This is a genomic window from Microbacterium phoenicis (assembly GCF_047302325.1).
GTDB lineage: Bacteria > Actinomycetota > Actinomycetes > Actinomycetales > Microbacteriaceae > Microbacterium.
This window is the reverse complement of sequence record NZ_CP154849.1, coordinates 1-227,405: the sequence shown is the minus strand read 5'-3', so window position 1 is coordinate 227,405 and position 227,405 is coordinate 1. Positions and strand designations below refer to the sequence as shown.

Here is a 227,405-nt window from a genome sequence, read left to right as displayed (position 1 = left end):
AGGTCGAACGGCGCGAGCGTGTCGGCAATCTCGGTCTCGATCGCGGGGCGCTGGCCCGCGAAGCCGGGGCGGTGGAACACGACGCGCTGGAAGTACGCGCCACCTCGGGGGTCGTCCGAGTACTGGTCGAACTGGACGATGTTTCCACCGATGCGCGTGATCATCGCCGAGACCGCGGCGATGATGCCGGGGCTGTCCTTGCCGTGCACGATGAGGCAGGCGTGGTCGGGGTGGAGCTGCGACACGGGCGAAGTCATCCCTCGATTCTGCCCTGTGCGGTGACGGATGCCGACCGCGTGACGCGCGGCATCCCTCAGCGCACGCCCTTCATGAGCGACAGCACCGGCTTCACGCACACGAGCAGCAGCACGCCCATCGCGATCGAGATCCCGCCGAGAGTCGCGAAGTAGGGCACCTCGTTGTCCGGGTTGTAGAGGGTCGCGAGCTGACCGGCGATCGCGGTGCCGAGCGACACCGAGAGGAAGAACAGCGCGACCATCTGCGTCTGGAACCGCTCCGGCGCGAGCTTCGTCGCCGCCGAGAGTCCGACCGGCGAGAGCATCAGCTCCGCGATCGTGAAGACGAGCAGGATGCCGACGATCGCCAGCAGCGGCGTCGAGTTCGCCCCGCCGCCCGCGAACGGCAGGAAGAGGAGGAACGCGACGCCCATGACGGCGACGCCGAGCGCGAACTTCACCGGCGTCGAGGGCTGACGCGAGCCGAGCTTCGACCAGAGGGCGGTGAAGACGCCCGCCAGCAGAATGATGAACACCGGGTTGATCGACTGCACCCACGGGATCGGCATCTCCCAGCCGAACAAATTCCGATCCAGACGCTCGGCGGAGTACAGGGTCACGACCGTGAACTGCTGCTGGTACAGCGACCAGAAGACGACCGAGGTGAGGAACAGCGGCAGGAAGCCCCACACGCGGCTGCGCTCCTGCGAGGTGATCTGGTGGCTGAGCAGGATGACGGCGAAGTACGCGATCGCCGCGACGATGACGGCGCCGATGACGATGAGCGCGAGGTTGTCGGCACGGATGACGCCGGTCAGGACGAGGACGACGATGATCACGACGGCGGCGACGCCGATCCCTGCGAACAGCGGGTAGCGCCCGCGCGGCAGCGGGTTGGGCACCACGCGCGCCTCGGCGGGCAGGCTTCGGCGGCCGAACGAGTACTGGGTGAGGCCCAGCGCCATGCCGAGGGCGGCGAGCCCGAAGCCCCAGTGGAACCCGAGGGTCGACTGCAGCAGGCCGGTCAGCAGGGGGCCGGCGAACGCGCCGAGGTTGATGCCGAGGTAGAACAGCGAGAAACCGGCATCCCGTCGCGGATCGTCGGCGGCGTAGAGGGTGCCGACGACGCTCGTGGCGGTCGCCTTGAGTCCGCCCGATCCGAAGGCGACGAGGATCAGGCCGACGGTCACGCCCGCGAATCCGGGGAGCAGGGCGAGAGCGATGTGCCCCGCCATGATGACGATCGCGCTCAGGAAGAGCACGCGTTCGGCGCCCAGGATGCGGTCGGCGATCCACGCGCCGAGGACGGTCGAGAGATACACCGCGCCGCCGTACGCACCGACGATGCTCGCGGCGACCGTCTTGTCGACGCCGAGGCCGCCGTCGGCGACCGAGAAGTACAGGTACAGCAGCAGGATGCCCTGCATGCCGTAGAAGCTGAAGCGCTCCCACATCTCGACGCCGAACACGTGCGCGAGCGCGAACGGCTGGCCGAAGAATCGGGTGTCGCGCGCTGCGGTGTCGTCGGAGGACGGGAGGTCGACGGGAGGTACGTTCCGCATTCGTCCCAGGTTAGGCGCGTGTCCTGGACGGGGCGCCCAGGTTGTGCCGCACCTCGCGCGGGTGTATCAGTCGCCCTCGACGGCGCGCGTCGCGTGACGGTCGGCGATGAGCGTGTCACGCACGCGCCGGCGGAGCACCTTGCCGATGAGGGAGGTCGGCAGCTCCTCCCACACGACGTAGGTCGTCGGCCGCTTGTACTCCGCGAGGCGCTCGCGGGCGAGCTCGCGCGCGGCGGCCTCGTCGAACGCCGCGCCGTCCTCCAGGACGACGACGGCCGTGACGACCTCGGCGCCGCCGCCTCGGGGGATGCCGACGACCGCGGTCTCGGCGACGCCCGGCGTTCCGGTCACGACCTGCTCGACCTCGGACGGCGCGACGTTGAAGCCGCCCGTGATGATGAGCTCCTTCTTGCGGTCGACGACCGTGACGAAGCCGTCCGCGTCCTGCTGCACGAGGTCGCCGGTGCGCACCCAGCCGCCGTCGAGGAGCGTCGCGGCTGTCTCCTCCGGGCGGTTCCAGTACCCCGCGAAGACCTGCGGTCCGTGGATGAGGAGCTCACCGGTCTCGCCCTGCGCGACCTCGCGGGTCGGCTCGTCGGGATCGACGACCTTGATGTCGGTGGAGGGGAACGGGATGCCGATGGCCCCGATGCGGCGCGACTCGTCGAACGGGTTGGCCAGGGCGATGGGGCTCGTCTCGGTGAGGCCGTACCCCTCGTTGAGCATGCTGCCCGCGAGCTTCTCCCAGCGCGAGACGACGGCCGGGGTCAGTGTCATCGCTCCCGAGATGGAATACACGACGCGGCTGAGGTCGAGGTCACCGTCACGCGCGACCCGGGCCAGCCGGTCGAACATCGGCGGGACGGCGGGGATGAACGTCGGCGGGAATCGCTTCGCGGCATCCACCACGAGTTCGGGATCGAACGTGGGGAAGAGCACGGCACGCGACCCGGTTTCGACGGAGTAGATGACCGACAGCAGCAGGCCGAACGAGTGGAACATCGGCAGCAGCCCGTAGATGCTGCCCTCGCCGTGGCGGAACTCCGGCATCCACGCGGCGCCCATGCGCGCGTTCGCCCACAGGTTGCCGTGCGTGATCATGGCGCCCTTCGGGTCGCCCGTCGTGCCCGAGGTGTACTGCAGGCAGGCGAGGTCGTCGCGCCCCGGCCGTGGGTGGCTCGCCGCGATGGGCGCGGAGCTCTCGAGCCGCGTGAAGGGGATCGTGCCGGGTGCGGCACCCGTGAGCTTCGCGCGCGACTCCCGGGCCTTCGCGACGGGGAGGCGCAGCAGCATCCGGGTCTTCAGCGGCATCGCCGTGGTCACGTCGACCGAGACGACGTCGCGGATGCCGAGCTCGGCCGGCAGCGACTGGACGAGCGGCGCGACCTTGTCCCACGCGATCACCGTGCGGGCGCCGTGGTCGCGGAACTGCACCTCGAGCTCGTCCCGCGTGTAGAGCGGGTTGTGCTCGACGACGACGGCGCCGAGTCGCAGCACCGCGTAGAAGGCGATGACGTGCTGCGGGGCGTTCGGCATGATCAAGGCGACCCGGTCGCCGGCGCCGATCCCGAGCTTGCGCAGCCCCTCGGCGACGCGCGCGACCCGCGAGCCGAGCTCGTCGTAGGTCACCGCCCGGCCGAAGAACGCGATCGCGTCGCGCTCGCCGTACTGGGCGACGCGCTCGGCGAGCAGGTCGACGAGCGACCCCGTCACGGGTCCGATGTCGACCGGCGTGCCGGCGGCGTAGAAGCGGTTCCAGGCGCGGGTCTCGTTCAGCTGCACGGCGACGATCCTAGGTCGCGGGGGTGTCCTGCGCGTGCCCCCTTGCTCGCGAGCGGCCCGCGCGCAAGCGTTCGCGACGACGGATGCCGCCTGCGACGCTCGAGCGATGACCACCGATGCGCACACTGCCCGACGGGACCACTACGCCGGCTTCTTCGGCGACCTGCCCCGCACGGATTACGGGGTCGTCGTCGGCAACTGCCAGGCCGAATCGGTGCGGCTCGTGCTGGACTCCGACGACCTGCCGCTCCTGCGTGTGCCGCCCGTGTACGAACTGGATGCCGAAGGCACCGCCCGCCTGCACGAGGTGCTCGCCGGCGCCTCGGCGCTCATCGCGCAGCCGGTCAAGGACGACTACCACGGCCTTCCGCTGGGGACCCGGCAGCTCGCGGCATCCCTCCCGCCGTCCGGACGGGCGGTCACCTTCCCCGTCGTGCGGTTCACGGGGCTCTACCCGTTCCAGGCCGCGTTGCACGTGCCCGGGACGGAGGAGGTGCCGCCGATCGTCGCCTACCACGACGTCCGCACCCTCGCCGAGGCGGCGGGCATCCCGGTCCGCGACGCGCTGAGCGCCGACGCCGTCCGGGCCGAGGCGGCCGACTCGATCGCCGAGCTCGAGCGGCGCGAGCGGCAGCTCGACGTCAGGGTCTCGGACCTGTTCGCCGCGCCCCGGTTCGACCTCGTCCGCACGGTGAACCACCCGGGCAACGCCGTGATCCTCGCGATCGGCGACCGCGTGCTGCGTTCCCTCGGGCGACCGGGCACGGCGTCCGACCCCGGCCGGCCCCTGCTCGACGCCGTCCACGCGCCGCGCGAGGACTGGGTCATCGACGCGTGGGGCCTCGACGCCGTGCCCGAGCCGGTGTGGCGGGTGAACGGCGATCTCGTCGATCCGGCCGAGATCCGCACCGCGCACCTCGAGTGGTATCGCCGGAACCCCGGCTTCGTCCGCGGCGCCCTCGAGCGACTCCGACCGACCCTCGAGCGCTGGCGGCGCTGACCGGCGTAGCGTGGCGGGATGGCTGACGCGCTCGACATCCGCGAACTGCACACGATCGACGAGATGGTCGCCGCGAGCGGCGTCTTCGAGGCGGTCTGGGGTTCTCCGGACGGGGGGATGCCGCCGAACCTGCTGCGCGCGTTGGAGCACTCGGGCAACTACGTCATCGGTGTCTTCGACGCCGAGCGCATGGTCGCGGCATCCGTCGCCTTCTTCGGACCGCCGTCATCACGCAGCATGCACTCGCACGTGACGGGCGTCCTGCCCGAGGCGCAGGCGCGCGGCATCGGCCGCGCGCTCAAGGCGCACCAGCGCGAGTGGGCGTTCGCGCGCGACGTCGGCACCATCACGTGGACGTTCGACCCGCTCATCGCCCGCAACGCCCACTTCAATCTCGAGGTGCTCGGCGCGCGGGTCACCGATTACCTCGTCGACCACTACGGCGACATGGGCGATGCGATCAACAGCGGCGACGAGAGCGATCGGCTGCACGTGGCGTGGCACCTGGCCTCGCCCGTCCCGACACCCGAGGCATCCGATGTGGTCGCGACGGTCGCGATCCCGAGCGACATCGAGGCGCTCCGCCGGGAAGACCCGGATGCCGCGGCTCGCCTCCGACACGAGGTCCGCGATGCGTTCCGGGCGCAGCTCGACGCCGGCCTCGCCGTGGGTGGCTTCCGCACCGGCGAGGGGTACCTGTTCGTCCGGAGCTGACCGGTTCAGCCCGCCCGGCGGGCCCCTTCGCCGAGCGACTCGAGCTTCGCCCATGCGATGTCGGGGTGGATGCGGCCGCCCAGGCCGCAGTCGGTCGACGCGATGACGCGCTCGGCGCCGACGATGTCGGTGTAGCGGCGGATGCGCTGCGCGACGAGGTCGGGGTGCTCGACGACGTTGGTCGCGTGGCTGACGACGCCCGGGACGAGGACGAGGTCGTCGGGGATCGTTGCATCGGCCCAGACGGCGAACTCGTGCTCGTGGCGGACGTTGCCGGCCTCGAACGAGATCGACCCGACGTTCGCCTCGAGGACGACGTCGAGGATGTCCTTCAGCTCGACGTCGGTCGTGTGCGGTCCGTGCCATGAGCCCCAACACAGGTGCAGGCGCACCTGCTCCTTCGGCAGGCCCTCGATCGCCCGGTTGATCGCCTCGATCCGGATCCGGGTGAACGCCTGGTAGTCGGCGATCGAGGGCTCCGGGTCGATCTGGTCGAAGTTCTCGGCCAGCGACGGGTCGTCGAGCTGCAGGATGAGGCCCGCATCGGTGATCGCCCGGTACTCCTCGCGGAGGGCGTCGGCCCACGCGTCGATGTGCTCCTGCTCGGTCGCGTAGTAGTCGTTGTGCACGCGCGCGGCCGACCCGGGGGCGATGGCCGTGAGGAAGCCCTGCTCACCGTCGCGGAGCGCCGCGGTGAGGTTGCGGATGTCGGCGGCCACCGCGTCGTGGCCGCGGTACGAGATCGGACCCGTCGTGGTCGGGAAGGCTGAGGCGATGCGACCCGTCTCGACGGCCTCGGCGTACACCGCGGGGAACCGCTGACGGTCGCGGCGACCGAGGAAGCTCGTGAGGCGGATGTTCCCCGGGGTGGAGAGGACGGGCGGCTCGGTGAACGCGTTGACCTCGGTCAGCGACAGTCCGGCCACGCGCTGGAAGGAGTATCCCCACCACGCGCCGTAGTCGACCGGGTTCGTCATCGCTTTGCCGAACTCGCCGTCGCCGACGAGCGTGATGCCCGCGGCGCGCTGGCGCTCGACGACATCGGCGACGGCGCGAGCCGTCAGCTCCTCCGCCTCGGCGCTGGGGAGGAGGGTGAAGCCGTCGTCGGCGAACGCGCGCGCGGCATTCGCCTCGATCAGCGCGGTCGAGCGGGGAAGGCTTCCGGAGGTTGTCGTCGCGAGGGGCATCGACCGAGTCTAGGAAGACGTGGCCGTCGATGCACCCGGACAGCAACGGCCCGTAACCTGACCCCATGCCGCTCGCCCAGCACGCCGCATCCGTCCGCCTCGAGGAGATCGAGCTGCGGGTGCTCCGGATCCCGCTCGTCGCCCCGTTCACGACGTCGTTCGGCACGATGACCGATCGCGAGGTCATCGTCGTGCGTGCGAGGACCGACGCGGGCGAGGGGTGGGGGGAGGTCGTCACCCAGAGTGCGCCGGTGTACTCGAGCGAGTACACGCAGGGCGCGTGGGACGTCACGACGCGCTGGCTCGGTCCTGCGCTCCTGCAGCGCGGGACGCTCGCGCCCGAGGACGTCGCCGATGTCCTCGACCCGTTCGTCGGCCACCGGATGGCGAAGGCGGGACTCGAGCTCGCCCTGCTCGACGCCGCCCTGCGCGGGGAGGGGCGTTCGTTCGCGTCGTACCTCGGCGCGACGGTGGCGACGATCCCGTCGGGAGTGAGCGTCGGCATCCAATCCGATCCCGCAGCCCTCGTCGAGACCGTCCGCGGCTACCTCGACGAGGGGTACGTGCGGATCAAGATCAAGATCAAGCCGGGTCGCGACATCGCCGAGACGGATGCCGTCCGCACAGCCTTCCCCGACATCCCGTTGCAGGTGGACGCGAACTCCGCCTACACGCTCGCCGACGCCGACACTCTCGCGCAGCTCGACCGGTTCGGCCTGCTGCTCATCGAGCAGCCGCTGCAGGAGGACGACCTCGTCGACCACGCCGCGCTCGCCCAGCAACTGAAGACGCCCGTCTGCCTCGACGAGTCGATCACCTCGGTCAAGGCGGCGCGCGATGCGCTCGCGCTCGGCGCGACGACGGTCATCAACATCAAGGCGGGACGGGTCGGCGGGTACCTCGAGGGGCTCCGCATCGCCGACCTCTGCGCGTCGGCCGGGATCCCGGTCTGGTGCGGCGGCATGCTCGAGACCGGGATCGGCCGCGCCGCGAACGCCGCGCTCGCCGCGCACCCCGCGTTCACGCTGCCGGGCGACGTCTCGGCATCCGGTCGGTTCTACGACCGTGACATCGTGACGGAACCCGTGGTCCTCGAGGACGGGCACGTGCGCGTGCCGACGGGGACGGGGCTCGGCGTCGAGGTCGACCTCGACGCGGTCGAGGCGTTCACCGTCGCGCGCGAGACGCTGCGCCGGTGAGGCGCGTCACCAGAGGATGCCGCCTCCGATCGAGATGCCACCCCATGTGAGCAGCACGAAGATCGCGGCGAAGACGACCGGGCCAATGCCCTTGCCGCTGCGGGCGAGTCCCTTGAAAAGGGCGATGACGGCCAGGATCGCCGCGACGATCGACAGGCCACCGCCGACGAAGAACCCGATGAACAGCGGGATCGGCATGAGGATGAGGCCTGCGAGACCGACCCAGAAGGCAGCCCAGGCGGTCGGGTTGGAACGGCGTTCGGTGGCGTAGGACATGACTCCATCCTGACGGGCGGCGTCGGGCGCCGCGATGGGGCTGTCCCGAATCGCGCGGCGTGATATGGCCGCGCCGGCCGGTGATGCTGCGCCCTACGCTCGAAGGATGACCACGTCGACCGCGCCTGTCCCGACCACCGCGGCGAACGCACCCCGGTTCCCTGTCGGCGCGCTCCTGCTGCTGAGTTTCGCGGTCTTCGTCACGGTGACGGCGGAATCCCTGCCCGCGGGACTCCTCCCCGAAATGGTCGAGGGTCTGCAGACCGACCCGCTGGGCGTGGGGCTCCTCATCTCGGTCTGGGCTCTGACCGTGATCGTCACGAGCGTCCCCCTCGCGCGTCTCACCGCGCGGTTCGACCGGCGCCTCGTGGCCGGCGGCGCGCTCGCCGTCTTCGCCGTCGCGAACGCGGCGACCGCGCTGGCACCGACCTATGAGGCCGCGGTGGCCACCCGCATCGTCGCGGGCGTGGCGCACGGGCTGTTCTGGGCCATCGTCATCGTCTACGCGACTTCGCTGCTGGCACCGTCGCACCTGGGTCGCGGCCTCGCCCTGGTCACGGCCGGAGGCACCGTCGCCACCCTCGCGGGACTCCCGGCGGGCACGCTCATCGCGCAGCTCCTGTCGTGGCGCTGGGCCTTCGGTGCGCTGGCGGCCGTCGCGCTCGTCCTCGCGGTGATCATCCTCATCCGGCTCCCGCGTCGAGTGCCCGAACCCGCACTTCTCCGAGCGGATCGACCCCGGGGTGCGGATGCCTCACTCGTCCCCATCCTGCTGTTCGCCGCGGCCTCGCTCGTGTTCGCGCTCGGGCAGTTCGCGACCTTCACCTACGTGCGGCCTCTGCTCGAGGTGTCGGCCGGGGTTCCCGAGGCGCAGGTGCCGCTCCTGCTCTTCGCCTACGGTGCCGCGGGTCTCGCCGGCGTCGCCGTCGCAGGGCCGCTCGCCGACCACTGGCCGCGGGCCTCGCTGGTGATCATCCTCGCGGGGCTGGTGGCGGCCTTCGGCATCCTGACCCTCGCGGCCGACACCCCGCTCGTGTACGTCGCCCTCGCCGGGTGGGGATTCGCGATCGGCGCGTTCTTCCCCCTGCAGTCCTCGCTGCTCATGCGCATCGCGACCGATCGCACCCGCACCCTCGCGAGCGCGGGCACCGTCGTGACCTTCAACGTCGGCATCGCGGTCGGCCCCTGGCTCGGCGATCTCGTGGGGGGAGCCGCTCAGCCGACCGCTGCCACGGCGCTCTCGGGCGGCGCCGTCCTCGTCTCGCTTCTGCTCGTGGTCGCGGCCGTCGTCCGCGGCTTCCGGCGCCCCGACGCGTAAGCGCATGCCAGGGGGAGCGGGCTGCGTCAGCGGGGCATCGAGGGCCGCGCCTCGTGCGGGTCGCGGCGCTGCGGGATGAACAGGGCGACGCCCAGGGCGATCGCAGCGGCGCCGAGTCCGAGGGCGAACGAGAGCTGGAACGCGGCCGGGGTGGGAACCGCCACCCCGCCCCTGTCGACCGAGAGCGCAGCGAGCACCGCGCCGACGACGGCGGCCGCGATCGACGTGCCGAGTGAACGGAACAGGGCGTTCAGCCCGTTCGACGCTCCGGTCTCGTGCTGCGGCACCGATCGCATGATGAGCATCGGCATGCCGGCGTACCCGAAGCCGATACCGACGCCGATGAGCAGGTTCGCGACCAGCAGGTGCCAGACCTCCGACGCCCACAGCAGCGAGTAGCCGTATGCCAGGATGAGCGCGCTCGCGCCCATGATCAACAGGACCCGCGGGCCGATCGTCCGTGCGAGGCGACCCGAGAACGGCGACAGCACCATCATCACGAGCCCTGCGGGCATGACGATGAAGCTCGCCTGGACGAGGGTGAGACCGAAACCGCCGACGGATGCCGGCAGTTCCAGCATCTGCGGATACGACACGTTCGAGGCGAAGAGGGAGAAGCCCATCGCCACCGAGGCGAGGTTCGTGAGCAAGACGGCCGGCCGGGCCGCGACCCGCAGGTCGAGGAGCGGTTCGCGGATGCGGAGCTCGAACCAGCCCCACACGAGCAAGACGGCGAGCCCGCCGAGGCCGAGGGCGAGGGTGGCGGGCGAAGCCCAGCCCCACTCGTTGCCGCGCGAGACCGCGAGCAGGACGCCGGTGAGGCCGATGGCGAGGCCCACGGCGCCCGCGAAGTCGAATCGTCCGGCCGTCCGCAGGACGCTCGCGGGGACGACGGTGGCGACGAGGACGAAGACGACGACGCCGAGCCCCGCGGCCATCCAGAAGAGGACGTGCCAGTCGCTCGTCTCGGTGATGATCGCGCTGACGGGCATGCCGACGGCGCCGCCGACGCCGAGCGTCGCGGACATCAGGGCGATCGCGGCATCCACCCGGTCCTCGTGCAGCACGTCGCGCATGATCGAGATGCCGAGCGGGACCACGCCGGTCACGGCACCCTGCAGTGCACGTCCGACGATGATGCCGCCGATCGAGGGCGAGAGGGCGGCGATGACCGACCCCACGATGAGGAGCCCGAGCAGGACCAGGACGATGCGGCGCTTGCCGTACATGTCGCCGAGGCGACCCGCGATGGGCGTGGACACCGCGGCCGCGAGGAGCGTCGCCGTCACGACCCAGGCGGTGTCCTCACGGCTGGCGTTCAGCAGTTCGGGGAGCTTCGACTGGATCGGCACGACGAGCGTGAACATGAACGACGACGCGAGACCCGCAATCGCCAGGACCGCGACGATCGCGCCCTGTCGTGGCATCCGGGTGAGTCTGCGTCTGTCGTCCGGAGCCATCCCTCCAGGTTATCCCCGGCGGGGTGCCGGAGACGGGCCGCGGATCAGCCGGCGGAGCGCCAGGCGTCCGACTCCAGGTGCGAGCCCGCCTGCGGGCCCATCTGGAGCATGCCGCCGTCGACCACCCACGTCGCCCCGGTCACGTAAGACGACGCGGGCGAGGCGAGGAAGGCGACGACGTCGGCGATCTCCTCCGGCTTGCCGGGGCGGGGGATCGGGATGCCGGGGCGATGCGTGTTCTCCGCGTCCTCGGCATCCATGTCGTTGATGGGCGTCGCGATCTCGCCCGGTGCGACGGAGTTGACCGTGATGCCCTTCGCGCCGAGCTCCTGAGCCATCGTCTTCACGAGCCCTTCGAGACCGTGCTTGGACGCGACGTACGCGGCCGAGCCGACGCGGGGCTGCGAGCCGTGCACGCTCGTGACGGCGATGATACGCCCCTCCTCGCCGGAGTCGGCCATGAGGGTCGCCGCCGTGTGCATACCGACGAAGGCGCCGTCGAGGTTCAGGCCGACGACCGAACGCCAGCCGTCGATGTCCATGTCGAGGAACGGACCGCCGGTGCCGCCGCCCGCGTTGTTGACGAAGACGTCGAGGCCGCCGAGTTCGTCAGCGAGATGGCGGATCACGCCGGGCACGGACTCGAGGTCGGTCGCGTCGAACTGCGCGACGATGGCCTTCCGTCCGCGGCGACGCACCTCTTCCGCCGTGCCGTTGGCGCCCTCCTCGTCGGAGTGCCACGTGACGCCGACGTCCATTCCCGCGTCGGCCAGGGCGAGGGCGGTGGCCCGTCCGATCCCGGAGTCGGAGGCGGTCACGATGGCGCGGCGAGGAGAGAAGGTCATGGCTCGACGCTACGAACCGGGCAGCCGGCCCGGCACCGGGTTGACAGCCCCGCGGCCGCGGACGTATCGGGAGTGGGGGGCGTCAGCGCGAGCAGACGGCGCGCAGATGCGCGACGTCCTCCTCGGACAGCAGGGCGCGAGGCATCACGGCCACGGGTCCCAGAGCGGACCCGACCTTCAGCAGGAGGGCGTCGCCGGCGGCATCCACCCGGCGGAACGCGCTGAAGCGGATCTCACTCGTCCCGAGCGCGGACGTGGCGACCAGGGAATCGGCGGTCAGCGCGGCCGTCGGGGCGGAGCCGACGGGGTACGCGCGGTGGATGGAGGAGCGGACCGCCATCCACGACACGATCACGACGGCGCTGAGCAGGATCACCATGACGATTCCGATCCACGCCGCGCCGTCGCTGCCGGTCAGGGTGAGGAGGATGCTGAGCACGACGATCAGTGCAGTGAGGACCATCAGCACGATCCACGAGGGGCGCGTCAGCTGCCAGCGGAGGAATCCGCGCGCCAGGCGGGAGGCCAGCTGCTCGTCGACGACGAGCGACCGGCCTCCCTCCGGCGTGCTCACACGGCGTCCGGCGACGGTGCGTCGGCGGGAGCGGCCGTCTCAGCGGCGGATGCAGGCTCCGCCGTCCGACGGCGCAGCGGCGCGGCCTGTGACGCGGCATCCTGCTCGTTCTGCAGACCTTGGGCGATCCCGCGGCCGGTCGCCTGGCCCTGGATGATCCCGCGGAGGTCGATGCCGGTGGCCGCCTGAACGGCGTCGAACGTGGCGCGCATGCTCGAGGCGCTCTCGCCGGCGATGTGGCTCGATGCCCCCTCGCCGCCGAGCACCGTGATCGAGCCGACCTTGTCGAAGCCGCGGGCGAACTCGGTCATCAGCGGCACGAGCGCCTCGATGGCGCGCTGGGCGAGCAGCGCTTCTTGGTTCTGCGCGATGGCCGCGGCCTCGGCCTTGATCGCCTCGGCGCGGGCCTCACCCTCGAGTCGGACGGCGTCGGCGTCGGCCTGGGCGCGGAGGCGCGTGGCCTCGGCCTCCTGGGCGGCGATCTGCGCGCGGGCCTCAGCGGCCTTGACCTGCGTGTACGCGTCGGCGTCGGCGGAGCGCTGACGCTCGTAGAGCGAGGCGTCGGCGACCTTCTTGACGTCCGCGTCCAGCTGCGCCTGACGGTTCTCGGCCTGCTGCAGAAGGACGGCCTGCTCGCGCTCGGCGCGGGCGAGCGCCTCGGCCTGCTCGGCCTCGGCGCGGGCACGACCGACCTCGGCCGAGGCCTGGGCCGTGTTGCGGTCGTAGGCGGTCTGCTCGATGAGGTTGGCCTCGTCGGTCGCGATCTGGCGGGCCTTGACCTCGCGGGCCGCGTTGATCCGGGCGACCTCGGCCTCGCGGCGCACGCGCTCGACCTCGGTCGCGCCGAGGGCGTCGATGTAGCCGTTCTTGTCGGTGACGCCCTGGATCTGGAACGAGTCGAGGATGAGGCCCTGCGCCAGCAGGTCGCTCTTGATGCCCTCGGCGATCTGGTCCGACAGCTTCTGCCGGTCCTTCATGAGCTGCTCGACGGTCAGCGTGGCCACGACACCGCGGAGCGCACCCTCGAGCTGCTCGGTCGTGAACTGCTCGATCGCGCCGTCCTGCGACAGGAAGCGCTCGGCGGCGCGGCGGACGAACTCGGGGTCGGAGCCGATCTTCACGAGTGCGACGCCGCTGACGTTGACGGTGACGCCGTTGGATGCCTGTGCCGTCGGCTCCATCTTGATCTGCCGCGCGCGCAGCGAGATCATCTCGGCGCGCTGCGTCAGCGGGTTGACGAGCGCGCCGCCGCCGGTGATGACCGAGATGCGCGACGAGTCGCCCGACGCGTTCTTCTGGTTGCGTCCGACGATGACGAGCGCCTGGTCGGCCTTGGCGACCTTGTACCAGGCTCGCAGCACGACCATGAAGATGATGATGAAGACGATGACGGCGACGACGGCGATCGCGCCGATGACGAATGCCCCGCCGGTGACGAGTGCGTCCATATGTGATTCCCCCGAGTCTCGATGTCTCTGTGCGGCACGGTGAACATGCCCGCTACGAACGTATCGGTTACTCCAGCCGCGTGACGAGGTCGGTCACCAGCCGAGCTGTTCGACCACGCGCTTCTCGAGGATCGGCGTGAAGGACTCAGCCCAGGTCGCGGTGACGTGGCTCTTGTCGCGGTAGACGAGAACGCCGCCGATGACAGGCGAGCACCTGTCCTCGTTGCAGTACAGGTCGCTCAGGTCGACGAGGCGAGCTCGTGTCGTCGCGGCGACGGCGTCCGGCTGACCGTCGAAGTAGCGGAACGCCTCGCTGCGACGGATCGAGCACTCGCCTGCGGCGTCTCCCGGTTCGCTCTGGCTGACGCAGGTCAGAGCGTCGGCGGCCGGGACCGGGTTGTCACGGATCGCGATGATGGGGACGTCGGGGAGACGCTTCCACGCGCTGACGAGGCCCGCCACCGTCGCTTCCTCGAGCGTCTGACCGGCGGGCGGTTCGACCCGGCGGTCGCCGGCGGAGTTGGTGACGATGACGGCATCCGGCGGGTCCGCCTGCATCGCCGCGACGATGCCCGACCGCCACGATTCGCACCGTTCCCGGGACTCCTCCGACGGCGCCCCCTGCCGGGCGTCGGTCAGGTAGCAGCCGCCCAATCCGGCGACCTGCATGCGCCATCCTCGGGACTCCGCCATCGCGCGGTAGGCGCCGATGAGGGTGTTGTTGTGGGAGTCGCCGACGGCGAACACCGTGCGCGTCGGCTGGGGAGGGTCGACGAGGGTGCAGATGTTGGGGGTCCCGTCCTCCTGGGTTCCCCAGCAGTCGTCCCTGTTCTCGTCGTCGCGCTTCGCGATCGCCGGGTCGGGCATCACCATCGTGTTCAGGATCGGGTTCTCGCAGGGATTCGCCGTGTCCTGGGAGGCGGCGCCGAAGCAGCGCGGAGGATCGGCCCGGACCGCGCGGAGGGCCGCGACGTCGTCGACGGACTGCGACTGCAGCGCGACCAGGCCGGCGCCGACGATCGCCAGGACGGCGGCCATCGCGACGGCGCTCCAGACGGCGACCGTCCGTGGCCGTCGTCCGCCGCCGAGCAGGCGGGGTGAGAAGCGGACGGGTTCTTCGATGAACCGGGTGGAGATCCAGGCGATGAGGATGGTGCCGCACAGGATGGCGACCTGGTCGATCGTGCCCAGCGGTCGTTCGGTGACGTACGGGACGAGGACGATGAGCGGCCAGTGCCAGAGATAGATGGCGTAGGAAGTGGCGCCCAGGAAGGCGACCGGACGGAACGCCCCGACGCGAGCGAGACCCGAGCCGGCGGCCGTCCACAGCACGAGGCCGGTGCCGACGACCGGTAGGAGTGCCGCGACGCCCGGGAAGGGGATGTCGCCCGAGAGGCCGACGATCCCGAGCGCGATGATGGCGATGCCCACCCACGGTCCCGCCCGGCGGATCGCGGCGGAGCCCGCGGCCGGCGCGAACGCGAGGAGCGCACCTGCTCCGAACTCCCACGCGCGCGCGAACGTCGAGAAGTACGAGACGCTCGGGCTGGTGGACGTCAGCCACAGCGAGTAGACGAACGAGATCGCGGTAGCTGCGGCGATCACCACGATGATCGAGCGGCGACGCCGGTCCGCGTCGCCGCGGACCACCCACAGCGTCGCGAGCAGCAGGAGCGGCAGGAGGATGTAGAACTGCTCCTCGGCCGACAGCGTCCAGAAGTGCCGCACCGGAGAGGCGCTGTCGGTCGCGGCATGGTAGTCCACGGCTGACGCCGCGAGGAACCAGTTCTCGACGTACAGAGTCGCGGCACCCACTTCGCTGAGGAACTGCTGCCACTGTGCGCGGGGGACGACGGCGATGATGCCGACCGCGGTGGCGGCGAGCACGAGGAGGGATGCCGGCAGCAGTCGCTTCGCGCGCCGTGCCCAGAACGCCGCGAGCCGGATCCGCCCGGTCCGGTCGACCTCGCGGACGAGGTGCGACGTGATCAGGAACCCGCTGATCACGAAGAAGACATCGACGCCGATGAATCCGCCGGTGAGGCGTGCGGGCCAGAGGTGGTACAGGAGGACGGCGAGGACGGCGATCGCGCGCAGAGCCTGGACGTCGTGTCTCAGGTCGGCGGCGGGAGCCGTCGGCGTCGTCCCGATTCGAGGCGCGGCGGTCACGGACACCCGACGATTGTAGGGGCGGTGCAGATGCACGCATTTCAGCCGCGCGTGAGTCACCGGCGGACCTCTACGCTGGCGCCATGACGATGCCCCCGCCTCCTCAGCCGCCCTACGCCGTCACCCCTCCTCTCAGCCCGCAAGACGAGAAGCTCTGGGCGACTCTCGCGCACCTCGGCGGAATCGTCTTCTCCCCGTGGGGTGCCCTGATCATCTACCTGGTCTTCCGCGAGCGCGGGCCGTTCGTCCGCGCGCACAGTGCAGCGGCGCTGAATTTCCAGCTGACGATGATCATCGCCTCGCTGATCTGCATCCCGCTGATGTTCGTCTTCATCGGGTTCATCCTCCTGGCCGCGGTCGGCGTCTACGCCCTCGTGATCGAGGTCGTCGCCGCCGTGAAAGCGAACCAGGGGCAGTGGTACACGCCGCCCCTCAGCATCCGCTTCGTCTCCTGATCGTCGCCGTCCGGCCACGCCGGATCGGCCGGGGCGCCCCGATAGACTGACGGATGCCGCGCGCTGCGGCATCCGCGCTGTCGCGCACCCTCTTCACAACGACCATTGGAGCCACCGTGGCCGAGCAGTCCCGTCTCGACAAAGTCATCGCCCTCGCCCGTCACCGCGGGTTCGTCTTCCAGGCGGGCGAGATCTACGGCGGGTCGCGGTCGGCGTGGGACTACGGCCCCCTCGGCACCGAGCTCAAGGAGAACATCCGTCGTCAGTGGTGGCAGACATTCGTCCGCGGACGCGGCGACATGGTCGGCCTCGACTCCTCGGTGATCCTGCCCAAGCGCGTATGGGAGGCCTCGGGCCACGTCGCCACCTTCAGCGACCCGCTCGTCGAGTGCCTGCAGTGCCACAAGCGCTTCCGCGAGGACACGCTCATCGAGGACTTCGAGGCCCGCAAGGGTCGCACCGCCGAGAACGGTCTCGGCGACATCCCCTGCCCGAACTGCGGCACGAAGGGCCAGTACACCGAGCCCAAGTCGTTCTCGGGCCTCGTGAAGACCTACCTCGGCGTCGTCGACGACGAGAGCGGTCTGCACTTCCTGCGTCCCGAGACCGCGCAGGGCATCTTCGTGAACTTCTCGAACGTCCTCACCGCATCGCGCAAGAAGCCGCCGTTCGGCATCGGCCAGGTCGGCAAGGCGTTCCGCAACGAGATCACGCCCGGCAACTTCATCTTCCGCACGCGCGAGTTCGAGCAGATGGAGATCGAGTTCTTCACGCCCCCCGCCGAGGCGGGCGAGTGGTTCGACCACTGGGTCGAGGCGTGCTGGAACTGGTTCATCGACCTCGGCATCGACCCCGAGAACATGCGGCAGTTCGACGTGCCGAAGGAGGACCGCGCCCACTACTCGGCCGGCACCATCGACGTCGAGTACCGGTTCGGCTTCACGGGCAAGGAGTGGGGCGAGCTCATGGGTGTCGCCAACCGCACCGACTTCGACCTGTCGAGCCACATCGAGGCGTCCGGGCAGAAGCTCGCGTACTTCGACCAGGCATCCGGTGAGACCTACGTCCCGTACGTCATCGAGCCGTCCTTCGGTCTGACGCGCGCCATGATGGCCTTCCTCGTCGACGCCTACCGCGAGGAGGAGGTGCCGAACGCGAAGGGCGGCACCGACACCCGCACGGTCCTCGGCCTCGACCCGCGCCTCGCACCCGTCAAGGTCGCCGTGCTGCCGCTGAGCCGGAACGAGCGCCTGTCGCCGCTGGCGCGCAAGGTGGCCGACGACCTGCGCGCGAACGGCTGGAATGTCGACTTCGACGACGCCGGTGCGATCGGTCGCCGCTACCGCCGTCAAGACGAGATCGGAACGCCGTTCTGCGTCACGGTCGACTTCGACTCGCTCGACGACGACGCCGTCACGATCCGCGACCGCGACTCGATGGCGCAGGAGCGCGTGGCGCTGCCCGAGCTGCACGCGTACCTCGCCCCGCGTCTGCGCGGCGCCTGACCGGCGCTCCGTCGGGTCATTCCAGGACGGTGATCGTCGCGCCGGGGAGTTCGTCCTCGACGAGGCGTCGCTGAGAGTCCGAGAGGATGCCGCGCAGCACGTCGCGGTCGACGGCATCGAGGTCCGTCACGTACAGGCAACTCGCGCCGGTCGTGTGGGGTCCGAGTCGCGCGAGGGAGTCGGCGTGGGCGTCGGCGCGGTCCAGGTAGATCGTCGTGGCGGCGCGTCGCGGTGAGAAGCCGAGCAGCGGCATCTCACCCTCGGTCCCGCTCGCGTAGCGGTACCGGCAGGCGCCGAAACCGACGATCGATCCCGACCACATCTCGGGCGCGCGCCCCGAGACCTCGCGCATCAGCGCGACCAGGGCCTCGGCATCCGTCCGGCGCCGGCTCGGCGCGACCTGCGCGAGGAACTCGTCGACGTCGCGACCGGTGCGTTCCACGGGCTCAGCCCTTCTCGGCCTTCGCCGCCGCCTTCGCAGCCCGCTTGTGCTCGCGCACCTTCGTGAGCGATTCGGGCGAGACGATGTCGGCGACCGAGCGGAACGACCCCTCGTCACCGTAGGCTCCGGCGGCCTCCCGCCAGCCCTCGCCCGTGTACCCGTACTGCTTGCCGAGGAGGGCGAGGAAGATGCGCGCCTTCTGGTCGCCGAACCCCGGCAGCGCCTTCAGGCGCTTCAGGACCGTGCGGCCGTCGGGCTCGCCCTGGGTCCACAGGGCGGCAGCATCCCCGCCCCAGTCGTTGACCAGGGTCTGGCAGAGCGCCTGCACGCGTCCGGCCATGGAGCCGGGGAAGCGGTGGACGGCGGGGGTCTGGCTGAACGAGGCGGCGAACTCCTCGGGGTCGGCGGCCGCGATCTGCGCGGCATCCAGACCGCCCGTCCGCTCGCGGATCTTCAGCGGACCGGCGAAAGCGGTCTCCATCGCGATCTGCTGATCGAGCAGCATCCCGATCAGCAGGGCGAGCGGTTCGTCGGTGAGGAGCGCGTCGGCGGCCTCGTCTCCGGTGATGTGAAGGGCCATGACTCCATGTTCCCACCGTCCGCCCCGTGGCCGTGGGGGAGGATGGACGGCATGAGTTCCGACGCTGCCACCGACTTGATCTCGCAGGCGCACCGTGCGCGCGTCGCCGTCGTCGGCGGCGGCATCGCCGGTCTCGTCGCGGCGCTGCAGTGCGCCAAGGTCGGCATCTCCGTGACGCTGTTCGAGTCCTCCGACCGGCTCGGCGGGATCGTCGCATCCGCGGACCTCGACGGTCGGGCGACGGATGTCGCCGCCGATGGCTTCCGCGTCGCCCCGGGAGCCCTCGCCGAGCTCATCGACGAGCTGGGGCTGCAAGACTCCGTCGTCCCCGCGCGGGATGCCGACACCTGGGTCGCCGGTCCGTACGGCGTCGCACCGCTGCCGGCAGCGTCGATCCTCGGCATCCCGGCCAACCCATTCGACGCCCGCGTGACCCGGATCATCGGCGCGCGCGGATCGTGGCGCGCGTACGTCGACCGTCTGCGACCGCCGCTGACGATCGGAGCCGAGCGCAACCTCGGCGCCCTCGTCCGCACGCGCATGGGGTCCCGGGTCCTCGAGCGGATGGTCGCGCCGTTGACGTACGGCGTCCACGGAGTACCGCCCGAGCAGGTCGACGTCGACCGCGCCGCCCGCGGCCTCAACTCGGCACTCACCCGGACGGGGTCCCTGTCGGGAGCCGTCGCGCAGCAGCTCCCCGACGCGGATGCCGCCTCCCGCCCCTCCCGCGCGACCATCGACGGCGGCATGTCGGTGTTCGTCGATGCGCTCGTGCAGCGACTGGCGGATCTCGAGGTCGAGGTCCGCGTCGGTACCGAGGTCGGATCGCTCGCTCCCGCGGGATCCGGGTGGTCGGTGACCTGGAGCGCAGGCGACGAGAGCGGTGACCTCGACGTCGATGCCGTGATCGTCGCGACCCCGGAGCGTCCCGCGCGGCGCCTGCTCGCACCCCACGTGGGCGGCCTCGACGGCGCGCCCCTCTCTCCCGACGACGTCGACGTCGTGACCCTCGTGCTCGACGACCGTTCCCTCGACACCCGGCCTCGAGGTCATGCGGTCTACGCCGTGCCGGGCGGGGCCGCAGCCCTCGCGGTCGTGCACGCGACCGCGACCTGGCCGCACGCGGCCGGCGACCCCCACGTCGTGCGGGTGACGCTCCCCGAGAGCGGCGAGCCGGATGTCGCCGCGATCGCCGCGGCCACGTCGGCGGCACGCGAGCTCCTCGGCATCGACGCTCTCACCGTTCGCGCCGCGCATCGGGCCCGGTGGCCCCGCGCCCTGCCTTCCTCGGCACTGTCGCCGGCGCGCGACGATACCCGCCGCGCCGCCCGGACGAACGAGCGTCTGGGTGTCGTCGGCGCCTGGATCGACGGGACCGGTCTCGCGAGGGTCGCGGCCGACGCGAAGACCGAAGCAGAACGCATCCGGTCGGGGCTGCTGTGGCATGCCGACGGCGAGGGTGCCTCGACCTGAGCCCCCTGTCAAGGGTGGATGCCGCGAACGGAATGCGCCGATACGCTGGGTGCTCGGCACCACATCGCTTCGAACGTGAGGAATAGCCATGAAGGGCAAGATCGGAATCGTCGTCGGACTCACCGCCGGCTACGTCCTCGGGGCCCGCGCGGGCCGTCAGCGCTACGAGCAGATCAAGGACGCGTACCTGCGCGTCTACAACACGCCTGCCGTCCAGAAGCAGGTCGACAAGGTCACGGAGTTCGGCAAGTCCGCCGCCTTCGCGCTGCCGAGCGTCCTGTGGAGCGGCGCCGTCAAGGTCACCCGGGCCGCGACGACATCGGGCACGCCCGGCGAGAAGCTCGACGCGGCGCTCGACGCATCCAAGGATGCGGCCGACGACGTGAAGGATGCCGCCGAGACCACCGCCGACGCCGTGTCGAGCTCCGCGAAGAAGGCGACGGGCGGTTCGTCGTCGACCCGCAGCTCCGGCTCGACCGGCGGCTCCCGCAAGAAGTCCTCGTCCGCGTCATGAGCACGCCCCGCGGATTCCGGGATCGGCGCGACGAGAGCCTCCTCGGCCTCGTCGGTGAGCTGCCCGAGCTCGTCAAGAACCTGATCGTCGCCGAGATCAACGCGGCGAAAGCCTGGGCGACCCGCACGGGTAAGGATGCCGGCGTCGTCGCGCTGTGGTTCGTCCTCGCGCTCTTCTTCCTCTTCTGGACGCTGCCGGCCATCGGCGCGTTCACCATCATCGGGCTCTCGTCGTGGATGGCGCCGTGGCTGGCATCCCTCATCCTCGTCGTGCTCGGACTGCTGCTCGTCGTCATCGCCGCGCTCCTCGGATTCCTGAGGGTCCGGCGCATGAAGAACCGTGAGAACCCCGCGAAGGCCCTGTCGACCGACGCCCGAATCGTGAAGGAAGTGGCCGATGAGTTCTGATCTCCCCCGCACCGCCGTCCCGCTCGGGATCACCGACCCCGTCGAGCGCGCCCGCGCCGAGCTGAAGGCTGCTCTGGTCGCCATCGAAGAGAAGGCGAACGTCCCCAAGCGGGCGGCGCACGCCACCCGCCGCGCCAAGGTGTCGGCTCGCGAGTTCGCGGACCGCAACCCGACGGGTGCAGCGATCGCGGCCGTGGGCGCCGCCGTGGCCGTGGGCCTCCTCGTCTGGGGTGCCGTCCGCCTCTACACCCGCTGACGTCCCACGGCGTCGCCGGTGCCGACGCCGGGGGTATGCTCGGTTCAGGCAGCGGCGATGGCGCGATTGCTGCCGACGACACGGTCCCGAACGTGCGCGATCGCGCGCATTCTGCTGAGCGTCGGCCGTCTCGCGCAGGGGCGGCCGCCGCCTACACGAGAGTCGAACCATGAACACATCCGCTGCGACAGCACCGAAGCCCCTCAAGGGCTGGCGTGTGCTGGTTCCGCGCGGAGGTCCGTGGGGCGACAGCGTCGCCGCTGCGCTGCGTGCCCAGGGGGCGACGCCCGTCATCGCGCCGCTCATCAACTTCGCCCCGTCCGAGGATCCGACCGACCTCGAGTCCGCACTCCGCGACCTCGCCGCCGGTGCCTTCGATTGGGTGACTCTGACGAGCTCGACCACGGTCGACGTCCTGCATGCCTATCGCGCCGTGATCCCGCCTTCGACCCGGGTCGCCGCCGTCGGTGAGACGACCGCAGCGGCTCTGGGCGCGGTGGGGTACCGGGTCGATCTGGTGCCCGAAGACGACAACTCCGCGGCCGGAATGGCCGCCCAGCTCATCGCGCTCGAGGAGACCCCGACCCGCGTCCTGACCCTGCGCAGCGAGCTTGCGAAGCCGGTCCTGACCCGCCTGCTCGAGGAGGCGGGGCACGACGTGCGCAGTGTCGTCGCATACCGGACGGTGGGCGTCCCCGTGACCGAGAAGGTGGCGACCGATGTGAGGTCGGGACGCATCAACGCCATCCTCGTCACGAGCGGATCGGTCGCCGAGCAGGTGCACGAGCAGTTCCCCGAGATCCCGGAGTCGACCGTCATCGCGGCGATCGGACCCCGCACCGCCAAGGATGCGCGTCGCGCTGGGCTCGGCGTGAGCGTCACCGCGAAGGAGCAGACGGTCGCAGGGCTCATCTCCGCCGTCGGCCACTTCCCTCTTCCCCACGCGATCGACGAGCTCGCGCCTCCGACCGGCTCGTTCCCCCGCATCCAGGGCTGAGTCCCGTGGTCGAGACCGGATCGTTGTGGCCCCGGCATCCGTCTCACCGGAGCCGTTTGGCAGACTGATTCCATGGTGACGCTGCTGCTCGATTCGTCGCGACTGGAGGTCGCGCTCTCCGCCACGGAGCGCGTGCTGGCATTCCGGAAGGATGCCGTCAGAGTCGAGCGGGCGCACATCACGAAGGTGCAGCTGGTCGACGACCCGTGGTCGTGGCTGCGCGGCGTCCCGAACCCCGGCACGGTCGTCCCGCGGACGGTCGCGATGGGGGTCTGGCGCTCCGCCGGAGGCGACGACTTCGTGCTCGTGCGGCGACGTCGTCCCTCGGTCGTGATCGATCTCGAAGGCGATCCGGAGTTCCAGCGGCTCGTGCTCACGACGCGCCACGGGCTGGCGCTCGTCCAGGCGCTGCGGCTCGAGGGCGAGGACGAGCCCGTGGACGTCGTCCAGCTCGTGACGACCGAGATCCCGGTGCAGGACGGGGATGCCGCGGCGGCCCCGTCAGGGCGGACGCCCCGTCGTCGCGCACCGCGACCCGCCCAGGCCTGACCGGCTCCGCTCTCGGCCGGTCCTGGGGAGTCGCCCGGTAACGTTGCCCGGGTGAGTGAACGCCCGGCATCCCGTCTGCTCGTCCGCGCGGAGGGAAGCGTGGGACGCGTCACGCTCGATCGACCCGAGGCGATCAACGCCGTCGACCACGGCATGATCCGCGGGACCGCGGAGGCGCTCGACCGCTGGGAGCACCACCCTGACATCCGTCTCGTGCTCCTCGACGGCGCGGGCGAACGCGGGTTCTGCGCCGGCGGCGACGTCCGCACCCTCCGGGAGCAGATCCTCGCGGGGGATGCCGAGGCGGCGATGGGCTTCTTCCGCGACGAGTACGCGCTCAACGCCCGCATCGCCGAGTACCCGAAGCAGATCGTCGTCTTCGCCGACGGCGTCACGATGGGCGGCGGCATCGGGCTGGCCGGTCACGCCTCGGTCCGGATCGTGACCGAGCGCTCTCGCCTGGCCATGCCCGAGACGCGCATCGGCTTCACCCCCGACGTCGGCGGGTCGTGGCTGCTCGCACACGCGCCGGGGCGGATCGGCGAGTTCCTCGCGCTGACGGGCGGGACGATGGATGCCGCCGACGCGATCTACGCGGGGTTCGCCGACCACCTCGTCCCCGCCGACCGGCTGGACGACGTCCGCCACGCGCTCGTGACCCGTGCCGACCCCGACACCCCGACCGAGATCGCGATGCTGTTCGACGAAACCCCCGAGCCGGCGCGCCTCGCCGCCGCGCGGGAGTGGATCGACGACGCCTTCGCCGCAGCGTCCGTGCCCGAGATCATCGCCCGCCTGCGGGAGCGTTCCGAACCGGATGCCGGGGCCACCGCCGACCTGCTCGAGACCCAGGCGCCGACGGCGCTCACGGTGACCCTCGCCGCCGTGCGGTCGGCGCGCGGACTCCCGGATCTCCGAGCGGCGCTCGCGCAGGAGTACGCTCTCGTCGAGTGGTTCGGGCGCACACAGCCCGATCTCGTGGAGGGTATCCGCGCGCAGCTCGTCGACAAGGACCGCTCGCCGCGCTGGCAGCCCGCGACCCTCGCAGACGTCCCCGCCGACACCGCCGAGCGGGCGCTGTCGTTCACCCCGACCGCCCCGCTCTGGAGCTGACGTGTTCGACAGTCCCCTTTCCGCCTCGGCGTACGACGTCCTCGGGGTGTCCACCGACGCCAGTGACGACGACCTCCGCAAGGCGTACCGCCTGCGCCTGCGACAGACTCACCCAGATACCGGCGGAGACGCCGCCGAGTTCGTCCGGGTGCAGCGTGCATGGGAGCTCGTCGGGACGGCCGCAGCGCGTGCGGTGTACGACCGCGGTCACGGATTCACCGAGACCGTCTCGCACGCCCCCGATGCCGACGCCCCTCAGTGGCGCCCGCACGCCCGCCAGGCCGACACCAGGCCGCGCGCCCGGTCGTTCGGCCAGCCCGGGGGGTGGCGTCGAGAGCGTTACCTCGACCTGATCCGTGAATGGGCGGGTCGCGGTGTCGACCTGCCCGACCCGTACGATCCGGCGCTCGTGCGGAGCGCTCCGCACGAGGTGCGCCGCCTGCTCGCGGACGCGCTCGCCGAGGAGGCGACGGCCCGCATCGTCGCCGAACTCGGCATGGGCTACACGGTGTGGCACGACGTGGCCGCCGATCCGCGCGACCCGGACGTCAAGCTCGATCACATCGTGCTCGGACCGAGCGGACTCTACGCCGTGCTCTCGGAGGATTTCGGGGCTCCCGTCCGCACGCGCCGCGGCGAACTCGAGGGTGACGCCGTCGTCGGGTCACCGGTCGCGCAGCTCGTGCTCGCCGCGCGCGGACTCGGGAGAGGTGCCAAGGTGAAGTTCAGTGCGGCCCTCGTCGTCCTGCCGGACGACGACGTCGCGATGGCGATCGAGGAGCTCGGCAAGGTGAAGGGACTCCCCGTCGCCGTCGTCGCCCGCAGTGCGCTGGCGACGGTGCTGCGTCGCGGGGTCAGCGGGGCGCGTGAGATCGGCGGCAACGAGCTGTTCGATGTCCGGACCCGGCTGCAGCAGACCGTCCGGTTCGCCTGACCGCGATCGTCAGCCGCCGATCCCGGTCAACTCGACCGGATGGGTCAGGCGCCACCAGGCGTCCGGGCCGGGCAGGGCCTTCTCGATCATGACGGGGACCTCGATCTCGCTGGTGGGTCCCGTCACCGTGAGCGTGCCCGCGTCCGACCCGGCGGTCGCGTCCGCGTCGACGTCGAACGAGGTGGTGCTCTCGGCCGTCGCGCCGTTCCACAGCAGGAGCGACGCATCCTTCTCGGTGAGGAGCCGGCTCGTCGCACCCCAGGCGGTCGTGACCTCGCCGACCACCGTCCCCGCGGAGAGCGTCGACGGCGTCCCGGCTTCGGCGGCGACCGCGTCCAGCAGACGCTCCGTCTCCTCGAGGCGCGCGCTGCTGGTGGGCTGGCCGGTGACGGCGGCGAAGACCGTCAGCGGGGCGCCGTCCGCATCGACCCGCTTCGCGGCGATGAGGTTGTTGTACCCGGCGAAACTCCCGGTCTTCAGCCCGACGACTCCGTCGATGCCGAGGAGCGCGTTCGTGTTCTCGAACGATCCGGCGCCGGGCAGTTCCGCGGTCTTTGTACCGACGATCTCCGCGATGACGGGGTTCTCCATCGCCTTCTCCGCGAGCGCCACCATGGCCGACGGGGTGGCGACGTTGTCGCGGCCGTAGCCGGAGGCATCCGTCACCGTGATGCCGTCCAGCCCGTTCTCTCCGAGCCACGAGTTCGCCGCCGACGCGTAGTCGTCGACGGAACCGAACGCGTCGGTCGCGAGGCGGTTCGCGTAGTTGCTGGCCGACGCCATGAGCATGCCCTGGAGCATCTGGTACTCCGAGAGGGAGCCGTCGTCGGGCACGTTCAGGGCCGACTGGTTCTGGGAGACGTAGCGCCAGTACTCCTGCCGGTCCGCGAAGGTGAAGTCGTAGGCCGGCCCCTGCTCGCCGATGGTCAGCGGCTTCCGGTCGAGGACCACGAGCGCGGTGACGAGCTTGGCGGTGCTCGCCATCTGCACGCGATCGTCCGACGAGGTCGCCGATCGGAACCCATCGACGCCGACGGCGGCTTCTCCCTCCGCCGGCCATGCGACCGAGCTCGCGGCGCCCGACAACCGGGGGGCTTCGCCCGCCTTCGCCGTCACGTCGACGGCGGACAGCGGCCACAGCAGCATCGCGCCGGAGTACGCCCCGGCCAGCACGAACACGACGAGGACGGGGATGCCGATGATGCGGGCGCGGATGCGGCGGCGCCGTCGCAACGGCGGCAACAGGTCGTATGCCGCGGTCGATCGGGACGTCGCGACAGCGGATCGACCGTCGGCGTCCACCCAGCCGAGGGCCACCCGGCCTCCCGTGGAGAGCGTGCGGGTAGCGGCGTCGTCCACGGTCACCGGACAACGGTAGCGCGCCCAGGCTGTGGCTATACTCGAGCCACAACCACGGGAGTCCGGTGAGCCGGGCTGAGAGGAAGCGATCCACGCTTCGACCGTCGAACCTGATCCGGATCATGCCGGCGCAGGGAGGAGAGAGACAATGCACGCTGTCGCGTCCGAAACCGACACGCTCACGACCTCGTCACCGAACCGCTATCGCTGGCGGGTCGTCGACATCGTCGTCGCCGCCGTCCTCGGCGTAGCGGTGGGGCTCCTGTTCTGGTTCTGGAACGGAGTCGGCTACGGCTGGTTCGAAGTGATGGATGCCGCGACCCCCGGCCTCGGCGGCTTCGCCGTCGGCATCTGGCTGATCGGCGGGGTCATCGGCGGTCTCGTCATCCGCAAGCCCGGCGCCGCGCTCCTCGTCGAGGTGGTCGCAGCCATTGTGTCGATGATCATCGGCAACGTCTGGGGTGCCTCGACCCTGCTGTCGGGTCTCGTTCAGGGGCTCGGCGCGGAGCTCATCTTCGCCGTCTTCCTCTACCGCCGCTTCGGCATCGGTGTGGCGGCGCTCGCGGGCGTCGGTGCGGGTGTCGCCGCGTGGATCTTCGAGTTCTTCTTCGGCTCGTCGCCCAACATCGCGAAGACGCTCGAGTTCAACCTCATCTACCTCGGCACGATCATCGTCTCGGGCATCGCGCTCGCCGGTGTCGTCGGATGGCTGCTCGTCCGCGCACTGGCGAAGACCGGCGCGCTCAGCCGATTCGCCGCCGGTCGAGAACAGGCGGACGAGGTCTGATCGGCGGGTCCGGGCCGGCGGGCCTGCGCGCTCGCGGGTGGGGCTGGCGCTACGCCGGTCGACGACTCCCCGCCGTGCGGGACGTCGATCTCGACATCGCGCCCGGGGAGCGTATTCTGCTCCTCGGCGCGTCGGGTGCCGGTAAGTCGACCCTGCTGGCCGGGATGGCGGGCCTGCTGGGCGGGGACGAGGACGGGACGACCTCGGGACGGATGACCGTCGACGGCGCCGACCCAGCCGCTCAGCGCGGCCGGGTCGGGCTCGTGCTGCAGGACCCCGACGCGGGTGTCGTGCTCTCCCGCGTCGGCGACGACGTCGCTTTCGGGTGCGAGAACCTCGGCGTGCCGCCCGACCGCATCCCCGGGCGCGTGGACGCGTCGCTCGACGCCGTCGGGCTCGACGTTCCGCTCGACCGCGAGACGGCGAAGCTCTCGGGCGGACAGAAGCAGCGCCTCGCGATCGCCGGCGTGCTGGCGATGGAACCGGGCCTGCTCCTGCTCGACGAGCCGACCGCCAATCTCGACCCCGAGGGGGTGCGGGAGGTCCGTGCCGCTGTGGGACGGGCGGTGGATGCCACCGGCGCGACGCTCGTCGTCATCGAGCACCGTACGGACGTGTGGATCGACCTCATGACCCGCGTCGTCGTCCTCGGCGCGGACGGAGGTATCCTCGCCGACAGCACGCCCGCCGAGGTGTTCACCCGTCACGCCGAGACGCTCCTTGCGGCGGGCGTGTGGTTGCCGGGGCATCCCGTCGATCTGCCGGAGCTCCCCTCCGCCTCGGCCGGCGCCCCGGCTGCGCTCCGCGCACGCGGGCTCACCGTCTCGCGTGACGGGAAGACCCCGGTCTGCGCGGGGATCGATCTCGACGTCGCGGCGGGCGCGGCATCCGTCATCACAGGTCCGAACGGCGTCGGCAAGTCGACCCTGGCACTGACCCTCGCAGGACTCCTGCCGGAGTTCGCCGGGACCGTCGAGGCGGGCGCCGTCCCGGCCGGGCGGAAGGGCCTGCGGCCGTCGCGGTGGACGTCGCGGCAGCTGCTCACCCGCATCGGCACCGTCTTCCAAGACCCCGAGCACCAGTTCCTCGCATCGACCGTCCGTGCCGAGCTCGAGGTGGGCCCCCGTGCGCTGAAGCTGCCGACCGGCGAGATCGACGCCATCGTCGATGGTCTTCTCGACCGCCTGGGTCTCGCAGCCCTCGCCCGGGCGAACCCCTTCACCCTTTCGGGCGGGCAGAAGCGGCGGTTGTCAGTCGCCACCGTGCTGGCCACGGCACCGGAGGCCATCGTGCTCGACGAGCCGACGTTCGGACAGGACCGCCGCGGGTGGGCGAGCATCGTCGCGCTCCTGCAGGATCAGATCGGTGCCGGCCGCGCGGTCGTCGCGGTCACGCATGACGACGACGTCGTCCGGCTGCTGGGCGGGCAGCGCATCGACCTCGGGACGGTGGCGTCATGACCCTCGTCGGCACTGCGACCGCGGAACGGGACGCGTGGCTCGACGGAGTGAACCCCGCGGTCCGCATCCTGCTCGCGTTCGTCCTTTCGATCCCGTTGCTGACGACGATCGACGCCGTCAGCGCGGCTGTCGCGGTCGTGCTGCTGGTGCTCTGCATCCCGCTGACCGGCATCGGCTTCGGGACGGTCCTGCGCCGTATGGCACCGATCCTCGTCCTCATGCCTGTCGCGGGGCTCAGCATGCTGCTCTACGCGGAGCCCGGCGGGCGAATCTACGCCTCGTTCTGGTACGCCACGATCAGCGACGACTCCATCGCCTTCGCGGTGGCCGTCGGCATCCGCGTCATCGCGCTGGCTCTGCCCACGATCCTGCTGTTCAGCCGCGTCGACCCCATCGAGCTCGCCGCCGCGCTGGCGCAGATCGTCCGACTGCCGGCGGAACTGGTGCTCGGCGTCCTCGCCGGGACGCGCACGCTCGGGCTGTTCGTCGACGATTGGCGGGCCATGCGACTCGCGCGACGGGCCCGCGGCGTGGGGGACCGGAACGCCGTACGGCGGTTCTTCTCGATGGCGTTCGTGCTGCTCGTGTTCGCGGTGCGCCGGGGAACGCGTCTCGCGACGGCGATGGAAGCCCGCGGTTTCGGCTCGCCGATCGAGCGCACGTGGGCCCGCACCTCCCGCCTGTCATCGCGGGACGCTGTCGCGGTCGTCGGCGCCATCGCGATCATGGCGGCGGCGATCGCCGTCGCCGTGGCCGTCGGGTCGTTCCGGTTCGTCTGGATGTGACCCGGGGTCAGAAGGCGTAGGCGAAGCAGATCGAGCGCGGCATCGTCTCGGCGTACGGCTCGTAGACGGGGATGCGGGTGAACCCCAGCGACTCGTACAGGGCGACCGATTCCGGCTGCGGGATGCCGGTCTGCAGGATGACGCGACCGGCGCCCCCCGTGCGGGCACGATCCAGGGCGGCGCTCATGAGGGCGCGCGCGATGCCGCGGCCTCGGGCCGCGGCGGTCACGACGAGGCGCTTGATCTCCCACTCGTCGCCCAGGCGCCGGAGGATGACGTGGCCGGTGGGAGTGCCGTCGGCATCCACCGCGATGAGGGTCGCGACGATCTCGTCGGGATGCATCGCGAGCGCGCGGAATCGTGCGGTGCGGCGTTCGACCGGTTCATCACCGTGGAACCCGTCGTAGCGAGCGCCGAGGTCGGCATCCAGTTCGTCGCGGAGCGCCTTCGCGCGCGGGTCGTCCCACGCGACCTCGAGAAGGCGGAACCCGGTGCTCGTCCGTTCGCTCACCGGACGAGCCTAAGCGCCCTGTCGTGCCCGCGGGTCGGTGTTCGTCAGCGCATGATCCGACCGGACTGGTAGCGTCCGCGGTGTGACCGTCGGCAACGCTCCTTCTCGGCCGCGCCCTACCGGGGTCGGCGCGGTCCTGGCCGTCGCCGTCCTGCAGGTGATCGCGATCGTCGTGACTGTCGTGCTCTGGTTCTTCCACACCGTCTTCGCCGGTGGAGCGTGCGCGCCATCGTGCGACTGGGCGACAGCGGATGCCGCGGGCATGCTCCTCGTCTCGGCGATGGCGGCGAGCATCCTCGTCACCGTGTCCGCGGCGGTCGTCGCCCGGCGGACCGGTCGGGACCTCGCCTGGGTGCCGCTCGCCTCGACCGCCCTCGTCATCGCCGGCTACCTCGCCGCGGTGGCGCTGTTCGACGCCGCGGTGCGCTGAACCCTCAGGTCGCGTTCCAGAGGTCACGGTAGTACGCGAGGCGTTCCTCGTCGGGCTCGACGCCGTATGCCTCGAGCAGCAGGCCGTCCCAGCCGGGGCCGTAGTTCCAGCCGGTGCTCATCGCCGCGACGGCGATGTCGCCCCAGCGGTCGCCGAGGCCGAGCTGGCCCATGTCGACGTGACCGCTCCACCGGCCGTCGTCGCCGATGAGCGTGTTGGGGGCGCACGCATCGCCGTGGCAGACGACGAGCTGCTCGATCGGCGGACCATCGCGAAGCACGGCCGGCACCACCACGCCGCGCTCCGCCGCGTTCGCGATCCGCGACGGCACGGTCCAGTCGAACGGGCAGGATGCCACAGGCAGGCTCTCGTGCAGCGCGCGAAGACCCTCGCCGATCGCGCGGACCGCCTGGTCGGGCCGCGCCACCCAGTCGGGGTGCACCGCGGAGAGTCCCGCGATCGCTCGCGTGACGAGCCACTCGGTCTCGCCGTCGTCGCCCTGCTCGACGACGGTCGGTACGCGCAGGTACGGCGCCGCCCACGCCAGCCGCTCCGCTTCGTCGGCCATCGAGGTCTCGAGGTGCACGGGCCCGATCTTGATGAACCGCTCGTCATCGGTGCCCCACGTCATCCCGCCGAGCTGGTTCGTCCAGACCGGTGTCAGTGTCGCCCCGCGCGCCAGCCGGCGCGCGATCGGCGGCACCGGAGCGTCGGGCAGCGGAATCGACATCCCTTCATCCTGCCGTCGGCGGACCCGTTTGTCGTGCGCGTAGCTCCAGACGACTAGCCTGGAGGCATCCCATCGCCGTGGCACCCAGTCGCGCCATGCGTGGGACCCGATTCCGTTCGAAGGAGAGCGCATGGACATCGCCGGAGCATCCGCCCTCGTCACCGGGGGAGCCAGCGGCCTCGGGCTCGCCACCGCCCGCCGCCTCGCGGCGCAGGGCGCGCACGTCGTCGTCGTCGACCTGCCGTCGTCCGCGGGCGCCGAGGTCGCGGCAGAGCTCGGCGGCACCTTCGCGGCCGCCGATGTGACGGATGCCGCACAGGTCGAGACCGCCGTGGCCGCGGCATCCGCCGTCGCACCGCTGCGCGTCGCCGTGAACTGCGCAGGCATCGCGCCGCCCGCGAAGGTGCTCGCGCGGGACGGCTCACCGAACCCGGTCGCGGACTTCGAGCGGATCATCCGCATCAACCTCATCGGCACGTACACCGTCATCGCGCAGGCCGCGGCGGCGATGGCCGCGACCGTACCCTCGGCATCCGGGGACCGCGGCGTCATCGTGAACACGGCCTCCGTCGCCGCCTTCGATGGGCAGATCGGCCAGCCGGCGTACGCCGCGAGCAAGGGCGGCGTGCACGCGATGACCCTGCCGATCGCGCGCGAGCTGGCGCGCTCCGGCATCCGCGTGTGCACGATCGCACCCGGGATCATGGAGACCCCGATGCTCGCCGGCCTCCCCGAGGCCGCGCAGGAGTCCCTCGGCCAGCAGGTGCCGTACCCGGCGCGACTCGGCAGGCCGGATGAGTACGCAGCGCTTGTGGAACACATTGTCGAGAACGGTTACCTCAACGGTGAGACGATCCGTCTGGACGGCTCGATCCGCATGGCACCGAAGTGAGTGGAGACCCGATGAGTGACACGATCCTGCTGCAGCGCGACGGCGCGGTCGCCCGGCTGACCTTCAACCGTCCGGCGTCGCTGAACGCGATGGATTTCGAGATGGGCAGGCGCTGGCGCGACCTGGCGCACGAGCTGACGAGCGACGACACGGTCGGAGCGATCGTGATGGATGCCGCGGGCCCGGCGTTCTGCGCCGGCGGCGATGTCGTGCAGATGGCGACCTCCGGCGGCAGCGGCAGCACGATCACCGAAATGGCCGGGGTCATCCACGACGGCATCCGGACCTTCGTCGAGTCGTCGATCCCGATGGTCGCCTCGGTGCAGGGCGCCGTCGCCGGCGGCGGACTCGGCTTGATGCTGACGGCCGACTACGTCGTCGCCGCGCCGCGGGCCGTGTTCGTCAGCAAGTACGCGAACATAGGGCTTACGCCCGACCTCGGCGTCTCGACGCTGCTTCCGGCCGCCATCGGACAGCGCCGCGCGCTGCAGCTGCTGCTCACCGACACGACGATCGATGCGGCCACCGCGCTCGACTGGGGGCTCGTCGCCGAGGTCGTCGATCAGCCGGGCGACCGCGCCGAGCAGGTCGCGCGGGCCTGGCTCGACGGCGCGAGCGGCGCGTTCGGACAGGCGAAGCGCCTGGTCCGCACGGGTGCCCACCGGCCGTTCGCCGACAACCTCGACGACGAGGCCCGCACCATCGGTGCCGCGTTCGACACCGACGACTCGAAGACCCGCGTCGCCGCTTTCGCCGCGGCATCCCGGTCCCGTCGTTCCTGATCCCCTGGAGAACCCATGACCCTCGCCGGAAAGACCATCCTCATGTCGGGCGGCAGCCGCGGAATCGGCCTCGCGATCGCCCTGCGCGCCGCGCGTGATGGCGCGAACATCGCCCTGCTCGCCAAGACCGACACCCCGCATCCCAAGCTCGAGGGCACCGTCCACTCGGCAGCCGAGCAGATCCGCGCGGCCGGCGGGCAGGCGCTCCCCATCGTCGGCGACGTCCGCGACGACGGCGACATCACCGAGGCCGTCCTGAAGACGCAGGGCGAGTTCGGCGGGATCGACATCGTCGTCAACAACGCCTCGGTCATCGACCTGTCGGGCTCGCTCGAGCTCACGGCGAAGAAGTACGACCTCATGCAGGACGTCAACGTGCGCGGCACGTTCATGCTGTCGCGGGCGGCGCTCCCGATGCTGACGGATGCTGCGAACCCCCACATCCTGTCGCTGTCGCCGCCCCTCAACCTGTCGCCGAAGTGGCTCGGCGCGCACACCGGGTACACGCTCGCCAAGTACGGCATGACGATGGCGACCCTCGGCATGGCCGCGGAGTTCGCGAAGGACGGCGTCGCGGCGAACACGCTCTGGCCGCAGACGACGATCGCGACGGCCGCCGTGCAGTTCGCGCTCGGCGGCGACCGGATGATGAAGGTCAGCCGAACCCCCGAGGTCTACGCAGACGCGGCGTACGAGGTGCTCTGCAAGCCCGCCCGCGAGTACACCGGCCAGACGCTCATCGTCGAGGACGTGCTGCGCGACGCGGGCGTCACCGACTTCTCGGGCTACGCGGCGACGCTGGGAACGCCCGACACCGAGCTGTTCCCCGACATCTTCCTCGACTGACCCGTTCGCGGATGCAAGGGTTTCGGCCCGACACGCCGTCGACGGCGAGCGGATGCCGGGGTGTCGCGCCCGATCTCTTGCATCCGCGTACACGCCTCGGCGCGCAGGTCAGACCAGGCCGAGCTTGACGAACGCGTTCCACACCCCGTCGTCGAGCACGTCGGTGGTGACGTTGCCGGCGCGTTCCTTGAGGGCGGGGTCGGCGTTGCCCATCGCGACGGGCGACCCGACGACGTCGAACATCTCGGCGTCGTTCCAGCTGTCGCCGATCCCGATCGCGTCGGCCGCGTCGAGGCCGAGGACCTCGAGCACGCGCAAGATCGCCGAGCCCTTGTTCGTGCCGCGCAGGCCGATCTCGCCGTTGGATCCGCCAGGAAGCGGGATGCTGCCAGGGATGACGTGGAAGCGATCGCCGAGGTCGGTCTGGGCCCTGTCGACGCTGTCGGAGCGCTTGCTGATGAATGTGGTCTTCGCGATCGCGTCGAGGTCGGCCTCGGCGACGGGGCGGTAGGTGACGATCGGCTTCGGTTCGACGACGTCGGCCTGCCCGAGGCGGCGGGCGTCCTCGAGGTGACGCTTGCGGCGCTCGGCGAAGTACTCGTCGAGCATCGCGCCGACACCCTCGCTCGCGAACACCGCTTCATCGGATTGCAGGAAGTAGTCGATGTCCTCCGACTCGAAGTACGAGATCAGTCGGTCGGTGTCCTCACGGGGCATCGGGTCGGCGAACAGCAGATCGTCTCCGCGCACGGCGTACGCGCCGCCGTTGGTGATCGCGCCGTCGTAGCCGATCTCGCGGACCTTGGGGTGGATGTCGCCCGCGGCGCGCCCGGTGCAGAGATAGACGAGGTGCCCGTTCTCTCGTGCCGTCCGGATGGCGGCGATGGTCGAGTCGGCGATGGCCGTCCCGTGCTCCAGGATGGTTCCGTCCACGTCGAGGAAGGCGATGCGCGTCATACGTCCATTCTCCCGGACGGAGAGGGACGGCCGGTTCAGAGCTGCTTGCGCAGGAAGACCTGCTCGGTCCCGTCGTCGCCGGGAATCCGTTCGCTCTCCTCGTACCCCTCGCGCTGGTAAAGGCGGAGGTTCGCTTCGCTCAGCGAGCCGGTGAACAGCTCAGCGGTCGTCGCCCCGGCATCCCTGCCGCGCTCCTCGACGGCGGACAGCAGTGAGGTGCCGAGGCCCGATCCCTGCTGGTCGGGGGCGATCGCGATCCGGCCGACGAGCAGCAGGTCACCATCGAGGCGGGCCCGCACGCAGCCCACGATGCGCTCGCCGTCGAGGGCAACGCATCCGAGGTTCTCCTCGAGCTCCGCGCGCACCTCGTCGAGGGTCTGCGTGAGCGGCGGCATGTCGACCGCGTTGTAGATGAGCGCCTCCTGCACGAAGGCGGCGCGCTGCAGGGTGAGCACCTCGCCGGCGTCGTCCACGGAGATCGGGCGGATGCGGGGAGTCGTCACATCTTTCAGCGTAATGCGGCAGGGGAGGGCAGGGCGGACGAGCCTAGAGTGACCCCATGCCCGATGTCCGCGCCGTGATCGCAGGCCGCCCCGTCGCCCTCGACGGCGGACTCGGAACGATGCTCGAAGCTCGCGGACACGACCTCGCGGGTGCGCTCTGGTCGGCGGGAGTCCTCATCGATGCGCCGGACGACGTCCGCGACGTGCACGCCGAGTTCGTCGCCGCGGGGGCCGAGGTGATCACGACCGCCTCGTACCAGCTCGGGTACGACAACCTCGGTGCGGCCGGGTACGACCAGGCGGCCGTCGACGGGCTGCTCGAGGCGTCGGTCCGACTCGCTCGAGAAGCGGCGCAGGGGCGGGCCTGGGTCGCGGCATCCGTCGGCCCGTTCGGCGCCGTGCGCGCCGACGGTAGCGAGTACACGGGGGACTACGGGGTCTCCGTGACCGACCTCGCGCGGTGGCACCGGCGCCGCATCGAGGTGCTCGCTGCGGCCGGCCCCGACCTGCTCGCTATCGAGACCATCGCCTCTCCCGCCGAGGTCGAGGCCATCGCCCTCGCGCTCGAGGGGATCGACGTCCCGGCGTGGATGTCGGTGTCCGCAGCGAGTACGGCGTTCGAGGGCGGCGGCCTGGCGTCCGCCCTCGCCACGGCGGCGTCCGCGTCGGGAGCCGTCGCGGTCGGGGCGAACTGCTGCCCGCCCGAGCTCATCCCCGCCGTCCTGTCGCACGTGCCGGCAGGGGTCGCCGCTGTCGTCTACCCGAACAGCGGGGAGCGGTGGGATGCGGCATCCCGGACCTGGCGCGGCGAACCCGGGTCCGCCTTCACCGGTGTCGACGACTGGGTGGATGCCGGTGCCCGCCTCATCGGTGGGTGCTGCCGCACGACGCCCGCCGACATCGCGACGCTCGCCGCGCGTCTAGAGTCGTCCGGCATCCGTCCAGCCCTTCGCCGGTAGCCTGGAAGGCATGACCGAGCCCACTTCCGCGCGCCCCGAGGGCATGTCCGCCGTGCGTACGACGACGCCCAAGCAGGTGCGGCCCGCGACCGAGGGGTGGACGCAGGCGAAGGATGCCGAGGGTCGCCCGCTGCTGCAGTTCGCAAGCCCCAAGCGTGGCAAGCCGCCGGTGCACCTCGCCGACCTCGATCACGATGCGCGCGTCGAGAAGCTGAAGGAGCTCGGGATGCCGGGCTTCCGCGCCGGGCAGCTCGAGAAGCACTACTTCCAGCACTACACGTCGGACCCCGCCCACATGACCGATCTGCCGGCGGGCAACCGCGAGGAGCTCGTCGGCGGACTCCTGCCGAACCTCATGACCGAGGTGCGCCGCCTCGAGACCGACGGGGGCGACACGATCAAATTCCTGTGGCGCCTGCACGACGGTGCGCTCGTCGAGTCCGTCCTCATGCGGTACACCGGACGCATCACGCTGTGCGTGTCGAGCCAGGCCGGCTGCGGCATGAACTGCCCGTTCTGCGCCACCGGCCAGGCGGGCCTCACGCGCAACATGTCGGCGGCCGAGATCGTCGATCAGGTCGTGCGTGCCAACCGGCTCATCGCCGACGGCGGCCTCGGCGACCCCCGCAAGGTCGGGCACAAGGACGAGCGCGTCACGAACATCGTCTTCATGGGCATGGGTGAGCCGCTCGCGAACTACGCCCGGGTCATGCAGGCCGTCCGGACGATGGTCGACAAGAAGCACGGCCTCGGCATGAGCGCGCGCGGCATCACCGTCTCGACGGTGGGCCTGGTCCCCGCGATCCGCAAGCTGAGCAACGAGGACATCCCGGTCACGTTCGCGCTGTCGCTGCACGCGCCCGACGACCTGCTGCGCGACGAGCTCATCCCGGTGAACTCGCGCTGGAAGGTCGACGAAGCGCTCGACGCCGCGCGCGAGTACTTCGAGAAGACCGGCCGCCGGGTCTCGATCGAGTACGCGCTCATCAAGGACATGAACGACCACGCCTGGCGCGCCGACCTCCTCGCCGAGAAGCTCAACCAGCGCGGTCGCGGCTGGGTGCACGTGAACCCCATCCCGCTGAACCCCACGCCCGGCTCGATCTGGACTTCGTCGGACGTCGACGTGCAAAACGAGTTCGTGCGACGCCTCAACGAGGCCGGCATCCCGACCACCCTCCGCGACACCCGCGGCAAGGAGATCGACGGCGCCTGTGGTCAGCTCGTCGCGACCGAGGACGATCAGGTCGCTGCCGCATCGGTCTGACCGGCCGGCGATTCTGCCCGCGGCGTAACGCTGTCAAGAGCCCCGTGTCGAGACGGTACCCGGGAGTAGCGTCGGTGTCATGGTCAACTATCGATTCCTGGGCAACAGCGGCCTGAAGATCACCGAACTCACCTACGGCAACTGGCTCACCCACGGCTCGCAGGTCGAGAACGACGCGGCGATCGCGACGGTCCACAAGGCCCTCGACCTCGGCATCAGCTCGTTCGACACCGCCGACGCGTACGCCAACACGGCGGCCGAGTCCGTCCTCGCGGAGGCGCTCAAGGGTCAGCGCCGCGAATCCCTCGAGATCTTCACGAAGGTCTACTGGCCGACCGGTCCCAAGGGCCCGAACGACCACGGGCTGTCGCGCAAGCACCTCCTCGAGGGCATCAACGGTTCGTTGAAGCGGCTGAACACCGACTACGTCGACCTCTACCAGGCGCACCGCTACGACTACGAGACCCCGCTCGAAGAGACGATGCAGGCCTTCGCCGACATCGTCCGCCAGGGCAAGGCGCTCTACATCGGCGTCAGCGAGTGGACCGCCGAGCAGCTGCGCGCCGGACACGCGCTGTCGAAGGAGCTGGGCTTCCAGCTCGTCTCGAACCAGCCGCAGTACTCCGCGCTGTGGCGGGTCATCGAGGGCAAGGTCGTCCCGACCTCCGAGGAGCTCGGGATCTCGCAGATCGTCTGGTCGCCGCTGGCGCAGGGCGTTCTGACGGGCAAGTACCAGCCCGGCCAGCCGGCGCCCGAGGGATCGCGCGCGACGGACGAGAAGGGCGGCTCCGACATGATCAAACGCTTCATGAAGGACGAGACCCTCACCGCCGTGCAGAAGCTGCAGCCGATCGCCGAGGGCGCAGGCATCACGATGCCGCAGCTCGCCCTCGCCTGGGTCCTGCACAACCCGAACATCGCCGCGGCGATCATCGGGGCATCGCGTCCGGAGCAGCTCGAGGACACCGTGAAGGCCTCGGGCATCGAGCTCGACGACGACACGTACGCCGCGATCAACCAGGCGCTCGCGCCCGTCGCCGTCACCGACCCGGAGGAGACGTACTCGGTCTCGCCGAAGTCCCGCCTGATCTGACGAGCGCCGCCCGTCCGTGGCCACGCACAGCGCCGGCATCCTGCTCTACCGTCTCGACGGTGAGGGCGGGGTGTCGGCGTTCGTCGCTCACATGGGCGGGCCGTACTGGGCGAACAAGGACGAGGGTGCCTGGTCGATCCCGAAGGGCGAGCTCGAGGACGGCGAGGATGTGCTGGATGCCGCGACGCGGGAGTTCCGCGAAGAGCTCGGCGTGGAGCCGCCTGACGTCGAGTACGCCGAGCTCGGCACGTTCGCGTATCCGTCGGGCAAGCGGGTGACAGTGTTCGTCGCCGACGGCGCCGGCTTCGAGGCGGACGGGTTCGTGTTCGGCGAGTTCGAGATGGAGTGGCCGCCGCGTTCGGGGAAGACGGCCTCGTTCCCCGAGGTCGATCGTGCCGAATGGATGCCGCTGGCTCGTGCGAGCGAGCTGGTCGTGAAGGGGCAGCGCCCCGCGCTGGAGCGTCTCGCCGAGCTGCTGCGCGAGCAGGGGAGCTGAGTCGGCGGGGTCGCGGTGTCGAGATGGGAACCTCTCCCCATCGCCCTCCGCGGTGAACCGTCCTTAGGATGACTTCCGACCGAACCGTGGAGGGGTGAAATGGGTGACGGAGTCGAGATTCCGCTGGACTCGATGCAGGCGCTGAGCGACGCGCTGCACGAGATCATCGGCGAGTTCGAAGCGGCCGGTGGGCGCACGACCGAGTTGATCGAGGCGATCGGCGAGCCGCAGGGGGACAGCCGGCTCGCGAGGGCGGCCGAGGCATTCGAGTCGGAGTGGGACGACAAGCGTGAGACGCAGCGTCGGAACCTCGAAGAGATGAAGAAGCGCCTCGATGATGCTCGTGACGGCTGGATCGACGTCGACCTCGAGCTCGCCGCGAGTATGGAGGCATCCGAATGACCGAGAACTCCTACATCTACTCCCGCGAGGACATGCCCGAGACGCCGGGTGGGCGCCGGGTGCGGCACATCGACGGTGAGCCGACGCCGATCTCCCGACACGCGTCGGACATCGAGGACCTCGGCGACATGATGGCCCGCGCCGCGAACACCTTGGAGTTGTTCGCCGACGGAACGATCGGGCAGGGCGAGTCGTTCGAGAAGATCCGCGAGCAGGCGAAAGAGGTCTACGAGGACCTTCGCGTCGCGTCGCAGCGCTACCGGCCCAGCGGAAGCGCGCTCGCTGCGTACGCGACGGCGCTCAGCGCCGTGCAGGAAGCGACCGACGGAAAGGTGGACGGCGCCGTACGCACCTGGCCGGACGTGCGAGCAGCGTCGTGGGCGCTCAGCGAGGCCGAGGGCGAGCAGCGCGATTACGACCGCACCACCGACGACGACGAATCGACTACGCGGCGCCCCACGACGGACGCAGAGCAGGGTGCATTCGACTCCGCCGTCGAGTCGTGGGAGACGTACTGGAGCGGATACGACGCACCCGTCGCGACGTGGGAGTCGGCGTACGACCGAGCGGTCGGCAGCCTCGAACGCACCAACGAGAACGGCGTCGAGGACAGCTTCTGGGACAACGCGATGCCCTTCGTGGAGGCCATGATGGTGGTCCTCACCGTGGTGGGCGTGCTGCTCCTGGCGGCCGCGTTCGTGTTCACCGGGCCGATCGCGCTCCTCGCGGGTGTCCTCGGAGTCATCGCCGGCGTCCTCTCGCTGATGGGCGAGATCGCGAAGCTCAACGCCGGCCGCGGGGACTGGACCAGCGTGGCGTTCGCCGCGCTGGGGGTCATCCCGTTCGGCAAGCTCGCGAAGCTGGGCGATCTCGCATCGTTCGCGAGCGCGGGTGTCCGCTTTCCGCGGCTCTCGGGTGCGGTGCGACTGGCCGGATCCGAGTTCGTCGAGCTCGGCGGCGACTTGAACAGCTTCCTCGCGCGGCGGATGCCGACCCTGTTCAGCGGGCAGCACGGGCTCAACTCCATCAACCTCATGCGAACCATGAGGTTCCCCGAATACATGAGGTCGAATTTCGGCTTCGTCGGCAGCTGGCGGGGCGGCTGGCAGGCCCTCGCCGGCAACCCGACGAATGCCGCCGAGGCCATCGGCGGATCGGTCGACGCGATGCTCGACGTCATGGACTCGCTCAAGAACGTCAGCGATCTCGTCGGCGGCCGATAGGCTCGATCCCCGTACGTTCGGGAGGTCGTCGTGATGTCGTTGCGGGCTGAACTCGTCGGAAGCGACGCGATGCCGGGTTTTGCCGTGCTGCTGCCGGACGGGTGGGAATCGAACGATGCGGCGTTCTCGGATGCCGACGAGCGGCTCCGGGCGCGGATCGATGCATTGCCGTATGAGTCGCGTGCGGCAGCGCGGGCGACCATGGCACAGCTCTTCCAGACGGCTCGTTCCGAAGCCGCTCGAGCCGAGGTCATCCGGGTGTTCACCCCCGTGGCGGGCGCGGACGGCGACATCCTCCCCGTCTCCTTGACGGCGTCCTGGCTGACGGCTCCCGTCGGCTCCACCGCCGCCGATCTCGGTGCGAGCCTCGTGCAGCGCTTCGGTGCGGCACCGCTCGATCCCGGCGGGACGATCCTGCGATGGGCCCGTGACGAGCAGGTTGACGTCGAGGGCGGAACCGTCGAGGTGTCCGGACATGGCTACCTGATGCAGGTGCCCGGGCGTTCGACGCGCGCGCTCGTGTTCCGATCGAGCATTCTGCGCGGCGCCGAGGGTGCCACCATTCCACCCGAGGGCGTCGCTGCGATGACGTCTCTCTGCGATGCCATCGTCGCGAGTGTGAGGTGGCGTCGGGATGGCTGAGCTCGTCCTGTCCCCGAACCCGGATGTCTGGTCGGTCGTCCCGCCGATCGATCACCGCGGCGAAGCCGAGGTCGTCGCATGGGTGCAGCAGATCGTGGACGAGGCCCCTCCGCATCGCCGCTCCGCTGCGGTGAGTGCGGCAACCTTGGCGCTCCGCGAGCGGGCAGGGGATTCGCCGAGCACCGTCCTCCTGCTGACTGCGTCCGCGTATGAAGTGATCGCGTCGCTCTCGCTGTACGCGTTCGACGACGTTCCGCCTGCGCAGGACGCGGACGAAGCCGCTCGTGTCGCCGAGCGCCTCATCGGCGGCGAATGGGGGCTCGCCGCGGTCGACGTGGCACTCGCCGGGGCGAGCGGGTGGCGCTTCACGTCGCTCGAGGCGGCGCCGGCGCAGGAGGGGGACGTCGTCTCCACGGGGCTGACCGGTGTGACGCTCTACGTGCTGGAATGCCGAGGGCGGTGCGTCATCGCATTGCTCCCCCCACTGCACCCCACCGTCGCGGCGGTTGCACACCTGCACGCCGAACAGGTGTTGGGCACACTGGACATCGTCGTGGAGGCTGCAGATGCGTGACGACGCGAAGCTCGAAGCTGCTCGCGCCGCGGTGGCGCGGATCGTGCCGGGACAGGTGAACCCCGCCATGGTCGAGCGCGCTGCGCTCGTGACCGTGGTCGGTGACGAGGTCGCCGACCGCGGCTGGCAATCCGCGTTCGCCGCGGGGGAATCGGGCAGGGTCGAAGCCGCGCGGCTCCTCCGCGAACGGTTCGGGCCGCGCAATCCTCGACGGGGGTGGCTCCTGTGGCTGCTCTTCGGCACCCTCGCCGGCGCGGCACTCTCGGCGGTCTTCGCCACCGGATTCCGCGTCGAAGCGGCCGACGTCGGCACTGTCTCGGCTTCGCTCGCAGCGGCGGTCGCGCTGATGGACCTCCTGCTCCTCGGTGTCGCGGGCGCGCGCCCATTGAACTTCGCGTTCCTCCGAGCGCAGATCCCGACGGCGATCCTGATGGTCGCCGCCGCAGGCCTGCTGCTGACGCGGGAGTTCGACATCGCGGCGATCGTCACGACGATCAGTGCCGTCGTCGCGGTCGGCACCGCGGTCACGGTCGCTCTGGTCAGACGCGGGCAGGCGGATGCCACGCACGAGATCGACACCGCCTTGCAGCACGCGTATGCGGATGCCGCCCCCGTCGCGTTCGCCGCGGCGGAAACCGCGCAGCAGAAGCTCCTGTCGGAGATCGGTCCGGGCGCGGCGGCGGAGGTCGTGCGCATCCGGAGCGAACTGTTCGCGGGGCGCACCGAGCCTGCGTTCGGCGAGATCGCCGCCTCGACCCCCGCCGGCGGCGTGATCGTGCAGCACCTCGCGTCGTCCTGGTTGCCGCTTGACATGACCGACGAATGGCGTCGCTGACCGTGGCATCCGTGTCGGCGTGAGCGAGCGATCCCGCGCGACACGTGAGCAGGACGACGCCCGCATCGCATCGCTCACCGAGGCCGCCCGGCCACGTGTGGAGAACGCGCTGCGCGCGCCGCAGTTCTCGGCCGGAATGGTCGAGGTGAACGTGTTCCGCGTCGCAGGTCACACCGAGCTGGCCGACCGCATCGCCGAGACGGTCGGTGCGGCCGGACCCGCGGCGGTCGCGGGCGCGAAGCGGCACCTCGTCGAGACGTTCGGCGCGCGCAATCCGGAGCGCGGCTGGCTCGGGTTCGTCATGTTCGTGGCCGTGCTCTCGAGCGCGTTCGCTGCGGCGGCGGCATCCGGTGTCCGGAGCGACCCGGTGATGCTTGCGCCGTGGGCGACCGCGCTCGCCGGCGTCGCCGTGCTCGGTCAGGTGATCGTGTTGGCGGGGGCGCGGCTCCGGCCGGTTAACCGCTTCATCGTCCGGATGCAGCTCTTCGTCGTCGCCGCGCTCGTGCTGGCTGCGGTGCTGTCGTTCACGCACGGTCTGACCGGTTCCGGCACGGCTGTCGCCGTGTGTGCCGGGCTCGCCGCGGCGCTCGCGGTGGTCGTCGTCGTCATCCGCTCGCGCGGCGGCGAGGCGACGCAGGATGTCGACCTCAGCGTCGAGCGCGCGTACCTCCGGGCGATCGGCGAGGTCGATGCCGTCGCCCGCGACGCGCAGCGCGACGTCGACGCGTCCCTCGATACTCGCGAGGCCGAGATCGTGGTTGCGGTGCGCACCCGCCTCCTCGAGGAGTTCGCGGGCCGCCGAACGGAGCTCGCCGGCCTCGACGCCGATCTCCCGGCGGGAGCGATGATCATCGCCTCGAAAGCCGACCCCGACCGCTGGCTGCCGCCCGCGATGGCGAAGAGCCGCAAGCGGTAATCAGCGTTTCCTCTTCGGCGCTTCCGCGACGTCGAGGAGCTCGTGCGTACCGCCGAGCGACGACCAGGCTGACGCTTTGCCGGATGCTGCGTGCTCCGAGGCCCGCACGGCCCGCTCGTCGGCCCACTCGTTGAGCACGTGCCCGCGATGCCCGCGCACGTGCTCGAGCACGACGTCGGGCATGCCGGACGCGCGACGGGCTTCGCGGGCGTCGATGAGCTGCTCGAGGATGTCGCGGTTCTTGGCGGGCGCGCCGGTGGAGGTCTTCCAGCCGCGGCGGCGGTGGCCGTCCATCCACTTCTCGTACGTGTCGATGGCGTACTTCGAGTCGGCCTGCACGACGAGTTCGCGCACGTTCGGGTGGTCGACGATCGCCCTCAGCAGCCCGAGAAGTTCGCCGATGTTGTTCGTTCCCTCGGGGAGGGAGCCGGCGGCCCAGTGACCGTCCTCGCCGACCCACGCCCAGCCCGTCGGTCCGGGGTTGCCCTTGCAGGCGCCGTCGGTGGCCACGACATAACGGGGGATCTCGGTCACCCGTCCACGCTACCTGCGCGCGGCGCGCTCGCCTCGCGGCATCCCTCGTTCAGGTGGCAGTACTTGTCGTTTCGACCGCGGCGATGCGGCGTGTCCTGCCACCTGGAGGGGTGGGCCCCGCTCCCGCACCCGCGCGCGACACGACGGCCGCACGCGGGTAGGGCGTCACGGGCGGAGCAGGACCTTGCCGACGCGGCCTGCAGTCAGGCTCGCGCGGGCGGCGTCGCGAGCCTGCTCGAGCGGGAACGTCGCTGAGACGGGAAGCGTCAGGACGCCGGACGAGAGGTGCTGGGCGAGTTCGCCGAACAGCTGGCCGCGCTTGGCGGCATCCATCTCGGTGCTCACCTTGCTGCCCCAGAAGCCCTTGATCGTGATGTGGCGGAAGATGACCGGGCCCGAAGCGAGCTCCATGACCGGGGCATCCATCGCGCCGAAGACGACGAGAGTCGCGTTCTCGCCGAGGAGCGAGAGGACGTGGCCGCTCGACTCGCCGCCGACGGAGTCGACGCCGGCGATGACCGAGGCGCCGCCGGTGATCTCGGCGACCTTGTCGCGCCAGTCGTCGGTGTCGACGGCGACGATGCGGTCGATGCCCTGCTCGGCGAGCTCGGCGACGGCGGCGCTGCGGCGCACGAGGCCGACGACGTTCAGGCCGCGGGCGCGACCCATCTGGGCGACCATGCGGCCGACGGCGCCGTTGGCGGCGTTCTGGACGATCCAGTCGCCGGGCTTGAGGTCGAGGAAGTCGATGAGACTGATCGCGCTGAAGGGCATCGAGACCAGCTGTGCGGCCTGCTCGTCGGGAAGACCCTCGGGGACCGGGATGAGGCCTGCGGCGCGGGTGACGAACTGCTCGGCCCACACGCCGAAGGTGCCACCGGTGGCGACGCGCTGCCCGACCTGGAGGTTCTCGACGCCCTCGCCGAGCTCCTCGATGATACCGACGGCCTCGGTGCCGGCGCGGGCGGGGAGCTCCGGCTTGAAGCCGTAGGTGCCCCGGATGGTCCACAGGTCGTGGTTGTGGATGGGGGAGGCGAGGAGGCGGACGCGGACCTCGCCTGCGCCGGGCGTCGGGTCGGGGGTCTCCGTGGTCTCCAGGACGTCGGCCGGTTCGCCGAAGACGGGGTGGGTGACTGCGCGCATGTTTCCTCCAGGCGTCATTGTGTAACGATCGGTACAATATACTACGAGTGACCGAGAGGATCCACCATGGGCCGCACCAGCGCATTCGACCGCGACGACGTCATCCGCGCCGCGCGCGACGTCTTCTGGGCGCGCGGCTACGCCGAGACCGGTGTCGCGGAACTCGAGGCGGCCACGGGGCTGAAGCGCTCGAGCATCTACCACGCGTTCGGCAGCAAGAAGGGGCTCTTCGAGGCCGTCGTCGCGCGGTACCTCGACGAGGTCGTGCGTTCGCGCATCGGTCGGCTTCACGAGCCGGATGCCGGCCCCGAGGCGCTCGAGCGGTACATCGCCGAGATGCGGAGCGCGATTGCCGGCGGCACCCCGCGTGCGCAGGCAGGATGCCTGCTGCTCAATGCCGCCTGCGCTCCCGTCGTCGACGACGACCCCGACGTGCGCGCGCTCGTCACGGCGTACACCGATGAGCTCCGCGCCGCGATCGCCGCGGGTGTCGACGGTGCACGGCCGGAGGTCTCCGCAGGCTCGCGCGCCGCGCTCTCCGAGGTCTGCGCGTCCCTGGTCATCGCCGCGTTGGCCGTGGCGAGGGTGGATCCGGATGCCGCCGATCGCAGCCTGAAGGCCGTCCTCACCGCGGTCGCGTCGTGGGATGCCGGCGCCGCTCCTGTGTATACATAATCCGGTCATCTTCTCTTTTTCGACCACGATCGGGCGCCCTGTGCATACACTGAGGGCATGACCGTTGCTCCCGCGCGGTACGCCGGCGTTCGCGCGTACGAGACGCTGCTGCGCGAGATCCAGGACGGGACGCTTCCTCCGGGGGCAGTGCTGGCCGAGGTCGAGCAGGCAGCGCGACTCGGCGTGAGCCGGACGCCGCTCCGCGAGGCTCTGCGCCGCCTCGCCGCCGACGGACTCGTCGAACAGGCCTCCGCGCGCGTGACCGTCGTCACTCGGATCGACGCACCCGACATCCAGGCCCTGTTCGCCGTGCGCCGCGCGCTCGAAGAGACCGCCGCTCGGCTCGCGGCCCAGGCGGACGACCGCTCCGTCTTCGGTGCGCTGGCGGCGGATTTCGCGGCGACGCAGACGACGGGCGGACCGGCATCCGATGCCGACGCGTACTACGCGCTCATCGCGCGGTTCGATGCGGAGCTCGACGCGGCCGTCGACAACGACTACCTGACCTCGGCCCTCCGCACCGTCAGGACGCACCTCGTACGCGTCCGCCGGCTCGCTCGCGACAATCCCGAGCGTCTCGCGGCCTCCGTCGCCGAGCACCGCCTCATCGCGAGCGCGATCGCCGCGGGCGACGTCGACCTCGCCGCCCACGCCACGCACGTCCACCTGCACAACGCCCTCGCGTCGATCCAGGGCTCCCTATCCGATACCCCGGAGGAACCGACATGACCGTCACCCACCACGTCCGCGTCTACCGCAGCGACGAGCCGCTGCCCCGCGAGGAGCAGCTCGCCACCAAGATCGCGCAGGTCGCCGTCGATCCGGTCGCGGTCGAGTCCGACGTCGTCGACATGATCGTCAACCGGATCATCGACAACGCCGCGGTGGCCGCGGCATCCCTCACCCGTCGTCCCGTCAGCGCGGCACGTTCGCAGGCGCTGTCGCACCCGGTGTCGGCGAACGGCCACGGCGGGACGGTCTTCGGCGTCGACAATGAGACCCGGACGAGCCCCGAGTGGGCGGCGTGGGCGAACGGCGTCGCCGTCCGCGAACTCGACTACCACGACACGTTCCTCGCGGCGGAGTACTCGCACCCGGGTGACAACATCCCCGCGATCCTGGCGGTCGCGCAGCACGTCGGTGCCGATGGTGCCGCCCTCGTCCGCGGACTCGCGACCGGGTACGAGATCCAGGTCGACCTCGTCCGGGCGATCAGCCTGCACAAGCACAAGATCGATCACGTCGCGCACCTCGGCCCGTCGGCCGCCGCCGGCATCGGCACTCTCCTCGGCCTCGATGTCGACACGATCTCCCAGGCCGTGGCCCAGGCGCTGCACACCACCACCGCGACTCGCCAGTCGCGGAAGGGCGAGATCTCCACCTGGAAGGCGCACGCCCCCGCCTTCGCCGGGAAGATGGCCGTCGAAGCGGTCGATCGGGCCATGCGCGGCGAGACCTCGCCGTCCCCGATCTACGAAGGCGAGGACGGCGTCATCGCCTGGCTCCTCGACGGCAAGGACGCCGCCTACGACGTGCCGCTCCCCACAGCAGGCGAGCCGAAGCGCGGCATCCTCGACACGTACACGAAGGAGCACTCGGCCGAGTATCAGGCGCAGGCCTGGATCGACCTCGCCCGCAAGCTCGGCACCGAGCGACCGGAACTGCGCGACCCCGCGAACATCGTCTCCGTCGTGCTGCACACGAGCCACCACACCCACTACGTGATCGGCTCGGGCGCCGGCGACCCGCAGAAGTACGACCCGACAGCATCCCGCGAGACGCTCGACCACTCGATCCCGTACATCTTCACGGTCGCGCTGCAGGACGGCGGCTGGCACCACGTCGACTCGTACACGCCCGAGCGCGCCGGCCGCCCCGACACGGTCGATCTCTGGCAGAAGGTCACGACGGCCGAGGATGCCGAGTGGACCCGCCGCTACCACTCCGAGGACCCTGACGAGAAGGCGTTCGGCGGTCGCGTGGAGATCACGCTGACCGACGGCTCGACCGTCGTCGACGAGATCGCGGTCGCCGACGCGCACCCGTTGGGCGCCCGTCCGTTCGCGCGGGCGGACTACATCCGGAAGTTCCGCCTGCTCGCCGAGCCCGTGCTCGAGCCCGCCGAGATCGAGCGCTTCCTCGAGCTCGTCCAGCGCCTGCCCGAGCTGACGGCCGGCGAGGTTCGCCAGCTGGACATCGTCGCGGCGCCGGGCGTGCTCGATGCGGCGCCGGCCCCGAAGGGGCTGTTCTGATGACCGGGCTGATGGGTCGGGCGTTCGGTATTCAGTCTCTGCGCTCGGGCGTCCGGCCTGGCGGGTGTCTCGAACCGCGCGGTTCAGGGGCGCGTGTCGACGGCGACGATACGTCGGGACTGAATACGGAACGCCCCGTAGGCGGAAGGCAGGCACGCTGATGCTGTACGCGCAGACCCCGGCGCACGAGAAGCGCCGTCTGTTCCGCGAGCGGCTCGCGACGGGTGAGCTGCTGCGCTTCCCCGGCGCATTCAACCCGCTGTCGGCCCGGCTCGTCGAGCGCAAGGGCTTTGAGGGCGTCTACATCTCGGGCGCCGTCCTGTCCGCCGACCTCGGGCTCCCCGACATCGGGCTGACGACGCTGACCGAGGTCGCCGCCCGCGGCCAGCAGATCGCGCGCACGACGGAGCTCCCCGCGATCATCGACGCAGACACGGGCTTCGGCGAGCCCATGAACGTGGCGCGGACGATTCAGACCCTCGAGGACGCCGGCATCGCAGGCGCCCACATCGAGGACCAGGTGAACCCGAAGCGCTGCGGCCACCTCGACGGCAAGGCGGTCGTCGACGAGGACACGGCACTCAAGCGGATCCGCGCCGCCGTCGACGCGCGTCGCGACCCGAACTTCCTCGTGATGGCGCGGACCGACATCCGGGCCGTCGACGGATTGGATGCCGCGACCGACCGCGCCCGCAAGTTGGTGGATGCCGGGGCCGATGCGATCTTCCCCGAGGCGATGCGCACCCTCGAGGAGTTCGCCGCGGTGCGCGCGGCCGTCGACGTCCCGATCCTCGCGAACATGACGGAGTTCGGGAAGAGCGACCTCTTCTCGGTCGACCAGCTGCGGGACGTCGGGGTGAACATCGTCATCTGGCCGGTGTCGCTCCTGCGCATCGCGATGGGCGCCGCCGAGCGTGCGCTCGATACGCTGATCGACGAGGGGCACCTCACGTCCCGCCTCGGCGAGATGCAGCACCGCGCCGACCTGTACGACCTCATCGACTACGAGTCGTACAACCACTTCGACACGAACGTCTTCACCTTCCGCATCGACCGCTGACGGTCGACGAACAGGAGCGAACATGAGCGACCCCGACATCAAGAAGGGCCTCGCCGGCGTCTACGCCGATACGACGGCGATCAGCAAGGTCAACCCCGAGACGAACTCGCTGCTCTACCGCGGGTATCCCGTGCAAGAGCTCGCGGCGACGCAGCCGTTCGAGGCGGTCGCCTACCTGCTGTGGCACGGTGAGCTGCCCACGGGCGACCAGCTCGCCGAGCTGCAGGCGGTCGAGCGGGCGAACCGCGCGCTGCCCGCCGACATCCGCTCCTTCATCGACGCGATGCCGACCTCGGCGCACCCGATGGACGAGGCGCGGACGGTCGTCAGCCTGCTCGGCGCGTTCGAGACGGCGGGCATCGCGAACGTGCTGGACGCCGCGGGGACGCCGGCGGAGAACCTGGACCGCAGCATCCGCCTCTTCGCGATCCTTCCCGCTGTCGTCGCGTACGGCCAGCGCCGTCGCCGGGGCGAGGAGATCGTCGAGCCGCGGGAGGATCTCGGCTACGCCGCGAACTTCCTCTGGATGACGTTCGGGGAGGAGCCCGACGAGGCCGTCGTCGACGCGTTCAACCGCTCGATGGTCCTGTACGCCGAGCACTCGTTCAACGCGTCGACCTTCACCGCGCGGGTGATCGCCTCGACGCTGAGCGACCTGTTCTCGTCGGTCGTCGGCGCGATCGGCGCGCTCAAGGGGCCGCTCCACGGCGGCGCGAACGAGGCGGTCATGCACATCTTCGACGAGATCGGCTCGTCCGACGCCGTCGGCCCGTGGCTCGACGAGGCCCTCGCCGCGAAGCGCAAGATCATGGGCTTCGGGCACCGGGTCTACAAGCGCGGCGACTCGCGCGTGCCGACGATGAAGGCGGCGCTCGACACGCTCGTCGCGCACTACGACCGGCCCGACGTCGCCGAGCTGTACGAGACGCTCGAGTCCGAGTTCGTCTCGCGCAAGGGCATCTACCCGAACCTCGACTACCCGTCGGGACCGGCGTACAGCCTGATGGGCTTCGACACGCTGACGTTCACGCCGCTGTTCATCGCCGCCCGCATCACCGGCTGGACGGCGCACATCATGGAGCAGCAGGCATCCAACGCCCTCATCCGCCCCCTCTCGGTGTACGGCGGCGAGGACGAACGGCACATCGAGGGGTACGTCCCGGATGCCGCCGAGGTCGAGGCCCTCGAACGGCCCGAGGAAGCCGCGGGATGACCTCCGCCGAGCGCATCGCCATCGTCGCCGGTGCGCGCACGCCGGTCGGCCGGTTCGACGGTGTGTTCCGCGGCACGCCCGCGCACGAGCTCGGCGCGCAGGCGGTATCGGCGGCGCTCGAACGGTCGACGGTCGACGCCGCGCGCGTCGGCGAGGTCGTCATCGGGACGATCGGCCAGGTCGCCGGCGACGCCTACATCGCGCGGCGTATCGCGCTCGCGGCGGGTCTCGCGGACGACACCCCCGCCTTCACGGTGAACCGGCTGTGCGGATCGGGGCTGCAATCTATCTGGTCGGCCGCGCAGGAACTGCGCTGGGGTGGCATCGACGTGGCCGTGGCCGGCGGCGCCGAGAACATGACGCGCATGCCGTTCTACGACATGGACGCGCGCTCCGGCGCGACGCTCGGGCACCGGCAGCTCCTCGACGGCACGCTCGCGATGCTGACCGACCCGTTCAGCGGGCGGCACATGGGGACGACCGCCGAGACCGTCGCGGAGCGGTTCGGGGTGACGCGCGCCGAGCAGGACGCGTACGCCCTCGAGTCGCAGCGACGAGCGTCGACGGATGCCGCCCGCGCCGCGTTCGCGGAGGAGATCGCCGTCACGACGACCACCGATCGGCGGCCCGTCGAGGTGTCCCTCGATGAGCACCCGCGCCCCGACACGACGCTGGAGGCGCTCGGTCGGCTGCGGCCCGCCTTCACCCCCGATGGCACCGTCACGGCGGGCAACGCCTCGGGCATCAACGACGGTGCCGCGGCGACCGTGCTGATGCGGGAGTCCGATGTACGCGCCGAAGGGCTGCCCGCGCTGGCGACGATCGAGGCGGTCACCACCGCGGCCCTGGACCCCGCCATCATGGGGTACGCGCCGACGATCGCGCTGCGCAAGCTCTTCGCGCAGACGGGGTTGACCCCCGCCGACGTGTCGACGGTCGAACTCAACGAGGCGTTCGCGTCGCAGGTGATCGCCGTCATGCGCGACACGGGACTCGACCCGGAGCGGACGAACCCCTACGGCGGGGCGATCGCGCTCGGTCATCCGGTCGGCGCCACCGGCACGATCCTCACCGTCCGCGCAGCGCTGACGCTGCAGCGCACCGGCGGAGAGTTCGCGATCGTCACGATGTGCATCGGCGGAGGCCAGGCGCTCGCCGCGCTGCTGCGACGCTGGGACGCCTGACCGCGGCATCCGCTCGACGGCGACGGCCCCCCACCCGGAGGTGAGGGGCCATCGCTGCGTCAGCCGGTCAGGCCTGCTGGCGACGTCGACGCATCAGCACCGCGCCGAGCACCAGCAGCGCGCCCGCGCCGCCGACGAGCGCGATGAGCGGAGCGGGGTCGCCGCCGGCGTTCGCGAGGCTCCCCGCCAGTACGACGGTGATCGGGACGCGGATGTCCTCTTCGCCGTCGGTGCTCAGGACCAGGGTGTGGGCGCCGGTCTCGAGGTCGCCCGGCACGGCGACGGTGAAGGAGAGGCGACCGTCGGCGTCCGCTGCCGGGATGCCCGTGATGACCATCGGCTCGCTGAACAGCGTCGCGCTGATCTGCTGCCCGGCGGTCAGGCCCGTCACCGTCACGCGGAACGACCCGCCCTGCTCGACCCGCGTCGTGCTGAGGGTGACGGACGCCCAGGCTTCGGTGTGGCCGGGCTCGGTCGGCTCGCCGGGCTCGGTCGGCTCGCCGGGCTCGGTCGGCTCGCCGGGCTCGGTCGGCTCGGTGACCTCGACGGCACGGCCGAGGGGTGCCGGGTCGACGACGTCGCGGGTGGCGAAGTAGTCCACCGTGGCGGCGAGGTCGGCCTGGCCGGTGTCGGTGCGGACGGTGCCCTCGGCGAAGGCCGCGAACCCGTCGCCGCCGGCGGCCAGGAACGAGTTGGTGACGACGGTGAAGACGTCGTCCGCGGCGATCTCCTCACCCTGGAACGTTATCGACGTGACCGTGCCGGAGCGTCCGACGCTCTCTCCCGGAAGGGGCGTCGCTTCGGTGTACTCATACGAGAAGCCCTCCGAGACACCCAGGTGCAGCTTCGGGCGCTCGCCCGTCGCCTTCCACTGCTGTTCCAGGATCGCCTTGATCTGCGCGCCGGTCAGGGGAACGGTGACCAGGGTGTTCGCGAACGGCTGCACGTCGGCGACCTCGCGGTAGCTGACGACGCCGTCCTCGCCCTTCAGGAGATCCGCGCGCAGGCCGCCCGGGTTCATGAGCGCGATCTGCGCCGGTGTCCCGCTGTAGGCCTCGTTCGAGGTGGCCCACAGGTAGACGTCGGCGACGGTGTTGCCGAGCGTCGACTCGACGCCGCGGTCCGAACCCTTCACACCGCCGCGCAGGATGTCGCCGCTGATGCGACCGACCTCCTTCGACCCCTCGACCTCGGCGTACGCGGTGGCGTCGGCCACGATCTTCGCGACGGCGGCATCCGGAGCGTAGCCGCCCTCGAGGAGCTTCTCGGTCGTGCCCGCGATCGACAGCAGCTCCTTGGTCGAACGGTCGACCTCGAGCGACAGACGGCCCATCGCGGTGCCGTACTCGGCGGCCTGGATGACCGGACGGGTCTCGCCGCCCGGCGCCGCGACCTCGCAGGCGTAGGTCTGGTGCGTGTGCGCCGAGACGATCGCGTCGATGTCTGCGGACGCGCCGCGGACGAGCTTCCCGAAGTCGGACGGGTCGGATGCCACGACGCCGCAATCGTTCGAGGTCGCCGTACCCGAGTGGGTGAGCAGCACCGTGACGTCGGCGAGGTCGCCGTCGGTGATTTTCTTCGCGACGCGGTTCGCGGCGGTCAGCTGGTCGCCGAAGGTGATGCCGGCGATGCCGTCGGGGCTCACCATGGTCGCGGTGTCGGTGGTGACGGTGCCGATGAACGCGACGCGCACACCGTCGACCGTCTTCACGGTGTACTCGCGCAGGGCGGGGGTGGTCGTGCCCTTCTCGTAGACGTTCGCGCCGAGGGCGAAGTCCTCGCTCCCGTAGGACGGGATGACGCGGTCGGTGAGGTCGGCGAAGCCGCGGTCGAACTCGTGGTTTCCGACCGCCGAGACGTCGAGCCCGGCCGCGACCAGTGAGTCGATGGTCGGCTCGTCGTCCTGGATGAAGGACGTGAACGTCGACGCGCCGATGTTGTCGCCGGACGAGACGAACAGCGTGTTGGGGTTCTTCGCCTCGGCGGCGTCCACGGCACCGGCGAGGACGGCGGCGCCGACCAGGTTCGCGGAGCTGCCTGTGCCCGCCTCGATGCGTCCGTGGAAGTCGTTGATCGTCAGGATGTCGATGTCGATCGGGTCGAGGGCGTCCTCGATGGCGAACAGGGTGGTCGTCCCCGAGACCTCGTTCCCGACTGCCAGCATCGGGATGCCGCTGGGCGACTGGTCGGCGGGGATGAAGGCGACGCCCTCGGGCCCCAGGTCGCCGGCCGTGGCGAGGTCGCCGCCGCCGTCGACGGACTGCGAGAAGTCGCGGTTGTTGACGTAGGTGACGAACGTGGGGGATGCCGGGTCGCTGATGTCGTACGCCGCGATCCCGCCGACGCGCTCGAAGCCGACGAACGCGTAGGTGCGCCCGCTCAGCTCGCCGATCGTGACGCTCTCGGGCTCAGGCCCCTTGTCGTCGCTGCGGCCCTCGAGGTTCGACTCGGAGTGGTTGGAGTTGAAGAACTCGGGCGCAGCGGCCGCGGTGACCTCCTCGAAGCTCGACCCGGAGTCCCAGACGAGCTCACCGTCGGTCGTCCAGATCGCGAACGAGCGGCCACCGAAGGAGTAGAGCTCCTCGTAGCAGCCGCGGTCGGCGTCGAGACCGTTCTCGATCGTGACGTTCAGGCGGCCGAGGTCGGCGTTGCCGAGCTTGCCGGCGACCGGGCTGTCGGCGCAGACGGGGGCGAGGTCCTTGGAGCCGAGGTCCTTGGCCCGGACGGCTTCGGCGTACTCACCCCACTCGCGGGCGTCGCCCTCGTTCGCGGTCACGAGATAGGTGGTGCCGCCGGCGGTGTAGGAGTCGATGGCGTCGGGCTGGTACATGCCCTTGAGGCCGTCGTAGGTGCGGAGGGCGACCTTGTCGTCGCGGTCGCTCGGGTCGAGCGCGTTCTTCGCGAGGCCGTGGTCCTTGAAGCCGAGAGCGTGGACGTCGGTGACGGTCGCCGAGGCGAGGTCGACCGCCGCGATCGCGTTCGCCTCCTGCAGGGTCGCGTACGCGACGCCGTCGACGACGGTGATGTACTCGGGTTCGAGGTTGCGGCTGACCGGGTGGTCGTCGCCGTGCGGGGTCGGACCGAAGACCCGGACGTCGGGGTCGAGGGCGCCGTCGGCCTCGTAGGCGTGAAAGTCCGCGATGCGGACGGCGCTCTGCGACGGGGCGGTCTTCGAGGTCGGTAGCGCGACGACGCCGATCGATCCCTCGGGGTCCGAGCTGAAGTCGTCGGCGGGCTCGCCCTCGTTCGCGACGACCGCGTACGCGCCGTCGGAGGAGACGGTGACCATGTCGGGCAGGGAGCCGACCTGCACGGAGCCGAGGGTTGCGGCCGCGGGGGATACGGCATCCGCGTCGAAGAACACGAGGTGACCGGGGGCGGTCTTGTCGGAGGCCTCGATGGCGGCGATGCCGAGGCCGTCCTCGCGGATCGCGACCGAGTTCGCGACGCCGTCGGAGGAGAGCGAGAAGAGCTTCGTGGGCGCGGTGGGGTCGGACGCGTCGAGCACGTCGATGACGCCTGCCTGGGCGTTGACGACGAACAGGCGGTCCTTGTAAGCGGCGACGATCTCTGCTGCCGACGCGTCGAAGACGCCGGTCTCGTACGAGCCGACGGGCGTCAGCGTGAGGGCGGCGTCCTGAGCGGAGCGGGTGATCGGGTCGGGCACGACGGCGGCTGTCGCTGTCGTGGCGGCGGTGACGGTGAGTGTGCAGGCGACGGTGGTGACGACACCCAGCGCGAAGGCGCGCCGGACGGTGCTGCGGAAGGCGTGCGAAGGCATCGGATTCCTCGTGATCGGGGTGGTGCGCGACGTGCGCACCTCTGTCCTATCGACGCCGGGTGTCCGGGGTGCGCTGCCGGGTGGACGGCGGGTGAACGTGGAGGGTACGTCGCGTTCCGGCATCCGTCTGCGAGCATGTGGGCATGACGGATTACGCGACCATCCTCACCGAGACGCGCGGACGCGTCGGGTGGATCACCCTCAACCGCCCCGAGGCGCTCAACGCGCTGAATGCGCAGGTCATGCACGATGTCGTGGATGCCGCAGAGGCCTTCGACGCCGATGCCGGGATCGGCGCGATCGTCGTGACAGGCAGTGAGCGGGCGTTCGCTGCGGGGGCGGACATCAAGGAGATGGAGGCGCTCAGCGGCAGCGAGATGCTGCTCGCGAACCACTTCGGCGAGTGGTCGCGGTTCGCCGCGGTGCGGACGCCGACGATTGCTGCGGTGGCGGGCTACGCGCTGGGAGGCGGATGCGAGCTGGCGATGATGTGCGACATCATCCTCGCGGCGGACTCGGCGCGGTTCGGGCAGCCCGAGATCGGTCTCGGGGTGATCCCGGGGCTCGGCGGGACGCAGCGGCTGGTGCGCGCGATCGGCTCATTCAAGGCGGCGGAGCTGGTACTGACGGGGCGGCAGCTGACGGCGGAGGAGGCCGAGCGCGCGGGACTGGTCTCGCGTGTCGTCCCCGCGGCGGAGCTTCTGCACGACGCGCACCGCACGGCGGAAACGATCGCGTCGAAGCCCCTGCCGGCGCTGTACGCGGCGACGGCGGCGCTCGACGTCGCGGTGGAGTCGACGCTCGCCGAAGGGTTGCGATTCGAGCGGCAGGCGTTCGCGGGGCTGTTCGACACGGCGGACCAGAAGGAGGGCATGGCCGCCTTCCGCGAGAAGCGGGCGCCGGAGTTCCGTCACCGATGAGCGCCGTGCGTCTCGTGAGGTCAGACGGCCTCGCGGCGGCGCCGTACGCCTATGCGTCGCGCGTCGAGGCCGGTGCTGAGCTGATCTTCCTCGCGGGAGCCTGTCCTCTGGCGGACGACGGCTCGACGGTCGCGGTCGGCGACGTCGCGGGGCAGGCGCAGCGGTGCGTCGAGACGATGCTGGTGGCATTGGATGCCGCGGGTGCAGCGATCGCCGACGTCGCCTCGACGAGGGTGCTGGTGGCTTCCCCGGACCGGAGGGATCTCGTCGCGGCCTGGGATGTCGTGCGCGCGGCCTTCGGCGACCACGACGTGCCGAGCACGCTGATCGGCGTGGCCGCGCTCGGGTACCCGGATCAGCTCGTGGAGCTCGAGGCCGTCGCGGCGGTGCGGCGGGCGTAGCTCGGGCGTTGCGGTGGGAGTAGTCGGGGCGAGCCCGTGCGTTGCGGTGGGGCAGCCGGGGCGACCCTTCGCGCTGCGGCCTCGGTTGGCGCGGCGGTCGGATGCGGGGTGCCGGGGCTGCTCGAAGCGTGGCGCGGCAGAGCCCATCAGAAGGGTGCCGTGTCTCCAGGGTGTGTGGTGGCAGGGGTGAAGGCGACGGCCGGGGTGGGTGCGTCTTCTCTGTAGGTCCTGCCGAGGGGTGAGGTCCATTCGAGGACACCACCCTTGAGTTGTCGGACCCTCCAGGCGGTGAATTGCTTCATCGAATGATGCCGTTGGCACAGGTGTGCCAGGTTCGAGAGTTCTGTCTTGCCGCCGAGCGCGTGGTCGTGGGTGTGGTCGACTTCGCAGCGGATCGCGGCGACGCGGCATCCGGGGAACCGGCAGTGCTGATCCCTGGCCTGCAAGAACCGGCGCATCCCGGACGGAACACGGTACGAGTCCGCGGCGACGGTGACGCCGGTCGTCGGGTCGTGGAACAGTCGCTCCCAGATGTGCGTCGACCCGGCGAGGAGGCGGGCGGTCGCGGGGTCGATGGGGGACCGGCCCGCGAGATCGCACGGCCCGTCGTCTGCACCGGTGAGTGTCGCAGCGGGCACAAGCACCTGAACCCTCGCGCGGATCGCACCGAGGGGGCCGGCGGTCGTGTCACGGGTGTCGTCGAGCGCGGGAACGCCTGCGAGGAGCAGGTCGGCGAACACGTCCGCTCGGACCTGATCGGTCGATCGGCCGTCGGTCGCGACAACGTCGGCGTCCTCGCCGGCCGCCCGCTCGTCCCGGGTGTCGATGATCGCGCGTGCCTGCTGAGTGAGTCGGTCGTGGATCCCCTCGGCGATCACCGTCGGCAACGTCGCAATCAGGTCCGACATCCCGTCCCGCCCGGGCATGAGCCGCACACACCGAGCGCTGGCTGCTTCTTCATGACGCTCTGCGAACGTCCGCGGGTGCATCCGGTGCGCGAGGATCTCCAACTCACCCCGGACTCGATTCGGCGTCTGACCTTCGCAGCGTTCGATCGCGACCGCTTCGAACTCCGCCCACATATCTCCAGGAAGGTTCAGCCCGGCATCCACGATCGCTTTCACGTGCCCGCGGACGATCCGCCCGGACTCCCACGCAGCCACCGCAGCGGGGAATCCTTCGATGATCGTCCGAGCCTCCCCGATCCGCCGTTGAACGGCCCGGTCGGTCATCCGCATCACCCCAGCGACCTCGGCAGAGATCGACCGCAGCACCATGTCGTGCACCTGGACTCTTGCGTTCCGGGGTGCGCCCTGCGCATCAGCCAACCGCCCGGCAGCGGCCAGCACGCGAAGCTCCGCGATCTGCCCCCCAGCGATCCGGCGGCCCACGTCTTCGACGTCCGCGACGATACCCGCGATGGCGGCGAGATACGCCTCGCCATCGGGGGTTTCCATCGCTTCCGTCATACCTGCACTCTCGCACCAACCACCGACATTCAGACCCCGAAAATTGCCGAAATCACCCGTTGTGAACAACTCCAAAATGAGAAACCACTCATCCCGCCCGAACCCGTCGAGCAACGCACGACCGCCGCACAGACTTCTCCACCACTCGACCATCGAGTACGAAGCCCGCCATGGTCATCCACAGCACCGCATTCGTCCGTCGCGGGTCCGTATCGTCGGGCACGTGAAAGCCCTGGTCCTCGTCCCGCGATTCGCGACCTTCCCCTTGTTCGGTCTGCTTGCCGGCATCGCGCTGGGCGTGCGAGAGGTATGGGCGTGGGCTCCGGGGGAGTTCCCGACGCTCCTCGTGATCGCTTTCATGCCGTTCACCGTCTTCGCGGGCTTATGGACGGCAACCTTGCTCTGGGCTCTGATCGAGCTCGCCATGATCGCCCGGTATCGCGCGCCGAGGGTTGCCCCTGTCACGGCGATCCTCTTGGGAAGCGTTCTCGGCGTGGGGTTTGCTCTGCTCGCCGACGCGGCGTACCCGAACCCCGTGATGCTGGCATTCCTCATCAGCCTCGCCGTTGCCGGGTCCTCCATCGTGACTCTCGCGTTCCGCGGCCGTCCGACGTCACTCGCGCCGCGGGCTCCCGTCCCAGACACCGGCACCCCCGCGCCCGACCGTAGACTCTGAGGCGATGCCGAGGAGGAGTCAATGAAGATCGTCGTCCTGCTGAAAGAAGTGCCGGACACCTGGGGGGATCGCACGCTCGATCTCGAGACCGGTCTCGCCGCCCGCGATGCATCGGATCGGGTCCTCGACGAGATCGGGGAGCGAGCGCTCGAAGCAGCCCTCACCTACTCGGAGGCGAACGAGGGCACCGAGGTCGTCGTGATGACCATGGCGTCGGAGGCCGCGACCGCGTCGCTGCGGAAGGGCCTCGCGATGGGAGCTCACGCCGCCGTGCAGATCACCGACGACGCCCTGCGCGGCGCCGACCTCGGCGTCACCGCGCGTGTGCTCGCCGCCGCTCTGCGACGAACCGGCTTCGACCTCGTCATCGCGGGGAACCTCTCGACCGACGGGTCCGGCGGTGTCCTCCCCGCCATGCTCGCCGAGCACCTCGGCGTCCCTCAGGTCACCGCGCTGTCGGCTGTCGAGATCACGACGGATGCCGTCAGCGGCACCCGTGCGACCGACTTCGGCACCGCCTCCGTCACCGCCGCGCTCCCGGCCGTGATCTCCATCACCGAAGCGCTGCCCGACGCCCGCTTCGCCAACTTCAAGGGCATCATGGCGGCGAAGAAGAAGCCGCTCGAGGTGCTGTCGCTCGCCGACCTCGACGTCGATGTCGACCCGGCATCCGCTCCGCAGTCGATCATGACCGCAGTGGCGCAGAAGCCGCCGCGGCAGGCGGGAACGAAGATCGTCGACGAGGGGGATGCCGGCGAGAAGCTCGCGGCCTACCTCCTCGAAAACCGGCTGGCGTGAGAGACAGAGGAGAACATCGTGACCGACTTCGCCCCTGACGCCGTCCTCATCTGGCTCGACGTGACACCCGCCGGGGAGCTGGCCGCCTCCGCCGCCGGTCTCATCGGTGCCGCCGCCTCGATCGGAACCCCTGTCGTCCTCGTCGTCGCCGACGAGTCCCGGCACGCCGACCTCGCTGCAGCCGCCGGTGCTCTCGGAGCTTCGACGGTCCTCACCGCAGGGCTCGGCGGTGCCGACTCCGCGCTCACGGTGCCGATCGTCGACGCGGTGGCCGCGGCATCCGCTCTCGTGCAGCCGGACGCCGTCCTCTTCTCGAACTCGATCGAAGGTCGGGATGCCGCGGGTCGATTCGCCGCGCGCACCTCCGCCGCGCTGTGCGCTGATGCGGTCGGCGTCTCGCGGGATGACGACGGCGTGCTCGCGCAGCATTCGGTCTACGGCGGCGCCTACAACGTCACCGCGGGTGCGACGTTCGGTCCGCTCGTGGTCACGGTTCGACAGGGATCGATCGACGCGCGCGCCGACGCCGTCGACGCCCCGCACGTCGTCGCGCTCGAGGTCGAGGCATCCGGGGCGCGCGCCGCCACCATCACGGGCTTCGACGAAGCGGTCGCCGTGTCGAGCCGGCCGGAGCTCCGCGGCGCCGCAAAGGTCGTGTCGGGCGGACGCGGACTGGGTTCTGCCGACCAGTTCGCCCTCGTCGAGCAGCTCGCCGACGTCCTCGGCGCAGCGGTCGGCGCCTCCCGCGCCGCAGTGGACGCCGGTTACGTGCCGTACTCGTATCAGGTCGGTCAGACCGGCGTCTCGGTCTCGCCGCAGCTGTATGTCGCTCTCGGTATCTCGGGCGCCATCCAGCACAAGGCGGGCATGCAGACGGCGAAGACGATCGTCGCGGTGAACAAAGATGGAGAGGCACCGATCTTCGACATCGCCGATTTCGGTGTCGTCGGAGACCTGTTCACCGTCGTGCCGCAGCTGATCGCGGCCCTCGAGGCGGGAAAGAAGTAGGAGCGGATGGCGACATACGCGCGTTCCGTGCGCCGGGGGCTCCCGCGCGCGACCGGCGGCGATCCTTGGCCGCCCGCGACGGAGGCCCCGGCGCCGGTTATCGAGGTCCCGGTCGCCGACGCAGCCGCGACGCCGCTCGCCGACGAGGCCGCAGAAACGCCGACCGCTGACGTGGTGGCGACTCGCACGGAGTCCGCGACGACACCGCCGGCCGAGTCTGCGACGCCGGCTCCCGCCTCGACGACGGCGGGGGATGCCGCAGCCGCGCACCCCGCCTCGGCCCCCGCGATCGCGACACGACGCGGATTGCCGCGCATCCCCGGCGGTGAGCCCTGGCCTCCCGCACGCACTGGCCAGGCGCCGACCGAAGGTGCGGCACCGGCGGAGCATCGCCCGGACCCGGAGGTGGCAACCCCCGCATCCACAGCGGCGTCAGCGCCCCACCCCGCCGATGACCCAGGGACGGCGACTCCCGAGAGCACGCCCGTCGCCGCATCCATCCCCGCTGCCGGCGCGGTCCGCCGAGGCCTCCCACGCGCTGCCGGCGGAGACGCCTGGCCCCCCGCCGAGACCACGCCCGCCCCGCGCACCCCGCCCCCGTCCCCGTCCCGCGAGACTGCACGTGGCGGCCCAGACAGCGATCTCACGCCGCAGTCTCGGCGCGCGGGTGCAGTCTCGGCGTCTTCGGAGCCCGAGCCGACGCCGGAGCCCGCGCCCGCCGCCTCGACCCCCGCCGCGCCCGACGCTCCGCGCGCTCCGCTCGCGGAGCGCCCGCTCGCGCACGCCGGCGTCGCCCGGCGTCCGGACCCGAAGCCCGATCCCGCGCGCATCGGCCCGTTCACCAAGGCGCAGTGGGCCGGCGTGGTCGTCCTCGGCGGCGGGGCCGTCCTTTACGTCGCGGCGATGGCGGTGCTCGCGGTCCGCTGGATCCTCAGCCTCGAACCGCTGCAGGACTTCCTCACGACCTACCCGGGCGAATACCACCTGCCCGAGGGGGCGCCCGTTGGTTTCCCCGCCTGGCTGAACTGGTCGCACTTCCTCAACGCGTTCTTCATCGTGCTGATCATCCGCACCGGTCTGCAGGTCAGATCGGAAAAGCGCCCCGCCGCGATGTGGATCTCGAAGAAGGACCGCAAACGCCGGATGAGTCTGACGCTCTGGCTTCACCAGGCCCTCGACATCCTCTGGCTCGCGAACGGTCTGGTCTTCGTCGTGCTGCTGTTCGTGACGGGCCAGTGGATGCGGGTGATCCCGACCTCGTGGGAGGTGTTCCCGAACGCGCTGTCGGCGGCCCTGCAGTACGTCTCCCTCGACTGGCCGACCGAGAACGGCTGGGTGAACTACAACGCGCTCCAGCAGCTCGCCTACTTCGCCACCATCTTCATCGCGGCCCCGCTCGCCGCGATCACCGGCTACCGCATGAGCGCCGTGTGGCCCAAGCAGGCGACGACGCTGAACAAGCTCTACCCCGTCGAGTGGGCGCGCAAGCTGCACTTCCCGACGATGATCTACTTCGTCCTGTTCATCGTCGTCCACGTCGCGCTCGTGCTGTCGACCGGAGCCCTCCGGAACCTCGGCCACATGTACGCGGCGACCGGCTCGGTCGACCCCGAGGCGTACGCCGACAACTGGACCGGGTTCTGGCTCTTCGCCCTGTCGATCGCCGTCACGGTCGCGGCCTACGTCGCCATGCGGCCGCTCGTCGTCGCTCCGATCGCGCGGTTGTTCGGCGAGGTCAAGAGCCGCTGATCCGGCCGAAGACCCGTCACCCGCACACCCCGCCACGACGTCCGACGGCGCGGCATCCGAGACGGGATGCCGCGCCGTCGAGTCTCGCGCTCGTGCGTCAGCGCACGAAGCGGACTTCCGTCAGCGTTTCGCCGAGGAAGGGTTCGGTGTGGCTCGCCCCGTCGAGGGCGAACCCGTTGCGGGTGTAGAACCGGTGGGCGCGGGGGTTGTCCTCGGCGACCCAGAGGTAGAGCTCGCTGTCGGCCTCGGGGACGACGGCGTCGAACAGCCGCTGGCCGATGCCGGTGCCGTGCCAGGCATCGAGCAGATAGATGAAGTACAGCTCGCGGTTGCGCGGTGCATCGCGGTCACGGGCGGGGCCCGATCCGGCGAACCCCACGATCTCGCCGTTCACGAGGGCCGCGACCATGTTGAAGTCGGGTCCCTGCTGAGCCCAGTGGGTCCAGAGTTCCGCGAGTCGGCGGGCTGAGACGTTCTCGAGGGCGGCCTTGCTGATGAGGTGGTCGTAGGTCTCGTGCCAGCACGTCGCGTGCACTCGGCCGAGGGCCTCTGCGTCCACGTCGCGAACGGGACGGACGACGGTGTCGGTCTGCAGTTCGGGCTCCATGGCCAGACTCTACGCACGGCCCGTCGGATCGTGAAATCGACAGTGACCGGGCCGTATATGCCGCGCCACGACTGTCGGGAAGTGACAACGGATGCCGCATTGTGCGCGTGTACATGGCTAGGCTCACCGCTCGTGAACGTATGGTGGCGGACCCTGTTGACCTTGATGCGCGCCCGGGTGATACACCGCCGGCGCGGACCCATCCCGCCCGACGCCGTCGGACGCATCCGGCTGCGGACTCTGCCGACCGACATCGACCTGCTCGGCCACATGAACAACGGCCGGTACGCGTCGCTGTTCGATCTCGGCCGCTTCGACCTGCTGACCCGCACCGGCATCTGGCAGACCATGAACGAGCGCGGCTGGTACGGCGTCGTCGCGAGCGAGACGGTCACCTTCCGGAAGTCCCTCCAGCTGTGGCAACGGTTCACCGTGGAGACCCGCATCATCGGCCACGACGACAAGGCGGTCTACCAGATGCACCGCGCGGTCGTGAAGGGCGAGGTCTACGCCGAGATGATCCTGCGGGTCCGGTTCCTCCGCCGCACCGGCGGGATCGTGCCCCTGGAAGAGCTCTTCGACGCCCTGCACCGGCCTGACACCCTGCCCCCGATCCCGCAGTGGATCCAGGACTGGGCCGCGGCATCCGCCCTGCCCTCCACTCGCGCGGAGGCGCCGAGCATCTGGCCCTAGCGTGTCCCGCCTCGACGGCGGGAGGCGCGCTTAGGCTGAGCCTCATGTCGGACACGTCTGTCGCGCCACAAGCGCCCACCTCCGACCTCGCCGAGCGGGCCATCGCCCTCGCAGAGCGCTGGGTCGCCGAATCCGCCGAGGTCGCCGTCGACCCCGCCGCAGAGCGTCTCGCGGGGGTGTTGAAGGACCCGAACGGCCTGCCGTTCACCCTCGGCTTCGTCGACGGGGTCATGCGGCCCGAGTCCCTCACGGCCGCGGCATCCAATCTGCAGCGCGTCGCGCCGCTCGCGCCGTCGTTCCTGCCCTGGTACCTGCGCGCCGCCGTCCACGCGGGTGGTGCCGTCGCGCCCCTGCTGCCGTCGCCGGTCGTCCCCATCGCCCGGCGCGTGCTGCGCGAGATGGTCGGGCACCTCATCGTCGACGCTCGACCGGACAAGCTCGGACCGGCGCTGCAGACCCTGCGGGAGTCGGGCGCTCGCCTGAACCTCAACCTCCTCGGCGAGGCCGTCCTGGGCGAGTCCGAAGCCCTCCGCCGGCTCGAGGGCATTCACGAACTCGTCCGCCGCGACGACGTCGACTACGTGTCGGTGAAGGTCTCGGCGATCGCCAGCCACCTCTCGATGTGGGCGTTCGACGAGATCGTCGAGCGCGTCGTCGAGCGCCTGCGTCCGCTCTACCTGTCGGCGGCGGAGGACGGCACGTTCCTCAACCTCGACATGGAGGAGTACCGCGACCTCGACCTGACGATGGCCGTGTTCATGCGCGTGCTCGACGACCCGCGGCTGCGGGACCTCGAAGCGGGCATCGTGCTGCAGGCGTACCTGCCTGACGCCCTCCCCGCCCTCAAGACCCTCACGGCATGGGCGCGCGAGCGCGTCGCAGCCGGTGGCGCGCGCATCAAGATCCGTCTCGTGAAGGGCGCGAACCTCGCGATGGAGCACGTCGACGCCGTCATGCACGACTGGCCGAGCGCGCCCTACGACACCAAGCTCGACACCGACGCGAACTACGTGCGCTGCCTCGACGAGGCGCTCCAGCCGGAGAACACCGGGGCCGTACGCATCGGGGTCGCGGGCCACAACCTCTTCCACATCGCGTACGCCTGGCTGCTCGCCGGCGAGCGCGGGGTGCAGCGCGACGTCGAGGTGGAGATGCTCCTCGGCATGGCGCAGGGTCAGATGCAGGCCGTCGCGCGCGAGATCGGGCATGTCCTGCTGTACGTGCCCGTCGTCCGGCCCGACGAGTTCGACGTCGCGATCAGCTACCTCGTCCGCCGTCTGGAGGAGAACGCGTCCAGCGAGAACTTCCTCTCGGCCGCGTTCGATCTGGCGTTCGATCGCGCCATGTTCGTCCGCGAGCGCGACCGGTTCACGGCATCGGTCGCACGCGCGGCGGAGCGCACGCTGACGACGGGACCCCGGCGCCACCAGGACCGCGCCGCGACGCCCGACGAGGGTGACACGGCGACGACGACGGATGCCGCCCCCTCAGCCGATCTGGACGATGCCGCGCTCACGCAGGTCGTCCTCGGCATCGCGGGTCGTGGCTCCGCCGACGTCGACCCCGACGAGACGCGTCCGGCCGAGCTTCCGGGCCGACCGTCGCTGTTCGGTGGGGACGCCTTCGTCGAGACCGCCGTCTTCTCCTCGCGCGAAACGGTCGTCTCGGCGGGTGCGCCCGGGTTCCGCAACACGTCCGACACCGACCCCGCCCTCCCCGCGAACCGCGCGTGGGCGCGATCGATCCTGAGCCGGGTCGCCACCTCGACGGCGGGGGATGCCGCGATCGCCGTGGCCCGCATCGGCACCGAGTCCGAGCTGGAGGCGACCCTCGCGCGGGTGGCGTCGGCCGCCGACGCGTGGGGCTCGATGCCCGCCGCCGACCGTGCCGGAGTGCTGCTGCGCGCGGCGCGCGCGCTCGAGGCCCGCCGCGGCGAGCTCATCGAGGTGGCGGCATCCGAGACCGGCAAGACCCTGGCCGAAGCGGACGTCGAGGTCAGCGAGGCGGTCGACTTCGCGCGCTACTACGCGGCGACCGCCCGGGAACTCGACAGCGTGAGCGGGGCGGTCTTCGTGCCGTCGCGCGTGACCGTGGTCACCCCGCCGTGGAACTTCCCCGTCGCGATCCCCGCGGGCGGTGCGCTGGCAGCTCTCGCCGCCGGCTCCGGTGTGGTCTTCAAGCCCGCACCGCAGGCACGGCGGTGCGCCGCGGTCGTGGCCGAGGCGATCTGGGAGGCCCTGGACGACGCCGGCGTCGGCCGCGAGGTCCTCGCGCTGGTCGACCTCGACGAGGGCGGCCTGGGGAAGCAGCTCATCACCCACCCCGTGGTCGACCGGGTGATCCTCACCGGGTCGTTCGAGACCGCCGCGCTCTTCCGCTCCTGGCGGCCCGACCTCGCGCTGCAGGCCGAGACGAGCGGCAAGAACGCCATGATCGTGATGCCGTCCGCGGACCTCGACCTCGCGGCATCCGATCTCGTCCGTTCCGCCTTCGGGCACGCGGGTCAGAAGTGCTCGGCCGCGTCGCTCGCGATCCTCGTCGGCCCCGTCGCCCGGTCGCAGCGTTTCGCGCGACAGCTGGTGGATGCCGCGACCTCCCTGCGCGTGGGATCGCCCGACGATCCGCTCACCGAGATCGGCCCGCTCGTCGAGGCGCCGTCCGGCAAGCTCGAGTGGGCGCTCACGACCCTCGACGAGGACGAGGCGTGGCTCGTCGAGCCGCGTGAGCTGGCCGACGAACGCTACCCCGGGCGGCTGTGGACCCCCGGCATCCGCACCGGCGTGAAGCCGGGCTCACGCGTGCATCTGGAGGAGTTCTTCGGTCCGGTCCTCGGCGTCATGCACGCCCGTTCGCTCGAGCACGCGATCGAGCTGCAGAACGCCGTCGACTACGGCCTGACCGCGGGGCTCTACACGCAGAACCCCGACGACCTGGCGCTCTGGCTCGACCGCGTCGAAGCGGGCAACCTCTATGTCAACCGCGGGACGACGGGGGCGATCGTCCAGCGTCAGCCGTTCGGCGGCTGGAAGCGGTCGTCGGTCGGCGGGGGAGCGAAGGCCGGCGGACCGAACCACCTCTTCGGCCTCGGCTCGTGGCGTCCCACCGCGGGTGCAGCGACGTCGTCGACCCTGCATCTGAAGGGTCTCGACTCCTCGATCACGGACGTCATCGAGGCTGCGCAGCCCGCGCTCGGCTACGAAGCGTTCGAGTGGCTGCGCCGCGGCGCGCTGTCGGATGCCGTCGCGTGGAATCGCATCTTCGGCAAGGTCGTCGACGTGTCGCACCTGGGCGTGGAGCGGAACCTGTTCCGGTACCGTCCCGCGACCGCCGAGATCCGGTCGACGACGGATGCCGCGCCTCAGTCGCTCATCCGTGCGATCATCGCGGCCGTGCGCGCCGGGTCGGCGTTCACCGTCAGCACCCCCGCGGGGCTTCCCGCCACGGTGCGCTCCGCTCTCACGGCGCTCGACGTTCCGGTGTTCGTCGAATCCGACGACCAGTGGTTCGCGCGGATGTCGGGACCCGGTGGCGAGGATGCCCCGGCGCGCGCCGATCGCGTGCGCCTCGTCGGGCCGCCGGCGCAGGTGCGGGAGGTCCGGACCGCCCTCGTGGCCGCGATCGACGGTGACCCCGATCTCGCGGTCTACGCCGACGAGGTGACGCAGGCGGGGCGCATCGAACTGCTCCCGTTCCTGCGTGAACAGGCGATCTCGATCACGGCGCACCGCTTCGGCAACCCCGATCACTGGAGCGAAGCCGTCATCTGACCGAGCGTTGGTAGGCCGATCCAGCTGGATTAATCGATCCGCAGAAGAAAACAACTTATCTTTCTGGCGCTGACCGATCTCGGCTTGTTTGAATGATCTAGCGCTTCTGGGGAGCGCGCACGAAAACACTTCGGGGGGAGTGTCGCCCCGGGCTCATGGACCATCGGTCAGAGCCCGGGGCATTCGTGTTCTCAGGCGTAGCGGGGGAGTCGCACCCAGGCATCCGGATCCGCGTCCTCGCGCGGGATCATGAAGGAATCCACGAGGGCTCGCACCGTGAGTCCCAGCAGCGTCCACTCTCCGGAGGGGGTGCCGTCGGCCCCCGTCATCTGGAACGTCGGGTGGGGGAGGTGCTCGAGCGACTGGATCGCGAACCCTTCCGCGAGCGCCGCCATCGCCTCGGCGAAGTCCTGGATGGTCAGCCCGTCCCGCATCCTCACCCCGTACGCGTCGATGACGTACTGGTACAGCTCTGCGAAGGCCTCGATGGACTCCCGGTGCCGCTCGTGGCTGGCCTCGGTCAGTTCCGGCCAGGTGTCGGCGGTGGTCCGCAGGGCCAGAGCGACGCGGAACGACTGGGCGTCGAGCATCTCGGTGGGGTCGTCAGCGGTGAGCTCGGCCGCCTGCACGTGCGCGAGCGCCGCTTCGCGGACGATCTCCTCGCCGGACGCGCCGGCGGCGATCATCTCGTCGACACGGGCCCGCATCCCGTCGGCCGGTCCGGTGACGCGCATCCGCACCATCGAGACGGCGAGGTCGCGGTGGTAGTCGGCCTGATCGGCCCACAGCCGGTAGGCGGCCCCGGTGGTCAGTCCCGTCCGCCGCAGCACGTCCTGCAGGCGGATGTGCTGTACGCCGGCACTGACCCCGCGTTCGAGGAGCATCTGCATGCCGGCGCGCAACAGGAGGGCTCTGGTCTGTTCACCCGTGCGTCTGGCCATGCTCTGCATCCTGTCAGTTCCGAGCAGCCCTTCGTGGCATGCATCCACCGGATTCCGGTGTCCGACCTGCCATGATGGGATCCGGCGTGCCCGATCCGTCGGCTCTGCAGAGCTCCGTCGGGCCTCAGGACAGCGTCCGCCGCCCCGGAGACGAGGAGCGAGAATGACGACGCCGACCGAGACGCCGAACCGTATCGCCCAGAGCCGTCGGTACCTGATGTGCCGCCCCGAGCACTTCACGGTGTCGTACAGCATCAATCCGTGGATGGAACCGTCGCGTCCCACCGACACCGCCAAGGCGGTCCGCCAGTGGCAGGCGCTCCACGACGCGTACATCGAGCTCGGCCACGAGGTCGACCTCATCGACCCGGTCCCGGGTCTACCCGACATGGTCTACACCGCGAACGGCGGGTTCATCATCGACGGTCGGGCGCTCGGGGTCCGGTTCCGCGTCGACGAGCGCCGCGGTGAGGAGCGCCCCTTCATGGACTGGTTCGCCGCGCAAGGGTTCGAGGTCATCGAGCCGACCGAGGTGCAGGAGGGTGAGGGCGACTTCCTCCTCGTCGGCGACACGATCCTCGCCGGCACCGGCTTCCGCTCCGTCGGCGACAGCCATCGCGAGCTGGCGGAGGTGTTCGAGCGCGAGGTCGTCTCGCTGCGGCTGATCGACCCGCGGTTCTATCACCTCGACACCGCGATCACGGTCCTCGACCCCGTCCAGGGCGCCGGCGGGGTGGAGCGGGCGAACATCGCCTACCTGCCCTCCGCGTTCGACGAGGACTCCCGTCGCGAGCTCGCCGTGCGCTACCCCGACGCGATCCAGGTGTCGGATGCCGACGGTGCCGTCTTCGGACTGAACGCAGCCAGCGACGGACTCCACGTCTTCGTCTCGCCGCGCGCGACCGACTTCGCCGCCCAGCTCGAGGAGCGCGGCTACGTCCCCGTCCCCATCGATCTGTCCGAACTGCTGCTCGGCGGCGGCGGCATCAAGTGCTGCACGCTCGAACTGCGCGGAGGTGCGCGATGACCGATCTCGATCTGCCCGCGTCGGACGCCGTGATCTCGGCCGAAGAGGCCCACGTCGCCCACAACTACCACCCGCTCCCCGTCGTCGTCGCCGAAGGCGACGGCTCCTGGGTGACCGACGTCGAGGGCAAGCGTTACCTCGACCTGCTGTCCGCCTACTCGGCGCTGAACTTCGGGCACCGGCATCCCGCCCTCGTCGCGGCGGCCACCGCGCAGCTCGGCCGGCTGACGCTCACGAGCCGGGCATTCCACAACGACCGGCTCGGCGACTTCGCGGCTGCGCTCGCCGAGCTGTCCGGCAAGGACATGGTCCTGCCGATGAACACCGGCGCCGAAGCGGTCGAGACCGGCATCAAGGTCGCGCGCGCCTGGGCGTACCGGGTCAAGGGCGTGCCCGAGGGGCGCGCGAAGATCCTCGTCGCGTCGGGCAACTTCCATGGTCGGACGACCACGATCGTCGGCTTCAGTGACGACCCGCAGGCGCGCGACGGCTTCGGTCCGTTCGCCCCCGGATTCGAGATCGTTCCTTACGGGGATGCCGCGGCCCTCGCGGCGGCGATCGACGAGAACACCGCTGCAGTGCTGATCGAGCCCATCCAGGGCGAGGCGGGCGTCGTGATCCCGCCGGACGGGTATCTCCGCGCGGTCCGCGAGGCGTGCACGGCGGCGAATGTGCTGTTCATCGCCGACGAGATCCAGTCCGGCCTCGGTCGCGTCGGAACGACGTTCGCGTGCGAACGCGAGGACGTGGTGCCCGACCTGTACCTGCTCGGCAAGGCGCTCGGCGGCGGCATCCTCCCGGTCTCCGCCGTCGTCGGGAACCGCGACGTCCTCGGTGTGATCCACCCCGGCGAGCACGGGTCGACCTTCGGGGGCAATCCGCTCGCCGCGGCCGTCGGGCTCGCCGTCGTCGACCTCCTCGCGACCGGCGACCTGCAGCAGCGTGCGCTCGCCCTCGGTGATCACCTGCGCTCCCGTCTCGAGCCGCTGATCGGTGCGGGCGTGACCGGGATCCGCGTCGCGGGCCTCTGGGCGGGCGTCGACATCGATCCGGCGAAGGGGACCGGCCGCGAGGTCGCCGAGCGGCTTCTCGCGCGCGGCGTCCTGGTCAAGGACACGCACGGCCAGACGATCCGCATGGCGCCGCCGCTGATCATCCGCGCTACCGAGATCGATTGGGCCGTCGAGCAGCTGCGACTCGCCCTCGCGGACTGACCGCCCGGCGAAACACTCCGGCAACACCGCCCGGATTAGGCTCGTCGCATGGGTGACCTCTTCGACGGATACGGTTCCACGCTGGCACCGCGCAAGACCCCCTCCGGCGTCCCGGCGTTCGACGAGATGTTCGCCGAGATCGCGCACCCGGGCGAGGCCGCGCGCTCCCGGTCGGCGTACCGGGAGCTGTACCAGGCGCTCGCCCAGATGACGCAGGAGGAGCTCCGCGGACGCACCGAATCGCTCGCCAGTTCGTACCTCGCGCAGGGCGTGACGTTCGACTTCGCAGGCGAGGAGCGGCCGTTCCCGCTGGATGCCGTGCCCCGGGTCATCGCCTACGACGAGTGGTCGCGCATCGAGAAAGGCGTGCAGCAGCGCGTCCGCGCGCTCGAGGCCTTCCTCGACGATGCGTACGGGCACCAGCACGTCGTGCGCGACGGCGTTCTGCCGGCGGGGCTGATCGCGTCCTCGCAGTACTTCTACCGTCAGGCCGCCGGCATCCGTCCCGCCAACGGCGTGCGCATCCAGGTCTCCGGCATCGACCTCATCCGTGACGAGCACGGCGAGATGCGCGTCCTCGAGGACAACGTGCGGGTGCCGTCCGGCGTCAGCTACGTGATCTCGAACCGCCGCGTCATGGCGCAGACCCTCCCCGAGCTCTTCGTCTCGATGCGGGTGCGGCCGGTCGGCGACTACCCGAACAAGCTGCTGCAGGCGCTGCGGAACTCGGCCCCGCCCGGGGTCGACGACCCGAACGTCGTCGTGCTGACGCCCGGCGTCTACAACTCCGCCTACTTCGAGCACACCCTGCTCGCCCGCCTCATGGGAGTCGAGCTCGTCGAGGGGCGCGACCTCGTCTGCCAGGGCGGCAAGGTCTTCATGCGGACCACGCGCGGTCCGCGTCGCGTCGACGTCATCTACCGCCGGGTCGACGACGACTTCCTGGACCCGCTGCAGTTCCGTGCCGACTCGATGCTCGGGGCCCCCGGGCTCATGCTCGCGGCGCGCCTGGGCAAAGTGACGATCGCGAACGCGGTGGGCAACGGTGTCGCCGACGACAAGCTGCTCTACACCTACGTGCCCGACCTGATCCGGTACTACCTCGCCGAGGAGCCCATCCTCAAGAACGTCGACACCTGGCGCCTGGAGGACCCGGGCGCCCTCGAAGAGGTGCTCGACCGGCTCGACGAGCTCGTCGTGAAGCCGGTCGACGGATCGGGCGGAAAGGGCCTCGTCGTCGGTCCGGACGCCAGCCCCGCTGAGCTCGGCGCACTGCGCACGAAGCTCCGCGCCGATCCGCGCGGCTGGATCGCGCAGCCGGTCGTCATGCTGTCCACCATTCCGACCCTCGTCGACGACGGGATGCGACCCCGCCACGCCGACCTCCGCCCCTTCGCCGTCAACAACGGCGACGAGGTGTGGGTGCTCCCCGGTGGTCTCACCCGCGTCGCCCTGCCCGAGGGGCAGCTCGTGGTCAACTCGAGCCAGGGCGGCGGATCGAAGGACACCTGGATCGTCGGTGGCGAGGCACCGGGCCGAGGCGAGTACGGGCAGTCGCAGTCGCTCGCGGGACTCGTCGCCGAGCAGGCCACCGCGACCTCGGCCATCCCGATCATCTACGACGCACAGGACGAGCCGGCGCACTCGCCGCAGGACCGGCCGCGCACGACCGCGGAGCAGCAGGAACAGCAGCAGCAGGGGCGCGACGCCGACGGAGGTGAGGACGCATGCTGAGCCGGATCGCCGAGAGCCTGTTCTGGATCGGGCGCTACATCGAGCGCTCGGACGGCACCGCCCGCATCCTCGACGTGCACCTGCAACTGCTGCTCGAGGACCCGTGGATCGATGAGGACACGGCGTGCCGCTCGCTCATGGGCGTCATGGGCACCCCCGCGCCGGAGGGCGGCCGCGCGGTCACCCGCGCCGACGTCCTGACGCACCTCGCGGTGGACCGGACGAACCCCTCGTCCATCGCGTACTCGCTGCAGGCCGCCCGCGAGAACGCCCGTCGGGCGCGCGAGATCGTGTCGACCGAGCTCTGGGAGACACTCAACACGACGTACTCCCGCATGCCGCGCCGCCTCAACGACGAGAAGACCCACGAGTTCTTCCAGTGGGTCCGCGAACGTGCCGCGCTCGCCGTCGGCGTCACGGACAACTCGACGAGTCACGACGAGGCCTGGCAGTTCTTCACGCTCGGGCGGGCCATCGAGCGCACCGACATGACCGCGCGGATGCTCGCGACGAGGTCGCTGACCGAGGCATCCGGTCCGTCCTGGACGACCATCCTGCGTTCGTGCGGCGCGTACGAGGCGTACCTGCGGACCTACCGAGGGATGCCGAGCTCGCAGAACGCGGCCGAGTTCCTGCTGCTCGACCGGCTGTTCCCGCGGTCGATCATCCACTCGATCCGCACCGCCGAGCAGTGCATGAGCGCGATCGACCCCGTCGCCGACCGCGTCGGGCACTCGAACTCGGTGCTGCGCGCCCTCGGGCGAATGCGCAACGAACTCGAGTACCGGCCGATCGACGAGGTGCTCACCGAGCTCCCCGCCCACATGCAGAGCGTGCAGTCGGTGACGCGCGAGGCGTCCGAGGCCATCCGGGCACGGTTCTTCCCGACCCAGGCCGAACCCAGCTGGATCGGAGAGACCTCATGAAGCGGCTGCGCATCGAGCACACGACGGGCTTCGACTACCCGGGCGAGGTGGGGGCGTCGTACAACGAGGCTCGGATGCTGCCGACGACGAGCGACAGCCAGTTCGTCCTGAGCTCGCAGCTCGACATCGACCCGTCGACGACCGTCAACTACTTCGTCGACTACTTCGGCACCCGGGTGGCGGCCTTCGACGTGCTCGCGAAGCACTCCGCCCTTCAGATCACGGCGCGCTCGCTCGTCGAGGTGCGTGCGCGGCCGCTCACCCACCCCGACATGTCGTGGGAGGCGCTAACGCGCGACGCGCAGCGGTCGATCGGCACGGTCGAGATGCTGTCGCAGACGCGGCGCACCGAACCCCACCCCGAGGTCGCGGACCTCGCCGCGGGCATCGCCGCACAGCACGAGAACCCCTCGCACGCCGCCCTCGCGATAGCGACGGCAATCGGTCAGGCCGTCGAGTACGTGCCGGGCGCGACGGAGGTGCAGTCGACCGGTGCCGAGGCGTGGGTGGAGCGGAAGGGCGTGTGCCAGGACATGGCTCACATCGCTCTCGGCGCGTTGCGGTCGGTCGGGATTCCGGCGCGGTACGTGTCGGGCTACCTGCACCCGAACCCCACCGCCGAGGTCGGCGTGCCCGTCGTCGGGGAGTCGCACGCCTGGATCGAGTGGTACGCGGGTTCCTGGCACGGCTTCGACCCGACGAACGACGCCGAGATCGGCGACCGTCACGTCACCGTCGGCCGCGGCCGCGATTACAACGACGTTCCGCCCCTGCGCGGCGTCTACGCCGGGCCGTTCAAGAGCCGCCTCGAAGTGGAGGTCCTCATCACACGCGAGGCGTGAGGCGGCCGCTCAGGCGGGCGAGTCGTCGGGGTCGAGGGTTTTGAGGGTATCCTCCTCGACGGCGTTGTCGGCGTCGAGCTGGTTCTCCGTGCCCTCGTCGCCGCCGGTGGGGTCGTCCTGCTCGGGGGTTGCTGATGCGTCGCTCATGGCGGCACGCTACGCGCGGTGGGGCTCGGCATCCGCCCCCTTGACAGCTCGGAGCGCTGCCCCGGACGGCGCCCGCTCAGTGCTCGACCGTGCGGAACGTTGCGGGGGCGAGGTCGATCCCGTCCTCCACGCCGTCGACGGATACGGTCACCGAGCGCGCCGCGCGGTCGAGGTTCGCGACGAGCAGCGTCGTGCGACGGCCCCGTCGATGACCGATCGCCCAGACCAGGCCGTCGGGGCTGTCACCCCAGAGCAGCGCGCCGCCCGAGCCGGCGGCGAGCTCGCGCAGCGCGGATGCCGCGGGCATGTCGGTCCCGTCGGAGGCGCGGATGCCTCGCGGTCCCCATTCCTCGAAGAACGCCAGCGAGGCGACCCCGGGGACCGCGAGCGCCGCCGCGCTCGCAACCGTCCACGCGGCGAGTTCCGGCGCTGACTGACGCGTGTCCGTCGTGCCGGTGAACTCCGCTCCGTAGCCCTCAGACAGGTCGCCGCGGGTGGGCGCCGGTTGCGGACCGGTCGCGACGTCGTTGAAGCGCGGTCGCAGCGAGACGGGCCCGATGTGCACCGGTGTGCCATCGGCGTACCCCACCGCCTGTGTCGCGACGAGCCGCTGCATGGCGACGGACTCGACGAGCTGCTCGGTGCCGGTCGCGTGGAACAGGGGGGTGACTGTCGTGAGGATGCCGTCGAGGTCGTTCGGCAGCCGGTGCCGTTCGCGATTCAGCTCCGTGAAGTGGGATCGCGAGCCGCCGATGACGGGCAGACGGATGCCGGCGCGGTCCAGCGCCGCGCGGAGCGCGGCGGTCGCCGGGACGTCCGACACGTGGCGCGCGGCGACGCCCGGCTGGAAAGCGGCGACCCGCAGCACGTCGAGCCCTCGGAGCGCTGCGGCCGCGGCATCCAGCGCATGGGCGTCGTCGCCGAGGATGACCCGCACATCCAGGGGCACGGCGGACGCCGCGGCCCGGGCCAATGCGGCGGGCCAGGTCGGGGTGCCGAGGTCGAGCTCGACGACGAGGCCGTCGCCGACGGGCGCCACCGTGGGGGCCGGGTCCGGCGCGGTCGCCGCGCCCAGCAGGATCTGCGGAAAGCGTCCGCCGTCGCGCAGCGTGAGCACGTCGCCGTCGTCCGTCTTGGCTGCGGCAGGCTCGCCCACCACCTCGATCGTCACCGACTGGCTCACGCGCTCCCCGGCCTCGACGCGGTACGAGAACGGCAGGTCCAACGGGCGGCTGTAGGTCTTGTACGAGGCGTCGGTCCAGTTGCGCTGGTCCTCCATCTCGAAGACGTCGCCGTCGAACGCGACGTCGACCGTCGCGCCCGGTACCTGCCACGTGAGCCCGGCGATGTCCCGCATCGGCTGGTGCGGGCTGATGGCGCGCGGGAAGGCGGTGCGCTCGCCGGTGCCGTCGGGATGCCGCACCTCGGCGGGCACGCCGGCCAGGGACGGCGGGTGCAGGACGACCAGGCCCGTGCGGTTCGTGTCGAACGCGGCACCCGCCTCGAGGTCGAGCAGCACCCGGAGCCCCGCCGGCCGGGCTTCGACGCGGACGACGCCCGAGAACGAGGACCCGAGCCCCTCCGAGCGCACGTGCAGCGTCAGCGTGACGTCGGTGCTCCGCACGCGGTCCACGACGAGGTCCGCGGTGTTCCAGTCGGCGTCGCGGACGACGGCCCGGACGCTGCGCAGCACCACCGTGCCGTGGACGGCGATGTCGGCCAGCTCGTCGCCCCGCAGCTCGAGCGACCAGGGCCCGCTCCGCCACGACGGGTGCTCGGTGTGCCAGACCATGTCAGAGCGAGGTCATCCCGCCGTCGACCTGGAAGGTCGCCCCGGTCGCGAAAGAACCGTCGTCGCTCGCGAGGTAGACCATGATCCCGGCGACGTCGTCGGGCGTCCCCGCGCGGCCGATCGGGATGCGGCTGACGATCGCGGCACGGGACTCCGGATCCTCGCTGATGGCCGACACGAGCGGCGTCTCGGTGTAGGCGGGCTGCACCGTGTTGACCCGGATGCCGCGGTCGGCGTACGCCGCCGCGACCGTGCGGGAGAGCCCGTGCATCCCCGCCTTCGAGGCGCTGTAGGCGGTGAAGTCCCTGCCCTCGCCGTTGACGGCGGTGGGGCTGCCGGTGAGGATGATCGACCCGCCGCCGAGGGCGAGCATCGTGCGGACGGCGTACTTCACGGTCAGGAAGGCGCCGGTCAGGTTGACGTCGATGGTGCGGCGCCAGACGTCGAGGTCGAGGTCGGCCGCCGGTGCATCCTGACCGAACAGTTGGATGCCGGCGTTCGCCACCACCACGTTCGGCGCCCATCCGGCGTCCGTTGCCGCCGCGAACCCGGCTTCGACCGACGCCTCGTCAGAGATGTCCATCGTCACCGCCATTGCGGCCTCGCCGATCCGCGCGGCTGCGGCTGCCGCGCCGTCGCCGTTGCGGTCAGCGAGGATCACGCGGGCGCCCTCGCGGGCGAAGCGCTCGGTCACCGCCGCGCCGATGCCGAGGGCGGCGCCGGTGACGAGGGCGGTCTTGCCGTGCAGTCGTGCCATGTCGCTCATCTCCGGGTCAGCGCTCGATGTGGTCGAGGTGCAGCATGCGCGCGAGGTTCGCATCGAGCTCGTCGTCGCGGAAGATCTTCTTCCAGTCCTCCTTGATGATGCTCTCGCGACCGTAGTCCATCGCGATCAGGCACGCGTCGCTGAACGGGTTGTCACCGCGCAGGCCGTTGGCGAGCGCCACCTGGGTGTGCCCGTAGAGGATGCTGCGCGCCGCCGCCTCGGGGACGCCCATCGTGTGGATCGCCTCGTCGAGCGCTTCGTTCAGGAGCGAGCCGATCATGCACGCGACGGTCTCGACGAGCGTCGGCTCGAGCTGCGCGAGCTGCTTCACGGTGACGAAGTGGACGTCGATGACCGGTGCGTAGATCGCGCGGACGGTCTCCTCGACGATGCGCGCGTGCTCGGGGTTGTCGGACTCGACGGCGGCGATGGCGTCCTGCGGGGCGGCGATGCCGCCGAAGGTGTCGGCCCACTCCTCCTTCGTGGTGCGCTCGAGGAACACCGACGGGTGGCACGGGTGCGCGACGGCCTGGATGACGTCGTCACGGGTCGTGAGGAGCCCGGCGTACGCGGCGGCGGGGTCGAGCGTCAGCACGATCGCGCCGGTCTTCAGCTGCGGGACGAGCTCGGCCGTGACGGCGCCGAGGGCGAGGTCGGGCACCGCGAGCACGACGATGTCGGCGTCGGCGACCGCGACGGAGGCGTCGGTCAGTTTCCGGCCCGCGGCGATCGTGCGCTCGCGACCGGCGGGCGAGTTCTCGACGTAGTGGACGGTGTGGTCGGTCTTCACGAGGTTGTTGGACACGCGCATGCCCATCTTCCCTCCGGCGCCGATGACGGCGATGGTGTGGCTCATTCGAAGCTCCTCAGGTGGTCGAGGGTGGCGCGGGTCCATTCCCGCTCCGTGCGGATGGTGGTCTCGGGGTCGCCCTGCCAGGGCAACCAGTGCTCGACGATCTCGTTGATCCCGCGCTCCCGCGGGCGGACGGTGTCGAGCAGGTGTCGGTAGTCGTGCAGGCCCGTGCCCATGCGGGCTCCCGAGTAGGTGAAGCCGACCCAGCCGGGCTGCCGGTCGAACGCGAAGTCCTTCGCGTGCACGTTCACCACCGCAGGGGCGGTCTGCTCGACGCACGTGCGCGGGGATTCGAGCCGCGCGACGACGTTGGCGGGATCGAGGCAGATGCCGAGGTGCGTGCTGTCCGCGTCGCGCACGAGGCCGAGCAGGTCGTCGGTCGCGAGCTGTTCGTAGGTCTCGAGGGCGAGTGTGACCCCGGCCGACTCGTACGAGGGGAGGATGGCGCGCAGCAGCGCGCCGGCCTCGGCGGGCGTCGGCCGCGAGTCCGGCCCGAACACCATGCTGCGCACGAGCCGCGCGTCGAACGCCTCCGCCAGCGCGAGGAACCGTTCGAGGTGGTCGAGTCCGATGCCCTTCGTCCCGAGTTCGATGCGGAGCCCCAGCTCGCGCGCGGCGCGGGCGGCATCCCCGACCTCCCGGTCCGACATCCCGGTCAGGGGGGCGTAGTCGCAGATCTGGAACAGCTCGACGCCCAGCTCGCGCGTGCGCTCGAAGGCGCCGACGAGCGGGAGCGGGTCGGGGGAGCGGTCGGAGTGCTCCCAGAAGAAGGCGTACGTCCCGAGCCCGATCACGGCGCGCTCCGGCGGAGCGCGAGGGCGTGCGCCTCGTCGAGGACGGCGGCGAACGCCGCCGGGTCGTGTGCGAACCGGCCGAGGAAGAGTCCGTCGACGGCGTCGCCGAGTTCGCCGAGCAGGCCGGGCCCCGCCGAGCCGCCGTAGATGACGCGCGAGCCCGCGCGGTCCTGGTCCGCGTCGAGCGCTGCGCGGAGCGCGCGGGTCACTGCCGAGATGTGGGGGACGGGCGCGGGCGAGGGGGCGCCGATCGCCCAGACCGGCTCGTAGGCGACGACGATCGGTCCGGCCGGGGCGCCGGCGAGGTCGCGCGCGAGCTGGGCGACCGTGGCCGTCGCGGCGGACTCGGCATCCTGCCGCTCGTCCTCGCCGACGCACAGTACGGGCGTCACGCCGTGGCGGAGCGCCGCGGCGGTCTTCGCGGCGACGACCTCGTCCGACTCACCGAACAGCCGGCGTCGCTCGGCGTGGCCGACCTCGGCATACGCGACGCCGGATTCGGCCACCTCCGCGGCGGTCACCTCGCCCGTGAACGGGCCCGGCTCGTGCGCCGAGACGTCCTGCACGCCGAGGCGCGCGAGGGTCCCCGCGAACGCGCCGGCGGCGTCGTCGATCTGCAGGTAGGTGGGGATCACGAAGACCTCGACGGCGCCGCTGCGGACGCCCTCGTGGGCGCGCAGCACGGCGGATGCCTGCGCGAACCACGCGCGCGCCCGACGCCGCCCGAAGTACGCCTTCAGGCTGACCCCCACCGTGACCTGCGGCATCAGCAGGATCCGGTGCTCTCGTACTCCCCGATGACGGCGACCTTCGACGCCGAGGCGGAGGACGGGTCGAACCGGTAGGTCAGCCACTCGCGTACGAGCCGACGGGCGAGCTCGAGGCCGACGACCCGCTGCCCCATCGTGAGCACCTGCGCGTCGTTGGAGAGCACGCCGCGCTCGACCGAGAACGAGTCGTGTGCGGTGACGGCCCGGATGCCCGCGACCTTGTTCGCGGCGATCGCGACGCCCAGCCCGGTGCCGCAGATGAGCAGCGCCCGGTCGGCCTCGCCGCGGGCGACGCGCTCGGCCGCCTCGATCGCGACCTTCGGGTACGGCGTGTGGCCGTCGGCGCCGACGCCCACGTCGACGACCGACGCGACGCCCTCGCTCTGCTCGAGGTCGTGCTTGAGGATCTCCTTGTAGTCGAAGCCGGCGTCGTCGCTGCCGACGATGATGCGCAGGGGCTCGGTCATGTCAGTTCCTCTCGGGGGTGTCGGCCGATGCGGACCGACTGATGACGGGGGCCGCGGCGAGGGTCTCGCCGACGGCGGTGACGATCAGGGCGAAGGAGTGGGCGCCGGCGTCGACCGTGCCCACGGCGTGCTCGCCGTGTGTGCGGGCCCGACCCTTGCGGGGGAGCAGGTCGGCCGTGGCTGCGGCCGCGTCGGTCGCCGCGACGGCCGCGGTGCGCCAGGCATCCGCGAGACGCGCACCCGCCGCGACGTCGCCCGTGAGCGTCTCGGTGAAGGGGAGCAGCGCGTCGACCATCGTCTTGTCGCCGCGTTCCGCCTTGCCGTGCGAGACGACGGCGCCGACGCCCGCTGCGACGCCGTCGGCGATGCGCGTCGCGTCGGGCCGGCCGGCGTCGCCGAGACGGGAGGCGAGTTCGGCGAGCAGCAGACCCCACAGGGCACCCGAGGTCCCGCCGGCGCGGTCCGACCACGCGTCTGCCGCCCGGGCGAGCGTCGTCGCCGCACCGGCACCCGCATCGGCGGCCTGCCGCGCGGCGCGGACGGCGGCGCGCGATCCGCGCTGCATCCCGATCCCGTGATCGCCGTCGCCCGCGACCGCGTCGATGCGTCCGAGCTCGTCGACGTGCTCGTCGATCGTCCGCGCGACGGTGTCGAGTGCGGCCACGACCGTCGCTGCGAGCAGGACGGATGCGGCGTCGCCGGCGACGTCGTCCGCCCCGGACGCCGCGGCGGTGCGCCCGGCATCCCGCCGCTCCGTCGTCGGGACCGCGCCGCGCCGGTACGCGGGGGCGTCGACGGGGGTCTCCCACAGGTCGGCGAGCTCGTCGTCGAGCCAGAACAGGGTCAGCGATGTCCCCGCCATGTCGAAGCTGGTGCAGTACTCGCCCACGTGCGGGTCGACGATCTCGAGCCCCGCCTCGTCGAGGAGAGCGGCGACCCGGCGGTACACGACGAACAGCTCCTCGTATTTCAGTGAGCCGAGACCGTTGAGCAGCGGGACCACGCGACCGTCGGCACCGTCGGGGCGTTCGGCGAGCAGCCGCGCCACGAGCATCTCGGCGAGGCCGTCGGCGGTCGGGATGTCGGTCTCGTCGATGCCGGGTTCGCCGTGGATGCCGAGGCCCACCGCCATGCGACCGTCGGGCACCGAGAACAGCGGAGCGTCCGCGCCGGGGAGGGTGCACCCCGTGAAGGCGACGCCGAAGGAGCGGGTGCGGTCGTTCGCGAGGCGCGCCACGCGTGCCACGCCCGCGAGGTCGTACCCGGCGGCGGCGGCGGCGGCCGCGGCGCGGAACACGGTGAGGTCGCCGGCGATCCCGCGGCGACGATCGCGCTCGGCGGGGCCGGCGCTCGCGATGTCGTCGGTGACGACGACGGTCTCGCAGGGGATGCCCTCGGAGCGCAGGCGTTCCTGCGCCGCATCGAAGTTGAGCACGTCGCCGGCGTAGTTGCCGTAGCTCAGCAGCACGCCGCCGCCGGCGTCGGCGGCCGAGGCGACGGCATGGACCTGCTGCGTCGAGGGGGAGGCGAAGAGGTTCCCCAGAGCCGCGCCGTGCGCGAGGCCCGGCCCGACGAGGCCGCCGAAGGCCGGGTAGTGCCCGGACCCGCCGCCGATGACGACGGCGACCTGGCCGTCGGGCACGCGGGTGCTGCGGACGACGCCGCCCGTGACGCGCTCGACGTAGCGACCGTTCGCGGCGACGAAACCGTCGATCATCTCGTCGGCGAAGTCCGCCGGATCGTTCCACAGGCGCGTCATCGCGTGCTGCTCCTCGGGTCGGGGGTGCGGGTGTCCCGCATCGTCATTGTGCACAACCGGTTGACCAATTGCAAGAGCGCCGGCGCCGCGATCCCGCGCTCTCTCCCGTATCTTGATCCCGTGCCCGCTTATCCGTCCGACCGCTCCGCCGACATCGCGGCGTCCCTCGGGGTGCTGCCCTCCGGCACGCCGGTCTCGGAAGTCGCGCGTCGGCTCATGGACCTCTTCACGAGCGGAGACCTCGAGCCCGGCACGCGCCTGCCTCCCGAGCGTCAGCTCTCGGTCACGCTCGGCGTCGGCCGCTCAGCCGTGCGCGAGGCACTCGCCGCCCTCGAGATCCTCGGCATCGTCGACGTCCGGCCCGGCTCGGGCACCTACCTTCGCGGGACGGCGAGTGACCTGCTGCCGCAGACCCTGCGCTGGGGCCTGCTGATCGGACGGCGCAGCACCGACGATCTGCTCGACGTCCGCTCGGGACTCGAGATCTACTGCGCCCGCCTCGCCGCGTCGCGGGCGGATTCCGACGACATCTCGCGCCTGGCCGATTCGCTCGCCCGCATGAGGGCCGCCGATGCGGACCTCGCCGCCTTCGCACGAGCGGATGCCGCCTTCCACGACGCGCTCGCCCGCGCCGCCGGCAACGCCGCGCTCGTCGACCTGCTGCACGTGGTGCGCTCGCTCCTGCAGGTCTACGCCGACCGAGCCGTGCACGACGCCGCCGCCGCGCGTCTGGCGATCGCCGAGCACGACGCGGTGTTCCGCGCGGTCGAGGCGAAGGACGAGGATGCCGCGGCGTCCGCGATGGCCACGCACATGGCGACCGCGGCCGCGCGTCTGGCCTCGTCGACCGAGGGCTGACCCCGGCCAATCCCCGGATCCGCGGCCACAGCCTCGTTGCGAAAACCACTGAACGTTATTTAGTCTTTGGGCACCGGGGCCACCAGGACCCGCCCGCCACGACGACGTCGCAGGAGACCGCAGTGACCGCATCCTTTTCCACCGCCCCCGACGGCGCGCGCTACCGCGATCTGAACCGCAACGGGGTGATGGACCCGTACGAGGATCCGCGCCTGCCGGTCGCGGAGCGCGTCGCCGACCTCGTCTCGAGACTCTCCCTCGAGGAGAAGGCGGGGCTGATGATCCAGACGATCGTCCCGACGACGACCGACGGCGAGGTCGACGGGCCGTCTACGATGCCCGGGCGCACCGCGGCGCGCGAGTTCATCGAGGGCATGCACGTCACGCACCTGAACATCCACCAGATCCCCGATCCGCGCGCCATGGCCCGGTGGGTGAACGGGCTGCAACGCGTGGCCGCCGCATCGGGCCACGGCATCCCGGTCACCATCTCGACCGACCCGCGTCACTCCTTCACCGAGAACGTGGGGGCGTCGTTCACGGCCGGTCACCTCTCGGCCTGGCCCGAGCCCCTTGGACTCGGCGCGCTCGCCGACCCGGGCTTCGTGCGGGAGTTCGCCGACATCGCGCGGCGCGAGTACCTGGCCGTCGGCATCCGCTCGGCACTCCACCCGATGCTCGACGTCGCGACCGAACCGCGTTGGCCGCGTCAGTACGGCACGTTCGGTCAGGATGCCGAGCTCGTCGGACGTCTGGGGGTCGCCTACGTCGACGGATTCGAGGGCGACCGGCTGACGGCGGCGAGCGTCGCGTGCATGGCCAAGCACTTCCCCGGTGGCGGGCCTGAGAAGGACGGTGAGGACCCCCACTTCCCCTACGGCACCGACCAGGTGTACCCCGGCGGGATGTTCGAGTACCACCTCGAACCGTTCCGCCGTGTGATCGACCGGGGTGTCTCGGCGATCATGCCGTCGTACGGGATCCCCCGCGGGGTGGTCCTCGACGGAGAGCCCGTCGAGGAGGTCGCCTTCGGCTTCAACCACCAGATCATCACGGGCCTGCTGCGCGAGAAGCTCGGCTTCACCGGCGTCGTCTGCACCGACTGGGGGCTCATCACCGAGTCGCGCCTCATGGGCAAGGTGCTGCCGCCGCGGTCGTGGGGCGTCGAGCACCTCAGCGAGATCGAGCGCGTCCGCAAGGCCCTCGACGCCGGCGTCGACCAGTTCGGCGGCGAGGACGACCCGGCGCTCGTGCTCGAGCTCGTGCGCTCCGGAGCCGTTCCGGAGTCCCGCCTCGACGTCTCGGTCGCGCGCCTTCTGACCGTCAAGTTCGAGCTCGGCCTCTTCGACGACCCGTTCGTCGACGAGGATGCCGCGGGTGAGATCGTCGGCAGCGCCGAGTTCCGCGCGGCGGGGGACCGGGCGCAGTCGCGCTCGGCCGTGATCCTGCCCGGCGGGGCGGGGGAGGTCGCATCCGTCCTTCCCCTTCGTCCGGGAACGGCGGTGCATGCCCCCGAGGTGTCCGACGACGCGATCCGCGATGCGGGATTGGTGCCGACGGCGGATGCCGCCAGCGCCGACGTCAGCCTCGTGCGGCTGCAGCCGCCGTTCGAGCCGCGCGACGAGTACATGCTCGAGGCGCACTTCCACGCCGGCTCGCTCGCCTTCGACGAGGCACTCGTGGCAGGGGTTGCCGAGGTCGCCGCGGCGACACCGACCATCGTCACCGTGCACCTCGAACGGCCCGCGCTGCTCGAGCCGGTCGCGGCGCACGCGCACGCCGTCGTGGCGACGTTCGGGGCCTCGGAGGCGGCGCTCCTCGATGTGCTCACCGGGCGGGTGACGGCGGCGGGACGACTGCCCTTCGAGATCCCCCGCGACGAGGCGGCCGTCCTCGCCGGGCACTCCGACGTCCCCGGTGGGACGGCCGATCCGGTGTACGAAGCCGGAACTCCGTCGATCGTGGTGACGCCCGCCGATGCGTGAACGCCGGAACTCCGCGCAGGGGCGCGAGAGTCGTGAGCTGATCCTCGAGACCGCCCTCGAGGTCATCGGGCGGCGCGGGTTCGGGGCCACCTCGCTGCGCGACATCGCTGCCGAGGTGGGCATGACGCAGGCCGGCATGCTCCACCATTTCGGCACGAAGGAGAACCTGCTCGTCGAGGTGCTGCGGGAGCGAGACGCCGCGACCCGCGAAGCCCTCGCCGAGCAGGCCGGCGCCGAACCGCCGTCGGTGCGGGTCGCGCGGCGCAACGCCGAGTCGCCCGCGCTCGTGCACCTGTACACGAACCTGCAGGTCGCGGCATCCGCCCCCGATCACCCCGCCCGCGCCTTCTTCGAGGAGCGTCAGCTGAGCGTTCACGCCGTCGTGGCAGCCGATGTCCGGGCGCGCCAGGAGGCGGGCGGTGTGGCAGCCGGGCTCGACGCCGACATGGCCGCGACGGTCCTGCTCGCCCTCTCGGACGGCCTGCAGCTGCAGCAGGGCGTCGACCCGACGATCGACATCGCCGAGGTACTCGCCTGGACGTGGGACTCGCTCAGTCGACGCGCGTGACGCGGATAGCCATGAACTGCCGTCCCGGCAGCTCGACGCGCACCTGACCGCGGTGCATCCCCGGCAGCTCCTCGACGGACATCCCCCACGTGTCGATGACCTCGACGCGCCATTCGCCCTCGTCGAGGATGACGTTCCGGAACCGCGGCCGGTTGAAGCCGAAGTAACCCACCTTCACTCGGCCGGCGACGCCGCCCCACGGGACGTCCCAATCGCCCGGCAGCGGGTCCCAGACACCGTCCGGCGCTTCGGCCTGCAGCTGCTCGAGGAAGGCGATCCGTGCCGGCGACGAGCCGTGCAGTGCGCCGCCTTTAGACCACCACAGCACCTCGTCGTCATCGCCGACGGATGCCGCGCCTCCGAGCGCGGGCGGATAGTAGGTCTCACCGTGGCCGACGTAGCCGCCGCGGACGGCTCCCTCCCAGAACCGGCGGGTCATCTCCTCGCCGGTGATGTTGCCCCAGCCCTGGTCTATATCGCCCTCGTACGCGCACTCGTCGATGACGACGGGCTTGCCCCACTCCTCGCGCCACTGGTCGGTGTTCTCCGCGGTGCGGTACACGTCGACCCGCTGGATGCTGACGTGCGTGATCCACGGCTTGGCGTAGTCGTAGACGGGGCGGCAGTTGTGGATCGAGTTGAGGTGGCCGAAGGCATCCTCTTCTCCCACGACGGCGGCGAGCCGCTCCCAGTCGTCGAGGTCCTTCGACCACAGCAGGTCGTACTCGTTCGCCATCGACCACCAGACGTTCGCGAATCCCGACAGGCGTCGCACGACGTACCGGAGGTACCGCTCGTCGACGGCGGGCCCGAGGTCGGCGAAGCCCCACCGGTCGTAGGCGTGGAAGAGGATGAGGTCCGCTTGGATGCCGAGGGCCGCCAGGTCCGCGATGCGCTGCTCCAGGCGTCGGAAATGCGCGGGGTCGAACCGGGTGTGGTCGAAACCGCCCTCGAGGGTGCCGACGAACGGGAAGTCGGCCGGTTCGTTGGCGTTGTAGAGATACGACTTCGGGAAGACGCACATGCGCAGCTTCACGAAGGGGCCCTCGGCAAGGGTCTCGAGCGTCTTCTGCTGGAGTTCCTCGGGCTGGTGGGTCCATGCGTAGGCGGTCGTGCCGACCGGGCGGTGGCGGGTGCCGTCGGCGTGCTGGAAGTGCAGACCGTCGACGCCCACCGGTCCGTGCGAGCCCTCGCGGGCGGCGACCACCTCGACGGTGCCGGTGAGACCGTCGAGCGACCGCGCGGTCGAGCGGGTCTCGAAGGTCCACGTGCCGATCGTGTCGGCGAGGGCGCGGACGACGTAGACGCCGTCGCCGTCGTAGAAACCGCCCACGCGGATCTCCTCGCCGCCCCGGCGGAAGACGGCGTCGAGCTCGACGTCGACGAACGGGTTGCCGTGCGAGGGCCCGGCGATGCGCACCTCGAGCGGGTCCCACAGCGGCGTCGGCGCCGGGAGGGCGACCTCCGCCGAGGCGCGGGGGACATTGTCGCCCTCGTAGGCCCCGTCGGGGTCGATCGCGGGTGCGTACGGGGGGCGCCCGCCCCCGGACCCCACCTCTGCGAGCGCGGCGAAGAACCTCTCCCGCTCCTCCAGGTCCTCGAGGGCGGGGACGATCGCGACGAGCTGGCCGAGGCGGCCGTTCCGGAACTGCGTCGCCATCGGCGAGGCGGCGACGCCGGGAAGGTACCGCTCGAGGATCGCGCGGGCGTCCGGATCGTCGAGTGCCTCGCCGAAGGTGCTGGCGCGGTCGAACATGGTGTCTCCTCGGGTGGGTCAGGCGGATGACGTCGCGCGCCGGATCGCGTCGTCGACGGCCGCGAGCAGGTCGGGCGGGGTGAACATGAGCGCGGTCGTGACGGGGCGCCCGGCGCCCCAGCGGGTCTCGGCCCGCACCGCCTCTGCCCGGTCGGGGTCGGCGGCGGCGACCGTGTCGACGAGCGCGGCGTAGGCGCGGGGGTCGTCGATGACATCGGCGAGCGACGCGTGCAACCCGTCCAGTGCGGGGCGCGGGGGAGTGGCATCGGCTGCGAAGCGCCATTCGTGGCGACCCGATCCGACCTCGTCCGGTGCGCCCGGCACGTCGACCTCGGCGGTCGTGTTCGCCGGCACGACCGCAGTCACCACGATTTCGTCGCCGTCGCGACGCCACGAGACCGACGCCTCGCCGTAGGGGGTGAGGTGGCGGGCCGACGCGGACGACAGCGTTTCGAGCGGCTGAGGTGCGATGCGCAGCCGTCGGTAGCCCGGAGCGGCAGGCGCGAGGCCGGCGACCGTCCGGTGCAGCCAATCGGCGACGGCGCCCAGCGCGTAGTGGTTGAACGAGGTCATCTCGCCCGGGTTCACGGTGCCGTCGGGCAGAAGCGAGTCCCACCGCTCCCACACCGTGGTCGCGCCCTGCGTCACGGGGTAGAGCCACGACGGGCACTCCGTCTGCGTCAGCAGGCGCTCGGCCGCGGCGAGGTGGCCGCCGCGCGTCAGCGCGTCGGCGACCAGGGGCGTCCCGACGAACCCGGTGCCGATGCGGTACCCGCCCTCGCGGACGAGGGCCGCGAGACGGTCCGCCAGCGCGGCACGCACCTCGGGATCGGTCACGAGATCGAACTCGAGCGCGAGGGCGTACGCGGTGGGCGCGTCGCTCATCATGCGTCCCGCGGGCGTGACGTACTCGTCGACGAACGCCCGACGGCTGCGCTCGGCGAGCGTGCCGTAGTGCGCGGCATCCGTCTCCAGTCCGAGCAGCCGCGCAGCATCGGCGACCTGTCGGAGGGAGCGGGCGTAATACGCCGACGCGACGATGTCGCTGTCGACCTTCGCGTGCCCGGGCTTGTCCGGCGGCGCGGCGGGGTCGAGCCAGTCGCCGAGCTGCATGCGACCCGCCCACAGACCGCCCTCGCCCGCGTCGCGGCCCACGGCATTCACCCAGGTCCGCATGCTCTCGTACTGCGCGGCGACGACGACGCGATCGCCGAAGCGCTCGTGCAGGACGGTGGGGACGACGGTTGCGGCGTCACCCCAGGCCGCGGGCGAGGCGCCGCCGGCGAACCCCGTGAGGGCCGAGGGGACGACGACGGGAACCGACCCGTCGTCGCGCGCCTGCTCGTGGGCGAGGTCCCGCAGCCATGAGGTGAGGAACCCGGCGCAGTCGTAGAGGAACGAGGCCGTCGGAGTGAACACCTGGATGTCGCCCGTCCAGCCCAGCCGCTCATCGCGCTGCGGGCAGTCGGTCGGGATCGACAGGAAGTTGCCGCGCATGCCCCACACGACGTTCTCGTGCAGGCGCTCGATGAGCGGATCGGATGCCGAGAACCACCCGGTCCGCGTCATGTCGGTGTGGAGGACCACGGCCTCGACGTCGGCGGGGTCGACGTCGGCGCCGGTGATCTCGGCATAGCGGAAGCCGTAGAAGCTGAAGCGCGACTCGAGGACGTCGTCGCCCCCGGAGAGATCGAAGGTCGCCGTCGCGACGGCGTTGCGGAGGGGGCGGAGGGAGAGCTCACCGTCCTCGAGAACCTCCGCGTGCCGGATCGTCACGCGGGCGCCCGCGTCGCCGCGGAGCCGCACCCGCAGCCTGCCCACGAGGTTCTGCCCGAAGTCGAGAATCGTGCCGCCCGAAGGGGTCGCCAGCACGTCCGCGACGGGGAGGGTCTCGATCCGCCGGACGGGCGGAGCGATCCGGGCCTCGGGGACGGGGACCGTCTCGTACCTCGGGAGGGCCGCAGCCCCGACCCGGACGGGACGGAACTCCGCGGCCGTGAGTCGGAGGTCCTGGTGCTCGCCCGCGTAGATGCCGCTGTCGACGACGGCGCACTGCGCGGCGGCCTCCCACCCGTCGCCGGTCGCGGCGACCGTGGTGGTCGTGCCGTCGTCGAAGGTGACGCGCAGCTGCGCGAGGAAGGACGGCTGCGTCCCGTAGAGCCGGGCGGCGAACGCGAAGAAGCCGTACTTCTCGGTGTACCAGGCGCCGGCGAGGGTCGCGGACAGCTCGTTCTCCCCCTCGCGGACGAGCTCGGTCACGTCGACCGTCTCGTGGACGAGCCGGTCGCGGTAGGCGGTCCACCCGGGAGAGAGGACGTCCTCCGACACCGGCGTCCCGTTCACCTCGGGTTCGGCGACGCCGAGGGCGGTCCAGAAGAGGAGGGCGCGGGTGACCGGGCGGCCGAGCCGGAACCGCGTCTTCACGACGGTGGGCATCGCCTCGCGGGCGGGGTCTGCGAGCCCGACGGGCTGCGCGACCCACTCGCCGGCAGCCAGGAAGCCCGCCGCGAGTTCGTAGCCGTCGGACCAGTCGGTCCAGGTGCCGGATGCCGCCTGTGCCCGCACGCGGATGGTGCGGCGGTCGCCGGGTTCCAGCGGCGCGAACGGCCACGCGACGAGCGCGCTGTCGGCGCCGTCGAGCGTGACGGTGTCGCTACCGTCCGTGACTTCGGCGCGCGCCTGGATCCAGTTCGCTTGGTCGGTCGCGACGATCCAGCTCAGGCGCGGCTCGGCCGTCGCGACGAACGGGCTGTCGCTGCGGAGCTCGGCGCGCAGACTGTCGATGCGGGCATTCACGGGATGTCCTCCGAGGTCAGTTCAGCAGGCGGCCGATGTCGGCCGCCAGGGCGACGGCGCGCGGATCGGCACCGCCGGGCCAGGGGCCGCGAGCGATCGTCCACGCGAACGAGACACCGGTGTCGGGGTCGACGCAGGCGAGGGCGCCCGCCGCGCCGTCGTGGCCGAAGGCGCGAGGCCCGCCGAACGACAGCTGCTGCGACGGCTTCTGGAACACGATCGCGTGGGCGCGGTCGTGCTGATGGAGGACCTCGTCGTACCCGCGGATCTGCTGCTGCCCGATCTGCTCGACGGTGTCGGCGGAGAGGAACGGCTGCCCGCCGTCGACACCCGTCACCGCGGCGGCCATCAGACGAGCGAGCCCTCGGGCGCTGCCGGCGCCGCTGCCGGCCGGGTGGCCGTACCGCCAGCTCCGCGGCGAGTTGCCGAGGTCGACGTCGCCCGCCATCGAGCCGAACACGAGCGGGCCGAGAGCCGAGTACGACCGGACGAGGGTGTCCGAGACGGGCTGGATCATCGACAGCACGTCCGCGCGGCGATCCTCGTGCTCCGGGGGCAGCCCGAGGTAGAAATCCACCTCGTGCGGTGCGCGGATCTCCTGCTCGTAGAACTCGTGCAGGGTGCGTCCGGTGACCCGGAAGACGAGCTCGTCCCCGAGCGCCCCGATGGTGATCGCGTGGTACCCGAACGCGCTGCCGGGGTGCCAGAAGGGCCGGGATGCCGCGAGTCGATCGGCGGCGGCGTGATGGTCGAGCAGCTCGTCCCACGTGAGGACCGTGTCGGCCTGGGGGAGGCCCGCCTGGTGCGAGAGCAGCTGACGGACCGTGACGGCGCCCTTGCCCTTCGCGGCGAACTCCGGCCAGTAGGTCGCGACGCGCTCGTCGAGGTCGAGCTCGCCGCGTTCGATCAACAGGCCCACGGCGAGGCCGATCGTGTTCTTCGTCACCGAGTACGGCACGATGACGGAGTCCCGGCCGAGGTGCGGCCCGCCCCAGGCATCCAGCACGACCTCGCCCCGGTGACGTGCGGCGATCTGGAACGAGAGGTCGGGGTCGGCCGCGAGCCAGCTGTCGAGTCGCTCGGCGATGCCGGTGAGGCGGTCGTCGACAGTCCCCTCGAGAAGCGTCACGCGCCGACCTCCCAGTCGGCGGCGAGCGGAAGATCGGCGACCGATGCGCCGACGCGCAGCGTGAACGTGCCCGGCTCGATCTGCCAGCCGTCCGCCCAGTACGCGAAGCGGCGCTGCGGCAGGGCGATCGAGGCGGTCGCGGTGGCCCCGGCATCCGCTCTGACGACGGCGTGCCCCACGAGCCAGCGCACCGGCCGGTCGACCGCGGAGTCGGCACGCTCGGCGTAGACCTGGACGACCTGTTTGCCGGCGCGCTCGCCGGTGTTGCGGAGCGTGACCTCGATCCGCTCGCCGTCGCGGGTCGCGGCATCCCACTCCCACGAGGTGTAGCCGAGGCCGTGTCCGAAGGGGAAGGCGGGTTCGGCGCCCGAGCGCAGCCAGGCGCGGTAGCCGACGTGGATGCCCTCGGCGTACGTCAGCACGCCGTCTTCCGGGGTCACCTGGGTGACAGGCACGTCGGCGAGTGCGGCCGGCCACGTGGTGGGCAGGCGCCCGCCGGGCTCGGCGGCGCCGGTGAGGACGTCAGCGATGGCGTGACCGAACTCCTGCCCGCCGAAGTAGCCCTGCACGATCGCCCCGACCTCGTCCGCCCACGGCAGGACGACGGGCGAGCCCGCATTGACGACGACGATCACGGGCGTCCCGGTCGCAGCGACCGCGCGCACCAGGTCGTCCTGGCGGCCCGGCAGGTCGAGATCGGTGCGATCGTAGCCCTCGGACTCGACCTTCGCGTTCGTGCCGACCACGACGATCGCGACCTCCGCGGCGCGGGCGGCGTCGGCGGCCCGCGCGATGAGCTCAGCGGGGTCGGTCCGCTCGGGAGCGATGCCGACCGTCGCCGACATGGCGCCCGCGAGCGCGCCCGCGTCGGCGGGGACGAACTCGACGCGGACGTCGATCGGGATGCCGCTCCGCACGGCGACCGCCGCGGTGAGGGATGGCGGGTTGAGGAAGGCGGCGCCGAGATCGGTGCCCTCGACGACGGGGGAGTCGTCGAGGAGCAGCTCGCCCCCAACGTAGAGGCGGGCGGGGTTCGCGCCGGCGAAGCCGAGCTCGACCGTACCCGTCGCCTCGGGCGTGTAGCGGGTCTCGAAGACGACGGTGCGGCTCGCGGCGATCGGGGCATCGCCACCGAACCACACGAGTGCACTGGCCCGCCGATCCTCGGTGAACAGCTCCTCGCCGTCTTCGCCGAGGAAGGTCACGCGCAGCCCCGGTTCGCCCGTGACGGGGTTCGTCATGCGGTCGAGGGCGAGCTCGGCGACGCCCTCCTGCACGACCGCGCCGATCTCGTAGACGACGTCGGCGTGGGGCAGTGCCTCGCGGATGCCGTCGAGCGGCGACACCGTGCGCTCGGGCAGCACCGTGGCCGACCCGCCGCCCTGCGTGCGGGCGTCGCGGGCGTTCTGGCCGATCACCGCGACGCGGCGCAGGCCACCGGCATCCAGCGGCAGCACCTCCTCGTTCTTCAGGAGCACCGTGCCCTCGACGGCGGCCTCGCGGACGAAGGCGACGCCGTCGACCGGCGCGGGCTCGAGCGGGCTCGTCCCTTCGAGGGCGCCGACGCGTTCGGCGAGCAGCAGCAGGCGGAGCACCTTGCGGTCGAGGTCTGTCTCGGCGACGCGACCGTCGCGCACGGCGGCGACGAGGTCGGCCCAGGCGGGAGCCGGTCCCGGCATGGCGAGGTCCTGAGCTGCGGCGACCGCATCGAGCGAACGGACCGCGGTCCAGTCGCTGATGACGACTCCGTCGAAGCCCCACTCGCTGTTCAGCGGCGTCTCGAGCAGGTCGTTCTCGGTCATCGTCACCCCGTCGACGGAGTTGTAGGAGCTCATGATGCTCCACGTCCCGGCGGCGACGGTCGCCTCGAACGGAGCGAGGTAGAGCTCGCGCAGCGCGCGCTCGTCGACCTCCACGTCGACGGTGAAGCGGTCGGTCTCGGAGTCGTTGGCGACGTAGTGCTTGGGGGTCGCGGCGACCCCGTTGTCCTGCAGTCCGCGGACGTACGCCGCGCCGAGCGCCGACGTGAGCTGCGGGTCCTCCGAGAAGCACTCGAAGTGCCGACCGCCGAGCGGGGACCGGTGCAGGTTGATGGTCGGTCCGAGCACGACGTCGACGCCCTTGCGCCGGGCTTCGCTGGCAGCGGCTGCGCCGTACCGGTGCGCCAGTCCCGGATCCCACGACGCGGCCAGCGCCGACCCCGAGGGCATGTTCAGCGACGGGTCGCGCTCGTCCCAGCGGGGGCCGCGGACGCCCGCGGGACCGTCGGAGAGCGTCATGGCCCGCAGCCCGATCTCGGGGAGCGGGACCGTTGTCCAGAAGTCCGCGCCCTGCACGAGGGCCGCCTTCTGCTCGAGAGTCAGCTTCTCGAGAAGGGGACGGAGGTGGTCGGTGGACGCGGTCATGCGATCTCCTGTGATCGGAGGATGAGAAGAGGGGTGGTGGATGCCGGCGCGCGATGTCCGCGCACCGGCATCCGGTCAGGCGGCGCCCGGAACCGACGCGCCGGCCTCGGACGCGAGGAAGGCACGACGCGCGGCGCGGCGCTCCTCCTGCTTGTCGGGGTCCGGCACGGGGGCGGCCATGAAGAGCCGCTGGGTGTAGGGATGCTGCGGTTCGCTCGTCACCCGATCGCCGTCGCCGTACTCGACGATCTCGCCGCGGTACATCACGGCGACGCGATGACTGACGTGACGGACGACGGCGAGGTCATGCGTCACGAACAGGTACGCGACGCCGGTGCGCTCCTGGATCTCGACGAACAGGTCGAGGACGCGCGCCTGCGTCGACAGGTCGAGCGCCGACACCGGTTCGTCGCAGACGATCAGTCGCGGCTCGAGCGCGAGGGCGCGGGCGATCGCGACGCGCTGCCGCTGTCCGCCCGAGAACTCTCGCGGCAGTCGGCTGCGTGCGTCGGAGGGGAGGCCCACCTGGTCGAGCAGATCCCGCACCCGCGTGCGGGCGGTGGCCTTGGCGACCCCCGCCGCAGTGAGCGGCTCGATCAGGATCTCCTCGATCGTCATCGACGGGTTCAGCGACGAGTACGGGTCCTGGAAGACGACCTGGATCTCGGAGGTCAGCGATCGGCGCTGGCGCCGGCTCAGGTGCGAGATGTCGCGACCGTCGTAGGTGATCGTGCCGCCGCTGACGGGCGCGAGTCCGAGGGCGGCGCGACCGAGGGTCGTCTTCCCCGATCCCGATTCGCCGACCAGGCCCACCGTCTCGCCGGGGAGGATGTCGAGCGAGACGCCCTTCAGCGCGCGGAACGGTTCGGCACGGAACCCCTTGCCCGGGTATTCGACGACGAGATCTTTCACCTCGAGCAGCGGAGCGGTCATGCCCGTGCTCCCTTCAGGACGAGCGGACCGCGGGCGGGACCCTCGTCGAGGATCGCGTCCAGCAGTGCTTGGGTGTACGGGTGACGGGCCTGGTGGAAAATGCTTCGCACCGGTCCCTGCTCGACGAACAGACCGTTCTGCATGACGGTGACCCGGTCGCAGAGGTCGGCGACGACGCCGAAGTTGTGCGTGACGAGGAGCATGGCCATGTTGCGCTCGGCCTGCAGGTCGCGCAGCAGGTCGAGGACCTCCGCCTGCACGGTGACGTCGAGCGCCGTGGTCGGCTCGTCAGCGATGATGAGGTCCGGGTCGGTCGAGACCGCCCCGGCGATCAGCACGCGCTGAGCCATGCCGCCCGACACCTCGAACGGGTACGCGTCGAACGTGCGCTTCGGCTGGGGGATGCCGACGCGGGCGAGGAGGTCGAGGGAGCGCTCCGTCGCCTCCTTCTTCGACAGCCCGAGGTGCGCGCGCAGCGGCTCGACCAGCTGGCTGCCGATCGTGAACGACGGGTCGAGGTTGCTCATCGGCTCCTGCGGGATGTACCCGATGCGCTTGCCGCGGATGCCGACGTAGGTGCGCTCGGACGCGTCGGCCAGCTCGGTCCCCTCGTAGAGGATCGATCCGCCCGTGACGTGACCGCCGCGGGGGAGCAGGCCCAGCACGCCGAAGGCGGTCTGGGTCTTCCCCGAGCCGGATTCGCCGATGAGACCGTGCACCTCGCCCTTGCGGATGTCGAACGAGACACCGTGGACGACCTCGATGTGGGAGCCGTCGGGCTGGTCGTACCCGACCCGCAGGTCGCGGACCTCGAGCACCTTCTCCGTCGCCTTGCTGCGGGCGTCCTCGCTGTGACGGATCACGCCCTGGTTCTCGATGACCGGGAGTTCGTCGAGGTCTTCGATCGGCTCACCGCCGCTCATCGAGATCGAGGTGGTCACGGCCGCGACCGAACCGGTCGCGGTCGTGACGGCGCGACGGCGCTTGCGACGCACCGAGACGGTGCGCTCGAGCTCGTCGCGCATGACGTTGGCGAGCAGCGTGAGGGCGATGCAGGTGAGAGCGATCGCGAGCGACGGCCAGATGAGCAGGAGCGGCGTGCGAGCGATGTTCTTGAAGCCGTCGTTGAGCATCGAGCCCCACGTGGGGACCTTGACGTCGCCGAGGCCGAGGAACTCGAGCCCGGACTGGATCGCGAGGGCGATGCCCGCGATGATCGCGGCCTGGATGATGATCGGTGCCCGGACGACCGAGAGGACGTGGCGGCCGATGATCCGCGCGTCGCTGAGGCCCGAGACGCGGGCCGCGTCGACGTACAGCTCGCCGCGCACGGCGGTGACCGCGGCGTAGACGAGTCGGAAGAACGACGGCGCGAGCAGGATGCCGAAGATGAACATCGAGATCCAGACCGAGGGGCCGAGGACGGCGCGCGCCGCGAGCAGGATGACGATGCCCGGGAGTGCCATGTTCAGTTCGGTGACCCATGTGGCCACCGCGTTGAACCAGCCCTGGTAGTAGCCGGCGATGAGACCGCTGATGACACCGATCACGATGGCGACGACGACGGCCAGCAGTGCGGCCAGGACACTCGTCTGAGTGGCGACGAGCAGGCGCGACCAGACGTCGCGGCCGCTGCTGTCCGTGCCGAGGAGGTTCGCGCCGCCCGGGGATGCGAGGACGTTCCGGATGTCGGCGTAGTTCGGGTCGAGGGGGGCGATCGCACTGCCGATGACGGCGATGACGGCGATGAGCAGCAGGAACAGCGCGGCTCCGACACCGACGGGGCGCTTGAAGAGTCGTCGCGCGAGGTGCATGCGCACGGGCGCGGCGTTCGCCGGGGCGAGGGGGAGAGCCGGGTTGATGGGAGATGCTTCGCTCACGAGAGCCTCACCTTCGGGTTCAGAGCGGCCTGAGCGAGGTCGATCAGCAGGTTGACGATGACGACGAGGATCGCGAAGGCGATCACGAGCCCCATCACCACGGGGATGTCGCCGAGGGTGGTCGAGCGGACACTGAGCTGTCCCATTCCCGGGATGGAGAAGATCTGCTCGACGACGACCGCGCCGCCGAGGAGGCCCACGAATTGCAGGGCGAGGACCGCGAGCGCGGGGCCGCCGGCGTTGCGCAGCACGTGCTTGTAAATGACGGAGCGCTCGCTGAGGCCTCGGGCGCGGAGGGTGCGGACGTAGTCGCGGGAGGTCGCGTCGATGACCGATCCGCGCACCTGGACCGCGACCGACGCGATCGCGCCGATGGAGAGGGCGATGATCGGCAGTGTGACGGAGGAGACCCAGCCGCTGAACGACGTCGCGATCGGCACGTACCCGGTCGCCTTGAACCAGTGCAGGTTGACCGCGAAGATCAGCACGAGGATGAGGGCGATGAGGAAGCCCGGCACGGCGAAACCGACGAGCGAGAGGATCTGGATCGTCCCGTCCACCGCGCCGCCCCGGCGCGCTGCCCAGACCCCGATGACGATCGCGATGACCGCGGAGATGAGGGTGGCCCCGATGACGAGCGAGAGGGTGACGGCGAGGCGGTTGGTCACGCTCACGCTGACCAGCTCGCCGGTGAACCAGCTGCGACCCAGGTTGCCCGTGAACGCGGACGCGAGCCAGTCGGTGTACTGGGTGAGGAGCGGGCGGTTGAGCCCCAGCTCCTCGGTCTTCTTGGCGACCGTCTCGGCGGTGGCGTTCTCACCGAGGATGCGGCGGGCGATGTCGCCGCCGCCGGCGTAGAGGAGGAGGAACGCGACGGCGGAGATCACCGCGACGAGGACGACGCCGGAGACGACGCGTCTGATGATGAATGACAGCATGATGCCTTCCCGGAGGTGGTCGGCGGGTGGCGGGCCGGAGCCCGCCACCCGCCGGATCGGTCAGTTCTTCGGCGAGAAGTCGAAGATCGACGGGTAGGCGTTGGTCGGCCAGAACTCCAGGTTCGTGTTCGCGTCCGTCGCGAACGATCCCTGGACGCGGTAGAACGGTGCGAACCAGGCCTGGTCGACGATGTACTTGTTGAGCTCCTTGGCGGCGGCCGCAGCCTCGTCCTCGGTCCCGCGCTGGATCGTCTCGATGTAGCCGTCGACCGTGTCGTCCTGGTACTTGAACGGGTTGAACGTCGCGTTCGGCGCGATCATGAAGTTGATCAGCTGCCAGTCGGGGTTCTGCTCCAGTGCCATCCACGTCGCGGGGTACTTCGGGGCGAGCATGTCGGTGATGAAGTTGCCCGTTCCCGGGTCGGTGTAGTTGACGGTGACGCCGATGTCCGACAGCTGCTGGGCCACGAGGTCGAACGTCGTCTGGAAGGCGGGCGTCGACATCATGTTCAGCGTGAAGCCGTTCGGGTACCCGGCCTCGGCGAGGAGGGCCTTCGCCGCATCCGGGTCGTACGGGTAGGTGCTGTCGAGCGCCTCGTCGTAGGCCGCGGACGTGGCGGGGAAGACCTGCTCGGTCACGGTGCCGTATCCGCTCTGCAGGGACTGCAGCAGCGCCTCGCGGTCGAACGCCATGTTGAGTGCCTGTCGCACCTTCACATCGGCGAGCTCGGGCGCCATGGTGCCGGCGCGGTCGAGCAGGAGCAGGCCCTGGAAGTCGAGCTCGTTCGACTCGATGGTCCAGCCGGCGCCCTCGACCTCGGAGATCGTGTTGTTGTCGGCGATCTTGGCGCCGTTGGCCTCGCCCGCCTTGATGGCGTTGAGGATGGCGGTGGTGTCCTCCATCACGTTGATGGTGAGGTTCTCGTATTTGACCGCGTCGGCGTTCCAGTAGTCGGGATTCGCCGTGTAGTTGTAGGTGGTGCCGGTGACGCTCGATGCGGAATCGAGGATGTACGGACCCGAGCCGACGGGCGTGGTGGCCGAGTTCTCGTCGTCGAAGCTCGACGGCGCCTGCACGAGTCCGGGCGCGATCGAGAGGAGGTTCTCGAGCGACGGGTCGGGCGCATCCTGCGTGATCGTGACGGTGGTCGCGTCGGGGGCGGCGAACTCCTTGCCCGCGAGGGTGGCGGCCTGTGGGGAGGTTCCGTCGCGGAAGCGCTCGAGGCTGCCCACGACGGCGTCGGCGTCCACCGCCGTGCCGTCGGTGAAGGTCGCATCGTCGCGCAGGGTGAGGGTCAGGACGGTCTTGTCCTCGTTGTACTCCCACGCCGTGGCGAGGTTCGCCTGGATCTCGCCGGAGGAGTCCTTGCGGAGGAGCGTGTCGAAAACGGCCTCGAAGAACTCGCTGCGGTTGCCCCATTCGGCACCGGCGCCGATGTCGTAGCTCGTCGGTGCGGCGATCGAGATCAGGGTCAGCCGGTCGGCCTTCCCTCCTTCACCGGTGCTGCTCGTCGTGTCTCCACCGGCGCAACCGGTCAGTGCGAGAGCGGCGACGACGGCGACGGCTGCTGTGGCCTTCCATCGGAACATCATTGTCCTCATTTCGGGTGGCGATACCCCTGCGGATCGCTCTGCCGACGGACGCTAGCAGCAATTTCTAGTGGGCACTAGGTTTTCGCGACGAAAATCTAGCCATCGCTAGGTTTTCGTTACCAAACCGTGCAGACTGGCCCCGATGACGGCTCACGGGAGCGGTCTCAGAGAATCGATGGTGATGACGAACACGCAGACGGTCGAGCCCGCGAAGGCGCGACGACGAGGCACCTACGCCAAGACCGAGGCGACGCGACAGGCGATCCTGGACGCCGCTCTGGAGGTCTTCTCGGGGTCCGGGTACCGGGCCGGGTCGCTGCGCGAGATCGCGGTCCGCGTCGGCATGAGCGAGGCGGGACTGCTTCATCATTTCCGCAACAAGAGCGCCCTTCTCGAGGCGGTTCTCGCGGAGAAGGACGACCGCGCGCGCGCCATCGTCCCCACACAGTCCGAGGACGGTGCCGCCGTCCTCCGGGGGCTCGTGGAGCTCGCCGAGTACAACGCGTCGATCCCCGGGGTCGTGGAGCTGTTCGCCACGCTCTCCGCAGAGGCCACCGCCCCCGACCATCCCGCACACGAGTACTTCGTGGGTCGCTACAACTTCACCAGGTCCACGATCGAGCGCGCTCTGGTGAACCTCGAGCGCGACGGACGCCTCCGTCACGGGATGACGCCCCGCCGAGCGGCCATCACGATCATCGCGATGATGGACGGTCTGCAGGTGCAGTGGCTGCTCGACCGCAGCGTCCTCGACATGGCGGAGGAACTGCGCGCCCTGTTCCGTACCTTCGCCGACATCGACTGGTCGGATCCGGCGCCGGAAGCCACCGGCGATGAGGTCGCCCCGTGACGCGCGAGTCGCTGCACGACGGCTGGACCGTGGGGCCGAAACTGGGCCCGTTCGAGGCGCCCGCCGACGGAGCCGGCCCTCGCCTCGTGGTCCTCCCGCACGACGCGCTCCGTGACCTGCCCCGCTCCGCCGACGAGGTCCAGGGGGTCCACTCCGGGTACACACCGGGCGGCGCGTTCGAATACTCCCGCGACCTGGAGGTCCCGCCGTCGTGGCGGGAGAGGACCGTTCGCCTCGAGTTCGAAGGCGTGTACCGCGACGCCGTCGTGTTCCTCAACGGCGAGGTCGTCGTCCATGAATCCAACGGGTACGCCGGCTTCTCCGCCGTCCTCGACCCCTACCTGCGCTTCGGTGAGGTCAACCGCCTCACCGTCGAGGCGCGCGCGCATCGGGACAGTCGCTGGTACAGCGGGGCGGGCATCTACCGGCCCGTCCATCTCGTGGTCACCGACCCGGTCCACATCCCCGTGCACGGCGTGACCGTGACCACCCCCGACATCGACGAAGAGCGTGCCGTCGTGGCCGTCGCGGCCACCGTCCGCAACTCCACGCGTCACACGCGCGAGACACGAGTCGCGTGGACGGTGACGGGACCCACCGGCGAGATCGTGGCATCCGGCGGCTCTCCGGTCACGGTGCTGCCGGGAACGGATGCCGTCGCCCGAGCCCGGCTCATCGTCGACGAGCCGCTCCGGTGGCATCCCGACCATCCGCACCTCTACTCGCTGCAGACGACGGTGACGGATGCCGCAGGTGCCGCGCTCGACGAGGACTCGACGACCTTCGGCATCCGGACCCTTCAGGTGGATGCGCGGAACGGGCTGCGCATCGACGGACGCCCCCTGAAACTGCGCGGCGCCTGCGTGCATCATGACAACGGACCGCTCGGTGCCGCGACGTTCGACGACGCGGAGGATCGCCGGGTCCGACTCCTCAAGGAGGCGGGGTTCAACGCCCTGCGCAGCGCTCACAACCCGATGTCGCGGGCCATGCTCGATGCGTGCGACCGTCACGGCCTCGTCGTCATGGACGAGCTCGCCGACGCCTGGACGCGGTCGAAGGCGCCGCACGATGCGACCATCACCTTCCCTGAGCGGTGGGAGCGCGACGTGGCCGGCCTCGTCGCGAAGGACCGCAATCATCCGAGCGTGATCATGTATTCGATCGGCAACGAGATCCTCGAGCTCGGCACGCCGATCGGGTCGACCTGGAGTCGCCGGCTCGCCGAACGCGTGCGCGACCTCGACCACACCCGGTTCGTGACCAACGGGATCAACGGCATCATCGCGAACCTGCCCCGCATGGCGGAAGCCCGCGAACAGGTCGAGGATGCGAACACGATGATGGCGAACATGGGCGATCAGATGGGGTTGATGAATGCGTCGCCGCTCGTGAGCGCGTCGATCGAGGAGTCGGCCGCCGTCCTCGACGTCGTCGGGTTCAACTACGCCGACTCCCGATACCGGCAGGATGCCGTCGACCACCCGGATCGCGTCATCGTCGGCTCCGAGACGTTCCCCGCGCGCATCGATGTCATGTGGGAGCTCGTTCAGGAGCTGCCCCACGTCATCGGCGATTTCACCTGGACCGGCTGGGACTACCTCGGAGAAGCGGGGATCGGTCGCGTCGACTACACCGACGAGCCCGGGTACGAGCCCACCGGGACGGCCGGTCCCTACCCCTACCGGCTGGCCGAGTCCGGTGACCTCGACATCACCGGGTATCGACGGACGATCTCGTACTACCGCGAGATCGTCTACGGACTGCGTGCCGAACCCTACATCGCTGTGCACCGCCCGCAGCATCACGGTCGGCCGACCGCGACGACCCCGTGGTCGTGGACCGACACCGTGTCGACGTGGAGCTGGGATGCCGCGCACGGCGCCCCGGTGACGGTCGACGTGTACGCAGATGCGGACGAGGTCGAGCTGCTCCTCGACGGGGAGAGTCTCGGCGTGGCCCCCGTCGGCGCCGAGAAGGCTTTCCTCGCGCGGTTCGAGACCGAATTCCACCCGGGCGAGCTCATCGCCGTCGCGCGGCGGGCAGGTCACGAGACCGGACGGCACGTCGTCCGCACCGCTGGCACCCCTCGCCTGCAGGCGCACGCCGACCGCGACGAGGTCGCGGTCGGCGGGCTCGCCTTCGTCGCGATCACCCTCGCGGACGACGCCGGCATCACCGTCGCCGACCGCGACGTGCGGGTCGAGGTCCAGGTCTCGGGTCCCGGGGTACTGGCTGGTTTGGGCTCCGGCCGCGCGAGGACCGAGGAATCGTTCGGGGCGTCCGCGTACACGACCTACGACGGCCGGCTGCTGGCCGTGATCCGGGTCGACGGCCCGGGCGAGGTGGTCGTCACGGCGTCGGCCGACGGTTATGAGATCGCGCGGACAGCGGTGCGCGGAATCTGACGCCGGTCAGCAGCGGCGAGCCGCGGCATCCATCGTCCCCGCCCCGGGGCGCCAATGGTCGCCCCGATCCGCTGTGCGCGGCACGTGAGGTCGCTCGAACCCGACGGAGCCGGCCCGGTCAGCCTCGGCGAGCCGCGGCATCCTTCTCGGCCGCGGGGGTCGCGTCGGGGAGCCGGATCGGCGTCGTCGCGGCGACTTCGTCGCTGAACTCCTCGGGCGCGACGACGCTGATGGGGCGGGTCTCGTCGATCGTCATCGCGAACCGGCGGGTCTCGTGACGGTGGAGGCGGCCGGAGAAGAGCAGCCACCCGCCGCCGACGCAGAACGCGATGAGCGCCGCCGCCGCGCCGAGGAGGATCGCGGCGCGCGGGCCGAACGCGTCGGCGGCCCAGCCCACGATCGGGGCACCGAAGGGCGTCCCGCCCATGAGGATCGCCATGTAGAGGGCGAGGACGCGTCCGCGGAGGGCGGGTTCGGTCGTCGTCTGCACGTATCCGTTCGCCGTCGTGAGCGTCGTGACGGTCGCGAAGCCGATGAGCATGAGGGTCGCGGCGTAGGCGATGTACACGGGCATCGCGGCCGAGAGGACCGACGCGACCGCGAACAGGCCGAGCCCGCCGATCACGAGCCGCAGGCGCGCACGGTCGCGCCGGGCCGCCAGGAGGGCGCCCGCGAGCGACCCGATCGCGAGGATCGAGCTCAGCACGCCGTACCCGTCGGCGTTCTGCCCGAACTCGAGGGCCATGGTCGAGGCGAGGATGGGGAAGTTCATGCCGAAGGCGCCCAAGAGGAACACCATCACGAACGTCACGATGAGGTCGGGCCTGCCCCCCACGTAGCGCAGGCCGTCGGCCATGCGCGCCGCGCTCCGGAGCTTCGGGCGCGGGACGAGCTCGGCGGAGCGGATGAGGCTCAGCGCGATGAGCATCGCGAGGAACGTCAGTGCGTTGACGAGGAACACCCAGCCGGTGCCGACCGCGACGATGACGAGACCCGCGACGGCGGGTCCGATCATGCGGGCGGTGTTGAAGGATGCCGCGTTCAGGGCGACCGCGTTCGAGGCGTTCTCGCGGGCGACGAGGTCGGACACGAACGCCTGCCGAGTCGGGTTGTCGAAGGCGGCCACGATCCCGAGCGCGAACGCGAAGGCGTACATCGTCCAGAGGTTCATGCTGCCGGTGAGCAGGAGGACGCCGATGATGAGGCCGAGCAGCATGAGCGAGCCCTGGGTGAAGAACAGGAGCTTGCGGCGATCGAAGCGGTCCGCCACCAGGCCGGTGACGCCGACGAGGAACAGCGGCGGCGCGAACTGCAGCGCCATCGTGACGCCCATCGCGGTCGCGTCGTTGTCGGTGAGCTGCGTCAGGACGACCCAGCTGAGGGCGGTCGCCTGCATCCACGCGCCCACGTTCGAGACGAGCGCGCCGATGAACCAGACCCGGTAGTTGAACACCGAGAACGAGCGGAACATGGCGGAGCTCATCGGCCGGCCACCTCCTGCATGATCGCGGCGGCGTCGGCGAGCGTCTCGCGCTGGGAGGGGCTGAGCTCCTCGAAGGCGTGCTCGAGCCAGGAGTCGCGGCGACGGACCGTCTCGACGACGACGTCGCGGCCGGATTCGGTGAGGTCGATGACGACTTTTCGGCGATCGTTCTCGTCGGGGGTGCGGCTGAGGTAGCCGAGCTCTTCGAGGCAGTTCACCGTGCGATTCATCGACGGGGCGGAGACGCGCTCACGCTCGGCGAGCTCGCCGAGCGTGTGGGGTCCGTGCACCTTCAGGCCGGCCAGGACGGCGAATTGACCGTCGCTCATGGTGTCGACGGCGCGCTGCGACCGGAGGCGACGCGCGAGGCGGAAGGTCGCCATGCGGAAGTCGGATGCCGCGAGCGCGAGGTCCGTGATCGTGGTCTCGGGTGCGCTGCTCATTTTCGTTAGCCTAACTCATTAGTCTGGCTAACGGCTTGGAGTCGGGCATCCGTCACCCCCGTCGTCGTCCTAGGATTCGAGCCATGCCCGAGTTCATCGATGCACACGGCATCGCGATCGTCTACGACGTCCACCCGGCGCAGGGTGACCCGCGCGGCGTCGTCCAACTCCTCCACGGCGTCGGCGAGCACGCCGGCCGCTACGGCGGGGTGATCACCGCCCTGACCGCCGACGGCTTCACCGTCTACGCCGACGACCACCGCGGCCACGGCCGCACGGGCCTGCGTCAGCACGGCGGCGACCACTCCCGCCTCGGACGCCTCGGCCCCGGCGGCCTGCGCGCCACCGTCGCCGGGCTGCAGCAGTTCACGCGGATCATCCGCGACGAGAACCCCGGCCTGCCGCTCGTGCTCCTCGGTCATTCGTGGGGCTCGTTCCTCGCGCAGAAGCTGCTGAACGCCGATCCGCGCGCCTACGACGCCGTCATCCTCTCGGGGTCGTCCCTCCTGTGGCCCGGCGACCTCAACGCGGCGCCCCTCAACAAACGGTGGGCGGCGGCGGACGCCACAGGGGTCGAATGGCTGTCGACGGATGCCGCGGTCGGCCGCGCGTTCCTCGACGACCCGCTGACGACCATCGTCCCCCTGCCGAAGCTCTTCGGTCCGGTCGACACCCTGCGGCTGATCGGCAAGCCCGCCCGCGACCTCGGCGTCGACGTGCCGGTGCTCCTCATGGTCGGCCGCGACGATCCGGTCGGCGGTCCCCGGAGCGTCCATCGCCTCGCCGACGCGTACCGCACGCGCTCGGGTCTCACCGACGTGACGACCCTCGTCTATCCCGACGCGCGACACGAGATCTTCAACGAGCACTGCGCCCCGGCGGCGCGCGCCGACCTGCTCGCCTGGCTGGGCGCCCGCATCGCGCGGCGGGATGCGGCATCCGTGCCGGACTCTGCAGCCGCATCGTCCGCGGACACGGGAGAATAGGACCATGCACGGCGAGTACAAGGTCCCTGGCGGCAAGCTGGTCGTCGTCGACCTCGAGGTGGAGGACGGCCGCATCGCGGACTTCCATCTCGCGGGCGACTTCTTCCTCGAACCCGACGATGCGCTCGCCGACATCGACGCGGCGGTGACCGGGCTCCCGACCGAGGCCGACGTCGCGACGATCGCCGCCGCCGTCCGCGGGGCGCTCCCCGAGGGCGCGCAGCTGCTCGGGTTCACGCCAGAGGCCGTCGGGACCGCGGTCCGTCGCGCGCTCATCGTCGCGCCCGGGTGGGCGGAGTTCGAGTGGGAGGTCGTCCACGAGAAGGCCGTCTCGCCCGCGATGAACCTCGCCCTCGACGAGGTGCTGACCACCCGCGTCGGCGACGGGCGACGCAACCCGACCCTGCGCATCTGGGAGTGGAACGAGTCCGCCGTCGTCATCGGCTCGTTCCAGTCCTACCGCAACGAGGTCGACCCCGAGGGTGCCGCGAAGCACGGGTTCCAGGTCGTCCGGCGGATCTCGGGCGGCGGCGCGATGATGATGGCCGCGAACTCGATCGTCACCTATTCGCTCTACGTCCCGGCATCCCTCGTCTCGGGGATGACGTTCGCGGACTCCTATGCCTTCCTCGACGACTGGGTGCTGCACGCGCTCCGCTCGCTCGGCATCGACGCGACCTACCAGCCGCTCAACGACATCGCCTCGTCGAAGGGCAAGATCGGCGGCGCCGCGCAGAAGCGACTCGCCAACGGGGGAGTGCTGCACCACGCGACGCTCAGCTACGACATGGACGGCCAGGTGCTGACCGAAGTCCTGCGCATCGGACGAGAGAAGCTCTCCGACAAGGGCACGGCGTCTGCCGCGAAGCGCGTCGATCCGCTCCGCAGCCAGACCGGAATGGCCCGCGCCGACATCATCGAACGCTTCATCGAGACGTTCACCTCGCTCTACGGCGCGAAGGCGGGATCGATCTCGGAGGAGGAGTACGCCGAGGCCGAGGCGCTCGTCGAGTCGAAGTTCTCGACGGACGCCTGGCTGCGCCGCGTCCCGTGACCGTCGAGATCCATCTCGGCGACAACCTCGAGGTCGCCCGGCGCCTGCCGGACGCCTCGTTCGCGCTCGTCTACCTCGACCCGCCGTTCAACACCGGCCGGACGCAGGAGCGGGCGATCGAGTCCGCGGTCCGTATTCAGTCCGATGCGGGTGCCGCACCGCCCGCATCGGCGGATCCCCGACTTCCCGTCCCGGCGCTTGCAGCGGCGGGACTGAATACCGAACACCTCGTGCCCGATCCCGACGCCCCGACGCCACCGGCCGGCCCGGTGAAGGGCGGGTTCCGCGGCACGTCCTACGCCCGCACGCGCGGCGCGCTGAAGCTGTACGACGACCGGTTCGACGACTACTGGGGCTTCCTCGAGCCTCGGCTGCGCGAGGCGTGGCGGCTGCTGCAGGACGACGGCACGCTGTACCTGCACCTCGACTACCGCGAGGCGCATTACGCGAAGGTCATGCTCGACGCCGTCTTCGGCCGGGAGTGCTTCCTCAACGAGCTGATCTGGGCGTACGACTACGGCGCGAAGTCCCGCAAGCGCTGGCCGAGCAAGCACGACACGATCCTCGTCTACGTCAAGGATCCGTCGGCCTACTTCTTCGACTCGGATGCCGTCGACCGAGAGCCGTACATGGCTCCCGGTCTCGTGACGCCCGAGAAGGCGGCGCGCGGCAAGCTGCCGACCGATGTTTGGTGGCACACGATCGTTCCCACTTCCGGGCGGGAGAAGACCGGCTACCCGACGCAGAAGCCCGAGGGCATCCTGCGCCGCATCGTCCAGGCGTCGAGCCGGCCGGGGGACCGGATCCTCGACCTGTTCGCGGGCTCCGGGACGACGGGCGCGGTCGCCGACGCCCTCGGGCGCGACGCCGTGCTCGTCGACCACAGCGCCGACGCGCTCGCCGTCATGCGCGCACGCATCCCCGAGGCGATCGTCGCCGGCTGAGCCCCGGCATCCCCTCGACGCGAGTCAGTCCTGCAGGAACCCCAGCAGCGCGTCGTTGACCTCGGCGCCGTGCGTCCAGAGCAGGCCGTGCGGGGCGCCCTCGATCTCGACGTAGGTCGCCTCGGGCAGCAGCTCGCGGAACTTCCGCGCGGTCGCGTCGATCGGCAGGATGTTGTCGGCCGTGCCGTGCACGATCAGCGCGGGCACGGTGACGGCGGGGATGTCGGCGCGGAAGTCGGTCGGCCACGTCAGGGGAGCGGCGGCGATCGCGGCGTTGCCGGCCTGGTTCGCGACGGCGACCGACGCGTCGACGGCTTCCTGCGAGATCCGGTTCCCGAGGTAGTCGTCGAGGTTGTAGAAGTCCTGGAAGAAGCCGGTCAGGAAGGCGTACCGGTCCTCCGCGACAGCCGCGGCCGTGCCGTCGAAGAACGCCTGGTCGCCGGCGCCGTCGGGGTTCTCATCGGTCTTCAGCAGCCACGGCTCGAGCGAGCCGAGGAAGGCGACCTTCGCGATCCGGTCGGCGCCGTAGCGGGACAGGTAGCGGGCGATCTCGCCGGTGCCCATCGAGAACCCGACGAGCACGGCGTCGGTCAGCTCGAGCTCCTCGACGAGCGCGTGGAGGTCGGCGGCGAAGGTGTCGTAGTCCGAGCCGGAGGCCGTCTTGGTGGATGCCCCGAATCCCCGCCGGTCGTAGGCGATGACCCGGTAGCCGGCGTCGAGCAGGGCGGCCTGCTGCTTGCCCCAGGACTCGCCGTTCAGCGGGAATCCGTGGATCAGCACGACGGGCTGGCCCGATCCCTGATCGGTGTAGAAGATGTCGACGTCGGCCGAGTTCTCGGTCCCCACGGTGATGTACGCCACAGCGGCTCTCCTTCCGGCCGGACCGGTCGTCCGGCGACATCCCCGACGCTACGGTCCGAGTCCGGAGCCGACCAGCGCTTGACGGATCCTTCCTCCACCGTTCATCCTGCCCCGCCGGTACCGTGGCCTCATGGCGTCGATCGACCTGAACGCGGACCTCGGCGAGACGGTCGACGGTGTGCCGACCGCCGACGACGAGGCGATGTTCGCGGTGGTCTCGAGTGCGTCCGTGGCTTGCGGAGGCCATGCGGGTGACGCCGCCTCGATGACGGATGCCGTCCGCCGCGCGATGGCCCAGGGCGTCGCCGTGGGGGCCCACCCCTCCTTCGCAGACCGGGCCGGGTTCGGCCGCGTCGCGCTCGCCGTGGCGCCGGCTCCCCTGCGCGACCAGGTGCGGGAGCAGATCGCCGCGCTCCTCCGCGCCGGAGCCGACCTCCGCTACGTGAAGCCGCACGGCGCGCTCTACCACGCCGTCACGACCGATCCCGAGACCGCACTCGCCGTCGCGGATGCCGTCGCCGACGTGTCCGCCGATCTCGGCAGGCCCGTCCCGCTCCTCGGGATGCCGGGGGAGATCGCCGCGGTCGCGGCGAGTCGCGGCATCCCCTTCTTCATCGAGGCCTTCCTCGACCGCGGCTACCTCCCCTCGGGTGGGCTCGTCCCGCGGACGGAACCGGGCGCTCTGCTGCACGACCCCGACCTCGTCGCGGAGCGGGCCGTGACCCTGGTCCGGGAGGGGCGGGTCGACGCCGTCGACGGCTCGACGATCCGGGTGGAGGCGGCATCCCTGTGCCTTCATGGCGACACCGCCGGCTCGGTCGCGATGGCGCGAGCGGTCCGCGCGGCGCTCGACGCGGCGGGGATCGCGGTGCGCGCCCCGTGGTGATCCTGCCGTTCGGCGACAGCGCCCTGCTCGCCGAGGTCGACGCGCTCGCCGACGTCCTGGATCTGCACGCCCGCCTGGCCGGGACGCGCCCCGCGGGGGTCGTCGATCTCGTTCCCGCAGCGCGCACGGTGCTCGTCCACGTCGATCCCGCGGTCCTGCCGCTGACGGCGGCCCGCGCCTGGATCACGGCGACGGATGCCGCGCCCCGCGTCCCGGCGGAGGCCGCGACCGCACCGGAGGAGGTCGAGGTGCCGGTCGTGTACGACGGCGCAGACCTCGCCGAGACGGCATCCCTCCTCGGCCTGTCGGTGGAGCAGCTCGTCGCGCGACACCTCGCGGCGCGCTGGACGGTCGCCTTCACGGGCTTCGCCCCGGGGTTCGGCTACCTGGTGAGCGACGACTGGGACCTCGACGTGCCCCGCCACGCGACACCCCGCACGCGCGTGCCGCAGGGCGCGGTCGCGCTCGCCGGCCGGTTCTCCGGGGCATACCCGCGGGAGACCCCCGGCGGGTGGCAGCTCATCGGCACGACGGACGCGACCCTGTTCGAACCCGGTGCGCGTCGCCCCGTGCTGCTGCGCCCGGGCACGAGGGTGCGGTTCCGCCGGGCTGCCGCGCAGCCGATCGGCCGCGTCCTGTCGTCCGCCGCGCCGGCCGCGCCCGCCGCGTTCACGGTCACCGACCCGGGCGCGCTCGCGACGGTGCAGGATGCCGGTCGCCCGGGACGTCTCGCCGACGGCGTCGCCCGCTCGGGCGCGGCGGACCTGCCCGCGTTCGCCGCGGCGAACCGGCTCGTCGGCAACGCGCCCGGTGCCGCGGGCCTCGAGATCACCCTCGGTGGTTTCCGGGCGACGGCGCGGCGCGACCTCTGGATCGCGGCGACCGGGGCGTGGGCGCCGCTCCACGTGGCGGGACGCGAGGTCGACCCGTACCGCCCGGTCCGGTGGCCCGCCGGCACCGAGCTCGTGATCGGGACCGCTCGCGCCGGCGTCCGCGTCGTCCTCGCCGTTCGTGGCGGTGTCGCCGCGGCTACCGCGCTCGGCTCCGCCGCGACCGACACGCTCGCGGGCATCGGACCGGACCCGCTGCGCGCGGGCGACGAGGTCGCGACGGCGGATGCCGCGCGGCATCCCGTCCCGCCCGTCGACTCCTGGCCGTGGACACCGCCGTCCGACGGGCTCGTGGTCGAGGTCGCCGCCGGCCCTCGGGGCGACTGGTTCACGCCCGCCGCGCGGCGGGCGTTCCTGGCCACGCGGTGGGTCGTCGACGCGAGAGCGGATCGCGTCGGCATCCGGCTCGACGGTCCTCCGCTGGAACGAACCACGGATGCCGTGGCCCGAGAGCTCCCGAGCGAGGGGATGCTGCCCGGCGCCATCCAGGTCCCGCCGGACGGGTGTCCCGTGATCCTCGGGCCGGACGGCCCTGTGACCGGCGGATACCCCGTCATCGCCGTCGTCACCGCTGCGGGTCGGGCGGCGCTCGCGCAGGCGAGACCGGGCTCGCATCTTCTGCTGCGGAGCGCAAGCCCCGGGCCGTGACCGACCGCGCCGCGTACGTTGGCGGTATGTCCCGCCGTCGTGCCTCCGTCGTCCTCGTCCTCCTGACCGGACTGACCCTGACCGGGTGCGCCGCCCCTGCGCAGGCTCCCGAGACCTCGGCCGTGGAGACACCGGCGCCCGAGACGGGGGCCGAATTCAGCCCGGCCGCCGGCGACACCATCACGGCAGAGCAGTACACGCTCACCCTCCCCGACGGATGGGGTTTCCCCGACGGCGCACCGGAAGGCTTCGACGAGACGACCTTCGCCGCCGACCTGACCATCGAGGACGGCTACCGCGACAACGTCAACATCCTGGTCTCCCCCGGGGGAGAGGTGACCTCCGAGCAGGTCGAGGAGGCCGGGGTCGCCCAGCTCGAAGAGGCCGGGGCGTCGGACGTTCAGGCGTTGGACCGCGTCACGGCCGCCGGCTCGGAGTCGGCGCACCTCACCGCGCGTGTCGACCAGGGCGGGACACCCTATGTGATCGACCAGTTCTACCTCGTCAACGCGGGACAGACCTACATCGTCACGTTCGCCTCGGATGCTGAGAAGCCGCAGGCGGAGCGCGACGCCCTCGCGCAGTCGGTCCTCGTGACCTGGCAGTGGGTCTGACGGACCGGGGTCCGACTGACGGTCGCCCGCAAGTTATACCGCAGCCTGCCGAACTCGTCAACGATCCGACTGGACACGGCGCGTCGCGCGTCCTATAGTGGGTAGTTGCGCTCCCCTCTACTTGCCCTCATATGGTGGTCGGCTTGTGCCTGCGCCCCCGGCGGTCTCCGTCGGCGCGCGCCGCAGGCGTGGACGGGAGTACTCCACCTGACGACAAGGAAAACCAGCCCTCCCCGGGCTCACGGAGGTAATTCCCTTGGCTGCTGCGCGCAACGCAACTTCCACCACCACCATCAAGAACGGCCGCGGAGCATCCCGCCTCTCGTTCGCCAAGATCTCCGACACGCTGGAGGTTCCTGACCTCCTGGCGCTGCAGACCGAGTCGTTCGACTGGCTCGTCGGCAACGAGGCATGGAAGGCACGCGTCGCCGAGGCGCAGGCCGCCGGGCGCACCGATGTCCCCGAGATCAGCGGCCTCGAGGAGATCTTCGAGGAGATCTCGCCGATCGAGGACCTGGGCGAGACGATGCAGCTCTCGTTCACGAACCCCTACCTCGAGCCCGAGAAGTACTCCATCGAGGAGTGCAAGGAGCGCGGCAAGACCTACGCCGCCCCGCTCTACGTCGAGGCCGAGTTCATGAACCACCTCACGGGTGAGATCAAGACGCAGACGGTCTTCATGGGCGACTTCCCGCTCCAGACCGCGCGAGGCACCTTCATCATCAACGGCACCGAGCGCGTCGTCGTCTCGCAGCTCGTCCGTTCGCCCGGTGTCTACTTCGACAAGACCCCCGACAAGACGTCCGACAAGGACATCGTCTCGGCGCGCGTCATCCCCAGCCGCGGTGCGTGGCTCGAGTTCGAGATCGACAAGCGCGACCAGGTCGGCGTCCGCATCGACCGCAAGCGCAAGCAGTCGGTCACCGTCTTCCTCAAGGCCCTCGGCCTGACGACCGAAGACATCATGCAGGAGTTCGCGGGCTTCAGCTCGATCGAGGAGACCCTCGAGAAGGACACGATCCTCACCAAGGAGGACGCGCTCCGCGACATCTACCGCAAGCTCCGTCCGGGTGAGCAGGTCGCCGCCGAGGCCGCCCGCGCGCTGCTGGACAACTTCTACTTCAACCCGAAGCGCTACGACCTGGCCAAGGTCGGCCGGTACAAGATCAACCAGAAGCTCGGCATCGACAAGCAGCTGAGCGACTCGGTCCTGACCGTCGAGGACATCGTCGCGACGATCAAGTACCTCGTGCGCCTCCACCGCGGCGACGTCAGCTACGACGGCACCCGCGGCGGCAAGGCTGCGGAGATCCGCCTGGACGTCGACGACATCGACAACTTCGGCAACCGTCGCATCCGCGCCGTCGGCGAGCTCATCCAGAACCAGGTCCGCACCGGTCTGTCCCGCATGGAGCGCGTCGTCCGCGAGCGCATGACGACGCAGGACATCGAGGCGATCACGCCGCAGACCCTGATCAACGTCCGCCCCGTCGTGGCCGCGATCAAGGAGTTCTTTGGAACCTCGCAGCTGTCGCAGTTCATGGACCAGAACAACCCGCTCGCGGGTCTGACCCACAAGCGTCGCCTCTCGGCGCTCGGCCCCGGTGGCCTCTCGCGTGAGCGTGCCGGCGTCGAGGTCCGTGACGTCCACCCCTCGCACTACGGCCGCATGTGCCCGATCGAGACCCCTGAAGGCCCGAACATCGGTCTGATCGGCTCGCTCGCATCGTTCGCGCGCATCAACGCGTTCGGCTTCATCGAGACGCCGTACCGCCGCGTGGTGGGCAACAAGGTCACCGACCAGATCGACTACCTCACGGCGGCCGAAGAGGCCGACTACGTCGTGGCGCAGGCCGGTGTCGAGCTCAACGCCGACGGCACGTTCGTCAACGACCGCATCCTCGCCCGCCGCGGCCAGGGTGGCGAGGTCGACCTGTTCCCGGTCGACGAGATCGGCTACATGGATGTCTCGCCGCGCCAGATGGTGTCGGTCGCGACCTCGCTCATCCCCTTCCTCGAGCACGACGACGCGAACCGCGCCCTCATGGGTGCGAACATGCAGCGTCAGGCCGTCCCGCTGCTGCGCAGCGAGTCACCGATCGTCGGTACGGGTATGGAGGGCTACGCCGCCATCGACGCGGGTGACGTCATCACCGCGCAGAAGGCCGGTGTCGTCTCCGAGGTCTCCGCGGACGTCGTCACCGTCCAGCTCGACGAGGGTGGCACGCAGGACTACTTCCTCCGCAAGTTCGACCGCTCCAACCAGGGCACGTCGTACAACCAGCGCGTCGTGGTCTCGGCCGGTGAGCGCGTCGAGGTCGGCGAGGTCATCGCCGACGGTCCCGCCACCGAGGACGGCGAGCTCGCCCTCGGCAAGAACCTCCTCGTCGCGTTCATGACGTGGGAGGGTCACAACTTCGAGGACGCCATCATCCTCAGCCAGGAGCTCGTCAAGAACGACACCCTCTCCTCGATCCACATCGAGGAGTACGAGGTCGACGCTCGCGACACCAAGCTGGGCAAGGAGGAGATCACCCGTGACCTCCCCAACGTCAGCCCCGACCTGCTGAAGGACCTCGACGAGCGCGGCATCATCCGCATCGGTGCCGAGGTCCGCCCCGGCGACATCCTGGTCGGCAAGGTCACGCCCAAGGGCGAGACCGAGCTCTCGGCCGAGGAGCGCCTCCTCCGCGCGATCTTCAACGAGAAGAGCCGCGAAGTCCGCGACACCTCGCTGAAGGTGCCCCACGGTGAGCAGGGCACGATCATCGCCGTCAAGGAGTTCAACGCCGAGGACGGCGACGACGAGCTCGGCTCGGGCGTCAACCGCCGCGTCGTGGTCTACATCGCCCAGAAGCGCAAGATCACCGCGGGTGACAAGCTCGCCGGCCGCCACGGCAACAAGGGTGTCATCGCGAAGATCCTGCCCGTCGAGGACATGCCCTTCCTCGCGGACGGCACCCCGGTCGACGTCGTACTCAACCCGCTCGGCATCCCCGGTCGAATGAACTTCGGCCAGGTCCTCGAGACCCACCTCGGATGGGTCGCCAAGCAGGGCTGGAAGGTCGACGGTTCGCCGGAGTGGGCTGCCAAGCTCCCCGAGCAGGCTCGCGAGGCCGCTCCCGGCACGAAGGTCGCCACCCCGGTGTTCGACGGCGCGTTCGAGGAGGAGATCGCAGGTCTGCTCGACTCGACGAACCTGACCCGCGACGGAGAGCGTCTGATCGACAGCTCCGGCAAGGCGAAGCTGTTCGACGGCCGCTCGGGTGAGCCGTTCCCGGCCGGCATCTCGGTCGGTTACATGTACATCCTGAAGCTGCACCACCTTGTCGACGACAAGATCCACGCACGCTCGACGGGCCCCTACTCGATGATCACCCAGCAGCCGCTCGGCGGTAAGGCCCAGTTCGGTGGCCAGCGCTTCGGTGAGATGGAGGTCTGGGCGCTCGAGGCCTACGGCGCCGCATACGCGCTGCAGGAGCTGCTGACGATCAAGTCCGACGACATCGTGGGCCGCGTCAAGGTCTACGAAGCGATCGTCAAGGGCGAGAACATCCAGGAGCCCGGCATCCCGGAGTCGTTCAAGGTCCTCATGAAGGAGATGCAGTCCCTCTGCCTGAACGTCGAGGTCCTCTCGGCCGACGGCACCGAGGTGAACCTGCGTGACAGTGACGACGAGGCCTTCCGCGCTGCGGAAGAGCTCGGCATCAACATCTCCACCCGGTTCGAGTCGACGTCGATCGACGAGATCTGACCCGCACCGGCAACGAACAGAATTCCGACACAGGAGAATCAGTGCTCGAGTCACACACCTTCGATCAGCTTCGCATCGGTCTCGCCACCGCCGACGACATCCGTCGTTGGTCCTTCGGCGAGGTCAAGAAGCCCGAGACCATCAACTACCGCACGCTGAAGCCCGAGAAGGACGGCCTCTTCGGAGAGCAGATCTTCGGACCTTCGCGCGACTGGGAGTGCGCCTGCGGTAAGTACAAGCGCGTCCGCTTCAAGGGCATCGTCTGCGAGCGCTGCGGCGTGGAGGTCACCAAGTCCTCCGTTCGTCGTGAGCGCATGGGCCACATCGAGCTCGCCGCCCCCGTCACCCACATCTGGTACTTCAAGGGCGTGCCTTCGCGCCTCGGATACCTGCTGGACATGGCGCCGAAGGACCTCGAGAAGGTCATCTACTTCGCCGCCTACATGGTGATCTCGGTCGACGAGGATGCGCGTCACCGCGACCTCCCGACTCACGAGGCCAACCTCCGCCTCGAGATCAAGAACATCGCCGACCGGCGCGACGCCCGCGTCGCCGACCGCCTGCAGAAGCTGGAAGACGAGCTCGCCGCCCTCGAGGCGGAGGGAGCCAAGGCCGACCAGAAGAAGAAGGCCAAGGACGCCGCCGAGAAGGAGATGACCACGATCCGCAAGCGCGGCGACGAGCAGGTCGCCAAGCTCGAGCGGATGTGGGACGAGTTCCGCGGCCTCGAGGTCGGTCAGCTCAAGCAGGAAGACGACATCTTCCAGGAGCTGCAGGACCGCTTCGGCCAGTACTTCGAGGCCTACATGGGCGCCGAGTCGATCAAGCGTCGCCTCGAGGCGTTCGACCTGGCCGCCGAGGCGGACTCGCTGCACCTGCAGATCTCCGAGGGCAAGGGCCAGCGCAAGATCCGCGCGATCAAGCGTCTGAAGGTCGTCAACTCGTTCCTGTCGACGGGCATGAGCCCCGCATCGATGGTCCTGGACGTCGTCCCGGTCATCCCGCCGGAGCTCCGCCCCATGGTCCAGCTCGACGGTGGCCGTTTCGCCACGTCGGACCTGAACGACCTGTACCGTCGCGTCATCAACCGCAACAACCGTCTTCGTCGTCTGATCGACCTCGGTGCCCCCGAGATCATCGTCAACAACGAGAAGCGGATGCTGCAGGAGGCCGTCGACGCCCTGTTCGACAACGGCCGCCGCGGTCGTCCCGTCACCGGTACCGGCAACCGCGCCCTGAAGTCCCTCAGCGACATGCTGAAGGGTAAGCAGGGTCGCTTCCGCCAGAACCTGCTCGGCAAGCGCGTCGACTACTCGGGCCGTTCGGTCATCATCGTCGGCCCGCAGCTGAAGCTGCACCAGTGCGGTCTGCCCAAGCAGATGGCGCTGGAGCTCTTCAAGCCGTTCGTCATCAAGCGCCTGATCGACCTCGGTCACTCGCAGAACATCAAGGCCGCCAAGCGCGCTGTCGAGCGCACCCGTCCCGAGGTCTGGGACGTGCTCGAGGAGATCATCCGCGAGCGTCCGGTTCTCCTGAACCGTGCGCCCACGCTGCACCGCCTCGGCATCCAGGCGTTCGAGCCGCAGCTCGTCGAGGGCAAGGCCATCCAGCTCCACCCGCTCGTCTGCGCCGCCTTCAACGCGGACTTCGACGGTGACCAGATGGCCGTGCACCTGCCGCTGTCGGTCGAGGCTCAGGCCGAGGCACGCGTGCTGATGCTCGCCTCGAACAACATCCTGAAGCCGTCGGACGGCCGTCCGGTGACCCTGCCCTCGCAGGACATGATCATCGGTCTCCACCACCTGACGACCCTCAAGGAGGGCGCCGCCGGTGAGGGCCGTGTGTTCGGTTCCGTCGGTGAGGCGATCCTGGCCAAGGACGAGGGCACCCTCGACCTGCAGGCCAAGGTCCGCATCCGCGTCCCCGGCCTGACATTCCTCGAGGGGGAGGCTCCGGAGGGCTACGAGCGTCACGGTCTGGTGGATGCTTCGCTCGGCCAGGCGATCTTCAACGACACCCTCCCCAAGGGCTACCCGTTCGTTCGCGAGCAGGCCGATAAGGGCAAGCTGTCGCAGATCGTCAACAAGCTGGCCGAGGAGTACCCGAAGACCGAGGTCGCGGCATCCCTCGACCGGATCAAGGATGCCGGCTTCCACTGGGCCACCCGTTCGGGTGTGACCGTCGCCCTCAGCGACGTCCTCACGCCGCCGAACAAGAAGGAGATCGTCGCCGCCTACGAGAAGCAGGCAGCGAAGGTCCAGGGTCAGTTCGAGAAGGGCCTCACGACCGACGCCGAGCGTCGCCAGGAGCTCATCAAGATCTGGACCGAGGCGACCGACGAGGTCCAGAAAGCGATGCGGGACAACTTCCCGTCCGACAACACCATCAACCGCATGGTGAGCTCGGGTGCTCGTGGTAACTGGCTGCAGATCCGCAACATCGCGGGTATGCGAGGCCTGGTGAACAACCCCAAGGGTGAGATCATCCCCCGTCCGATCATCTCCTCGTACCGTGAAGGTCTGTCGGTGGCGGAGTACTTCATCGCGACGCACGGTGCCCGTAAGGGTCTGGCCGACACGGCCCTCCGTACGGCCGACTCGGGGTACCTCACGCGTCGTCTCGTCGACGTCTCGCAGGATGTCATCATCCGCGAGGAGGACTGCGGCACGACCAAGGGTCTCGAGTTCACGATCGCCGCTCCCGGCGCCGACGGCGAGCTCGTCCGCGACGCGAACGTCGAGAACTCGGTGTTCGCCCGTACCCTGGCCGCCGCTGTGGTCGACGCTCAGGGCACCGTCCTGGCCGAGGCCGGCGACGACGTGGGCGACGTCCTCATCGACAAGCTGGTCGCCGGTGGTATCGAGAGCATCAAGGTGCGCTCGGTCCTGACCTGCGACTCGGCCGTCGGTGTCTGCGCGAAGTGCTACGGCCGTTCGCTGGCCAGCGGCAAGCTCGTCGACATCGGCGAGGCCGTCGGCATCATCGCCGCTCAGTCGATCGGTGAGCCCGGAACCCAGCTGACGATGCGCACGTTCCACACCGGTGGTTCGGCATCGGCGGATGACATCACCCAGGGTCTGCCCCGCGTCCAGGAGCTGTTCGAGGCTCGTACCCCCAAGGGTGCGTCCCCGATCGCCGAGGCCGACGGTGTCATCAAGATCGATGAGACCGACAAGGCCAAGAAGCTCATCCTGACCCCGGACAACGGCGACGAGCCGCACGTCTACCCGGTCCTCAAGCGCGCCACCCTCCTCGTCGAGGACGGCCAGCGCGTCGTGGTCGGTCAGCCGCTGCAGGTCGGAACGCTCGACCCCAAGGAGGTCATGCGCGTGCAGGGTGCCCGCGAGGTGCAGAAGTACCTCGTCGGCGGCGTGCAGGGTGTGTACCGCTCGCAGGGTGTGCCGATCCACGACAAGCACATCGAGGTCATCGTGCGCCAGATGCTGCGCAAGGTCACGGTCGTCGACCACGGCGAGACGGACCTGCTGCCCGGTGAGCTGGTGGACTTCAAGCGCTACCAGCAGATGAACCGCGAGGCGGTCGCGGCGGGCAAGCGTCCCGCGTCGGGTCGCCCCGAGCTGATGGGTATCACGAAGGCGTCGCTCGCGACGGAGTCGTGGCTCTCGGCCGCATCGTTCCAGGAGACCACCCGCGTCCTCACGCAGGCGGCCATGGAGGGCAAGAGCGACCCGCTCGTCGGCCTCAAGGAGAACGTCATCATCGGAAAGCTCATCCCCGCCGGCACCGGCCTTGCGAAGTACCGCAACGTCGTGGTCGAGGCGACGGAGGAGGCCAAGAGCGAGCGGTACCCCAACCGCATCTTCGCCTCGGACGGCGCGTACAGCGACGCCGACCTGAGCTACGTCGACTTCGACAGCTTCTCGACCGACGACTTCACCCCCGGCAGCTACAACTGATCGAGGTGTGAACGTCCGACCGAAGGCCCCCGGGACATGTTCCCGGGGGCCTTCGGCGTTGCCGCAGCAAGACATCGGTCCGGCGCCACTACCGTGGGACGCATGGCACGGGTCGCAGGGCGGAACTCGGTTTTCGCATGGTTGGTCGGGGTGGTCAGCGCGGCGGTCGTCGTGACGCTGCTGGTCCTCGCCTTCCCCCTGTTCCCTGCGGCGACGCAGTGGGTCGCCCAGGCAGGCGGTGCCCAGCCCGCGGGGGAGCCCGCACCGGCGGCGTCCGGCGCAGCGAGCGACGGCCCGCGTACATGCCGCGATCTCTACAACGAGGCATCCTGGGCAGGACTGCGCTGGACGGACGGCGCCGAGCTCGCCGAATCCACCGACCCGCCCGTCTCGACGGCGGAGGAACTCGTGGCAGCCCTCGAGCCGGCGGTCGTCGTGACGTGCCGGTGGACCTCGGACGAGGGAGAGATCTCCACGACGGTCGCGACCGTGCCGACGGATGCCGGGGCTGTCGCAGCGGCTGCGCTGCCCGCCAAGAAGTACACGTGCGGCGACGCCGAGGGCCGGGTCCGCTGCACGCGCACCGACGGCGACCTCATCGAGACGATCGAGGCCGGTGGCGACCGGTGGGTGTCGACCTCGCAGCGGGCATGGCACCCGGCGGGCTATGCCGACGCTGTCGCCGAGGTCGTCTGGCCGGCAGCGGGCTGAGGCCTCAGCCCCAGATCGCCTTCACGATCCCGTCGGTGTACCCCTGCGGGGCGAGGTTCCGGTACTGGGTGTCGATGGCGACGCCGTCGCGCCAGAACACGGTGCGTCCCTCCGACAGTCCGAGGTCGTCGGTCCCGCGCTTCTCGCATCGGAGTCCCTCGTCGGGCTCGTAGCAGAGGTAGCCGTCATCGACGCCGAGCAGATAGAGGGCATCGCGTGCGTCGCGCTCGGGGGAGTAGCCGACGACGGTGACGAGGCTCGTGCGGCTCGCCCCGGGGTCCGCCCATACGCACACGCGGCTGCTGTCGGGTCGGATGCCGCCGCCCATCCCGGGGGCGTTCAGCGGGATGCCGTCGAGCGAGGCGCGGATGTCGGGGGTCAGGATGCTCTCGCAGTCGGACGGCAGCGGGGTCGTGGACGAGGAGGGACCGAACGGGAAGTCGGCGATGGCGACGGGGGTGACCGTGGGAGCAGGGGTCCCGGATGCCGCGCCGGTGGGCGCCGGAGGTGCGGCATCCGGTTCGGGCGCACAGGCTGTGACGCTCAACGCGAGGAGGACGGCTGCGGTGGTGGCGAGAGTCCGCCCGATCGTCGCCTGCCGCCTCGCCATGTCTCCACGATACGCACCGCGGCGGGCACCGCCTCCGAGACACGTCGGGGCGCCTCCGCGGCGCCTGTCAGGCGCGGGGATACGCTCGCTTCAGCGGCGGCGCACGCCCCTGCGTGAGGAGTGACACGGCAATGAGCGACCCCCAGTTCGGCGAGCGCAACGACAAGACGACCGAGCCGGCCTTCGGCGAGCCCGTGGCGGAGCCCACGTCCGCGGATGGATCGCGTGGCGTGGACGATGTCGTCGGCAGCGCCAACGACAGCCTCGCCGACGCTGAGGCGGCGTCGCGCACGGCTGACGACCGCCCCCGCGGAGACCGGTCCTTCGACGCGACCGACCGCGGGTCGGACCTTTCCGTCGACTACAGCAAGTACAGCGAGCCCGACGCCCCCGTGACCGCGAGCGCGGTCAGCAGCGAGCCGCTGTATCGCCCGGCCACGCCCGAGGCCGAGTCCGCTCCCGCTGAATCCACCGAGGCGACCCGTGCGAACGACACAGTGACGAACGACACCGTGACGAAGGATGCCGCGGCCCGCGCCGTCGCGACCGAGGCGTACGCGCACGCCGATCACACGCCGACGACCGTCACCGCGAGCGAGCCGGCAGCGGCGACAGCCGCGCCGACCGCCGTGTACTCCCAGCAGCCGATCTTCGTGCAGGCGCCCGAGGCACCGCGGCCGCGCGGCAACCGTGGCGCGGCAGGAGCGATCGGTCTCCTCGCGGCGCTCCTGTTCGCGGTGCTGTACCTTGCGGCGACCCTCGGCCTCATCGCCCTCACGGACGGCCTCGCCGTCAACACGCTCGGCCAGACCGTCGTCGATATCGTCACCACGTGGAGCTTCTGGGTTCCGGTCGTGGTCTTCTTCCTCGGATTCTGGATCCTCGGCGCCTTCATCAACCGCGGCCGCTGGGGACGCTGGGTCGTCTTCGGACTGCTCGTCGGCGCCGTCGCGTACGGGGGACACCTGCTCGGTCAGCTGTTCCAGGCTCCGTTCTGGTCCATCCCCCCGTCGCAGGCCGCTCAGATCGTCGGCGATCAGCTGCTCGCGCCGCTCGCGGTCATCGCCTTCATCCTCGGTCGCGAGATCACCATCTGGTTCGGCGCCTGGGTCGCTGCGCGTGGGCGTCGGGTGACCGAGCTCAACGACGAGGCGCAGCGCGAGTACGAGCGCACGCTCGAAGCCGGCCCGCAGCTGCACCAGTACTGATGTCCGACCGCGGCTGATGACGCCGCCGTCCGGTGTCGCAGCCCCCATCGCCGCGTTCTTCGCGACGGTGGGGTTCGCGGCGCTCGCGATCTGCGGGTTCGGCTTCACGAGCCTGCTCACCGACACCGACGTCCTCTCGGCGCCCGGCCTCGGGCAGGGGTCGGGCATCGCGGCGATGCTCCTGTGCGCCGTCGCCTTCGCCAGGACGGAGTACGGAGCGGTGCGCCGCCGTCGGTACACGGCAGCTCTGTGGGTGACGCTCGCCACGCTCGCCGCGTACCTTCTGGGAGTCGTCCTCGGCGGCGTCCTGAGCGGCGCCGACGCCGCGGCGGCGATCGGTGTCGCGGGGGAGTTCGCGCTGTCCTGGTATGCGCTCGTCCTGGCCGTCACATCCGCAGCGGCTGCGTGGGCGGGCATCGCTCTCCACCGCACGCGCGCCCGCCGTCCGGAGTGGCCGTGGGAGCGCGACGAGGACGAGGAGTGACGGGCCGCGGCATCCTGCTGCCCTGAAATACCCCCGATCGGGCTGAGTCTCCGCGACAATGGACGCGTGGAGCGCTCGCTCGAGACGCAGGTCAGCCAGGCCGTCGAGGCCTGGCTGCGCTGGTTGCCGCGCTGGGAGCCTGCCACCCACCGCGGCCGGGTGGCCCCGTGTCGGCGCTGTCTGGGCTCGCCGGTCCTCTCGGCGGCCGGGCTCGGCTCGGATGTGCCGCACGGTGTGCAGCACGGGCTGTCGACCCGGATCAAGACGATCGTCGACAACGCCGTCGCCCTGTACACAGCGCGGAACCTGCCCATGCTCCAGGCCGAGCTCGACCAGCAGGCCGACCGCAACCGCTCCCGCACCTACCGGCCGTCGGAGGGGCTCGAGCCGGAGTTCGACGGCCTCCCGATGGATCCCGACCCGGTTCCCGGTGCTCCGTTCCTGTTCACGATCGCCGGGATGGCCGACGAGGCGGATGCCGCTGTGCCGGCCCTCCCGCCGCTGTCCGATGATGCGAAGGCGGCGCTTCGGCAGGAGGTCCGCCTCGCGGACGAGTACGCGAGCATGGTCGGCCGCGAGGTGTGCACGCTCCTCCTCCGGCACCGGTTGAGGATACAGACGGCGATCGCGCAGTACGTCGAGCCCCAGATCGCCGCCATGCTCGATGAACTGACACGCTCGCTCGATGCGCCGTTCGACACCGGCGAAGGCCTTCCGGGCGTCTGACCTCCGCCCCGCCGCAGCGGCCCGCGCACGTAGGGTGGAGGGATGAACGGAGTCGACGTCGGTGCGGCGGTCGTCCTGAGCCTGCTGACCGGCATCCTCGGCGTCGCGGTCTACATCTGGGTCGCTCTGGCCCTCGCGGCTGCGTTCCGCAAGATGGGCGAAGACGCGTGGCGTGCGTGGGTGCCGATCGTCAACATCGCCGTCCTCCTGCGTTGGGGCGGCTTCTCGCCGTGGCTGGCGCTCCTGGTCCTCATCCCGGGCCTGGGAACCCTCGCGGTCTGGATCCTCGTCGTCGTCGCGGTACATCGACTCAACCCGGGTTTCGGGTACGGCGCGGGGATGACGGTGGTGGCGGCGCTGCTGTTCCCGGTGTGGGCCACCATCGTCGGTTTCGGCCCTGCGGAGTGGCGGGGCGCACGGCCCGCGCGCGTGCGCGCGCAGCCCGCGGCGCAGCCGGACGACACCTATCCGCCGATCGGGACGCCGATGCCGGAGTTCGGTGCGCCGCTGCCGCCGCCGCCTTTCCCGGCGACGTCCGAGCCTGCGCCCCCGACCCCCCGGACGGGCGTCCCGGCGATGCTGGCGCCCGCTCCGGCATCCGTCGCCCCGCAGCCGTGGTCGCCCGGATCGGACGTTGCGCCGGCGTCGCTCGAAGAGCCGGCGCCCGAAGCCCCCGACCCCACGGCGCCCACGCCGACCGTCCGCTCCGAGGTCAGTCCGCCGGTGCGGGCGAGCAGCCCGGAGATCATCTCGTCGGTGCCCGGTCGCGACGACGCCCCGGTCACACGCCTGCGTCGCTCGGCCGCGCGCACCGACCGCGACGAGCGGGACGTGTTCCCGGAGCTCACGGGGGAGGTCTCCGCCGTCTCGGGGTCGCCCGCCGCCGGGGCGCCCGTATCGGCGGCCGCATCGGTCTCGGCGCAGGAGCGCCGGCGCGACGAGGCCGCGGCACCCTCCTTCGAGGCCGACCTCGAGCGCACCGTCGTCGTGCGGCGCGGCCACCCCCGGTGGGAGCTCGCCCTCCCCGATGCATCGACGGTCACCCTGTCCGCGGACGTCGTCGTGCTCGGGCGCAACCCGGTCTCCGACCCCTCGCACCCCCGCGCGCAGCTGGTCGCCGTCGTCGACGCGACTCGCACGGTCTCGAAGACCCACGCCCGCCTCGAGCGTCGCGGGGACACCTGGCGGATCACGGATCTGGGATCGACCAACGGCATCCTGATCCCCAGTCCGCTCGGTGCGGACGTCGAGCTCCAGCCGGGGGAGGACGTCGAGGTCACGGGCAGGTTCCTGCTCGGCGACGCCGCCCTCCGACTGCACCGGATGGATGCCGGTTCCTGACCGGCGGCGATCGTCACCTGAGCCTTCTCGGTGAACACCGGCCCCGTTTGACCCGGGTTCGCGATCCCGCGTATCATTGAGCGGGTGTGCGCACACGCGCGCAATGCGACGTGCCTCGGTTCGGAGCAGGCGAGGCGAACGCACACAGGGACAGGGCCTGCGAACAGGTCACCCCCACGGCATATCCATCACCCCGTTCGCCGCAGTCGCGGCAAGCCGATGGATCTGTGGTGAAACCACGAACGCTGTCACCGTGCAGCACCTGTGCGAGGCGAGAGCCGCGCGCAGATCGACAAGGAGAGAACGTGCCAACCATTCAGCAGTTGGTTCGCAAGGGTCGCTCGCCGAAGGTCTCGAAGACCAAGGCGCCCGCCCTGAAGGCGAACCCGCAGCAGGCGGGTGTCTGCACCCGCGTGTACACGACCACGCCCAAGAAGCCGAACTCGGCGATGCGCAAGGTCGCTCGTGTGAAGCTCCGCAACGGGACCGAGGTCACCGCCTACATCCCCGGTGAGGGTCACAACCTGCAGGAGCACTCGCTCGTGCTCGTCCGCGGTGGTCGTGTGAAGGACCTCCCCGGTGTGCGTTACAAGATCGTCCGCGGCGCCCTGGACACCCAGGCCGTCAAGAACCGTAAGCAGGCTCGCAGCCGCTACGGCGCCAAGAAGGGTTGAGTTAGATGCCTCGCAAGGGACCCGCACCCCGCCGCGTCGTCGTCAACGACCCGGTCTACGGTGCTCCGATCGTCACCCAGCTGGTGAACAAGATCCTCGTCGATGGCAAGAAGTCCATCGCCGAGGCCATCGTCTACAACGCCCTCAAGGGTGTCGAGGCGAAGAACGGCCAGGACGCCGTCGCGACGCTCAAGAAGGCGCTCGACAACGTCCGCCCCACCCTCGAGGTCAAGAGCCGCCGTGTCGGTGGCTCGACCTACCAGGTTCCCGTCGAGGTCAAGCCGCACCGCGCGAACACGCTCGCGCTGCGCTGGCTCGTCTCGTACGCGAAGGGTCGCCGTGAGAAGACCATGACCGAGCGTCTCCAGAACGAGATCCTGGATGCCTCGAACGGCCTCGGTGCCGCGGTGAAGCGCCGCGAGGACACCCACAAGATGGCCGAGTCGAACCGCGCCTTCGCGCACTACCGCTGGTAATCAGCACCTCGGTGACCGGCCGGGCAACCCCCGGCCGGTCACCCCGCGACATCCGTCACTACACGTAAGGACACCCCGTGGCACAAGAAGTGCTCACCGACCTCAACAAGGTCCGCAACATCGGCATCATGGCGCACATCGATGCCGGCAAGACGACGACGACCGAGCGCATCCTCTTCTACACGGGTGTCAACCACAAGCTGGGCGAGACCCACGACGGCGCCTCGACCACCGACTGGATGGAGCAGGAGAAGGAGCGCGGCATCACGATCACGTCTGCCGCCGTGACCTGCTTCTGGAACAAGAACCAGATCAACATCATCGACACCCCCGGTCACGTCGACTTCACCGTCGAGGTGGAGCGCTCGCTCCGCGTCCTCGACGGCGCCGTCGCCGTCTTCGACGGCAAGGAGGGCGTCGAGCCCCAGTCCGAGACCGTGTGGCGTCAGGCCGACAAGTACGACGTCCCCCGCATCTGCTTCGTCAACAAGATGGACAAGCTCGGCGCGGACTTCTACTTCACCGTCGACACCATCATCAAGCGCCTCGGTGCCAAGCCGCTCGTGCTGCAGCTCCCGATCGGTGCCGAGAACGACTTCGTCGGCGTCATCGACCTCGTCGAGATGCGCGCACTGGTGTGGCCCGGTGACTCCAAGGGTGACGTCACCATGGGCGCCAAGTACGAGGTCCAGGAGATCCCCGCGGACCTCAAGGACCGCGCTGACGAGTACCGTCAGAAGCTCCTCGAGACCGTCGCCGAGTCCGACGACGAGCTGCTCGAGAAGTTCTTCGGCGGCGAAGAGCTGACCCTGGCCGAGATCAAGGGCGCCATCCGCAAGATGACCGTCGCCGGCGAGCTCTACCCCGTGCTCTGCGGCTCGGCGTTCAAGAACCGCGGCGTCCAGCCGATGCTCGACGCGGTCGTCGACTACCTCCCGTCGCCCCTCGACGTGCCCGCCATCGAGGCGCACGACCCGAAGGACGAGGAGAAGGTCATCGAGCGTCACCCCGACGCCAACGACCCGTTCGCCGCGCTGGCCTTCAAGGTCGCCGTGCACCCGTTCTTCGGTCGCCTGACCTACATCCGCGTCTACTCGGGTCAGCTCGACTCGGGTGCGCAGGTCATCAACTCGACCAAGGGCAAGAAGGAGCGCATCGGGAAGATCTTCCAGATGCACGCCAACAAGGAGAACCCGGTCGACGCGGTCACCGCGGGCAACATCTACGCCGTCATCGGCCTGAAGGACACCACCACCGGTGACACCCTGGCAGACCCGGCCGAGCCCGTCGTCCTCGAGTCGATGACGTTCCCCGAGCCCGTCATCGAGGTCGCGATCGAGCCGAAGACCAAGGCCGACCAGGAGAAGCTGGGCATCGCGATCCAGAAGCTCGCCGAAGAGGACCCGACGTTCCGCACGGAGCTCAACCCCGAGACGGGTCAGACCGTCATCAAGGGCATGGGCGAGCTGCACCTCGACATCCTCGTGGACCGCATGAAGCGCGAGTTCCGCGTCGAGGCCAACGTCGGCAAGCCGCAGGTCGCGTACCGCGAGACGATCAAGAAGACCGTCGAGCGTCACGACTACACGCACAAGAAGCAGACCGGTGGTTCGGGTCAGTTCGCGAAGATCCAGTTCGCCCTCGAGCCCCTCGAGGTCACGCCGGACAAGATCTACGAGTTCGAGAACAAGGTCACCGGTGGCCGCATCCCGCGCGAGTACATCGAGCCCACCAACCAGGGCTTCCAGGACGCCATGCAGGTCGGCGTGCTCGCCGGCTTCCCCATGGTGGGTGTCAAGGCGATCCTGACCGATGGCGCGTCGCACGACGTCGACTCGTCCGAGATGGCGTTCAAGATCGCCGGCTCGATGGGCTTCAAGGAGGCCGTCCGCAAGGCGAACCCCGTTCTCCTCGAGCCGCTCATGGCGGTCGAGGTCCGTACTCCCGAGGAGTACATGGGCGACGTCATCGGCGACCTGAACTCGCGTCGTGGCCAGATCCAGTCCATGGAGGACGGTGCGGGCATCAAGATCGTCCGCGCCCTCGTCCCCCTGTCGGAGATGTTCGGCTACATCGGTGACCTGCGCTCGAAGACCTCGGGTCGCGCGGTCTACGCGATGGAGTTCGACAGCTACTCCGAGGTCCCCCGCGCGGTGGCCGACGAGATCGTCCAGAAGACCAAGGGCGAGTAACACCCGCTCTTCGGATGCCGGGGGGCCGGCCCTCGGCATCCGCCCAAACTGAATATCGTCACGTCAACTACACTGACAACATCCCCGTAGAAACCCGGTCGCAATCCAGCGCCCGGATGACTACACGACAGTCCTGAGGAGGACCCAGTGGCCAAGGCCAAGTTCGAGCGGACCAAGCCGCACGTCAACATCGGAACGATCGGTCACGTCGACCACGGCAAGACCACGCTCACCGCTGCCATCTCGAAGGTGCTCGCCGACAAGTTCCCGTCGGCCACCAACGTGCAGCGTGACTTCGCGTCGATCGACTCCGCTCCCGAAGAGCGCCAGCGTGGCATCACGATCAACATCTCGCACGTCGAGTACGAGACCCCGAAGCGTCACTACGCACACGTCGACGCCCCGGGTCACGCTGACTACATCAAGAACATGATCACCGGTGCTGCGCAGATGGACGGCGCGATCCTCGTGGTCGCCGCCACCGACGGCCCGATGGCCCAGACGCGCGAGCACGTCCTGCTCGCCAAGCAGGTCGGCGTCCCCTACCTGATGGTCGCCCTCAACAAGGCCGACATGGTCGACGACGAGGAGATCCTGGAGCTCGTCGAGCTCGAGGTCTCCGAGCTCCTCGCCTCGCAGGGCTTCGCTGAGGACGCTCCCGTCGTCCGCGTCTCGGGCCTCAAGGCTCTCGAGGGCGACGAGAAGTGGGTCCAGTCGATCCTCGACCTCATGGACGCCGCTGACGAGAACATCCCCGACCCCGTGCGTGACAAGGACAAGCCGTTCCTCATGCCGATCGAGGACGTCTTCACGATCACCGGTCGTGGAACGGTCGTCACCGGTCGCGCCGAGCGTGGCACCCTCGCCATCAACTCCGAGGTCGAGATCGTCGGCATCCGCCCGACGCAGAAGACCACGGTCACGGGTATCGAGATGTTCCACAAGCAGCTCGACGAGGCCTGGGCCGGCGAGAACTGTGGTCTGCTCCTCCGTGGTCTCAAGCGCGACGACGTCGAGCGTGGCCAGGTCGTCGTGAAGCCGGGTTCGGTTACGCCGCACACCAACTTCGAGGGCACCGCCTACATCCTCTCGAAGGAGGAGGGTGGCCGTCACAACCCCTTCTACACGAACTACCGCCCGCAGTTCTACTTCCGTACCACGGACGTGACCGGCGTCATCTCGCTGCCCGAGGGCACCGAGATGGTCATGCCCGGTGACACCACGGACATGACGGTGGAGCTCATCCAGCCCATCGCCATGGAAGATGGACTCGGCTTCGCGATCCGTGAGGGTGGCCGCACCGTCGGCGCCGGCACGGTGACCAAGATCATCAAGTAAGTCCTCGGACTTCACCGACAGGGGTCGGGCCTTCGGGCCCGGCCCCTTCGTCGTTCCTGCAAGGGGTGCCGCGTCGATCGTCGGCGATCTAGACTGACCGCGCCGCGGCACCTGCGCGAGCATCGACGGAGATGAGGAAGAGCATGGGAATCGACGACATCGTGGGCAAGGGGAAGCAGTTCCTCGAGCAGCACAAGGACGAGATCGAGAAGAACCTGAAGTCCGATAAGGCCGAGGACGTGAGCGACAAGGTCCTCGATGCCGCGGCCGACTTCGTCAAGAAGGTAGCCCCCGACTCCGTCGACGCGAAGGTCGACGACGTCCGTGACAACGTGGATCGGCGCATCGGCAACGAGTGATCTCGAACCCGGAGAAGGGGTCGGATGCCGCGGCATCCGACCCCTTCTCCGTGGTGGCGGGGAGGTTACCCCGGCGCGCGACACGCCCGGGTTTGCGACACGCCCGAACGGCACGTAGACTGTACAGGTTCCACATTCCTGCGTTTCGCGCGGGATCACTGCCAGGGCAGTGCATAGGCGTCACTGCCTAGGCCGCGGGCAGCAGAACATCACATCCCCACACCCCGCTCCGGAAACGGATTCGTTCGCATGCGTGCGCGGGGGACGGGATGCCGCGGGTAGCCCTGCGGAATGACATCAGAACAGCGGTGCCGATCACCTCGCCTCCGGGCGGGGAGAAGTGCCCGGCGCGTAAGCGCCCCGTGCGTCCAATGCCCCCGAGGTATGACGCGAGAAAGAGAGTGAGCAGACAATGGCGGGACAGAAGATCCGCATTCGCCTGAAGTCGTATGACCACGAGGTCATCGACTCGTCGGCACGCAAAATCGTCGACACCGTGACCCGTGCGGGCGCGACGGTCGTGGGCCCCGTGCCCCTTCCGACCGAGAAGAACGTGGTCGCCGTGATCCGTTCGCCGCACAAGTACAAGGACAGCCGCGAGCACTTCGAGATGCGCACCCACAAGCGCCTCATCGACATCATCGACCCGACGCCCAAGGCCGTCGACTCGCTGATGCGTCTCGACCTCCCGGCCGACGTCAACATCGAGATCAAGCTCTGAGGTCGATCATCATGGCTGACATCAACTCCAAGGTTTCCAAGGGCCTGCTGGGCACCAAGCTCGGCATGACCCAGGTCTGGGACGAGAACGGCAAGGTCGTTCCCGTCACCGTCATCGAAGTCGCCCCCAACGTGGTGACCCAGGTGCGCACGCCCGAGCGCGACGGCTACAACGCCGTTCAGATCGCTTACGGCCAGATCGACCCCCGCAAGGTCAACAAGCCCCAGTCGGCTCACTTCGAGGCTGCTGGTGTGACCCCGCGTCGTCACCTCACCGAGGTGCGCACGGCGGATGCCGCTGACTACTCACTCGGTCAGGAGCTCACCGTCGACGCCACCTTCGAGGCCGGCCAGCTGGTCGACGTCGTCGGCACCAGCAAGGGCAAGGGCTTCGCCGGTGTCATGAAGCGTCACAACTTCAAGGGCGTCTCGGCTTCGCACGGTGCGCACCGCAACCACCGCAAGCCCGGCTCGATCGGCGCATCGTCGACCCCGAGCCGCGTCTTCAAGGGCATGCGCATGGCCGGCCGTATGGGTGGCGAGCGCGTGACCGTCCTCAACCTCACGGTGCACGCCGTCGACGCCGAGAAGGGTCTGCTGCTCGTCAAGGGCGCCGTCCCCGGTGCTCGTGGCCGCATCGTCTACGTCCGCAACGCAGTGAAGGGTGCCTGATCATGGCTGACTCGACTCTCGCGCTCGACGTCGTGAAGGCAGACGGCAACAAGGCCGGCTCCGTTGAGCTGCCCGCCGCACTGTTCGACGTCAAGACGAACATCCCCCTCATCCACCAGGTCGTCGTCGCGCAGCTCGCGGCGGCTCGCCAGGGAACCCACTCGACCAAGCGTCGCGGTGAGGTCTCGGGTGCCGGCCGCAAGCCCTTCAAGCAGAAGGGCACGGGTAACGCCCGTCAGGGCTCGATCCGCGCGCCGCACATGACCGGTGGTGGCATCGTCCACGGACCGAAGCCGCGCAACTACTCGCAGCGCACCCCCAAGAAGATGGTCGCCGCCGCCCTGCTGGGCGCGCTCAGTGACCGGGCACGCGGTGGCCGTCTGCACGTTGTCGACTCGTTCGGCATCGAAGGCGCGCCCTCGACGAAGGCCGCTGTCGCGGTCCTCGGCCAGCTCGCGCCGACCAAGAACGTCATGGTCGTCATCACCCGTGATGACGAGCTGACCGTCAAGAGCGTCCGCAACCTCGCGTACGTCCACGTTCTGACGTTCGACCAGCTCAACGCCTACGACGTGCTCGTCTCCGACGACATCGTCTTCACCAAGGCCGCCTACGACGCGTTCGTCGCTGCGAAGGCCGGCTCCACCGAGGAGGTCTCGGCATGACCGCCGTCAACAAGGACCCGCGCGACATCATCCTGAAGCCGGTCGTCTCCGAGAAGAGCTACGGGCTCATCGACGAGGGCAAGTACACGTTCCTCGTGGACCCCCGCGCCACCAAGACCGAGATCAAGCTCGCCATCGAGAAGATCTTCGGCGTCAAGGTCGCGTCGGTGAACACGCTCAACCGCCCGGGCAAGTCCCGCCGCACCCGTTTCGGCACCGGTAAGCGCAAGGACACCAAGCGCGCCATCGTGAGCCTGAAGTCGGGCACCATCGACATCTTCACGGCCGTCGGCTGACAGCTGGGATAGAGGACTAGAGACATGGCTATTCGCAAGTACAAGCCCACGACCCCCGGTCGTCGCGGTTCGTCGGTCGCCGACTTCGCTGAGATCACGCGATCGACGCCCGAGAAGTCGCTTCTTCGCCCGCTGGCGAAGACCGGTGGTCGCAACAACCAGGGCCGCATCACGACCCGTCACATCGGTGGTGGCCACAAGCGCCAGTACCGCGTCATCGACTTCCGTCGTAACGACAAGGACGGCATCAACGCCAAGGTCGCTCACATCGAGTACGACCCCAACCGCACCGCGCGCATCGCACTGCTGCACTACTTCGACGGTGAGAAGCGTTACATCCTCGCCCCGAACAAGCTGTCGCAGGGTGACATCGTCGAGTCGGGCGCCGGCGCTGACATCAAGCCCGGCAACAACCTGCCGCTGCGCAACATCCCCACCGGTACCGTGATCCACGCGATCGAGCTCCGCCCCGGCGGCGGCGCGAAGATGGCACGTTCCGCCGGTGCGTCCGTCCGCCTCGTGGCGAAGGACGGCCCGTACGCGCAGCTGCGTCTGCCCTCGGGCGAGATCCGCAACGTCGACGCGCGCTGCCGCGCGACGATCGGCGAGGTCGGCAACGCCGAGCAGTCCAACATCAACTGGGGTAAGGCCGGCCGTAACCGCTGGAAGGGCATCCGCCCGACCGTGCGTGGTGTCGCCATGAACCCGGTCGACCACCCGCACGGTGGTGGTGAGGGTAAGACCTCCGGTGGACGTCACCCCGTCACTCCTTGGGGCCAGGCCGAGGGTCGTACCCGGCACCCCAACAAGGAAAGCGACAAGTTGATCGTTCGCCGTCGCAACGCCGGCAAGAAGCGGAAGTAGGAGTAGAGGAAGATGCCTCGCAGCCTTAAGAAGGGCCCCTTCGTCGACGAGCACCTGCTTCGCAAGGTCGTCTCGCAGAACGAAGCCGGTACCAAGAACGTCATCAAGACCTGGTCGCGCCGTTCGATGATCATCCCGGCCATGCTGGGTCACACCATCGCCGTGCACGACGGACGCAAGCACATCCCCGTGTTCGTGTCCGAGACCATGGTCGGTCACAAGCTGGGCGAGTTCGCGCCCACCCGCACCTTCCGCGGCCACGAGAAGGACGACAAGAAGGGTCGTCGCCGCTAAGGCGGTGGCGCTCTCAGAGAGAGGAAGAGGAGGAGTAGTAATGGTGGAATCCATCGCACGCGTGAAGCACATCCGCGTGACCCCTCAGAAGGCTCGTCGTGTCGTCGCGCTCATCAAGGGCAAGCAGGCTCAGGAGGCTCTCGCCATCCTGAAGTTCGCTCCCCAGGGTGCCAGCGAGCCCATCTACAAGCTCGTGGCCTCCGCGGTCGCGAATGCTCGTGTGAAGGCCGACAAGGACAACGAGTTCCTGGACGACCAGGATCTGTACGTGAAGAACGCCTACGTGGACGAGGGCACGACGCTCAAGCGTTTCCAGCCCCGCGCCCAGGGTCGCGCGTTCCAGATCAAGAAGCGCACCAGCCACATCACCGTGGTGCTCTCGACCCCCGAGGTCGCGGACACTGCAGCGGCTGACACCAAGAAGGCGAGCAAGTAATGGGACAGAAGGTCAACCCGTACGGCTTCCGCCTCGGCATCACCACCGACCACGTGTCGCGTTGGTTCTCCGACTCCACCAAGCCGGGACAGCGTTACGCCGACTACGTGGCCGAGGACGTCAAGATCCGTCGTCTCCTGACGACGTCGCTCGACCGTGCCGGCGTGAGCAACATCGAGATCGAGCGCACGCGTGACCGCGTCCGCGTCGACATCCACACCGCCCGTCCGGGCATCGTGATCGGCCGCCGCGGCGCCGAGGCCGAGCGCATCCGCGCCGACCTCGAGAAGCTCACCGGCAAGCAGATCCAGCTGAACATCCTCGAGGTCAAGAACCCCGAGGCCGACGCTCAGCTGGTCGCCCAGGGCATCGCCGAGCAGCTCTCCGCTCGTGTGGCTTTCCGCCGCGCGATGCGCAAGGGTCTGCAGGGCGCTCAGCGCGCCGGCGCCAAGGGTGTCCGCATCCAGGTCTCCGGCCGTCTCGGCGGCGCCGAGATGAGCCGGTCGGAGTTCTACCGCGAAGGCCGTGTGCCCCTGCACACGCTCCGCGCGAACATCGACTACGGCTTCTACGAGGCCAAGACCACCTTCGGCCGCATCGGCGTGAAGGTCTGGATCTACAAGGGCGACCTCACCAACAAGGAGCTCGCTCGCGAGCAGGCCAACGCACCGAAGTCCCGTCGTGACGACCGTGGTGGCGACCGCCGCCGTGGCCCGCGCAACGAGGCCCCTGTCGCAGAAGGAGCGTCAGCCTGATGCTTATTCCCCGCAAGGTCAAGTACCGCAAGCAGCACCACCCGAAGCGCGACGGCGCCGCCACCGGCGGCACGACGGTCAGCTTCGGTGAGTTCGGCATCCAGGCGCTGACCCCCGCTTACGTGACGAACCGTCAGATCGAGTCCGCTCGTATCGCCATGACGCGTCACATCAAGCGTGGTGGAAAGGTGTGGATCAACATCTACCCCGACCGTCCGCTCACCAAGAAGCCGGCCGAAACCCGCATGGGTTCCGGTAAGGGTTCGCCGGAGTGGTGGGTCGCCAACGTCAAGCCGGGTCGCGTCCTCTTCGAGGTCGCGGGCGTCAACGAGGAACTCGCTCGTGAGGCCCTGACCCGTGCCATCCACAAGCTGCCGCTCAAGGCACGCATCATCAAGCGCGAGGAGGGCGACGCGTAATGGCTGTCGGCACCAAGACGCTCGCCCCGAGCGAGCTGGACACGTTCGAAGACCAGCGCCTCGTGGAGGAGCTGCGCAAGGCCAAGGAAGAGCTGTTCAACCTGCGCTTCCAGTCGGCCACCGGCCAGCTCGAGAGCCACGGCCGCATCCGTGCGGTCAAGCGCGACATCGCGCGGCTCTACACCGTCATCCGCGAGCGGGAGCTCGGCATCCGTGCCACCCCCGCCCCGGTCGAGACGGCCACCAAGGCGAAGAAGAGCAAGGCCAAGAAGGCGGACGAGTCCGCTGAGGCCGCGAAGGAAGAGGCCGAGTGATGGCTAAGAAGGATGCCGCCGAGGCGACCGTGGCCGCTGGTCACGAGTCGTCCGAGCACGACGTCCGCGACGTCAACGCCCGTGGGTACCGCAAGGCCCGCCGTGGCTACGTCGTCAGCGACAAGATGGACAAGACGATCGTCGTCGAGGTCGAGGACCGCGTGAAGCACCCCCTCTACGGCAAGGTCATCCGCCGCACGTCCAAGGTGAAGGCTCACGACGAGCAGAACTCCGCGGGCATCGGCGACCTCGTCCTCATCAACGAGACCCGTCCGCTCAGCGCCACGAAGCGCTGGCGCCTGGTCGAGATTCTCGAGAAGGCGAAGTAACCCATGATCCAGAACGAGTCCCGCCTCAAGGTCGCCGACAACACCGGCGCCAAGGAACTCCTCACGATCCGCGTGCTCGGTGGCTCCAACCGCCGTTACGCCGGCGTGGGCGATGTCATCGTGGCGACCGTCAAGGACGCGATCCCGGGCGGCAACGTCAAGAAGGGCGACGTGGTCAAGGCCGTCGTCGTCCGCACCGTCAAGTCGACCCGTCGTCCCGACGGCTCGTACATCAAGTTCGACGAGAACGCCGCCGTCATCCTGAAGAACGACGGGGAGCCCCGCGGCACCCGTATCTTCGGCCCGGTCGGCCGTGAGCTTCGCGACAAGAAGTTCATGAAGATCGTCTCGCTGGCACCGGAGGTCATCTGATCATGGCGCACATCAAGAAGGGTGACCTGGTTCAGGTCATCAGTGGCCGCAAGCAGGACAAGGGCGGCGACCGCGGCAAGCAGGGCGAGGTCCTCGAGGTCCTCGTCGAGCAGAACCGTGTCGTCGTGCAGGGCGTGAACTACGTCACGAAGCACACCCGCGTCGGCCAGTCGCAGCGCGGCACCAAGACGGGCGGCATCGAGACGATGGAAGCCCCGATCCACATCTCCAACGTGGCGCTGGTCGACCCGTCGACCAAGAAGCCGACCCGTGTCGGCCACCGCGTCGAGGAGCAGACCAAGGACGGCGTCAAGCGCACCGTCCGCGTCCGCTACGCCAAGAAGAGCGGCAAGGACCTCTGAACATGAGCAACGCAACTGCCGCGGCGGCTGGCAAGATCCAGCCCCGCCTGAAGCAGAAGTACCAGAGCGAGATCAAGAAGGCTCTGCAGGAAGAGTTCGGCTACGCGAACGTCATGCAGATCCCCGGTCTCGTCAAGGTCGTCGTCAACACCGGTGTCGGTGAGGCTGCGCGCGACAGCAAGGTGATCGATGGTGCGGTCGACGACCTCACCAAGATCACCGGCCAGAAGCCGGTCGTCACCAAGGCCCGCAAGTCCCTCGCGCAGTTCAAGCTGCGCGAGGGTCAGCCCATCGGTGCCCACGTCACCCTGCGCGGTGACCGCGCGTGGGAGTTCGTCGACCGCCTCGTCAACCTGGCGCTGCCCCGCATCCGCGACTTCCGCGGACTGTCGGCTGCCCAGTTCGACGGCAACGGCAACTACACCTTCGGTCTCCAGGAGCAGTCCGTGTTCCACGAGATCAACCAGGACAAGATCGACCGCGTCCGCGGTTTCGACATCACGATCGTGACGACGGCCAAGACGGATGACGAGGGCCGGGCGCTTCTGAAGCACCTCGGCTTCCCGTTCAAGTCGGCCGACGCTCAGGCGTGATCCGATAAGATCGATCGTTCGGCCTCGGGGCGTGCTCCGGGGCCGAACGACTGCACAACTGAATATCGCTCATTCATAGAAGGTCGGCTGTCGTGTAACGGCAGTCGAAACCTCATGACTAAAGGAACACACTTATGACGATGACAGACCCGGTCGCAGACATGCTGACCCGTCTGCGCAACGCGAACTCCGCGCACCACGACTCCGTCGCGCTGCCGAGCTCGAAGCTCAAGACGCACATCGCCGAGATCCTCCAGCAGGAGGGCTACATCTCCGGCTGGGAGGTCTCGGACGCTCGTGTCGGCCAGACCCTGACCCTCACCCTCAAGTACGGCCCGAACCGCGAGCGGTCGATCGCCGGAATCAAGCGCGTCTCGAAGCCCGGCCTCCGCGTGTACGCGAAGTCGAACGAGCTTCCCAAGGTCCTCGGTGGCCTCGGTGTCGCGATCCTGTCCACCTCCTCTGGCCTCCTCACGGACCGCCAGGCCGAGCAGAAGGGCGTCGGCGGGGAAGTCCTCGCCTACGTGTGGTGATCTGACATGTCGCGTATTGGACGTCTTCCCATCGACATCCCCGCCGGTGTGACCGTTTCGGTCTCCGGCCAGGACGTCGCCGTCAAGGGCCCGAAGGGTGAGCTGAACCTCACCGTTTCGCAGCCCATCGAGGTCAAGGTCGAGGAGAACCAGGTTCTGGTCTCGCGCCCCGACGACGAGCGCGAGTCGCGTGCTCTCCACGGGCTCACCCGCACCCTCATCAACAACAACATCATCGGCGTGACCCAGGGCTACACCAAGGGCCTCGAGGTCGTCGGCACCGGTTACCGCGTCGCTCAGAAGGGCACGGCGGTCGAGTTCGCTCTCGGCTTCTCGCACCCTGTTCTGGTCGAGGCTCCGGAGGGCATCACGCTCACCGTCGAGGGCAACAACAAGCTCACCGTCGCCGGTATCTCGAAGCAGGCCGTCGGCGAGGCAGCTGCCAACATCCGCAAGATCCGCAAGCCCGAGCCGTACAAGGGCAAGGGTGTGCGGTACGCGGGCGAGGTCGTTCGCCGCAAGGCCGGAAAGAGTGGTAAGTAACCATGGCTCTCAAGTCGAAGTCCGACGCACGTTCGCGTCGTCACGCCCGTCTTCGCAAGAAGATCGTGGGCACCGAGGTGCGTCCGCGTCTCGTTGTGACCCGCTCCGCCCGCCACGTCTTCGTTCAGCTCGTCGACGACAGCAAGGGCACCACGCTGGCTTCCGCCTCGACCCTCGAGTCGGGCCTGCGCACGTTCGAGGGTGACAAGACCGCCAAGGCCCGCAAGGTCGGCGAGCTCGTCGCTGAGCGTGCCAAGGCAGCCGGCATCGAGACGGTCGTGTTCGACCGCGGCGGTAACCGCTACGCGGGCCGCGTCGCTGCGATCGCCGATGGCGCTCGCGAAGGAGGTCTGAACCTGTGACCGAGAACAAGGAGAACGAAGTGACCGCGACCGAGCAGCCCGCTGCGGCTGCGGCTACGGCCGAGGCGCCCGCCGAGCGTGAGCGCGAGCCGCGCCGCGGTGGCCGCGAGCGCAGCCAGACCCGCGACCGCAACTCGCGCGACCGCGGCGACAACCAGTTCCTGGAGCGCGTCGTCACGATCAACCGCGTGTCGAAGGTCGTCAAGGGTGGTCGTCGCTTCAGCTTCACGGCGCTCGTCGTCGTGGGTGACGGCAACGGTCTCGTGGGCGTCGGCTACGGCAAGGCGCGTGAGGTCCCCCTCGCCATCTCCAAGGGTGTCGAAGAGGCCAAGCGCAACTTCTTCCGCGTGCCCCGCGTCGGCTCGAGCATCCCGCACCCCGTCCAGGGTGAGGCTGCTGCCGGTGTCGTGCTGCTGCGTCCGGCTGCTGCCGGTACCGGTGTTATCGCCGGTGGCCCGGTCCGCGCCGTCCTCGAGTGCGCCGGCATCCACGACGTGCTCTCGAAGTCGCTCGGTTCGTCGAACACGATCAACATCGTGCACGCGACCGTCGCGGCGCTGAAGGCCCTCGAGGAGCCGCGCGCCGTCGCCGCTCGTCGTGGTCTCGACTTCGACCAGGTCGCGCCCGCGCGTCTGGTCCGTGCCGAGGCTGAGGCAACGAAGGCTGCAAAGGTGGGTGCATGATGGCTGCTCGTCTGAAGGTGACCCAGGTCAAGTCCAAGGTGAGCGAAAAGCAGAACCAGCGTGACACGCTGCGTTCGCTCGGTCTGAAGCGGATCAACGACTCCGTCGTTCGTCCGGATGACGCGCAGACGCGCGGCTACATCAAGACCGTCGCGCACCTCGTGAAGGTTGAGGAGATCGACTGATGGCTGAGAAGAAGGACGAGACGGTCGAGACCGTCGAGCCCAAGGCCAAGAAGCCGGCAACCCGGAAGGCTGCGGCCAAGCCCGCTGCCGACAAGGCTGCCCCGAAGAAGGATGCGGCGCGCCCCGGCGTGCTGAAGGTCCACCACCTGCGTCCGGTCCCCGGTGCCAACGTCGCGAAGACCCGTGTCGGTCGCGGTGAGGGCTCGAAGGGTAAGACGTCGGGCCGCGGTACCAAGGGTACGAAGGCTCGTTACCAGGTCAAGGTGGGCTTCGAGGGTGGGCAGATGCCCCTCCACATGCGTACGCCGAAGCTGCGCGGGTTCAAGAACCCGTTCCGCGTCGAGTACCAGGTGGTCAACCTCGACAAGCTCGCGGAGCTGTACCCCAATGGTGGCGACGTCACCATCACGGATCTGGTCGCCAAGGGCGCCGTCCGCAAGAACGAGAAGGTCAAGGTGCTCGGCACCGGCGACATCTCGGTCGCGCTGACGGTCTCCGTCGACAAGGTCTCGGGATCGGCCGAGCAGAAGATCGTCGCCGCTGGCGGTTCGATCAAGTAATCACGTGCCAGGGGCCGGAGGGTAACCTCCGGCCCCTGTTGCCGTATGTTGGAATGCGGCGCGCCCCGACGCGCCCGGCATCCCACTGGAGGAAATCCCTTTGTTCAGCGCTATTGCGCGGGTCTTCCGCACTCCGGATCTGCGTCGGAAGATCGGCTTCACGCTCGGCATCATCGCCATCTACCGATTCGGTGCGCACATTCCGGCTCCGTTCGTCGACTTCCCGAACGTGAAGACCTGCCTGGACCAGTCCGGGTCCACCGAGGGGCTCCTCTCGCTCGTCAACCTCTTCTCGGGTGGCGCGCTGTTGCAGCTGTCGATCTTCGCCCTCGGCGTCATGCCGTACATCACGGGCACGATCATCGTTCAGCTCCTGCGCGTCGTGATCCCTCACTTCGAGACGCTGTACAAGGAGGGCCAGGCCGGTCAGGCCAAGCTCACCCAGTACACCCGCTACCTCACGATCGCGCTGGCGCTGCTGCAGTCGACCACCCTCGTCACGGTGGCCCGCTCCGGTCAGCTGTTCGGCATCACGGGCGTCCCCGAGTGCCAGCAGCTCCTCACCGACGAGGCGTGGTGGGCGCAGCTGCTCATGATCGTCACGCTGACCGCCGGTACCGGCCTCATCATGTGGATGGCCGAGCTCGTCACCGAGCGCGGAATCGGCAACGGCATGTCGCTCCTGATCTTCACCTCGATCGCGGCGACCTTCCCCTCCGCCCTGTGGAGCATCGCCGTCGCCCGCAGCTTCGAGATCTTCCTCCTCGTCCTCGCCGTCGGCATCGCCACCGTCGCGCTGGTCGTCTTCGTCGAGCAGTCGCAGCGCCGTGTCCCGGTCCAGTACGCCAAGCGGATGGTCGGCCGGCGCACGCTCGGCGGCAGCAACACCTACATCCCGATCAAGGTGAACATGGCCGGCGTCGTGCCCGTCATCTTCGCGTCGTCGCTCCTGTACATCCCGGCTCTGATCGCGCAGTTCAACGCGAACCCCGCGGCGGACGGCAGCGTTCCCGGCTGGGTCTCGTGGATCCAGGCCAACTTCGTCAACGGAGACCACCCGCTGTACATGGCGGTGTACTTCCTGCTCATCATCGGGTTCACCTACTTCTACGTCGCGATCACGTTCAACCCGGTCGAGGTCGCCGACAACATGAAGAAGTACGGCGGCTTCATCCCCGGCATCCGTGCGGGTCGTCCCACCGCCGAGTACCTCGACTACGTGCTCACCCGCATCACCCTGCCGGGCTCCATCTACCTGGGCCTCATCGCCCTGCTTCCGCTCCTCGCCCTCGCGACGGTCGGCGCCAACCAGAACTTCCCGTTCGGCGGCGCCTCGATCCTCATCATCGTCGGTGTGGGACTCGAGACCGTGAAGCAGATCGACGCCCAGCTCCAGCAGCGCCACTACGAAGGACTCCTCCGATGACGCAGACCCCCGCCCGCCTCCTGATCATCGGCCCGCAAGGTTCGGGCAAGGGGACGCAGGGGGCTCGGATCGCCGATCATCTCGGCATCCCGACCATCTCCACCGGAGACGTCTTCCGCGCGAACGTGAAGGAAGGCACCGAGCTGGGGCTGAAGGTGAAGGCGCTCATCGACGCCGGTGACCTCGTCTCCGACGCGTTGACCAGCGAGATCGTCCGCGACCGGCTGTCGCAGGAGGATGCCGCGCAGGGGTTCCTCCTCGACGGGTACCCGCGGAACCTGGGCCAGGTCGGCGACCTCGACACCTTCCTCGACGGACGCGGCGAGCCGCTCACTGCGGTCATCGAGCTCTCGGTCCCGCGTGACGAGTCGATCGCCCGCCTCTCGCGCCGCGCTGCCGAACAGGGTCGCGCCGACGACAACGAGGAGTCGATCGCGAAGCGTCTGTCGATCTACGAGTCGGAGACCGCGCCGATCCTCGACGTCTACCGCGAACGCGGCATCGTCGACGAGGTCGACGGCGTCGGCTCGCTCGACGAGATCACCGAGCGGATCACCGCGGCTCTCGCGGCTCGCGGCATCACCGCCTGATGGTCTTCCGTCGCTCGATCTACAAGACCCCGGCGCAGCTGCGGGCCATGGTGGAGCCGGGGCTGATCACGGCCGCCGCGCTCGACGCCGTGCGTCCGGCTGTCCGTGCCGGGGTGACGACAGCCGAGCTCGATGCCATCGCCGAGGCGACGATCCTCGCCCGCGGTGCGGAGTCGAACTTCCAGCTCGTCCGCGGCTACCGGCACACCACGTGCATCTCGGTGAACCAGGAGGTCGTGCACGGCATCCCGGGTGATCGGGTCCTGGAGCCGGGCGACATCGTCTCCATCGACTGCGGTGCGCAGTTCGACGGGTGGAACGGCGACTCGGCGATCACCATCGTCATCCCCGACCCTGACCGTCCCGAGCTCGTCGAGCGTCGTCAGCGGCTGTCGGATGTGACCGAAGGGTCGCTGTGGGCCGGCATCGCCGCGCTCGCCTCCGCCGCGCGCGTCGGTGAGGTCGGCGACGCCGTGCAGACCTACGTCGAGGCGTCGGGGGAGGGCTACGGCATCCTCCGCGACTACGTCGGCCACGGGATCGGCCGCAAGATGCACGAGGGCCCGACGGTCTTCAACTACCGCGTCGAGGACCTCGGTCCGGACGTGCGTCCCGGGCTCTGCGTCGCGATCGAGCCGATGATCGTCGGCGGCGACGAGGCGACCCTCGTCGAGGACGACGACTGGACCGTCAGCACGGTCGACGGCGAGGACGGCTCCCATTGGGAACATAGCGTCGCGGTGCACGATGGAGGTATCTGGGTGCTGACCGCTCCCGACGGCGGCGCCGCGGGACTCGCGCAGTTCGGCGTCACCCCGACCCCCATCTCCTGAGAGGACACGCACATGGCGACGGCCGCGCGTAAGACGAACTGGTTCGCGATCTGGGTCAGTGCGGGGGTGGTCGCCGTCCTCGTCGGCGTCATCGCTGTCGTTGCGGTCCTGAACACGCGTGCGACCGACCCCGGCCCCGTGCCGCAGGCCGGTGGCATCAATCGTGAGACCGGGGCCATCACCTTCGGCGACGGCCCCGACAAGGTCGCTACCTATGTCGACTTCATGTGCCCGTACTGCGGCCAGTTCGAGGAGACCGAGGGCAAGACGATCTCGGGCCTGGTCGACGACGGCAGCATCACCCTCGAGGTCCACCCGGTCACGATCCTCGATCGCCTGTCTCAGGGCACCGAGTACTCGAGCCGTGCGGCATCCGCCATGTACGCGGTCGCCGAGGCGGACCCCGACAACGCGTACGCCTTCTTCCGTGCGCTCTGGGACAAGCGGCCGGAGGAGCAGACCCCCGGACTGACCGACGACGAACTCATCCAGCTCGCCAAGGATTCGGGCGTGAACGTGACCGCCGCTCTCGAGAAGTCGATCAAGGACGGCGAGTACAAAACCTTCGCGCAGCAGCAGCAGCTGCCTGAGGGCGCCACCGGCACCCCGACGTTGATGGTCAACGACACACTCGTCCCCGTGACCTACGACCCCGAGACCGACATCGTCGCCAACCTCACCTCGCGCTGACGCGTCGGGGCGCAGGGCGGGCGTCGACGACGCGACGCGCCCGAGTGGCGGGGTGCTCCGATATCACGTACACTAAATCTTTGGTGCGTTGCGCCTGTTTCGGCGTGTCACCAGAAACCCCACTCACCGCAGACCGACCGGTCTGCCAACTGTAAGCGAGCGTATGGCCAAGAAAGACGGTGTCATCGAGATCGAAGGCGTGATCTCCGAGGCTTTGCCGAACGCGATGTTCCGCGTCGAGCTCAGCAACGGTCACAAGGTCCTGGCCACGATCTCCGGAAAGATGCGGCAGAACTACATCCGCATCATCCCCGAGGACCGTGTGGTCGTGGAGCTGTCGCCCTACGACCTGACCCGCGGCCGCATCGTCTACCGCTACCGCTAGACCGGTCGAGAAGTAACGCCCCGCTCGCCAGAGCGTCGGCGAAGACAGCGAATCAGGAACATCATGAAGGTCAACCCCTCCGTCAAGCCCATCTGCGACCACTGCAAGGTCATCCGCCGACACGGTCGCGTCATGGTCATCTGCAAGTCGAACCCGCGTCACAAGCAGCGCCAGGGCTGATGGGATGCCGCGCCTCGCGCGGCTCGCAGGCTCACAACTGAACACATCTCGGCAGGATCAGAACCCGCTCAGCGGGGGACACCTCGGGTCGGAGGCCCGGGCACCGATCCTGCTCCACACCTCCACTGACTCCTAGGAGACATCGCATGGCACGTCTTGCCGGCGTTGACATCCCGCGCGACAAGCGCGTGGTGATCGCCCTCACCTACATCTACGGCATCGGCCGTACCCGCTCCGTCGAGATCCTCAGCTCGACCGGTATCGACGAGTCGATCCGCGTCAAGGACCTCAGCGACGAGCAGCTGGTTGCGCTCCGCGACCACATCGAAGGCACCTACAAGGTGGAAGGTGACCTCCGCCGCGAGGTCGCCGCTGACATCCGCCGCAAGGTCGAGATCGGCTCGTACGAGGGCATCCGCCACCGTCGCGGCCTGCCTGTGCGCGGCCAGCGCACGAAGACCAACGCGCGTACCCGCAAGGGTCCCAAGCGCACCGTCGCCGGCAAGAAGAAGGCGCGCTAAAGCGCCGCCGCCACAGGTTTAGGAGAACACTCACATGGCACAGGCCAAGTCCGCAGCGCGCAAGCCGCGCCGCAAGGAGAAGAAGAACATCGCGCTGGGCCAGGCCCACATCAAGTCGACGTTCAACAACACGATCGTTTCGATCACCGACCCCTCGGGCGCGGTCATCAGCTGGGCCTCCTCGGGTGGCGTCGGCTTCAAGGGCTCGCGCAAGTCGACCCCGTACGCTGCCGGCATGGCCGCCGAGTCCGCTGCGCGTCAGGCGCAGGAGCACGGCGTCAAGAAGGTCGACGTCTTCGTCAAGGGCCCCGGCTCGGGCCGCGAGACCGCGATCCGTTCGCTGACCGCTGCCGGCCTCGAGGTCGGTTCGATCCAGGACGTCACGCCGCAGGCCCACAACGGCTGCCGTCCCCCGAAGCGCCGCCGCGTCTGATCCTCGACGGATGCCGGGGGCAGCGACGCGTGTCGCGCCCCGGCATCCCGGACACAACTCAACACTTCACCAATTGCACGTGTCATATAGCGGTCACGTGATTGAAAGGAACACATAGTGCTCATTGCACAGCGTCCCACTCTGACCGAGGAGAAGGTCGGCGACTTCCGTAGTCGGTTCGTCATCGAGCCCCTGGAGCCCGGCTTCGGCTACACGATCGGCAACGCGCTGCGTCGCAGCCTGCTGTCGTCGATCCCCGGCGCCGCGGTCACCAGCATCCGCATCGACGGCGTGCTGCACGAGTTCAGCACGGTCCCGGGTGTGAAGGAAGATGTCACCGAGATCATCCTGAACATCAAGCAGCTCGTGGTGTCGAGCGAGCGCGACGAGCCCATCACCGCGTACCTGCGCAAGACGGGCGCCGGCGAGGTCACGGCCGCCGACATCTCCGCTCCGGCGGGTGTCGAGGTCCACAACCCCGACCTGGTCATCGCGACGCTCAACGACTCGGCGAAGTTCGAGCTCGAGCTGACGATCGAGCGCGGCCGCGGCTACGTCTCGGCCACGCAGAACCGCAACGAGTACGCCGAGGCCGGTCAGATCCCGATCGACTCGATCTACTCGCCCGTCCTCAAGGTCAGCTACCGCGTCGACGCCACCCGTGCCGGTGAGCGCACCGACTTCGACAAGCTGGTCCTGGACGTCGAGACCAAGTCGTCGATCAGCCCCCGCGACGCCGTCGCATCGGCCGGTCGCACGCTGGTCGAGCTGTTCGGTCTCGCTCGCGAGCTGAACGTGGAGGCCGAGGGCATCGAGATCGGCCCCGCGCCGGTCGCCGAGGTCCTGACCAACGAGCTCTCGATGCCGATCGAGGACCTCGACCTTTCGGTCCGGTCGTACAACTGCCTCAAGCGCGAGGGCATCAACACGGTGTCCGAGCTCGTCGCCCTCTCGGAGACGCAGCTCATGAACATCCGCAACTTCGGTCAGAAGTCGGTCGACGAGGTCAAGGACAAGCTTGTCTCGCTCGGTCTGTCGCTGAAGGACTCGGTCCCCGGGTTCGACGGCTCGCACTTCTACGGCGGCTACGACGACGAGACCGTCTGATCGGATCTCGGTTCGCCGGGTCCTTTTGACTGACTTTCATTTCCAGGAGTAATTGACATGCCCAAGCCCACGAAGGGTGCCCGCCTCGGAGGCGGCCCCGCACACGAGCGTCTGATGCTGGCGAACCTCGCCGCTTCGCTGTTCACGCACAAGTCGATCACCACGACCGAGACCAAGGCCAAGCGCCTGCGTCCGTTCGCCGAGCGCCTGGTGACGTTCGCCAAGCGTGGCGACCTGCACGCCCGCCGCCGCGTCCTCTCGGTCATCGGCGACAAGAGCGTCGTGCACGAGCTTTTCGCCGAGATCGCCCCGCTGGTCGCCGAGCGTGAGGGTGGCTACACCCGCATCACGAAGGTCGGCAACCGCAAGGGCGACAACGCGCCCATGGCCGTGATCGAGCTCGTCCTCGAGCCCGTCACCCCCAAGGCGAAGTCCACCAAGAAGGCTGCTCCGGCCGCTGCCGCTCCGGCTGCTGCCGAGGAGCCCGCGGTCGAGGAGACCGAGGTCGAGACGCCCGCTGAGGACGCCGCCGACGCCGGTGCCGAGTCGCCCGAAGAGGGTGCCGCTGCTGAAGCCACCGCCGAGGACGCCGTCGCGTCCGAGGACGGAAAGGCCGACGAGGCCAAGTAAGGCTCCCTCTCCGGAGGGAATCCGAGGGCCCGCCCCCGTTTCGGGGCGGGCCCTTTCTCGTACCCCGGCGCGGGCCCGGGGGCGTGCGACGCGCGTGTCCGGATCATGTCCTCTCGCCGACATCACACGTCCCGCACGCGCGCAACGTGTGCTCTCGGCGAGAGGACATGATGTCGACACTCACGAAGACGGGTCAGCGGGCGCGGTGGAAGGTGTCGCCGACGGCCCACTGGGCGAGCTCGACGCGATACTCGAGCTGGGCGCGGCTGTTCTCGACCTCGTCGATCGCGTCGCCGACGGCATCCGCGTAACGCTTGCCTCCGGCGGAGCCGGGGTGGATGCCGTCGCCCGCCAGCAGGTCTTCGTGACCTGAAATCGCCTTCGACCAGTCGGCGAGCGTCACCCCGGGCGCACGGTCGGCGAAGGTGCGCAGCTCGTCGTTCACGCCGGGGATCCAGTCGCGCGGCGCGTGAGCGGTGACGAGCACGAGCGTCCGGGTCGGCCCGACGTCCTTCTTGAGTCGAGCGAGGTCCGCGGGATCGATCGGCCCGTTGGTTCCGAGGCCGACGACGACGTAGTCGCGCAACTGTCCTCGTGCGGCCAGCCCGTCGACGATGTCGACGCCGGCGCTCATCGAGCGCGACACCTTCGCGTCGATCTGGGCACCCGGCATCCGATCGATCAGGCCGCCTGCGGACGCGAGCATGACGGAGTCGCCGACGGCGGTCACGCGGGCGCCGGCGACGCGTGCCGGGGCCGGGGGAGCGGGACGTCCGTCCGGAGCCGTGCAGAGGCCGCCGTCGTCGGTGAGGTTCGCGCTCGGGCACTCGGGGAGCAGCAGGGCGTCGTCGCTGCGCAGCGCGGCGCCAGGGAGGGTCGCGTGATCGGAGCGGTGGGATCCTGCGCTGAGCGCCGCGGCGCCGTTCTCGACGACGGCTTCGCTCGAGGCGACGCTCGGCGAGTCGGCGACGGCGGCGGTCGTCCCTGCGACGACGAGCGCACCGGCGGCGACGGCGGCCGTCGCGGCGAGGCGGCGGACGGGGCCGCCGCGGAACGCCCGGCCGATGGCGCGGACCGACGCGCGGAAGCCGAGTCGCCGCACGGGCTGCTCGACGAAGCGGTACGACACCTCGGCGGCCAGCAGCGTCAAGACGAGCGTGGCCGCGGCGACCTCGAGCGGCACCGCGACGTCGGGGGAGGTCCGTGTCGTCGCGACCGTGAGCAGGACGACGAGCGGCCAGTGCCAGAGGTAGATGCCGAACGAGCGTTCACCGACCCAGCGCAGCGGCGCGACGTCGAGGACGCGTCCGAGCCACGACCCGGGGCGGACGGCCGCGGCGATGGCGGCGACGGTGAGGACGGATGCCGCGAGCAGCAGCACCGGGAAGGTCTCGGCACCGCGCCCCGGTGTGACGAAGGCGAGCGCGACGATCGCCGCGACCGCGAGCCCGCCGAGCGCGGCGGGCACCCCGCGCTCGCGCGCAGCGGGACGGACGAAGGCGAGCGCGACGCCCAGGAGCAGCCCGAAGGCGTGCGTGTCGGTCCCGTAGTAGACGCGCGTCGGGTCCGCACCGACGAGCAGGACGGCGGTGAGAGCGGATGCCGCGGCCAGCGCGACGGCGACGATCACGCGCCCGCGGCGCAGCCGCAGGACGAGCGGGAGCAGGAGCGGCCAGAGCAGGTAGAACTGCTCCTCGACGGCGAGGGACCAGAGGTTCCGGAGCAGCTCCGGCGCGGAGGAGTCGAGCCCCCCGAAGTACGACGACCCGGCCGCGACCGCGACCCAGTTGTAGGCGAAGGTCGCAGCTCCGGCGAGCTGTGATCCGAGGCCCACGAGGACATCGCCGCCGATCGTCCATGCGAGCGACGCGCTGACGAGGACCACCACCCCGATCGCGGGCAGCAGGCGCCGCGCGCGGCGTCGCCAGAACTCGAGCAGTCGGATGCGCCCGTGCTCCTCGTGCTCGCGCATCAGGAGGGTGGTGATCAGGAACCCCGAGATCACGAAGAAGACGTCGACCCCGAGGAAGCCCGCCGGCAGCGCCGGGAACAGGTGGTACACGACGACGAGCAGGACCGCGACGGCGCGGATTCCGTCGAGTCCTGGCAGGCGCGAGGGAGCGGTTCGGGGCATGTCGGAGTTCAGTCGTCGAGGGGGGATCGAGGGCTGGTGGGCGAAAGTCGGCATCCAGTCTACGAAGCCATCCTGAGCGCCGTCCGTCTCTTCCGACGCGCTCACAGGCGGGATAGGTTGGCATCACCGAGACACGGACGAGCGCCGCAGACGTCACCGCGATCGGGTCGGCGCGTCGTCCCAGGAAGGGCGGGCATCATGGCGGGCACCATCATCGTCGGAGTCACCGGAGCGCGCGTGTCGCGGCGGGCAGTCGACTGGGCGATCGCCCGTGCGACGACGCGGCGGCAGGCGATCGAGCTGATCTCGGTCGTGGGCGGCGCGATCGGCGCGATCGGCGAGGCGGAGGTCCTCGGGGCGGCGCAGACCGCGACCCAGCAGCTGCTCGACGGCGAAGCGAAGCGGGTGTCGGATGCCGGTGTCCCCGTGTCGACGCGGGTCGAGTCGGGCAACCCCGTGACGAAGCTCGTCGAGGCGTCCAAGGACGCCGCGATCCTCGTGCTCGGCAGCGACTACCGGGGTCCGGGCACCGGTCCTGCGCGCGGGGTCCACGGCATCCGGATCGCCGCGGGGGCGACGTGCCCGGTCGTCGTGATCCCCGACCGCGACCTGGGCGAGGGGATGGGCGTGGTCGTCGGCATCGACGGGTCGGAGGTGTCGGAGCACGCGATCGAGTTCGCGGCATCCGAAGCTGACCGTCTCGGCGAGCCGCTCATCGCTGTGAGCGTCTGGACCCCCGTGCACACGCCCCGGAACGCGATGGAGGTCTACCCCGACCTGTACCTCGCGAACATGCAGTCGACGACGGAAGAGGTCCTGGCGCTCTCCCTCGCCGGGCTGTCGGCCCGCTACCCCGATCTGCGCATCGTCCGGCGGGTCGAGCGCGGTCACCCCTCGCACGTGCTGGCCGGGATCGCCGGCGACGCTCGTATGGTCGTCGTCGGTACGCATGGTCGCGGCGCGCTTGCGCGGTTCCTGCTCGGGTCGATCAGTCAGGAGCTCCTGTCGCACCTCCCGACGGTCACCGCCGTCGTCCGCTGACACGGACGTGCGCGGCATCGTGCGTCGTGCGAAAGTGAGGGCATGACCCACACGGACACCGTCCTCGTCGTCGGCGAAGCGCTGATCGACATCGTCGAGCGGGATGGCGCGGGCGCGGAGCACGTCGGCGGGAGCCCGGCGAACGTCGCTGTCGGCATCGCCCGGCAGGGGTTGTCGGCCTCGCTCCTCACCCGACTCGGTCGGGACGATCGCGGCCGCCGCATCGCGGACCAGGTGACGGCGTCCGGTGCTGAGATCCATGCGTCGTCGTGGACGGATGCCGCGACCTCCACCGCACGCGCCCGGCTGCGCGCCGACGGCTCGGCCGAATACGACTTCGACATCGTGTGGGAACTCGACGCTGCGGCGGCCGAGGCTGCGGCAGGGGCGGCATCCGTCGTCCACTCCGGTTCGATCGCGCTGTTCCTGCAGCCAGGGGGAGAGGTTGCGCTCGCGACCCTCGAACGCGCCCGCGAGGCGGGCCGGGTGGTCACGGTCGACCCCAACGTGCGTCCGGCCCTCGTCGGCGATGACCCGCGACCGGTCGCCGAGCGCGCCTTCGCTGCGGCGACGCTCGTAAAGCTGAGCGATGAGGATGCCGAGGCGCTCTACCCCGGTGTGCCCGCCGCGCAGGTGCTGGAGACCATCGCGGCGCTCGGCCCGCGGATCGTCGTCATGACGCGCGGCGGCGAGGGCGCGCTGGCGCTCGGGGCGTCGGGACACGTCGAGGTCGCACCGTTGCGCGTCGACGTGGCCGACACGATCGGTGCAGGCGACGCGTTCATGGCGAGCCTCATCACGAGCCTCATCGACGACGCAGAGCTCCTGACCGGCGACGCCGATGCCCTGCAGCGGGCGCTCCGCCGCGCGGTCGTGACGGCGGGCATCACCGTCTCGCGTCCCGGCGCGAACCCGCCCACGCGGGCTGAGGTCGACGCGGCGCTCTGACGGCCGCGGATAGGCTGGCATCGTGCGCCTGCGGATCGACCTCGCCTACGACGGCACCGACTTCCGAGGCTGGGCGCGGCAGCCGGGCCTCCGGACCGTGCAGGGCACGCTCGAAGCAGCGATCGCCCGCATCCTCGGCGGGGATCCGCGGCTGGTCGTCGCAGGACGGACGGATGCCGGTGTGCACGCATCCGCGCAGGTCGCCCACCTCGACCTCACCGAGGGCCAGGAGCGTCGCCTCCTGTCGGGCCGACGCCCCGAGCCGGCGGCGCTCGCCGCTCGCCTGAACGGAGTGCTCGGGCCTTACCCGGACGTGTTCGTGCACCGCGTCGACGTCGCCCCCGAGGGGTTCGATGCGCGGTTCTCGGCGGTCTGGCGTCGCTACGCCTACCGGATCGCGGACCGCGTGACGGGCTACGCTCCGGTGGAGCGCGGGCGGACGACCTGGGTCCCGGCATCCCTCGACGTCGCAGCGATGGATGCCGCGGCCCGCAGCCTTCGCGGACTCCACGACTTCGCCGCCTACTGCAAGCCGCGCGAAGAGGCCACGACGATCCGGACCCTGCTCGAGTACGGCTGGCACCGCGACGATTCCGGCGCGCTGATCGCGTCGGTGAAGGCGGATGCGTTCTGCCACAGCATGGTGCGCGCGCTCGTGGGCGCGTGCGTCGCGGCGGGGGAGGGGCGGATCGAGGTGAGCCGCGTCGCCGAGATCCGCGACGAGCTCACCCGGACGAACGAGATCAAAGTGCTCGCGGCGCGCGGCCTGACGCTGACCGAGGTCGGCTACCCGGCGGACGATCAGCTCGCGACGCGCGCCGAGCAGACGCGCGCCCGGCGCGAGCTCGACCCGTCGACCGACTGAGCGCGGACAGCGCACAGCGCACCCCACACGAAGAAACTCCCCCAGGCCGTGGCCCGGGGGAGTTTCTTTGCGATGGTTCGCGAGTGCCTTATGCCCGACGTGCGCGGCGCACCGAGGTCGCAACCGCGATGCTCGCACCGGCGAGGACGAGGACGCCGCCGCCGACCCAGAGGCCGAGGAGTGCGTCGCCGTCGAAACCGGCGTTCGGAAGTGCAGTGCCGGGGTCGGATCCGTCGTCACCGGGGCCCGCTGCGGCGACCGCGATGGTCGTGGATGCCGACGTGCCGCTGTCCTGGCCGACAGCAGCGAGGGTGTAGGTGCCGCGGGCGTTGGAGGGAAGGGTGACCGTGACGGCCGCCTCGCCCTCAGCGTTGGCATCCTTGGTGATGGTCTGCGAGTCCTGAGCGGAGAACGCGACGAGAGCCAGGGTGGCGCCCGAGGCGTTGAAGCCGGTCAGGGTGAACTCGACGGTCTCGCCGGGGGCGAAGTCGTCGAACGTCACAGTGCCGGCCTCGCCGGGAGCGAGGGCGCTCGGCGAGTCGACGACGACGGGGTCGGGGGTATAGGCGCTCGCGACGGCCGGCGCCGCGAAGACCGCCGCGATGGCGACAGCGAGAGCCGCCGTTGCCTTGCTGATCTTGTGCTTCATGGTGACTGCTTTCGGTCGTCGTGAGTTCGAGGCGTGGACGGCAACAAAAAATCCAACCGACCGCCCCTCGTTGGTTGGACATAGCCAGTATTCAGGTTTTGCTCAGTAAGGGCAACTAATTGGGGTTTCGATCAGGTAAACAACGACTCACTCCGACACATCCCCGGCGATCGGCACCCGGCATCCGCCCTTGTAGACTGGCGGCACCGCGGGGAGGGGTCATGATGCGGATGAGAACCGTGCGTCTGGCCGCAGCCGCCGTCGTGCTGAGCAGTGCCGTCGCCCTGTCGGGGTGCGGGCCCGCGCCGTGGGCGAGCGAGAGCCCGTCGGCCTCGGCTCCCGCCGTGTCGTCGTCTCCGCCGCCCGTCGTCGCACCGCCGGTCGAGAACGACCTGTCGAGCGGGTCGACGCAGCGCGACCTGACCGCCGGTGCGGTGAGCGTCGCGGTCAACTACTGGTCCGAGCTGCGGATGGATCGCTGGACGCCCACGGCGGTCAAGCCGGTCAGCTTGTCACTCGTGACGACCGTGACCCCCAACGACGGGCAGAAGGTCTACCTGCAGAAGGCGACGATGCTGGCGATCCCCGCCAACGCTGACGAGACGTTCCCCGCGCTCGACCCGCAGGTCGACCAGGCGAGCGTCAAGAACGGCTACCTGGTGCTCAAGCCGTACAGCTACTCGCAGACCTTCAACGTCGGCCAGGTGCCCGAGAACGCGACCTACGTGACGCTCCAGTTCACGTACGACTTCCTCGTGCAGACCAAGCCCCGAGCCGACGAGTACGCCAAACAGACCGCGACCGACACGGTGACCGTGGCGATCGCGCAGCAGCCGGCATCCGGCTCGGACTAGCGGTCCTGCGGGCCCGGTTCCGCAACCTCAAGAACCTCAAGATCCGGTAAAGGCCGTCGCGAGGGTTCCCGAAGTCGCGGTTTCTGGGCGGCGCGCGCCCCTACCGTGAAGACGTGGCACTGGCGGCGGCGACCCGAACCCCGCCGCCGGTGCCCTCCACCCTTCAGACCGAACGAGGTTCGCGCATGTCCATCCGTCCCCACGCCCGCCGCCGGCTCGCCGTCATCGCCCTGGCAGCCGCGGCCGCACTCTCGCTGTCGGGATGCTCGCAGATCGTCGAGGCGTTCAACGGGATCTCCGGCACACAGGACGACGCTCAGGCGGTGCCCGCGCCGAACGCGACGCCCGCCGCGGGCACGGCCGAGATGCCGTTCGACTCGCAGTTCACCTACGACGGCTCCGTGCAGATGACCTACGAGGTCGCCGATGGTCTGCAGATCATCCTCGACATGTGGGCGGTCGACTCGAAGCGCACGCGCGAGTGGTACGCCGACAACCCGAAGACCTTCGGATTCGCGGTCAACGTCAAGGACACGCGCGTCGACGAGAAGGCCGTCCTCAAGCAGAAGCGACGCGTCTACCTGTCGAACGTGACGATCAGCTCGCAGACCGCGCAGACCTCCAACCAGGTCAGCACGCCGTTCCAGTTCAGTGCCGACCCGCGCACGCTCGTGCCGACCGACACGATCCGCTCGAACCGGGGGCTGCTGATCAACAGCTTCCAGGGCGGTCTGCTCGTCCCCGAGACGACGATCAACCAGCTGCCGCAGGACACCTACGGCATCACGTTGCAGTTCGCTCTCGACATCTGGGTCGAGGGGACGGCGAACGACGACAAGTCCTTCGCGCAGCAGACGGTCTACCCCGTTGTCCCGATTGCGATCTATCCTCGGGTTACAGAGACCGACGGGTCCACGGGGGGAACAACCGGCGGCACGTCGGGAGGAGACTCCCAGGGCACCACGGGAACTGACGGTTGGACGTCGACCGGCGGTACCGGCGGTCCCACCACACCGTGAATCCAGTTCGAGGAACCGACGTGACAAGTCCGTACATCCCCGGCCCGCAGGGTTGGCAGCCCGCACAGCCTCAGGCTGGGGCGTGGCAGGATCCGAACGCAGCGCAGTGGCAGCAGGGGTGGCCCGTCGCTCAGCAGTCCGCTCAGCAGCCCGCGCAGCCGCAGCCCGTTCAGCCGCAGTGGCAGCAGCCCGCCGGTGCCTGGGTCGAGCCCGCCGGCACGTGGCAGGATGCCGCGCCGCAAGGCTCGTGGCAGGGTGCGCCCGCGCAGGGCGGCTTCGGCGCCGGTCCCGGCGAGATCGTCCCCGTCGACGAGTTCGCCGACGACTTCGCGTCGGTGCTTGAGAACTCCTCGGTGCACCGCTCGACGATCGGCTGCATCGTCCCGGCCTACAACGAGGCCGAGTCGATCGCCGACGTCATCCAGTCCCTGCTCGCGCAGAGCCGCGTTCCCGACGTGATCCACATCGTGGTCAACAACACGTCCGACGACACGGTGAAGATCGCGTCGGAGTTCTCGGGCCCGCACGAGGTCGAGACCGAGCTCGGTCTGCAGTTCACCGAGGTGTTCGTCCACGACATCGGCAAGAACCCCGACAAGAAGGTCGGCGCACTGAACTACGGGTACGCGCTCGTCGAGGGCTACGACTACCTGCTGGGCGTCGACGGTGACACGACCGCCGACCGTCGCGCGGTCGAGTACCTCGAGAACGAGGCCGTCGCCGACTCGCGCATCGGCGGCATCTCGGCGATCTACACGATCGACGATCGGCCCATCAAGGGCTTCATCGCCAAGTGGCTGATCGCCGGTCAGCGCACCCAGTTCGCCGCGTTCAACATGCAGAACCTGCTGCGCGGCCGCAACATGGCCGTTCTCGGCGGGCAGTTCTCGATCTTCTCGACCACCGCCCTGCGCGACATCATGAAGGAGAACCACCAGAACTCCCCGTGGGTCAAGGACTCCGAGGTCGAGGACTCGCTGCTGTCGCTGCAGATCAAGTCGGCCGGCTACCTCACGAAGATCAGCCCGTTCGCGCGGGCGGACGTCGGCGGCATGACCACGCTGAAGGGCTATGACGCCCAGCAGGTCAAGTGGACCTACGGCGCCATCGAGCTCATGTGGCCCGGTCAGCGCGGTGACACGAAGGGGCAGCCCTTCCACCCGAACCTGCGTCTGCGCTGGTTCGAGCAGTTCTCGATGCTCACGAACTTCTTCGTCCGGGTGGCCTTCATCACGCTGCTCATCGCATCGCTGTCGATCAACGCGTTCGTCTTCTCGCCGTGGTGGCTGATCCCGCCGCTGGTGGCCGCGGGCCTGAACTTCCGCATGGCGCGCGCGATGGAGAAGTCCAACGGACGCGACATCGCCTTCGCCGTGCTGCTGTTCCCGGCCGAGATCTTCATGTGGATCCGGATCAGTCACTTCATCCGATCGTGGACCCGATTCCTCTCGAAGAAGAAGGTCGACAACTGGGCCCTGCAGGCGAGAGCCGAGAAGGGTGGCGTCAGCTTCGGCCACTGGACGCCCTTCATCATCCTCGCCATCGTCGCGATTGCGATCGCCGTCATCTGGAACCTGCTCGACCCCGTGACCCAGTCCGCGATCCTGTGGGTTGGCTGGCCGATCGTCGGTGTCGTCACGGTGCTGCAGACCCTCACGATGGCGATCAAGCTCTTCCAGCGTCACCAGGGCTACAAGGTCTGATCCGCGCCGGGGGCGGGGCGTCTGCGGATGCAATAGTTTCGCCGCGACACGCCGCGTTCTGAGGTGTGGATGCCGGGTGTCGCCCGGCATCCATTGCATCCGTGGACAGGGCGGGGTTGTTTGAGTTCCGGCCCGCCGCGCCGGTCTCGTGGGGGGCTGCCCGTGCGTCGAGTCACCACTCGGGTGCCGAGTCACCAGCCGAATGCGGGCCGATGGGTGGTGATTCGGCCCTGGGGTGGTGATTCGCGGAGGGATGCGGACCGTGCGCGGGCGGGTGTGTCCGGGCTTGGGTGCGCGGGCGGGTGTACGCCGATGCAATCGTTTCGACGCGACACGCCGCGTTCGGCGGTGTGGATGCCGGGTGTCGCGCGGCATCTATTGCATCCGCGAACGCGCACACGGCGCACACCGCCCGCGCGCCGCACAACGCCCGCCCCGCAACCCGGGCGCAAGCCTCAGGCGCTGGCGACGGCTTCGGAGGTGAGCCGGTAGCCCACGCCGCGGACGGTCTCGATGTACCGCGGGTTGTTGGGGTTGTCGCCGAGCTTGCGGCGCAGGTTGGTCATGTGCGCCTCGATGGCGCGCTTGTCGGCCTCGCCGACGAAGTAGCTGGTGACGTACGACTCTCCGCGCAGCACGAGCGTGAGGTCGGCCTTGCTGCGCACGCGTCGCTTGGATTCCATCAGCGTCGACAGCAGGTCGAACTCGGTGCGCGTGAGGGTCAGCTCGCGCCCGGCGACGAGGACGACACGATGCTCGGCGTGCACGGCCAGGTCGCGGTGGACGGTCCATCCCGGCCCGCCGACGGGCGGGGTGGCGGATGCCGGGGCCACAGCGTTCCCCGGGTGCGCACCCTGCGGCGGCACCCCCTGCGGCGGCACCCCCTGCGGCACGAGACCCTGACCGGGAGAGCCCTGACCGGGCCCACCCTGACCGGGCGCCGCCTGACCGGGGCCGCCGAACTGCGGACCGCCGTACTGTCCCGGCGGCACGATGACCGCTCCGCCCTGCTGCTGCGGGTCGGGGTACACGGGCGTCATGACGCGCTCGTCGAACACGGGGCTGGTCGGTGCGGGGTCGTACTGCGGCTGCGCGGCGGGGCGAGCGCCGGGGAAGGAGGGGCCTGCGGCATCCTGTCGGGGAGCGGCTGCGACGGTCGTGCCGGTCGCCCGCGGACGCCGCAGGAGCGACTCGACGCGGGCGCGGAGCTCGCGCGGGCGGAAGGGCTTGACGACGTACTCGTCGGCACCGGCGCCGAGGCCGAGGACGACATCCGCCTCCTCCTCGAGACCGGTGATCATGATGATGTAGGTGTCGCTCTGCGCGCGGATGCGGCGGGCCGCTTCGAAGCCGTCGATGCCGGGCATGTTCACGTCGAGCGTCGTGATGAGCGGCTGGTACGAGAGGACGGCGCGCACGCCGTCGATGCCGTTGCCGACGGAGACCGTCGAGAATCCTGCCGCTTCGAGCACCTCGACGATGAGGTGGCGGATGTCCGGATCGTCCTCGACGATGACCGCTGTCTTATGCATCGACATCGAATCACTCATCGCCGATTGCCCCCCGATCCAGTATGAAAGTCGGTCCTCATGCTACACACGCCTCAGCGCACGCCCTGCGTCAGTTCGACGCCGGCCTGCGGCCAGTACACGCCCGCTGCGGGCCCGCCGCTGCACGTGCCGTCGCTCTCTCCGGGCGGTTTGATCCAGAGGTTCGTGTCGACGACATCGTCGTGGAACGTGCCGCCGGGCTCGCCGACCGTCTGGCCGGGAGGGTTGCACCACTCGCCGCCCGACGACGCGGTCCCGTTGCGCGACGTGTCGACGATCGCGTGGGCGCCGCCGAGCAGCTGTGACAGTGCGGCGGCGTAGGCGAACTCGTCGGCGGATGCCTGATAGTTCGAGACGTTCGTCGCGAACCCGCGGACGCGGTCGATGACGCCGGTCTGCCGAATGAAGTCCGCCATCTTCTCGGCGGGCAGCCAGTTGCTGTGCCCGCCGTCGATGTAGATCCAGGTGTTCGCGGTCGTCAGTCCGTCGACCGCCGTGCTCAACTGGCGGGCGCGCTCGCCGATGTTGCCGCACTCCTCCGACAGCGCGATGCTGTCGGGCTCGAGGATGACGATCTTCTGCACCTCGGGGGCGGTGTCGAGCGCCTTGCCGATCTCGCCGACCCAGACCGGGTAGTCCTGCTCCGACAATCCGCCCGCGGAGTGGTTGCCGCAATCGCGCCCGGGCAGGCCGTAGACGACGAAGGCGGCGGACCGCCCCTGATCACGCGCCTGCGAGATGAGGTCGAGCACCGTGCCGCCGGCCGTGCCGATGGGGTCCTGCTCGGGGGTGAGCCAGTACGCGGTGGGTTGGGCGGCGAGGTAGGCGGCGGCATCCTTCTCATCACCGGACAGGTCGCGGGATGCCGCGGCCACCTTCGCCTGGTTCGGTGCGATGATCGTCGTCCCGACATGCGGGGGCTGCGCGGTGAGCGCGTGGAACCCGCGGGTCACGGCGCTGCCGATGACGCCGACGAGCACGAGGACGAGGGCGAGCGCCACGATGATCGCCACGGGGACGAGTACGCGGACCGAGGGCATCCGCAGCTTCCTGGGAGCCACTCTTGAACTCTAGCCATAGGCTTGATGCTCGATGATCACCGTCGTCTCGTACAACCTGCGCAAGCACGCCGCAGCGGGCGAACTCACCGAGCTGGTGGGCCGCTACGACGTCGACGTGCTGTGCCTGCAAGAGGTCGACACGACCGACATGCCCGAGCGCATCGGCGGCCTCGTGCTGGCCGACGCAACGCGCTCGAACCGGCTGGGTCTCGCCATCTACTACCGCGAGAACGGCTTCCGCGCTGGCGCGAGCAAGACCTTCTCGCTCAAGAAGTCGCTGCACGACATCGTGTTGAAGCCGGCGGATGAACGGATGCTGGGGCTCAGCCTCCGCGACATCGACTCGGGCATGGACTTCATCGTCTCGTCGTTCCACGCTGCTCCGCTGACGGCCCTGAACTCGCTCCGGCGACACCAGATCCGCGCCGCGCTGCGCGAGCTGTCGACGCTCGGCAAGGGGGCGCCGATCCTCATGGTCGGCGACTTCAACTACCCCGTCTTCAAAGAGAACCTCAGCCAGGTGATCCGCGAGAGCGGCTACGAGCTGAGCCTCAGCGACGCGCGCACGTACACGCGGTACAAGTTCTTCAAGGGGTACTACGACTTCGCCACGTCGAGCGGGTTCGAGATCGTCCAGGTCAAGACGCTCCCGAAGGGTGCGAGCGACCACCTTCCGATCCTGGTGACGGCGAAGCCGATCCAGCGGAAGACGTCGAGCGTCGCCTGAGCCCGGCGGGCTGCGTCAGTCGTCGGTGCGGTCGCGGCGGCGGCGCACCGCCGAGGCGATCACGATGACGGCACCGGCGGCGAGGAGCGCGCCGGCTCCGATCCACAGGCCCATGAGCTGGTTGCCGTCGAACCCGGCCCGCACGAGCGGGTCGCTGCTCTGCGAGGCGTCGATGACGGCGCTGGAGGTGCCGCCGGTCGAGGTCGCCGAGATGGCGGCGATGTTGTAGACGCCGCGGGCGTCCGGCGGGAGGACGATGCGGATCGCGGGCAGTGCGCCCGATGCGTCGGACTCGAAGACGGCGCTCGCCGTCGAGATCGCCGTGCGGATCATGGCGAAGCGCGCGCCGGCGCCGTTCTCACCCGTGACGGTGACCGTGACGGTCTCGTTGGGCGCGAAGGTGCGCGAGTCGCACGAGAAGCTGATGGTGTCGCCCGGGCCGGCACCCGCGGCATCCGACGAACAGGCGTCGACCGGCGGGTAGATCGTGGATGCGCTCGCGACCGCGGGCGCGCCGAACGTGAGGGCGGTGAGAAGAAGAATCGTGACGAGGGCGCGGGGGGAGCGGCGCATGGGTGCTGCTTTCAGGCGAGGTACTTACCTGAGTGTAATCGAGGGCTTCCGATCTGGGGTTTCTCGCAGATGACGATTGGGCGACGTGTCACTCGAGCGAGAGGCCGGTGCCCGCGGGCGCGCAGGACGCCCGCACGACCGGTGACAGCGAGGCATCCGCGGTGGGGGTGACCCAGGCTTCGGCGTCACGGATGTCGGTGTCGGCGGTGAGGTCGACGGACACGGTGGCGGTCTCGCCGGGCTTCAGGTCGGCCGAGTACGACAGCACCTGGCGTCCGTCGACGATGGCGCCGCCAAAGGCGCGGTCGCCCGGGGGCGTGGCCGCGCTGATCGTGAACCCCTTCGGAAGATAGATCTCGCCGACCGTGCGGGCGGTTCCGGCCGGTACCCCGTACACGCCGCCCCCGGTGATGTACTCGGGCAGCGAGGCGGCGTCGGCGGGTGCGTTGTTCGTGAGGCTGACCTCTAGCGACAGCGTGCGGGGCGTGGCCCGGGGACCGCACCCCGACCAGCCGAGCTGGACGGCGGGCGTCATGTAGTAGTCCATCTTCGAGCCCGTGCCGTCGTTGAAGTACACGCCGAATCGCGCGGTGTCGGCGTCGCTCGCGGGCGGGGCGCCGGCCAGGGTCGTGTCGGCGAGGATCTTCTCGTCGTCCTCGTCCGCACTCCAGACGTAGAGACGGTGCTCCGCACCGGCGCGGCCGAGTGCGCTGACGAGCGCGCCCGGGTCGACCTGTCCGCTCGTCATCGCGGTGAAGACCGCCCCCGCCGCCGAGGCGAAGAACGCATCCTGCTGCCGTGGGTTCTCGTAGCGCAGGTAGACGTCGTTGAGCAGGAGCTGGACGGCGTTCTCGCTCGTCAGCTCGTCGCCGGTGGGGAGACGGACCGGCCCGGTGGCCTGCAGCAGGTACGACAGGGCGACCGGGTCGATCGACATGACGCTGCTGACGTCGCGTCCCTCACGTTTCGCGAGCTCCTGCGCCAACCGGGCGGTCAGCGAGAAGTCCGGAACCTGCGTGACGTTCTGGATGTAGCGGCCCGGCTTCGCGCCGTAGAGCGAGGCGTACTCACCGAGGTCGAGCACTGCGTCGTCGTACCGGTCGAAGTCCGTCGACGACAGCTGGCCGTCGAGCTCGATCGCTCCCTCGTCGGTGCGGAGGAACGTCGACGCGCCGACGATGCCTCCCAGCGTCCGCCATTCGGCGTTGTTCTGCACGAGCAGCATGTGGTCTCGGGCGCCGTCGGCGCCGAGCATCGACGGGAGCAGCCGGCTCGCACGCGACAAGGCGTCGGTTCCCGATGCGACCTCCGTCAGCAACCCGTCCAGCGAACCGATGGCGTCGGCGAGGGGCGCCACGAGGGGCGCACGGTCGATCGCCTCGACGTCGTCCCGAGCGGATGCCGCGGCTCGGGCCCCCTCCTCGGCGGGGCCGGTGAGCGCCGTGAAGACCGAGGTGTCGATGCGCCCGTCGACGGGCACGAACGCCTCGACGCCGAAGCCGTCGGCGACCGCGGCGATGGGCTTCGCCGTGCCGGTGACGACGTCGTCGACCGCGGCGGCGGCATCCGCGACAGCCGCCAGTTGCGGACCGACCCACGGCATGCCCTCGGCGCCTCGCCAGAGCGCGTCGGAGGTCAGCTCGCGGGCGGCCGAGGTGTCTCGACCCACGCGGTCGAGCGCCGCGGTCGCCGCGGAGAGGTCGCCGATGTTCCCAGCGATCGCGGGGGCCTGGCGCTGCGCCGAGGCGAGGTGGTCGTAGGCGAGGTAGCCCCGCACGCCGATCCACCCGACGACGAAGAGCACGAAGAGCAGGGCGAGCCCGAGCGCCCACACGACGACGCGGCCGACGGTGCGGGCGGCGGGAGGCAGGAATGTCTCGGGCATCGGCACGATCCTACGGTGGTGCCGCGTCGACGACGTGTCAGGGAGCGAAGACCGCTCGCTCCCACCGGTCGCCGCCCGAGATCTGAGCGTGCTCGGCAGCCTCGCCTGCGGCCGCCGTGAGGCGATCCAGGTCGTAGTCGGCCAAGGGGGCAGCAGCGACGCCGATGCTCGCCGACAGGCGGATCGGGACGGCGGGCTGATCGGTCAGCGTGCCGACGCGGTCGAGCAGTCGCGACAGAAGTCCGCGCACGGCGGTGTCGGGCCGGGGCAGCAGGACGAGGACCTGCGTCGGCGACACGGCGTGGATGTCGGCCTCGGGCGGCATGACGGTGCGGATGTCATCGGCGAAGCGGGCCGTGATGCGCTGGAAGGCTCGTCCGCTCGAGGCGTCGAGCAGCTCGCCGGCGTCGTCGAGGCGCACGTCGATCAGCGACCACCAGCGGTCACCGATCGCCTGGGCCCGCGCCAGGCGATCGCGGGCCACGCCGAAGAACTCGACGGACTGCTGCTGCTCGTTCGTCTGCGCCCCGCGCCGTGCGAGGTACAGCAGTGTCACGAGGGCGCAGATGAGATACAGCAGCGCCACGACCTCGTTGAGGTCGTACAGATCCTGCAGGTCCACCTCGGTCTCGCCGATCGTGCCGTCTGCCAGGCGAATGAGCCCATCGATGGCGACGAGGACGGCCAGGCCGACGAACCCGCATGCGACGACGATGAGCGGCAGCGACATCTCGCGTTCGGCTTTGCGCAGGCGCAACAACTCCCACGCGGCGAGACCGGCGGTGGCGGCGGCGAGGACGAACGACACCCGGAATACGGTGCCGTACGCGAGGGTCTCGGCGGTCAGGCCGAGGACCACGGTGGCCGCGCTGAACACGACGATGGTCGGGATCAGCATGATCGGTTCTCGCCCGCGACGCGCTCGGAGGCCGATCCAGACGAAGGCGACGGCGCACAGGATCGGGCCGTGGGCGGCTCCGCGCAGGTGATGCGAACCGATCTGATCGGCCGCGACGAGCAGATAGCAGCTCAGCATCGCGAGGGCGAAGCCGGAGGACCAGATGGATGCCGCGCGTCCGGGATGCGGCAGGAAGCCGAGCCCGATCATGATGATCGTGCAGGTTGTCGCGACCGCGACGAGCACGATCGTCACGTCGATGTGCTCCATCAGTACGCCCCCTCGCTGCGGCCTGCGGCGGGCAGACGAACCGTGACGGTCGTCCCGCGTCCGAGAGCGCTCTCCACCGTGATGCTACCCCCGTGGCTCTCGACGATGTCGCGCGCGATCCCCATGCCGAGGCCGGTGCCGGGCACGCCGCCCTCCTGTGCGGTCTGCGCACGGAAGTAGGGGGTGAAGACGCGCTCGACGTCGTCGGCGGACATGCCGATCCCCTCGTCGGCGATGGTCACGGCGACCCAGCCGTCGTCGTCGACCGCCGCGGCGACGCGAAGGGTCCCGCGGTCGCTGTACTTGATCGCGTTGCTCAGGATGTTGTCGACCACCTGTCGCAGGCGGAACTCATCGCCCTCGACGACGAGCGGTCCGGCGACCACGGCGTCGATCGCCAACTCCGACGCGGCTGCCGCGGGTGTGAACGCGTCGATGGCCGAGGTGACGAGGGCGGCGGCGTCGAAGCTCGCGCGGTGGTCGTCGGCATCCGTCGCCGGAGCGAGGATCCCCTGGATGAGGGTGAGCATGCGCTCGCTCGCGGATTCGATGACGTCGACGTGGTCTCGCTGCGCCGGCGTGAGGGGCGCGCCTTCGAGGAGCAGGTCGGCGTGGCCCAGGATCGCGGTCAGGGGGTTCCGCAGCTCGTGGGCTACCACGCGGGACACGTGCGGGCGTTCGTGCTGCGCCTCTGCGACGGCGGTCAGGTCTTCGAGTTCGACAACGAAGGTGTCCTCGCCGATCGAGTTCGCACCGGCCGGGCGGATCGAGAGCCCGAGGGCGCGCCACGTTCCGCGGCGGTCGAAGAGCCACAGACGCTCGTTCTCGGCTGTCTCGCCGCGGCCTGCGCGTGCGAGAGCGGTCTCGGCCGGTGCGAGGGCGCGGCCGCGGAAGCCGGAGTACTCGACCGCGCCTCCGACGGGGAAGCGGAGGTCCTGCGCGTCGAGCGAGTAGAGCTCGCGGTAGGCGGCGTTCGCCGAGACGATCTCACCGCCGCGCGCCACCCGGGCGAGGGCGACGCCGATCGAGTCGAAGACCGTGTTGACCCGTTGCTCCGCCGACTGGACGCGTTCGACGGTGGCCGCGAGTCGTCGCGCCTGGTTGCGAGCGAGGTAGCGGAATGCGCGCATCCGCTGCGCGCCCACCGAGATCGTGATGGCGAGGAAGGCGAGCGCCAGCAGGATGATCAGCAGCTCGACGATCACGTCGGGCGAGAAGTCCCAATGCTCGGGGTCGGCGAGGTTCATGAGCGCGACGGCGGCCAGCGACGCCACGATCTCGGGGGTGCCGTAGTAGGTCGCGATCCAGGCGATGGGGAAGACCCACAAGAAGCCGAGGCTCGGCTGACTGAGAGTCAGGAACCCGATCGCGACGATGTCGACGAGGGGCAGGACGAAGGCCGCGTGCTTGGGGATCCGCGCCCAGGGCAAGACGAGGGTCGCGATCGACGCGATGACGATGACGAGGATGCCGAAGAGGAAGCCTGGGGTGGCGAGCAGGTCGACGTCGAGCACACCGACGGCGACGGTGATCGCCACGACGCTGAAGGTGAAGATCAGCTGCCATTGCCACACCGACCGGACGCGCGTGCCGATCAGCTGGCTATCCGCCCAGCGGCTCTCCACTGCGTGGCGTTCAGTTGTCGGCATCAGGTTCACTCCGTCGCCAGTGTGGCACGGATCGATGCGGGTCGTCAGAACGCGGTCTCTCCCGGCGCGAGAGCGGCGCGAACGGTCTTCACGAGGATGACGAAGTCACCCACGAGCGTCCAGTTCTCGACGTACGACAGGTCGAGGCGCACCGACTCCTCCCACGACAGCGACGACCGGCCGCTGACCTGCCAGAGCCCCGTGATACCGGGCTTGACGAGGAACCGTCGGTGAACGTGGTCCGCGTAAAGCTCCACCTCGCGGGGGAGCGGAGGGCGTGGACCGACGAGGGACATCGACCCGCCGATGACGTTGAACAGTTGGGGCAGCTCGTCGAGGCTGAGTCGGCGCATGATGCGGCCGATGGGCGTCACTCGCGGGTCCTTTTTCATCTTGAAGAGGACGGAGTTGCCGGCGTCGCGGTCTTGTTCCATCAGCGCGGCGAGGCGGTCTTCGGCGTCGGTCACCATGGAGCGGAACTTCAGCATCGTGAACTCGCGCCCGCCGTGGCCGATCCGCTTCTGTCGGAACAGAACCGGGCCCGGGCTCGAGAGCCGGATCGAGATGGCGAGGAAAGCGAGAATCGGGCTGATCAGAGCGACGCCGAGGGATGCCGCGGCCACGTCCATGACGCGTTTGGTGACGCGCTGGCCGCCGCTGAAGCGCGGTGTTTCGACGTGGAGGAGGGGGAGGCCCGCGACGGGACGGCTGCTGATGCGGGGGCCGGCGATGTCGGCGATGCCGGGGGCGAGCACGAGGTGCTGGCGTCCGGCTTCGAGGCCCCAGGAGATCTGTTTCACCTTGTCGGCGGGTAGTTCGTCGGTGCTGGTGACGACCACGGTGTCGGCAGCAGACTCCTCGAGCGCAGCAGACAGCGCCGAGAGGGAGCCCATGATCGGGATGTCGGTGCCCTCGATCGCGTCGGCGGTCGCGCCGCCGGGCACGCAGGCGCCGACGACGTGGTAGCCGGCGCTGGGGGTGCGCAGGAGCTCGTGAGCGATGTCGACCACGGAGCGACGGGACCCGACCAGCAGGACGCGAGCCGAGTAGGCGCCCGACCGTCGCTGGGCGATGAGCCATTGGCGCCACAGCCACCGTTCGAACAGCAGGACGAGGATGCCGAGAGGGAGGCTGAGCAGGAGGAAGCCGCGCGCCACCTCGATCTGGGTGAGGAAGGCGACGATCGCGATGATGCCGAACAGGGTCACGCTGGATCGCGTGAGACGCGCATACTCCGCGCTCCCCGCGCCGATGACGCGGTGATCGCGGGTGTCGGCGAGGCTGAGGGTCAGCATCCACACGAGGATGAGGGCGGCCGAGAACCCCCAGTACGAGACCTCGCCGGCGACGCGCCCCGTCTGTATCGCGAGATCCGCGGCGCCGAGACCGAACCAGGCGATCTGCGTGCCGTAGACGACCCAGATGAGGACGAGCAGATCGCTGAGCCACAGACGGCGGGCGTAGGTACGGCGCCAGTTCCGTACCGGTTCGGTGCGGCGGACGCGTACGACGGTGGCGCCGCTCTCTTCCGAATCCGTCGTCATGGTGTCTGCCATGCTTCCGCCACTCCCCCCGGAACACCCACTACCTGAGCGAACGCTAGCAGTGCGGTGTGACGGAGATGTGACGACGATGACCTCATGCGTCGCCGTCGGTAAGAGCGGGAAGGCGGAGCACGGCTGATACACCGCGCCCCGCCTCGGAGGTCACGGTGACGTCGCCGCCGTTGCGGCGCGCGAGATCGCGCGCGCTGCCGAGGCCGAGACCGACCCCCGACGATCCGCGGCCCTCGGCTTCGGGGCCGCGGTAGAACCGATCGAAGGCGTGGCGCAGAGTGGTCGGCGACATTCCGGGGCCGTCGTCGGTCACCGAGATGAGCACGTCGTCGTCGACACGGGCGGCCTCGAGCGTGACGGTGCCGTTCTCGGCGAACGTGACGGCGTTCGACACGAGGTTCGAGAGGGCACGCTCGGCGTCGCCGTCGCTCGCCCGCACGACGAGACCGCACGGCTTCGCGACGATCGAGGCGCGTCGGGTCGAGGCCTCCGCGACAAACGTCGTCTGCACGCGCGAGATGAGGGAGTCGACGGCGATCGCGTCGTGGCTCTGGGACTCTCGGGCATCGATCATCGTGTCGATGAGGCCTCGCAGCCGCTCCGCACCGCGACGCGCGGCGCCGAGCCAGGAGCGCTGCTCATCGTCGAGCCGGGTGTCGAGCAGCAGATCGGTGTAACCGAGCATGTTCGTGAGCGGCGTCCGCAGCTCGTGGCTCGTCGCGACCGCGAAGTCCTCGCGCTGGCGCTGCAGCTCGAGCTGTTCGGCGAGGGCGGCGACGCGAGCGCGTTCGGCTCGGGCGATGTCCTCTGCCGCGGTGAGGGCGATCGCGGCGTTGACGCGTCCTTCGTACCGCGCCGCAGAGACGAGCAGGCTGAACACGCCCACGGTGCTCATGAAGACGACAAGGGTCACGGGTGAGGTGCGCGACGCCGCCAGATCGAAGCCGAAGGAGCCGCCGGCGGTGAGGGTCAGGAGCAGAGCGGCGACGCAGATGAGCAGGGACTGGACGATCGCGAATCGGATCGGGAAGCGAAGGCACGCTGCCGCGAGGATCGCGAACACCAGAAAGCTCACCTCCGTGGCGCCGCCCGGGCCGAAGGTGAGGAACAGGGTGGCCGCAGCGATCGCGGTGTGTACGGCGACTTCGATCGGATTCGCCCGGTGCCGCTCCCGGGCCGGGAGGACGGCGAGGGCCCCGATCAGCATCACCGCCGAACTGTGCGACGCGAAGGCGACGATCGCCACCGAGGCGAAAGAGGCGCCGGCGAGCAGCGCCCCCGTGCCGGCGATCGTGAGCCCCAGTACGAGCGCACCCAGCAGGGCCGCACTGACGAAGCGGACGGCGTTGCCGAGTGTGTCGAGGCGGAACGAATTCCGCCCGCGACCGAGGGCTGCGAGGAAGACGACGATCTCGAGGGTGTTGCACAGCCCGTAGAGCAGCCCGAGATACCAGGGGCGGCCGACGAGGATGTTCGTCGTGATGGTGGCGAGGGGGATGGTCAGCAGCAACCATGTGCGGTCTTGCCGCGGCACCCGCAGGGCGAAGCAGGCGGCGGCGCCCGCGGCGGGCCACCACCAGGCGATGGGCAGACCCGGCGACTGGAGTGTGAGACCGGCCAGACTCGCCACGACGATGCAGGCGAGGGCGGTGAACCAGTAGCCCCAGCGACGCCCGCGCGACCATCCCGTGGAAGGCGCCTTCCCTGCGGCGGTGGCGGTCGTCACGCGTACACCGTACATCGCGGTCATCGCGCGTGTAGTCTCGTGCCATCGCCGATGTCTCGATCGGCTAGTGAAATCCCGAGGTGGGCCGCAATGGCATCTGTCCTGGTCGTCGAAGACGACATCGACGTGGCCTCGCTGCTCAGTCACGTGCTCGAAGGTGTCGGGCACGAGGTCGAGGTCGCGCACGACGGAGGTGCCGGGCTCGAACGGGCGTTCCAGCGGCATCCCGACATGGTCATCCTCGACTGGATGATGCCGATCAAGACGGGGATCGAAGTGTGTTCCACTCTGCGCGCCGATCCCGACTTCTCGTCGACGCGCATCCTCATGCTCACCGCTCGCTCGTCGCCGCAGGACGTCGCTCAGGCGCACGCCGCGGGAATCGACGACTACGTCGTGAAGCCGTTCACGCCGCGTCAATTGCGCGAGCGCGTCGCGGCTCTGCTCGAGACCGCCTGACTCAGCTCGGGGCGCTCGTCGCCGACGGCAGCGGGAACAGTCCCTCGAGGACGACGCGGTCGCCCACCTGACGCAGGACCGTGCGCGCGCCGCGCGTTCCGATGCCGGCGACACGTTCGCCCGTCGACGAGGTCGCCGCGGCGAGGATGCCGGGACTCGAGACGCGAGCGGCGATCGCCTCGCCGTTGCGGTCGATCTTGATGTCGGCCCACCGGGCACCGGAGTGCTTGACGGCGTTCACGAGCCCTTCATTGATGAGACCGTGGACGGCGTCGACGACGGCCGGGGCCGACAGCCCGTCGCGCGCGCCGTCGTCGACGCGGAGCGTCACGTCCATCACGACCGACCAGGCGCGCACGAGGTCGTCGATGTCCTCGCCGTCATCCGTCGTCGGGGCGTCACCGGCACGGACCTCGTCGAGGATGTCGTCGGTCTGCGTGCGGAACGCCTGGAGGGTGTCGGGGTCGGGGTCGTTCTCGTCGACGTGCGCCGCGAGGATGACGCACCGCCCCTGCAACCGGCCGTGCAGCACGTCGATCGCTCGCTGCAAGGGGGCCGCGGTCGTGTCGACCTCGGCCGCGAGCCGGCGGGCCGACGCGAGCAGCACCGTCGTAGCGCGTCGTTCCTCGATGCGGGCGCGCCGGTAGGCGTCGACGGACAGGCTGATGACGGCAGCGACGAGCGGGACGCCCACGAGGGGGACCAGACCGAGCGAGCCGACGGTCGGGATGAGGGCGAAGGTGAGCGCCATGACCGCGGCGCCGGCCGCCAGCCACACAGCCAGGAACACGATGCCGCGCAGTCGGGGTCGCAGACGGCGGGCGGCGCGGAGCAGCCCGACGGCGACGAGATCGATCGCGACGCACGCCACGATCGCGGTCGCCGCGACCGACGGGCCGCCGTGAGCCAGACCGAAGGGCAGCGTCGCGGCGACGTAGGTCAGTCCGACGGCGAGAGGAGGCGTCGCACCGAGCCTGCCCATGACCGGAAGGCGCCGGCGCTCGCCGAGATCGTCGTCGAGGGTGCCCGGCGCGGGGGCGGTGGGGAGGGAGTCGAGCTCGTGCGACGCCGCTCGGACGCGGTTGGAGTAGTCGCGCACCCGCTCGTAGGTCACGGTCGAGGCGAGCATGTCGTCGCGCGACGCACGCAGGTCGTCGACGAGACGGTGGCGTTCGGCCGTGGCCGCGTCGCGCAGGCGGCGGACCTCGGCGATGCCCGCGCGCATCTGCACGCCCGCGAGCTGCAGGCGTTCCGTCGTGGCGCGAAGGCGGCGGTGGTAGGTGATGGCGACGGCGCAGACGGTGAACAGTGCGACGCAGGTGACGAGGTTCGTGGTGATGCGCGTCGTCCAATTGCCGCCGGTGGAGGTCGCGAACACGAGGGTGCTGATCGCATCGTTGACGAACGGGCGGATGCCGGAGATCGCCACGATCGCGCCGGCGACCACGAACGCGCGAGCAACACGGTTCGTGAGGCGCCGTTCGGCCCAGGCGGCGGCGAGGCCGATGGCGATGAGCAGGGGGGACCCGAGGGCGGCGACCGTCACGCCGCGGAGGTAGCCGCCGAAGGACGGCGATCCGACGCTCGGGACGCTGAGCAGCACGCCGACGGCGAGGGCGAGGATCAACGACCAGCGGGTGAAGTACTCACCGCTGACGAACGTGGCCCCCAGGGCCCCCCCGACGCGGCCTGCGCTGCGCATCACCTCGGCGTGCTGACGAGGTCGTCCCCCGCCCACACTCGGATCGCGTCGGCGGTGACGGCGAGAGCGACGGGGCCGTCGGCATCCACGTCGATGCATTCGAGAGGGGCAGCGTCGGGCGCGAGGGATGCCACTTGCAGCCCGTCGCAGTCCGAGCGCGCGAGGGCGCCAATGATCTGCCCGTCGAGAACATCGAGGGCGGTGACCCCGTCGCCGATCTCGGTCGTCTCGCCGTCGGTGATCTCGTACGCGGTGCCGTCGCAGATGAACGCGGCCGTCTCGCCCGAGGCGCGAAGGCCCCAGGGCTGCTCGCACGGTGCGTCGAGCCGGGTGCCGTCGATGACGACAGCCGACCCGTCGAGGTAGGTGGACTGCGGGAGGAGGTCGTCGTAGGGCGACCAGAACCGCCCCTTCGTGAAGGTGCGCAGGGCCTGCGTCTCGCAGTCCGTTCCGACGTCGGCGACGATGTCGGCTTCGGTCTCGGCGAAGGGGGTGAGATCGCGCAGCTGCGCGATGTCGCGATAGGTGGGGGTGACGTCGGACCAGGTGTCACCGTCGTCGTCGGAGCGCTCGATGACCGGTGCAGTGTCGCCGCATTGTCCGGCTGTTGCTCGCCACATGGCACCCGCGCCGACGGCGAGGAAGCGCTCGGCGGCATCGGGCGCGGTCGGTTCTTCGACGGTCGCGGTCGGCGAGGGCTTCGGTGACGGGGTGGGTGCGGGCGACGAGCCGATCGACGGCGCGGGCTGTGCGACCGTGTCGGTGCCGGCCCCGCGGCCGCGGTCCAGCGCGAGGACGACGAGCGCGCCGACGGCAACGGTGAGCGCGACCACGAGGACCGCGATCACCGCCGAGGGCATTCCGCGGCGGACGGCTGAGCGGGGTGCCATGCGTCAGCGAGAGCCGACGTCGCCTGCGCTTCGCGCGTCGCGTCGCGAGTCGAAGCCGGTGTCGCCGATCAACGATGCTGTGTCGGGAACGACCGCGACCGGCGTCTTGCGCTTGCGCCCGCGGGCGGCTTTGGGCTCTTCCTGGATGTAGCCGTAGCCATACCCGTAGCCATAGGCGTTGTAGTACGAGTCCGGTCCGCGGGTGGGCACCATCGACATGACGAACCCGGCCACCTTCGCGCCCACCGTGTGAAGTGCCTCGACGGCTCCTTCGAGCTGGTGCCGGGTGACTCGACCGGCCGAGGCGACCAGGATCGCGCCGCTCGTGCCGCGGGCGAGGATGGCGGCGTCGGTGACGGGCAGCAGCGGGGGAGCGTCGCACAGCACGACGTCGAAGTCGCGCTCGAGCACCTCGAGGAGCGTCGCCATCTGCTTCGACCCGAGCAGCTCGCTCGGGTTGGGCGGGATCTTGCCGGCGGGCAACACGAAAAGGCTGCGCCCACCCCATGGGAGCATGACGTCGCCGACGCGCACGCGGCCGATGAGGACGTCTGTCAGACCGACGCCGCCTTCGATGCCGAGGTATTCGGCGACCTTCGGCTTGCGCAGGTCGGTGTCGAGCAGCGCGACCTTCTTGCCGGCGTCGGCGAGGGCGATCGCGAGGTTGATCGTCGTGGTCGACTTGCCCTCACTGGGAACCGAACTCGTCACGACGAAGCTCGAGCGACCACCCATGTCGAGGAACTGCAGGTTGGTGCGGAGCGCTCGGAACGACTCGGCCCGCGGGCTGAGCGGATCGGCGTGGACGATGAGCGGACGCTCTTTCGCCTTCGCGTCGTACGCGATCGCACCGAGCGACGGAGCGGACGTGATGCCCTCCGCGTCACGCGGGGTGCGGACCTTGTTGTCGAGGACAGTCCGGAGGACTGCGATACCGATCCCGAAGGCCAGGCCCACGAGAGCTCCGAGGGCGAGGTTCACGGGAACATTGGGGCTGGCCGGCGAAAGCGCGGGCTGCGCGTCGCTCACGCGCGTCAGCAGGACGGGGCTGCCGCCCTCCTCGATCTTCGGCTCGATCTCGGGAACGACGGTCGACAGGCTCCCGGCGATCGCGTTAGCGATGCTCGCCGCCGCCACCGGGTCTGGGTCGGATACAGAGATGGAGATGATGGTCGTGTTCAGTGCGGACGACGCCCGTACTTTGCCTGCCAGAGAGTCAGCAGTGACGCCGAGATCCAGGTCCGCGATGACTGGATTCAACACGATCGGGGTGGTGACGAGCCCTACATACGTGTTGATTCGGGTCTGAGCGAAGTTCGCCCCCTGGGCGACTTCTGCGGTTGAGCCACCGGCCTGCGTCGAGACGGCGACACTGCTCGACGACTCGTAGACGGGCGTGCGAGTCAGCGAATACGCCGCTGCCGCGCCGAGCCCTACCAGCGTCAACACGACGATGATGAGCCAGTTCTTGCGGAGGACGCGGATGTAGTCGCTGAGCTCCATGGTGCCTCTCGTGCTGACGCCCGCGGGCGTAGGGTCAATGCGGCTCAGTCTGCCATAGGCCCGTGTCGGGCAAATGACGCGAGAGGATCGTGCGGTGACCTATCTCCCCGACGACGTCTACGCCCTCGTAGAGCAATCGGTTCCCCTCTTGTGCGTCGACTTCGTGCCGGTACGAACGACCGCACAGGGTCGCGAGGTCGGTCTCATCCTGCGCGATTCACCGTTCGGAGCCGTGTGGTGTCACCTCGGCGGGCGTGTCATGCGTGGCGAGACCCTCGTGAGTGCACTACGACGCCACGCTTTCGACACCCTGGATGTTGATATCGCCGTTGACGCGAACGCGCAGCCACATCACGTCTACGAATGGTTCCCGGTCGAACTCGCTCCGCGCGACGGAACGGAGCATGGACAAGACCCACGGAAGCACTCCGTCGGGTTGTCTTACGTCGTGGAGATCATCGGCGAGCCCGTGCCCCGAAACGAGGCGACGGCGTTCGGCTACTTCCCCGTCGACGACCTCCCCGAACCGATGTGGCCGGGATCGGAAGCGTTGGTGCGCCACCTGCTCAGCTGAGCCGGTCGCCGATCCACCAATCCGAGATCGTCGCCATCTCCGCGGCGATTGTTTGATGCCGGGGATGTGACCGAAACGCCGCGAACGCGTCGGCGTCGGTGAACTCGGCTTCCTCGATGACGATGCGTCCCTTGCGCTCGTCAAGAGATCGCGCGATGTGCCAGCTCACTATCCCCGGCAGGTCTGCAAGTGAGGTCAGCTGCCCGATGGCATGCGCCACATCGTGCTCGTCGACATTGTCATGGACCCGGAAGAGCACGATGTGGCGATACGCCATGGACTTACTCGCGAATGCTGTCGACGTGGTCGCGGTACCACGCGACCGTGCGCTCGAGTCCCTCTTGCAGACTGATCCTGGCGGTCCAGCCGGCCTCCGCCAGCTTCGAGACGTCGAGCAGCTTCTGCGGGGTGCCGTCAGGCTTGGTGGTGTCCCATTCGGTGTCGCCGCCGAACCCGGTCACGTCGGCGATCGTCTCCGCGATCTCGCGGATGGTGACGTCGCTGCCGGTACCGACATTCACCTGATCGGGGCCGTCGTAGTGCTCCATCAGGTGCAGGACTGCGTCGGCCATGTCATCGGAGTGCAGGAACTCGCGTCGTGGTGTTCCCGTTCCCCAGTTCGTGACGGCAGGAGCTCCCGCTTTCGCTGCCTCGTCGTACCGACGAATGAGCGCGGGGAGGACGTGCGAGCCCTTCGGTGAGAAGTTGTCGTTAGGGCCGTACAGGTTCGTCGGCATGGCGCTGATCCACGGCAGCCCGTACTGGCGGCGCACGGCCTGGGTGTGGAGGATGCCAGCGATCTTCGCGATCGCGTACGCGTCGTTCGTGGGCTCGAGGTACCCGGTGAGCAGAGAATCCTCACGGATGGGTTGCTTGGCGAGCTTTGGATAGATGCAGGACGACCCGAGGAAGGCGACCCGTTCGACGTCATTGGCGAGGGCCGCGTCGAGCACGTTCGTCTGGATCCGCATGTTGTCGGAGAGAAAGTCGACGGGGTAGGTGGAGTTGGCGAGGATGCCGCCGACCTTGGCTGCCGCGAGCACGATGTACCTCGGCTTGGTCTCCGCCATGTAGGCAAACACGTCGTCGCGCCTTTTCAGGTCGAGTTCCGCAGAACTCTTCCCGACAACGTGCGTGAACCCCTCCGCCTCGAGCTTGCGGACGATCGCCGACCCGACGAGACCGCGGTGCCCGGCGACGTAGAACGTCGCATCGCGATCGAGTTCGCTCGGCGTATATGTGACTCCGTCGATGGCGGTGCTCACGCGGTTCCCCACGAGGCCAGCTTCACGGTGTCGATCCATTCCGGACCCTTTTCGAGTGCTTCCACGTCGGCATCAACCATGAGCTTGGCCAGTTGCTTCCCGTCGATCGTCGGGACCCAGCCGAGTTTGTCCGCCGCCTTCGACGGGTCGCCGATGAGGGCGTCCACCTCGGTGGGGCGCAGGTAGCGCTCGTCGAACTTCACGAACTCCTGCCAGTCCAGGCCGACGTGACCGAACGACGTCTCGAGGAAGTCTTTAATTGTGTAGCCGACACCCGTGCCGAGGACGAAGTCTTCAGGCTCGTCGGCCTGCAGCATGCGCCACATGCCCTCGACGTACTCTGCGGCGTAGCCCCAGTCGCGGATGGACTCAAGGTTGCCGAGATAGAGATCCTTCTGGACGCCGGCTTTGATGCGGGCGACGGCGCGCGTGATCTTTCGGGTCACGAACGTCTCGCCTCGGCGCGGCGACTCGTGATTGAAGAGGATGCCGTTGACGGCGAACATGTCGTACGCCTCGCGATAGTTCTTCACGATCCAGTACGAGTAGAGCTTCGCGACGCCGTAGGGCGAGCGCGGGTAGAAGGGCGTGTTCTCGCCCTGCGGCGGGGGAGTGGCGCCGAAGAGCTCCGAGGTGGATGCCTGGTAGAACCGCGTCTTGATGCCGGAGAGGCGGACGGCTTCGAGCAGCCGGACCGTGCCGGTACCGGTTGTGTCGGCCGTGTGCTCGGGCTCGTCGAAAGACACGCGCACGTGCGACTGCGCGCCAAGGTTGTAGACCTCGTCGGGGTTGATCTCGCTCATGAGGGTGACCATCCGGGCGCCGTCGCTCAGGTCGCCGTAGTGGAGGAAGAGCTTCGCTGTCGGTTCGTGCGGATCGACGTACAGGTGGTCGATGCGGTGGGTGTTGAAGGTCGACGCGCGGCGGATGAGTCCGTGCACCTCGTACCCCTTCGCAAGCAGCAGTTCGGCAAGGTACGAGCCGTCCTGACCGGTGATGCCGGTGATGAGTGCGCGCTTGGTCACGTGGAGTCCCCCTGGGCTAGACGAGCTGGTCAGCTCGCCGACGCGACGGTACGCGGAGGCCGCGCACGGTCTCCGTCGATGAGCGTTTCGAGAAGAGTAGCGAACGATTCGATCGCGAATGTTTCGTCGAGAACCGTCTCGCGATACCGCTTGCCGCTCGCGCCGAGCTCGTCAGCACGAGCGTGATCGCGGCCGAGACTCAGGCTCGCGTCGAGCAGAGCCTTAGGGCTGGCTGCGGGGACGACCACGCCTGCGCCGGCCGCACGCACCTCGTCGGCGGTAATGCCCTTCGAGTCAGTAGCGGCTATGACGGGGCGTCCGCTCGAGAAATAGGACGTGAGCTTGCTGGGTACAGCCATCTCGCTGACGCCTGGGTACTCGTTCACGAGCAGGATGTCGGCGGCCGCCAGCGCTGCCGAGAACTCAGCGTCGGGGAGAGGATCGATGAACTGCAAAGTCGAGACCCCCTCGCCTAGGGCTCTGAGGCGTTCGCGCTCGCCGCCGCCGCCCATGAGGACGAAGCGCACGTCGTCGCCCCGTTCGGCGGCGAGCCTGGCCGCGTCGACGACGTTGCCGAGGCCCTGTTTTATCCCCATGTTGCCGGCGTGCAGGACGACGACCTCGTCGCCCCAGCCGCGCGCCGCGCGGGCTGCGGCGCGGTCGATGGGGGGAGTAGCGGCGAGGTGGGTCCAATTGCGAACGACGTGAATGCGTTCGCGTGGGATGTCGAAGTCAACGCTGACGCGATCGGCGAAGCGGTCGTGGATGACGACGACACGGTCAGCGTTCGAGAGTAACCATTTCTCGGTGCGCTGGATGATGCGACTGCTGATCCCGCCCGCCTGACCCGTCTCACGAAGACCCAGCCAATAGAGGTCTTGCACCCAGACGACGAGCGGCGTCTGGCGGTGGAAGATCTTCAGTCGCAATGCCGCCGCAGCGGACGAGAACAGCGCCGGAGAAACGGCGATGACCGCATCGGGCCGCCGGAGCGGGGCCGCGATGAGGCGCATTCCGAAACTCAGTTCAGAGAGCAGGCGACGGATGCCGCTGGGTTTGCTCGGCACGTAATGGCGCAGTCGGAGGGTGTCGACGCCGTCGAGATGTTCCCTCCGTGACCACTGTCCGTAACCTGGCGATACACGCCATTCCGGATAATGAGGATGCGTCGTGACCACGTGCGTCCGGTATCCCCGCCTCGTCAAGCCACGCGTCATCGCGCCGGTGTAAGGGGAGATGCCGGTCGGCTCGGGGGGGTAGTTGACTCCCAGTACAGTGACTGCGGGGGCGGGACGCGACATGCTCTCGACCCTAGCCGGGCGACCGTTTCGCCCTGGTTTCGAATGGTGAGCGAGTTGGCAAACCATGGCCTGAGAGGACTCGTCTGATGCGACCGGTAGGCAGTTTGCTCCGCGGACGTCGGCGCAAACCATCTGTCATTTTTGTCGGCCCTTTTCCGCCTCCGGTCCATGGGCAATCAGCCGCGACCGCGCGAATCGCCACGGACTTGCGTGAAGCGGGTTTGGATCTCGCGACGATCGACGACTCCGGCGGTCGCAATCTCGGAGCCATCCGGCTGTTCGCTCGGGCGGCAGCGACCATGTCTTCCTCGTTCAAAATCCTCTTCCGGCGCGGCACCTCGGCCGTCTACCTTTCGTTGAATGCCGGCCCCGGAATGTGGCTCACAGTTTTGAACGTAGCGGCGGCCCGCGTGCGCGGGCGGCGCCTCGTCATCCACCACCACACCTACGGTCATTTGGATGTGCCCGTAATCAGAGCACGCGCCCTAATGCGAGCGGCCGGGCCGGCCGCGTGCCACGTGACGCTGTCCCCGTCGATGACGACGGCGTTGAAAGCCACATACCCTCGCGCCCGACTGGTGATCGAGTTGACGAACGCGGGTTTAGTCGACGATATTTCGCCCCAGAACGACGGCCCCGCGGGCGCGAAAGGTCTTCGGATTGGCTTGCTCAGCAATCTGACAGAGCATAAGGGAATCTTAGAATTGGAGATCCTGACAGAGGAACTCGTGGCTCGCGGGCTCAGGCCGTTGATCCGGGTGGGTGGCCCAGCCCGGGATTCGAAAGCACGGAGTGCACTCGAGCGCATGCAGGCCTCCTTTGGGGGAAACTTCGACTATTGGGGCCAGGTGAGCAATCAGCAAAAGGAGACCTTTTTTTCGGACCTCACGCACTTCGTATTCTTAACGCGCTACGCAAACGAGGCCTCACCCCTGGTCGTGCTGGAGGCGCTAGCCGCCAACGTGAGGGTAGTTGCCTTTAATCAAGGCGCGATCGTTGACCTCATCGACGAGAGGTCCGGGATCTGCATTCAGCAGACAGACAGATGGGTCGATGATGTCGTGGCCGCGTTGGTCGATCAGGGAACGGAGGCCGCCACTCCGCGCGCGCGATACGAGGAGCTTCGAACTTTGTACACAGAGCAACTAGACCGACTGCGTGACTTCTTGTCCGCGACGCCCACAAGTGAAGTGGGGAAAAAATGACCAACCACGTCGCTCCGGACTTGGTCGCCGCCGTCCCGGTCGTCGTGATCGGTTTCAAGCGGCTCGCCCCGCTGATCCGAGTTTTGGAAGCGACGCGCGTAAACCACAATGGCCCGATCTACGTGATGCTCGATCACCCGCGACCGGGCCGGCCAAACGAGTTGTCGGAATGTGCCGAAGTCCGCTCCTGGGTTGGGGCCTGGAAGCAAGGCCAGACAAATGTTGTCGTTAAGGAGATGGAAGTCAACCTGGGAGTGTCGCGCGCGATGCCGGCGGCGATCGATTGGGTCTTCTCCGAGGGGCACGAGAGCGTGATCGTGCTTGAGGAAGATTGTCTACCCGCGCCAGACTTTTTCGGATTCATGGACGCGATGCTGAAGAGGTTCGCGGACGATGAGCGCGTGATGATGGTGAGCGGTGATCAATTTGTTCCCGAGCCGATGGTGCGCACGTTGGAGAGCTCATACTATTTTTCGCGATATATCCACATCTGGGGATGGGCAACGTGGAAGCGAGCATGGCGCCACTACGACCATGACATGAACCAACTCGATGATCCGCTTCTAAAAACGGACCTGCGTGCACTGTTCCCCCGCGACGCCGAGGCCAAGACGTTCGGCAAGATATGGGCGGGGCAGCGCGGCAATGATGATGACACAGCTTGGGCCTCCAGGTGGATGCTGGCGTGCCTAGCTCAGAGCGGTCTTTGTGTGTGTCCATCAGCAAACCTAGTTCGAAATATCGGCTTCGACTCGGACAGCACGCACACTCGATATGCTTCCCGATACCAAGTTGCCGGGCTCGATCGGCTTCATGAGCCGCTGAAAGATCCTGCGAGCGTGCTGCCTTGGCGGCTTGGCGATGAGTGGTGGTTCGACCACATGATTTCGAAGCATCCGTTCGCGCGAGTGAGGCGCCGGATCCTCAAAGTCGATCCGACCGTCGTCCCGGATCGGGTGAGTCCAACCGCCGTCCCGGACGGTACAGAAAGTAGTAAAGAAGGGTCATCGTGAAGATCGCGTTGTGGGGTTCCTATGATCACGGGAATTTCGGTGATGACTTGATGGCCGAGATCTTCGCCCGGGAGATCGCGCGTCAAGGGCATGAAGTCACTCTCATCTCGAACAATCCGCTCCTCGATGACGCGGAGAATAGCTATTTGCGAGGCAGCCTGTCGGGTTGGGAAGGCGATTTGGTTGTGGTGGGCGGCGGCGCAATGCTGTCATCGGAAAGTCGTCTCCGCTTCTACCTCAGTAGGGCGTCGAGAGATGTTGAGAAGGAATTTCGTTCTCTGTTGAACTTCACCCAAGCAGCAAACGTTCCTGTCATGCCTATTTCTATCGGAGGAGACGGAGTGTCTCCTCCTGCGATCATGGGGAGTCGTCATCGATTCTTTGCGTCGAATGTTGTTCAGCAGGGCACAGTCCGGCTGCGCGCGGATGTTGACATGGCCGAGTCTGTCTTCGGCCTACACCTTGCGTATTACCCGGATATTCTATTCGCTACGAACCGACTTATCTCGAATGTGGCCCGGCCGGATCGCATCGCGACCAAGCCGCGCATCGGAGTCAACGTTAATGAAAAGAAGGTCGACGGAGAATTTCGCCGGCTAGTGGAAGACCTATCGGCCTGGAGCGAGGTCGTTTACCTGACCACACACAGTTCTCACTTCAATCGCCGTTATGAACTTCGACCAAACGGGGCAGAAGCGATTTCGTATGAGACGCTGCCAGACTTTCTGGCCGGGCTTGCGGCGCTAGACCTCGTCATCTCCGACAAGTTGCACGTTGGAGCTGTCGCAGCGTCATACGGAGTCCCCTTCCTCTCGTACAAGGGGCGAGGTAAGGTGCGCCGAGCCCATGAGGAGTTGGGTCTGTCGGAGGCGATTGTGACCTCGTCCGAGCATCTTTCCACCCTTCTACTCAAGTGGCGTGACGCGGGCAACGTCAGAACGCTCGCGGACAGCATCCCAGCGAACGGTCTCGATCAGGAGGCAATGGGGCATCTGTTGTTCCTCAAGTCGAGGCTGTAGAGACGTCGGGGACGGGACGCGGCGAACTCCTACGAAGTGTTCCCCAAGCTGCGAGGAGCGGGAGCCAGTAATAGGCCTGCTCAAATAGCGCAGAGGTCAGCGAGTAGAGAATGATCATTACGATCACGGCGGTCGCGGTCGCGTCCTGCTTCCGAACGAGAGCCCTCACTACCAGCACGAATGACGCGACTACGAGTGCGGCTACTGCGGCGGCGAGGACAATGCCCCCCTGATACCAGGCGCGTAGCGGGAGGCTGTGGACCACTGTCCCTAGATCGATCGCGGCAGCGCTTTCGACGTCCAATCCCTTGCCTAGTAGCGGGTCGATTTGGATGTACTCCCACGCTGAGTCGTAGGTTTGTCGTCGGATCTCAAGAGTGCTTATCTCATTTGTTTGGCCCGTGACTTGCAGAATGCGTGAGAGGGGGTCCCTCATGGCATCGGAAATCGGAGGCAAAGAGATCGCGAAAGTGACGGCCGCTGCGCTCAAGCCGGCAGTTACAAGGAGGCGCGTGGGACCGATTCCGTTGGCTAACAGGAGAACCGCCACCGCAATCAGGCAGGGCAACATGCTGCTGAGACTGCCCGTGCTGACCAGTCCTAGTGTGTTGGCTGCGAGAGCAATCCAGGCAAGGAAGCTCTTCCTGCCGCGCCTCAGAACTATGGCAATGCATACGATTATGGCAATGGTGCTCATGAGTCCCAGAACGTTAGGGTGGCCTGCCAAACCGGGGGAGCGGCCGTTCGCCTGCACCTGATCGAGGGTGCTGACGCCAAGTATCTGCATAACACCCGCAGAGGACGAGACCGTTTGGGCGATCAAAAACGTTACGGTTGCAACACGCAGAGCCTCTGGTGCGCGCGCGATCGTTCCGCGTATCGCGAAGGGAGCCATCCCAAGAATCAGGAGCAGTTGCGCGCCTATGCTCAAGGTGGCAGCGGGGCCTGATGCGCCGCTGGACGTGATGCCGGCGACGATCGACGCGTAGCCAGCAAACGCCCAGATACCCCACCACTTCGGGCGTTGTCCGAGGCCTAGGAGAATCGTCGCGACGATGAGAAGGGCGATTAGCCCGGACCACGCGCGAGCCATCTCTGGCGGCAGAATCCGATACAGGGGTATGCCGAGTGCCACAACGGACCAGGTGGCCGTCGCGATCTGTCGTAAGAAGCGCGACGCGAGGGGTGCCTCGGACGATCCCCTCACGCTCTATCCGTCATCTGCAAAATTGCGGCCGCCTCGCGCTGAATCTGTTCAAGCTCCGACTGAGCGACTGAGCGTTGACGTGAGAGTTCACCTGAGAGGGCAGCGACTCGCTCAAGATCGAGTGTTGGAGTCTCGGGGGTGAGTATTGGCATCGAGAGCCAAGGTGCCAGTGTCAGCTGAAGCTTGCGAGTTCCATCCTCAACCGCAACCGGGACTGCTCCCGCGTTTGTCGCGAACAGCGCAGCGTGCAGGCGATTGGTGACAACTACTGCTGCTTTGCCGTACGCGGAGGATACCCGCTTGAGTTGAATCAAATGAGGTTCGCTCGTCCATGCGACAAGATCTGCATGATAGATTTCCGCGAGCTGCTGGTGCAGCACGTCGTCGCGCTTGACTTGGGTCACGAACTCAACGTCCCAATTAAGTTGCCTGGCGCTACGAACTAAGGCTGCCACCATTTCGTGGTTCAAATTTCGATCACCTCGAAGCGAAAAGCAGATCTTCGAGCGAATCTGTTCGTTATCCGGTGCCGAGTTGCCGGCTGCGAAGGCAACGTCGGGAGCTACTCGTAGCTCCGTTCCGACAGCTTCGCCCGAGGCGTGATCGCGGACTGTGATCAAGTCGAACGAGCGAGCAATTGATCGATCAATCTTAATCTTGCCATCGGTCGATCCCGAGAATGCGCGTCCGATCGCGATTGACCTTCCGCCCCGGATTCGCGCGATTGAGAGGTTCAGCAGATTTATCGCGCCTTTACGGAGGCTCCGCCGAGTTCCCACTCGCTGTGGACCTGGTGCGTAAACCAAGTTTGCATCGCCCGTCACAGCATGTCGCAGGAACAGAAGTTGAAAAAGCAGAGGGTTCGATACGAAGCGGACTGAGGATTGGGGGAATGCGTCCATGTATGTTTTAGACATTGACCCCGTGTATACGACGACCTCCTTGTGAATAGGTAAAATCCAGCCGAGTACGATCCTTCGAATTTCGAGGTCGCCCAAGTTGTCGTCCTGTGCGGAAATGCTGTAGAACGCGGTCCGAAGCGCGGTTTGCTCACTCGCAGTCATCTTCTCTCCTTCGTGCGTACATTGTGAGGCGTAGGGCGAGCATTGATGCCTGCACTACGTAGCTCGTTGCAAGCCCAACACTGGCTCCCAGTGCTCCGTATGCTGCCCCCCCGGCGGCAACACCGCCGAGGCAGGTAATCGTCATCACGAAGGCTGCGCGACTGGCGAACACTCCGAGACCGACACCTTGGAGCACCGCGTTCAGAATCGAGGCGCACCCTGCGGCGATAAGCCCCAACGTTGTCACCTGGACGGCAGGGATTGCCGGACTATATGCGGCCCCTAAGGCCGCCGGTATAGCCCAGGGGATGGCGATGAACACTCCGATATAGAAGATGCTCAAACATATGCACGAGACAAGCACCACTCTCACGAGGCTCGATAGCGAGTCACGCCTGGTCCGAGCCGCCATCGGCAGAACCACGGCCGCTAGCGAAGTGGGTAGAAGTCGCAGCGGAGTTGTGAGTCGCGCGGCAAGCCCATAGAAGCCTGCCTGAGCAGAGGTTGTTACTGCGAGAACGATAGTTGTGTCGAGGTTTCGTACCTGAGTTGCAATCGAATTCGCCCAATACGGCCGGGATTCACGAAGAATCGCGCGTGCCGACGTCGGGCTGGAATCGAATACATTTCGACGCATGATAAATCTGCGAGCGAACATCCAAGAAAGCGCCGCGGCGATCAGGCTCCCACTGCCGAAGGCCAGTATCGGATCAATCGGCACGACCGTGATTAGAAGGAGGAATGTCGCTGCAGCTGTGAATCGGCGCGCGATCAAATTCACTGTGTTCACGCGTGCGTCCCCATCAGCGACCGCGACATTTAGCCAAACATCCGCGCTTCTTTCACAGGCTGCTGCCAAGGCGAGGGGGATAAACGGCCATAGTCTGGGCTCGAATGGCGCGATGGCAGCGATGAAGGCGGCAAGGGTCGTCGCGAAGATGAGAGAGGTGACTTCATTCAGTCTTAAGGCGCTGTAGACACTCGGCCCTGAAGGATTCCTAGCGCGTTCGCGGACGATGAATGTACCGAGGCCGAGGGACGATGCGGCTTGTGCGATAAGAAGAACACCTTGCGCAGCCGCGAACCAGCCAAATAGGCCGGGTGATATCAGCCTCGCAAGAAGCAACATCGAGCCTGCTTGGACCAGCGCAGCGACTATTCGGCCCGCCGAGACCCAACCGAACTGTCCCCAAAGACGCGATGGTCGCACTGACGCCTCCGGAATGGGTTTTGCCGAGCTGAGAGTTGGCAGTCGGTGGTCGCGGCCAGCACGTGGCCCTGCGATCAAAGCGCGCAGAAGGGATCATATGCGGGTCGAGTGACGTCTGTGTTAAGCGCGGGTTCGAGCCTGCGCCTGATCGCGAGGATCGACGCTAGGCGCCAGCACGGGCGTGAAGCGAGGGCGACCCCTGAGGGGCTACTTCGACTGCTGGCCGACGACCCGCAAGGAGTGCGATGCTGTGCGGGTGAACCTCAGCGAACGTCTCGTCGCCCACCGTCGCCATCGGCTTGCACGCGAGCTCCTGCTCCTTTACGGAATTGAGTTTCCTCGAGAGGTAATGGTGGGCCGCGACCTGCGACTGGTTCATCGGGGGATGGGAACAGTCATCCACCCGCGCACCCGAATCGGCGATCGGGTTCGGATCTTCCACCAGGTCACGATCGGACGGGCGGACGGGCACGTACCCGCCGAGAAATCGGGCATGGAGCGGATCGATATTGGCAGTGATGTCGTACTTTTTCCTGGGGCGAAGGTCCTGGGCGGCGAGGGGGTCACGACAGTCGGGCAGGGAACACTGGTGGCTGCCAACGCGGTCCTGACCCGATCGACGGGGGAGTGGGAAGTTTGGGGCGGCGTGCCTGCGCGGAAGATCGCCGACCGGCCTCGGGAAGAATCGTCCTAGCGAGCAATGCACGCATCGTCGTCCAGGCGATCACCGTCGTTGGGCGTGCAGCGTCAAGACACGACCCAGAATCATCTGATTACCCGAAGGTGGTAGTATCCCTTTTGGTGCCTGCGCCCTGCTGGCCTCGCACCGCGAACGTGAGCCCTCCACTGGCGTGTTCGACCGGCATCCCGAGCGAACCACCCCGGAGTGGGATTCACGAACTCCTCCGTTCGAATCTATGAAAGCAGCACTACTGTGACGCGCACTTACACGCCCAAGGCTGGTGAGATCACCCGCGAGTGGGTGGTCATCGACGCATCCGACGTCGTCCTCGGCCGCCTCGCCTCGCACGCTGCCACGCTCCTGCGCGGCAAGCACAAGCCCACGTTCGCGAACCACGTCGACACCGGCGACTTCGTGATCATCATCAACGCCGACAAGGTAGCCCTCACCGGCCAGAAGCTCGAGCAGAAGAAGGCCTACCGCCACTCCGGTTACCCGGGCGGCCTCAAGTCGGTCACCTACTCCGAGCTCCTCGAGAAGAACTCGGTTCGCGCTGTCGAGAAGGCCGTCCGCGGCATGCTCCCCAAGAACAGCCTGGGTCGTCAGCAGCTGACGAAGCTGAAGGTCTACCGCGGTGCTGAGCACCCCCACGCTGCCCAGCAGCCCACCACGTACACCTTCGACCAGGTCGCCCAGTAAGCGCCGCCGAGAAGAACAAGGATTATCTGATGGCGAAGATCGCTGACTCCCTCGACCAGACCCCTGAGAACTACTCGACCGAGACCCCGGCCGCCGCTGAGGCTGCCCCGGTCCGTCCCGTTCTCTCCGTCCCCGGTGCCGCCGTTGGCCGCCGCAAGCAGGCCATCGCCCGCGTGCGCCTGGTCCCCGGTTCGGGCACCATCACGGTGAACGGCCGCACGATCGAGGACTACTTCCCCAACAAGCTGCACAAGCAGCTGATCAACGACCCGTTCACGGTCCTCGGCCTCGCCGGTGGCTACGACGTGATCGCCCGCATCTCGGGTGGTGGCCCCTCGGGCCAGGCCGGCGCCCTGCGCCTCGGCATCGCGCGGTCGCTGAACCAGATCGACGAAGAGAACAACCGCCCGACCCTCAAGAAGGCCGGCTTCCTCTCCCGTGACGCTCGCGTCAAGGAGCGCAAGAAGGCTGGTCTCAAGAAGGCGCGTAAGGCTCCTCAGTACTCGAAGCGTTAATCCTTCGATGGCACTGTTCGGGACGGACGGTGTGCGGGGCCTCGCGAACGGCCCCCTCACCGCCGATCTCGCGCTCACCCTGGCCCAGGCGACCGCTGTCGTCCTGGGCCAGGGTCGTATCGCGAACGCACGCAAAGCCGCCGGCAAGCGCCTCACCGCTGTCGTCGCACGCGACCCCCGGGTTTCCGGCCACTTCTTAAGCGCGGCCGTCGCCGCGGGTCTCGCCTCATCCGGCGTGGACGTCCTCGACGCCGGCGTTCTGCCGACCCCTGCCGCAGCCTTCCTCGTCGGCGACATCGACGCCGACTTCGGCGTCATGATCTCGGCGTCGCACAACCCGGCACCCGACAACGGCATCAAGATCTTCGCGCGCGGCGGCGTCAAACTGCCCGATGTCGTCGAACGGCGCATCGAAGAGGCGATGACCGGCCCGAAGCTCTCGCCCACTGGGGGAGCGGTCGGTCGCATCAGCCGGTTCGCCGATGCCGAGGACCGCTACGTCGTGCACCTGCTCGCGTCGCTTCGCACCAGCCTGCGCGGCCTGCACGTCGTGCTCGACTGCGCGCATGGCGCCGCCTCCGGTGTCTCGCCCGAGACCTTCCGCGACGCGGGAGCCAAGGTCACCGTCATCGGCGCCGACCCCAACGGCCTCAACATCAACGAAGGCGTCGGCTCCACCCACCTCGACGTCCTCGTCGCCGAAGTGCTCCGCACCGGCGCCGATCTCGGCATCGCCCACGACGGCGACGCCGACCGCTGCCTCGCCGTCGATGCCGACGGCCGCATCATCGACGGCGACCAGATCATGGCGATCCTCGCCGTGTCGATGAAAGAGCGCGGGCTGCTGAAGGACGACACCCTCGTCGCCACCGTTATGAGCAACCTCGGCCTGCACCGCGCGATGGCGGACAAGGGTATCCACCTCGAAACCACCGGCGTCGGCGACCGTTACGTCCTCGAGCGCATGAACGAGGGCGGGTTCTCGCTCGGCGGTGAGCAGAGCGGTCACGTCATCATGAGCGAGTATGCAACGACGGGCGACGGCGTGCTGACGGGTCTGCACCTCGCCGCGGAGGTCGCGCGTCAGCGCAAGCCGCTGTCGGAACTCGCAAAGGTCATGACCGTCTTCCCGCAGGTGCTGATCAACGTCAAGGGCGTCGAGCGGTCGCGTGCCACCGATGCCGACGTACTCGCTGCGGTCGAGGCCGTCGAAGCGGAACTCGGCGACACCGGCCGAGTGTTGCTGCGCCCGTCCGGCACCGAGCAACTTGTTCGGGTCATGGTTGAAGCGGCGTCCGAAGAAAATGCGAAGCGGGTTGCGGAGCAGCTTGCGGAGGTCGTGCGCGGCTGAGGTCAGGTCTGTGCTGGCGCCCAATATCGATCAGGTCGGAGCGGCATCCATAGATGACCCGCTCGAATCGCCCCCACTCAACAGTCCCCACGACTGAGCGGGGGCGATCCGACGTTGATGGTCGGAGCTCCGCACCATCGCGTGCGACCCCCCGCCGCTGAGCCGACCACCCGAAATGTTCGGAACCCTGCCGAATTTGGATTGGCCCGAGCACTCCGCGAACGGACGCGTACGTGCAGAACGACCCGCGGGACCACACCTGCCGTCGGTGGCAGCGTCCGCCCACCCGCTACTCTCTGATCGGCAGTGACCGATCGGGAGGAGACCGGATGCCCTCCACGGCCGCGAGCCCACGTCGCATCCAAGGGCTCGACCTCCTGCGTGGGTTCGCGATCCTGCTCGTACTGCTGCGGCACTCCTGGCCGGAGGTGTTCGGTGGCGCCGGCATCGTCGGGGTGGTGGTGTTCTTCACCCTCAGCGGGTATCTCATCACCGGCATCCTCGTCTCCGACGTTCGACGGTTCGGACGGGTGCGGTACGGGCGGTTCTACCGCAACCGCGCGATCCGGCTGATTCCCGCGCTGACCTTCCTGCTCGCCGGGTTCGTCATTGTCGAAGGTGTGATCGACCTCATCGACACGCGCGACGCGGTGTGGCGCACGGTGGTGCTCGCCGCGACCTACACGACGAACATCCCCGGGCTCGAGCCCACCAGCCGCTCGATGACCCACCTGTGGACGCTCGCGAACGAGGAGCAGTTCTACCTGGTGTGGCCGCTCCTGCTGGTGCTCGGCATCCGCTTCCGCCGGCTCCGCGCCGTCGTGCTCGGAGCGGCGGCCGTCATCCTGGTCGCCCTCGCGGTCACGATCGTCGTCCACCGCGACGACCTCACCTTCCTCTACACGCTGCCGACCACGTGGACCATCGCCATGATCATCGGCGCCGCGGCTCGACTGGCGCAGGTGAGGCTCGACCGGATCATCACGGAACGCCGGCGACCGTGGGTGGCCGGGGGATCGGTCGCGGGTCTCGTCGTGCTCGCGTTCATCCCGGATGCGAAGAGCTCGCTCCTCTTCTATGCCGTCGGAGGTGTGCTCATCGGCGCGACGACCGTCGCGCTCATGTGGTATCTGCGGACGATCCCCACCGTCCCCTCGATCGCGAAGCCCCTCCTCGGCCTCGGTGTGATCTCGTACGCGGCCTACCTGTGGAACTACCCCGTCACGTTCTGGGTACGCGACCTCGCGCCGAACAGCTGGCCCTGGATCGCCCCGATCCTCACCATCGCGCTGGCGACCGTCAGCTGGTTCCTCGTCGAGCGGCCGTGCAACAGGTTCAAGGCCCGGCTAACTCATCCGACGGTAAAACACCAGGGCCTCGCGGCATCCCCCTCCCGTTCGTAGCGTTGATGGTCCCGGAACGCTCCGCTCCCGGGACATCGACGAAAGGACCAGATCATGGGACTCGACGACAAGATCAAGAACACCGCCCAGGACCTCACCGGCAAGGGCAAGGAAGCGGCCGGTAAGGCCACCGACAACGAGCGCCTCGAGGCTGATGGTCACAAGGACCAGACCGAGGCCAACGTCAAGCAGGCCGGCGAGAACGTGAAGGACGCGTTCAAGTAAGCCACTAATGCTGACGCGAACGCCCTGGCCCTCGGGCCAGGGCGTTCTGCATGCGCATCGAGAGGTGCGGTCTCAGCTCCAGGTGTGCACCGGCTCGTTCGTGTGCATCGCCTCGCGGTACTCGAGGAGCGTCGCGCGGAGGGCGTCGGCTCGCTCCATCCCCGAGCGGGCCCGCATCCGGCGGGCGAACCATTCCGCGCCGTTCGTCCTCGTCACGCAGCGGCCCTCGATGATCCCGAGGTAGCGGTCGCGCTCGTCGGGTGAAACGCCCCACGCATCGAGGCCCTCCGCGGCGAGGGGCAGCAGGGTGTCGAGAATCAGGCCCGTCGCGGGCACCTGACCGGTGCCCGGCCACGACAGCTGAGCGTCGATGCCCACCCGCGCGGCCGACTGGAAGTTCTCCTGCGCGGCGGCGAACGGCATCCGCGACCACACCGGGCGCTCATCCTCCGCGAGCGAACGCACCAGGCCGAAGTAGAAGGCGGCATTCGCTACCGTGTCGACCACTGTCGGACCCGCCGCGAGGATGCGGTTCTCCACACGCAGGTGCGGCATCCCGTCGGCGACGTCGTACACCGGCCGGTTCCACCGGTACACCGTGCCGTTGTGAAGCTTCAGCTCCGCCAGTGACGGCACACCGCCCGCCTCGAGCACCTCCAGCGGATCCTCGTCGTCGATGATCGGCAGCAGCGCCGGGAAGTAGCGGACGTTCTCTTCGAACAGGTCGAACACCGACGTGATCCAACGTTCGCCGAACCACACGCGAGGACGTACGCCCTGCGCCTTCAACTCCTCGCTGCGCGTGTCGGTCGCCTGCTCGAACAGCGGAATGCGCGACTCGCGCCACAGCTCCCGGCCCAACAGATAGGGCGAGTTCGCCGCGACCGCGAGCTGCGCACCCGCGATCGCCTGCGACGCGTTCCAGTACGACGCGAACTGCGCCGGCGACGTCTGCACGTGGAACTGCGTGCTCGTGCACGCCGCCTCGGGCACGATCGAGTCGGCCGTCGTCTCGAGTCGCTCCGGACCGGCGATCGAGATCGCGATGTCCTCCCCGCGCGAGTCGAGCACCTGCTCGTTCAGCAGGTCGTACCGAGAGTCCGGGCTGAGGGTGTCGCTGCTCAGATGACGCTGCGCCAGGGTGGGCAGGATGCCGATCATCACGAGGTGCGCCCCGAGATCGGCGGACCGGTTCTCGGCGTCGTTCAGCCGCTGCCGCATGCCGTTCTCGAAGGTCGAGAGACCGCCCTCGCGCAGCTTCGCGGGCGGCACGTTGATCTCGACGTTGAAGCGACCAAGCTCCGTCACGAACGCGGGGTCGGCGATCGTCCTCAGGACCTGCTCGTTCCGCATCGCGGGGTCTCCGACCGCGTCGACGAGGTTCAGCTCGAGTTCGAGCCCCGTCATCGGGTCATCGGTATCGAACCGGGCTTCGCGCAGCATCCGTTCGAAGACGTCGAGGTTCCGACGGATCTTCTCGCGATGAAGGGTGCGGTCGGCGCCCGTGATCTCCTGCTTCTCGACTTCTTCTCCCACCCCGCCACGATAGGTCGGGGCGCCGGGAGCGCCGGGGGCGTTGACAAGCGTCGCGCTCGTCCCGCGTTCGTCATGTTCTCGGCGGACACTCTCGCCGCGAGGCCTCCGCCGCTAGACTGTCGCCGGGCCGACAGGCCTCTTTCTGGGGAAAGAACAGCTCATGGCCAGGCGGGCACCCGAACTCGCTGCGAAGCGGCGCATCATCCTCGGCGTCCACGTGTGGTGGGATGCCGTTACCAGCCGCGCCTTCTTCACGCGAACGGCGCTGTGGATCAGCCTGATCGTCTCGCTTACGGTCATGGCGCCGTTCCAGCACTTCTCCGGTCCCTCCGGCTATCTGCAGGTCGTGGTCATCGCGGTCGTCGGCTGGGCGATCCTGGTCGCCGCGCTGATCCCCGTGGCCCGTGCGGAGCGACGGATCCAGCGGGCGACGGCTCGCGGCATCCTCGTCCTCGCGGCCGTCGTCATCGCCGCGACCCTGCGCCCCTTCGTCAACGAGGGCGTGTACGTCCTCGTGTACGCCGGGACGCCGGACTTCAGCGGTCTCACCGCCCGCATCACCTCGAACATCGTCGTCTGGGTAGCGGGGCTGTCGATCATCGCGATGACCGTGCGGTCGATCGAGCTCACCCGCGGCAGCCGCGCCCGCCTCAGCGCGGCCATCGTCGCGCTGACCGACGGGCGGCGCCGCCTGGCCCGATTCGAGTCCGAGAACCGCGAGGTGCTCAGCCCCCTCATCTCTCGGCTTCGTCGCCGCCGTGAGGAGATGCTCGCCGGGACGATCGACTTCGCCGCGGTCCGTGACTACTCCGAGGAAGTCCGCACCGCCAGTCACCAGCTCGAGGAGCGCGGCGGGCTCGACCTGCGCGTCATCGCCGCAGCGGCCGAAGAGCAGCCGGTCGACGCACCGCCGCGTTCCGCGCTGACGATGCTGCGACCCACCCCGTTCGCGTTGACCGGTTTCGTCTTCCTCCTCGGCGCCGTCCCGCACGTGCACCACCTCGCCGGCCCGTGGGTCGCCGCGGGAGCGATCCTGCTCGGCATGCCGGTCACCCTGGCTGCCGACCTGGCCATCCGGCTCCTCAGCCGGGACGCGCCGCCGTCGCGACGCGGGCGCATCATCGTCGGCACGTGGATCGCCGCCGGGGTCGTGATGACTCTCGTCGCGCACCTCTTCATCGCCCCGGACGACCCCACGCGCCTCGTTCCGCTCGCGTCGCTGCCGCTCGTCGCCCTCGCGCTCGCCGCCTGCACCGACGCCATGGCCCGCGCGTCCGACAGTGCGCACCGGCTCGAGGTCGTGCTCGCCCTCGTCGCCCGGACCCTGACCGCGAAGACCGCCTCGGCACGCCGGCCCCTGCGCAACGCGGCGCACGTCCTGCACGGGCGGGTGCAGGGGCGCTGCGTCCTGCTCGCCGCCGCGGCCGACGAGTGGGAGCTCACCCCGGACGACGTCGCGACGTTCCGCCGAGAGACGGATGCCGCCTTCGATTCGATCCTCGCGTTCATCGCCGAGGTCGACTCCGCCGCGCTCGAGGGGACGGTGCAGAGCGCGCACGAGGATCTGTCCGAACTCGTCGCCACCTGGCGTGCCGTCGTCGGGGTCGAGAGCACCATCTCGCGCGCCGCGACGGATGCGCTCACCGACCCCGCGCTCTCGCGCCGCGTCGCCACCATCGTCAACGAGGGCTTCGTCAACGCGATCAAGCACTCCATCGCCAAGCAGGTCTGGGTCGACATCGACGTCACGGGCGATGCGCTGCTCGTTCGGACCTGGTCGACCGGCACCCTCGACAAGGCTCCCGTCGTCGCCCCTCAGCTGCGCGGCATCAGCGTGCTCGGCGTCGGCGCCCGCATCTACCAGCGGGGCGACGCGGTCGTGCTCGAAGTCCCGGTGCCGCTGAACCCCGAACGCGACCAGGTGCCGGCACCCATCGCGGTCCTGCCGCGGCGCGCGTGGTGGTCGCGCCGCCCCGCGGGGGCGTCCCGGGTCGGCTGACTCTCAGTACTCCAGCAGGGCGGCGACCACGAGGGCGATCACGCCCAGTGCGACGACGACCAGGGCGGCGTACGCCCACCACCGCAGACCGGGCGGCTTCGGCGCGGAGCGCTGGCGCGAACGGCGGTGCGACGAACGACCGGACATCGGTGACCTCCTCAGACGGCAGCGCGGACGCGCTCAGATTCGAGTGATCGGCACCGTTGACGAAGACGTGCCGCTCACCGTAGCGGACCGACGTGTCAGAAGGATGACGAAGGTCAGCGACCGGCGAGCATGAGGTCAGCCGTACGCAAGGCGAGTGCCATCTGCGTCAACGCGGGGTTCGCCGTCAGAGCACTCGGGAACGTCGAGTTGTCGCAGATCCAGAGGTTCTCGACCTCGTGCGACCGACCGGATGCGTCCACGACGCTGTCGGTCGGATCGTCACCCATCCGCGCCGTCCCGAGCGTGTGGCACGAGCGCTGCAGGACCCGCGTGCTGCGGGCACCCGCGGCCCGCAGGATCCGCTCCATCACCGCGACGCCGTGCCGATCGATGGCCCGCTCGTTGTCTCCCTGCGAGAACGTGATCTCGGCCCGCGGCATCCCGTCTTCGGCGAGTTCGTCGCTGAGGGTCAGCGCGTTGCGGTCGTCGGGCAGGCACTCGCCGTTCATGCCGACACCCGCGCTGAACGGGTACGCGCTCATGGCCGACATGAGGTCGTCGCCCCAGAGCCCCGCCCCGCGGACGAGTTGCGTGCCGAAGTTCAGCGGCATGACGCCGAGGCTCTGCAGCAGGTAGCCGCCCACGAAGTCTGCGTCATCCGGACGCACGAAGTCCTCGCTGATGATCGACGACGGGTACCCGCGATAGCCGCGGATCGGCTCGTCGAACGTGCCCCACACCTGCACGCCGCCGTGCGCCATGAACCCACGGCCCACGACACCGTTCGCATTGCCGACTCCCGTGTGCAGCAGCAGCCGCGGCGTCTCGACGCCGCCGGCCGCGAGCACGAGAGCGGCGCAGCGCTGCCGGTGATCGGCACCGCCCGAGCGGTACACGACGGCCGTGACCTTGCCCGAGGCATCCCGTTCGACTCCGTGGACGAAGGCGTCGGGGCGCACCTCGGCACCGGCGGCCACGGCGGCCGGCAGGTACGTGTTCGCGGTCGTCGCCTTCGCGCCGAAGCGGTCGCCCTGATGGATGTCGCCGTTGTCGAGTGTCGCCGAGCGCACGCCGTAGTGCGGCTGGTCGCGGTCACGCGTGAGGATCGCCGCCGGTCCGTCGGTCGCCGTGATGCCGAGGGCCTCGCACCCGCGGATCATCACGTCGGACGAGCCGTTGCGCCGCACCGGCGGGTAGGCGTACGAGCGCGAGGGGTCCCACGGGTAGTGCGCCGGTCCGCTGACGCCGATGTCGGATTCGACCCGCTCGATGTAGCGGATCAGCTCGGTGTGATCGATCGGCCAGTCGCGCCCCTCGCCCGTGTCGGTGCGCAGGCGCAGGTCGCGCGCATCCGGGCGCGGCGTGAACGCGCCCCAGTGCAGCGTGCTTCCGCCGACGCCGTAGCCGCTGTTGTTCGGCCCGAACGCCGTCGGGTCGTCGCCGCCGCTGAGGCGCTCCGACATCCAGTTGATCTTGGTCGACTCGAGCTCGTCGGGGGTGAACTCGCTCGGCGCGAAGTCCGGGCCCGCCTCGAGCGCCACGACCCGCAGGCCTGCCTCGGCGAGACGCGCGAGCAGGGGAGCGCCGCCGGCGCCCGTCCCCACGACGACGACGTCGACGACGTCGTCCAGATCGAACCTCTGCATGCCCGGGTGATCCGTCACCCGGCGATGATCGCCGGTCACGCGGCTCCCTCCACCACTGTCTCGCCGAGCTCGCTCGGCTCCCATGTCTCTCGTTCGCCCGCCGAGATGGCCGACCATCCCGCCGGGCGCGGGGCGGTGCCGCCGACCGCGAAACCGTCGAACCCGATGCGCGCGAGCGACGCCGGGTGGGCCAGCCACATGCGCAGCAGATCGTTGCGCGCATCCTCGAACCACGAGCGGATGCCGTCTGCCCCGAGGCCCGCCGCGTCGATCCCGTCGGTGATGAGCCGCACGATCAGGCTGCGCTGCTCGGCGACCTCGCCGGGCCACACCGCGGCGATCGCGTCGAGGCCGCGGGCGTACGCGATCGGATCGGCGGGGGAGCCGAGCGGACGCCAGCCGTCGGTGCCGCCGTCGGCGAGCATGTCGTCGATGCGCGTCGCCAGATCGATGGACGGCCCGTCGCCTTGCGGCACGAGCAGCACCGCGAGCGCACGGAGCGTCTCGATCTGCGCACGGTTCAGCGTGCGGGGCGCGCGGTCCCGGTCATCCGCGATCGCGCGGTGGGCGAGCGTCCGCCGCACGGCGACGTCGACGCGCGACGACGCGATCACGCGCCCCCACTCCGCCGGCACCACCGGAGCCGCCGCGCGGATCGCCTGCCACGTCTCGGCGAACACCGCGGCGACCCGCTCGGGAGCCTCGTACGGCAGCAGGTGGCCGACGCCCGGCATCCGCTCGACGTGGGCGCGGAGATAGACATCGGCGATCAGGTCGGGCTGCGCGTCAGCGCCGAGCGCCTCGTCGTCCTCGCCCGCCAGCACAACGACGGGCAGGTCGAGCGCACCCACGAGCGACGTCGCATCCTCGAGGCTGCCCGCGGTGAGCCAGTCGCGCCACGCGGATGCCGGCTGCCGCACGACCGCGTCGATCGCTGCGTCGTTCGCCTCGGCGGAAAGGGGGGTGGCGACGTTCGCGGTGACGAAGGCGGCGGCATCCTCTCGCGACAGGTGGTCACCCTGCGCGGTGGCGAGCATCTCGGCGCGCTTGTCGTCGGGCATCGGCTCGGGCGTCGGGGGAGAGGGAGCGAGCAGCACCGCGCCCGCGAGCCCGAAGACCTGCTCGGTGCCGGCCAGCACGCGCGCCATGACGCGAGCGGCGACCTTGCCGCCGAGGCTGTGTCCGCACACGAGGAAGGGGCCGCCGTCCGCCTCCGCCGCGATCCGCTCGAGCGCGGTGTCGGCGAGGTCATCGACGGATGCCGCGCGCCCCCGATCGAGCAGGTCGATGCCGACGACGCGGAGTCGCGGATCGGCCGAAGCTGCGATGGCGCCAGCAGAGGCGGCATCCAGTCCCAATCCCGGCAAGAAGAAGACGGTGCACTCGTGAGGGTGGTTCGCAGCGCTCGGCACGGCTCAACTGTAGGAACGCGCGGGGTCTACATCGCGCGCTTGCGCACCCGCCGGGGAGGTGCGATGATCGCACGCCTTGCCTCGGCGGCGACCTCCTCGCAAGGGGGTGAACCGATGCCACGCCCCGACCTACCGTGTCGGGCATGACCGATCAGTACACGTTCGACAACCCCGTCACCCGCTACGCCCGCGTCGAGCCGCCGGTGCAGCACCAGCCCGAGCCCGGCGTGCAGGCGCGGATGACACCGGTCCCCGACCTCGGCGAACACACGTACCGGGGGTCCGACCGACTGCGCGGACGCAAGGCGCTCGTCACCGGCGGCGACTCGGGCATCGGGGCCGCCGCTGCCATCGCGTTCGCGCGCGAGGGAGCCGACGTCGTCATCGTCCACCTGCCCGACGAGAGCGAGGATGCCGAGCACGTCCTGCAGGTCATCGCCGACGCCGGCGTGCGCGGCCACGCCATCGCCGCCGACATCACCGACCCGGCGCGCTGCCGCGACCTCGTCGCCGAGGCGTCCGAGTTCCTCGGCGGCATCGACATCCTCGTCAGCAACGCCGGCAAGCAGGTCGCCGTCGAGCGCGTCGAAGACCTCTCCGACGATCAGTTCCGCACCACGTTCGAGACCAACGTCTTCGCGTTCTTCTGGATCGTGAAGGCTGCGCTCGCCCACATGCCGGCCGGGGCATCCATCATCAGCACCGCCTCGCTCGAGGCGTACAAGCCCGCCCCGGACCGCCTCGACTACGCCGCGACGAAGGCGGCGGTCAACAACCTGTCGAAGGGTCTCGCACAGCAGCTGGCTCCCCGCGGCATCCGGGTCAACGTCGTCGCTCCGGGACCGGTCTGGTCGGCGCTGCAGGTCAGCGACGGCGTCTCGGACGAGCAGATGAAGGCCTTCGACGAGGAGAACGAGTACAAGCGGGCCGGGCAGCCCGCCGAGATCGCGCCCGCGTTCGTCTTCCTCGCGTCTGCGGAGTCCAGCTACGTCTCGGGCGAGACCCTCAACGTCAACGGCGGGATGGTCACGCCCTAGGGGTCAGCGCGTCACCGACAGAGTCAAGGGAGGGGATGCCGGTGCCTTCGGCGCGGTGAAGATCGCGCCGACGTCGACCCGGGATCCCTGCGTGAGGTTCGCGAGCCCCCACTCCGTGCCCGAGCAGCTGATGCGCGCGCTCGCCGTGCCGGGGCTCGCGACGCGGCACGACATGCCCCACGCGCTGTCGACGGCGGTCGCACCGGGCGACGCCCATGACGCCGTCCACGAGCGCACCTTGACGCCCGACGAGGCCGTGAGGGCGAGGGCGATCTGGTACTTCGACGGCCACGAGCTCGTCACGGTCAGGGTCGCCGAGACGCCGTTCGAGGACGCGCTCGTCGACTTTCCGACCGAGGGGTCGGGCGTCGACCCGGGCGCGGGCTGCTGCGGCGACGGCCGCGGTGCGGGCGTGGGAGCCGGGGCCGCGGGGTAGCGCACGTTCCTCGGCGTCAGGATCGGCTTCAGCGCGGCGAGCTTGGACTTCTCCCGCGTGTACCAGTCATCCTTCAACAGGCCGCCGGTGTCGCCGCTGTTCGGGTTGAACGACCAATACGCCCAGCTCATGCGCCGGTCCTTCAGATACTGGGCGAGCTTCGACAGCCACTTCTTGTCGGACGAGGACTGCAGCTTCGTGCCGAACTCCCCGACGAACACCGGGGCGATGTTCTTCGTGACGATGTAGCCCCACTGCTTGTCCCACAGCGCGCGGAGGTTCTCGGGGTACCGCTTGTCGCGGAACCACGGCTGATCGAACACGGATGACGGGTACTCGTGCGGGGAGTAGACGACCCGGTTCTTCACCTTCAGGGTGACGGGCTTTGACTTCACGCCCGTGAGGTTGCCGCCCCACCACGTGCCCTTGCCGTCGGCGCCGTACTGCACGCCCTCGACGATGATGAGCAGCCTCGAGTTGACGGTGTGGATCGCATCGCCGGCGCGCATCGCTGCGGCGCGCCAGTCGCGGGACGTCACACCGCAGCCCCAGCACGCCTTGCCGCGCGGCTCGTTGTGCAGGTCGAAGCCGATCACCGTCGGCTGGTTCTTGTAGCGCTTCGCGAGCATCTTCCAGTCCGAGATCCACCGGGACTCCGAGTACTTCTTCGTGTACCAGAGCTCGGACTGGGCATCGGAACCCGGCCGGTGCCGATCGAGGATCACGCGCAGGTTGTACTTGCGGGCGCTCGCGATCACGGCATCCATCACCGACAGCGCCGAGCCCTTCGCGAGCGTCGGGTTGAGCGCGGTGTTGACGGAGCCGACCGACTTCTTCGTCAGGCATTCGTTCGAGAACGGCAGGCGCACGGTGTTGAAGCCCATGCCCGCGATCTGCGCCATGCCCTGGTCGAGCGTGATCGACCACAGCCCGTGCGGAGCGCACGTGTCGGTCTCCATGCCGAACCACGACGTGGCCTTGAGGGTCACGGTCTTGCCGCTCGAGGCGTCCACGATCTTCGACCCCTGCGTCCTCAGCCAGGGGAGCGTGGCGGCATCGGCCGTGTCGGGGGTCGAGGCGACGCCGAGGGATGCCGTCAGCACCACTGCGGCCAGGACCGCGAGCACGCGTCGCAGCATCGGAAAAACCCCCGTCGAGAGCGGCAGAACAGCCGCGATGGAACACCGAGTTCTCAGAGTACGGGACACGCCGCCTCTCGCGCGCGTGCGTCCCGCGCGTGAGGGGCGTCGGCGTCGGACTAGAGTTGCCGCAATGTCCCCCGATGAGACGCCGACGACCATCGACTCGATGTATCGCGAGATCCCCCGCGCCGAGTGGGCCCGCATGGCGGCCGGCGTGGAACAGCCGCTCACCGAGAACGAGGTCGTCCAGCTGCGCGGCATCGGCGACCGCCTCGACATCACCGAGGTGCGCGACGTCTACCTGCCCCTCAGCCGTCTGCTCTCGCTCTACGCCTCGGCCACCAAGCGGCTCGGTTCCGACACCGCGGATTTCGTCGGCGAAGCGGATGCCACGACCCCGTTCATCGTCGCCGTCGCGGGGTCCGTGGCCGTCGGCAAGTCGACGGTCGCCCGTCTGCTTCGCGAACTCATGAGCCGGTGGCCGGGTACGCCACGCGTCGAACTCGTGACGACCGACGGCTTCCTCTACCCGAACGCCGAGCTCGAACGCCGCGGGATCATGGACCGCAAGGGCTTCCCCGAGTCGTACGACCGCCGCGCGCTCGTCGAATTCCTCGTCGCCGTGAAGTCGGGGGAGCCCGAGGTGCGAGCGCCGTACTACTCGCACATGCGGTACGACATCATCCCCGACGCGCAGGTGACGGTCCGCCGCCCCGACGTCATCATCGTCGAGGGACTGAACGTCCTCGCGTCCGCGCCGAACCCGCACGACATCGCCGTCAGCGAGCTGTTCGACTTCTCCATCTACGTCGACGCCGATCACGACCACATCGCCCAGTGGTACGTGAACCGGTTCCTCGCACTCCGCGAAGCCGCCTTCTCGAACCCGAACTCGTTCTTCAAGGTCTTCGCCGACATCTCCGACGACGAAGCCGTCTCGCGGGCGCTCGGGTACTGGAACGACATCAACCTGCCGAACCTGCTCGAGAACGTCGAGCCGACCCGGCACCGCGCGAAGCTCGTGCTCCGCAAGGCCGCCGATCACACCGTCGAGACGGTGCGCCTGCGCAAGCTCTGACTTTCATCGCCCGTAACACCGGGACGATAGGATCGCCGAGGTTCCGCCGCCACGCGGGCCTCGATACGACAGGGGGCGCCATGAAGGGCATCATTCTCGCCGGGGGGTCGGGCACGCGACTGCACCCGATCACGCTCGGCGTCTCGAAGCAGCTCATCCCGGTGTACGACAAGCCGATGATCTACTACCCGCTCACCACCCTGATGCTGGCGGGAATCCGCGACATCCTCATCATCACGACGCCGCACGACGCCGAGCACTTCGAACGGCTCCTCGGTGACGGGTCGCAGTTCGGCATCTCGCTGACGTTCGCCCAGCAGCCCTCGCCCGACGGTCTCGCCCAGGCGTTCACGATCGGCGCCGACCACATCGGCGACGACTCGGTCGCCCTCGTCCTCGGTGACAATCTCCTCTACGGCCCGGGTCTGGGTTCGCAGCTGCAGCAGTACCGGGACGTCGACGGCGGCGCCGTCTTCGCCTACTACGTCGCCGAACCGAGCGCCTACGGCGTGGTCGAGTTCGACGGCGAAGGCAAAGCCATCTCGCTCGAAGAGAAGCCCGCCCAGCCCAAGAGCAACTACGCCGTCCCCGGGCTCTACTTCTACGACAACGACGTCGTCGAGATCGCCCGCGGGCTGAGCCCGTCGCCCCGCGGCGAATACGAGATCACCGACATCAACAGCGCCTACCTCGCGGCGGGCAAGCTGCAGGTCGAGGTCCTCCCGCGCGGCACCGCATGGCTCGACACCGGCACCTTCGACCAGATGCTCGACGCGGGCGAGTACGTCCGCACGATCGAACGGCGCACCGGACTCAAGATCGGCGTTCCGGAAGAGGTCGCCTGGCGGCAGGGCTTCCTCAGCGACGAGGAGCTCCGAGAGCGGGCCGAGAAGCTCACCAAGTCCGGATACGGCACGTATCTGCTCGACATCCTGAACAGGGGCGAATGAAATGGCACACCTCCTCGTGACCGGCGGCGCCGGCTTCATCGGCTCGAACTTCGTCCACCACGTCGTCGCGCACACCGACCACACCGTCACGGTGCTCGACAAGCTCACCTACGCGGGCAACGAGTCCTCGCTCGCCGGCCTCCCCGAGGACCGCGTGAACCTCGTCGTGGGCGACATCGCCGACGCCGAGCTCGTGGACGGCCTCTTCGAGAAGGCGGATGCCGTCGTGCACTACGCGGCGGAGTCGCACAACGACAACTCGCTCCACGACCCCCGGCCGTTCCTCGACACGAACATCATCGGGACGTACACGCTCCTCGAGTCCGCCCGTCGCCACGACACCCGACTGCACCACATCTCGACCGACGAGGTCTACGGAGACCTCGAGCTCGACGACCCCGCCCGGTTCACGGAGCAGACCCCGTACAACCCGTCGTCCCCGTACTCCTCGACCAAGGCGGGCAGCGACCTGCTCGTCCGCGCCTGGGTGCGCTCGTTCGGCGTCCGCGCGACGATCAGCAACTGCTCGAACAACTACGGGCCCTACCAGCACGTCGAGAAGTTCATCCCGCGACAGATCACGAACGTGCTGCGCGGCATCCGTCCCAAGCTCTACGGCAAGGGCGAGAACGTGCGGGACTGGATCCACGCTGACGACCACTCATCCGCCGTGCTGACCATCCTCGACAAGGGTGAAATCGGCGAGACCTACCTGATCGGCGCCGATGGCGAGAAGGACAACAAGACCGTCGTCGAGCTGATCCTGCAGCTCATGGGCGAGTCGCCCGACGCCTACGACCACGTCACCGACCGCGCCGGCCACGACCTGCGCTACGCGATCGACTCCACCAAGCTCCGCACCGAGCTCGGCTGGACCCCCACGTACCGCGACTTCGAGGCGGGTCTCGCCGCGACGATCGACTGGTACCGCGAGAACGAAGCGTGGTGGGCCCCCGCGAAAGACGGCGTCGAGGCGTTCTACGCCAGCAAGGGACAGTGACCGTGACCGATTTCGGTAAAGCCCTCCGCTCCACCGAAACCGGCATCCCCGGCCTCGTCCTCTGGGACCTGCCCGTCCACGGCGACAGCCGCGGCTGGTTCAAGGAGAACTGGCAGCGCGAGAAGATGACGGCCGCAGGTCTCGCCGACTTCGGACCCGTCCAGAACAACATCTCGTTCAACGATGCGGCGGGGACGACCCGCGGCATCCACGCCGAGCCGTGGGACAAGTGGGTCTCCGTCGCGAGCGGCCGGATCTTCGGCGCGTGGGTCGACCTGCGCGAGGGGCCGACCTTCGGCGCGGTGTTCACCGCCGAGCTCGACCCGTCGCGCGCGATCTTCATCCCTCGCGGCGTGGGCAACTCGTACCAGACGCTCGAGCCCGACACCTCGTACACGTACCTCGTCAACGACCACTGGTCGCCCGACGCGTCGTACTCGTTCCTCAACCTCGCCGACGAGACCGCCGCGATCGACTGGCCGATCCCGCTCGCCGACGTCGAGATCTCGGCGAAGGACCGCGCCCACCCGCGGCTCGCCGACGTCGTGCCGATCCCGGCGAAGAAGACCCTCGTGGTCGGCGCCGGTGGGCAGCTCGGACGCGCGCTGCAGGCGGCGTACGCCGGCGACGCGAGCGTCGAGTTCGCCGCCCGCGCGGACCTCGACCTCACGGGCGATCTGTCCGGCGCTCGCCGCTGGCGCGACTACAGCACGATCATCAACGCGGCGGCCTACACGGCCGTCGACGGCGCCGAAACCGACCGTGCGGGGGCGTGGGCGGGGAACGTGACGGCCGTTGCCCAGCTCGCGCGGATCGCCGCCGAGAACGGCATCACCCTCGTCCACGTCTCGAGTGACTACGTGTTCGACGGCACCGCCGACGCTCCCTACACCGAGGCCGAGCCGGTCGCGCCGCTCGGCGTGTACGGGCAGACCAAGGCCGCCGCCGACGCGATCGTCGCCACCGTGCCCCGCCACTACGTCGTTCGCACCTCGTGGGTCATCGGCGAGGGCAAGAACTTCGTCCGGACGATGGCCTCCCTCGCCGAACGCGGCATCGCGCCGTCCGTCGTCGACGATCAGATCGGGCGTCTCACCTTCACCGACGACCTGGCGGCCGGCATCCGGCACCTGCTCACGACGGGCGCGGCGTACGGCACCTACAACCTCACCGGGTCGGGGGACCACGCCTCGTGGGCCGACATCGCCGCCGAGGTGTATGAGCTGACCGGCCACGACCGTGCTGCGGTCACCGGGGTCTCCACGGCCGACTACTTCGCCTCGGCGACGGGTCCCGTGGCGCCGCGGCCGCGCTGGTCGGTCCTCGACCTCGGCAAGATCGAAGCCGCCGGCTTCGCGCCGCGCGACTGGCGGGACGCTCTCCGCAGCTACCTGAGCTGACGGCGCCCGGACCGGCGGACACGGCGCCACACGGCCAGCGCGAGCATGCCGACCGCTGCGCCGGTGAGGTTGGCGACGATGTCGAGCACGCTCGGCACGCGCGCCGCGAGCACGAGAGCCTGAGCGGACTCGATCGTCACAGTCGCCACGAGCGCGATCGGGAGCACCAGTTCGCGCGCCCGGCGCAGAATCAGCGGCAGGAGCACCCCGAACGGCACGAACAGCGCGATGTTGGCGGCGAACTCGACCCGCGGGCGGGTGATCGCCGGCACCCGGCGCGACAGTGCGTCGATCAGCGGCGCGACGCCCGCGTCGACGGGCGTCGGCCAGAACGCGATGAGCGCCAGGGCGACGAGGTAGCCGGCCAGCGCGAGGACGGGGACGGATGCGCGCCGCACCCGAGGCGGCGGAATGGTCGAAGGCAGCGGCGGCCGCGGCGGGATCGATTGCTGCGGGATCGGTCGCGGGGGAATCGGCGGGGCGTCGGGCATCGGTCCTCCTCGAGGGGCTGACGCGACGCTGCGGTGTGAGCGACGAGTCTACGACCGCCGGCCCGACGCTCCGCCGGATGTCATTTCGAGTAGTTGCCGAACACCTGCGTGTAGAACGGCAGGCCCTTCGAGGAGCACGCGACGCCGATCCCGATCCGGTTGTACGAGCCGAGGATGTTCGCCCGGTGGCCCGATGACTTCATCCACGCGGCGTTGACCTTCTGCGGGGTGTAGCCGAACGCCACGTTCTCGCCGGCGCGCGTCCAGCCCGACGGGATCTGCGAGGAGTACCTCGGATTGTGGCTCATCCGGTTCGCGGCGGCCTGCCTGCCCGACCAGTTCACCGCGACCGTCGACATGGCCGAGTTCAGCGTCAGCGCCTTCTTGCCGTTCGCCTTCCGGGCGGCATTCACGTCGGCGAGGATCCGCTTCTGCACCGCGGACTGCGTCGTGCCGGTGCACGACGTCGACACGGCAGCGGATGCCGCCGTCGCAGGCACGACGGCGAAGGTCAGCGCCAGCGCCGCGGTCAGGACGAGGGCGGAACGGCGATGACTGAGAGGTCTGCGGGCGAGGGGGGATGAGGACATGGGGGACTCCGTCGTGTGGGGGCACGGCCGTGCGGGGGGACACGGCCCCTCATGCGTACCAAATGGGATCCCGCCTCGCCAGGCCTTGCCGGGCCGACGCGCCCGATGGTCGGCCCACGTCGGAGTCCCAGCCGGCCGCGCCTAGCATGGAGCCCATGTGTGGAATCGTCGGATACGTGGGGCCTCGTGACAGTCAGGCCATCCTCCTCTCGGGCCTCGCCCGCCTCGAGTACCGCGGTTACGACTCCGCCGGTATCGCCGTCATCGACGGCGACGGCGACCTCGAGATGCGCAAGCGCGCCGGCAAGCTCCAGATCCTCCGCGACGACCTCGCCGCCCACCCCATGTCGGACGGCACGACCGGCATCGGTCACACCCGCTGGGCGACCCACGGCGGACCGACCGACGTCAACGCGCACCCCCACCTCGCCGACGACGGCAAGCTCGCCGTCATCCACAACGGCATCATCGAGAACTTCGCCGAGCTGAAGGACGAGCTGCTCGCACAGGGCTACGCCTTCGAGAGCGAGACCGACACCGAGGTCGCCGCCGTCCTGCTCGGCCGCGAGTTCGCGGCATCCCACGACCTCGTCGCCGCTTTCCGCGCCGTCGTCGCCCGCCTCGAGGGCGCGTTCACGCTGCTCGCGATGCACCAGGACCAGCCCGGCCTCGTCGTCGGCGCTCGCCGCAACTCCCCGCTCGTGATCGGCCTGGGCGAGGGCGAGAACTTCCTCGGCTCCGACGTCGCCGCCTTCGTCGAGCACACCCGCAACGCGCTCGCGATCGGGCAGGACCAGATCGTCGCGATCACGCCGCAGGGCGTCGAGGTCACCGACTTCGCCGGCGGCGCCGTCGAGGTCGAGCCGTTCGAGGTCGTCTGGGACGCCTCGGCCGCCGAGAAGGGCGGCTGGTCGTCGTTCATGGCGAAGGAGGTCTCGGAGGAGCCCGAAGCCGTCGCCAACACGCTGCGCGGCCGCCTGCAGGACGGCGCCGTCGTGATCCCCGAGCTCGACGGGCTCGACGACCTGTTCACCGGCATCCACCGCGTCATCGTCATCGCCTGCGGCACCGCCGCTTACGCGGGCATGGTCGGCAAGTACGCGCTCGAACAGTGGACGCGCGTCCCCGTCGACGTCGAGCTCGCGCACGAGTTCCGCTACCGCGACCCGGTGATCGGCCCCGACACCCTCGTCGTGTCGATCTCGCAGTCCGGCGAGACGATGGACACGCTCATGGCCGTCAAGTACGCCCGCGAGCAGGGCGCCAAGACGCTCTCGATCTGCAACACGCAGGGGGCGACGATCCCGCGCGAATCCGACGCGATCGTCTACACCCACGCCGGCCCCGAGGTCGCCGTCGCGTCGACGAAGGCCTTCGTCGCGCAGATCACGGCGCTGTACCTGCTCGCGCTGCACATCGGTCGTGTGCGCGGCTCGCTCTCGGCCGAGACCTCGCGCGATGCGGTGGCGCAGCTCGAGGCCATCCCCGCCGGGATCGCCCGCGTGCTCGAGACCGAGCAGGAGCACATCGAGCAGTTCGCTCGCTGGATGGGCGACACCCAGTCGGTGCTGTTCCTCGGCCGCCACGTCGGGTACCCGATCGCCCTCGAGGGCGCCCTCAAGCTCAAGGAACTCGCCTACATCCACGCCGAGGGCTTCGCCGCCGGTGAGCTCAAGCATGGCCCCATCGCGCTCATCGAGCCGGGCCAGGCCGTGTTCGTCATCGTCCCGTCGCCGCGCGCGTCGAGCGAGCTGCACAAGAAGGTCGTCTCGAACATCCAGGAGATCCGTGCCCGCGGTGCACGTGTCATCGCCGTCGCCGAGGAGGGGGATGCCGCCGTCCTCCCGTTCGCCGACGAGGTGCTCCGCATCCCGCTCGCGGGTCCGCTGTTCGAGCCGCTGCTGGCGGTCGTGCCGCTCCACATCTTCGCGATGGGCCTCGCCACGGCGAAGGGCCTCGACGTCGATCAGCCGCGCAACCTCGCGAAGTCCGTCACCGTCGAGTGAGTCAGGCCGGGCCTGTGCTCGTGCCCGACCCGAAGCGCGCGCTCCGCGCCTCATCGACCCAGGCGCGCAACTGCCACGGCGCGAACCGGAACAGTCTCGCGACGTCCGCCTCGGGGTAGCCCGCCTCGAGGACCGCGGCCACCGCGAACTCCTTCATCGAGGCGAACTCCCGTCCCTCGAGGGGTCCGGTCCGCAGATCGCGGAAGCTGCGCAGCGCACGCGCTGGAGACCTCCGCGTCGGGTGCGGCGTCTCCTCGTACGGAGCCGAGATGACGTACCCGGGTGGCGGCGTGTGCGCGGGGGTTTCCGCGGGCGCGACCGGCTGCGAGGCGGTCGGGGCGTAGGGCGCGTACTTCCACGGCTGCGGTGGCGGCGGTGGCTGCGGTGCTGTCACGGGCGATGTCGCTGCCGTGACGGGCTCCGGCTCCCACGGGGCCGGCATGTCGAGCGGCTGATATCCCGGCGGCGGTTCCGCCAGCAGGTGGGCATCGGGCCAGAGCAGCGACGCGTCCTCGGGCGCGACGCGATCGGGCGGTGTGAACTGCGGCGCGGGTGTGGGAACGCCTTCTGCGGAGGTGCTCATCGTGACGTCCTCTTCGGGTGAGGTGATGTCAGAAACTCGACGGGATGCTGCTGGTTGCGCTCACGATATCGATCCACGTCGGCCGCGTCGAGGGATCCGGGGCACTCCCGTGCATCCGTCTCGACACCTCCCAGACACACCGTCGAGAAAAGATCGACCCGGGAATCTGGTAGAAACGACCGGGGTGTCGAGGACTCGGCGCCGTCATGGAGGGACTCTCACGATGCGACTTTCTGTCATCGGATGCGGCTACCTGGGTGCCGTCCACGCCGCCGCGATGGCGTCGATCGGCCACGAAGTGGTCGGCATCGACGTCGACGAGCGCAAGATCGCGACCCTCGCCTCGGGCAAGGCGCCGTTCTTCGAGCCGGGACTCGCTGAGATCCTCGCCGAGGGCATCGCCTCGGGCCGACTCTCGTTCACGACCGACTTCGCCGCCGCCGCGGGGGCGAAGGTGCACTTCGTCGGTGTCGGCACGCCGCAGGTCAAGGGCGGCTACGCGGCCGACCTCACTTACGTCAACGCCGCCGTCGACGCCCTCCTGCCCCACCTCTCCGAGGGTGACATCGTCGCGGGCAAGTCGACCGTTCCGGTCGGCACGGCGGCATCCCTCGCCCCCCGCGTCAGCGAGGCGGGCGGAACGCTCGTCTGGAACCCCGAGTTCCTGCGCGAAGGCTTCGCCGTCCAGGACACGGTCGACCCCGACCGTCTCGTCGCCGGCGTTCCCGCCGGTGAGGAGGGCGAGCGGGTCACGCAGGTCCTCCGCGAGGTGTACCACCCCTCGATCGCCAAGGGCACGCCCTTCATCGTGACCGACTACGCCACCGCCGAGCTCGTCAAGGTGTCGGCGAACGCGTTCCTCGCCACGAAGATCAGCTTCATCAACGCCATGGCCGAGATCGCCGAGGTCGCCGGTGCCGACGTCACGATGCTCGCCGACGCGATCGGCCACGATGCCCGCATCGGTCGCCGCTTCCTCGGAGCCGGCATCGGCTTCGGCGGCGGCTGCCTGCCCAAGGACATCCGCGCCTTCTCGGCCCGCGCCGAGGAGCTCGGCCGCGGCGAGTCCGTCGCCTTCCTGCGCGAAGTCGACGAGATCAACATGCGCCGTCGCGACCGCGCCGTCGACCTCGTCGTCCAGGGCCTCGGCGGCAGCGCCTACGGCAAGAAGGTCACCGTCCTCGGCGCGGCGTTCAAGCCGCACTCCGACGACATCCGCGACTCTCCCGGTCTCGACGTCGCCGTCCGCCTGCACGGCCTGGGCGCCATCGTCTCCGTCACCGACCCCGAGGCGATCGAGAACGCCCGCCGTCAGCACCCGCAGCTGTCGTACGTCGCCGACCGCGACGAGGCGCTCACCGGCGCCGACGCCGTCGTCCTCGTCACCGAGTGGGACGAGTACCGTCGCGAGCTCGACCCCGAGCACGCCGCGCAGCTCGCCGCCGGACACATCGTCGTCGACGGGCGCAACGCCCTCGACCCCGCCGCCTGGCGCGCCGCCGGGTGGACGTACTACGGCATGGGTCGCCCCTGACGGTTCACCCCTGATCGGGGGTCCGCGCTCGGGCGGGTGGTGTCACTGCCCGCCGGAGATCACGCCGCCCGCGGCGAGGAGCAGCAGCATCGTCGCGTTGTAGACGATGTGCACCAGTACGGCGCCCCAGATGCGACCCGTGAGGATCACGAGCGTCGCGCACACGAGCCCGACGGCGCCCACCGAGATCGACTCCGCGACCGGCAGTGACCCGTCCACGACGTGGATGAGGATGAACGTCGCCGTCGACACGAGAACGGCAGCGACGGCCGCCGCCAGCCGCCCGGCGGGGCGGCGCAGCAGCGAGTAGATCGCCACCAGGATCACGGTGCGAAAGAAGAACTCCTCGACCACCGGGCCGATGAGTCCCGCGGGGAGAGCCTCCGTCAGCAGCCATGAGGGGGTCGGGTTCGCCGTCGGGAAGGGGCGGGATGCGGCATCCGTCACCCACCCGTCGAGAAGCCGGAGCCCCAGTCCCAGCGCGAGCGCGTAGACGAGGTCGGCCGCGCGGAACCGCAGCAGGCCCGCGGGCCGTCCCCGGCGGAAGGCCACCGCGACGGGGACGAGCATGCCGACCCACAGGACCACGGTCGACGCGAGGGGCGCCCACGGGTTCGTCCACAGCAGCTGGACGAGCGACCCGGCGAAGATCGCCGCGCCGAGGCTGAGGAGGGCCACGACGAGGAGGCTGCCGTTCCAGGAGCGGACCGCCGTTCCGCCCAGGCGCCAGTCGGTGCGTCGCTGCCGCCGCCCCCGACGGCGCGGCGCGTCGACCGCCGTCTCGGAGGGCGGCTCCGAGACGGAATCGGCGGTCGGGTGGCCGTCGCTAAGCTGATCCTGCACGGGCCTACCGTATCGGGTGCCCGTCCGCGTCCCGCCGCAGCGCCGTCGTTCCGCCGAGCACCGAGGTGGGGCCGCCGGCGAGGGGCGAGCCGCGGCATCCGTTCCGAAGGGGTACCGCGTGATCCACATCCTGACCGTCTGCACGGGCAACATCTGCCGCTCGCCGCTGGCAGCGCTCGTTCTGCAGCACCGTCTCGGGGACCTCGGGGTGACCGCGACGAGCGCCGGCGTCCGCGCCCGCGGCGGTGACCGGATGCCGGTCGAAGCCGCCGAGCTGGCGGCAGGGTACGGCGTGCCCGCCGATCGCATCCAGGCCCACGGCTCGCGCTACCTGACGGAGGGCCTCCTCCGGGAGCCCGACCTCGTGCTCGCGATGGACCGCGAGCACCGGCGCGGGATCGTCGAGCTCGCACCGATGAAGCTCCGGTCGGCCTTCACCATCCGCGAGTTCGAACGGCTCGCCGCCGCGACCTCCGACGATGCGATCCGGGCCGGTGCGACGGGGAGCGACCCCCGCGAGCGGCTGCGCGGTGCGCTCGCCGTCCTCGCCGGGCAGCGGGGCCTCGTCCTGCCGCCCGCTGACCCCCTCGACGACGACGTCGTCGACCCTTACGGACGCTCCCGCGAGACGTACGCCCGCTCGAACGCGCAGCTCGCGCCGGGCCTCGACGCCGTCGACCGCGTCGTGCGCCTCGCCGTCGCCTGAGCCGCGCCCGATATCCTGATCTGATGCCGTAGAGCGCGGCGACAGGAGGCGGGATGATCATCGGAATCGGTGTGGACCTCGTCGACATCCCGCGGTTCGAGCGCTCGATCGAGCGCACCCCGAAGCTCATGACCCGGCTGTTCACGGCCTCCGAGCAGACCCTCAAGCCCCACTCGCTGGCGGCTCGCTACGCCGCGAAGGAAGCGCTCATCAAGGCGCTCGGCGGATCCGAAGGCGTGCACTGGACCGACATCGAGGTGGCCTCCGAGCCCTCGGGTCGCCCCGTCTTCGCGCTGTCGGGTGAGACGGCGGCGACGGTTGCGGGTCGCGGCATCCAGACCGTCCACCTGTCGCTCTCGCACGATGCGGGGCTCGCGACGGCGTACGTCATCGCGGAGTCCGCGTCATGAGCCGGATGCCCCCGGGCGTGGCCCGTGAAGCGGTGATCGACGTCGGCGCCATCGAGCACAACGTCCGCCACCTCGCTCGGCTCACCGAGTCCGAGGTCATCGCCGTGGTCAAGGCCGACGGCTACGGTCACGGCGCCGTGCGGTCGGGCCGTGCCGCCCTCGCCGGGGGAGCGGCGCGCCTCGCGGTCGCCGACATCCCCGAGGCGCTGCAGCTGCGGGATGCCGGGATCGACGCGCCCGTGCTCGCGTGGCTCCATGCGCCGGGCGCCGACTTCGCCGCGGCCGCCGCCGCCCGCATCGAGCTCGGCGTCTCGAGCCTCGAGCAGCTCCGCGCCGCCGCGCGGGCCGGATCGCCGGGTCGCCCCGTGACCGTCCAGCTCAAGGTCGAGACCGGCCTCGGCCGCAACGGCATCGCCCCCGCCGACTACGGGATCGTGTTCGCCGAAGCCGCCCGGTTCGAGCGTGAGGGCGTCATCCGCGTGATCGGCATCTTCAGCCACCTTTCCAACACCTCGGACGCCGACGACCGCACCGCGCTCTCGCGGTTCACCGTCGCGCAGGCGGCCGCGGAGGGAGCGGGCCTCCGTCCGCCGCTGCGACACATCGCGGCCTCGCACGCCGCCATCGGCCTCCCCGAGGCGCGGCTCGGCTGCGTCCGCCTGGGCGTCGCGATCTACGGCCTGTCGCCGTTCGAGGATCGCTCCTCGGCCGACCTCGGTTTGCGTCCCGCCATGACGCTCCGCGCCTCGGTCGCCGCCGTCCGCCGCGTCCCCGCTGGTCAGGGCGTCTCGTACGGCTACCTGCACCGCACAGCGCACGAGTCGACCCTCGCGCTCATCTCGGTCGGATACGCCGACGGAGTGCCGCGCGCGGCATCCGGAGCGGGTCCCGTCTCGATCGGCGGGCGGACGTTCCCCGTCGCCGGCCGCATCGCGATGGACCAGTTCGTCGTCGACGCGGGCGACGAGCCCGTCGAGGTCGGCGACGAGGCCGTGCTCTTCGGCGACCCGGCGACCGGCGTCCCGTCCGCGACCGACTGGGCCGATGCGGCGAGCACCATCAATTACGAGATCGTCACGCGCATCGGACCGCGTGTGCCGCGGCGGGAGGTGCGGTCATGACCGGCATCGAGCAGTTCGAGGGGCGCCGCGAGATCGCGTCGCCGGACGACATGGAGGCGCTCGGCCGCGAGCTCGGCGCCGTCCTCACCGCCGGTGACCTCATCGTGCTGACCGGTCCGCTCGGGGCGGGCAAGACGACCCTGACCCGCGGGATCGGCGCGGGCCTCGGCATCCGCGGTCCCGTGCAGAGCCCCACGTTCGTCATCGCGCGCACGCACCCGTCCGAGGTCGGCGGCCCACCGCTCGTGCACGTCGACGCCTACCGGCTCGGCTCGCCCGCCGAGCTCGACGACCTCGGCCTCGACCCCGAGAACTCCGTCACGATCGTCGAATGGGGCCGCGGCATGGTCGACGGTCTCGTGGACGCGTGGTGGGAGCTCGAGATCGAGCGCGGCTGGAGCGGCACCGGCATCGACAACGCCTGCGGCACGACCGGCCACTACGCCGCCGAGCTCGAGGACGCCGCTCCCCGCATCGTCACCGTCACGCGGCGCTCCTGACGCGGCGCGGCATCCGCTCGCCCGGATACCCTTGACCCTGTGATTCTCGGCATCGACACCTCCCTCGGCACGGCCGTCGCCGTCACCGACGCCGACGGTGCCGTTCGGGCCGATGCCGCCAGCGCCGACGCCCTCGGCCACGCCGAGATCATCGGCACGCTGCTCGAGACAGTCATGACGGATGCCGCGCACGGCCCGATCGGCGCGACCGGAGCTCCTGAGCCCGTCGCGCTGACGCACGTCGCCGCAGGCATGGGCCCGGGCCCGTTCACGGGGCTGCGAGTCGGGATCGCGGCGGCGCGCGCGTTCGCCCTGGGCCGCGGCATCCCGGTCGTCCCGGTGCGCAGCCACGACGCGGCCGCCCTCGCGGTGCTGCTCGCCGACCCATTCGCCGACGTCCCCCGCTTCGCGGTCGTCACCGACGCGCGCCGCAAGGAGTTCGCGTTCACGGTCTACGACGGGATCGATGACGACGGCCTCCCGGTGCGTGTCACCGACGCGACGCTCGTGAAACGCGACGACATCGATGCCGCTCTCGCCGAGCACGGCGCCGAGCGGCGCGACACGACGGTCATCCCGGGTGCGATGGTCGCTCTCGTCGCGGCGCGCGCGGTCGCGGCCGGTCGCGTCGAGGACATCGGGGAGCCGCTCTACCTGCGCGCCCCGGACGTCACGATGCCCGGTCCGCGGAAGAAGGTCGGCCAGTGACCCTCCGCACCGCCACCGCCGACGACCTCGACGACATCATGCGCCTCGAGCGCGCCTCGTTCCCGACCGACGCCTGGAGCGACGCGCTCATGGCCGGCGAGCTCGCCTCGCCCCACGGCCGCTACGTCGTCGACGTCGAGGCGGGCCGCCTCGTCGGGTACGGCGGTGTCCGCGCCGTCGAGGGCGCAGCGGATGCCGACATCCAGACCATCGCGATCGCCGCCGACGCGCGGGGTCATGGCCGCGGCCGCGCGCTCCTGCGCGAACTGCTGACGACCGCCCGCAGTCGCGGCGCCCGCGAGATGTTCCTCGAGGTCCGAGCCGACAACCCCGGCGCCACCGCGCTGTACCTGTCGGAGGGATTCGTCGAGGTCGGCCGCCGCCCCCGGTACTACCAGCCCGACGACGTGGACGCGGTCGTCATGCAGCTGAACCTCGTCGCCTGGGAGGCGCGGACCACGCCCGCCCCGACGGCAGAGAAGGGCTGGTGCTGACATGACGCGCGAACCCCTCGTGCTGGGTATCGAGACGAGCTGCGACGAGACCGGCATCGGCATCGTCCGCGGCCGCACCCTGCTGTCGAACACGATCGCGAGCTCGATGGACGAGCACGCCCGCTACGGCGGCGTCGTGCCCGAGGTCGCCGCCCGCGCGCACCTCGAGGCGCTGCAGCCCGCCATCGAGGCGGCGCTCGCCGAGGCGCAGGTCACCCTCGCCGAGATCGACGCGGTCGCCGTCACGAGCGGCCCCGGCCTCGCCGGCGCCCTCATGGTCGGCGTCGGCGCCGCGAAGGCGCTCGCCGTCAGCCTCGGCAAGCCGCTCTACGCCGTGAACCACCTCGTCGGCCACATCGCCGCCGACATCCTCACCGGCGACGAGGTCGAGTACCCCACCGTCGCCCTGCTCGTCAGCGGTGGGCACACGTCGCTCCTGCTCGTCCGCGACCTCGTCTCGGACGTCGAGCTCCTCGGCGAGACGATGGACGACGCCGCCGGCGAGGCCTTCGACAAGATCGCCCGCATCCTTGGCCTGCCGTATCCCGGTGGACCCGAGATCGACCGCGCAGCAGCGTCCGGAGATCCGAACGCCATCCGGTTCCCGCGCGGAATGTCCCGCGCGTCCGACATGGCCGAGCATCGGTACGACTTCTCGTTCTCGGGACTCAAGACCGCCGTCGCGCGGTGGGTCGAGCAGCACGAGGCGACGGGGGAACCGGTGTCGGTGCCCGACGTCGCGGCATCCTTCCGCGAAGCGGTCGTCGACGTCCTCGTCACCAAAGCCCTCGACGCCTGCGCGCGCCACGGAGTGCCGCGCCTGCTGCTGGGTGGCGGCGTCATCGCGAACAAGCGCCTGCGCGACGTCGCCCTCGAGCGCGCCGAGGCGGCCGGGGTCTCCGTCCGAATCCCGCCGCTCTCGCTCTGCACCGACAACGGCGCCATGATCGCCGCGCTCGCGTCGGAGCTCATCATGAGCGGCCGCCCCGCCTCGACGCTCGCCTTCGGTGCCGACTCCACCCTGCCGGTCACCACGATCCAGGTAGCGGCGTCGTCATGACCGACGAGCGGATGCCGCGCCCCGCCGACCCGCCACGAGGACCCGCCTCCTCGTGTCAGGACCCCATCGTCGAGCCGGCGTCGGAAGACGTCGCGCCCGCGCCGACGGACTCCGCCCTCCCCGGCGCTCATCGCGGGGGCTTCCGGCGCGAGCTGACGCAGCCGCTTCCCGTCGCGCCGCCGCTCGCGGTGCACCCGGATCCCACGGAGGATTCCTCGCCCGACGTCCGGTGGATCCCGCCGACGCCGGTGCTGCCGCGGAGCGCCGGCTGGTCGGTGCTGTTCGGCGGGCTCGGACTGATCCTCGCGTGCTTCGTCGGCTGGGGCTTCCCGATCGGGGTGATCGGCGTCGTCCTCGCCGTCCTGGCGCTCCGCCGCCCGTGGGAGAAGCGCGAGACAGCACTCTGGGGCCTGGGACTCAGCGTCGCCTCGCTGCTGTACAGCCTCGGCTGGCTGTGGTGGGCAGCGACCCAGGGCGCGCTCTTCGGCTGAGTCAGACCCGGTCGGCCAGAACCGCGACCCGCTTCGCCTTCGGCCCCTCGCCGAGTCGCGTGAGGATGAGCGTCGCCGACGCGTCTCCGCGCAGCGTGAGCTTGCGGCGGAACTGCGCCGGATCGACATCCACGCCGCGCTTCTTGATCTCGACGGTGCCGATTCCGTTCGCCTGCAGGGCGGCGTTGATCGCCGGCACCTTCACCGGCAGGACCTCGCGCACCCGGAACGATTGCACGAACGGATTCGTCAACGCGGCATCCGACGTCAGGTAGGCGATGCCGTCGGCGACCATCCCCGCCTGCAGGTCCCGCGCCACCTCGCCGATCAGGCGCGCGCGGATGACCGCGCCCTCCGGCTCGTGGAGGAACGCGCCGAGCTCGCGGACCGGCTCATCGGGGGAGTCGGCCGGGGCGGTGAGCTCCGCTGCCGAACCGCTGCGGATGACGAGGGCTGAGCGCCGCACCCCCTCGCGTCGCAGCGAGCCCGACCAGAGCACGAGCTCGACGGTCGAGCCGTCGACGCTGATCCACTGCGCCTCGACCCCCTCGGGGATGAGGTCGCGGTCGAGTCCCGGACCGAGCTTGATGCCCACCGGCATCCGCTCCGCCAGGGCGAAAGCCCATTCCAGCGACGGCGACCAGTCCTCCGGTCGGGTGCGCGAGGTCTCGGAGTGACCCGCGGTGCGGCGGGCCGGGTCGAGCCAGACGGCGTCCCAGCCGTCGAGGTCGGTCTCCTCGGCGAGGCCGCTCCGGACGGTGACCGCCTCGCCGAACGGTGCGAGGTTGTAGGCCGCCAGGGCTGCGGTGGTCTCGTCCGCGTCGACGGCCAGGACGTCGAGCCCCAGGCCCGCCAGGCCGAGGGCATCGCCCCCGATGCCGCAGCCGAGGTCCGCGACGCGCTGCACCCCGGCATCCCGGAATCGCCCCGCGTGACGCGCGGCCACCTCGAGGCGGGTGGCCTGCTCGAGTCCCGCTCGGGTGAAGAGCATACGGTCCGCGAACGGGCCGAACTTCGCGGCGGCCCGCACCCGCAGGTGGGCCTGTCCGACGACGGCGGACACCAGGTCGGGGGAGTGGCCCGCGGCGCGCAGACGCGAGACGGCGGCGGCGACCTCGGTGGTGGATGCCAGGGGTCCGACCTCGTCGACCATGCGCAATCCCTGTGGTGTCAGCAGGGCGGTCAGCTCGGCCTGTTCCATCCGGCCAGCCTAGGCGCACCGGCATCCGGATCACTGCTGGCACTCGCGTTGCATGAGTGCCAGCCGCGCCCTAGACTTTCGTTAGCACTCTCGGTAAGCGAGTGCTGATGAGTCTTGAAGCAGGACCCCACCAGCAAGAAAGAGGTAGAACGTGTCGGTTTCCATCAAGCCGCTCGAAGACCGCATCGTCATCAAGCAGGTCGAGGCCGAGCAGACCACCGCAAGTGGCCTGGTCATCCCTGACACCGCCAAGGAGAAGCCCCAGGAGGGCGAGGTCGTGGCCGTGGGCCCCGGCCGCATCGACGACAACGGCAACCGCGTTCCGCTCGACGTCGCCGTCGGCGACCGCGTTCTGTACAGCAAGTACGGCGGCACCGAGGTCAAGTTCGGCGCCGACGAGTTCCTCGTGCTCTCGGCTCGCGACGTCCTCGCGGTCGTCGTCCGCTGACACGCAGCACCTTTCGCAGGGCCCGGATGCTTCGGCATCCGGGCCCTGCGTCTTTCCCTGGCAGGATCCGCGCGAACGTCGGCAGTCCCGGTGCTGACGGTGGTGTCATGACCGTCGTAGGCTCGTACTCATGACACCTGAGGATGCCGCCCGCGAGAAGTCCCTCGGCGGTGTCTTCGTCTTCTCGGCCTACGTCCTCTGGGGCTTCCTCCCGCTCTACTTCGTCAGCCTCACCCCCACGACGCCGTGGGAGGTCGTCGGCTGGCGCATCGTGCTGAGCCTCGTCTTCTGCGTCGCGCTGATCGCCGTCACCCGCGGCTGGGGGCGGATGCGCGCCATCCTCCGCGACCGACGGCTCATGCTCTGGACGCTCGTCGCAGGCCTCCTCATCTACGTCAACTGGCAGGTCTTCCTCATCGGCACCCTGACCGGTCATGTCGTCGAGACGAGCCTCGGCTACTTCATCAACCCGATCGCCACCGTCCTCCTCGGTGTGCTCGTCCTCAAGGAGCGCCTGCGCCCCGCGCAGTGGGTCGCCGTCGGCATCGCCGTCGCGGCCGTCGTCGTCATCATCGTCGCGGTCGGAGACGTGCCGTGGATCGCCCTCGCCCTCGCGGCGAGCTTCGCGACGTACGGTCTCGTCAAGAAGCGGATCGGACCCTCGGTGGATGCCGTCAGCGGCCTCACACTCGAATCCTTCTGGCTCGTGCCCATCGCCGTCATCCAGCTCGTCGCGGTCGGAGTGACGTCGGGGCTCACGATGGGGCGCGAAGGCTCCGGCCACATGATCCTGCTCCTGCTCGCCGGCGCCGTCACCGCCATCCCGCTGCTCTTCTTCTCCGCCGGTGCCAGGCGCACGTCGCTGACCGTGGTCGGCATCCTGCAGTTCATCGCGCCGATCATGCAGTTCCTCACGGGCGTCCTCATCCTGCAGGAGCCCATGCCGTTCGAGCGGTGGATCGGATTCGGTCTCGTCTGGGTCGCCATCGCGGTGTTCGCGGTGGACTCGCTCCTGGCCTCCCGCCGCGAACGTGCCCGCGCGGTGACGGCCGTCCCCGACCCGGTCTGACCGAGCCGGATGCCGCTTTCCCCGCCGTTATGGGAGCGTGCCCACCTCGTTACACATCGTTAACGAACGGCAACATTGAGGAGACGGGCTCACCGCTAGGTTGATCACACCGGGCCGGGCCCGATTCGACCCGTGTCACCACAGCAAGGAGCACAATGTCCGTCTTCACCCGATCGCGCGTTGCGAAGGCCATGGGCGGCATCGCCCTCGCCAGCGCGACCGCCCTCGTCCTCGCCGGCTGTGCCGGTTCCCCGACCGCACCGGCGTCCTCGGCCTCCAGCGGCCCCGCCGTCGAGCGCGACGAGCTCACGCTCAAGCTCGGGACGGTTCTGCCCCAGACCGGAAGCCTCGCCTTCCTCGGCCCGCCCGAAGAGGCCGGTGTGCTCCTCGCCGTCAACGAGATCAACGAGGCCAAGAAGGGCATCACGGTCGACCTCAGCGCCGGTGACTCGGGTGACACCGACAACAAGGCGTACGAGACCACCGTGCCCCGCCTCCAGAACGAGGGCGTCTCGGCGATGATCGGTGCCGCGGCATCCGGCGTCACCAAGCTCTTCCTGGACAGCAACGTTTCCGAGGGCATCATCACCTTCTCGCCCGCCAACACGTCGCCCGACTTCACCGACTGGGACGACGACAACCTCTACTGGCGCACCGCTCCGAGCGACCTGCTCCAGGGCGAAGTCCTCGCGAACAAGATCGCCGAAGACGGCAAGAGCACGGTCGGCATCATCTACATCAACGACGCATACGGCACGGGCCTGCGCAACGTGGTCAAGGAGGTGTTCGAGGGCACCGGAGGCGAGGTGGTCGCCGAGGCCTCGTTCAACACCGGCGACACCTCGTTCGACGCCCAGGTCGCCACGGTGGCCGCGGAGAACCCCGACGCGATCGTCGCGATCACGTTCGACGAGTTCGCCACGATCGCGCCGCTGCTGGTCAACGCCGGTCAGGACGCGAAGAACTTCTACCTGGTCGACGGAAACCTCAAGCAGTGGGGCGACGACGTCAGCGTCTCGCTCGAAGGCGCTCAGGGCACGACCCCCGGGCCCGTGCTCGAGGACGACTTCGTCGAGCGACTGAACACCGCCTGGACCGCTGCAGGCAACAGCGAACTCGAGGACCAGTCCTACGCGGCTGAGTCGTACGACGCGGCAGTCCTGCTCGCCCTCGGTGCGCTGGCCGCCAACGACGCGTCCGGCCCGGCGATCGCCGGCAAGCTGCAGGAGGTCTCCGGCGGCAGCGGCGACGGCACCGCGTGCACGACGTTCGCCGAGTGCGCCGACATCATCCTCGGCGGCGGCGTCGCGAACTACGACGGCTACTCCGGTCCGATCACCTTCGACGAGAAGGGCGACCCGACCGAGGCCACCATCGGCATCTTCCAGTACGGTGCCGACAACACCCACACGCGCATCAACTGATACGCGTCACTGAGGACGACCCCCGGGGATCACTCCCCGGGGGTCGTCTCTTTCTGCGCGCGTAGCGGATGCCGCGCATGACGAAGCCCCCGTCAGCCGAAGCTGCGGGGGCGTCGTCGTCCGGCGGTCAGTCGGTGCCGAGAGTACCGAGGTAGAGGCCGATCACCTTCGGGTCGTTCAGGAGCTCGCGACCCGTGCCCTCGTAGGCGTCGCGACCCTGGTCGAGCACGTACCCGCGGTCGCAGATCTGCAGGCATCGGCGAGCGTTCTGCTCGACCATGATCGTGGTCACGCCGGCCTTGTTGATGTCCGAGACGCGGATGAAGGCGTCGTCCTGGCGGACGGGGGAGAGGCCGGCGCTCGGCTCGTCGAGGAGGAGGACCGACGGGTTCATCATGAGGGCCCGCGACATGGCGACCATCTGCCGTTCACCGCCCGAGAGGGAGCCGGCGCGCTGCTTGAGGCGTTTGCCCAGCTCAGCGAAGATCGACGTGACGAACTCGAGCCGCTCCTTGTAGGCGCTGGGGCGCTGGTACAGCCCCATCTGCAGATTCTCCTCGATCGAGAGCGAGGGGAAGACGTTGTTGGTCTGCGGGACGAACGCCACACCGCGACGCACGAGGCTGTCGGACTTCAGCCCGACGATGCTCTCGCCGTCGACGTTGATCTCGCCGCCGCGCACCTTGACCATGCCGAAGATCGACTTGAGGAGCGTCGACTTCCCGGCACCGTTCGGCCCGATGATGCCGATCAGCTCACCCTTGCGGGCGATCAGGTTCGCGTTGTTGATGATGTTGATGCCCGGCAGATAGCCGGCCAGCAGATCGCGGACCTCGACGACGATCTCGCGGTCGTCGACCGCGCCGACCTGAGGGGAGGTCGCTCCGGATGCCTCGGTCATTTGTCCTCTTTCTCGGCGTCCGCGATCGAGGACGCCTCCTCTTCTTCGATCTCCGCGAGCATCTCGCGAGCGGACTCGTCGAGCTCGCCCGGGACGCGGCCGGTCACGACGCCGAGGTCGACATCCTGGTGACTGCCGAGGTAGGCGTCGATGACCGCTTTGTCCTGCATCACGGTGTCGGGCGGTCCTTCGGCCACGACCTTGCCCTCGGCCATCACGACGACCCAGTCGGCGATGTGACGCACCATGTGCATGTCGTGCTCGACGAAGAGCACGGTCATGCCGAGCTCCTTCAGGTCGAGGATGTGGTCGAGGAGCGACTGCGTCAGAGCCGGGTTCACACCGGCCATGGGCTCGTCGAGCATGACGAGGTTCGGGTCGCTCATGAGCGCGCGCGCCATTTCGAGCAGCTTCCGCTGTCCGCCCGAGAGGCTCGCGGCGAAGTCCTTCTCCTTGGCGTCGAGCTTGAACCGCGCGAGGAGGCCGCGAGCCTTCTCCTCGATCTGCTTCTCCTGCGTCCGCCACAGCTTCGGCACGAAACTCTGCCAGAACTTCTCGCCGCGCTGTCCGGGTGCGCCGAGCTTCATGTTCTCGAGCACGGTGAGCAGCGCGAGCGCCTTGGTGAGCTGGAAGGTGCGGACCTGGCCCATCCGGGCGACCTTGAAGGCCGGGATGCCGGCGAGGTTCTTGCCGTCGTACGACCAGCGCCCGCTGTTCGGCTTGTCGAAGCCGCAGAGGAGGTTGAACAGCGTGGTCTTGCCCGCGCCGTTCGGCCCGATGAGCGCGGTGATCGCGTTGCGGGGGATCTCCAGGTGCTCGACATCCACTGCCGTCAGTCCGCCGAAGCGGCGCTGGACGTCGTCGATGACGAGGATGGGGTCGTTCTTGGCAACGCCCGGGACGTTGTCGCCCTTGGCGAGACCCGTGGTCTTCGGGCGACGGACCGACCCGGTCGGCGTCGCCGTCGCGGCCGGGTTGTCGGGGGTCAGATCACTTGACAAAGGTCATCTCCTTCTTGTTGCCGAGAAGGCCCTGCGGTCGGAAGATGACCAGCAGCATCAGCGCCACTCCGACGAGGATGAAGCGGAGCGTACCGGCCTGGATGCTCGTCATCGGCAGGAATCCCTGCGACGCGAGCTCGGGGAGCATGTTGCCGAGCAACGCCATGACCATCCAGAAGAGGACGGCGCCGATCGACGGACCGAAGATGGTCGCGGCGCCGCCGAGCAGCAGGATCGTCCAGAGGAAGAACGTGAGCGAGGTCGTGTAGCTGGAAGGGACGACCGCCGAGGGCAGCACGAACACGATGCCGCCGAGGGCGCCGATCATGCCACCCACCACGAGCGCCTGCATCTTGTAGGCGAAGACGTTCTTACCGAGAGCGCGGATCGCGTCCTCGTCTTCGCGGATGCCCTTCAGGACGCGACCCCAGGGGCTGCGCACCAGGGACCAGACCACGAACAGCGCGATCGCCAGCATCAGGAGCCCGAACACGCGCACCCACAGGCCGTCCGCGTTGAACGTCCACGGTCCGAAGCCGTACGTGCCGTCGGGGAACGGGTTCGCGTCCCGGAATCCGCCGTGGTAGTTGCCGAGACCGTCGGCCGAGTTCGTGTACTCGTCGAACACCTGCGTGGTGAAGAGGAGTCGGACGATCTCCGCCGCCGCGATCGTGACGATCGCGAGGTAGTCGGCACGAAGACGCAGGGTCGGGATGCCGAGCACGAGAGCGAAGACGGCCGCGAGCAGGAGCCCGATGATCATCCCCAACCACCACGGCAGACCGAAGCTGAGGACGGAGATCGCGTAACCGTAGCCGCCGAGGGCCATGAAGCCCGCCATGCCGAAGTTCAGCAGACCCGCGTAGCCGAAGTGCACGGCCAAGCCGGTCGCCGCAAGCGCGTACGCGATGGTGATGGGACTCAGCAGATAGCTGAGCGTGTTTCCGAAGATGGCACCCCAGTCCACGGGCTACCCCAATCTCTCTTTACGGCCCAGCAGACCCTGTGGTCGCACGAGCAGGATGAGGATGAGTACGACGAGAGCGCCCGCGTACTTCAGGTCTGAGGGGATCCACAGCGTCGAGGTCTCGACGACGATGCCGACGATGAGGGATCCGAGGAGGGCGCCGAACGCAGTGCCGAGTCCGCCGAGCGTGATCGCCGCGAAGATCAGCAGCAGCATCTGCGTGCCCATGTCCCACTTGACGCCCGGGCGGAAGTAGGCCCAGAGCACACCCGAGAGGGCGGCGAGGACGCCGGCGAGGATCCAGACGATCCGCACGACGCGGTCGACATTGATGCCGGAGGCGGCGGCGAGCTGCGGGTTGTCGGAGATCGCTCGCGTCGCCTTGCCGATGCGCGTTCCGAGCAGGAAGTACGCGACGGCGAGGATGACGAGGATGCTGACGCCCATGCTGATCAGGTCGATGTACGACACCGAGATGGGCCCGAGCTGGATCGGCGCCGGGCTGGCGCCGGGCAGCTGGTACGTCGACCCGCCGATGACGAACTGGTACGTGTACCGCAGCGCCAGCGAGAAGCCGATGCTGACGATCATCAGCTGGACCACCCCGAGCCCTCTTCGGCGGAGCGGGCGCCAGATGGCGGCATCCGAGGCGAGCCCCAGCGCCGCACCTCCCAGGAGCGCCGCGATGATGCCGAGCCAGAGCGGCAGCTGCCACATCGTGCTGAAGATCATCGCGATGAGCGCGCCCCAGGTGACGAGCTCACCGTGGGCGAAGTTCGAGAGCCCCGTCGTCCCGTAGATGAGGGCGGCGCCCATGGCTGCGAGGGCGAGGAGCAGACCGAAGTTCAGGCCGTTGAAGAGGCGCGACGCGAGTTGATCGACGAACGACACGGTCTGCCGCTGGCCCTCCCCGAGGAAGAGGTTGACGATCTTCGAGCCGGTGAGCCCGAACTCGACCTCCTGCGACGCGGAGTCGCCCTCGACGATGACGCCCTCGGGGAGGGTCGACTCGTCGACGGTGAGGGTGTAGGTCGCCTTCTCGGGGACGTACAGCCGCCAACGGCCGTCGGTGGTCGTGATGGTGGATGCGTCGAATCCGTCGCCCTCGACGGAGAGGCCCACATCGGGCACGGGCTTGTCATCGAAGGTGATGACTCCCGCGAAGTAGAACGAAGTCTTCTCCTGGTCGTCTCCCGGGTTGTCGGGAGCCGCTGCGAAGGCCGCTGAGGGCATCGCGCAGAGGAGCACGATCGCCGCGAAGAGTAACGCGGCGAGGGCGGACACGCGATGTGTCATCCGCCCCGGGCGACGGACAGTGCGCGTCGTCGGGGTGATCGCCACTGGCACCTCCTGAGTTGAGTGGTCGAACGCGCCGAGGGGTACCAGTGTTCGGTGGCTTCGGCGACACCTGAACGTATTGGTTGATTGTTGCCTGCGTGTTTCGGTGGCGCAACTCGGACGCGCGGGCGAGGAATACGGGGGAGCCCCCTGACGCTTAGAATCTTCGAGACCGAGAAGGAGCGCGCATGAGCGACCACAACGACCCGTTCGGATTCGTGGGACTGACGTACGACGACGTCCTGCTGCTGCCCGGCCACACGGACGTCATCCCGTCCGAGGCCGACACGTCATCCCGGGTCACGAGGCGCATCACCGTCGCGACTCCGCTTCTGTCCGCAGCGATGGACACGGTGACCGAGGCCCGCCTCGCCATCGCGATCGCACGCGAGGGCGGCATCGGCATCATCCACCGCAACCTGTCGATCGCCGACCAGGCGAAGATGGTCGACCAGGTCAAGCGCAGCGAATCCGGGATGATCACGGACCCGATCACGACGACCCCGGACGCCACCATCGAAGAGGTCGACACCCTCTGCGGCCAGTACCGCATCTCGGGACTCCCGGTCATCGACGAAGACGGAAAGCTCGTCGGCATCGTCACGAACCGAGACATGCGCTTCGTCTCCGGCTTCGAGCGTCAGACCACGAAGGTCCGCGACGTCATGACCGTGGACGGTCTCGTGACCGGTCGGGTGGGCATCGGCGCCAACGAGGTGATCGCACTCTTCGCGCACCACCGGGTCGAGAAGCTCCCGCTCATCGATGACGACGGCAAGCTCGCGGGTCTCATCACCATCAAGGACTTCGACAAGAGCGAGAAGTATCCCCTCGCCACGAAGGACGACCATGGTCGGCTGCGCGTGGGTGCGGCGATCGGCTTCTTCGGGGATGCGTGGGAACGCGCCGAGGCGTTGCGGGATGCCGGTGTCGACGTCATCGTGGTCGACACCGCCAACGGTCAGTCCGCCGGCGTCATCGACATGGTCAAGCGGATCAAGGCGGACGAATCATTCGCGCACATCGACGTGATCGGCGGCAACGTCGCCACTCGCGAAGGCGCGCAGGCTCTCATCGACGCCGGAGTGGATGCCGTCAAGGTCGGCGTCGGTCCGGGTTCCATCTGCACCACCCGCGTCGTCGCCGGTGTCGGCGTTCCCCAGGTCACCGCGATCTACGAGGCATCCCTCGCCGCGCGCGAAGCGGGCGTCCCGATCATCGCGGACGGCGGGCTCCAGTACTCCGGTGACATCGCGAAGGCCCTCGTCGCTGGCGCCGACACCGTGATGCTCGGCTCTCTCCTCGCGGGGACTGACGAGTCGCCGGGTGAAGTGGTCTTCCAGGGCGGCAAGCAGTTCAAGCTCTACCGGGGGATGGGATCGCTCGGTGCGCTGCAGACCCGAGGCAAGAAGACGTCGTATTCGAAGGACCGCTATTTCCAGGCGGACGTCCCGAGCGACGACAAGTTGATCCCCGAAGGCATCGAGGGACAGGTCGCCTACCGCGGACCGGTGTCCGCCGTCGCCTACCAGTTGGTCGGCGGGCTGCGGCAGTCGATGTTCTACGTCGGCGCTCGCACGGTGGAGGAGCTGAAGGCCCGGGGCAAGTTCGTCCGGATCACGTCGGCGGGCCTCAAAGAGTCGCACCCGCACGACGTGCAGATCGTCGTCGAAGCGCCGAATTACAAGCGCTGACGGGGATCCGGGGGCTCGACACGCCCGGGATGCGAGGCAGATTTGCCGAGTCCCCGATCCCCGCGTAACTTATTACTTGTTCGCCCCACAGGGAAGAGCGAGAGGCTGAAAAGCCCGCCGCCCCCTCAAGCTGGCGGACCACCCCCTCCAAGAAGAAACAGTCGCTCAGCGATTGGGTCTGACCTCAGGTCTAGGACGGGTCATCGGGACGTGCTCTCCGCCGTCATCCGAACTCCATGATCTCTCGAGATCACCGGCGTGTCGGGTTTGACGGTTTCAGAGCGTCGTCCTAAGGTAGAGAAGTTGCCTCACTACGAAGCCCTGCGGGGTGGTGTGGGAGCATCCGATCCTTGAGAACTCAACAGCGTGCACTTGTCAAATGCCAAATAACCTCGATCTCAGTTTTGGCTGAGGTGAGATTCCTTTGGATCAAAGTCCGGCACTTCGGTGTCGGCGATGGATAGTCAGCAATGATTTATCTCTTTGGTCAGTTCAAACTCGCTGCTTCGGCCTATTCCGGTCGTTGTCAGTATTTTTCTTTTACGGAGAGTTTGATCCTGGCTCAGGATGAACGCTGGCGGCGTGCTTAACACATGCAAGTCGAACGGTGAAGCAGAGCTTGCTCTGTGGATCAGTGGCGAACGGGTGAGTAACACGTGAGCAACCTGCCCCTGACTCTGGGATAAGCGCTGGAAACGGCGTCTAATACTGGATATGAGCTGCGATCGCATGGTCAGCAGTTGGAAAGATTTTTCGGTCTGGGATGGGCTCACGGCCTATCAGCTTGTTGGTGAGGTAATGGCTCACCAAGGCGTCGACGGGTAGCCGGCCTGAGAGGGTGACCGGCCACACTGGGACTGAGACACGGCCCAGACTCCTACGGGAGGCAGCAGTGGGGAATATTGCACAATGGGCGAAAGCCTGATGCAGCAACGCCGCGTGAGGGATGACGGCCTTCGGGTTGTAAACCTCTTTTAGCAGGGAAGAAGCGAAAGTGACGGTACCTGCAGAAAAAGCGCCGGCTAACTACGTGCCAGCAGCCGCGGTAATACGTAGGGCGCAAGCGTTATCCGGAATTATTGGGCGTAAAGAGCTCGTAGGCGGTTTGTCGCGTCTGCTGTGAAATCCCGAGGCTCAACCTCGGGTCTGCAGTGGGTACGGGCAGACTAGAGTGCGGTAGGGGAGATTGGAATTCCTGGTGTAGCGGTGGAATGCGCAGATATCAGGAGGAACACCGATGGCGAAGGCAGATCTCTGGGCCGTTACTGACGCTGAGGAGCGAAAGGGTGGGGAGCAAACAGGCTTAGATACCCTGGTAGTCCACCCCGTAAACGTTGGGAACTAGTTGTGGGGTCCATTCCACGGATTCCGTGACGCAGCTAACGCATTAAGTTCCCCGCCTGGGGAGTACGGCCGCAAGGCTAAAACTCAAAGGAATTGACGGGGACCCGCACAAGCGGCGGAGCATGCGGATTAATTCGATGCAACGCGAAGAACCTTACCAAGGCTTGACATATACGAGAACGGGCCAGAAATGGTCAACTCTTTGGACACTCGTAAACAGGTGGTGCATGGTTGTCGTCAGCTCGTGTCGTGAGATGTTGGGTTAAGTCCCGCAACGAGCGCAACCCTCGTTCTATGTTGCCAGCACGTAATGGTGGGAACTCATGGGATACTGCCGGGGTCAACTCGGAGGAAGGTGGGGATGACGTCAAATCATCATGCCCCTTATGTCTTGGGCTTCACGCATGCTACAATGGCCGGTACAAAGGGCTGCAATACCGCGAGGTGGAGCGAATCCCAAAAAGCCGGTCCCAGTTCGGATTGAGGTCTGCAACTCGACCTCATGAAGTCGGAGTCGCTAGTAATCGCAGATCAGCAACGCTGCGGTGAATACGTTCCCGGGTCTTGTACACACCGCCCGTCAAGTCATGAAAGTCGGTAACACCTGAAGCCGGTGGCCCAACCCTTGTGGAGGGAGCCGTCGAAGGTGGGATCGGTAATTAGGACTAAGTCGTAACAAGGTAGCCGTACCGGAAGGTGCGGCTGGATCACCTCCTTTCTAAGGAGCACTGCACTCTTCGGAGTGACAGAGCCGGTTTCGAGACGAATGTTCTCGGCCGGAGCTCATGGGTGGAACATTTGACGAGGCATCAGAGCTTGAGGGTTCTTCCTAGTACTTCACTTCGGTGGATGGAACGGGAGGGTCGGAGGGGTTTGGTGCATGCACGCTGTTGGGTCCTGAGGGACCGGATGGAAGTCCGAACCTCTGGGCCTTTTCTTGTGCCGGCGATGCTGGTGCGGGAGAGGGTACCGCCCGTACTTTGAGAACTACACAGTGGACGCGAGCATCTTGCGAGCTGATCTTTTGATCGGTTCGTGATAGATGATCTTAAAGATCATTAGTCAATTTCAATTGACGATTCAACTCATGTGATTTCAAGTCTTTAAGAGCAAACGGTGGATGCCTTGGCATCTGGAGCCGAAGAAGGACGTAGCAATCTGCGATAAGCCTCGGGGAACTGATAAGCAAGTTTTGATCCGAGGATGTCCGAATGGGGAAACCCCGCTGGGCGGCGTGCCGACCTAGTGACTCCCGCCTGAATATATAGGGCGGGTAGAGGGAACGTGGGGAAGTGAAACATCTCAGTACCCACAGGAAGAGAAAGCAACCGCGATTCCGTTAGTAGTGGCGAGCGAAACCGGAACAGGCTAAACCGAGTACGTGTGATATCCGGCAGGAGTTGCGTATTCGGGGTTGTGGGACTTTTCAGATAGTTCTGCCGAACTGTCGGCGTTACAAGAAGGTATAGACGAACCGCATTGAAAGGCGGGTCATAGAGGGTGCCAACCCCGTAGTCGAAATGCTTCTCTTGACGCGAAGAGTATCCCAAGTAGCACGGGGCCCGAGAAATCCCGTGTGAATCTGTCAGGACCACCTGATAAGCCTAAATACTCCCAGATGACCGATAGCGGACAAGTACCGTGAGGGAAAGGTGAAAAGTACCCCGGGAGGGGAGTGAAATAGTACCTGAAACCGTTTGCTTACAAACCGTTGGAGCCTCCTTAGTAGGGGTGACAGCGTGCCTTTTGAAGAATGAGCCTGCGAGTTAGCGATATGTGGCGAGGTTAACCCGTGTGGGGTAGCCGTAGCGAAAGCGAGTCTGAATAGGGCGATTCAGTCGCATGTCCTAGACCCGAAGCGAAGTGATCTATCCATGGCCAGGTTGAAGCGACGGTAAGACGTCGTGGAGGACCGAACCCACTTAGGTTGAAAACTGAGGGGATGAGCTGTGGATAGGGGTGAAAGGCCAATCAAACTTCGTGATAGCTGGTTCTCTCCGAAATGCATTTAGGTGCAGCGTTGCGTGTTTCTTGCCGGAGGTAGAGCTACTGGATGGCCGATGGGCCCTACAAGGTTACTGACGTCAGCCAAACTCCGAATGCCGGTAAGTGAGAGCGCAGCAGTGAGACTGTGGGGGATAAGCTTCATAGTCGAGAGGGAAACAACCCAGACCACCAACTAAGGTCCCAAAGCGCGTGCTAAGTGGGAAAGGATGTGGAGTTGCTGTGACAACCAGGAGGTTGGCTTAGAAGCAGCCACCCTTGAAAGAGTGCGTAATAGCTCACTGGTCAAGTGATTCCGCGCCGACAATGTAACGGGGCTCAAGCACGCCACCGAAGTTGTGGCATTGACATTATTGGTAGGCCTTCGTGGTCCAGCCGTGTTGATGGGTAGGAGAGCGTCGTGTGGCCAGCGAAGCGGCGGTGTGAACCAGCCGTGGAGGCTACACGAGTGAGAATGCAGGCATGAGTAGCGAAAGACGTGTGAGAAACACGTCCTCCGAAAGACCAAGGGTTCCAGGGTCAAGCTAATCTTCCCTGGGTAAGTCGGGACCTAAGGCGAGGCCGACAGGCGTAGTCGATGGACAACGGGTTGATATTCCCGTACCGGCGAAGAACCGCCCAAGCTAATCCAGTGGTGCTAAGAGTCCTAACCCGGCTGAGTGGATCCCTTCGGGGTGAAGCCGGCCGGTCTAACGCTCGACCCCGTTCTGGTGCGGCTAGCGTATTAACAGGTGTGACGCAGGAAGGTAGCCCAACCCGGGCGATGGTTGTCCCGGGGCAAGTGCGTAGGCCGAGAGGTAGGCAAATCCGTCTCTCACAGAGGCTGAGACACGATGCGGATAAAAAGTGGGTGATCCTATGCTGCCAAGAAAAGCATCGACGCGAGGTTCTAGCTGCCCGTACCCCAAACCGACTCAGGTGGTCAGGTAGAGAATACCAAGGAGATCGAGAGAATCGTGGTTAAGGAACTCGGCAAAATGCCCCCGTAACTTCGGGAGAAGGGGGGCCTTCCGCTTATTAGGATTTACTCCGAAAGGGCGTGGAGGCCGCAGAGACTAGTGGGTAGCGACTGTTTACTAAAAACACAGGTCCGTGCCAAGTCGCAAGACGATGTATACGGACTGACGCCTGCCCGGTGCTGGAAGGTTAAGAGGACCGGTTAGCCGCAAGGCGAAGCTGAGAATTTAAGCCCCAGTAAACGGCGGTGGTAACTATAACCATCCTAAGGTAGCGAAATTCCTTGTCGGGTAAGTTCCGACCTGCACGAATGGCGTAACGACTTCCCAACTGTCTCAACCGCGAACTCGGCGAAATTGCATTACGAGTAAAGATGCTCGTTACGCGCAGCAGGACGGAAAGACCCCGTGACCTTTACTACAGCTTGGTATTGGTGTTCGGTGTGGCTTGTGTAGGATAGGTGGGAGACTTTGAAGCGGTGACGCCAGTTACCGTGGAGTCATTGTTGAAATACCACTCTGGTCACTCTGGATATCTAACTTCGAACCGTAATCCGGTTCAGGGACAGTGCCTGGTGGGTAGTTTAACTGGGGCGGTTGCCTCCCAAAAAGTAACGGAGGCGCCCAAAGGTTCCCTCAACCTGGTTGGCAATCAGGTGGCGAGTGTAAGTGCACAAGGGAGCTTGACTGTGAGACTGACAGGTCGAGCAGGGACGAAAGTCGGGACTAGTGATCCGGCAGTGGCTTGTGGAAGCGCTGTCGCTCAACGGATAAAAGGTACCTCGGGGATAACAGGCTGATCTTGCCCAAGAGTCCATATCGACGGCATGGTTTGGCACCTCGATGTCGGCTCGTCGCATCCTGGGGCTGGAGTAGGTCCCAAGGGTTGGGCTGTTCGCCCATTAAAGCGGTACGCGAGCTGGGTTTAGAACGTCGTGAGACAGTTCGGTCCCTATCCGCTGCGCGCGTAGGAAATTTGAGAGGATCTGACCCTAGTACGAGAGGACCGGGTTGGACGAACCTCTGGTGTGCCAGTTGTTCTGCCAAGAGCACCGCTGGTTAGCTACGTTCGGGATGGATAACCGCTGAAAGCATCTAAGCGGGAAGCCGGCCTCAAGATGAGATTTCCATACCTTCGGGTGAGAGGCTCCCAGCCAGACTACTGGGTTGATAGGCCGGATGTGGAAGCGTGGTAACACGTGAAGCTGACCGGTACTAATAAGCCGATGACTTGATAACACACCGTTTAGGTGCTTGCGTCCACTGAGTGGTTCTCGATGTACGGTCGAGAACCGCATAACGAATAATCGTTGTGCAGACTGAAACATCAATAGTGTTTCGGCGGCCATAGCGTGAGGGAAACGCCCGGTTACATTCCGAACCCGGAAGCTAAGCCTCACAGCGCCGATGGTACTGCAGGGGGGACCCTGTGGGAGAGTAGGACACCGCCGGACTTCTTTCG

Annotated in this window: 218 protein-coding genes, 3 rRNA genes and 1 riboswitch (1 of these 222 running past the window's edge); of the genes, 144 read left to right on the top strand and 77 right to left on the bottom strand. The window is 69.2% G+C overall.

Annotated features, from left to right (window positions below; translation table 11 throughout):
* The 3 genes from purU to ABCU91_RS01095 all read right to left on the bottom strand — a co-directional run.
* Positions 1-257, bottom strand: partial view of a formyltetrahydrofolate deformylase gene (gene purU / locus ABCU91_RS01105; protein WP_413354439.1) — the start only. It extends 622 nt beyond the left edge of the window; only the first 257 of its 879 coding nucleotides appear in the window; its start codon is at positions 255-257; its stop codon lies beyond the left edge, outside the window.
* A gap of 56 nt (positions 258-313) precedes the next feature.
* Positions 314-1,798 (bottom strand): peptide MFS transporter, encoded by a 1,485-nt coding sequence (locus ABCU91_RS01100; protein WP_413354438.1) that lies wholly within the window; start codon positions 1,796-1,798, stop codon positions 314-316.
* A gap of 66 nt (positions 1,799-1,864) precedes the next feature.
* Positions 1,865-3,580: a long-chain-fatty-acid--CoA ligase gene (locus ABCU91_RS01095; protein ID WP_413354437.1), complete on the bottom strand. Its 1,716-nt coding sequence runs from the start codon at positions 3,578-3,580 to the stop codon at positions 1,865-1,867.
* Positions 3,581-3,686: 106 nt separating this feature from the next.
* Between ABCU91_RS01095 and ABCU91_RS01090 the strand changes: the two genes are divergently transcribed.
* Together ABCU91_RS01090 and ABCU91_RS01085 are read left to right on the top strand one after the other, a co-directional pair.
* Complete coding sequence (locus ABCU91_RS01090) at positions 3,687-4,580, top strand: WcbI family polysaccharide biosynthesis putative acetyltransferase (protein WP_413354436.1); 894 nt, start codon at positions 3,687-3,689, stop codon at positions 4,578-4,580.
* 18 nt (positions 4,581-4,598) lie between these two features.
* Complete coding sequence (locus tag ABCU91_RS01085; protein WP_413354435.1) at positions 4,599-5,294, top strand: GNAT family N-acetyltransferase; 696 nt, start codon at positions 4,599-4,601, stop codon at positions 5,292-5,294.
* A 5-nt stretch (positions 5,295-5,299) separates the two neighbouring features.
* Here ABCU91_RS01085 and ABCU91_RS01080 read toward each other — a convergent pair whose 3' ends face one another.
* Entirely contained in the window at positions 5,300-6,481 is a 1,182-nt protein-coding gene (locus ABCU91_RS01080; RefSeq protein ID WP_413354434.1) for a cobalamin-independent methionine synthase II family protein, read from the bottom strand.
* Between the two features lie 65 nt (positions 6,482-6,546).
* Between ABCU91_RS01080 and menC the strand changes: the two genes are divergently transcribed.
* Complete coding sequence (gene menC / locus ABCU91_RS01075) at positions 6,547-7,680, top strand: o-succinylbenzoate synthase (RefSeq protein ID WP_413354433.1); 1,134 nt, start codon at positions 6,547-6,549, stop codon at positions 7,678-7,680.
* Positions 7,681-7,686: 6 nt separating this feature from the next.
* Here menC and ABCU91_RS01070 read toward each other — a convergent pair whose 3' ends face one another.
* On the bottom strand, positions 7,687-7,956 hold the full coding sequence (locus tag ABCU91_RS01070; RefSeq protein ID WP_065571035.1) for a hypothetical protein: 270 nt from the start codon (positions 7,954-7,956) through the stop codon (positions 7,687-7,689).
* Between the two features lie 106 nt (positions 7,957-8,062).
* Here ABCU91_RS01070 and ABCU91_RS01065 point away from each other — a divergent pair, with 106 nt between their 5' ends.
* Entirely contained in the window at positions 8,063-9,274 is a 1,212-nt protein-coding gene (locus ABCU91_RS01065) for an MFS transporter (protein ID WP_413354432.1), read from the top strand.
* A gap of 26 nt (positions 9,275-9,300) precedes the next feature.
* Here ABCU91_RS01065 and ABCU91_RS01060 read toward each other — a convergent pair whose 3' ends face one another.
* The 5 genes from ABCU91_RS01060 to ABCU91_RS01040 all read right to left on the bottom strand — a co-directional run bounded on the left by ABCU91_RS01060 (position 9,301) and on the right by ABCU91_RS01040 (position 15,776).
* Entirely contained in the window at positions 9,301-10,701 is a 1,401-nt protein-coding gene (locus tag ABCU91_RS01060; RefSeq protein ID WP_406923342.1) for an MFS transporter, read from the bottom strand.
* Between the two features lie 77 nt (positions 10,702-10,778).
* Positions 10,779-11,579 carry an SDR family oxidoreductase gene (locus ABCU91_RS01055; protein WP_413354431.1) on the bottom strand — a complete coding sequence of 267 codons (801 nt, stop codon included), beginning with the start codon at positions 11,577-11,579 and terminating at the stop codon, positions 10,779-10,781.
* Positions 11,580-11,661: 82 nt separating this feature from the next.
* Positions 11,662-12,153: a hypothetical protein gene (locus tag ABCU91_RS01050; RefSeq protein WP_413354430.1), complete on the bottom strand. Its 492-nt coding sequence runs from the start codon at positions 12,151-12,153 to the stop codon at positions 11,662-11,664.
* Complete coding sequence (locus ABCU91_RS01045; protein ID WP_413354429.1) at positions 12,150-13,601, bottom strand: SPFH domain-containing protein; 1,452 nt, start codon at positions 13,599-13,601, stop codon at positions 12,150-12,152. Before ABCU91_RS01045 ends, ABCU91_RS01050 begins: the two co-directional genes overlap by 4 nt.
* Before the next feature lie 93 nt (positions 13,602-13,694).
* The gene (locus ABCU91_RS01040) at positions 13,695-15,776 is read right to left on the bottom strand and encodes an acyltransferase family protein (RefSeq protein WP_413354428.1); all 2,082 of its coding nucleotides are present in this window, start codon (positions 15,774-15,776) and stop codon (positions 13,695-13,697) included.
* A 77-nt stretch (positions 15,777-15,853) separates the two neighbouring features.
* Between ABCU91_RS01040 and ABCU91_RS01035 the strand changes: the two genes are divergently transcribed.
* Both ABCU91_RS01035 and ABCU91_RS01030 read left to right on the top strand, forming a co-directional pair.
* On the top strand, positions 15,854-16,225 hold the full coding sequence (locus tag ABCU91_RS01035; RefSeq protein WP_413354427.1) for a DUF4870 domain-containing protein: 372 nt from the start codon (positions 15,854-15,856) through the stop codon (positions 16,223-16,225).
* 116 nt (positions 16,226-16,341) lie between these two features.
* Positions 16,342-17,730, top strand: a complete 1,389-nt coding sequence (locus ABCU91_RS01030) for a glycine--tRNA ligase (protein WP_413355355.1) — start codon at positions 16,342-16,344, stop codon at positions 17,728-17,730.
* A gap of 16 nt (positions 17,731-17,746) precedes the next feature.
* Here ABCU91_RS01030 and ABCU91_RS01025 read toward each other — a convergent pair whose 3' ends face one another.
* Together ABCU91_RS01025 and ABCU91_RS01020 are read right to left on the bottom strand one after the other, a co-directional pair.
* Entirely contained in the window at positions 17,747-18,172 is a 426-nt protein-coding gene (locus tag ABCU91_RS01025) for a DUF1801 domain-containing protein (protein WP_413354426.1), read from the bottom strand.
* Between the two features lie 4 nt (positions 18,173-18,176).
* Positions 18,177-18,752 carry an HhH-GPD-type base excision DNA repair protein gene (locus tag ABCU91_RS01020; protein ID WP_413354425.1) on the bottom strand — a complete coding sequence of 192 codons (576 nt, stop codon included), beginning with the start codon at positions 18,750-18,752 and terminating at the stop codon, positions 18,177-18,179.
* A gap of 51 nt (positions 18,753-18,803) precedes the next feature.
* Here ABCU91_RS01020 and ABCU91_RS01015 point away from each other — a divergent pair, with 51 nt between their 5' ends.
* The 8 genes from ABCU91_RS01015 (at position 18,804) to ABCU91_RS00980 (ending at position 24,995) form a co-directional block, all read left to right on the top strand.
* The gene (locus ABCU91_RS01015; RefSeq protein ID WP_413354424.1) at positions 18,804-20,225 is read left to right on the top strand and encodes a protoporphyrinogen/coproporphyrinogen oxidase; all 1,422 of its coding nucleotides are present in this window, start codon (positions 18,804-18,806) and stop codon (positions 20,223-20,225) included.
* 88 nt (positions 20,226-20,313) lie between these two features.
* Complete coding sequence (locus ABCU91_RS01010; protein WP_406923351.1) at positions 20,314-20,739, top strand: hypothetical protein; 426 nt, start codon at positions 20,314-20,316, stop codon at positions 20,737-20,739.
* Positions 20,736-21,146: a phage holin family protein gene (locus ABCU91_RS01005; RefSeq protein WP_091357041.1), complete on the top strand. Its 411-nt coding sequence runs from the start codon at positions 20,736-20,738 to the stop codon at positions 21,144-21,146. Before ABCU91_RS01010 ends, ABCU91_RS01005 begins: the two co-directional genes overlap by 4 nt.
* Positions 21,136-21,402: a hypothetical protein gene (locus tag ABCU91_RS01000; RefSeq protein ID WP_091357039.1), complete on the top strand. Its 267-nt coding sequence runs from the start codon at positions 21,136-21,138 to the stop codon at positions 21,400-21,402. Before ABCU91_RS01005 ends, ABCU91_RS01000 begins: the two co-directional genes overlap by 11 nt.
* 169 nt (positions 21,403-21,571) lie before the next feature.
* Complete coding sequence (locus tag ABCU91_RS00995) at positions 21,572-22,399, top strand: uroporphyrinogen-III synthase (RefSeq protein WP_413354423.1); 828 nt, start codon at positions 21,572-21,574, stop codon at positions 22,397-22,399.
* Between the two features lie 72 nt (positions 22,400-22,471).
* A complete protein-coding gene (locus ABCU91_RS00990) occupies positions 22,472-22,948 on the top strand; it encodes a hypothetical protein (protein WP_413354422.1) in 477 nt (158 codons plus the stop codon).
* 51 nt (positions 22,949-22,999) lie between these two features.
* Entirely contained in the window at positions 23,000-24,061 is a 1,062-nt protein-coding gene (locus tag ABCU91_RS00985) for an enoyl-CoA hydratase/isomerase family protein (RefSeq protein ID WP_413354421.1), read from the top strand.
* Between the two features lies 1 nt (position 24,062).
* On the top strand, positions 24,063-24,995 hold the full coding sequence (locus ABCU91_RS00980; protein WP_413354420.1) for a J domain-containing protein: 933 nt from the start codon (positions 24,063-24,065) through the stop codon (positions 24,993-24,995).
* 9 nt (positions 24,996-25,004) lie between these two features.
* On the opposite strand, the gene ABCU91_RS00975 is transcribed toward ABCU91_RS00980, so the two are convergent.
* Positions 25,005-26,360 carry a D-alanyl-D-alanine carboxypeptidase family protein gene (locus tag ABCU91_RS00975; RefSeq protein ID WP_413354419.1) on the bottom strand — a complete coding sequence of 452 codons (1,356 nt, stop codon included), beginning with the start codon at positions 26,358-26,360 and terminating at the stop codon, positions 25,005-25,007.
* Between the two features lie 38 nt (positions 26,361-26,398).
* Positions 26,399-26,508, top strand: a riboswitch (TPP riboswitch).
* Here ABCU91_RS00975 and ABCU91_RS00970 point away from each other — a divergent pair.
* From ABCU91_RS00970 to ABCU91_RS00960, 3 genes are all read left to right on the top strand, one after another.
* A complete protein-coding gene (locus ABCU91_RS00970; protein ID WP_406923357.1) occupies positions 26,503-27,141 on the top strand; it encodes an ECF transporter S component in 639 nt (212 codons plus the stop codon). It overlaps the preceding riboswitch by 6 nt.
* Positions 27,060-28,601: an ABC transporter ATP-binding protein gene (locus tag ABCU91_RS00965; protein WP_413354418.1), complete on the top strand. Its 1,542-nt coding sequence runs from the start codon at positions 27,060-27,062 to the stop codon at positions 28,599-28,601. The genes ABCU91_RS00970 and ABCU91_RS00965 overlap by 82 nt, the downstream gene beginning before the upstream one ends.
* Entirely contained in the window at positions 28,598-29,386 is a 789-nt protein-coding gene (locus tag ABCU91_RS00960; RefSeq protein ID WP_413354417.1) for an energy-coupling factor transporter transmembrane component T family protein, read from the top strand. Before ABCU91_RS00965 ends, ABCU91_RS00960 begins: the two co-directional genes overlap by 4 nt.
* Positions 29,387-29,393: 7 nt before the next feature.
* Here ABCU91_RS00960 and ABCU91_RS00955 read toward each other — a convergent pair whose 3' ends face one another.
* Positions 29,394-29,897 carry a GNAT family N-acetyltransferase gene (locus ABCU91_RS00955; RefSeq protein WP_413354416.1) on the bottom strand — a complete coding sequence of 168 codons (504 nt, stop codon included), beginning with the start codon at positions 29,895-29,897 and terminating at the stop codon, positions 29,394-29,396.
* Between the two features lie 82 nt (positions 29,898-29,979).
* Between ABCU91_RS00955 and ABCU91_RS00950 the strand changes: the two genes are divergently transcribed.
* A complete protein-coding gene (locus ABCU91_RS00950) occupies positions 29,980-30,327 on the top strand; it encodes a hypothetical protein (RefSeq protein WP_413354415.1) in 348 nt (115 codons plus the stop codon).
* A 4-nt stretch (positions 30,328-30,331) separates the two neighbouring features.
* On the opposite strand, the gene ABCU91_RS00945 is transcribed toward ABCU91_RS00950, so the two are convergent.
* On the bottom strand, positions 30,332-31,057 hold the full coding sequence (locus tag ABCU91_RS00945; RefSeq protein ID WP_413354414.1) for a phosphotransferase: 726 nt from the start codon (positions 31,055-31,057) through the stop codon (positions 30,332-30,334).
* A gap of 130 nt (positions 31,058-31,187) precedes the next feature.
* Here ABCU91_RS00945 and ABCU91_RS00940 point away from each other — a divergent pair, with 130 nt between their 5' ends.
* From ABCU91_RS00940 to ABCU91_RS00930, 3 genes are read left to right on the top strand one after another with little or no spacing between them, the layout of a single operon-like run.
* Positions 31,188-31,949 carry an SDR family NAD(P)-dependent oxidoreductase gene (locus ABCU91_RS00940; protein WP_406923363.1) on the top strand — a complete coding sequence of 254 codons (762 nt, stop codon included), beginning with the start codon at positions 31,188-31,190 and terminating at the stop codon, positions 31,947-31,949.
* 11 nt (positions 31,950-31,960) lie between these two features.
* The gene (locus ABCU91_RS00935) at positions 31,961-32,731 is read left to right on the top strand and encodes an enoyl-CoA hydratase/isomerase family protein (RefSeq protein WP_413354413.1); all 771 of its coding nucleotides are present in this window, start codon (positions 31,961-31,963) and stop codon (positions 32,729-32,731) included.
* Positions 32,732-32,746: 15 nt separating this feature from the next.
* The gene (locus tag ABCU91_RS00930) at positions 32,747-33,577 is read left to right on the top strand and encodes an SDR family oxidoreductase (RefSeq protein WP_413354412.1); all 831 of its coding nucleotides are present in this window, start codon (positions 32,747-32,749) and stop codon (positions 33,575-33,577) included.
* Positions 33,578-33,685: 108 nt separating this feature from the next.
* On the opposite strand, the gene ABCU91_RS00925 is transcribed toward ABCU91_RS00930, so the two are convergent.
* Positions 33,686-34,534: a Cof-type HAD-IIB family hydrolase gene (locus tag ABCU91_RS00925; RefSeq protein WP_406923366.1), complete on the bottom strand. Its 849-nt coding sequence runs from the start codon at positions 34,532-34,534 to the stop codon at positions 33,686-33,688.
* A 35-nt stretch (positions 34,535-34,569) separates the two neighbouring features.
* A complete protein-coding gene (locus ABCU91_RS00920) occupies positions 34,570-35,037 on the bottom strand; it encodes a GNAT family N-acetyltransferase (protein WP_413354411.1) in 468 nt (155 codons plus the stop codon).
* 56 nt (positions 35,038-35,093) lie between these two features.
* On the opposite strand from ABCU91_RS00920, the gene mmuM reads away from it, so the two are divergent.
* The 10 genes from mmuM (at position 35,094) to ABCU91_RS00870 (ending at position 43,444) form a co-directional block, all read left to right on the top strand.
* Positions 35,094-35,996 (top strand): homocysteine S-methyltransferase, encoded by a 903-nt coding sequence (mmuM, locus tag ABCU91_RS00915; protein ID WP_413354410.1) that lies wholly within the window; start codon positions 35,094-35,096, stop codon positions 35,994-35,996.
* Positions 35,997-36,006: 10 nt separating this feature from the next.
* The gene (gene rlmN, locus ABCU91_RS00910; RefSeq protein WP_413354409.1) at positions 36,007-37,263 is read left to right on the top strand and encodes a 23S rRNA (adenine(2503)-C(2))-methyltransferase RlmN; all 1,257 of its coding nucleotides are present in this window, start codon (positions 36,007-36,009) and stop codon (positions 37,261-37,263) included.
* A gap of 79 nt (positions 37,264-37,342) precedes the next feature.
* The gene (locus tag ABCU91_RS00905; RefSeq protein WP_413354408.1) at positions 37,343-38,356 is read left to right on the top strand and encodes an aldo/keto reductase family protein; all 1,014 of its coding nucleotides are present in this window, start codon (positions 37,343-37,345) and stop codon (positions 38,354-38,356) included.
* 16 nt (positions 38,357-38,372) lie between these two features.
* Positions 38,373-38,852 carry an NUDIX domain-containing protein gene (locus ABCU91_RS00900; protein WP_413354407.1) on the top strand — a complete coding sequence of 160 codons (480 nt, stop codon included), beginning with the start codon at positions 38,373-38,375 and terminating at the stop codon, positions 38,850-38,852.
* Positions 38,853-38,951: 99 nt separating this feature from the next.
* Complete coding sequence (locus tag ABCU91_RS00895; protein WP_406923374.1) at positions 38,952-39,254, top strand: hypothetical protein; 303 nt, start codon at positions 38,952-38,954, stop codon at positions 39,252-39,254.
* Complete coding sequence (locus ABCU91_RS00890) at positions 39,251-40,477, top strand: hypothetical protein (RefSeq protein WP_413354406.1); 1,227 nt, start codon at positions 39,251-39,253, stop codon at positions 40,475-40,477. The genes ABCU91_RS00895 and ABCU91_RS00890 overlap by 4 nt, the downstream gene beginning before the upstream one ends.
* A 69-nt stretch (positions 40,478-40,546) precedes the next feature.
* Positions 40,547-41,119, top strand: coding sequence for a hypothetical protein (locus ABCU91_RS00885; RefSeq protein ID WP_413354405.1), 573 nt, complete (start codon positions 40,547-40,549; stop codon positions 41,117-41,119).
* Complete coding sequence (locus ABCU91_RS00880) at positions 41,112-41,693, top strand: hypothetical protein (protein WP_413354404.1); 582 nt, start codon at positions 41,112-41,114, stop codon at positions 41,691-41,693. The genes ABCU91_RS00885 and ABCU91_RS00880 overlap by 8 nt, the downstream gene beginning before the upstream one ends.
* Positions 41,686-42,528, top strand: coding sequence for a hypothetical protein (locus tag ABCU91_RS00875; protein ID WP_413354403.1), 843 nt, complete (start codon positions 41,686-41,688; stop codon positions 42,526-42,528). Before ABCU91_RS00880 ends, ABCU91_RS00875 begins: the two co-directional genes overlap by 8 nt.
* Before the next feature lie 19 nt (positions 42,529-42,547).
* Positions 42,548-43,444, top strand: a complete 897-nt coding sequence (locus ABCU91_RS00870; protein ID WP_413354402.1) for a hypothetical protein — start codon at positions 42,548-42,550, stop codon at positions 43,442-43,444.
* Here ABCU91_RS00870 and ABCU91_RS00865 read toward each other — a convergent pair whose 3' ends face one another.
* Complete coding sequence (locus ABCU91_RS00865; RefSeq protein WP_413354401.1) at positions 43,445-43,978, bottom strand: ribonuclease H family protein; 534 nt, start codon at positions 43,976-43,978, stop codon at positions 43,445-43,447.
* Positions 43,979-44,143: 165 nt separating this feature from the next.
* Positions 44,144-45,121 (bottom strand): zinc-binding dehydrogenase, encoded by a 978-nt coding sequence (locus ABCU91_RS00860; protein ID WP_413354400.1) that lies wholly within the window; start codon positions 45,119-45,121, stop codon positions 44,144-44,146.
* A gap of 66 nt (positions 45,122-45,187) precedes the next feature.
* Here ABCU91_RS00860 and ABCU91_RS00855 point away from each other — a divergent pair, with 66 nt between their 5' ends.
* The 6 genes from ABCU91_RS00855 to ABCU91_RS00830 all read left to right on the top strand — a co-directional run bounded on the left by ABCU91_RS00855 (position 45,188) and on the right by ABCU91_RS00830 (position 51,505).
* A complete protein-coding gene (locus tag ABCU91_RS00855; protein WP_413354399.1) occupies positions 45,188-45,796 on the top strand; it encodes a TetR/AcrR family transcriptional regulator in 609 nt (202 codons plus the stop codon).
* 57 nt (positions 45,797-45,853) lie between these two features.
* The gene (locus tag ABCU91_RS00850) at positions 45,854-46,525 is read left to right on the top strand and encodes a GntR family transcriptional regulator (protein WP_413354398.1); all 672 of its coding nucleotides are present in this window, start codon (positions 45,854-45,856) and stop codon (positions 46,523-46,525) included.
* A complete protein-coding gene (locus ABCU91_RS00845; protein WP_413354397.1) occupies positions 46,522-48,048 on the top strand; it encodes an MmgE/PrpD family protein in 1,527 nt (508 codons plus the stop codon). Before ABCU91_RS00850 ends, ABCU91_RS00845 begins: the two co-directional genes overlap by 4 nt.
* A gap of 160 nt (positions 48,049-48,208) precedes the next feature.
* Positions 48,209-49,108: a methylisocitrate lyase gene (gene prpB, locus ABCU91_RS00840; RefSeq protein ID WP_413354396.1), complete on the top strand. Its 900-nt coding sequence runs from the start codon at positions 48,209-48,211 to the stop codon at positions 49,106-49,108.
* Between the two features lie 22 nt (positions 49,109-49,130).
* Complete coding sequence (locus ABCU91_RS00835; RefSeq protein WP_413354395.1) at positions 49,131-50,321, top strand: bifunctional 2-methylcitrate synthase/citrate synthase; 1,191 nt, start codon at positions 49,131-49,133, stop codon at positions 50,319-50,321.
* Positions 50,318-51,505, top strand: a complete 1,188-nt coding sequence (locus ABCU91_RS00830; RefSeq protein WP_413354394.1) for a thiolase family protein — start codon at positions 50,318-50,320, stop codon at positions 51,503-51,505. Before ABCU91_RS00835 ends, ABCU91_RS00830 begins: the two co-directional genes overlap by 4 nt.
* Before the next feature lie 67 nt (positions 51,506-51,572).
* Here the strand turns inward: ABCU91_RS00830 and ABCU91_RS00825 are convergent, their stop codons facing one another.
* Entirely contained in the window at positions 51,573-55,286 is a 3,714-nt protein-coding gene (locus tag ABCU91_RS00825; protein WP_413354392.1) for a choice-of-anchor I family protein, read from the bottom strand.
* 143 nt (positions 55,287-55,429) lie between these two features.
* On the opposite strand from ABCU91_RS00825, the gene ABCU91_RS00820 reads away from it, so the two are divergent.
* A complete protein-coding gene (locus ABCU91_RS00820) occupies positions 55,430-56,206 on the top strand; it encodes an enoyl-CoA hydratase-related protein (protein WP_413354391.1) in 777 nt (258 codons plus the stop codon).
* Positions 56,203-56,607 (top strand): RidA family protein, encoded by a 405-nt coding sequence (locus ABCU91_RS00815; RefSeq protein WP_406923390.1) that lies wholly within the window; start codon positions 56,203-56,205, stop codon positions 56,605-56,607. Before ABCU91_RS00820 ends, ABCU91_RS00815 begins: the two co-directional genes overlap by 4 nt.
* Positions 56,608-56,753: 146 nt before the next feature.
* Here the strand turns inward: ABCU91_RS00815 and ABCU91_RS00810 are convergent, their stop codons facing one another.
* A complete protein-coding gene (locus ABCU91_RS00810; RefSeq protein ID WP_413354390.1) occupies positions 56,754-58,076 on the bottom strand; it encodes a DUF222 domain-containing protein in 1,323 nt (440 codons plus the stop codon).
* Between the two features lie 223 nt (positions 58,077-58,299).
* On the opposite strand from ABCU91_RS00810, the gene ABCU91_RS00805 reads away from it, so the two are divergent.
* The 4 genes from ABCU91_RS00805 to ABCU91_RS00790 are packed head-to-tail and all read left to right on the top strand — an operon-like array spanning position 58,300 to position 62,307.
* Positions 58,300-58,752: a hypothetical protein gene (locus ABCU91_RS00805; RefSeq protein ID WP_413354389.1), complete on the top strand. Its 453-nt coding sequence runs from the start codon at positions 58,300-58,302 to the stop codon at positions 58,750-58,752.
* Positions 58,753-58,773: 21 nt separating this feature from the next.
* Positions 58,774-59,550, top strand: coding sequence for an electron transfer flavoprotein subunit beta/FixA family protein (locus ABCU91_RS00800; RefSeq protein ID WP_413354388.1), 777 nt, complete (start codon positions 58,774-58,776; stop codon positions 59,548-59,550).
* Positions 59,551-59,568: 18 nt separating this feature from the next.
* Positions 59,569-60,558 (top strand): electron transfer flavoprotein subunit alpha/FixB family protein, encoded by a 990-nt coding sequence (locus tag ABCU91_RS00795; protein WP_413354387.1) that lies wholly within the window; start codon positions 59,569-59,571, stop codon positions 60,556-60,558.
* 6 nt (positions 60,559-60,564) lie between these two features.
* Complete coding sequence (locus tag ABCU91_RS00790) at positions 60,565-62,307, top strand: cytochrome b/b6 domain-containing protein (RefSeq protein ID WP_413354386.1); 1,743 nt, start codon at positions 60,565-60,567, stop codon at positions 62,305-62,307.
* Between the two features lie 97 nt (positions 62,308-62,404).
* On the opposite strand, the gene ABCU91_RS00785 is transcribed toward ABCU91_RS00790, so the two are convergent.
* Entirely contained in the window at positions 62,405-62,914 is a 510-nt protein-coding gene (locus ABCU91_RS00785) for an N-acetyltransferase family protein (RefSeq protein WP_413354385.1), read from the bottom strand.
* 132 nt (positions 62,915-63,046) lie between these two features.
* On the opposite strand from ABCU91_RS00785, the gene ABCU91_RS00780 reads away from it, so the two are divergent.
* A complete protein-coding gene (locus ABCU91_RS00780; RefSeq protein ID WP_413354383.1) occupies positions 63,047-63,607 on the top strand; it encodes an acyl-CoA thioesterase in 561 nt (186 codons plus the stop codon).
* Positions 63,608-63,651: 44 nt separating this feature from the next.
* Positions 63,652-67,374: a proline dehydrogenase family protein gene (locus tag ABCU91_RS00775; protein WP_413354382.1), complete on the top strand. Its 3,723-nt coding sequence runs from the start codon at positions 63,652-63,654 to the stop codon at positions 67,372-67,374.
* Between the two features lie 191 nt (positions 67,375-67,565).
* Here ABCU91_RS00775 and ABCU91_RS00770 read toward each other — a convergent pair whose 3' ends face one another.
* Positions 67,566-68,315, bottom strand: coding sequence for a hypothetical protein (locus tag ABCU91_RS00770; RefSeq protein ID WP_413354381.1), 750 nt, complete (start codon positions 68,313-68,315; stop codon positions 67,566-67,568).
* Positions 68,316-68,478: 163 nt separating this feature from the next.
* On the opposite strand from ABCU91_RS00770, the gene ddaH reads away from it, so the two are divergent.
* From ddaH to ABCU91_RS00745, 5 genes are read left to right on the top strand one after another with little or no spacing between them, the layout of a single operon-like run.
* Positions 68,479-69,342 carry a dimethylargininase gene (ddaH, locus tag ABCU91_RS00765; RefSeq protein WP_413354379.1) on the top strand — a complete coding sequence of 288 codons (864 nt, stop codon included), beginning with the start codon at positions 68,479-68,481 and terminating at the stop codon, positions 69,340-69,342.
* Positions 69,339-70,556: an ornithine--oxo-acid transaminase gene (gene rocD / locus ABCU91_RS00760; RefSeq protein ID WP_413354377.1), complete on the top strand. Its 1,218-nt coding sequence runs from the start codon at positions 69,339-69,341 to the stop codon at positions 70,554-70,556. Before ddaH ends, rocD begins: the two co-directional genes overlap by 4 nt.
* A 48-nt stretch (positions 70,557-70,604) precedes the next feature.
* Positions 70,605-72,290 carry a circularly permuted type 2 ATP-grasp protein gene (locus ABCU91_RS00755; RefSeq protein WP_413354375.1) on the top strand — a complete coding sequence of 562 codons (1,686 nt, stop codon included), beginning with the start codon at positions 70,605-70,607 and terminating at the stop codon, positions 72,288-72,290.
* Positions 72,284-73,216: an alpha-E domain-containing protein gene (locus ABCU91_RS00750; RefSeq protein WP_091356892.1), complete on the top strand. Its 933-nt coding sequence runs from the start codon at positions 72,284-72,286 to the stop codon at positions 73,214-73,216. The genes ABCU91_RS00755 and ABCU91_RS00750 overlap by 7 nt, the downstream gene beginning before the upstream one ends.
* Positions 73,213-74,058: a transglutaminase family protein gene (locus ABCU91_RS00745; RefSeq protein ID WP_413354373.1), complete on the top strand. Its 846-nt coding sequence runs from the start codon at positions 73,213-73,215 to the stop codon at positions 74,056-74,058. Before ABCU91_RS00750 ends, ABCU91_RS00745 begins: the two co-directional genes overlap by 4 nt.
* 9 nt (positions 74,059-74,067) lie before the next feature.
* Here the strand turns inward: ABCU91_RS00745 and ABCU91_RS00740 are convergent, their stop codons facing one another.
* The 8 genes from ABCU91_RS00740 to ABCU91_RS00705 form a co-directional block, all read right to left on the bottom strand.
* Complete coding sequence (locus ABCU91_RS00740; protein ID WP_413354372.1) at positions 74,068-74,205, bottom strand: hypothetical protein; 138 nt, start codon at positions 74,203-74,205, stop codon at positions 74,068-74,070.
* Positions 74,206-74,281: 76 nt separating this feature from the next.
* Positions 74,282-75,997 carry a hypothetical protein gene (locus ABCU91_RS00735; RefSeq protein ID WP_413354370.1) on the bottom strand — a complete coding sequence of 572 codons (1,716 nt, stop codon included), beginning with the start codon at positions 75,995-75,997 and terminating at the stop codon, positions 74,282-74,284.
* 1 nt (position 75,998) lies between these two features.
* Positions 75,999-76,754 carry an SDR family NAD(P)-dependent oxidoreductase gene (locus ABCU91_RS00730; RefSeq protein ID WP_406924588.1) on the bottom strand — a complete coding sequence of 252 codons (756 nt, stop codon included), beginning with the start codon at positions 76,752-76,754 and terminating at the stop codon, positions 75,999-76,001.
* A gap of 16 nt (positions 76,755-76,770) precedes the next feature.
* A complete protein-coding gene (locus ABCU91_RS00725; protein ID WP_413354368.1) occupies positions 76,771-77,619 on the bottom strand; it encodes a phosphogluconate dehydrogenase C-terminal domain-containing protein in 849 nt (282 codons plus the stop codon).
* A complete protein-coding gene (locus ABCU91_RS00720; RefSeq protein ID WP_413354366.1) occupies positions 77,616-78,410 on the bottom strand; it encodes a sugar phosphate isomerase/epimerase family protein in 795 nt (264 codons plus the stop codon). Before ABCU91_RS00720 ends, ABCU91_RS00725 begins: the two co-directional genes overlap by 4 nt.
* A complete protein-coding gene (locus ABCU91_RS00715; protein WP_413354364.1) occupies positions 78,407-79,177 on the bottom strand; it encodes a triose-phosphate isomerase family protein in 771 nt (256 codons plus the stop codon). The genes ABCU91_RS00720 and ABCU91_RS00715 overlap by 4 nt, the downstream gene beginning before the upstream one ends.
* Positions 79,177-79,647, bottom strand: a complete 471-nt coding sequence (locus ABCU91_RS00710; RefSeq protein ID WP_406924592.1) for a ribose-5-phosphate isomerase — start codon at positions 79,645-79,647, stop codon at positions 79,177-79,179. Before ABCU91_RS00710 ends, ABCU91_RS00715 begins: the two co-directional genes overlap by 1 nt.
* 1 nt (position 79,648) lies before the next feature.
* A complete protein-coding gene (locus ABCU91_RS00705) occupies positions 79,649-81,406 on the bottom strand; it encodes a dihydroxyacetone kinase family protein (RefSeq protein WP_413354363.1) in 1,758 nt (585 codons plus the stop codon).
* 120 nt (positions 81,407-81,526) lie between these two features.
* Here ABCU91_RS00705 and ABCU91_RS00700 point away from each other — a divergent pair, with 120 nt between their 5' ends.
* The 3 genes from ABCU91_RS00700 to ABCU91_RS00690 all read left to right on the top strand — a co-directional run bounded on the left by ABCU91_RS00700 (position 81,527) and on the right by ABCU91_RS00690 (position 84,817).
* On the top strand, positions 81,527-82,264 hold the full coding sequence (locus tag ABCU91_RS00700) for a FadR/GntR family transcriptional regulator (RefSeq protein ID WP_413354362.1): 738 nt from the start codon (positions 81,527-81,529) through the stop codon (positions 82,262-82,264).
* A gap of 122 nt (positions 82,265-82,386) precedes the next feature.
* The gene (locus tag ABCU91_RS00695) at positions 82,387-84,249 is read left to right on the top strand and encodes a glycoside hydrolase family 3 protein (protein WP_413354361.1); all 1,863 of its coding nucleotides are present in this window, start codon (positions 82,387-82,389) and stop codon (positions 84,247-84,249) included.
* Positions 84,242-84,817 (top strand): TetR/AcrR family transcriptional regulator, encoded by a 576-nt coding sequence (locus ABCU91_RS00690; RefSeq protein ID WP_413354360.1) that lies wholly within the window; start codon positions 84,242-84,244, stop codon positions 84,815-84,817. Before ABCU91_RS00695 ends, ABCU91_RS00690 begins: the two co-directional genes overlap by 8 nt.
* Here ABCU91_RS00690 and ABCU91_RS00685 read toward each other — a convergent pair.
* The 8 genes from ABCU91_RS00685 to ABCU91_RS00650 form a co-directional block, all read right to left on the bottom strand.
* Positions 84,801-86,573, bottom strand: coding sequence for a DUF5605 domain-containing protein (locus ABCU91_RS00685; RefSeq protein ID WP_413354359.1), 1,773 nt, complete (start codon positions 86,571-86,573; stop codon positions 84,801-84,803). The genes ABCU91_RS00690 and ABCU91_RS00685 overlap by 17 nt on opposite strands.
* An 18-nt stretch (positions 86,574-86,591) precedes the next feature.
* The gene (locus ABCU91_RS00680; protein ID WP_413354358.1) at positions 86,592-89,369 is read right to left on the bottom strand and encodes a family 78 glycoside hydrolase catalytic domain; all 2,778 of its coding nucleotides are present in this window, start codon (positions 89,367-89,369) and stop codon (positions 86,592-86,594) included.
* Positions 89,370-89,385: 16 nt separating this feature from the next.
* Positions 89,386-90,498 (bottom strand): serine hydrolase domain-containing protein, encoded by a 1,113-nt coding sequence (locus tag ABCU91_RS00675; protein ID WP_413354357.1) that lies wholly within the window; start codon positions 90,496-90,498, stop codon positions 89,386-89,388.
* A complete protein-coding gene (locus ABCU91_RS00670) occupies positions 90,495-92,903 on the bottom strand; it encodes a beta-glucosidase H (protein ID WP_413354356.1) in 2,409 nt (802 codons plus the stop codon). Before ABCU91_RS00670 ends, ABCU91_RS00675 begins: the two co-directional genes overlap by 4 nt.
* Before the next feature lie 75 nt (positions 92,904-92,978).
* Positions 92,979-93,836: an ATP-binding cassette domain-containing protein gene (locus tag ABCU91_RS00665; protein ID WP_413354355.1), complete on the bottom strand. Its 858-nt coding sequence runs from the start codon at positions 93,834-93,836 to the stop codon at positions 92,979-92,981.
* A complete protein-coding gene (locus tag ABCU91_RS00660; RefSeq protein WP_413354354.1) occupies positions 93,833-95,716 on the bottom strand; it encodes a dipeptide/oligopeptide/nickel ABC transporter permease/ATP-binding protein in 1,884 nt (627 codons plus the stop codon). The genes ABCU91_RS00665 and ABCU91_RS00660 overlap by 4 nt, the downstream gene beginning before the upstream one ends.
* Entirely contained in the window at positions 95,713-96,654 is a 942-nt protein-coding gene (locus ABCU91_RS00655; protein WP_091359750.1) for an ABC transporter permease, read from the bottom strand. The genes ABCU91_RS00660 and ABCU91_RS00655 overlap by 4 nt, the downstream gene beginning before the upstream one ends.
* Positions 96,655-96,714: 60 nt before the next feature.
* The gene (locus tag ABCU91_RS00650; RefSeq protein WP_240741299.1) at positions 96,715-98,247 is read right to left on the bottom strand and encodes an ABC transporter substrate-binding protein; all 1,533 of its coding nucleotides are present in this window, start codon (positions 98,245-98,247) and stop codon (positions 96,715-96,717) included.
* 181 nt (positions 98,248-98,428) lie between these two features.
* Between ABCU91_RS00650 and ABCU91_RS00645 the strand changes: the two genes are divergently transcribed.
* Together ABCU91_RS00645 and ABCU91_RS00640 are read left to right on the top strand one after the other, a co-directional pair.
* Positions 98,429-99,097 (top strand): TetR/AcrR family transcriptional regulator, encoded by a 669-nt coding sequence (locus ABCU91_RS00645; protein WP_240741300.1) that lies wholly within the window; start codon positions 98,429-98,431, stop codon positions 99,095-99,097.
* Complete coding sequence (locus tag ABCU91_RS00640; protein WP_413354353.1) at positions 99,094-101,505, top strand: glycoside hydrolase family 2 TIM barrel-domain containing protein; 2,412 nt, start codon at positions 99,094-99,096, stop codon at positions 101,503-101,505. The genes ABCU91_RS00645 and ABCU91_RS00640 overlap by 4 nt, the downstream gene beginning before the upstream one ends.
* 118 nt (positions 101,506-101,623) lie before the next feature.
* On the opposite strand, the gene ABCU91_RS00635 is transcribed toward ABCU91_RS00640, so the two are convergent.
* Complete coding sequence (locus ABCU91_RS00635; protein ID WP_413354352.1) at positions 101,624-102,988, bottom strand: MFS transporter; 1,365 nt, start codon at positions 102,986-102,988, stop codon at positions 101,624-101,626.
* Complete coding sequence (locus ABCU91_RS00630; protein WP_133399231.1) at positions 102,985-103,431, bottom strand: MarR family winged helix-turn-helix transcriptional regulator; 447 nt, start codon at positions 103,429-103,431, stop codon at positions 102,985-102,987. Before ABCU91_RS00630 ends, ABCU91_RS00635 begins: the two co-directional genes overlap by 4 nt.
* 83 nt (positions 103,432-103,514) lie before the next feature.
* On the opposite strand from ABCU91_RS00630, the gene ABCU91_RS00625 reads away from it, so the two are divergent.
* The 3 genes from ABCU91_RS00625 to ABCU91_RS00615 are packed head-to-tail and all read left to right on the top strand — an operon-like array spanning position 103,515 to position 106,415.
* Positions 103,515-104,417 carry an alpha/beta fold hydrolase gene (locus tag ABCU91_RS00625; RefSeq protein WP_133399232.1) on the top strand — a complete coding sequence of 301 codons (903 nt, stop codon included), beginning with the start codon at positions 103,515-103,517 and terminating at the stop codon, positions 104,415-104,417.
* A gap of 4 nt (positions 104,418-104,421) precedes the next feature.
* On the top strand, positions 104,422-105,471 hold the full coding sequence (locus ABCU91_RS00620) for a biotin/lipoate A/B protein ligase family protein (protein ID WP_091356814.1): 1,050 nt from the start codon (positions 104,422-104,424) through the stop codon (positions 105,469-105,471).
* Positions 105,468-106,415, top strand: coding sequence for a DNA-methyltransferase (locus tag ABCU91_RS00615; protein WP_413354351.1), 948 nt, complete (start codon positions 105,468-105,470; stop codon positions 106,413-106,415). Before ABCU91_RS00620 ends, ABCU91_RS00615 begins: the two co-directional genes overlap by 4 nt.
* Positions 106,416-106,439: 24 nt before the next feature.
* Here ABCU91_RS00615 and ABCU91_RS00610 read toward each other — a convergent pair whose 3' ends face one another.
* Positions 106,440-107,276, bottom strand: a complete 837-nt coding sequence (locus ABCU91_RS00610; RefSeq protein WP_091356807.1) for an alpha/beta fold hydrolase — start codon at positions 107,274-107,276, stop codon at positions 106,440-106,442.
* Positions 107,277-107,406: 130 nt separating this feature from the next.
* On the opposite strand from ABCU91_RS00610, the gene pxpA reads away from it, so the two are divergent.
* The 6 genes from pxpA to ABCU91_RS00580 all read left to right on the top strand — a co-directional run bounded on the left by pxpA (position 107,407) and on the right by ABCU91_RS00580 (position 118,696).
* A complete protein-coding gene (gene pxpA, locus ABCU91_RS00605) occupies positions 107,407-108,162 on the top strand; it encodes a 5-oxoprolinase subunit PxpA (RefSeq protein ID WP_413354350.1) in 756 nt (251 codons plus the stop codon).
* Positions 108,156-109,700 carry a 5-oxoprolinase/urea amidolyase family protein gene (locus ABCU91_RS00600; RefSeq protein WP_413354349.1) on the top strand — a complete coding sequence of 515 codons (1,545 nt, stop codon included), beginning with the start codon at positions 108,156-108,158 and terminating at the stop codon, positions 109,698-109,700. The genes pxpA and ABCU91_RS00600 overlap by 7 nt, the downstream gene beginning before the upstream one ends.
* Before the next feature lie 26 nt (positions 109,701-109,726).
* Positions 109,727-110,314 (top strand): hypothetical protein, encoded by a 588-nt coding sequence (locus ABCU91_RS00595; RefSeq protein ID WP_413354347.1) that lies wholly within the window; start codon positions 109,727-109,729, stop codon positions 110,312-110,314.
* Between the two features lie 256 nt (positions 110,315-110,570).
* Entirely contained in the window at positions 110,571-114,068 is a 3,498-nt protein-coding gene (locus ABCU91_RS00590; RefSeq protein ID WP_091356797.1) for a DNA-directed RNA polymerase subunit beta, read from the top strand.
* A gap of 41 nt (positions 114,069-114,109) precedes the next feature.
* Complete coding sequence (gene rpoC, locus ABCU91_RS00585) at positions 114,110-117,985, top strand: DNA-directed RNA polymerase subunit beta' (protein ID WP_091356793.1); 3,876 nt, start codon at positions 114,110-114,112, stop codon at positions 117,983-117,985.
* 102 nt (positions 117,986-118,087) lie between these two features.
* Positions 118,088-118,696: a hypothetical protein gene (locus tag ABCU91_RS00580; RefSeq protein ID WP_413354346.1), complete on the top strand. Its 609-nt coding sequence runs from the start codon at positions 118,088-118,090 to the stop codon at positions 118,694-118,696.
* Positions 118,697-118,700: 4 nt separating this feature from the next.
* On the opposite strand, the gene ABCU91_RS00575 is transcribed toward ABCU91_RS00580, so the two are convergent.
* Positions 118,701-119,306 (bottom strand): hypothetical protein, encoded by a 606-nt coding sequence (locus ABCU91_RS00575; protein WP_413354345.1) that lies wholly within the window; start codon positions 119,304-119,306, stop codon positions 118,701-118,703.
* A gap of 131 nt (positions 119,307-119,437) precedes the next feature.
* Between ABCU91_RS00575 and ABCU91_RS00570 the strand changes: the two genes are divergently transcribed.
* The 39 genes from ABCU91_RS00570 to rplQ all read left to right on the top strand — a co-directional run bounded on the left by ABCU91_RS00570 (position 119,438) and on the right by rplQ (position 144,856).
* Complete coding sequence (locus tag ABCU91_RS00570; RefSeq protein ID WP_413354344.1) at positions 119,438-120,514, top strand: ABC transporter; 1,077 nt, start codon at positions 119,438-119,440, stop codon at positions 120,512-120,514.
* 16 nt (positions 120,515-120,530) lie between these two features.
* Positions 120,531-120,998, top strand: coding sequence for a hypothetical protein (locus ABCU91_RS00565; protein ID WP_413354343.1), 468 nt, complete (start codon positions 120,531-120,533; stop codon positions 120,996-120,998).
* A 66-nt stretch (positions 120,999-121,064) separates the two neighbouring features.
* The gene (locus ABCU91_RS00560) at positions 121,065-121,724 is read left to right on the top strand and encodes a spermidine/putrescine ABC transporter substrate-binding protein (RefSeq protein ID WP_133399241.1); all 660 of its coding nucleotides are present in this window, start codon (positions 121,065-121,067) and stop codon (positions 121,722-121,724) included.
* A gap of 42 nt (positions 121,725-121,766) precedes the next feature.
* A complete protein-coding gene (locus ABCU91_RS00555) occupies positions 121,767-123,065 on the top strand; it encodes a DUF5684 domain-containing protein (RefSeq protein ID WP_413354342.1) in 1,299 nt (432 codons plus the stop codon).
* A 305-nt stretch (positions 123,066-123,370) separates the two neighbouring features.
* Positions 123,371-123,739: a 30S ribosomal protein S12 gene (gene rpsL / locus ABCU91_RS00550; RefSeq protein WP_018171438.1), complete on the top strand. Its 369-nt coding sequence runs from the start codon at positions 123,371-123,373 to the stop codon at positions 123,737-123,739.
* Between the two features lie 5 nt (positions 123,740-123,744).
* Entirely contained in the window at positions 123,745-124,215 is a 471-nt protein-coding gene (gene rpsG, locus ABCU91_RS00545) for a 30S ribosomal protein S7 (RefSeq protein WP_018187368.1), read from the top strand.
* 77 nt (positions 124,216-124,292) lie between these two features.
* Positions 124,293-126,407: an elongation factor G gene (gene fusA, locus ABCU91_RS00540; protein WP_065570950.1), complete on the top strand. Its 2,115-nt coding sequence runs from the start codon at positions 124,293-124,295 to the stop codon at positions 126,405-126,407.
* Positions 126,408-126,554: 147 nt separating this feature from the next.
* Complete coding sequence (gene tuf / locus ABCU91_RS00535) at positions 126,555-127,745, top strand: elongation factor Tu (RefSeq protein ID WP_091356773.1); 1,191 nt, start codon at positions 126,555-126,557, stop codon at positions 127,743-127,745.
* Between the two features lie 131 nt (positions 127,746-127,876).
* Complete coding sequence (locus ABCU91_RS00530; RefSeq protein ID WP_413354341.1) at positions 127,877-128,104, top strand: Rv0909 family putative TA system antitoxin; 228 nt, start codon at positions 127,877-127,879, stop codon at positions 128,102-128,104.
* 412 nt (positions 128,105-128,516) lie between these two features.
* Positions 128,517-128,825 carry a 30S ribosomal protein S10 gene (rpsJ, locus tag ABCU91_RS00525; protein WP_040162964.1) on the top strand — a complete coding sequence of 103 codons (309 nt, stop codon included), beginning with the start codon at positions 128,517-128,519 and terminating at the stop codon, positions 128,823-128,825.
* Between the two features lie 11 nt (positions 128,826-128,836).
* The gene (gene rplC / locus ABCU91_RS00520) at positions 128,837-129,496 is read left to right on the top strand and encodes a 50S ribosomal protein L3 (protein WP_091356766.1); all 660 of its coding nucleotides are present in this window, start codon (positions 128,837-128,839) and stop codon (positions 129,494-129,496) included.
* A 2-nt stretch (positions 129,497-129,498) separates the two neighbouring features.
* Positions 129,499-130,161, top strand: a complete 663-nt coding sequence (rplD, locus tag ABCU91_RS00515) for a 50S ribosomal protein L4 (RefSeq protein WP_413354340.1) — start codon at positions 129,499-129,501, stop codon at positions 130,159-130,161.
* Positions 130,158-130,457, top strand: a complete 300-nt coding sequence (rplW, locus tag ABCU91_RS00510) for a 50S ribosomal protein L23 (protein ID WP_064003330.1) — start codon at positions 130,158-130,160, stop codon at positions 130,455-130,457. The genes rplD and rplW overlap by 4 nt, the downstream gene beginning before the upstream one ends.
* Before the next feature lie 24 nt (positions 130,458-130,481).
* A complete protein-coding gene (gene rplB / locus ABCU91_RS00505) occupies positions 130,482-131,321 on the top strand; it encodes a 50S ribosomal protein L2 (protein WP_036309862.1) in 840 nt (279 codons plus the stop codon).
* 12 nt (positions 131,322-131,333) lie between these two features.
* The gene (gene rpsS / locus ABCU91_RS00500) at positions 131,334-131,615 is read left to right on the top strand and encodes a 30S ribosomal protein S19 (protein WP_018187348.1); all 282 of its coding nucleotides are present in this window, start codon (positions 131,334-131,336) and stop codon (positions 131,613-131,615) included.
* 40 nt (positions 131,616-131,655) lie between these two features.
* The gene (gene rplV / locus ABCU91_RS00495) at positions 131,656-132,051 is read left to right on the top strand and encodes a 50S ribosomal protein L22 (protein ID WP_065570946.1); all 396 of its coding nucleotides are present in this window, start codon (positions 131,656-131,658) and stop codon (positions 132,049-132,051) included.
* On the top strand, positions 132,051-132,806 hold the full coding sequence (gene rpsC, locus ABCU91_RS00490) for a 30S ribosomal protein S3 (protein WP_018187346.1): 756 nt from the start codon (positions 132,051-132,053) through the stop codon (positions 132,804-132,806). Before rplV ends, rpsC begins: the two co-directional genes overlap by 1 nt.
* Positions 132,806-133,225 carry a 50S ribosomal protein L16 gene (gene rplP / locus ABCU91_RS00485; protein ID WP_065570945.1) on the top strand — a complete coding sequence of 140 codons (420 nt, stop codon included), beginning with the start codon at positions 132,806-132,808 and terminating at the stop codon, positions 133,223-133,225. Before rpsC ends, rplP begins: the two co-directional genes overlap by 1 nt.
* Positions 133,225-133,539 (top strand): 50S ribosomal protein L29, encoded by a 315-nt coding sequence (gene rpmC / locus ABCU91_RS00480; protein ID WP_018187344.1) that lies wholly within the window; start codon positions 133,225-133,227, stop codon positions 133,537-133,539. The genes rplP and rpmC overlap by 1 nt, the downstream gene beginning before the upstream one ends.
* Positions 133,539-133,868, top strand: a complete 330-nt coding sequence (rpsQ, locus tag ABCU91_RS00475) for a 30S ribosomal protein S17 (protein ID WP_018187343.1) — start codon at positions 133,539-133,541, stop codon at positions 133,866-133,868. Before rpmC ends, rpsQ begins: the two co-directional genes overlap by 1 nt.
* 3 nt (positions 133,869-133,871) lie before the next feature.
* Positions 133,872-134,240 carry a 50S ribosomal protein L14 gene (gene rplN / locus ABCU91_RS00470; protein ID WP_091356758.1) on the top strand — a complete coding sequence of 123 codons (369 nt, stop codon included), beginning with the start codon at positions 133,872-133,874 and terminating at the stop codon, positions 134,238-134,240.
* Between the two features lie 2 nt (positions 134,241-134,242).
* Complete coding sequence (gene rplX / locus ABCU91_RS00465) at positions 134,243-134,602, top strand: 50S ribosomal protein L24 (protein ID WP_406924628.1); 360 nt, start codon at positions 134,243-134,245, stop codon at positions 134,600-134,602.
* Positions 134,603-134,604: 2 nt separating this feature from the next.
* Positions 134,605-135,195, top strand: coding sequence for a 50S ribosomal protein L5 (rplE, locus tag ABCU91_RS00460; protein ID WP_413354338.1), 591 nt, complete (start codon positions 134,605-134,607; stop codon positions 135,193-135,195).
* Between the two features lie 134 nt (positions 135,196-135,329).
* Positions 135,330-135,728 (top strand): 30S ribosomal protein S8, encoded by a 399-nt coding sequence (gene rpsH, locus ABCU91_RS00455; RefSeq protein ID WP_018187339.1) that lies wholly within the window; start codon positions 135,330-135,332, stop codon positions 135,726-135,728.
* A gap of 6 nt (positions 135,729-135,734) precedes the next feature.
* Entirely contained in the window at positions 135,735-136,271 is a 537-nt protein-coding gene (gene rplF, locus ABCU91_RS00450) for a 50S ribosomal protein L6 (protein WP_406924629.1), read from the top strand.
* 2 nt (positions 136,272-136,273) lie between these two features.
* Positions 136,274-136,633: a 50S ribosomal protein L18 gene (gene rplR, locus ABCU91_RS00445; protein ID WP_065570942.1), complete on the top strand. Its 360-nt coding sequence runs from the start codon at positions 136,274-136,276 to the stop codon at positions 136,631-136,633.
* Complete coding sequence (rpsE, locus tag ABCU91_RS00440; RefSeq protein WP_091356750.1) at positions 136,630-137,316, top strand: 30S ribosomal protein S5; 687 nt, start codon at positions 136,630-136,632, stop codon at positions 137,314-137,316. The genes rplR and rpsE overlap by 4 nt, the downstream gene beginning before the upstream one ends.
* The gene (gene rpmD, locus ABCU91_RS00435) at positions 137,316-137,501 is read left to right on the top strand and encodes a 50S ribosomal protein L30 (RefSeq protein ID WP_020098644.1); all 186 of its coding nucleotides are present in this window, start codon (positions 137,316-137,318) and stop codon (positions 137,499-137,501) included. The genes rpsE and rpmD overlap by 1 nt, the downstream gene beginning before the upstream one ends.
* Positions 137,501-138,061: a 50S ribosomal protein L15 gene (gene rplO / locus ABCU91_RS00430; protein ID WP_065570940.1), complete on the top strand. Its 561-nt coding sequence runs from the start codon at positions 137,501-137,503 to the stop codon at positions 138,059-138,061. Before rpmD ends, rplO begins: the two co-directional genes overlap by 1 nt.
* Positions 138,062-138,161: 100 nt before the next feature.
* Positions 138,162-139,487 carry a preprotein translocase subunit SecY gene (gene secY / locus ABCU91_RS00425; RefSeq protein WP_091356744.1) on the top strand — a complete coding sequence of 442 codons (1,326 nt, stop codon included), beginning with the start codon at positions 138,162-138,164 and terminating at the stop codon, positions 139,485-139,487.
* On the top strand, positions 139,484-140,077 hold the full coding sequence (locus tag ABCU91_RS00420; RefSeq protein WP_413354336.1) for an adenylate kinase: 594 nt from the start codon (positions 139,484-139,486) through the stop codon (positions 140,075-140,077). The genes secY and ABCU91_RS00420 overlap by 4 nt, the downstream gene beginning before the upstream one ends.
* Positions 140,077-140,910: a type I methionyl aminopeptidase gene (gene map, locus ABCU91_RS00415; RefSeq protein WP_413354335.1), complete on the top strand. Its 834-nt coding sequence runs from the start codon at positions 140,077-140,079 to the stop codon at positions 140,908-140,910. The genes ABCU91_RS00420 and map overlap by 1 nt, the downstream gene beginning before the upstream one ends.
* 12 nt (positions 140,911-140,922) lie before the next feature.
* Complete coding sequence (locus ABCU91_RS00410; protein WP_091356736.1) at positions 140,923-141,600, top strand: DsbA family protein; 678 nt, start codon at positions 140,923-140,925, stop codon at positions 141,598-141,600.
* A 163-nt stretch (positions 141,601-141,763) separates the two neighbouring features.
* A complete protein-coding gene (gene infA, locus ABCU91_RS00405; protein WP_017201569.1) occupies positions 141,764-141,985 on the top strand; it encodes a translation initiation factor IF-1 in 222 nt (73 codons plus the stop codon).
* 63 nt (positions 141,986-142,048) lie between these two features.
* On the top strand, positions 142,049-142,165 hold the full coding sequence (gene rpmJ / locus ABCU91_RS00400; protein WP_005050492.1) for a 50S ribosomal protein L36: 117 nt from the start codon (positions 142,049-142,051) through the stop codon (positions 142,163-142,165).
* 146 nt (positions 142,166-142,311) lie between these two features.
* Positions 142,312-142,686: a 30S ribosomal protein S13 gene (gene rpsM / locus ABCU91_RS00395; RefSeq protein ID WP_036309878.1), complete on the top strand. Its 375-nt coding sequence runs from the start codon at positions 142,312-142,314 to the stop codon at positions 142,684-142,686.
* Between the two features lie 34 nt (positions 142,687-142,720).
* The gene (gene rpsK, locus ABCU91_RS00390) at positions 142,721-143,119 is read left to right on the top strand and encodes a 30S ribosomal protein S11 (RefSeq protein WP_018171470.1); all 399 of its coding nucleotides are present in this window, start codon (positions 142,721-142,723) and stop codon (positions 143,117-143,119) included.
* Between the two features lie 117 nt (positions 143,120-143,236).
* Entirely contained in the window at positions 143,237-144,226 is a 990-nt protein-coding gene (locus ABCU91_RS00385; protein WP_018187328.1) for a DNA-directed RNA polymerase subunit alpha, read from the top strand.
* A gap of 57 nt (positions 144,227-144,283) precedes the next feature.
* A complete protein-coding gene (gene rplQ, locus ABCU91_RS00380; RefSeq protein WP_091356721.1) occupies positions 144,284-144,856 on the top strand; it encodes a 50S ribosomal protein L17 in 573 nt (190 codons plus the stop codon).
* Between the two features lie 193 nt (positions 144,857-145,049).
* On the opposite strand, the gene ABCU91_RS00375 is transcribed toward rplQ, so the two are convergent.
* On the bottom strand, positions 145,050-146,990 hold the full coding sequence (locus ABCU91_RS00375) for an acyltransferase family protein (protein WP_413354334.1): 1,941 nt from the start codon (positions 146,988-146,990) through the stop codon (positions 145,050-145,052).
* A gap of 198 nt (positions 146,991-147,188) precedes the next feature.
* Between ABCU91_RS00375 and ABCU91_RS00370 the strand changes: the two genes are divergently transcribed.
* From ABCU91_RS00370 to truA, 3 genes are read left to right on the top strand one after another with little or no spacing between them, the layout of a single operon-like run.
* The gene (locus tag ABCU91_RS00370) at positions 147,189-148,031 is read left to right on the top strand and encodes a universal stress protein (RefSeq protein ID WP_413354333.1); all 843 of its coding nucleotides are present in this window, start codon (positions 147,189-147,191) and stop codon (positions 148,029-148,031) included.
* A 42-nt stretch (positions 148,032-148,073) separates the two neighbouring features.
* Entirely contained in the window at positions 148,074-148,979 is a 906-nt protein-coding gene (locus tag ABCU91_RS00365) for a PfkB family carbohydrate kinase (RefSeq protein ID WP_413354332.1), read from the top strand.
* A 22-nt stretch (positions 148,980-149,001) separates the two neighbouring features.
* The gene (gene truA, locus ABCU91_RS00360) at positions 149,002-149,844 is read left to right on the top strand and encodes a tRNA pseudouridine(38-40) synthase TruA (protein ID WP_413354331.1); all 843 of its coding nucleotides are present in this window, start codon (positions 149,002-149,004) and stop codon (positions 149,842-149,844) included.
* 88 nt (positions 149,845-149,932) lie between these two features.
* Here truA and ABCU91_RS00355 read toward each other — a convergent pair whose 3' ends face one another.
* Positions 149,933-150,493, bottom strand: coding sequence for a hypothetical protein (locus ABCU91_RS00355; protein WP_413354330.1), 561 nt, complete (start codon positions 150,491-150,493; stop codon positions 149,933-149,935).
* Between the two features lie 230 nt (positions 150,494-150,723).
* Here ABCU91_RS00355 and ABCU91_RS00350 point away from each other — a divergent pair, with 230 nt between their 5' ends.
* From ABCU91_RS00350 to ABCU91_RS00340, 3 genes are all read left to right on the top strand, one after another.
* Complete coding sequence (locus ABCU91_RS00350; protein ID WP_240741301.1) at positions 150,724-151,347, top strand: hypothetical protein; 624 nt, start codon at positions 150,724-150,726, stop codon at positions 151,345-151,347.
* 185 nt (positions 151,348-151,532) lie between these two features.
* Positions 151,533-152,366: a fructose 1,6-bisphosphatase gene (locus ABCU91_RS00345; RefSeq protein ID WP_413354329.1), complete on the top strand. Its 834-nt coding sequence runs from the start codon at positions 151,533-151,535 to the stop codon at positions 152,364-152,366.
* Positions 152,367-152,386: 20 nt separating this feature from the next.
* Positions 152,387-154,069: a glycosyltransferase family 2 protein gene (locus tag ABCU91_RS00340; RefSeq protein WP_413354328.1), complete on the top strand. Its 1,683-nt coding sequence runs from the start codon at positions 152,387-152,389 to the stop codon at positions 154,067-154,069.
* Positions 154,070-154,524: 455 nt separating this feature from the next.
* On the opposite strand, the gene ABCU91_RS00335 is transcribed toward ABCU91_RS00340, so the two are convergent.
* Entirely contained in the window at positions 154,525-155,619 is a 1,095-nt protein-coding gene (locus tag ABCU91_RS00335; RefSeq protein ID WP_413354327.1) for a response regulator, read from the bottom strand.
* A gap of 53 nt (positions 155,620-155,672) precedes the next feature.
* Positions 155,673-156,680, bottom strand: coding sequence for a glycoside hydrolase family 6 protein (locus ABCU91_RS00330; protein WP_413354326.1), 1,008 nt, complete (start codon positions 156,678-156,680; stop codon positions 155,673-155,675).
* A gap of 31 nt (positions 156,681-156,711) precedes the next feature.
* On the opposite strand from ABCU91_RS00330, the gene ABCU91_RS00325 reads away from it, so the two are divergent.
* A complete protein-coding gene (locus ABCU91_RS00325; RefSeq protein WP_413354325.1) occupies positions 156,712-157,407 on the top strand; it encodes an endonuclease/exonuclease/phosphatase family protein in 696 nt (231 codons plus the stop codon).
* 15 nt (positions 157,408-157,422) lie between these two features.
* Here the strand turns inward: ABCU91_RS00325 and ABCU91_RS00320 are convergent, their stop codons facing one another.
* The 6 genes from ABCU91_RS00320 to ABCU91_RS00295 form a co-directional block, all read right to left on the bottom strand.
* The gene (locus ABCU91_RS00320) at positions 157,423-157,980 is read right to left on the bottom strand and encodes a cell wall protein (RefSeq protein WP_413354324.1); all 558 of its coding nucleotides are present in this window, start codon (positions 157,978-157,980) and stop codon (positions 157,423-157,425) included.
* Between the two features lie 88 nt (positions 157,981-158,068).
* Positions 158,069-159,865, bottom strand: coding sequence for a DUF4012 domain-containing protein (locus ABCU91_RS00315; RefSeq protein WP_413354323.1), 1,797 nt, complete (start codon positions 159,863-159,865; stop codon positions 158,069-158,071).
* Positions 159,866-159,902: 37 nt separating this feature from the next.
* Complete coding sequence (locus tag ABCU91_RS00310; protein WP_406924645.1) at positions 159,903-161,033, bottom strand: hypothetical protein; 1,131 nt, start codon at positions 161,031-161,033, stop codon at positions 159,903-159,905.
* The gene (locus ABCU91_RS00305) at positions 161,033-162,682 is read right to left on the bottom strand and encodes a sensor histidine kinase (protein ID WP_406924646.1); all 1,650 of its coding nucleotides are present in this window, start codon (positions 162,680-162,682) and stop codon (positions 161,033-161,035) included. Before ABCU91_RS00305 ends, ABCU91_RS00310 begins: the two co-directional genes overlap by 1 nt.
* Positions 162,683-162,726: 44 nt before the next feature.
* On the bottom strand, positions 162,727-164,238 hold the full coding sequence (locus tag ABCU91_RS00300) for a sugar transferase (protein ID WP_406924647.1): 1,512 nt from the start codon (positions 164,236-164,238) through the stop codon (positions 162,727-162,729).
* Positions 164,239-164,320: 82 nt separating this feature from the next.
* Complete coding sequence (locus ABCU91_RS00295; RefSeq protein ID WP_406924648.1) at positions 164,321-165,964, bottom strand: ATP-binding protein; 1,644 nt, start codon at positions 165,962-165,964, stop codon at positions 164,321-164,323.
* Positions 165,965-166,054: 90 nt separating this feature from the next.
* Between ABCU91_RS00295 and ABCU91_RS00290 the strand changes: the two genes are divergently transcribed.
* Positions 166,055-166,423: a response regulator transcription factor gene (locus ABCU91_RS00290; RefSeq protein ID WP_406924649.1), complete on the top strand. Its 369-nt coding sequence runs from the start codon at positions 166,055-166,057 to the stop codon at positions 166,421-166,423.
* A 1-nt stretch (position 166,424) separates the two neighbouring features.
* Here the strand turns inward: ABCU91_RS00290 and ABCU91_RS00285 are convergent, their stop codons facing one another.
* From ABCU91_RS00285 to ABCU91_RS00275, 3 genes are read right to left on the bottom strand one after another with little or no spacing between them, the layout of a single operon-like run.
* The gene (locus tag ABCU91_RS00285; RefSeq protein ID WP_406924695.1) at positions 166,425-168,125 is read right to left on the bottom strand and encodes a hypothetical protein; all 1,701 of its coding nucleotides are present in this window, start codon (positions 168,123-168,125) and stop codon (positions 166,425-166,427) included.
* Positions 168,125-169,015 carry a hypothetical protein gene (locus ABCU91_RS00280; protein ID WP_406924650.1) on the bottom strand — a complete coding sequence of 297 codons (891 nt, stop codon included), beginning with the start codon at positions 169,013-169,015 and terminating at the stop codon, positions 168,125-168,127. Before ABCU91_RS00280 ends, ABCU91_RS00285 begins: the two co-directional genes overlap by 1 nt.
* 3 nt (positions 169,016-169,018) lie before the next feature.
* On the bottom strand, positions 169,019-170,518 hold the full coding sequence (locus ABCU91_RS00275) for a polysaccharide biosynthesis tyrosine autokinase (protein WP_413354322.1): 1,500 nt from the start codon (positions 170,516-170,518) through the stop codon (positions 169,019-169,021).
* Positions 170,519-170,612: 94 nt separating this feature from the next.
* Here ABCU91_RS00275 and ABCU91_RS00270 point away from each other — a divergent pair, with 94 nt between their 5' ends.
* Entirely contained in the window at positions 170,613-171,092 is a 480-nt protein-coding gene (locus tag ABCU91_RS00270) for a DUF4916 domain-containing protein (protein ID WP_406924652.1), read from the top strand.
* Here the strand turns inward: ABCU91_RS00270 and ABCU91_RS00265 are convergent.
* Genes ABCU91_RS00265 through ABCU91_RS00250 form a run of 4 tightly spaced genes read right to left on the bottom strand, consistent with a single transcriptional unit; the run spans position 171,085 to position 174,683 of the window.
* Positions 171,085-171,369, bottom strand: a complete 285-nt coding sequence (locus ABCU91_RS00265) for a Dabb family protein (protein ID WP_406924653.1) — start codon at positions 171,367-171,369, stop codon at positions 171,085-171,087. The two genes, ABCU91_RS00270 and ABCU91_RS00265, sit on opposite strands and share 8 nt — an antisense overlap.
* Positions 171,370-171,373: 4 nt before the next feature.
* Complete coding sequence (locus tag ABCU91_RS00260; protein WP_406924654.1) at positions 171,374-172,396, bottom strand: GDP-L-fucose synthase family protein; 1,023 nt, start codon at positions 172,394-172,396, stop codon at positions 171,374-171,376.
* Positions 172,354-173,382: a GDP-mannose 4,6-dehydratase gene (gene gmd / locus ABCU91_RS00255; protein ID WP_406924655.1), complete on the bottom strand. Its 1,029-nt coding sequence runs from the start codon at positions 173,380-173,382 to the stop codon at positions 172,354-172,356. The genes ABCU91_RS00260 and gmd overlap by 43 nt, the downstream gene beginning before the upstream one ends.
* A gap of 29 nt (positions 173,383-173,411) precedes the next feature.
* The gene (locus tag ABCU91_RS00250) at positions 173,412-174,683 is read right to left on the bottom strand and encodes a glycosyltransferase family 4 protein (protein WP_406924696.1); all 1,272 of its coding nucleotides are present in this window, start codon (positions 174,681-174,683) and stop codon (positions 173,412-173,414) included.
* A gap of 221 nt (positions 174,684-174,904) precedes the next feature.
* Between ABCU91_RS00250 and ABCU91_RS00245 the strand changes: the two genes are divergently transcribed.
* From ABCU91_RS00245 to ABCU91_RS00235, 3 genes are read left to right on the top strand one after another with little or no spacing between them, the layout of a single operon-like run.
* Positions 174,905-175,888: a glycosyltransferase gene (locus ABCU91_RS00245; RefSeq protein WP_406924656.1), complete on the top strand. Its 984-nt coding sequence runs from the start codon at positions 174,905-174,907 to the stop codon at positions 175,886-175,888.
* Positions 175,885-176,901: a hypothetical protein gene (locus ABCU91_RS00240; protein WP_406924657.1), complete on the top strand. Its 1,017-nt coding sequence runs from the start codon at positions 175,885-175,887 to the stop codon at positions 176,899-176,901. Before ABCU91_RS00245 ends, ABCU91_RS00240 begins: the two co-directional genes overlap by 4 nt.
* A complete protein-coding gene (locus ABCU91_RS00235; RefSeq protein ID WP_406924658.1) occupies positions 176,898-177,920 on the top strand; it encodes a polysaccharide pyruvyl transferase family protein in 1,023 nt (340 codons plus the stop codon). Before ABCU91_RS00240 ends, ABCU91_RS00235 begins: the two co-directional genes overlap by 4 nt.
* Here ABCU91_RS00235 and ABCU91_RS00230 read toward each other — a convergent pair.
* From ABCU91_RS00230 to ABCU91_RS00220, 3 genes are read right to left on the bottom strand one after another with little or no spacing between them, the layout of a single operon-like run.
* Complete coding sequence (locus ABCU91_RS00230; RefSeq protein WP_406924659.1) at positions 177,904-179,127, bottom strand: O-antigen ligase family protein; 1,224 nt, start codon at positions 179,125-179,127, stop codon at positions 177,904-177,906. The genes ABCU91_RS00235 and ABCU91_RS00230 overlap by 17 nt on opposite strands.
* Positions 179,124-180,191, bottom strand: coding sequence for a polysaccharide pyruvyl transferase family protein (locus ABCU91_RS00225; protein ID WP_406924660.1), 1,068 nt, complete (start codon positions 180,189-180,191; stop codon positions 179,124-179,126). The genes ABCU91_RS00230 and ABCU91_RS00225 overlap by 4 nt, the downstream gene beginning before the upstream one ends.
* Positions 180,178-181,401, bottom strand: a complete 1,224-nt coding sequence (locus ABCU91_RS00220; protein ID WP_406924661.1) for an oligosaccharide flippase family protein — start codon at positions 181,399-181,401, stop codon at positions 180,178-180,180. The genes ABCU91_RS00225 and ABCU91_RS00220 overlap by 14 nt, the downstream gene beginning before the upstream one ends.
* A 256-nt stretch (positions 181,402-181,657) precedes the next feature.
* On the opposite strand from ABCU91_RS00220, the gene ABCU91_RS00215 reads away from it, so the two are divergent.
* The 6 genes from ABCU91_RS00215 (at position 181,658) to ABCU91_RS00190 (ending at position 186,276) form a co-directional block, all read left to right on the top strand.
* Complete coding sequence (locus tag ABCU91_RS00215) at positions 181,658-182,095, top strand: hypothetical protein (RefSeq protein ID WP_406924662.1); 438 nt, start codon at positions 181,658-181,660, stop codon at positions 182,093-182,095.
* A gap of 240 nt (positions 182,096-182,335) precedes the next feature.
* A complete protein-coding gene (gene rplM, locus ABCU91_RS00210; RefSeq protein WP_065570908.1) occupies positions 182,336-182,782 on the top strand; it encodes a 50S ribosomal protein L13 in 447 nt (148 codons plus the stop codon).
* Between the two features lie 29 nt (positions 182,783-182,811).
* Positions 182,812-183,297, top strand: coding sequence for a 30S ribosomal protein S9 (gene rpsI, locus ABCU91_RS00205; protein WP_413354321.1), 486 nt, complete (start codon positions 182,812-182,814; stop codon positions 183,295-183,297).
* A 7-nt stretch (positions 183,298-183,304) separates the two neighbouring features.
* The gene (glmM, locus tag ABCU91_RS00200; protein ID WP_406924663.1) at positions 183,305-184,648 is read left to right on the top strand and encodes a phosphoglucosamine mutase; all 1,344 of its coding nucleotides are present in this window, start codon (positions 183,305-183,307) and stop codon (positions 184,646-184,648) included.
* A gap of 329 nt (positions 184,649-184,977) precedes the next feature.
* A complete protein-coding gene (locus ABCU91_RS00195) occupies positions 184,978-186,051 on the top strand; it encodes an acyltransferase family protein (RefSeq protein ID WP_406924664.1) in 1,074 nt (357 codons plus the stop codon).
* 54 nt (positions 186,052-186,105) lie between these two features.
* Positions 186,106-186,276, top strand: a complete 171-nt coding sequence (locus ABCU91_RS00190; protein ID WP_406924665.1) for a CsbD family protein — start codon at positions 186,106-186,108, stop codon at positions 186,274-186,276.
* A gap of 72 nt (positions 186,277-186,348) precedes the next feature.
* On the opposite strand, the gene ABCU91_RS00185 is transcribed toward ABCU91_RS00190, so the two are convergent.
* Positions 186,349-187,812: a glutamate--cysteine ligase gene (locus ABCU91_RS00185; protein WP_413354320.1), complete on the bottom strand. Its 1,464-nt coding sequence runs from the start codon at positions 187,810-187,812 to the stop codon at positions 186,349-186,351.
* A gap of 160 nt (positions 187,813-187,972) precedes the next feature.
* Between ABCU91_RS00185 and ABCU91_RS00180 the strand changes: the two genes are divergently transcribed.
* Positions 187,973-189,811, top strand: coding sequence for a hypothetical protein (locus tag ABCU91_RS00180; protein ID WP_413354319.1), 1,839 nt, complete (start codon positions 187,973-187,975; stop codon positions 189,809-189,811).
* A 3-nt stretch (positions 189,812-189,814) separates the two neighbouring features.
* Here the strand turns inward: ABCU91_RS00180 and ABCU91_RS00175 are convergent, their stop codons facing one another.
* The 3 genes from ABCU91_RS00175 to ABCU91_RS00165 form a co-directional block, all read right to left on the bottom strand.
* The gene (locus ABCU91_RS00175) at positions 189,815-189,958 is read right to left on the bottom strand and encodes a hypothetical protein (protein ID WP_413354318.1); all 144 of its coding nucleotides are present in this window, start codon (positions 189,956-189,958) and stop codon (positions 189,815-189,817) included.
* Positions 189,959-190,071: 113 nt separating this feature from the next.
* A complete protein-coding gene (locus ABCU91_RS00170; protein WP_413354316.1) occupies positions 190,072-191,622 on the bottom strand; it encodes a GMC family oxidoreductase in 1,551 nt (516 codons plus the stop codon).
* A 17-nt stretch (positions 191,623-191,639) separates the two neighbouring features.
* Positions 191,640-193,016, bottom strand: a complete 1,377-nt coding sequence (locus ABCU91_RS00165; RefSeq protein ID WP_413354315.1) for an alpha/beta fold hydrolase — start codon at positions 193,014-193,016, stop codon at positions 191,640-191,642.
* A 143-nt stretch (positions 193,017-193,159) separates the two neighbouring features.
* Between ABCU91_RS00165 and ABCU91_RS00160 the strand changes: the two genes are divergently transcribed.
* Positions 193,160-194,053, top strand: a complete 894-nt coding sequence (locus ABCU91_RS00160; RefSeq protein WP_413354313.1) for an SDR family oxidoreductase — start codon at positions 193,160-193,162, stop codon at positions 194,051-194,053.
* A 3-nt stretch (positions 194,054-194,056) separates the two neighbouring features.
* Here ABCU91_RS00160 and ABCU91_RS00155 read toward each other — a convergent pair whose 3' ends face one another.
* Entirely contained in the window at positions 194,057-195,628 is a 1,572-nt protein-coding gene (locus tag ABCU91_RS00155; protein WP_413354311.1) for a cellulase family glycosylhydrolase, read from the bottom strand.
* Positions 195,629-195,761: 133 nt separating this feature from the next.
* Here ABCU91_RS00155 and coaA point away from each other — a divergent pair, with 133 nt between their 5' ends.
* From coaA to rfbD, 4 genes are all read left to right on the top strand, one after another.
* On the top strand, positions 195,762-196,709 hold the full coding sequence (coaA, locus tag ABCU91_RS00150; RefSeq protein ID WP_413354310.1) for a type I pantothenate kinase: 948 nt from the start codon (positions 195,762-195,764) through the stop codon (positions 196,707-196,709).
* 80 nt (positions 196,710-196,789) lie between these two features.
* Positions 196,790-197,659, top strand: coding sequence for a glucose-1-phosphate thymidylyltransferase RfbA (rfbA, locus tag ABCU91_RS00145; protein ID WP_413354309.1), 870 nt, complete (start codon positions 196,790-196,792; stop codon positions 197,657-197,659).
* A 1-nt stretch (position 197,660) separates the two neighbouring features.
* On the top strand, positions 197,661-198,659 hold the full coding sequence (gene rfbB, locus ABCU91_RS00140) for a dTDP-glucose 4,6-dehydratase (protein WP_413354308.1): 999 nt from the start codon (positions 197,661-197,663) through the stop codon (positions 198,657-198,659).
* Positions 198,656-200,059 (top strand): dTDP-4-dehydrorhamnose reductase, encoded by a 1,404-nt coding sequence (rfbD, locus tag ABCU91_RS00135; RefSeq protein WP_413354307.1) that lies wholly within the window; start codon positions 198,656-198,658, stop codon positions 200,057-200,059. The genes rfbB and rfbD overlap by 4 nt, the downstream gene beginning before the upstream one ends.
* On the opposite strand, the gene ABCU91_RS00130 is transcribed toward rfbD, so the two are convergent.
* Positions 200,047-200,550, bottom strand: coding sequence for a VanZ family protein (locus ABCU91_RS00130; protein WP_413354306.1), 504 nt, complete (start codon positions 200,548-200,550; stop codon positions 200,047-200,049). The genes rfbD and ABCU91_RS00130 overlap by 13 nt on opposite strands.
* 80 nt (positions 200,551-200,630) lie before the next feature.
* Positions 200,631-201,140 carry a CAP domain-containing protein gene (locus ABCU91_RS00125; protein ID WP_413354305.1) on the bottom strand — a complete coding sequence of 170 codons (510 nt, stop codon included), beginning with the start codon at positions 201,138-201,140 and terminating at the stop codon, positions 200,631-200,633.
* 155 nt (positions 201,141-201,295) lie between these two features.
* Here ABCU91_RS00125 and glmS point away from each other — a divergent pair, with 155 nt between their 5' ends.
* On the top strand, positions 201,296-203,146 hold the full coding sequence (gene glmS, locus ABCU91_RS00120; protein WP_413354304.1) for a glutamine--fructose-6-phosphate transaminase (isomerizing): 1,851 nt from the start codon (positions 201,296-201,298) through the stop codon (positions 203,144-203,146).
* Between the two features lies 1 nt (position 203,147).
* On the opposite strand, the gene ABCU91_RS00115 is transcribed toward glmS, so the two are convergent.
* Positions 203,148-203,729 carry a hypothetical protein gene (locus tag ABCU91_RS00115; protein WP_413354303.1) on the bottom strand — a complete coding sequence of 194 codons (582 nt, stop codon included), beginning with the start codon at positions 203,727-203,729 and terminating at the stop codon, positions 203,148-203,150.
* Between the two features lie 223 nt (positions 203,730-203,952).
* On the opposite strand from ABCU91_RS00115, the gene ABCU91_RS00110 reads away from it, so the two are divergent.
* Complete coding sequence (locus ABCU91_RS00110) at positions 203,953-205,263, top strand: UDP-glucose dehydrogenase family protein (protein ID WP_413354301.1); 1,311 nt, start codon at positions 203,953-203,955, stop codon at positions 205,261-205,263.
* Between the two features lie 42 nt (positions 205,264-205,305).
* On the opposite strand, the gene ABCU91_RS00105 is transcribed toward ABCU91_RS00110, so the two are convergent.
* Complete coding sequence (locus ABCU91_RS00105; protein ID WP_413354300.1) at positions 205,306-206,106, bottom strand: CPBP family intramembrane glutamic endopeptidase; 801 nt, start codon at positions 206,104-206,106, stop codon at positions 205,306-205,308.
* A gap of 16 nt (positions 206,107-206,122) precedes the next feature.
* On the opposite strand from ABCU91_RS00105, the gene ABCU91_RS00100 reads away from it, so the two are divergent.
* The 8 genes from ABCU91_RS00100 to ABCU91_RS00065 are packed head-to-tail and all read left to right on the top strand — an operon-like array spanning position 206,123 to position 211,596.
* Positions 206,123-206,812 carry a low molecular weight phosphatase family protein gene (locus ABCU91_RS00100; RefSeq protein ID WP_413354299.1) on the top strand — a complete coding sequence of 230 codons (690 nt, stop codon included), beginning with the start codon at positions 206,123-206,125 and terminating at the stop codon, positions 206,810-206,812.
* Between the two features lie 53 nt (positions 206,813-206,865).
* Positions 206,866-207,222 carry a holo-ACP synthase gene (locus ABCU91_RS00095; protein ID WP_091356546.1) on the top strand — a complete coding sequence of 119 codons (357 nt, stop codon included), beginning with the start codon at positions 206,866-206,868 and terminating at the stop codon, positions 207,220-207,222.
* Entirely contained in the window at positions 207,219-208,343 is a 1,125-nt protein-coding gene (alr, locus tag ABCU91_RS00090) for an alanine racemase (RefSeq protein ID WP_413354298.1), read from the top strand. The genes ABCU91_RS00095 and alr overlap by 4 nt, the downstream gene beginning before the upstream one ends.
* Complete coding sequence (gene tsaE / locus ABCU91_RS00085; RefSeq protein WP_413354297.1) at positions 208,340-208,843, top strand: tRNA (adenosine(37)-N6)-threonylcarbamoyltransferase complex ATPase subunit type 1 TsaE; 504 nt, start codon at positions 208,340-208,342, stop codon at positions 208,841-208,843. Before alr ends, tsaE begins: the two co-directional genes overlap by 4 nt.
* Before the next feature lie 39 nt (positions 208,844-208,882).
* A complete protein-coding gene (gene tsaB / locus ABCU91_RS00080) occupies positions 208,883-209,551 on the top strand; it encodes a tRNA (adenosine(37)-N6)-threonylcarbamoyltransferase complex dimerization subunit type 1 TsaB (protein ID WP_406924684.1) in 669 nt (222 codons plus the stop codon).
* Positions 209,548-210,045 (top strand): ribosomal protein S18-alanine N-acetyltransferase, encoded by a 498-nt coding sequence (gene rimI / locus ABCU91_RS00075; protein ID WP_413354295.1) that lies wholly within the window; start codon positions 209,548-209,550, stop codon positions 210,043-210,045. The genes tsaB and rimI overlap by 4 nt, the downstream gene beginning before the upstream one ends.
* Before the next feature lies 1 nt (position 210,046).
* Entirely contained in the window at positions 210,047-211,105 is a 1,059-nt protein-coding gene (gene tsaD, locus ABCU91_RS00070; RefSeq protein WP_413354294.1) for a tRNA (adenosine(37)-N6)-threonylcarbamoyltransferase complex transferase subunit TsaD, read from the top strand.
* Positions 211,102-211,596, top strand: coding sequence for a hypothetical protein (locus tag ABCU91_RS00065; RefSeq protein ID WP_413354293.1), 495 nt, complete (start codon positions 211,102-211,104; stop codon positions 211,594-211,596). The genes tsaD and ABCU91_RS00065 overlap by 4 nt, the downstream gene beginning before the upstream one ends.
* A 1-nt stretch (position 211,597) precedes the next feature.
* On the opposite strand, the gene ABCU91_RS00060 is transcribed toward ABCU91_RS00065, so the two are convergent.
* Positions 211,598-212,797, bottom strand: a complete 1,200-nt coding sequence (locus ABCU91_RS00060; protein WP_413354292.1) for a THUMP-like domain-containing protein — start codon at positions 212,795-212,797, stop codon at positions 211,598-211,600.
* Positions 212,798-212,948: 151 nt separating this feature from the next.
* On the opposite strand from ABCU91_RS00060, the gene groES reads away from it, so the two are divergent.
* The 3 genes from groES to ABCU91_RS00045 all read left to right on the top strand — a co-directional run bounded on the left by groES (position 212,949) and on the right by ABCU91_RS00045 (position 215,738).
* On the top strand, positions 212,949-213,245 hold the full coding sequence (gene groES, locus ABCU91_RS00055) for a co-chaperone GroES (protein WP_017203655.1): 297 nt from the start codon (positions 212,949-212,951) through the stop codon (positions 213,243-213,245).
* Between the two features lie 130 nt (positions 213,246-213,375).
* Entirely contained in the window at positions 213,376-214,314 is a 939-nt protein-coding gene (gene rarD, locus ABCU91_RS00050; RefSeq protein WP_413354291.1) for an EamA family transporter RarD, read from the top strand.
* A 155-nt stretch (positions 214,315-214,469) separates the two neighbouring features.
* On the top strand, positions 214,470-215,738 hold the full coding sequence (locus tag ABCU91_RS00045) for an ABC transporter substrate-binding protein (RefSeq protein ID WP_406924690.1): 1,269 nt from the start codon (positions 214,470-214,472) through the stop codon (positions 215,736-215,738).
* A 127-nt stretch (positions 215,739-215,865) separates the two neighbouring features.
* Here ABCU91_RS00045 and ABCU91_RS00040 read toward each other — a convergent pair whose 3' ends face one another.
* The 4 genes from ABCU91_RS00040 to ABCU91_RS00025 are packed head-to-tail and all read right to left on the bottom strand — an operon-like array spanning position 215,866 to position 219,903.
* Positions 215,866-216,639, bottom strand: coding sequence for an ABC transporter ATP-binding protein (locus ABCU91_RS00040; protein WP_413354289.1), 774 nt, complete (start codon positions 216,637-216,639; stop codon positions 215,866-215,868).
* Positions 216,636-217,640 (bottom strand): ABC transporter ATP-binding protein, encoded by a 1,005-nt coding sequence (locus tag ABCU91_RS00035; protein WP_406924692.1) that lies wholly within the window; start codon positions 217,638-217,640, stop codon positions 216,636-216,638. The genes ABCU91_RS00040 and ABCU91_RS00035 overlap by 4 nt, the downstream gene beginning before the upstream one ends.
* A complete protein-coding gene (locus tag ABCU91_RS00030) occupies positions 217,630-218,607 on the bottom strand; it encodes a branched-chain amino acid ABC transporter permease (protein ID WP_406924693.1) in 978 nt (325 codons plus the stop codon). Before ABCU91_RS00030 ends, ABCU91_RS00035 begins: the two co-directional genes overlap by 11 nt.
* A 3-nt stretch (positions 218,608-218,610) precedes the next feature.
* Positions 218,611-219,903 carry a branched-chain amino acid ABC transporter permease gene (locus ABCU91_RS00025; protein ID WP_413355354.1) on the bottom strand — a complete coding sequence of 431 codons (1,293 nt, stop codon included), beginning with the start codon at positions 219,901-219,903 and terminating at the stop codon, positions 218,611-218,613.
* A gap of 230 nt (positions 219,904-220,133) precedes the next feature.
* Between ABCU91_RS00025 and guaB the strand changes: the two genes are divergently transcribed.
* The 4 genes from guaB (at position 220,134) to rrf (ending at position 227,397) form a co-directional block, all read left to right on the top strand.
* Positions 220,134-221,639 carry an IMP dehydrogenase gene (gene guaB, locus ABCU91_RS00020; RefSeq protein WP_406924694.1) on the top strand — a complete coding sequence of 502 codons (1,506 nt, stop codon included), beginning with the start codon at positions 220,134-220,136 and terminating at the stop codon, positions 221,637-221,639.
* A 539-nt stretch (positions 221,640-222,178) separates the two neighbouring features.
* Positions 222,179-223,701: ribosomal RNA gene (locus ABCU91_RS00015) — 16S ribosomal RNA — on the top strand.
* Positions 223,702-224,076: 375 nt separating this feature from the next.
* A 23S ribosomal RNA gene (locus ABCU91_RS00010) occupies positions 224,077-227,182 on the top strand.
* 98 nt (positions 227,183-227,280) lie between these two features.
* Positions 227,281-227,397, top strand: a 5S ribosomal RNA gene (gene rrf, locus ABCU91_RS00005).
* The 16S, 23S and 5S rRNA genes sit together here, the layout of an rRNA operon.
* The last annotated feature ends 8 nt before the right edge of the window (positions 227,398-227,405 follow it).

Bases quoted from the DNA above. Each gene is read 5' to 3' on its own strand.
- ABCU91_RS00320 (WP_413354324.1), bottom strand. From the start codon at position 157,980: ATGCGCCGCTCCCCCCGCGCCCTCGTCACGATTCTTCTTCTCACCGCC.
- ABCU91_RS01045 (WP_413354429.1), bottom strand. From the start codon at position 13,601: ATGGACGCACTCGTCACCGGCGGGGCATTCGTCATCGGCGCGATCGCC.
- ABCU91_RS00635 (WP_413354352.1), bottom strand. From the start codon at position 102,988: ATGAGCTCCGCCATGTTCCGCTCGTTCTCGGTGTTCAACTACCGGGTC.
- ABCU91_RS00045 (WP_406924690.1), top strand. From the start codon at position 214,470: ATGTCCGTCTTCACCCGATCGCGCGTTGCGAAGGCCATGGGCGGCATC.
- ABCU91_RS00280 (WP_406924650.1), bottom strand. From the start codon at position 169,015: ATGGCACCCCGCTCAGCCGTCCGCCGCGGAATGCCCTCGGCGGTGATC.
- ABCU91_RS00180 (WP_413354319.1), top strand. From the start codon at position 187,973: ATGGCCAGGCGGGCACCCGAACTCGCTGCGAAGCGGCGCATCATCCTC.
- ABCU91_RS00300 (WP_406924647.1), bottom strand. From the start codon at position 164,238: ATGGCAGACACCATGACGACGGATTCGGAAGAGAGCGGCGCCACCGTC.
- ABCU91_RS00375 (WP_413354334.1), bottom strand. From the start codon at position 146,990: ATGCCCCGAACCGCTCCCTCGCGCCTGCCAGGACTCGACGGAATCCGC.
- rpsS (WP_018187348.1), top strand. From the start codon at position 131,334: ATGCCTCGCAGCCTTAAGAAGGGCCCCTTCGTCGACGAGCACCTGCTT.
- ABCU91_RS00625 (WP_133399232.1), top strand. From the start codon at position 103,515: ATGCCCGAGTTCATCGATGCACACGGCATCGCGATCGTCTACGACGTC.
- ABCU91_RS00750 (WP_091356892.1), top strand. From the start codon at position 72,284: ATGCTGAGCCGGATCGCCGAGAGCCTGTTCTGGATCGGGCGCTACATC.
- ABCU91_RS00040 (WP_413354289.1), bottom strand. From the start codon at position 216,639: ATGACCGAGGCATCCGGAGCGACCTCCCCTCAGGTCGGCGCGGTCGAC.
- ABCU91_RS00845 (WP_413354397.1), top strand. From the start codon at position 46,522: ATGACCGTCACCCACCACGTCCGCGTCTACCGCAGCGACGAGCCGCTG.
- ABCU91_RS00130 (WP_413354306.1), bottom strand. From the start codon at position 200,550: ATGCCCGACGCCCCGCCGATTCCCCCGCGACCGATCCCGCAGCAATCG.
- ABCU91_RS00690 (WP_413354360.1), top strand. From the start codon at position 84,242: ATGCGTGAACGCCGGAACTCCGCGCAGGGGCGCGAGAGTCGTGAGCTG.
- ABCU91_RS00755 (WP_413354375.1), top strand. From the start codon at position 70,605: ATGGGTGACCTCTTCGACGGATACGGTTCCACGCTGGCACCGCGCAAG.
- ABCU91_RS00775 (WP_413354382.1), top strand. From the start codon at position 63,652: ATGTCGGACACGTCTGTCGCGCCACAAGCGCCCACCTCCGACCTCGCC.
- ABCU91_RS00885 (WP_413354405.1), top strand. From the start codon at position 40,547: ATGCCGGGTTTTGCCGTGCTGCTGCCGGACGGGTGGGAATCGAACGAT.
- ABCU91_RS00710 (WP_406924592.1), bottom strand. From the start codon at position 79,647: ATGACCGAGCCCCTGCGCATCATCGTCGGCAGCGACGACGCCGGCTTC.
- ABCU91_RS00740 (WP_413354372.1), bottom strand. From the start codon at position 74,205: ATGAGCGACGCATCAGCAACCCCCGAGCAGGACGACCCCACCGGCGGC.
- rpmD (WP_020098644.1), top strand. From the start codon at position 137,316: ATGGCTGCTCGTCTGAAGGTGACCCAGGTCAAGTCCAAGGTGAGCGAA.
- ABCU91_RS00850 (WP_413354398.1), top strand. From the start codon at position 45,854: ATGACCGTTGCTCCCGCGCGGTACGCCGGCGTTCGCGCGTACGAGACG.
- ABCU91_RS01020 (WP_413354425.1), bottom strand. From the start codon at position 18,752: ATGGCCCTTCACATCACCGGAGACGAGGCCGCCGACGCGCTCCTCACC.
- rpsI (WP_413354321.1), top strand. From the start codon at position 182,812: ATGGCGAAGATCGCTGACTCCCTCGACCAGACCCCTGAGAACTACTCG.
- ABCU91_RS00370 (WP_413354333.1), top strand. From the start codon at position 147,189: ATGGCGGGCACCATCATCGTCGGAGTCACCGGAGCGCGCGTGTCGCGG.
- ABCU91_RS01010 (WP_406923351.1), top strand. From the start codon at position 20,314: ATGAAGGGCAAGATCGGAATCGTCGTCGGACTCACCGCCGGCTACGTC.
- rlmN (WP_413354409.1), top strand. From the start codon at position 36,007: ATGACCGAGCCCACTTCCGCGCGCCCCGAGGGCATGTCCGCCGTGCGT.
- ABCU91_RS00785 (WP_413354385.1), bottom strand. From the start codon at position 62,914: ATGGAGCCCGAACTGCAGACCGACACCGTCGTCCGTCCCGTTCGCGAC.
- ABCU91_RS00965 (WP_413354418.1), top strand. From the start codon at position 27,060: ATGGCTGCTCGTCCGCGCACTGGCGAAGACCGGCGCGCTCAGCCGATT.
- ABCU91_RS00825 (WP_413354392.1), bottom strand. From the start codon at position 55,286: ATGCCTTCGCACGCCTTCCGCAGCACCGTCCGGCGCGCCTTCGCGCTG.
- ABCU91_RS01065 (WP_413354432.1), top strand. From the start codon at position 8,063: ATGACCACGTCGACCGCGCCTGTCCCGACCACCGCGGCGAACGCACCC.
- ABCU91_RS00565 (WP_413354343.1), top strand. From the start codon at position 120,531: ATGACGCCGCCGTCCGGTGTCGCAGCCCCCATCGCCGCGTTCTTCGCG.
- ABCU91_RS00115 (WP_413354303.1), bottom strand. From the start codon at position 203,729: ATGAGCACCTCCGCAGAAGGCGTTCCCACACCCGCGCCGCAGTTCACA.
- rpsG (WP_018187368.1), top strand. From the start codon at position 123,745: ATGCCTCGCAAGGGACCCGCACCCCGCCGCGTCGTCGTCAACGACCCG.
- ABCU91_RS00830 (WP_413354394.1), top strand. From the start codon at position 50,318: ATGACCTCCGCCGAGCGCATCGCCATCGTCGCCGGTGCGCGCACGCCG.
- ABCU91_RS00925 (WP_406923366.1), bottom strand. From the start codon at position 34,534: ATGACGCGCATCGCCTTCCTCGACGTGGACGGAACCATCCTGGAGCAC.
- ABCU91_RS00195 (WP_406924664.1), top strand. From the start codon at position 184,978: ATGCCCTCCACGGCCGCGAGCCCACGTCGCATCCAAGGGCTCGACCTC.
- ABCU91_RS00095 (WP_091356546.1), top strand. From the start codon at position 206,866: ATGATCATCGGAATCGGTGTGGACCTCGTCGACATCCCGCGGTTCGAG.
- ABCU91_RS00155 (WP_413354311.1), bottom strand. From the start codon at position 195,628: ATGCTGCGACGCGTGCTCGCGGTCCTGGCCGCAGTGGTGCTGACGGCA.
- ABCU91_RS00575 (WP_413354345.1), bottom strand. From the start codon at position 119,306: ATGGCGAGGCGGCAGGCGACGATCGGGCGGACTCTCGCCACCACCGCA.
- rplC (WP_091356766.1), top strand. From the start codon at position 128,837: ATGGCTGACATCAACTCCAAGGTTTCCAAGGGCCTGCTGGGCACCAAG.
- rplW (WP_064003330.1), top strand. From the start codon at position 130,158: ATGACCGCCGTCAACAAGGACCCGCGCGACATCATCCTGAAGCCGGTC.
- rplF (WP_406924629.1), top strand. From the start codon at position 135,735: ATGTCGCGTATTGGACGTCTTCCCATCGACATCCCCGCCGGTGTGACC.
- ABCU91_RS01080 (WP_413354434.1), bottom strand. From the start codon at position 6,481: ATGCCCCTCGCGACGACAACCTCCGGAAGCCTTCCCCGCTCGACCGCG.
- ABCU91_RS00310 (WP_406924645.1), bottom strand. From the start codon at position 161,033: ATGGAGCACATCGACGTGACGATCGTGCTCGTCGCGGTCGCGACAACC.
- ABCU91_RS00355 (WP_413354330.1), bottom strand. From the start codon at position 150,493: ATGAAGCACAAGATCAGCAAGGCAACGGCGGCTCTCGCTGTCGCCATC.
- ABCU91_RS00595 (WP_413354347.1), top strand. From the start codon at position 109,727: ATGTCCCGCCGTCGTGCCTCCGTCGTCCTCGTCCTCCTGACCGGACTG.
- ABCU91_RS00930 (WP_413354412.1), top strand. From the start codon at position 32,747: ATGACCCTCGCCGGAAAGACCATCCTCATGTCGGGCGGCAGCCGCGGA.
- ABCU91_RS00530 (WP_413354341.1), top strand. From the start codon at position 127,877: ATGAGGAAGAGCATGGGAATCGACGACATCGTGGGCAAGGGGAAGCAG.
- ABCU91_RS01055 (WP_413354431.1), bottom strand. From the start codon at position 11,579: ATGACCTTCTCTCCTCGCCGCGCCATCGTGACCGCCTCCGACTCCGGG.
- rplP (WP_065570945.1), top strand. From the start codon at position 132,806: ATGCTTATTCCCCGCAAGGTCAAGTACCGCAAGCAGCACCACCCGAAG.
- ABCU91_RS00645 (WP_240741300.1), top strand. From the start codon at position 98,429: ATGACGAACACGCAGACGGTCGAGCCCGCGAAGGCGCGACGACGAGGC.
- ABCU91_RS00935 (WP_413354413.1), top strand. From the start codon at position 31,961: ATGAGTGACACGATCCTGCTGCAGCGCGACGGCGCGGTCGCCCGGCTG.
- ABCU91_RS00725 (WP_413354368.1), bottom strand. From the start codon at position 77,619: ATGAGCCACACCATCGCCGTCATCGGCGCCGGAGGGAAGATGGGCATG.
- ABCU91_RS00860 (WP_413354400.1), bottom strand. From the start codon at position 45,121: ATGCGCGCAGTCACCCACCCCGTCTTCGGCGAACCGGCCGACGTCCTG.
- rfbA (WP_413354309.1), top strand. From the start codon at position 196,790: ATGAAGGGCATCATTCTCGCCGGGGGGTCGGGCACGCGACTGCACCCG.
- rfbB (WP_413354308.1), top strand. From the start codon at position 197,661: ATGGCACACCTCCTCGTGACCGGCGGCGCCGGCTTCATCGGCTCGAAC.
- ABCU91_RS00895 (WP_406923374.1), top strand. From the start codon at position 38,952: ATGGGTGACGGAGTCGAGATTCCGCTGGACTCGATGCAGGCGCTGAGC.
- rplX (WP_406924628.1), top strand. From the start codon at position 134,243: ATGGCGCACATCAAGAAGGGTGACCTGGTTCAGGTCATCAGTGGCCGC.
- ABCU91_RS00260 (WP_406924654.1), bottom strand. From the start codon at position 172,396: ATGGATCGACACCGTGAAGCTGGCCTCGTGGGGAACCGCGTGAGCACC.
- rpmC (WP_018187344.1), top strand. From the start codon at position 133,225: ATGGCTGTCGGCACCAAGACGCTCGCCCCGAGCGAGCTGGACACGTTC.
- ABCU91_RS01070 (WP_065571035.1), bottom strand. From the start codon at position 7,956: ATGTCCTACGCCACCGAACGCCGTTCCAACCCGACCGCCTGGGCTGCC.
- ABCU91_RS00265 (WP_406924653.1), bottom strand. From the start codon at position 171,369: ATGGCGTATCGCCACATCGTGCTCTTCCGGGTCCATGACAATGTCGAC.
- alr (WP_413354298.1), top strand. From the start codon at position 207,219: ATGAGCCGGATGCCCCCGGGCGTGGCCCGTGAAGCGGTGATCGACGTC.
- rplE (WP_413354338.1), top strand. From the start codon at position 134,605: ATGAGCAACGCAACTGCCGCGGCGGCTGGCAAGATCCAGCCCCGCCTG.
- ABCU91_RS00570 (WP_413354344.1), top strand. From the start codon at position 119,438: ATGAGCGACCCCCAGTTCGGCGAGCGCAACGACAAGACGACCGAGCCG.
- ABCU91_RS00670 (WP_413354356.1), bottom strand. From the start codon at position 92,903: ATGACCGCGTCCACCGACCACCTCCGTCCCCTTCTCGAGAAGCTGACT.
- ABCU91_RS00345 (WP_413354329.1), top strand. From the start codon at position 151,533: ATGTCCATCCGTCCCCACGCCCGCCGCCGGCTCGCCGTCATCGCCCTG.
- ABCU91_RS00655 (WP_091359750.1), bottom strand. From the start codon at position 96,654: ATGCTGTCATTCATCATCAGACGCGTCGTCTCCGGCGTCGTCCTCGTC.
- ABCU91_RS00325 (WP_413354325.1), top strand. From the start codon at position 156,712: ATGATCACCGTCGTCTCGTACAACCTGCGCAAGCACGCCGCAGCGGGC.
- rpsH (WP_018187339.1), top strand. From the start codon at position 135,330: ATGACGATGACAGACCCGGTCGCAGACATGCTGACCCGTCTGCGCAAC.
- ABCU91_RS00190 (WP_406924665.1), top strand. From the start codon at position 186,106: ATGGGACTCGACGACAAGATCAAGAACACCGCCCAGGACCTCACCGGC.
- ABCU91_RS00650 (WP_240741299.1), bottom strand. From the start codon at position 98,247: ATGATGTTCCGATGGAAGGCCACAGCAGCCGTCGCCGTCGTCGCCGCT.
- ABCU91_RS01090 (WP_413354436.1), top strand. From the start codon at position 3,687: ATGACCACCGATGCGCACACTGCCCGACGGGACCACTACGCCGGCTTC.
- rpmJ (WP_005050492.1), top strand. From the start codon at position 142,049: ATGAAGGTCAACCCCTCCGTCAAGCCCATCTGCGACCACTGCAAGGTC.
- ABCU91_RS00960 (WP_413354417.1), top strand. From the start codon at position 28,598: ATGACCCTCGTCGGCACTGCGACCGCGGAACGGGACGCGTGGCTCGAC.
- ABCU91_RS00800 (WP_413354388.1), top strand. From the start codon at position 58,774: ATGAAGATCGTCGTCCTGCTGAAAGAAGTGCCGGACACCTGGGGGGAT.
- ABCU91_RS00855 (WP_413354399.1), top strand. From the start codon at position 45,188: ATGGGCCGCACCAGCGCATTCGACCGCGACGACGTCATCCGCGCCGCG.
- ABCU91_RS00880 (WP_413354404.1), top strand. From the start codon at position 41,112: ATGGCTGAGCTCGTCCTGTCCCCGAACCCGGATGTCTGGTCGGTCGTC.
- ABCU91_RS00160 (WP_413354313.1), top strand. From the start codon at position 193,160: ATGACCGATCAGTACACGTTCGACAACCCCGTCACCCGCTACGCCCGC.
- rpsJ (WP_040162964.1), top strand. From the start codon at position 128,517: ATGGCGGGACAGAAGATCCGCATTCGCCTGAAGTCGTATGACCACGAG.
- map (WP_413354335.1), top strand. From the start codon at position 140,077: ATGGTCTTCCGTCGCTCGATCTACAAGACCCCGGCGCAGCTGCGGGCC.
- rplB (WP_036309862.1), top strand. From the start codon at position 130,482: ATGGCTATTCGCAAGTACAAGCCCACGACCCCCGGTCGTCGCGGTTCG.
- ABCU91_RS00025 (WP_413355354.1), bottom strand. From the start codon at position 219,903: ATGACACATCGCGTGTCCGCCCTCGCCGCGTTACTCTTCGCGGCGATC.
- rocD (WP_413354377.1), top strand. From the start codon at position 69,339: ATGACCGATCTCGATCTGCCCGCGTCGGACGCCGTGATCTCGGCCGAA.
- rplD (WP_413354340.1), top strand. From the start codon at position 129,499: ATGGCTGACTCGACTCTCGCGCTCGACGTCGTGAAGGCAGACGGCAAC.
- ABCU91_RS01015 (WP_413354424.1), top strand. From the start codon at position 18,804: ATGAGTTCCGACGCTGCCACCGACTTGATCTCGCAGGCGCACCGTGCG.
- ABCU91_RS00250 (WP_406924696.1), bottom strand. From the start codon at position 174,683: ATGTCGCGTCCCGCCCCCGCAGTCACTGTACTGGGAGTCAACTACCCC.
- ABCU91_RS00110 (WP_413354301.1), top strand. From the start codon at position 203,953: ATGCGACTTTCTGTCATCGGATGCGGCTACCTGGGTGCCGTCCACGCC.
- ABCU91_RS00410 (WP_091356736.1), top strand. From the start codon at position 140,923: ATGGCGACGGCCGCGCGTAAGACGAACTGGTTCGCGATCTGGGTCAGT.
- ABCU91_RS00820 (WP_413354391.1), top strand. From the start codon at position 55,430: ATGACGGATTACGCGACCATCCTCACCGAGACGCGCGGACGCGTCGGG.
- ABCU91_RS00810 (WP_413354390.1), bottom strand. From the start codon at position 58,076: ATGACGGAAGCGATGGAAACCCCCGATGGCGAGGCGTATCTCGCCGCC.
- rpsK (WP_018171470.1), top strand. From the start codon at position 142,721: ATGGCACAGGCCAAGTCCGCAGCGCGCAAGCCGCGCCGCAAGGAGAAG.
- ABCU91_RS01085 (WP_413354435.1), top strand. From the start codon at position 4,599: ATGGCTGACGCGCTCGACATCCGCGAACTGCACACGATCGACGAGATG.
- ABCU91_RS00745 (WP_413354373.1), top strand. From the start codon at position 73,213: ATGAAGCGGCTGCGCATCGAGCACACGACGGGCTTCGACTACCCGGGC.
- ABCU91_RS01005 (WP_091357041.1), top strand. From the start codon at position 20,736: ATGAGCACGCCCCGCGGATTCCGGGATCGGCGCGACGAGAGCCTCCTC.
- ABCU91_RS00890 (WP_413354406.1), top strand. From the start codon at position 39,251: ATGACCGAGAACTCCTACATCTACTCCCGCGAGGACATGCCCGAGACG.
- rplO (WP_065570940.1), top strand. From the start codon at position 137,501: ATGGCTGAGAAGAAGGACGAGACGGTCGAGACCGTCGAGCCCAAGGCC.
- rpsQ (WP_018187343.1), top strand. From the start codon at position 133,539: ATGGCTAAGAAGGATGCCGCCGAGGCGACCGTGGCCGCTGGTCACGAG.
- prpB (WP_413354396.1), top strand. From the start codon at position 48,209: ATGCTGTACGCGCAGACCCCGGCGCACGAGAAGCGCCGTCTGTTCCGC.
- coaA (WP_413354310.1), top strand. From the start codon at position 195,762: ATGTCCCCCGATGAGACGCCGACGACCATCGACTCGATGTATCGCGAG.
- ABCU91_RS00715 (WP_413354364.1), bottom strand. From the start codon at position 79,177: ATGCCGCAGGTCACGGTGGGGGTCAGCCTGAAGGCGTACTTCGGGCGG.
- ABCU91_RS00225 (WP_406924660.1), bottom strand. From the start codon at position 180,191: ATGACTGCGAGTGAGCAAACCGCGCTTCGGACCGCGTTCTACAGCATT.
- ABCU91_RS00305 (WP_406924646.1), bottom strand. From the start codon at position 162,682: ATGCCGACAACTGAACGCCACGCAGTGGAGAGCCGCTGGGCGGATAGC.
- ddaH (WP_413354379.1), top strand. From the start codon at position 68,479: ATGACGACGCCGACCGAGACGCCGAACCGTATCGCCCAGAGCCGTCGG.
- ABCU91_RS00790 (WP_413354386.1), top strand. From the start codon at position 60,565: ATGGCGACATACGCGCGTTCCGTGCGCCGGGGGCTCCCGCGCGCGACC.
- ABCU91_RS00315 (WP_413354323.1), bottom strand. From the start codon at position 159,865: ATGCCCGAGACATTCCTGCCTCCCGCCGCCCGCACCGTCGGCCGCGTC.
- ABCU91_RS00275 (WP_413354322.1), bottom strand. From the start codon at position 170,518: ATGGAGCTCAGCGACTACATCCGCGTCCTCCGCAAGAACTGGCTCATC.
- ABCU91_RS00665 (WP_413354355.1), bottom strand. From the start codon at position 93,836: ATGACCGCTCCGCTGCTCGAGGTGAAAGATCTCGTCGTCGAATACCCG.
- tsaE (WP_413354297.1), top strand. From the start codon at position 208,340: ATGACCGGCATCGAGCAGTTCGAGGGGCGCCGCGAGATCGCGTCGCCG.
- ABCU91_RS00240 (WP_406924657.1), top strand. From the start codon at position 175,885: ATGACCAACCACGTCGCTCCGGACTTGGTCGCCGCCGTCCCGGTCGTC.
- rplV (WP_065570946.1), top strand. From the start codon at position 131,656: ATGGTGGAATCCATCGCACGCGTGAAGCACATCCGCGTGACCCCTCAG.
- ABCU91_RS00970 (WP_406923357.1), top strand. From the start codon at position 26,503: ATGCACGCTGTCGCGTCCGAAACCGACACGCTCACGACCTCGTCACCG.
- ABCU91_RS00620 (WP_091356814.1), top strand. From the start codon at position 104,422: ATGCACGGCGAGTACAAGGTCCCTGGCGGCAAGCTGGTCGTCGTCGAC.
- glmS (WP_413354304.1), top strand. From the start codon at position 201,296: ATGTGTGGAATCGTCGGATACGTGGGGCCTCGTGACAGTCAGGCCATC.
- ABCU91_RS00580 (WP_413354346.1), top strand. From the start codon at position 118,088: ATGGCACGGGTCGCAGGGCGGAACTCGGTTTTCGCATGGTTGGTCGGG.
- rpsC (WP_018187346.1), top strand. From the start codon at position 132,051: ATGGGACAGAAGGTCAACCCGTACGGCTTCCGCCTCGGCATCACCACC.
- ABCU91_RS00555 (WP_413354342.1), top strand. From the start codon at position 121,767: ATGAACGGAGTCGACGTCGGTGCGGCGGTCGTCCTGAGCCTGCTGACC.
- ABCU91_RS00630 (WP_133399231.1), bottom strand. From the start codon at position 103,431: ATGAGCAGCGCACCCGAGACCACGATCACGGACCTCGCGCTCGCGGCA.
- rplN (WP_091356758.1), top strand. From the start codon at position 133,872: ATGATCCAGAACGAGTCCCGCCTCAAGGTCGCCGACAACACCGGCGCC.
- ABCU91_RS00730 (WP_406924588.1), bottom strand. From the start codon at position 76,754: ATGGCACGACTGCACGGCAAGACCGCCCTCGTCACCGGCGCCGCCCTC.
- pxpA (WP_413354350.1), top strand. From the start codon at position 107,407: ATGGCGTCGATCGACCTGAACGCGGACCTCGGCGAGACGGTCGACGGT.
- ABCU91_RS00065 (WP_413354293.1), top strand. From the start codon at position 211,102: ATGACCGACGAGCGGATGCCGCGCCCCGCCGACCCGCCACGAGGACCC.
- ABCU91_RS00995 (WP_413354423.1), top strand. From the start codon at position 21,572: ATGAACACATCCGCTGCGACAGCACCGAAGCCCCTCAAGGGCTGGCGT.
- ABCU91_RS00285 (WP_406924695.1), bottom strand. From the start codon at position 168,125: ATGCGCAGCGCAGGCCGCGTCGGGGGGGCCCTGGGGGCCACGTTCGTC.
- infA (WP_017201569.1), top strand. From the start codon at position 141,764: ATGGCCAAGAAAGACGGTGTCATCGAGATCGAAGGCGTGATCTCCGAG.
- ABCU91_RS01100 (WP_413354438.1), bottom strand. From the start codon at position 1,798: ATGCGGAACGTACCTCCCGTCGACCTCCCGTCCTCCGACGACACCGCA.
- ABCU91_RS00420 (WP_413354336.1), top strand. From the start codon at position 139,484: ATGACGCAGACCCCCGCCCGCCTCCTGATCATCGGCCCGCAAGGTTCG.
- ABCU91_RS00945 (WP_413354414.1), bottom strand. From the start codon at position 31,057: ATGTCGATTCCGCTGCCCGACGCTCCGGTGCCGCCGATCGCGCGCCGG.
- ABCU91_RS00875 (WP_413354403.1), top strand. From the start codon at position 41,686: ATGCGTGACGACGCGAAGCTCGAAGCTGCTCGCGCCGCGGTGGCGCGG.
- glmM (WP_406924663.1), top strand. From the start codon at position 183,305: ATGGCACTGTTCGGGACGGACGGTGTGCGGGGCCTCGCGAACGGCCCC.
- ABCU91_RS01000 (WP_091357039.1), top strand. From the start codon at position 21,136: ATGAGTTCTGATCTCCCCCGCACCGCCGTCCCGCTCGGGATCACCGAC.
- ABCU91_RS00125 (WP_413354305.1), bottom strand. From the start codon at position 201,140: ATGTCCTCATCCCCCCTCGCCCGCAGACCTCTCAGTCATCGCCGTTCC.
- guaB (WP_406924694.1), top strand. From the start codon at position 220,134: ATGAGCGACCACAACGACCCGTTCGGATTCGTGGGACTGACGTACGAC.
- ABCU91_RS00815 (WP_406923390.1), top strand. From the start codon at position 56,203: ATGAGCGCCGTGCGTCTCGTGAGGTCAGACGGCCTCGCGGCGGCGCCG.
- ABCU91_RS00770 (WP_413354381.1), bottom strand. From the start codon at position 68,315: ATGGCCAGACGCACGGGTGAACAGACCAGAGCCCTCCTGTTGCGCGCC.
- ABCU91_RS01035 (WP_413354427.1), top strand. From the start codon at position 15,854: ATGACGATGCCCCCGCCTCCTCAGCCGCCCTACGCCGTCACCCCTCCT.
- ABCU91_RS00940 (WP_406923363.1), top strand. From the start codon at position 31,188: ATGGACATCGCCGGAGCATCCGCCCTCGTCACCGGGGGAGCCAGCGGC.
- ABCU91_RS00175 (WP_413354318.1), bottom strand. From the start codon at position 189,958: ATGTCCGGTCGTTCGTCGCACCGCCGTTCGCGCCAGCGCTCCGCGCCG.
- ABCU91_RS00335 (WP_413354327.1), bottom strand. From the start codon at position 155,619: ATGAGTGATTCGATGTCGATGCATAAGACAGCGGTCATCGTCGAGGAC.
- ABCU91_RS00835 (WP_413354395.1), top strand. From the start codon at position 49,131: ATGAGCGACCCCGACATCAAGAAGGGCCTCGCCGGCGTCTACGCCGAT.
- ABCU91_RS00990 (WP_413354422.1), top strand. From the start codon at position 22,472: ATGGTGACGCTGCTGCTCGATTCGTCGCGACTGGAGGTCGCGCTCTCC.
- ABCU91_RS00685 (WP_413354359.1), bottom strand. From the start codon at position 86,573: ATGTTCGACCGCGCCAGCACCTTCGGCGAGGCACTCGACGATCCGGAC.
- ABCU91_RS00290 (WP_406924649.1), top strand. From the start codon at position 166,055: ATGGCATCTGTCCTGGTCGTCGAAGACGACATCGACGTGGCCTCGCTG.
- ABCU91_RS00705 (WP_413354363.1), bottom strand. From the start codon at position 81,406: ATGACGCGCCTGTGGAACGATCCGGCGGACTTCGCCGACGAGATGATC.
- rarD (WP_413354291.1), top strand. From the start codon at position 213,376: ATGACACCTGAGGATGCCGCCCGCGAGAAGTCCCTCGGCGGTGTCTTC.
- menC (WP_413354433.1), top strand. From the start codon at position 6,547: ATGCCGCTCGCCCAGCACGCCGCATCCGTCCGCCTCGAGGAGATCGAG.
- rplR (WP_065570942.1), top strand. From the start codon at position 136,274: ATGGCTCTCAAGTCGAAGTCCGACGCACGTTCGCGTCGTCACGCCCGT.
- ABCU91_RS00350 (WP_240741301.1), top strand. From the start codon at position 150,724: ATGAGAACCGTGCGTCTGGCCGCAGCCGCCGTCGTGCTGAGCAGTGCC.
- mmuM (WP_413354410.1), top strand. From the start codon at position 35,094: ATGCCCGATGTCCGCGCCGTGATCGCAGGCCGCCCCGTCGCCCTCGAC.
- ABCU91_RS00060 (WP_413354292.1), bottom strand. From the start codon at position 212,797: ATGGAACAGGCCGAGCTGACCGCCCTGCTGACACCACAGGGATTGCGC.
- tsaD (WP_413354294.1), top strand. From the start codon at position 210,047: ATGACGCGCGAACCCCTCGTGCTGGGTATCGAGACGAGCTGCGACGAG.
- ABCU91_RS00365 (WP_413354332.1), top strand. From the start codon at position 148,074: ATGACCCACACGGACACCGTCCTCGTCGTCGGCGAAGCGCTGATCGAC.
- rplQ (WP_091356721.1), top strand. From the start codon at position 144,284: ATGCCCAAGCCCACGAAGGGTGCCCGCCTCGGAGGCGGCCCCGCACAC.
- ABCU91_RS00735 (WP_413354370.1), bottom strand. From the start codon at position 75,997: ATGGTCTGGCACACCGAGCACCCGTCGTGGCGGAGCGGGCCCTGGTCG.
- rpsM (WP_036309878.1), top strand. From the start codon at position 142,312: ATGGCACGTCTTGCCGGCGTTGACATCCCGCGCGACAAGCGCGTGGTG.
- ABCU91_RS00905 (WP_413354408.1), top strand. From the start codon at position 37,343: ATGGTCAACTATCGATTCCTGGGCAACAGCGGCCTGAAGATCACCGAA.
- ABCU91_RS01060 (WP_406923342.1), bottom strand. From the start codon at position 10,701: ATGCCACGACAGGGCGCGATCGTCGCGGTCCTGGCGATTGCGGGTCTC.